Here is a 220160-nt window from a genome sequence, read left to right as displayed (position 1 = left end):
GAGGCTTTCAAAGGTCCGCTCAGGCCGCTTGGTAACCGGCTGTAGAGCGCAATAGTAGAAGCGGGCTTGACTGTGAGGCCTACAAGCCGAGCAGGGTCGAAAGACGGATATAGTGATCCGGTGGTTCCGCATGGAAGGGCCATCGCTCAAAGGATAAAAGGTACGCCGGGGATAACAGGCTGATCTCCCCCAAGAGCTCATATCGACGGGGAGGTTTGGCACCTCGATGTCGGCTCGTCACGTCCTGGGGCTGGAGAAGGTCCCAAGGGTTCGGCTGTTCGCCGATTAAAGTGGCACGCGAGCTGGGTTCAGAACGTCGTGAGACAGTTCGGTCCCTATCTGTGGTGGGCGTTGGAGATTTGACAGGACCTGTCTTTAGTACGAGAGGACCGGGATGGACCAGCCGCTCGTGCACCGGTTGTGGCGCCAGCTGCAGCGCCGGGTAGCGACGCTGGGATGAGATAAGCGCTGAAAGCATCTAAGTGCGAAACTCACCTGAAGATGAGATCTCCCAATATTAAGAGTCGTGGTAGACGACCACGTTGATAGGCGCCAGGTCTAAGGCTAGAAATAGTCGAGCTGAGGCGTACTAATGACTCGAGCGCTTCTGCAAACCAAGCTTCACTTACCTTCTTCTTACCCGTTACCTGTGTCAACGATTTTAGTTGTTGTGCTCACGAACACGAGCCAACCACACCAGTAATGGTGGCTGTAGCCCGGGTGTTCACCTCTTCCCATTCCGAACAGAGTCGTTAAGCCCCGGAGCGCCCATGGTACTGCCTTCACCGGCGGGAGAGTAGGTCGCCGCCAACTTATCAGCAGCGAGGCCCCGGCCCCGCGTCCCCTCACACGGGGATGCGGCCGGGGCCTCCCTCGTTTATGCTCCTATAAGCCGGCGGAAAGATACAGGCTGTCGTCTATCTTGATTACTCCTTGATGACCACACATAGGGAGTGGGAATAACCACAAGCAGGAAGTTTCACGTATGTGGAGCACACTATTATTTCCTTTGTATGTCTGTTCCCCGTACTCTTCTGGCGTTGGCAGTTCTTTCATCGCTGACGTTTGGTTGCGCTCGACGCAATAAGGCAAAGACCACTACTGTAGTTGAATCGTCTCCTACTACATCTGCATCTAAGTCTGCAGCACCTATTGGAGTGTCTGCTGCTAGGGCGCGTGATCTGACAGATGTAATGACGGAGGAATTGCAGTTGCGGCCTGATCAGCAAGTACGCGTTCGAGCTATCCTTTCGTCTACAGTAGAGCAAGTCAAGAACGCGCAACAAAAGAACGCCAATAACCGCACAGCCTTACTCACGGAACTGAAGCGCATTAATACTTCTTCTGAAAGCCAATTGAAGGCTGCTTTAACACCAGAACAGTTTAAGCAGTACCAATTGAAGAAACGTTCGATGCAAGAGCAGATGCGTGCGCGGCAGACACAAGGAAAATAACGGCCAATTACATGATGGCACGCGGCGCTTTTTCTACTTGTAGTAGAATGAGTAGCTTAGAGTCCTTGCTGCGCCATTGGTCCTTGTATGTTTTTTCGTCGTCGCTCCACGTTGCCTGCTGCGCTTTCCGATAAGGAATTGCTGCATCGTTACAGAGTTAGCGGTGATGTAGCTGATCTAGGAACACTTTACGACCGGTATCTAGCAGAGGTATTCGCTATTTGCAGACGTTACCTCCGGCCCGATGAGGAAGCAGAAGACGCCGTAATGCAATTGTTCGAACAATTGGTCGTAAAGCTGCGTCAGCATGAGGTAAGCAATTTCCCGACGTGGCTGTATGCTACCGCTCGCAATCATTGTCTAATGATTTTGCGAGCACAACAACGAGCTGGCCCAGCGACGGGTGGCCCACTGGTCGTGCATTTTCCGGATGCAGCAGGTATGGAATCAGCCGCGCATTGGCATCTACCAGAGGAAGATACCGATGCTTACTTAACTGAAGAACGCTTGCAAGCACTGGAACAGGCGTTAGTAGATTTGCCCTCGGAGCAGCGCCGTTGTCTGGAGTTATTCTTTTTGGAAAAGAAATGCTACCGTGATATTGCCGCTGAGACTGGCTTTGATCTGAAACAGGTGAAAAGCTATCTGCAAAATGGCAAGCGCAACCTGAAACGTTATTTGGAGTCTACGGCTCCGCCTACTGCTACCCCCGATGTCCGCCGCTGACTTGCCTCGCATATCTTACGCCAATCCAACGGAAGGGCATTTGCCGCTGCCGTTGTTGCAGCAGTATGCAGCCGGCACGTTGTCAACTACGGAACAGCATAGGGTAGAAGCGCACACGCTGATATGCAGCCGTTGTGCTGATATTTTGGATGGTTTGATGCTGTCTGATGCCGATACCACTGACCACGCTATAGCTGGGCTGCGGGAGCGCCTGCAAGCGCGAGTTGGGCAGCCGGAAGCTGCTACACGAACCGTATGGCCCTGGCGGCCGATGGCAGCCGCGGCAGCACTAGTATTAATGCTGAGTTCAGCACTTTGGATTGGTACGCGACAACGGCAACTAGAAGTAACTTCTGCGCCAGCTATTGCCAAAATACGACCCATTGTACCGAAACTAACCCTACCTGCCGCAGCAGCAACAGAGCAGGCTGTTGCTAGCGTGTCTGCGGTAGCTCCAAAACAGGTAAAACAAGTAAGAGCACCGAGACCTGCCGCGCAGATGACGGCTAATCGCCGTAAGGTTGCCCTCACTAACAGCAGGGTAACAGACGGTGATGAGACGCTGGCCATGCTAAGTGCCGCCAGTTCATCGAAACCAGCAGCGGCATCCGATGTTCCTACCCTGGCTCGTTCGGATGCGGGGCTATCGGATACAGCTCAGCAACTGCTACCCCAATCTGACTCGGCAGTAGAAGCAACGCGCTTAATACGTGGCCGCATCACCAATACACAAGGACAACCCCTACCCGGTGCTACCGTGCAGGCTTCCGGTGCTGCTGCTAGCACAGCCACAGCTGCCGACGGTACGTTTTCCCTGCGCGTGCCCAAACCTGTCGCGCAGGTGCAAGTATCATCCCGCGGCTTTCTAGCGCGTCAGCAGCCATTAAAGCAGGATACGGTTGTACAACTTACGTTGGCCCTGATGCCCGATTCTCAGCAGCTAAATGAGGTAGTGATGGTGCGTCGCGAAAAGGCGCCTGCCCCGGTAGCTGTAGATGCTCTACCTGCGGGTGGGTATCCAGCGTTCAAGCAGTATCTGAAGGACTCGTTGGACTACCCTATGAAAGCTTTGGAAAACCGGAAGGAAGGTACCGTGCAGCTAAGCTTCACAGTAGCTACCGATGGAACAGTGCAAGACGTTAAAGTGCTACGCCGGGTATCAGAGGAAATTGACACCGAAGCCATGCGGCTACTGCGCGAGGGGCCAAAGTGGTTTCCGGCCATTCGCAATGGCCGCCGGGTAGCGCATCCAGTACGTATTAGTATTCCTTTCCGATTAGAAGAGCATTGATAGACACAAAAAAGCCACCCGGAATAATTTTCCAGGTGGCTTTTTTTAAGAATGAAAGCAACGTGCTACCTAGCCGCTATAGCCGCCGCCGTTTTCGGGAGTAGTGGCGCTGCCGGGCGTATGGGTTTCGGGTAGGTCCCGCTTTTCCACTTCTACTTCTACGTCGCTGTAGTCGCTCAGCACGCCTTCGGGTGCTTTAATGTACGAGTCGTCTTCGTGGGTGGTATTACCTACTACTCCGTTGGCAGCAGCAGTAGATTTTTCGTTTTCTTGGTCGTTGTTGATGGGATGCTGACTCATGGATGCGGTGCTTGATTTGAGTGTGATGTTGATAGATATGCGGCAACATGGTCCTTGCAAGCCCATGTTGCGGCAAGGGTAGCGTTGTTTCTGATGAGCTCGGGTTACTGACCATCTTTCCTAGTTGTTCTAAGAAGATAGGGGTTCTCACCCACGCGCATCAAAGTGAAATCACGCTGCATGATTGTACGCAGCTTTGTGGCAAATGGTCGGGATGTAACCGTGGCGGGTGGTTGCCGTTGCGTACTTTTACCCCGTAATCAATTCTCCACCTAGCTATTCAGCTTTTATGCAGTTTCGTACCGAGAAGGATACCATGGGCACTGTGCAGGTTCCCGTTGATGCCTATTGGGGCGCTCAGACGCAGCGTTCTATCGAGAATTTCCAGATTGCCCAGGACATCAACCGGATGCCCAAGGAAATCATTCGCGCATTTGCCTACCTCAAAAAAGCCGCGGCTTTCACCAACCGCGATGCCGGTGTGCTACCCGCCGACAAGGCCGAGCTAATTGCCAAAGCGTGCGACGAAATCCTGGCCGGTGAGCTAGCTGACCAGTTTCCGCTGGTGGTGTGGCAAACAGGCTCGGGCACGCAGTCGAACATGAACATGAATGAGGTAGTGGCCTATCGCGGCCACGTGCTGCAAGGCGGCAGCCTCACCGACGAGAAAAAAGTGCTGGCCCCGAACGACGACGTAAACAAGTCGCAGTCGAGCAACGACACGTTCCCGACGGCCATGCACATTGCCGCCTACCAGATTCTGGTTGAAACCACCATTCCCGGCATTGAGAAGCTGCGCGACACGCTGAAAGCGAAGTCGGAGAAGTTTATGCACGTGGTGAAAATCGGCCGTACGCACTTCATGGATGCCACGCCGCTCACGCTGGGCCAGGAGTTCTCGGGCTACGTGTCGCAGCTCGACCACGGCCTGCGGGCTATTAAGAACACGCTGGCCCACCTCTCGGAGCTGGCGCTAGGCGGCACGGCCGTAGGTACAGGCATCAACACGCCCGCTGGCTACTCCGAGAATGTGGCCAAGCACATTGCCGATCTCACGGGCCTACCCTTCGTGACGGCCGAAAATAAGTTTGAGGCTCTGGCTGCTCACGACGCCATCGTAGAAGCTCACGGCGCCCTGAAAACCGTGGCGGTGGCGCTGATGAAGATTGCCAACGACGTGCGTATGCTCAGCAGCGGCCCGCGTGCTGGCATTGGCGAGCTGCACATCCCCGACAACGAGCCTGGCTCCAGCATCATGCCTGGCAAGGTGAACCCTACCCAGTGCGAGGCTATGACGATGGTAGCCGCGCAGGTAATGGGCAACGACGTAGCCATCACCGTTGGTGGTTCCATGGGGCATTTCGAGCTGAATGTGTTCAAGCCGGTGATGATCTACAATTTCCTGCATTCGGCCCGCCTAATTGGTGATGTGTGCGTGTCTTTTAACGATAAGTGCGCCGTGGGCATCGAGCCCATTGAGGCCAACATCAAGAAGCACGTCGATTCGTCGCTGATGCTGGTAACGGCCCTGAATCCGCATATTGGCTACTACAAAGCCGCTGAAATTGCCCAAACGGCTCACAAAAACGGTTCTACGCTCAAGGAAACTGCCTTGCAGTTGGGCTACCTCACGGCCGAGCAGTTCGACGAGTGGCTGAAGCCGGAGGATATGGTAGGCGACCTGCCGAAGTAACACAAACGCATCTTTAACGTGCACCGACGAAGCCGCTCTGCCTACCCTGGCGGGGCGGCTTTTCTTTTTTCGGCATCTTTACAAAACCATCCCTGCCCTACCCGCCTATGGACTACACCCACGACATCATCCTCGAAAACAACCGCGTACGGCTGCGCCCGTTGGAAACTTCCGATTTCGAGTACCTCAAGCGCATTGCGTTTGACGAGGAAATTTGGCGCTATATGACCACGCTGGCCCCGCGCAACAACGTGGAATTGGCGGCCTACGTGGCCCAGAGTATCCGGGCACGGACCGACAAGCAGCGCTACCCTTTCGTGATTATTGACCGCGAAACCGGGCGCATTGCGGGCTGCACTAGCTACGGCAACATGGCGCTAGCCGACCGTCGGCTGGAAATCGGGTGGACGTGGCTGGGCACGGAGTTTCAGCGCACCGGCATCAACCGGGCCGCCAAGCACTTGCTGCTGCACTACGCTTTTGGCGAGCTGGATTGCGAGCGGGTAGAGTTGAAAACCGACGCCCGCAACCAGAAGTCGCGTGAGGCAATGGTGCGCATGGGCGCTACCGAGGAGGGTACCTTACGCAGCCACATGGCCCTACCCAACGGCCAGCGCCGCGACACAGTGTACTACAGCATTTTGCGACCAGAGTGGGACGAACTGCGCCAAACCGTCTTTCACGAGTTCGACAGCCGTGGCTGAGCCGTCTGCATCGGATCGGGCGCGGCGACAGTCTATGTTGCGCAAGCGTATTGCTAGCTTTGGGCACGCGTTCCGGGGGGTAGGGTCGGCATTGCGCTCCGAGGTGCACCTGCGCTTTCATGCCCTAGCCACGGTGGTGGTGGTAGGGCTGGGGTTTTACTTCGACATCACCCGCACGGAATGGGCTTTGGTAGCCGCCGCAGTGGGCAGTGTATGGAGCGCCGAGCTGGTGAATACGGCCGTGGAAGCCGTGGTAGATCTACTGTCGCCGGACTACCACCCGCTGGCGGGCAAAGCCAAGGACGTGGCTGCTGCTGCGGTGCTGCTGGCCGCGTTGGGTGCGTTGGTGGTTGGGTTGCTTATTTTTGTGCCGCGGATGCTAGCATAAGGAGAGGTAGGAAGCGAGGAGCAGTAAAAGTGCAACAAGGAACAATTGCGACCCAACGGCGTAAGTTCAGCGGTAGCAAGGTTCTCACCCATTGCTCTTTCTTCACTGCTCATCGCCCATTGCACCATGCGTGTTTCCTATTCCCTGCTTCTGGCAGCTACTCTACTCACAGGCGCGGCGTGCAGCCGGGTTGATGTAAATACGCCTACTGCTGACCCTAATAACGGTTTGGCGCACCCGTTCTCTACCCCGGCGCCTACCAGCGCCAACACGGTAGTGCCAGTGCCCAGCGACGATATGCCGCTGGACACCACCCGCCGGCCCGACTGGATCAATACTCGTATCCAAAAAATTCAGTCGACGCGGCAGTTGAACCCGCCCGCCCAGATGTACCGCTACGAATACCGCGGCCAGACGGTGTACTACGAAACCATCAGCGGGGCCGACCAGTTTAGCACCCTCTACGACACAACCGGCAAAGTCCTGTGCCACCCCGACGGCGGCCTAACCGGCAAAGGCGACGGCAACTGCCCCGACTTCGAAAAGCGCCGCACCGGCGGCGTACTCGTCTGGACCGACCAGCGGTAAGATGGTGAAATAAAGAGTTAAAAAGAAGGCTGTCATCCTGAGCGCAGCGAAGGACCGCTCACGTGAGAACGAGTCGTTGGTACGATGGTCGTTCAACTGGCATAAGGTCCTTCGCTGTGCTCAGGATGACAGCCTTCTTTTTAACTCTCCATTTTACCAGCTCACTATTTCACAATCTTGTAATTTCACCCCATGATTAATACCAACGAAAAGCTTGCTGTGTACAACGTGTGGGCCAACGACACGCTGCTACGCCACCTCGATAAAACTGTTGCCGAAACCGGTCAGCCTATTCCCGCCAACGTGCTGCGTCTGTTCAGCCACGTGCTCAATGCGCAGTATATCTGGATTGGTCGCCTCACCAACACGCCCAGCCCCGTGAAAGTGTGGCAGGAGCACCCCCTGGAAGAGCTGCACCGCATGCACGAGCAAACCTCGGAGCGCTGGCTGGGTATGGTGCGCGCCGCCGATGATGCTGAGCTGAGCCGGACCATCACCTACACCAACTCGGCCGGCGACGGCTTCACGAGCGTAGTATCGGACATCTTCACGCACATGCCCGTGCACGCCAACTATCACCGCGGGCAGGTAGCCATCAAAATGCGCGATGCGGGCCTGGAGCCCATCAACACCGACTTCATCACCTACTGCCGCCAGCTCGATGCTGGGCAGGTAGTAAGTCTGTAACTAACTGATTAGCTATTTTTTTGCCCCTTCTGCTTATCCCAGAAGGGGCTTTTGCTGTTTAAGGGGTAGGAACTCTGTTTTTCATCTCTCTTCTGTCCCAATGTCTGATTTTTCACCGCCCACGCCCACCCCCATTCTCAATCCCGAGCGCCTGGAGAGTTCTTACTCTTACACCGCCTACCGCCAGCTTGTAAACGACCTGCTGGCCCAAGGGAAAACCACCGGTCCGCAGCAAACCGAGGAATTGGTGCAGTACACCAAGTTGAACGAGCAGCGCATGTCGCGCCTCGACAAAACAACGCATGTACTACCCGCCCTGGCCGACGCGGCTGTGCACGTGCCCTACCCCCTGGTGTGGCTGATTCTGACCGAAGGCTGGTGCGGCGACGCGGCCCAGATTGTGCCCGTGTTAGAGCACGTGGCGGAGGCCTCGGCCGGTAACATCCGTACCCGCTACCTGCTGCGAGACGAAAATCTGGACCTGATGGAACGCTACCTCACCGGCACCAGCCGCGCCATTCCCCGCCTCATCGTGCTTCGCGCCGACACTTTGGAGGAAGTAGCCCAGTGGGGCCCACGCCCCGCACCCGCGCAAGATATTGTGAATCAGGCCAAAGCAGAGGGGATAGACCATGACGAGTTCATCACCCGCGTGCACACTTGGTACGCCCACGACAAAACCCAGACGTTGCAGCAGGAGATGCTGGAACTGATCCAAGGATTACAGTAGTAACAGAGAAGGCCGTTGCGCATCGCGCAACGGCCTTCTGTGTTACTACAATCCGGTATACGTTACTTCAGATCTACGCTACCCAGATCGGTAATCTGCGTGTTCGTAACCGTTACGCCGGTACGCACTACGTGTTTCAGGGGCGAGGGGGCAAAGAACTCGACGCGATAGGTGCCGGCTGGTACGCCGCGTAGTAAGAAGCCACCTGAGGCGTCGGCAAAAGTGCTGAGCGTATCGTTGGGCACCGTGGAAGTGCGAATAGCCAATACCTGGGGTTGTGCGGTGGTAGGCGTTACGCTGCCCTTGATGCCGCCGGCTACGGCCGTAGTAATGGCCCGGATAACGGGCTTCAGCAAAAACCGGTCTTTGTCGGCCTTGTTGCCGTTGCCACGCTCCACAATGGACTTCGCCACGTCGAAATCGAGGAGGACGGTGTAGGTAACGTCTTGCGTCAGGTCTGCGTCAATTTTGAGTTTCAGTCCCGAGGTTTGCGCGCTTGGCGTTTTCAAATCATAGCGCGTACCGTCGCGGGTAACCAGGTAGTTGTTGGCGCCCAGCACCAGCCGAATCTGCGAAATACGGCCGGGTGGGAAGTCGGCGCTGGCTAGCAGGGCCGAGCGGCCATTCACGAAATCTAGTACGTTATACTGGCCAGCTTTGAGCAGTGGCAACGCTTGCCAGCCGTTTTCATCGTTGGTATCGTCAGCGTGGATTTGCACTTGTTGCACATCCAGCATCACAGCGCTAAAGTCGCCGGGCGCATCTGCCAGCAGCACTTCCATCTTGGCCATGTTGCTGCCAGAATCTTTGCTACAGCCTCCTAATGCCAGAAAAGCCGCTAGGGCCAGCGGATACAGAAGAGTTGTTTTCATTCGGTAATCAGGTAAGAAAATAGAATAAAAAAAGCGGCAAGCACTTCTGGTAAAGTGCTTGCCGCTCCGAAGTTGACCGCTTTACGACAAAAATTAAGCCGTATTTCGGGGTAAAATCCTATTTAAGCACCTTGGTTGTGTCTGCCGGGGCTGGGGTAGCAGCCGGCTTCTTCTTGCCGAAAATTAGGTTGTTGAGACCTTGCGTGGCCTTTTCCTTCAGTTTGGTTTCGGTTTCGAGGCGCTTCTTCTCTATCTCCTGCTGCGCCTTTGCTTGCAAGTCCTGCTGACGCTTGGCTAGCTCGGCGCGGGCACTGTCTTGGTTGAGTAGGGATTTGGCCGCAGCAGCTTGCTTGGCGTTGGTCAGCTTGCTGTCTACCAGACCGCCCACCAAGCTCTTGGCAATGTCGGTCGCTTGCGTTTTTACGCTGCCGGTCGTCAGCTTCACTTTGGGGTCCTGCACGGTGCCGCCAATATTCAGGCCTAGCGTTACGCGGTCGGTGCCTTTAATATTGGAAACGCCCGTGAGCGAGCTGAGCTTACCTTGCAGGGCATTGCCTACCTGCCCAGTAGGCATGTTAATGGCCGTCACGTACTCCAGGTTGCCGTTCACATTGTTGGAGCCGCCCACCGTCATCTTGATATCGCCCACATTCACGTCGAAGGGCTTCACAATGAAGCTGCCATTTAGGATTTCGGCGGCCACATCCTTGTTCTGCACCGCAAACTTCTTGAGCGCTTGCACCTGCGTAAGCGAGCTGATGGTATTCAGCACTGGCGAGTTGTTCACGGCGGCGCTTACTACCTCAAACAGACCCTTGCCCGTGAGCGTGCTGTACACCGGCATCATGTCCTGGCCCATCTCGCCGCTCACGTTGAAGTTCGTAGAGAACACGCCTTCCAGGTTACTAGCCAGCGGTATCAGCGTCTTAATAGAGTTGAAGGCATTGAAGGCGTTCTGGAAGTTCAGGTTCTTGATATTCAGACCCAGATCAAACTTCGGGTGTTGCAGGTTCTTGCTGTTGTAGCTACCATTGGTGGCAAAGGAGCCGCCCAGGGTGTTGAAATTCAAATTGTTAAGCTTCACCGCTTCGTCGCGGACCACTACCTGTCCCTTCACGTCGTTGAGCTTCAGGTTGTCATACACCACTTGGTTCACGTTGCTGTTCAGCGTCAGGTCGAAGTACTTTGGGATTTGCAGCACGCCGTCGGCCTGGGTAGCAGTGGTAGGCGCTTTGGTAGCGGCTACGGCGCCGGTAGTCGGCTTCTCGCTCACCTCATCTACCATCCACTCATTCACGTTGAAGCGGTTGCTGTTCACCGTCAGCGCGCCTTTCAGCGACTGGCCCGGCGTGAACAGGTAGCCCAAGTAGTTGCTAATGGTGCCCGACGCCGCAATGTCCGACGAACCCACAAAGCCAGCCATGTCCTTCAGCACAATCTGGTCGTTGTTGAAGGTAGCGGTGGCTTTGGTGATGCGCATTCCCTGGGGCAGATCGGTGCTCTTATAGGTCACGTTGCTGGCATTCACGGTGCCCGAGGCCTTCACGTTCTGGTAGCGCTCCGCTTCTACATCGGCCATGCTACCCTTGGCGGCCACGTTTCCGGTTAGGCGGCCCGTCACGGTCATGCCTTCCAGCGGGAAAATCTTCGTGATTTTAGTGAGGTCCACCGTGCCGTGAATATCGGTGTCGAACACCGGCTTATCAATGTTCTGGGCAGCCAAACGACCTTCCAGCGGCTCGCCATCCAGCAGCATCTTGAACTGCGGAATATTGATGCGCGTGTCGTTCACCTGGCCCGTGGTGTTGGTCACGGTACCGTTCAGCGTCAGGTTCTGGATAGGCGCCGGAAACTGCTTCGACTTCACGTAGCCGTTGGTCAGGTTCATCTTGGCATTCACCACCGGCATCTGCGTTGCAGAATACGTGCCCTTGCCCACAGCATCCACAAAGAGCTTCCCGCGCAGGGTGAGGTCCTCTACCGGATACACCTTGGTCATCTCGGCCAAGTCCACGTTGGCTTTTACGCGGCCATCTACCTTCATTGGCTCCAGGCCATCAATGGTCACGTTGCCATCGATTGGGTTTTTGCCGAGGTCGAGGTGGAACTGTTTAACGTTGACTTTCAAGTTGTTGGTGAAGCCCGAAGGGTTGTCCACCACCATGTCCACGTTAATATTGCGGGCGGCCTCGGGTAGTTGCGGGTACTTAAACATGCCGTCTTTCACTTGCAGGTTCACGCCGTAGCCGGGCATCCGCAGTTCGTTTTGCACGCCTTTCAGGTAGCCATCAAAAGCAATTTTACCCGTGGTATTGATATCCTTGAACTGCTCTGAGTACATGCCCGGCACCACGCTCAGCACGTTTTTGAAGTCCGTTTCCAGGGCCTTAAAGGTCATGTCATAGGTAATGTCGGTGGCGTTGGGTAGGCCCACGCTACCGGCAAACTGCGCCGGAAAGTCGTTCAGCTTCACCTTGTTGTCTTTGAAGGTGAACAGCATCTTATCCAAGTCCATTGCCATCGTTACATCGGCATCAAGCGTCGCCTTGCTGATGTAGTTGGCACCGGCGTAAGTCATCCGAAAGCCGTCGGCGGTGGTCTGCGAGGTCATGTCGAAAATGTTCTGCTCGAAGTCGCCGGAGCCGGTGTGGTTCACGTGGCGCGCTTCCATCGCAAACGGAATCGACTGGTCATCGTAGCGCAAATGGCCATTGTTGATCTGCCAACCCTTGATGGCCACGCTCACGGCCGACGTATCCACATCGGTCTTGGCTGCCGCTGCCGAATCAGACAGGAAAATGTCCCAGTTGGCGCGGCCGCTTTTCAGCACCCGCAGCGAAATATCCGGCTCGTCCAGCTCTACCGATTTCACCTTGATCTGGTCGCCGCTCACCACACTCATCAGGTCCATCCCTACCCGTAGGGCCGGGAGGTAGGCGAGGGTGTCGCGGGCGAAGGAGTCTTGCCCAATGATGCGCAGGTTTTCCACGCTCAAGGCAAGGTTCGGGAAGTCGCGAAACAAGCTCACGCTGATCTGGCTGGGGTCGTACTCCACCTTGGCCGCCACGTGCGCGGCCAGCTGCTTATCAAACGCCGCTCTGATTTTGTCCTTAAACAAAAACGGCGCGGCGGCCAGCGCGGCTACCAGCACCACCACGAAAATCAGCAGGCCAATCAGAAATTTACGCATAGGAAGAAAATATCAGGAAGAAAGGGTAGTAACTATTTGGCAGCGAATCCAGTGCCAGACCAGCCACGCGTGCAAAAGTAGCACAGAACCAGTGGCTGGTTTCTATCGTCTACAACGCTTCAGCAGAGTGAAACAGATAAAGCGCCAGGAATTTGGCATTTTCGGGGCGCGTTTCCAGCGCAGCGTACCAAATGAGGTAGGGCCGGCGTTTAGGGCATCAGCAGTATGGCAACAACATCTACACGGCGGGGAGAGCAAGGGGCGCGGCGACTAGCCGCCGCGGTGGTAGCCGTAGTAGCCAGTGTGACCACCACGCAGGCGCAGGACCTGTACTTCGCGCAGCCCTACGCCTCGCGTCTGCATACCAACCCGGCCTTCACGGGCCTGCTAGATGATTATAGTGTTACGCTCAACTACCGCAACCAGTTCCCTACCCTGGCTGGCACATTCCAGACCAGCCAGCTCGGCGCCGACTACCGTTTTGCCGACCAGCGCAGTGCCGTGGGCCTGCTCCTGAACGTAGACCGCACGGGGGCGCTGGGTCTCACCAAGTTTCAGGTAGGCGGCCTCTACGCCTACCACATGCGCCTCAACGAGCAGGTGGCGCTGAGTGCCGGCGCCAGCGTCAGCTACGGCCGCCAAACCGTCAGCTACGGCAACCTGCTGCTCGGCGACCAGATCAGCGACGATGGCACCATCTTGGGCGGTCCGTCGGCCGACCCTTTACTGTTGCAGTATAACCCGGTGAACTATTTTACCCTTGGCACGGGTATGGTACTGTACACCGAGCGCGCCTGGGTAGGCGTGGCGGCGCATCACCTCAACCAACCCGACTTGGGCTTCGTGGAGCAAAGTGTTTTACCTATTCGCTTGAATTTTAACGCGGGCTACAAATATTTTTTTGCAAAAAGCGTTATCAAGGGCGAAGCACGCGAAATCAGCCTGACGCCAACGGTTAGTTACACCCGGCAAGGCAGTTTGCAGCGCGCAGAGGCTGGTTTTTACTTCACTACCACGCCGGTTACGGTAGGCGCCGTGTACCGGGGCGTGCCGTTGCCGGGCTCAAATCATCCGCAGCAGCTGCTTACCGGAATTGTTGGCCTGAGTTTTGGTGCATTTCGGCTCGGTTATAGCTACGACGCTAGTCTGAGCGCGTTAAGTGCCGATTTGGGTGGGGCGCATGAGGTGTCCCTGGCCCTACGGAACTTTGACCGACTAGAAGCAGCTTGGCGGCGCCTGAAACGGCGCAACTACCCCGTAGCGCCTTGCCCCGCATACTAGCTTTTTGTAACATTGCACCAAATTGCCTTTCATAAAATCTTCTATCACAGGTAGTTTCTACTCGATCATGAATTTCTCCAAGTACCTGCGTTTCGCCATTGTAGGAGCCTGTGCGCTGGCTTCCTGCAAAAGCGGCCCACGCACCGCCACCAAGCCGGGCAAGTACAGCTCCACCACGGGTATTGAGTATAATACCGAGGAAGGAATGAAAGTGGCTGATTATGCCGGTATTCCGGAAGGTCCGGGTCTGATCTTCATCGAGGGCGGCCGCACCGTGCTGGGCTCGGCAGAAGAAGACATTGCCATGACCCACGACAACATGGAGCGCACGGTTACCATCGCCTCGTTCTACATGGACGAAGCCGAGGTTGCCAACATCCACTGGCTGGAATACCTGCACTTTGTGCGCAAAGACTCTTCGGAGGAATTCTATCAGTCGGCCCTACCCGATACCACTGTATGGGCGCGTGAGCTGTCGTTCAACGACCCCTACGTAGATTACTACCTGCGCTACCCCGGCTTCCGCTACTTCCCGGTAGTGGGCGTAAGCTGGCTGCAAGCCAATGACTACTGCACGTGGCGTACGTCTAAGGTAAACGAAAACCTGGCTGGCCTGAGTGGCGATGGAGAGAGCAGTGGCGGCAAGCGTGGTCTGTTTGGTCGTAAGAAGAACGCTCCGGCTGCTGATGCTGCTGAGGGTGGCGAAAGCAAAAAGCCTTCTATTGAGGATGGTAACACGCTGCCGAACTACCGCCTGCCCACCGAGGCTGAGTGGGAATACGCTGCTCAAGCCCTCATCGGTACGCAAGAAACCGGCAACGAAAACCAGGAAAACAAGCGCATCTACCCATGGGATGGCCGCCAGGTGCGGAACTCCTATGGCAAGACCCAGGGTCAGTTCCTAGCTAACTTCAAGCGCGGCCGCGGTGACTACGCCGGTATTGCCGGTGCTCTGAACGACGGCGCCATGATTACGGAATACATCTACAACTACCCACCCAACGACTATGGCCTCTACAACATGGCCGGCAACGTGAACGAATGGGTACAGGATATCTACCGTCCGCTGTCATTTGAAGATGTGGAAGACCTGAACCCCTTCCGCCGCAACGGCTTCCTCGACCCCGCCGAGAAATACGACAAGAAAGGCTACCAGTCGCTCATCGACGACCATGTACGGGTGTACAAAGGCGGCTCTTGGCGCGATGTAGCCTACTGGCTCTCGCCCGGTACGCGTCGCTTCATGGCGGAAGACTCGGCTACCGCTACTATCGGTTTCCGCTGCGCCATGATCAACGCCGGTTCGAACAAGTAAGATTACGACTACAGGATCCGCAAGTTTTAACGGATTTCGCGGATCCTGTAAGAGGATTAAAAAAGCAAGAGGCCCAACCAGATGGTTGGGCCTCTTGCTTTTTTTGTGCTTCATATCTAGAAGCTAACAGCCAACTTATTTCGACAAGGTATTGCCGAGCTGGATGAGCAGCTTGGCTAGCTTCTTCAGCGGGTTGGTGTAGTTGTTACTAGCTTCTTCGGCTACTTTGATGGTTTCGGCGCCTAGCACGGCCAGGGTTTCGGCAATGTCGTGGTTTTGACGCTCGGGGGCCGTGAGCTGCTCGCGCAGAGCCGACAACTCCTGAATGATTTTGGCTAGGCCGGGGTGGTCGGAGGCGCGGAGCACTTCTTCCCAGCGGTCTACCTCGGCCAGACCGTGCTTCTTGTCTTTACCTTTGGTAACGTCGGCATCCAGTAGGTGCAAGGTGTCATCGAGAAGCACCTCCTTTTGTTGTTCCGTTACGTCGAGCGGTACGGTGGGGGTAGGGGGCGTTTGGGGAGTGGAGGCAGTGGAATCCATAAAACAGGAAATGAAATCAGTGGAAAGTCGAGAGCGACTATATGCTGCTATACTGCCTTTGAAAAAGAAAAGTTAATGCTGCACGTGAAGTGGGTTACTTTTCTGCCTCACCGTGATTAAGAGTAAGTTCTATAACTCACCTTATTTCCTCTGCAATCATGAAAATGTCTTTCAAAACCTTTCTACTAGCTGCCAGCTTCGCTACCTTCTCTGTGGCTTCGTGCACCCAAGCCGAGCAAAACCAGGCAGAAGCCAACACCGAAGCCGCCGCCGACAACGTGGAAGCTAACGCCGAAGCGGCTGCCGATAACACCGAAGCCGCTGCTGACAACGCTGGCGATGCCATCGAAAACGCAGCCGAAAACACTGGCCAAGATATCGAAAACGCCGCTGAGAAAGCCGGCGACAAAATGGATGCTGCCGCCAACAAGGCTGACGCCAAAATCGACGCCGCGGCCGCTGATGCTAGAGCAGAGATGAACGCTGCCAAGCGCGACTAAATCTGATCCAGCGCGAGTATCTCGCCTGTAAAAGCAGCTTTGCCAATCATCGGCAAAGCTGCTTTTTGCTTGTGTGCGTAGGCTCTTGCTACAAATTGACCGCCGCTACAAGGCTCCTATCCTGCTCTCAATGAACTGTTTGTCCTACCGGTGGGGCACTGGCTACTTCTAGCAATACTTCGTAGTAGGGACGGCCCATCATGCGGGCGTGCAGCCAGCTGTAGAAGCTGAGGGCCTGTAGGTCTTCGCGTACCAGGGGTAGGAAAGTAGGCATCTGGCGTACTTGCTCCGCAAAAGCGGGTTGCGTTGCTGCTGCCGGATTGTCAATAATATCGCGGACGCGGACTAGGTAGCTTAACACGTAGGCGTAGGGGCCAATTTCGGCTTCGGGCGACCGTTCGCGCACAGTACGCTCAATGGCGCGGAGGCGGTTGAGAGCCAACTCGCTGTGGCCTAGCTCTAATAGCGTCAGCATCTCGCCCAGGTTCTTGTTCAGCATCCACTCCAGGCCCATCTGCTGTTCGCACCAATGGTCGGAGCGGCCAATGCTGATGAGCACTTGGTTGGTTTTCTGGAACTTGCCTTCAGCGAAGTAATGAAAAGCCAGACCCAAACGGGCTGTTAGCTCGTTGGCCAGGGGTAGGGGCTGACGGGTATCGTGTAGGGCTTCTTCCAGCAGTTGAATGCTTTCGTGGTTGCGGCGAAGGAAGGCGTAGGTGGCGGCCAGCAGCAACGTGTAGCGGGCACGCATCTCCAGGTAGTGCGTGCGCGGACTTTCGGCTAGCAGTGCCTGCATGTGGGTGAGGTAGCAGGTGGTTTCCTCGAAGCGGCGCGAGCGGTACAGCGCGTGCGCAATCATGTAGAGCAGGCGCAACTGGTACTGCCGCTGGGCGGGGGCAAAGCCGTGTCGCTTTTCCATGAGATGGTAGCAGCGTAGAATAAACGGCGCAAACGACACAAAATCGCGGCGCACCAGCATGGCACTGCGCGCAATGGACACCAGACGGCAGAGCAGCGCCGGCCGTCGGGCAAAGGCCTCCTGTAAGTCGTACTCGCGCAGGGTGTCGGCCAGCACTGCATCAAACGACTCGCCGGCCCTACCCTTGGCGCGCAGCTGGCGCAGGCGCTGGCGCATCAGGCTATCCACAATGTTGGCGCGCTCTTCCTCATCGGCAGCCTTCTTGTTGAGGTTGCGGCGCCGAATCAGGTCAGTCAGGTCGTCGGCGCAGGCGTGGTGGGCTTGGGCAATCTGCAGATTGTATACGGTATTCAGCGCCTCAAACTGGTCGTTTTGCAGGCCCAGCTTTTCGGCTTTGCGCAGGGTGTTCCAAGCCAGGCGCGGCACGCCGGTTTCAAACAGATACTGCGCGAGGATAAGCAACCCGCGCACCGACGAGGCCGCCGTAGCGTCCTGCTGACGCTGGCGTAATAGTAGAAAGTCGGTGAGGCTGCGTAGCAGGCGCTTGCGCAGGGCATAGTAGGCCACAGCGTTGGGCTCCGTGGGGTAGAGGCGGGCCAGCAGCTCAGGGGTAGGGTAGGCCCGCGGGTGTAGCAGTAGCTCGCACAAGCGCGTATCGAGGCGGCCTTTTTGCTTGCGACCCTGGCGCTGCAAAAAGTGCAGAAATTCCTTGCGGTCGTCGGGCGCGAAAGTGAGAAGCGTGGTGCGAAGGTCGTCCATAGCTAGCGGGCACCTAAGGCAGCTGGCAGGCCAGTGTGGGGGTAGTCAATCATTGGATAAGGATAGGATAATGGGTGCTTGCTAGTTGAAAGTAGATACAAAGCGCTTTCTAAATATACGGTTTTTGCAGGGGCATATATCAGTAGCTAACGCATCCTGCTAAGCTCGACAACTACGGCTTATTGGTCTGCGTATACTATGGGTAGGCACACCGCCTATTTCTTCTCTTCCACCCATTTAAACTTTTTCACTCATGGATATCAACGATAATAAAATCAACGACCAAACTGAACTGCGTGCTCGCGGCAACTGGAACGAAATCAAAGGCCAGACCAAGCAAAAGTGGGGCAGCCTCACGGATGATGACATGGATTACGCTGAAGGCAAGCAAGATGAGTGGTTTGGCCGTCTGCAAGAGAAAACCGGCGAAACGATGGACGACATCAAGAACTGGTTCAACCGTACTTTCTAGTTTTCAGCGAAAACCAGAACGCTTTCTGGGTTTTCTGGCTTTATAAAAGTCCCGTGCTATTCAATATAGCACGGGACTTTCCGTTTTCTAAACGCTTCGCTATGCTTTTGCAAAGCGTTTGCTCTCTCTACCGCCCTTTCCGGCAGGCAAGGCACAGGTACCGGGCCAACGTGCGACTACAATGGGTAGTCGGGGCCACGCTGAGTACCGGTTGTGCTGGCCTGACTGCCGCCTACCAATCAGCTTTCTTTCGTATGACTACGGCTCCTGAAGAGTTGTATAGTCTGGGTAACCTGGATTTGCTACAACTGCCTAAAACTGCCTTTTTTTGCTCGCGCAACTACCCACCTACCATCCGGCGGGGCACGTACCTGTGGGCGCTGGAACAGCGTACCCGGCACCGGTGCATTGTGTCGGGCTTTCATTCCGAAGTGGAGCAAACGGTGTTTCGCTACTTGTTGCGTAGCTCTCCCCAGCCGGTAGTGTATGTGGTAGGGCGCGGCATTCAGCCGTCGCTGGCCCTAGAATACGAGCGCGAGATTGAAGCCGGGCGCCTAGTGTTCGTGTCACCCTTTGCGGCAGATGTGCTTAGCACAACGCAGGAAACGGCCGATATCCGCAACATGCTGGTGGTGGATTTGGCGGATCAGACCTTCATTCCCTACATGAGCGCAGCCGGTAACCTCGACCGCCTGTTACGCACAGAACGCTCCAGCACGAAGCCGTTGGTTACGTTGAACGTGCCGGAAAATGCTGCGTTACAGCATCAGCGTCATCAAATTTATCAGCCTCTCTCCCTGCTAGGAGGCAAGCGGGCGGCGCAGGGCTAATCTTTAGCCAAGCACTAAGCGTATATGTAAGGACCAAGGCTGCTGCTGTATGGTTGCCTGTTTCCCCTCCACGTATGTCTGCTGCTGATACTTTACAAGCTTCTCTCCCTACTACGCCTTCTTCGGGCATTCGAATGCTGGCCCGCTTTGGATTTGCGGCCAAAGGCGTTGTGTATGGCCTAATGGGCCTGCTGGCGTTGCTGGCGGCCACTGGCCAGCAGGAAGGTCAAACCACCGATAAGCAAAAGGCAGTGCATACCCTACAGGAGTTGCCCGGCGGTTCTATCTTGCTGGGGCTCATTGCCTTTGGTCTGCTAGGCTATATTGTGTGGCGATTGGTGCAAGCCTTCCGCGACACGGAGGATAAGGGCGATGGAGCGAAAGGAATTGCCCGGCGCGTGGGCTATGCCGCCAGCGGACTTGTATACGCCAGCTTGGCTTGGTACGCGGCGCAGTTAGCCATGAGCAACCCCGCCGGTGGAAGCAGCAACACCAAGCAAACCTTGACCGGAAAGATATTAAGCTGGCCCGGCGGAGAATGGTTGATTATGCTGGTAGGGTTGATCACAATCGGGGTAGGTCTCTACCAAATCTACCGGGCGTATTCTGGTTCTTTCCATAAAAACGTGCAGAGTAGCGATATTCCGGCAGGGCAGCAGACTAAGGTCTACCGTCTGGGGCAGGTAGGCTACACCGCCCGCGGTATTGTATTGGGTATCACGGGCTACTTTTTTGTGCAGGCTGGTTTGCAGTCGCGCGCTACGGCCGTTGGCGATACAGAGCAAGCCTTCGACCTCCTAGCCAGTATGGGGCCCGTCGTTCTGGGCATTGTAGCGCTGGGGCTGATAGCCTATGGACTCTATATGCTGGTGCAAGCCAAATATCCCGTTCTCAAAAAGGTCTAAAGATCAAGGTAGTAGGATCAGCTACGAAAAGACCCGCCGTGAGTAACTGAGTTACTTACAGCGGGCCTTTTGCTTTGCTCTCTATTTACTTGCCCTGCATTGGGCTGAGTAGGTAACTACTAATCAGCCACGTAATCGTTGAGATACTGGTAGCGAGTTGTTAGCTCGCCGTTGCAGGCAATGGTGGCACGCTCCAATACGCCCTGCGGGTCGCCGCCCAACAGGTGGGGTAGCACGTTGTCGATGAGTTGGCGGCCAAAATCGCGGCTGGCGTTGCGGGGTAGCTCGCAGGGCAGGTTGTCGACGGCCATTACGGTGAGGTGGGTAGGGGCGGAGTAGGGCGGCCGCAATTCGCCGGTGGCAGGGTTGTAGTCGAAGGTAGGCTCTGGGATGGTCGTGCTGCGCTTGGTGGTTGGAATGGAACCGTTCACATCGCACGTCACGTCGGCAATAACGCGGGGGCGGAAATCGGGCCGGCGGGTGTCTTCTTCCGAAAACAAGCGCGGTGCGGCCGGGTGCCAGTAGGCGCAGGCAATCAAGACGTCTGTCACGGGCAGAAACTTGCCAAAGGTGCTGCCATACTCCTGCGGGTTGCGATGAAAATCAGGCGTGTCCCATACCCGGCCGTCGCGGCGGGCGTTGTAGTCGGAGGAGCGCAACTGGGTGAACACCGGCTCGTTGAAATCGAGGTAGAGGTAGTCGTACACGCTCACCTGCCGGATGCCCATGCGCCGCAACACTTCCAGCGCTCCTTGTGCTACCCTTCCCGAGCCCGTCACGGCCAGTTTGATGGGCGGCAAGCGCTTCACCTTGAAAAACTCTTCCTCCATATCTTCCATGTCTTGGCACTGATAGGCGGGCTTCAACTGGTAGAGGCCATACTTGCGCCCGTAGGTGAGCAGGCCGTTGTAGGCGCCCACAATGCCGGCCCAGCGCCCAAAAGCAATAACTCGCTCCCCGCGTTCATTGGTCAATAACTCATAGTCAATCAGTGTGATGCGCTTCTGTAAGACCTGCCGCAGCAACTCGCGGTTGGCGGGCTGCTTTTTCACGGTGTGCGAGAAAAACAGGTAGGTTTTGCCAGGAATGAGTTGCTCGACAGGCACCTCCTTCACACCCAGCAGCACGTCGCAGTCGGCTACTTCGGGCTGCACCGTAACGCCCAGGGCGCGGTACTCGTCGTCGGAGAAAGCGCGGATGTCACTGCTCTGCACTACCAGGTCGAGGTTGGGGAAGGCGTGCAGGGCCTCGTCGCACTTGTTAGGCGTGAGTGGCACGCGGCGGTCGGGCGGGGTTTTACCTTCGCGAATGACACCGAGTTTGACTTTTTGCATGGGTGGAAGCTGAACGGGTGGGTAGGAGGCAAGTAGGCAAATTAAAATGTCATTCCGAGCGTAATGAGGAATCTGGGCAAGAAGTTATTTGCAGGCAAGCAGTCTATTCTTCCGCTTTTCTCCGATCAGTAAACAGCCTCTTATTCAGCTTCCTCGCGCTGCTCGGAATGACACGAATAGGTACCCAGTAGTCCTCGTATTTTTGGAGTACTATGAATCGATTTGACCGCATTACGGCTATTCTTATTCAGTTGCAAGCCAAGCGCGTGGTAAGCGGCCCAGCTCTGGCCGAGCGGTTTGGCGTGAGCCTGCGCACCATTTACCGCGACTTGCGCACGCTGGAGCTGGCTGGCGTACCCCTCTACGGCGAACCAGGGGTAGGCTACTCGCTGGCCGAGGGCTACCGACTACCGCCTGTGCTATTTACGCGTGAGGAAGCCACTGCCCTACTCACCGCCGAGAAGCTGGCTGCCCGCCTCACCGACGCGCCCACAGCCCGGCTCAGCGGCGCGGCCATGGACAAGCTGCGCGCCGTGCTGCGCCGCACCGACCGTGACTACCTCGAAACCCTAACGCCTCACATTCAGGTGCTGGGGCCAGTAGGGCAGTCCGGCTACCTCAATATCTATCAGCAGCTGGTAACGGCCGTGGCCGCGCAACAAGTGGTGCACCTACGCTATCAGGGCGCCGAAACCGACCAACCTACCGCGCGGGCTGTAGAGCCCATTGGGCTGTACCTCAGTCGGCAGTGGCATATAGTGGCCTACTGCCGGTTGCGCCAAGCATTCCGCAACTTCCGCCTCGACCGCATTCAACAGTTGGAAATCAGTACCGAAATCTTCGCAGCCCGCCCCGAAACGTTGCAGCAGTATTGGGCCGCCGAGGCCGCCCGCCGGGGTAGGGAAAAAGTGGTGCTTCGGTTTCAGCCCGCGGCCGCCCCACCGGCCTCGGTGCAGCACTTGCACGACACCAAGCGCCAGTACGGCTGGATACAGGAGGAGCCTTTGCCCGATGGCGGCTTAGAAATGACCTTGCTCATTGGCTCCCTGCCCTACCTCGCTACGTGGCTGCTGCCGTACGCAGGTGCCATTACGGTGCTAGAGCCACCTGCCTTGCGGGAGCACCTGCGCGAGCTGGCCCAGCGCGCCTATAACTTTTTTTGCACCACCGAATAAGATGCTGACATAGGGCTGTCAGTAGGTGGGCGGACCTTTGTGGAGTCAAGTGACGAAAAGCCGTTTTACCCACACTCAACCCACAAAGCAGATGCAAAAGCAAACAATTGACCCCTGGAAATGGGGCGAGCAAACCAATTCGGTACAAGCCGTCGAAATCAAACAGCCTGAGGGCACTCTTTACTGTTCCGGGCAGGTAGCCATCAACGCAGCAGGCCAGCCCAGCACCGCCGATATGAGAGGCCAGCTTATCCAGATCTTCGAGAACCTGGAGCACCTGATTGACACGGCCGGGTACGAATGCCAGGGCATTGTTCGACTGAATGTGTTTACGACCTCGATGATGGAGTTTTTCACTACCTGCGGCGATGTGTATCAGGAGTGGATTGCCAAGCACGGCATCAAGCAGGCAACTACTATGTTCGAGGTGAAGGGCTTATACGCCAATCTAGGCGTGGAGCTGGAAGCCACCGTGGTGAAATAAACGAGGTAGGCGGAGCACCACAAAATGCTCTGCCTACCTTTCACCCAGACTCTCAACCCAACAAAGACGCCATGGCTGAAAAAGAACTACCCGTTTTTCGCCCGACAAGCCGGCAGCACTGGCGCGAGTGGCTGGAAGCGCACCACCTTGAACAACAAGGCGTTTGGTTGGTGTATAGCAAAAAGAAATCAGCTATACCTTCCCTAACGTGGTCCGAAGCAGTGGATGAAGCGCTCTGTTTTGGGTGGATAGACAGTAAGGCTGAGTCCATCGACGAAACAACGTACCGGCAGTTCTTCTGTCCCCGCAAACCCAAAAGTGGCTGGTCGAGAATCAACAAAGAGAAAATTCAGCGCCTGCTAGCGGCAGACCAAATAGCCCCGGCCGGCCTAGCCAGCATCGAAACGGCCAAACAGAACGGCTCCTGGACGCTCTTAGATGAAGTGGAAACACTGCGCCTACCGCCCGACTTGGCACACGCCCTACACCAACAACCAAAAGCCGAAGCGTACTTCGCCAGCCTGAGCCGCACCGACAAACGCAACCTGTTGCAGTGGTTGGTGCTGGCCCGTCGTCCCGAAACCCGCCAGAAACGTCTCACCGAAATAGTGGAATTGGCTGAGCAAGAGCTGAAACCAAAGCAGTTTCGGGGCCGGAAGTAATCCTAACGCAAACGCCCCGCGCAGTCGGTTAAGACTACGCGGGGCGTTGCTTTTCCTACCCTGCTAGTGCTTATCGTCCGGCTGTGCGCGGGTCGGGCTTGGGCTGCATCTGGTAGTCGTGGGGCGGGGTGGCGCCGGCTAGGTTCTGCACGAAGTAGTCCCAACGGCGGCGCGTCATGTAGGGCGAGTCCTGGCCGTAGCCGTGGGTAGCGTTCGGGAAGATGACCAGGTCGTAGCTCTTGTTGGCTTTGGTGAGGGCATCTACCACCAGCAGCGTGTTGTAGGGCGGCACGTTGTTGTCCATCATGCCGTGAGCCAGCATCAACTTGCCTTTCAGGTTTTTAGCCGATACGGCGTTGGCCTGGTTGTCATAGTTGGAAGCGCCGTTGTCCTGAGCCGTGAGCAGGCCAATGTACCGCTCGCCCCAGTCGTCCTCGTAGTTGCGGTTTTCGTGGTTGCCCGACTCGGAGATGCCTACTTTGAAGAAATCGGGGTAGCGGAACATGGCCGCGGCCGTGGCATAGCCGCCCCCCGAGTGCCCCCAGATGCCCACCCGGTCCAGGTCGAAGTAGGGGTATTTCTGAGCCAGTTGCTTGATGCCGACTACCTGGTCGGAGAGGGTGTTTTCGGCCATGTTGCCGTAGCAGGCATCGTGGTAGCTCTTGGAACGCAGCGGGTTGCAACTGCCTTCTAGCACTACTACCACAAAGCCCAGCTCGGCCAGCGCCTGGTTGTCGCCGCGCGCCGCCAAAAACGACCAACTACCCACGCTGCCGCCCTGCGGACCAGGATAGATGTAGTCGATAACCGGGTACTTCCGGCTGGGGTCCAGCTTGGTGGGCGTGAACAGGAGGCCGTGTAGGTCCAGCTGCCCATCGTGGCTTTTCACCAAGATGGGGGTAGGGGCTTTCCAACCGGTGGCCACGAGGCGCGAAATGTCGGTCTTCTCCAACGTCAGGAGCAGCTTGCCGTCCAAGTTGCGCAGCACGCTCACGGGCGGCACGTTGGGCTGGGAGTAGGTATCAACGAAGTAGCGACCCGAGGGCGAAAACTCGATGCGGTGGTTGCCTTTTTCGGGGGTGAGCAGCGTGAGGCCTTTGCCGTCCAGCCCGATGCGGTAGAGGTGGGTGAAGTAGGGGTTACCCGGCTCCCGCCCATCGGCCAGGAAGTAGAGCTGGCGCTTCTGCTCGTCTATCTTTACCAGCTGCGTCACCACCCAGTTGCCCTTGGTAATCTGGTGTTTGACTTTGCCGGTGGTGGCGTCGTAGAGGTAAAGGTGGCCCCAGTCGTCGCGCTCCGAATACCAGATGATTTCCTTCGATTTCGGAAGGTAGGCCCAGTTGATAGCACCCTGGCCCGACTCGTACTGCGTTGCTACTTTCTCCTCGAACACCTCCCGCACAGCACCCGTTTGCGCGTCGGCAATGCGAAACTTCTCCTCTTTATGGTCGCGCGAGGTCGACACAAAGGCCAGCTGCTTGGCATCGGCGCTCCAGTCCACATCGTCGAAGGTGCCGCTGCTGGAAATGTCGTCGGAGAGGGTGCCGCGGTGCGGATCGGGCGGAAGTTGCAGGCGCACCACCTTGGCCGGGTTCACGTCCACAATCACCCGCTCAATGGTGATGATGTCCTTGTCGCCGGGTAGGGGGTATTTCCAGCTTTTCAGGGTAGGGTGGCCTACGTTGGTGGTCACCAGATACATGTCGCCTACCTTGCGCTGGTCCTGCTGGAAGGTGGCAATCTTGCGCGAGTCGGGCGACCAGCGCAGCACGGGCCGGTCGCTGCTGCTCCAGCCGGCGTTGTCGGTGGCGTAGCCGTAGTCCTTCACGCCATCGGTGGTCAGCTGGGTTTTCTGGTCGGTTTTGGTGTTGCGCACCCACAGGTTATAGTCCTGAATGTAGGCCGCCAGCCGCCCATCCGGCGACACCACCTCGTTGCGGTCATTGGGTTTTTTTTGGGCCTTTGCCGGGGTAGGCGCCACGGGCGGAGAAGCACTAACAGTGCGCGTCTTGCGGGCCGGGTCTACCAGCACGTACTCGCTACCCTGCGCCGTGAGCGTGCGGTACCAAAACCGGTCGTTGTCAAGCCAGTTGGGCTCACCCATGGCGTGGTCTACCAGCGGCTGAGTGTTGTAGCTCATAAATTGCTCGGCGTGGGCGTAGTCCTGGGCCGTAACGGTGGGCTGCTGCTGTGCCTGTGTTGTTATCGATACCAAGCAGGCGGCCAGGGCGAGGGGTAAGAAACGGGCGCGCCTGAAAGTGAGCAGGTGAGGAATGGGGTTGAGGTTGGGCATAGATGTGGCTGATTCTAGGATAAATAACGTGTTTTTATGCATCAAAATCAGCAGACATAAAAAATAGAACGGTCGCCTCTTCCAGGGCGACCGTTCTATTTTTTACTGTCAATATCAAATATCCAGAGCGATGGGCAGTTGCCGTATCGGTTGAGTAGTCTTGAGTTGAGTAAGCTTGTAATGATATAGTTTAATTGATACAACCACTAACGATTACCCTCAGCGCTCGGCTATGAGTGTCTGCCTATGTAGTTTAATAACAAAATCCTATAGCGAAAACCAATGGTGGCTCACCTAAGTAGTCCACCTCTATAGGTTAAGCAGAAAAAGACAGCGCCTGCGTAACCTCAAGAATTGCGCACTTTTTCAAAGAGATTTCCAGCATTTGGCAAATTGCCTTCACATCAGCAAGTGCTTGCTCAGGGCTTTTGGTTAGATGAGCGACAACATTGATTGGCAGCGACACAACCAGGTCTTCCTCAGTGGTTCCTACAACGTGTGTGTAGCCATACTCTGGTCCCATCAGGGTGTTGCGGACTTTACCTTGCATGGTGTCCGTATCGAATGTTAGTAATGTGTGCTTCATGTGAATGCGAATGATGATGTTTTAAAATTGTATTTTAATCATTTTGGAAGTGGCTCATCTAATAAGCGAGCAACTAGTTCCTAATCATGTTTTTTGCGCTTCATATCTGTAGAAGAGACCTGTCAAACAACGTTAGACAGTAAGCGTGGCACAAATTTCCGATATATAGTTGGCTCATGCTATGATCAGCGTCACAACTGGTCTTGATTTTGATTAAGCGTGTGATGATTAAAATCAATTTGAATTTTATTCATTTTCGTTGATTGCAAAAATGGTTGGCATAGCAGAAAACTTCTCATTCCGTTTAAGATGAAACGACTTCTCTTACTGCACCGGAATGAGGAGCAGCGCAGCTCCATCACTTCGCTATTGAGCTTGGCCGGGTACGAGGTAGTCTCTTTCAGCGAGGGCTATCAGGGAGTAGAGTCCGCCAAGCAACGCCAGCCTGATTTGGTTTTATGCGCTACTGAATTGCCCGATGTAGATGGCTATGGCGTCCTGCACTTGTTTCGCTGCACCGCTTCTCTGGCTGCTACTCCGTTCATTCTCATAGGTCCTACGGCAACTTGGGCCGATACGCGGCGGGCTATGGATGCCGGTGCGGACGATTATCTGTCTGTACCCTTAGTTGCGGGTGAACTGCTCCAAGCAATAGCTGGGCGTCTCCACCGCTTCCACCTACTGCCTGCCGAGCCTATAACCACCGGGCACGATGAGGAGGCCGTAACAGGATCCTTATCTTCTTTGATTACGGATCGTACGCCGCACATCGTAGCTCGCCGGCACAGTGTGTATAGGGAGGGAGAAGATCCCAAACAGTTGTACTTTATTCAATCGGGTCGTATCAAAGCAATTAAGACGACTTCGTTTGGCAAAGAGTTGATTACCAGCTTTTACCAAACAGGGGAATTTTTTGGCTATAAGGACTTACTGGAACAAACGTGCTACCATGAATCGGCAGTGGCGATAGAGGATTGCGTGCTGTTGCACATCTCGGCTGCTGACTTTTTACAATTGGTGCGCTTGCCCGAGGTAAGCCAGCAGTTTGTTCGCTTGTTAGCTGGGCGTAAGCGAGCACGCGAGCAGCAATTGCTGGATATGGCATACCAGTCGCTCCGCCGCCGCGTAGCAAATGCTCTTCTTGTGCTACACAATCAAGAAGAAGCCACCGAGGCGACCTCCTTTATTCGCGTAGCGCGCGAAGATCTGGCCTCCCTAGTAGGCATAGCACCTGAGTCGTTGAGCCGGACTTTGAGCGAGTTTCGGCACGATGGCCTACTGGAAGTTTCATCGCAGGGAATCCGCCTGTTGCAGCCAGATTATATGCGGCAAGCCGAATGGTAATTCTCGGTTGGTAAGTGTCGCTGACATTCGTATGCCTGCTAAATAGGCATTTGTTGAACATATTCTATGTTTTTCGCGGTTCTAACCGAAGGAAGATGCGTCCTCATTCTGGCCGCCTTAACTAGACCTTCTCGCTCTTACTTTGTTGGCTTAACAACACTCTATATTCCCAAGCTGCCCTTTTCACACTACCTTTGTAAAGGCCGATTCGAAGGCCTTTTCTTCCGTCACTCCTACTCCTCATACATGACCCTGAAACCTCAGCCTGCTGACGTGTTTGTAGACCGCCACAACGGCCCCGATGAAGCCGCCGTGACCGAGATGCTACGCGCCATTGGCGTCGAGTCACTCGACCAGCTCATCGACGAAACCGTGCCGGCCGCTATCCGTTTGCAGAAGCCGCTCGACTTGCCCGCTGCCCTCACGGAGCGGGCTTTTTTGGCGAAATTCGCGCAGATTGCCGGCCAGAATAAGCTCTATAAGAACTACATCGGCCTGGGCTATTATCCTACCCAGCTGCCGCCTGTTATCCAGCGCAATATCCTCGAAAATCCCGGCTGGTACACCGCCTACACGCCCTACCAGGCCGAAATTGCCCAAGGTCGTCTCGAAGCCCTCATCAACTACCAGACGATGGTGATGGAACTGACCGGCCTCGAAATTGCCAACGCTTCCCTGCTCGACGAGGGCACGGCCGCGGCAGAGGTGCTGCACATGTTTCACTCGCAGACCAAGAAGAAAAACGCGCATAAGTTCTTTGTGTCGGAGCAGGTGCTGCCCCAGACGATTGATGTGGTGCGCACCCGCGCTACCCCCCTCGGTATTGAGCTGGTGGTAGGCGACCATCGCACCGCCGACCTCGCCGACGAAGCCCTGTTCGGCGCCCTGCTGCAATACCCCGCCGCCGACGGCGCCGTGTACGACTACACCGACTTCATTTCGAAGGCACATGAAAGCGGCCTGCTGGTAGCCGTAGCCGCTGATTTGCTGGCCCTTACCCTGCTCACCCCTCCCGGCGAGATGGGTGCCGACGCTTGCGTGGGCAACTCTCAGCGCTTTGGCGTGCCCATGGGCTACGGCGGCCCGCACGCCGGCTTCTTTGCCACCAAAGATCAGTTCAAGCGCGTCATTCCGGGCCGCATTATTGGGCAGAGCATTGATGCGGCTGGCAACAAGGCCTACCGCATGGCCCTGCAAACTCGCGAGCAGCACATCCGCCGCGAAAAGGCTACCTCCAACATCTGCACGGCGCAGGTGCTGCTATCGGTGCTGGCGGGTATGTATGCCGTGTACCACGGTCCGCAGCGCGTGCGGCAGTTTGCTGTTAATGCACACGCCCTCACGCAGTTGCTGGCGCAGGAGTTGGCCGCTCTGGGCCTGGAGCAGCAAAACGAATTCTTCTTCGATACGCTGACCCTCAAGCTGGAAAGCGAGGAGCTGCAAACCGCTATCCGCCAAGAAGCGGAGGCCGCCGGCATCAACTTCCGCTACTTCTCCCAGGAAGGTACGGCCCGTGTGGGCATTGCCCTGAATCAGAACACCGAAGCCGAAGACGTAGCCGACATCGTGCGGGTATTTGCGAAAGTGCTGGGCAAGTCGTTCGACAAAACGCTGATCCTACCCACTGAAACGGAGCTGAATTGGTCTGAGGCACTAGTGCGTCAGAGCGCCTACCTCACGCACCCGGTCTTCAACACGCACCACTCCGAAACTGAGATGCTGCGCTACATGAAGCAGCTCGAAAACAAGGACCTGAGCCTGGCGCACTCCATGATTCCGCTCGGCTCGTGCACCATGAAGCTAAACGCCACCGCCGAGATGATTCCGGTGACGTGGCCCGAAATCGGTGGCTTGCACCCTTTCGCCCCGCGCGAGCAGGCGAAAGGCTACACGCAGATTTTCAACGATTTGGAGCAGTGGCTCTGTGAAGTTACCGGCTTTGCGGCCGTGAGTTTGCAGCCCAACTCAGGTGCCCAGGGTGAGTACGCTGGCCTGCTGGCCATCCGCGACTACCACGAGGCGCAGGGCAATGGTCACCGCAACGTGGCGCTCATTCCAGCTTCGGCCCACGGCACCAACCCCGCCTCAGCTGTAATGGCCGGCATGCAGGTAGTGGTAGTGAAGAGCACAGAAGACGGCAACATCGACGTACAGGACCTGAAAGACAAGGCAGCCAAGTACGCCGATACCCTGTCGTGCCTGATGGTGACTTACCCCAGCACGCATGGCGTGTACGAGGAAACCATCATCGATATCTGCCAGACCATTCACCAGCACGGCGGCCGCGTGTACATGGACGGCGCCAATATGAACGCCCAGGTGGGCCTCACCTCGCCCGCCACCATCGGTGCCGATGTGTGCCACCTCAACCTGCACAAAACGTTCTGCATTCCGCACGGCGGCGGCGGACCCGGTGTAGGCCCCATCGGCGTAGTAGCCGACCTGGCGCCCTACCTGCCCGGCCACGTGGTGGTAGATGCTGAAGGTCGCACGGCCGGCGCGGTATCGTCGGCGCCGTGGGGTTCGGCCAGCATCCTACCCATCAGCTACGCCTACATTTCGATGATGGGTGGCGAAGGGTTGACGCAGGCTACGCGTATTGCTATTTTGAATGCTAACTATCTGAAGGCGAAGCTGGAATCGCACTACCCGGTGCTGTACGCGGGTGCCAACGGCCGCTGCGCCCACGAGATGATTCTGGATTGTCGCCAGTTCAAAAAGGCTGGTATCGAGGTAGAGGATATTGCCAAGCGCCTGATGGACTATGGTTTCCACGCGCCTACTGTGTCGTTCCCGGTAGCGGGCACGCTGATGGTAGAGCCTACCGAGTCGGAAAGCAAAGAAGAGCTGGACCGTTTCGTAGAGGCGATGGTGAAGATCCGGGAGGAAATCCGGGAGGTGGAAGAAGGCCGCGCCGACGCCAAGGACAACGTGCTGAAGCACGCCCCGCACACCGCCGCCACCGTACTGGTGCACGACTGGACGCGCCCCTACTCCCGCGAGCAGGCGGTGTACCCCACTGACTACGCCCGCGCCTACAAGTTCTGGCCCGCCGTATCGCGCGTTGACTCAGCCTACGGCGACCGGAACCTGATCTGCTCCTGCACCTCTACCGAGGACTACGCCGATGAGCCTGAGCAGTTGGTACAGGCCGACAAAGGCCCGTCGTATTAAGCTGATAGCTAACGAAGTCGACTTCGCATTGCTACACAAAAAGGTGCGTGTAGTTGAGCTTTAGGATTATTGAAAGCAAAACCGGCCGACGCTTCTGAAGTGTCGGCCGGTTTTGTTATAAAACGGAGGGTAGGAATTACCATTGCTTCGGGAAGCATGTGCGGTACATATAGCCGGTTACTACCTTGTCGCCGTTGCTCACGCGGGCTTTCACGAAATAAGCATCTACAGAGTCAATTACCTGCACCTGCATACCCGATTTGATTTCTGCCAGTTGAGGCGAATCCTTCTTCATGCCATCATATAGGATGCATTCAACGGCAGCCGTGCGCTCAACTGGGGCTTTGGAAGCGTGGCTGTTGCCACGGCCATCTTCGCGGGCAGCGTTGCAGCCACCGAGTAGGGTAAGGGCCAATAAGCCTGAAAAGGATACGCGTACTGTTTTTTTCATGGTAAAGGAAGTATGGTGTAATGCGGAAAAATTTATATTTTATCAACTTCCTCGCCCAGCTTCCTGAGTATAGCAATTTCGATACCAGAGGTGCTAACTAACGGGGAACGTTGGCTTTACGTGTGGTGTTTACTCTATACCATCGGCCACCTCGCCACGTTATAGCGAGGGCCTGGTTTCTCCCACGTTTTTAACTTTCGTATGAATCGTATATCCCGTTTCCTGAATCGCTCTGCCACGTTGGCGCTGGTGGGCGTTGCTTTGCTGCTAGGCGCTAGCAGCTGCGCCACCTCTTCCCGGGTAGGCGTCTCCTCCGATTTTGACCACGCCGTGAACTTCCGGGCTTACAAAACCTGGGCGTGGTATCCACAGCAGCCGGTAGATGCAGAGGGCGGCCCAGCCAAGGGCTACGAGTCGTTCTTGGATCAGCGCCTGCGTACGGCCATCGACCGGGAGCTGACCAACAAAGGCCTGACGCGGGTTGAGAATAACCCCGACATCTACGTGGCCTACAATGCCAAGGTAGAGGAAAAGCAGTCCGCATCGCCCTACTATAATGGCTTGGGTTACCCCTACTATGGTTATGGCATGTATGGTGGCCTATATGGCAGGGGCTACGCGCCTATGAGCCAGTATGCGGCCGGCACAGTCATCATCGACTTAGTAGATGCCAAGCGCAAAGAGCTGGCGTGGCGCGGTTCGGGCCAGGCTCAGATAGATAACAACCACTCTATCTCGGAGCAGGAAGTGTACCGAATCGTGAACGGCATCATGGGCGTGTACCCGCCTTCCGATCAGGCGCAAGCCCGTCGCTAAGCTTCTTCTCGATTAAATAGAAAACCCCGCTAACATCGTGTTAGCGGGGTTTCTTTATGCATATACATCATGCCTCGCATGATGTATATGCAGGCTGCCCTAGATCGGCACGTTTACGTGGCGCTCGGCGTGGTAGGAGCTGCGCACCAATGGGCCGCTTTCCACGTATTTCAGACCACGACGCAGACCTTCTTCGCGGTAGTGAGCAAAGAGGTCGGGGTGAATGAATTCGGCTACCTCTAGGTGGCGCTTGGTGGGTTGTAGGTACTGACCCAGGGTTAGAATGTCGAGGCCGTTGGCTACAAGGTCATCCATGGCTTGGTACATCTCTTCCTTCTTCTCGCCTAAGCCCAGCATGATGCCCGACTTGGTGCGGTGCCCAGCGGCTTTCGTCCGGCGGATTTGCTCCAGCGAACGGTCGTACTTGGCTTGTGGGCGCACGAGGCGGTAGAGGCTGCCCACGGTTTCTACGTTGTGCGAAATCACTTCCTGTCCGCCCGAAATCATGACGTCCAGCGCTTCCCAGTTGGCTTTCACGTCGGGAATAAGCGTTTCGATGGTAGTGGTAGGAGAAAGCTGCTTGATGCGCACCACCGTCTCGTGCCAGATACTGGCGCCGCGGTCCTTCAACTCGTCGCGGTTTACGGAAGTAATTACGGCGTGCTTTACACCCATCGTCAGGATGGCTTCGGCTACGCGGCGGGGCTCGTCGGTATCGTACTCGTTGGGGCGGCCAGTGGCCACGGCACAGAACGAGCACGAACGTGTACAGATGTTGCCCAGAATCATGAAGGTAGCAGTGCCCGCACCCCAGCACTCGCCCATGTTGGGGCAATTGCCGCTTTCGCAGATGGTGTGCAGCTTGTTTTCGTCTACCAGCTTGCGCACCCGGGCGTACTCGGGGCCTACGGGCAGCTTCACGCGCAGCCAATCGGGCTTGCGGGGCCGGGCCGGTGCAACGGCTTCCGGCTGTATTACGGGTAGTAGCAGCAGATCATCCATAGATAACAAAGATACGCAGCGCATGGCTTACACAAAGATGGCAGCCAATAGCGACGCTAGGTTTCCTTCACAACCATTAGCTGCGGAGAAAAGTTGAGGGCCTGAAAAGACAACAGGGTAGGGTTGAGGGCCTGAAAAGACAACAGGGTAGGCTAGCTGCGGTGCCCGAGGTAGATGGTGAGGTACACCGAGGGGTAGAACTGCTTGTTGAGCTTGGAGCTGGGCACGTTGTTGTCGCGCAGAATCTCTACGCGCTTGGTGTACATCTCCAACAGAAAGCCAGTTTCCACGCCGGCTACCGCGTCGCGGTAGCGGCCGTACTCAAAGCTGAGCGCCCCGCGTAGGTGCGCGCCTACCGTGGGCTTAATTTCGCTGGCACCCCGGAACAGCGGGGCCCGGTCGATGGGCGTTTGGGCGTTATTGGGGTCGTATTGCGCCTCGCGTATGTCCTGGGAAGCGCCGGGTATCGGATTGCCGTTGCCATCGCGCAGGGTGTAATCGTAATACACATAGTAAGGCATGAGCAGCCCGATAGACGGGCCGGCACTAGCCAGCGCATTTACCTGTACGCCCGACTCAGCCGCTTTCCGGAAGATAACGCGCTGCAAACCCACAGAAGGCCGCAGCACATAGAAATAATTGGTCTTGCCCGGCACATAGGAACCGCCGGTGTAAGGATTGATGAATTTATCTTCTTTCTGTCCTTTCACTTCCACTGCCTCTAGGCTCCAGAAGCGCAGCCAGTCCTGCGACAGCACTTTGGAGGAACGAAAGTGCACTCCGCCAATCAAACCGCCCTGAGTATTGAAGTTGACGCCGTACACCATTTCCTTACGGTAGGAAGGGTCGTCGCCGCTGCCGGCGGCGCTCTGTGCGCTGGCAGCGCCGGTAGCGGCCAGTAGCAGCGCCAGGGTAGAAAAACCAGAAGCCAGTAAAGTTCGCACGGCAGGCAAAGAAGCTAAGGGCGAGGAGATTCGAACAGAAAACGACCGCTCCGAGGCAGCCTGATCGAAAGTACGTAAATTTGTTGTCATTGTCCTGCCAAATTTCTGATTCTATGAGCACTGCCAGCGCCCGCTATACCGGCCAACTGCGTACCGAGGCTACGCACAACGCTTCCGGTAACACGATTATTACCGATGCGCCCGTAGACAACCACGGCCGGGGCGAGGCCTTTTCGCCCACTGATCTGGTGGCGGCTTCGCTGGGTGCCTGCATGATGACCATTATGGGCATCGTAGCCGAGCGCCACCAGCTGGACCTCACCAGCGTTACGTACGACGTGACCAAGCACATGGCCGCCGAGCCGCGCCGCATCCGGCAAATTGACGTGCAGTTTCACCTGCCCGCCAGCCTACCCGAAAAGGAGCGCGCCCTACTAGAGCGTGCTGCCCACACCTGCCCCGTAGCGCTTAGCCTGAACCCGGAAATCAAGCAGGAAGTTTCGTTCCTGTATGAGTAGGGAAAAGGTATAGTAGTGAGGTTGTGAAGTAAAAAGACGTCTGTCATCCTGAGCTTACGAAGGACCTTCTCACATAAGAACGACCATCGTAGCAACGACTCGTTCAACGGGCATAAGGTCCTTCGTAAGCTCAAGATGACAGACGTCTTTTTACTTCACAACCTCACTATTTCACCAATTGCTGCACGTCGCTGAGGCGGATGCCCATGTGTGAAGCGTCGTAGCTGCACTCGCCGTTTTGGATAAGCAGCAGTTGCGGCGACTGGTGCTCTACACCAAACTTCTGAGCTATTTCGTTGGAAATGGGCCGGTAGCGGAGCAGGTCGAGGTAGTAGATGGGGGTGCCATCGAGGCCGGCCGAATCCCACTGGCGCTCAATCTTGCCTTTGGCGGCAGCGCTGATGGAGCAAGTAGTGCTATGTTTGAAAACCAAAACCGGATGCTCGTGCGATTCCTGCACGATGTCGGCAAGCTGTTCGGGTTGGGTGAGGGGTTGCCAGGGAGTCATACTTCAGAGCGTTTTAGAGTTGTTTTTTGCGGGTAAGACGTAAGCCGGGGGCCGTTGGTTCGCTGACGCGGGCTGTGCCGGTGCGGTCAAACCGGTAGTTGTTGCGGCTGTCGCGGGGTAGGGGCGTGCCTGTTTTGCCCCGTTTCAGCGCTTTCGGCGTAACGGCCAAGTGCGACTCTTTGTACTTAGCCGGGTACTTGGACGCGTCGCGCAGGGCGCGGCGGTTTTCGGACCGGTGCTGGGCCGGGGTGGTGTACTCCGTTTGGGCCGAGGCCGAAGCAGCCAGTAGCAAGGCAGATAGAAGTAGCAAGCGTTTCATACCAAAGCATACGGAAAGTGGGAGAGGGTAGCCATGCAAAACGGCTTGATTATCTGCGAGTCAACAGGAATGAGGGCGCTAAAATATGATGCCCAGAAACCGGTATTGCCCTACTTTACGCTTCCGGCTGCGGTCACGTGTTTTCTTTTTCAGTAGTCCCTGTTTGTCGTAGCTGTTGTGCTGGGGCGGCGCGTTTTCTGCCTGAGCAGTGCTCTGGCTGCTGCCATCCGCACTCTGCTCAGCATCAGGAGCAGAGGCTTTCGCCTTTTTCATCTTGGGCTGCGGCGGACCTGTGGGGTCGGAAATATGGTAGCGGTGACAGCCCGTTTGGGATAAAAGCAGCCAGCCGCTCAACAGCACGAGCAGTACCAACCGTAAACACTTTGTGGGCCGAGTAGAGAAGAACATAGGCAACGGGTTGATGCAGTGAGAATAGAACCCTGCCCAGAAATCAAGCCAATAACGCTACTATGGTAGAATTAAAGCAGGAGGAAGTAACGAAAAAATAGGTTTTGTATGGAGCCTTTAAATGCTCTAAAATTGGCATTCTGAGCGCAGCGAGGGGGCTAAATAACAGATTCCTCGCTGCGCTCAGAATGATGCCTTTACAAGCTGTGTAAGTTAAATGGGTGAGCAGTTGAAAGGTTATAGAGACGCATAGTTGCGCCTCATAACCGTCCGAATCGTTCAACGACGAGACGCAAGTATGCGTCTCTACACCGTTCGAGCGGCGCGGAAAGCTTAGTAGTTGCGCAGCTTCTCCACCGCATCGCGCAGGCGCTGAAGGGGTAGAAAGTCCTTTTCCAGGGTAGGGGCAAAGGGCACGGCCGTATCCAGTGAGGCCACGCGGTGCACGGGCGCATCGAGGTGCTCGAAACAATTTTCGCCAATCCAGGCGGCCAACTCGGCACCCAAGCCGCCCGTGAGGGTGTCTTCGTGCAGCACCAGCACGCGGCCGTTTTTTCTCGGCGGTGCGACGCACGGCCTCCTGGTCCCAGGGTAGGAGCGTGCGCAGATCAAGAATGTCGCAGCTTACATTCAATTCCTCGGCTACCTGCAAGGCCCAATGCACGCCCATGCCGTAGGTGACGATGCTCAGCTCGTCGCCCTCGCGGACCAGGGCCGCCTGCCCAATGGGCGTAGTATAGTAGGCATCGGGTACGAGGCCACTCACGGAGCGGTAAAGCAGCTTGTGCTCAAAGTACATCACTGGGTTGGGATCTTCCAGAGCGGCGCAGAGCAAGCCCTTAGCGTCGTGCGGGTTGCTGGGAAATACCACCTTCAGGCCGGGGGTGTGCGTAAACCACGCCTCGTTGCTCTGGGAGTGGAATGGTCCGGCCGCGGTGCCAGCGCCGGTGGGTAGGCGCACCACCACATCGGCGTTTTGACCCCAGCGGTAGTGGCTCTTGGCTAAGTTGTTCACAATCTGGTTGAAGCCGCAGGTCACGAAGTCGGCAAACTGCATTTCTACCATGCTCTTCTTGCCGCGCACGCTCAACCCCAAGCCAGCTCCCAAGATGGCCGACTCGCACAAGGGCGTGTTGCGCACCCGCCCCTTCCCAAACTCCTCTACCAAGCCTTCTGTTGCTTTGAACACGCCGCCATATTCGGCAATGTCTTGGCCCATGAGCACCAGCTCGGGGTAGCGCTCCAAGCCCTGGCGCAACCCGTCGCGGATGGCATCTACATAGCGTTTCACTGTGGCAGGAGCGTCAGGGGTAGGTGTTTGCTCAGAGCCCTCGAAAGGAGCGTACATATCGGCCAGCTCGCGGATAGGGTCGGGGGTAGGGGCGGGGAGGGCATCGGCTTCCCGCAGGCCCTGTTCAATCTCCGCCTTTATCTTCTCCTGGAACTGATGGCGGGCCGTTTCGCTCAGCAGGCCTTCGCTGATGAGCCATTGCTCGTACGTAGCCACGGGGTCTTTGGCGGCCCACTCCGTGAACAGCTCCTGAGGAACATACTTGGTGCCGCTGGCTTCTTCGTGCCCGCGCATCCGGAAAGTAAGAGCCTCTACCAGCACCGGCCGCGGATTCTGGCGCAGGTCCTCGGCCAAGCGCTGCATGGTGCCATACACTTCCAGCACATTGTTGCCGTCGATCTGCACAGCCTCCATACCATAGGCTGGTCCTTTGTCAATGAAGCTCTTGCAGCGAAATTGCTCGTTGCTGGGGGTAGAGAGGCCGTAGCCGTTGTTTTCGATGAGGAAAATGACCGGCAGCTGCCACACGGCTGCCACGTTCAGCGCCTCATGGAAGTCGCCCTCGGAGGCGCCGCCGTCGCCGCTGTATACCAGCGTCACGCGCTTTTGTTCGTCCAGCACGTCGGCCAGGGCAATGCCGTCGGCCACGGCTAGTTGCGGGCCGAGGTGGCTGATCATGCCCACAATGTGGTGCTCGCGGGAGCCAAAGTGAAACGACCGGTCGCGGCCCTTGGTGAAGCCGCCTTCTTTGCCCTCCCACTGGGCAAACAATCGCCCCAGTGGCACCCGCCGCGCCGTGAATACGCCCAGGTTGCGGTGCAGGGGTAGAATATACTCATCGGGGTTGAGCGCCAAGGTGCTACCCACCGCAATGGCCTCCTGCCCGATGCCCGAAAACCACTTGCTGATTTTGCCCTGCCGCAGCAGAATCAGCATTTTCTCCTCAATGAGGCGGGGCTTGAGCAGCTCTTGGTAAATGGTTAGCAGTTGCTCGGTGGGGTAGGCGGCGCGGTCGAAGGGCATAGCAATAGGGGCTCAAAAGGGTAACGCTGGCAAAAGTAGGCGTTTGCACCGGAAGGGGAATCGTGGGATGATTTTTGGGGTAGGCGGCCGACTCATTTTATAGCCTATTCTACTTCTACTGTTTGCCTATGCGCCCACTTTTACTTGTTGCTTTCCTCTGTACTACCGTGCCTACTCTGGCCCAACAACCCGATACGCTGGCACCGCGACGGGTAGCGGTAGAATTGCCAAGCACAGATTCATTGGCGTCGAGAGTACCGTCAGAAATTCACAAACGTTTTATCTGTTTCAATCCGACTATCTCGACAACACATACTACTTCTACTATAGTATTCCTCTCTATCCAAGAGCAACTGCGCCAGGTGGCCGGCATGCAGGTTACGCCCTACTCCGGGGCGCCGGGGGCGCAAATGGTGATGCGTATTAGGGGGGTGGCCAGTTTTACTGATGATGCCCAGCCGCTGTATGTGGTAGATGGTGTGCCGGTATTTCAGCGTACGTTTCGGTCAGGCGCAAGAAGTTCCGTTTATCTGGATGCGCTGCCGGAAATACAGGAGCTAGACACGAATCCATTACTACACATCCCAACGGAGGACATCGAGCAGGTAGAGGTGCTGAAAGGCGCCTTCGAAACCGCGCAGTACGGTTCACAGGGCATTAATGGCGTTATTCGCATCACCACGCGCCAGGGGCATACCGGAGCGCCGCGCGTGCAGTACATTGGCTACGGCGGCGTGCAGCAGGCTCGCTACTGCTACGAGCTATTGGGCGCCCGCCAGTACGCCGTACTAGCCAACGAAGCCGCCCGCAACGACGGACAGCCGCCGCGCTTCTCGTTGGCCGAAGTAGCCGCTCTGGATCGGGGCACCGACTGGCAGGCGGAGATGCTGCGCACTGCCGCCATACAGGAGCACCACCTGAGTCTCTCGGGTGGCACCGCCGCTACGCACTACTACACAGGCGTCGACTACCTCGGCCAACAGGGAATAGTGCTTAACTCCAATCTGCGCCGCTACGCCGTGCGGGCCAACGTAGACCAGCAAATAGGCCAACGCTTACACGTAGCGGTGCGAGGTAGCCTGAGCGAAACGCAACGGCGCGTGCCGTCTTATTATGCCCTGCAAAACGCGCTCTACGAGCAGCCTACCCGCACGGTGCAGGATACCACCAATCAGAGGTATCTGGTAAATCCGGTGCAGGAAGCCCGCGAATGGTATCAAACGCCCCGTCAGCAACGGCTATTAGCACAGCTGAATGCACAGTACCGCCTAGCCACCGGGCTCACGCTGGAACTACTGGGCGGATTGGAGCGGGCCACGCAGCGCAGTGAGTCATACAGATCAGCTTTCGCCTCCTACCCCGCCGGACAGAATGCCGACCTTGCCAGCACCTATAGACAATGGGTGATCAACCCGGCTCTGCGCTATGTCCGTAGCTTCGAGGATGGTCGTCATGCCATAACGGCCAGCGTAGAAGCTATTCGACAACGACAAAGCCTAACGAATAGGAAAGAGAGCTACATTCCGGGTACTCCTGTACTGAGCATTGAGGATGAATGGGAAAAAATAGGTGTCGATTTTTACCAGTTGACCGGCGGCTATACGTTTGCGGAGCGCTACCAAGTGCAAGGCAGTCTTCGCCGCGATATATCGGCCGCTTTTGCTTCCGTCGACCGCTCGCAGTGGCTGCCAGGCGTGCAGGCTATCTGGCACGCAGACAAAGAAGGCTTTCTACGGAAAAATCAACTGGTTAGCAAGTTGAACACCTGGGTAGGCGTGGGCTATACATCGGGGGCAGGCAATTTGGGTCGCAACCTATACACACTGCCCATGCCTGTTTTTGGTGGTAGCCCCTTTCTGCCGCTGCGGGAGCGTAGCCGACAGCTCGATGCCGGCCTTGCGCTGGGCATGTGGCAAAATAGATTGAATCTAACTATTCAAGGCTACACCCGGCGTACCGTCGACGAAAAATCATCGTTCCGCGAGTGGCCCGGCATGCTGCACAACAATGGAGTGGAGCTAACCGTGAATGGGCAGTGGCAACTAGGCCCGGTGCAGGGTAGTACAACATTGGCCGCCGCCGCTAATCGCAACCGCTACCAGCTAAAGTCGCCGGATGATGACAACCCATACGACAGGACGGTTCATAACCGGCCGCTCAGCACTTTCTATGGCTTGCACTACCTGGGGGTAGACGCCGTTGGCCGGCCGCGCTTCGTCGGGAGCAATTCAAACAGTCAATCCAGACCCGAAGACTTCCAGCCGCTGGGCAATGGCCTACCCCGGCAGCTGCTCACGCTCACACAACAGCTTACCTACAAACGACTAACGCTGGATGTGCAAGCCGATGCCATGTGGGGTTATCAGGTACAAAATCGTCAGTTAAACGTGCTAGATGTGCCATCTGGCCGTGATAATGCCACTACCCGCGTGCTGGACCGCTGGACGCCCACCAACACAACCACTAATGTACCACAGGCTAACCAGCAGCTACAAATATCGTCTTTCAACGACTACACTCTGCAATCCGGCAACCACGTCCGTCTGACGGCCGCTACGCTCAGCTACCCAGTGTGGCAGCGGGCAGCCCGCAGTGCCAGCGTGTGGGTAGGCGGGCAAAACCTGCTAGTCCTCACGCGCTACCGCGGTTACGACCCCAACGTTAGCTCCTTCGGCTCCGACGGCACGCAAGCCGGCTTTGATATAGGCGCCTATCCCACGGCGCGCACGTTTCTGCTGGGTGTACGCGCCACGTTGTAAACAAGGCCATCCAATTCTAAAGCAAAAACGGTCCGTCTCATTAGTAGAGGCGGACCGTTTTTACTTGGTGGTAGCCAGCTAGCTTTACCAAGGCATTTCGTCGCCTTCGCCATCCGCGTCGTTGCTGAAGAACTTACCGGTAGGGCCGTCGGCGCCTATGGTGGCGTACTTTGCAATGATTTTGGCGGCGTCTTCCACTGTGCCGGGGCCGCTGTGCTGGTTGAAGTCGGTAGCGGTATAGCCGGGGTCTACGGCGTTGACTTTAAACGGCGTATCGCGCAACTCATACGCTAGCACCACAGTGTAGGCGTTTAAGGCAGTTTTTGAGGGTCCGTAGGCACCTAATTTCACCGCGTAATATTTCCACGACGGGTCGCTGTGCATGGTTAGGGAGCCTAGGCCCGAGGTAACGTTGACAATGCGCGGTGCCTCGGACTGGCGCAGTAGGTCTAAGAAGGACTGCGTGACGTTGATGGCGCCGAAAAAGTTGGTGTCGAATACGTCCCGGATGATCTGCGTATCGGCAGTGGCGGCTTGCGGCATGGCACCGTTGATGCCCGCGTTGTTGATCAGCACGTCCAGCGAATCAAGTTTCTGCCCAAGCTCTGCGCGGGCTGCCTGGATGGAGGTCAGATCCGCTACATCAATCTGAATGGGCTCCACGTTGGTCAGGCCCTCGGCTTTCAGCTGCGCTACTGCTTCATTGCCGTTTTCCAAGCTGCGGCTTCCCAGGTAAATAAAATAGCCTTGCGCGGCCAGTTGCCGGGCGGTTTCCAGCCCAATGCTGCGGTTGGCGCCGGTGATAAGTACGGTTTTCATGTTGCGTCGTCGTGTTGAATGAAGTACGATGCAAACCTACCATCGTGCCGCGGGCAAGCCGTAACCCATATTCCGGTTTCACTGGTACATTTCGCGGGTAGCTAGGCGGTAGTGTAAAGGCGTTTGCTGGGTGAGGCGTTTGAAGAAACGATTGAAGTAGGAAGCATCCTCAAAGCCCAGTTGAAACGCAATTTCCTTGCTGGTGTATTCGGTATGAAACAGGAGGCGCTTGGCCTCCACCACCAGCCGCTCGTGGATGTGCGCAATAGCCGACTTGCCACTCTGCGCTTTCACAACCTCGCTGAGGTGGCCGGCCGAGAGGTGCAGCATGTCGGCGTAGGTAGCCACGTCGTGGTGGCGGGAGTAGGAGGCTTCAATTTTGGTCCGAAACTTACTCAGCAGCGCAGCTTCGTCGGCCTTTTCCGAAGTGCAGTATTGCTCCGTGTACAGCCGGCTGAGGTACACCAACAGTACATGCAGATAGGCCAGCAACACGGTCCGGTGCCAGGGCTGAGCCGCGCTGTACTCGACGTAGGCCTTCTCCAAAATGTCTTGCACAAATGCCACATTCGATGGCGCCAGGTGCAATTCGTGTCCGTTTTGTGGGTTCTGAATAATGGGCAGCTGGCGCAGCACGCCACTACTGTCCAAGGCCAAAAACTCTTCCGTAAAGTTGAGATTGAACCCTGAAACCGGCTGTAGCTCTTCCTTCAACTGCACTTGGTGCGGCACGGTAAAGTAGAGCGTGTCGGGCTTGAGGGTGTAGGCGGTGGTATCAACCCAATGCCGCCCGCTTCCTTCCCAAAGCAACACCATAAAATAGTAGTCCTTCCGGTGCGGAATCAGCAAATCGTTCTTGCCATGCACCGCAATGCGCTCCATTTTACGAAGCTGAAAGGAGGAATCGCTCGTGGCGTCGGGTACCTCCAGCGGGTAGCTCGGAATGGAAGGGTAGGAGATAATAGGAGCGTACATAGCAAAAGTAGGCTGGTGGCGTTGGGGGCGATTATACAATAAACAGAACCCAGCAGCAAAAGGATAGTGCCATTGGTTTTCTTGCCGTCGGCAGCAATACTACCCAAGGCTTGGCCCCCGAAGGGTAGAGCACCTAACTTCCGCCTCCGGCTACCGAACCTACCGCCGATTTCGTAAGTTGTAACTTCCAAAAAAGAACGGCTTCTCCTTGATATGATCAATTTCACCGAATTTAAGCTTGATAACGGCCTGCGCTGCATTGTGCACGAAGACCACACCACTCCCCTGGCCGTGCTGAACGTGCTCTACAACGTGGGCTCGCGCGATGAGGACCCCGAGCATACCGGCTTTGCGCATCTGTTTGAACACCTGATGTTTTCGGGGTCGGTGAACATCCCGAGCTACGACGAGCCCTTGCAGCTGGTAGGCGGCGAGAACAACGCCTTCACATCCCCCGACATCACCAACTACTACCTCACGGTGCCCGCAACCAACATCGAAACCGGCTTCTGGTTGGAATCGGACCGGATGCTGAACCTGGCGTTTTCGGAGAATGGCTTAGAGGTGCAGCGCAAGGTGGTGGTAGAAGAGTTCAAGCAGAACTACCTCAACCAGCCCTACGGCGACCTGTGGCTGAACCTGCGCCCCCTGGCCTACCAGCAGCACCCCTACCGCTGGGCTACCATTGGCAAGGAAATCAGCCACATCGAAGAAGCCAACATGCAGCAGGTGCGCGACTTCTTTGCCAAGCACTACGCCCCTCAAAACGCCGTGCTGGTAGTGGCCGGCGCCGTGACGGAAGCCGAAGTCAAACGCCTGGCCGAGAAATGGTTCGGACCGATTCCAGGAGGTGCGCGCTACGAGCGCCAGCTACCCCAGGAGCCGCGCCAGACCGAAGCCCGCTTCCTGGAACTGACGTCCGACGTGCCGCTGTCGGCGCTCTACAAAGTGTACCACATGCCCAGCCGCGCCGACGACGCCTACTACCCCGTCGATCTACTGGGCGACGTGCTGGGCCGCGGCAAATCCTCGCGCCTGTATCAGTGTCTGGTGAAGGAGCAGCAGCTATTCAACTCCATTTCGGCGTCCGTATCGGGGTCGTTGGAGCCGGGGCTGCTGGTGGTAAGCGGCAAGCTGAACGCCGGCGTAACTCTAGAGGACGCCGACGCAGCGGTAGAGGCCATTATTGCTGAGTTGCGTACCGAGCTAGTGCCCGCCGAAGAGTTGGAAAAAGTAAAGAATCAGGCCGAAGCCAGCATTGTATTCGGAGAAATCGAGCTGCTGAACCGTGCCATGAACCTGGCCTACAGCAAGCTCATCGGCGACGCTAACCTGGTGAACCAGGAAAGCGAAAAAGTGCAGGCCGTAACACCCGAAGCCGTGCTAGAAGCAGCGCAAGAAGTGCTCCGGCCTACCAATTGCAGCACCCTCTACTACCGCGCTCAACCCAAAATGGCCGCCGCTACCCTGGCCGCTGTGGAAGAGATGGAGTAGCGCGCTTTTCATAAACAAGAACGTCATGCTGAGCTTGCCGAAGCATCTCGCGTGCTGATAAAAGATAGTAACATTCATCAGCACGCGAGATGCTTCGGCAAGCTCAGCATGACGTTCTTGTTTATGAAAAGCGCGCTACTTATTGGCAGCGATTGCACACGCCAGCTAGCAGATAGTCGCGGCTTACGGCGCGGAAGCTGGCTGGCAGCGTCACGGCCGGAATGGCTACCTGGTTGAGGCAGTAAATGTGGGCGCATTCCGTGCATTTGAAATGCACATGGTTATCGAAGTGCGCCTCTTCGGTGCATTCAATAGAGCAGGATGCATAGCGAATGATATCGGAGGCGTCGATAACGCGGTGTATCAGGCCTTTCTCCTCGAAAGAGCGCAATGTGCGATACAGCGTAATACGGTCGGTTTCCTGGCCCAATTGCTGTTCTATCTCGTGGCCCGACAAAGCATAGGGCGACGTGCCCAGGACCTGTAGCACGCGTAAGCGGGTAGGCGTCTGACGCAGGCCATGACGGCTGAGCGTTTCGGCAATATGGTTGTGAGGCTTTTCCATAACAACTTAGGTAGGGCAGGATACCCGCAAAGGTAACAAGGAAGCAGCGGAGAGAATTTTACAGTGCGCACAGAGCTGCTCTATTTCGCATTTTTAATTATTATTTGCAACTATGTTGCTTTTATTATGATCTTTGTCACTGTAAAATCAGTATACAAACCCGATAAAGCGAATCAAAGTTGCAGAAAAGTACTTTTGCACTGATAATCATGCAATGGGTGGAATATCTGATCAAGCAACCTGCACTGTGCCTAACGAACGGATTGCGTTAGCAGAGCCAACATGCACCCGAAACAGAAGAAGATTATAGTATCTGAGGTCTACTCCAAGCTGTCAAGAAAGCAGACAACGCTAGCAATACCCTCCCCACAGCGCCGTTAGCTTCCCTCTAGAATTTTAGCTGAAGCATCCGAATGCTTCTCAATAAGTATAGCAGCCGTTTTGCCACGGCTGCACCAATTCTCCTGGTTTGGTTTTGGAGAACTAGGGAAGGCACCAGCCGTTGGCTGGTGCTTTCTTTTTGGATGAAAACAACTTTCCTGATTAACCACAATGGAGGTAAGTGAAGCAGGTGGCGAAGCGCAACGTGTTGCGTTTCTGCCTCATGCGAAGCGCTTGCTTCGGGCTAAGGAACCCCTACCTAATCGCGCTTAGGCGGGCGACGGGTTTTGAGTTTCTTCGATTTCACCGGATCGGGGTTGGGGGAGAGGGAGTTGCCTTTCTCCTCCACGGCCGGGCTGATGGGGTTGTTGCTGTAGTCGGTAGTGACTTGCTGCTTGGGGGCGCCCGTCATGTTTGGGGCCACATAGATGCCCTCCACGGTGGTGTCGCGAGCGGCGGCGCGGCTTTTAGCGGGGCGCACGGTTTGGGCCGCAGCCGTGTGGGTACTCACGCTGACCAATAATAAGACGGCTAGTACATATATATTCTTACGCATGGGAAGGGGTCGTTTGCAAGTGTGTTTTCTATATACGCTACTCCAACCTATAAGATTACGGGCTGCCGCGGGTTACTTCCGCTTGCGGGTAGGAGTAGGTGGCGGCGTTGTTTTTTCAGTCGAAAGGCTAGTAGCACCCGCTGCTGCAACGTTGGCAGGCTTCTTCTTCAGCGGCCGGCCCATGTAGTCGGTCGTGGGCGGACTAGGCATGTTGAGGCGCAACCCAGGCGCCAGCTTCAGGTTTTCTTCGTCGCGCCGATTCGAGCGGTCGTAGCGCGAGTAGGCGCCGGAGCGGGCCTTGGCTTTGGTGTTACTCGTCCGGTGGTAGCCGTTGGCCGTAGGCTGCTTGGTTTTGACTTTGGTCTTGGCTTGCTGCGCTACTGCTGGCAGACTGCTAACAGCCCACGCAAGGCAGATACAGAGGAGAGCGTTTTTCATAACGGAGAGCAGGTGAAATAATCAAAAAAGTCCTAAAATCTACACATACGACGTGGGCTACCTTTTTGGTCGGAAAAAACGAACGGGCCAGCCTTTTTTGTCCAGGCTGGCCCGTATTTGACGCTTGTTTTTGCGTGCTTCTTACTGCTGCGACCCATAGATAGTCGCCACCGGTGCTCCTTGCGGCAGTAACTCTGGCTCGGCCGAGAGCGAGGTAGGAGCCTTGCGTACCGCTGGTTTCAGCGGACGGCCCCAGTAGTCGGTGGTGGGGCGCTGGTGTAGGCTAAGGGCCATGCCCGGCGCAGTAGACCAGCCTGTTTCGTATACGGGAGCATCTACTACCTCTGCACGAGCCGCTTTGCGGGGCCGGGCCTTTAATGGGCGACCGTTGTAGTCGGTGCTGGGGCGGGCGCTAACCGTGGGGTTGGCCGCCGGTGCTACCTTCCAGCCGGTAGGGTAGGAGTCGGAAGTAGCAGCGGGCGCCGAGTCGAACCACGGATTTGAGTCGGTGGTCGTTGTTTGGGCTTGGGCGGTGGCACTACCTACTAATAAAAGAGAGGCAGCAGCAAATATGAAGCGTTTCATAGGAGTGGAAAGATGAAGTGAGAAACGGAACCCAATACACCCCCTACGGCTAGCAACTCCAAGACGTCTCCCGAATCTATCCAAACCAAAGTGGGTATTCTCCTACTTGCAGCAACCGTACCAAAAAAGGTGAGATGGTGAGATGGTGAGGTTGTGAAGTGGTGAATCAGAAAACGCGTGTCATCCTGAGTGCAGCGAAGGACCTTATGCCTGTTGAATGAGCCGTTGTTCCGGAGTGTCGTGCACGCGTGAGAGGGTCCTTCGCTGCGCTCAGCATGACACACGTTTTCTGATTCACCACTTCACAACCTCACCATTTCACCATCTCACCATTTCCCCTGTACCTTTGTGGTATGATGCAGGAGAATATCACGCGGCTGCGCGCCGACATGGATGCGTACGACATCACCAGCCCCGAGCAGCTGGAGCAGTTTCGCATTGCTTTCACCGGCCGCAAAGGCCAGCTGGCCGATCTGTTCGACCAGCTCAAAACCGTGCCCCAGGAGCAGCGCCGTGCGGTGGGCCAGGAGTTGAACCAGCTCAAGCAATTCGCTCAGCAGAAGTTCGATGAGCGGCGCGAGCAGATGGAGGCGGCCCAAAACAACGCCCCCGCCGACCCTACCTTCGACTACACCCTACCCCCCGTGCCCCAGGCCCTGGGCACGCGCCACCCCCTGAGCTTGGTGCGCGAGGAAATGGTGCGCATCTTCTCCCGCATCGGTTTCAACGTGGCCGAGGGACCCGAAATTGAGGACGATTGGCACAACTTCACGGCCCTTAACTTCCCCGAAAACCACCCGGCGCGGGACATGCAGGACACGTTTTTTATCGCCCCTACCGCTCCGCCTGCGCATTTAGAAAATGGTGAGATGGCGAATGATGAAAGCTCGTCTGCCACTTCACCGTCTCACCTCCTGCGCACGCACACCAGCACGGTGCAGGTGCGCGTGATGGAAAGCCAGCAGCCGCCCATCCGTAGCATCATGCCCGGCCGCGTGTACCGCAACGAGGCCATTTCGGCACGGGCGCACATGATGTTTCATCAGGTAGAGGGCATTTTCATTGACGAGGGCGTAAGCTTTGCCGACCTCAAGCAGACCGTGTATTACTTCGTGCAGGAGATGTTCGGGGAGGATATTCAGATCCGCTTCCGGCCTTCGTTCTTCCCCTTCACCGAGCCCTCCGCCGAAATCGACATCACCTGCCTGATTTGCAAAGGCAAGGGCTGCAACATCTGCAAGGGTAGCGGCTGGGTGGAAATCGGCGGCTGCGGCATGGTAGACCCCGCTGTGCTCCAGCAGTCCGGTATCGACCCCGAGCGCTACTCCGGCTACGCCTGGGGCATGGGCATCGAGCGCATCACCATGCTCAAATATCAGATCAAAGACCTGCGCTTGTTCACGGAAAACGACATGCGGTTCCTGCGGCAATTTGAGGGTGCGTAGGCATCGGCACAGAGTCAGTTGAAATAATAAAAAGAACGTCTTGGGGACTTAACCGGGGCGTTCTTTCGTTTTGGGCGTTATCATCTTCTATTTGCTACCCTTGTATGCTGTCTACCACTACCAGCCGGGCGTTGCTGGCCCTCGTTCTTTTCCTGAGCCAAGTGCTGCTGGGCTGCGGCTCCAACAGTAGCAACGACCCCAGCCCACAGATTCCCTACGCCATCGTGAACGAGTTGCTGAACCTGAGAAACCAGGAAAATGCCAACCTGCTCTTTGACAACGGGGCTGTGACGCACGCCGGCGGACTGCGCGGGCTGATTGTGGTGCGACAGCCCGGCGGCACGTACACCGCCTTTGAGCGCACTTGCCCCTACCAACCCCAAAATGCCTGCGCCCGCGTCAGCATCGACCCTTCGTCGCGTCTGTTTCTGGTCGATTCGTGCTGTGGCTCCCGTTTCGACCTGCAAGGGCAGGTGCTGGCCGGCCCGGCCACGCGGCCGCTACGGCGCTATACTACCAACGTGTCAGGTAATTTACTGAGCATCAATAACTAGAAAATTTATCTAAGTTTTTTTGCCTCAGGATTTGCAAAAAGCGGGAATCTGCCCTAATATTGCACCCGCAACGACAGATAAACGTCGCCATAACCGCTTCCTTAGCTCAGCCGGTTAGAGCATCTGACTGTTAATCAGAGGGTCCCTGGTTCGAGCCCAGGAGGGAGCGCCAAGCAAAAGCCCGGTAGTAGACTTTAAACCAGTCTGTTACCGGGCTTTTGATTTGTTCAGGGTTTGCCTGCTGCGGGTAGAATGCAAGCCCGTAGGCGGTTGGATATATAACTGGCTTTTAGCCTAAACCGCCGCCGCTTTCCCGGTGTTAATCAGGCAACGCCGGCCCATATCAGAAAGTCAACCCCCTTTATTCTATGTCCATCACCTCCCAAGCAGACTTAGTTGGCCTACAGCGCATCAGCGAAGCCGTTGGCATTACCCTCAAGCAAATGCGCGCCTACGCCCAGCCGGGCATGACGACCAAAGAGCTGGACGAGTACGGTGGCCGTTTGCTGACGTCATTAGGCGCGAAGTCGGCCCCACGGCTTGCGTATGGGTTTCCGGGCTGGACGTGCATCAGCGTGAACAACGAGGTAGCGCACGGCATTCCGTCGGTTCGCAAAGTGCTACAGGAAGGCGATTTGGTAAACGTCGACGTATCGGCGGAGCTAGGGGGCTACTGGGCCGACAATGGCGGCTCTTTCGTGCTCGGTACCGATATTCACCAGCACCAGCCCTTGGTAGATGCCTCCCGGCAGATTTTGCGCACGGCCCTCAGCCGCATCCGCGGCGGCGTACGCATTGCCGATATCGGCGGGCTGATAGAAGGTGAAGCGCGCAAAGCAGGCTTTCGGGTTATCAAAAACCTAGTGGGACACGGTGTTGGGCGCAGTCTGCACGAGGAGCCCAAGGAAATACCCTGCTACTACGACCGGTACAACCTGAAGCGCTTCAAGAAGAATTCGGTGGTAGCCGTGGAAACGTTTATTTCTACCCGTGCCTCCATAGCGCACCAAACCAGTGATGGGTGGACGCTGGTAACCAAAGACGGCAGCTTCGTGGCTCAGCACGAACACACCATTGTGATTACGGATGACAAGCCGATTATTCTGACCGAGGCAAACAGCATTTGGGAATAGGTAAGGTTGGTAATCAAGTGAAAAAACAAAAGCGCCGGCTACTAGCCGGCGCTTTTGCATTAGAGATGTATGTTGTGAACAGAATATTGATCAACAGAGTGTTAGCGCAGTGTAACGGGGAAAGTTACGTTGGCATCGTCGGAGCCAGGGCCGGAGGTGCCATCTTTGGTACCGGGCTGATGGCGCAGCTGAATAGTCAGGTTACCCGAGGCAGCAGCACCAGTTTGCACATTAGTTGTGAGACCAACTTCATAGCCATTGCGGTCCTTGGCATCAGTGCGCGTAATGGTCAGGAGACCAGTAGCCGGATTAGGCGTGTATATCACCAAGTGCTCGTAGTTCTCCTCCCGCACTTCCTCAGTGATATCATCAGCGGGAGTTTTCGTCTCATCGAGGAACTCAATAGTACCTGTGTAGGAGGTATTTGGCGCCAGCGCGAGGCCAGTGATGGTAGGGGCTGCACCACCGGCACCATCTAGGTCTTTCCACTCAGCTGTTACGGCTTGACCCGTGCCACTGGTGGGCGTGAGTTTGTAGCGAATGGTGGTGATGAATTCGTTGTCATCTTCAGGCTCTGGGTCGCTGTCGTCGCTGCACGAGGCAAAGAACATGGGGGTAGCCAGCAGAAGCGCGGCAGCAAAGGGACGGAAAAGTGAAGTCTTCATGTGAAAAAATGGAAATGGAAAAAGTGAATGAAATACTTAGTTAGGGCTGAAATTCAAGGGGAGGTGCACGCGCAGCGTCACGTTGCGGCCCATGTCGTCGGCGAAGTAGCGGAAGCGGTTTAGGTAGTCGCGGTACCGCTCGTTGAGCAGGTTGGAGCCGGCTAGGCTCACCTCCACAGGCGTGCTGCCCAGACGTAGGGTAGCGCCTACCTCGGCGCCCAGCAAGCCGTAGCCGTCGGGGGCAGGTTGCGGGTCGTACTCGGCGCCGGGCACGCGCGTTTGCCGGCGCACGGCCGTGCCCCGTACCAACGCAAAAAACTGATTGGCCCGGGCGGCCTTCTGGCCAGCCCAGTCGCGCCGTACCGACAGCTCAAATCGGTCGGCCGGCACGTAGATGAGGTAGTCGTTGAGGGTGCGGTTGCGGGCCCGAATCACGGCCGCCTTGCCGTTGAGCAGCCAGTTGGAAGCTAGTTTGTAGTCGAGGGTAGCGTCTACACCGCGAAAGACGGCATCGGTTTGCTGAAAGCGCCACGGTAGGAAAGAGCCCTGAATGGTGGTTATCGGCTCGCCTATCACCTGGTAGATGTAGCCGTCGATGATGTTCTGATACACCGTCAGCTCCCCGTTCAGGCGCGGATTGTCATGCAGGGTAGCCGTTACACCCAGGTTATACGACGTTTCGGGTTGGAGAGGCGGCGTACCAGCCGGCCGTGAAATGTCGTACCCCTCCTCATAAATGCCGCCGTGCACGCCCTGCGAATACCGTTCGTTGGCAGCTGGGGCACGCTGCACCAAAGCCACGTCGGCGCGCAGCGTGAGATGCACGTTGGCATCATACACGGCCCCTACGGAGGCCGAAGGCGTCCAGAACTGGAAGCGGTTGCGCTCTACGCCATAGTAGGAACTGGAGTCGGTAGCGAAGCCACGGGTGAGGCGGCGGGTGCGCAGGTCGCGGTGGTCGAGGCGCAGGCCGGCTTCCAGCAGCAGGCGCTCGTGCTGCCAGCGCTCAATCACAAACGCGCCCGCCGTGCGGTTGGTGTAGAACGGGATAAACTGCCGCGTGCCGCCCGCGTAGCGGTTGAACTGGTAGGTGCCGCTGAGGCCCACGCTACCCCGGAAGTTGCCCAGGGTAGGGTGCTCCCACACCACATCGGCGGTGGTGGTGTAGTTCTGGTAGCTGAGCTGGGGCAGGTTGCGGCGGCCTGCATCACTCGAAGATCGAATGACATCGTACTCGTCGCGGTAGTCGCGCTGGTTGGCCACCGTGGCCGTCAGCCGGCCGCCGTTGCCGGTTTTCACGAAGCCGGTTAGCTTGGCCAGATCGTGCTGAAGCTGCTGGTAGGGCCGGTTGATCTGGTAGGTGAAATCGGGGTCTATGGCGGGGCGGCCGCGGGCGATGGCGGCTTCCAGATCGGCGCGGTTGCCCACAATGGCGCTGCTCAGAATACCCAGGCGGGAGTTGAACTGACTGTAGAAGGCTTCGAGGCCGTACGTGTCCTTCCGCCAGCCCATGGCCGCCGAGAAGTTGTGCTCTTGGAAACCAGTGTTGTCGAGGCGATAGTCGGGTGTGCGGGTGTTGCCGGCTTGCTTCAGGGTGCCTTGTAGGCGCCAGCTCAGGGAGGGTAGGCGGCGCAGGTTGCCATCTACCGCCGCCGAAACGGCGCCCATTCCGTTGTTCGACATGCCCACCAGGTTCACATCAGCCCCAATGCCGGCCGAATCGCGCAAGGCTTTGGGCTGCACCAGCACCACACCCCCTACGGCATCGGTGCCGTAGCGGACGCTGGCGGCGCCCTTCACCACCGTCAGGTCGGAAGCAATGAACGGGTCGATTTCCGGGCCGTGTTCCTGCCCCCACTGCTGCCCTTCTTGCCGTACGCCGTTGTTCATAATCGCCACGCGGTTGGAGTGCAGCCCATGAATCATAGGCTTGAAAATGCTGGGGCCAGTCTGAATGGCAGCCACGCCGGGGAGCTTCTCGAGGGCTTCGCCCAGAGCTTGGCCACGCGTCTGTTGCAGGGCCTGGCCCGTTAGCGAGCCGCTGGCTTGGGGTAGGGGCGCCTGCACCCGCTCGCCGCGCACGGTGGCGCCGCGCAGCGTCACGGCATCGGGGTGGAGCTGGAAGTTGCGCACGGCCGCACTGTTCATGCGCACCTCAGCCCGTTCGGTAGCGTAGCCAATGAAGCGCACCTCCAGCTGGTAAGTGCCGGGGCACACGTGAAAATGAAAATTACCGTCGGCGTCGGTCTGGGTGGCCTGCTGGCCGGGCTGCACAATCACGGTAGCCCCCGCCAGCCCCTGCCGCGACTCGTGGTCGGTGATGCGGCCCGCCAGCGGCAGGTTGCACCCGTTCTGAGCCGTGCTAGTATGCACAAAGCCCAGGCACAATCCTGCCATCAGCAAGACCGCTACAAAGCGAAACAACATGAAAGAGAGGGATTATTCGATCAGTCAGCCGTATATGTCGAAAGACAAGAAGCTGATGATTAGCTACATACTAAGCGACGTAGCTATGCTGCGCAGAAGCGTTGCGCAAGGAAATAGTTTCTCGAATTGGTCAGTAGACCAGCAAGCGGCTGCCTACCCGAGCAGAGCTACTACGGTAGCTTAAGCCCTATAGTGCAGGCAGAAAAGGCGAGCAAAAACAGGCGCAGTGGGCGAAGTGTATTACGCCCATTAAGCTGCCGGGGGGCCGCGCAGATGACGAATAGTCGGTAGGGCCTGGCTCCACACAGACTGGCGCGGCATCATCCAATGAGGTGCGTGCATAACGCCGCTGGCAAAGACTACGCTTGTTGCCGAGAGCTGAAACGGAACGTTGTAAAACTGGTCGACACTGCAATGCTGGTGCTGCGCCGAAATCGATGAGGCCTTTTTGTGCGTTGCCTCGTGCACCGTGTGCTCATGCGCATGCAACGCCAACAGCCACGTATCCGGTACCATCACCCGCACGAAGCAGATGAGGAGGAAATAGGCGATGAAAGAGCGTAGAGCAAGCATGCAGGCAGCGAAACGCGCAGAAGAAGGCGCTGTTTGTTCGGAGGGTGTCGTAAACAACGCCTCTTTTGCACAAATGTTGCAAAATATTTTTAGATGCGTCCAGGATCGGTAGACAATGCAGTGGATAGGCTGGCTATTAAGATAGCACGACCTACGAGAAGGTAGAGTTACAAACCCATCCCCATCTAAAATTTACACTCGGTATAGTGCTGTAAATGATAAATCTACAGGAAGAAGCATTGATTTGGCTTCCTCATCAGGTTGTTCATTGCACATAGCATTCATGTAATGTATACATGATGCAACATAGGTACACGGAAGCTTCTCCTAGCAACAACTACATTGCCCAGCGTATGAGTCGAGCAACTCAACACTGCAAACAGGGTCAATCATCATCCTGCAAGGCAAGTATCAGATAATGAGCTGTTAATATATTAGGGAACAAACCCGATGCCTAAGTGTGTCTGGCTGATGTGTCTACACTTTTCCGTCTATCCGCCTTCTTCCGGCAAGGCTACCGGTGGCTGTTGTGGCTGCTGATATGGCCTCTGACGGCAGGCAGCCTACCCGACAAGCCACTGACATTGCGCGCCGAACCATTGGCCTTGCAGCCGCCTACCTTCCGGGTAGCGCAGGTGCGCGACGAGCGACCCGAGCGCCGCGCCGTAGCATGGCTCCTGCCTGCACCAGGTACCAACCCGGCCGCGCCGCGCCCAACCGATTTGCAGGGCGGAGCTGAGGCGGCTTTGCAGCAGTTTGCTGCCCAAAGCATACCAACCCAGCCGGGCACGCGCCCGGTTCAGGTGCGTATCCGCATACTACGCATCACGGAAAAGGCCGTGCCAGGTGGGCGCGTGGAGGGTGAGGTACAAGTACAGTTGGCCTTCGACTGGCTCCGGCCCGATGCCGCGCCGTTGCTGCTCACGGAGTACCGCAGTGGTGCCCGCTACGGCCGCCTAGCTACAGATGCGGCGGTAGTAGAGCCGGCCCTTAGGCAGGTGCTAGCGGGTGGACTACGCTACCTCAACAGGTGGTTGCTGCAAGCCGCCGAGCAGGACGCTCGCCTGGCTACCCGCGTGCAGCCTTCCTTCCGCTACGACCAACGCCAAACCGAGTCTGATACCTTGTTTTACGACCCGGCGCGGCCCCTGCGCTGGTCGGATTTTACGGGGCCACCGCGGGCGGGCATCTATGCGGCGGCCGTGTTTCCAGGGTTTTCCTACCAGGGCAAACCTCGCCTGCGCAACGGCGTGCTAGAGCTGGATATTACGCTGCAAATCTTTGTGGTGCGCAGTTCCTCGTGGGTAGGGCCAGGCAAAAACGCCTACTACCTGGCCCATGAGCAGCGCCATTTCGACCTAGTGAAACTGGTAGCCGAGCGCTTCCGCCGCCACGCCACCGCCGACAGCCTCACGGTAGAGGACTACAACAGCATTCTACAGCGCCAGTACCTGCGCTCTTTCATGGAAATGAACCGCTTGCAGGAGCGGTACGATGCCGAAACCCACCACGGCACAGACGCCGCCGCGCAGCAGCGCTGGGACCAGCAGATAGAGGCCGACTTGCGGCGGTTTGGGGTGGAGTGAGAAGGGTTGAAATTTGTCTGTCCTCCTGAACGCAGTGAAGGACCTTCTCACGGCAGAACGACAGGCGTTGTTAGCCTACCCCCTCTGTCATCCTGAGCAGAGCGAAGGACCTTCTCACGCGTGAACGAGTCGTTGTTATGACCGTCGTTCACGCGTGAGAAGGTCCTTCGCTCTGCTCAGGATGACAGATGGATTATTTCCAACTCACCACCAACGGCGAGCTGATACGCTGGGCAAACTCCGCTAAGTAAGCATCCCAAGCATCGGCAGAAGCAAACTGCCCGCTTTTCTGCCACCCAAAACCGGCATAGAAAATCACCGCGTCTTGCTGTGGTTTTGTGACCATATAGAGCTGGCTTTGGTCTTTCTGCTCGCTGCGGTGCTCTTGGTAGTCGGTGAGGTAGCGGGGGGCTACCACCACGCCGGTACCCAGGTAGGAGTCGTCTACCTTTTCCCAGTAGCGACACCAGCCGGCTTTGGGGTCAGCCTTTACTTCGCCTTTTTGCTCGTGCAGCGTGAGGCCGACGGTGCAGTTAGGCAGCGGCTGGCCGGCCGAAATATGCTCCTCGAAGCGCGTCAGGTTGCTGCCTCGGTCCAGCGAAATGCGCTTGGTTTCCGTGACCGACAGGCTGCCGGCCGGGTAGGGCGCATACGTCAGCTCGAACACCGTGCGGATAGGCCCGGTGGCCAGCACCTTATACTTGGTGAAGTTCTTGGATACGAACAACTTCCCATCCAGTAGCACGCCGGTGCCACCCACGCCGCGGCTGCTGCCCACGTGGTAGGGGTCGTAGCCCTCGCCGATGTCGGTGTGGTAGGCGAAAGGTTTTTCGTGCACGTGGCGGCCATACCACTTGTCGATGATGGGGTAGGATACGCGCTTCAGCCAGCAGTCCATGCCGCTGCTGAGCGTGCCGTTGGGGTCCTTCTTCTCGGCCAGCTCCTGGGCATTGGGGCCGTAGGTGCGGAATGCTACCCGGTCGTTTTCCCAGGCAAAGTCGTCGGTGCGTTCCGGCACGAAGCGTGCAAACGTGACATCGGGGGTAGTTGGGACCGGCCCCGCCGCGGCCGGCTCCACCATAAACGTCTTACTTGCCCTGGCCCCCATATCCGTCTGAAACAGCAGCTCGTCGGGTTTGCCGTCGGCGTCGTTGTCTACCAACTGGCTGATCAGCAAGGATTTGCTGGCTGCGTCGCGCACGCGCAAGTCGGCTGGGTCCAACTGGCGGGCGGCGGCCGGCAGCTTGCTTAGCGGTAGGCTGATGGTTTCGGCGCGGCGGGCCAGGTTCAGGGCGTTGCGAACCGTGATGGTAGCAGCCGGGCGGGGCGCCGGGGCCGCGCCCGCAAACAGCAACGCGGCCAGGGGTAGGGCAAGCGGTAACGGTTTCATCGACAAGTGAAATGGGTAGGAAACAGGCTAGCGCAGTTGGTCGATGGGAGCGGGGTCCATATCGGTATACTCCTGGTTTTCACCACCCATACCCCAGATAAATGTGTAGCCAGCCGTGCCGCAGCCCGAGTGAATCGACCACGGCGGCGACAGAATGGCCTGGCCCTCGGCTACCCACAGGTGGCGGGTTTCCTGGGGGTGGCCCATCAGGTGCAATACCCGCTGGCCCTCCGGCAGATCGAAGTAGAGGTAGGCCTCCATGCGCCGGTCGTGGGTGTGGGCGGGCATGGTGTTCCACACCGAGCCGGGGTGCAGCTGCGTAAGGCCCATCACCAGCTGGCAGCTAGGCAGGCCTTCGTTGTAGATGTACTTGTAGATGGTGCGCTGGTTGGCGGCTTCCATGGTGCCCAGCGTCACGGGGGTAGCCTCGGCCTGCGTGAGGCGCGCAGTAGGGTAGGTGGCGTGGGCCGGCGTAGAGAGCAGGTAGTACCGGGCCGGCTTCGACGGGTCGGCGCTGGCAAAGACTACCTCTTTGGCGTCCTTGCCCACGTACAGGCAGTCCTGACGGCCCAGCTCGTAGGCGGTGCCATCCACGGTTACGGTGCCGGGTTGGCCGATGTTGAGAATGCCCAGCTCGCGGCGTTGCAGGAAGAAATCGGCTTTCAGGTTATCGGGGCAGGGTAGGGGAATAGCATCGCCGGTGGGCACCACGCCGCCTACCACCATGCGGTCGTAGTGCGTGTATATTAGTTGAATATCACCGGCTACGAACAAGTTTTCCAGCAGGAAGTTCTCGCGTAGCTCGGCCGTATTCATCATCGCCGTTTCGCGCGGCCCGATAGCATATCGTTGAATCATGGTAGGTGTTTGATGTGTTTTAGTGTGTTGATTTTTGATGTGATGATGTGCTGATTATAGATGTGATGATGTAGAAGCTCGTGTCATCCTGAGCATGTGGCGCATCAAGCCAGTGCCGAAGGACCTTCTCACGACAGAACGGCTTGCGCAACAACGACTCGTTCTCACGTGAGAAGGTCCTTCGCAAGCTCAGGATGACAGTGCCTCCACAATCAGCACATCAATAATCAACTCATCAGTACATTACCTCCCCATCCAGCCGCCGTCGACGGTGAGGATGGTGCCGTGTACGTAGTCGGCGGCGGATGACGCCAGGAAGACCGTGGGGCCTTTGAAGTCGTCGGGGGTGCCCCAGCGGCTAGCCGGAATGCGGCTCAGGATGCTGGCCGAGCGGTCGGGGTCGTTGCGCAGGGCCTCAGTGTTGTCGGTGGCGATGTAGCCGGGCGCAATGGCATTCACGTTTACGCCCCGGCCGGCCCATTCGTTGGCCAGCGCCTTCACTACGGAGCCGATAGCGCCCTTGCTGGCTGCGTAGCCGGGCACGTTGATGCCACCCTGAAAGGTAAGGAGCGAGGCCGTAAAGATGATTTTACCGGAGCCGCGTTGCAGCATCTGCCCGCCAATGGCGCGTGCCAGCCGGAAAGGCGCATCCAGGTTGATGGCCAGCACCTCGTCCCACAGCTCATCGGCGTGCTCGGCGGCGGGGGCGCGCTTGATGGTGCCGGCGTTATTGATCAGAATATCAATCTGCGGAAAATCCTGCTGCACTTGGGCGAGAAAGGCATCCACGGCCGGGCGCTGGCTGAAATCGGCCTGGTAGGCGTGAAACTGCCGACCCAGCGCCTGCACCTGGCGCTCGGTGTCGGAGCCGCTCAGCGCCAGCGACGATGACACGCCGATGATATCGGCGCCGGCCTCGGCCAGACCAATCGCCATGGCCTGCCCAATGCCGCGGTTGCAGCCCGTCACGAGGGCCAGCTTGCCCGTCAAATCGAAAGAAGAAGTCATAGTAGAGGGTGAGTGTGAGCCGACAAGATAGAGCACGTGACCGGTTCCACTGTCCTGGGCTGTCGGGGTAGGGTAGGAGATGCGGGGCTTTACAGGGCATGGTCGGTCTTGACATCCTGCCCCGACCAGATTTTCTTAGCGGTCCAGTCTTGCGACGGGGCTGCCCAAAAAGTGTCGGTGCTGGGTAGGCCCAGGGGCAGGAAAGCCGCAGTACATAGGTAGAGGCTACCCGTGGAGATGTAGACTTCGCCAATGCCCGGCTGGTGCCCACACAACCCAATTTGCAGCCAGCCCTTGCTATCAAAGGTGCCCTTCGGCTCCATGGTGCGCCGGATAACAGCCGTGAGGGCGCTCCGCACCTGCCCGGCCGGCAACTCCTCGGGCAACAACTGCTGCAACGAAACCTGCGCCAGGTGCTGAAACGCCCCACAGCGATAAGCCAGGGAGCGGCCAAAGGCCGCAAACGACCCATCGGGGCAAATCAGACGCTCCTGCACCTGAGCGTAGCGCCGGGCGCGGCTGCGCAGGGTTTCCAGCAGCTCCTTGCGCTCCTTGCCGGCTGCTACCAGGGTGCCCACTACGTCCAGCAGCATGGGCTGAATCACGTAGCTGTTGTAATAGTCCCAGTGGTAGTCGGGGCCGTCGCCGTAAGTGCCGTCGCCCTTGTACCAGGTCAGGTGCTCCTTGATGGCGTAGTCCATGCGCATCAGGTCGCCGGCGCCGGTGAATTTCAGCAAGGCCGCTTCAATGATAGCGCTGAACAGCAGCCAGTTGCTGTAATAGGGTTTGATGACGCGGCTGCTTTGCAGGGCCGTCACCAGCTGCGTTTTGGTGGTGTCGGGTAGCTGGGTCCAGAGCTGGGTAGGGGCGCGCAGCATGGCGTGAGCCAGAAAGGCGGCGTCTACCACCGGCTGCCCGCCCTCCGTAAAGTTCAGGAAGTCCGGCGACTGGGGGTTCACGCCCTGGGCAATGGCCTGGCGGGCCAGCTCCCGGTAGCGCTGCTGCCGGGCCAGCTCGTTAGCGGGCACCGCTTGTAGCTCCAGCCAGGGCGCCAGCCCCGTAAGCGTACGGCCCAGGGCTTCGAGGTAGGTGACACTGCGGCGGCCCGCCTCCTGGCCGGGGGCAGATTCTACGGGCATCTGGGCCTTCAGTTGCCCTTGGGCGGCGTTGGTCAGCACGGGGTCTACTACCTTCAGCAAGGTACTGAGCCAGTACTCGCGGTCGGTGGTTTTGGCGGGGGCGGGTAGGGGCAGGGCGTCGCTCGCCAGGCTGGCACCCGGTAGGGCCAGTGCCGACAAAGCCGCGGCCGATTGCGCAACAAAGGTGCGTCGTTCCATAGAAATACAGGTGAAGAAAGCAGCCAGTCTACTTCAGTTTGATAACTTCCGAACCGGCCAGCAGAAACGCACCGGTGCCGTACACTTCCCAGCTCTCGGCCGAGAAGTCGCGGCGCGGGTCGGCGCCGATGGGTTGCACCCAGCCCACACGCCCCTCCGGCGATACGCACCGGTTCAGGGCAGCCCAGGCTTGCTGCACGTGGGGCAGGTAGGTGGCCTTGTCCAGCAACCCCTGGTTGATGCCCCAGGCCAGCGCATAGCAGTCGAAGCCCGAGCCCGAAGCCTCGCCGCCGGGGTAGGCGCCGGGGTCAAGGAGGCTGGCGCGCCACAGGCCGTCGGGCTGTTGTAGCGCAATGAGGCGGGCGCTCATTTCCTTGAATAGGGTTTGGTAGAAGGGCCGCGTGGGGTAGTCCTGGGGTAGCTCTTGCAGGATTTGCACTAGGCCGCCCATCACCCAGCCATTGCCCCGGCTCCAGAAAATGGGCTGGCCGTTGCTTTCCTTCTTGCCCTCGCCGGCCGCGTTCCAGAGGTAGGAAGCATCGCGGGTGAACAGGTGCTGCTGCTGGTTGTAGAGGCGGCGGTACGTTTGCTTATATAAGGTGTCGTTGAAGGCGAGGTAGCGGGGCTGGTTGTCGATGAGGGCGGCCTTCACCAGCACGGGCGGACCCATAAACAGGGCATCGCACCACCACCACGTAATGCCGTGCCGCTGCACCTCGGGGCCGGGCGTGGTGTAGAGCTTGTCCAGGGCCGTCAGGGTAGGCGCTATCATCTGCCGGTCTTTCTTGAGGCGGTACAGATTCAGGTAGGTCTGGCAGATGGCAATGTCGTCGGCGTGGTCGTAGCGCTTGTCGGGTTGCCACTGCGTGCGGTTGCCCATGGCCATCAGCGAGTCCAGCACCCACTTGGTTTTAGTGGTTTGGTAGGCCGCAAACACACCGGAGTAGAAGGCCGCGTTGGTCCAGTCGGTGAGAGCGTGCTTAGGGTGGGCCAGCTGCCAGCGGGTGGTTTTCAGTAGCTGCTGCTTGATGAACTTGGGCTTGAACAGCGCCTTATCAACCGGCGTGGTGGCCTGGGCATGGCTAGTCAGAGGCAGACCTAGTGTGAGAAGTACGCCGGTAAGCAACCGGCGCAAACGGAAAGAACGAGGCATAGGCGTAGGGTAAGAAACGTATCCGCAATAGTAGGTATCTGCCCGCACACAATAGGGGGGCGTATCCTAAGATTAAGGGGGAAAGATTCGTCCGGGGGCCTAGTTACAGTACGGAGACCGTCATGCTGAGCGGAGTCGAAGCATCTCTACTGATAGTAAATCAATTACTCACGGTCGAGATGCTTCGACTCCGCTCAGCATGACGGCTTTAATACGCAGCATGATCGTTTCGCCTACTCAACATGCGCCGCCTCCTAGCCCTGCCGATGCTGCCGGGCGTACTCGGAGGGCGTCACGCTGTAGATCTTCTGAAACATTTTGCGGAAGTACTTGGCATCCTCAATGCCCACCTGAAACGCTACCTCCGACACGCGCATGGTGGTGCTGGCCAGCAACTGCGCGGCGCGTTTCATACGCACGTCGCGGATGAACTCGACCACCGTTTGGCCCGTGATGCTCTTGATGCGCCGATAGAACACCGACTGGCTCATGCCTACCTTTCGCACCAACACCTGCACGTTGAATTCGGCGTCTTCAAGGTGTTCTTCCACCACGCGCATGGCGTTTTCCAGAAACTCGCGGTCGGCGTCGGGTACGGCTATTTCGGTGGGCTCTAGTAAGATGTGGCGCTGGTAGTACTCGTGCAGCTTGCGCCGGTTGCGTAGCAAAGCCTCTGCCTTGGCCAGCAGCAGGGTAGGGTTGAAGGGCTTGCTCATGTAGTCGTCGGCGCCCAGGCCCAGGCCCTCCAACTGGTGGGTTTCGGCGGTGCGGGCCGTGAGCAGGAGCAGCGGAATATGCGCGGTTTTGGGGTGCTGCTTCACGCGCTGGCACAGTTCCAGCCCATCGGAGTGCGGCATCATCACGTCCGAAATAATCAGGTCGGGGAGGTGTTGCAGGGCTTCGTCCCAGCCCTCCAGGCCGTCGGTAGCCATCAGCACGTCATACTCGGCTGCAAAAAGCTGTTGCAGATACTGGCGCACTTCGTCGTTGTCTTCCACCACCAGCAGGCGCGGCGGCCCAGCTGGCGTGGTGGGTAGGGTGGCCGGCACTTCCTCTACTTCAAGCACATCAAACAACCCTTCCGACTCGATGTGAGTAGGAAGTGTATCTTCCTCTAGCTGAATATCCTCTGGCTGAATATCTTCGGGCTTGAGGTGCTGCGCGCCCAACGGCAGGCGCAGCTCGAAGGTGGTGCCTACCCCCTGGGTGCTGCTCACGACAAGCTGCCCGCCGTGGCGCTCGGCAAACTGCCGCGCCAGCGACAGGCCAATGCCCGTGCCCGTCATGCGCAGGGTATCGGTGTGCGAGGCTTGGTAGTAAGGGTCGAAAATACGTCCCAGCTCGCTGGCCTTAATGCCCACACCCGTATCTGTTACGTTGATTTTCAGGTAATTACCTTTAAGTTGCCCCTGGTGGTAGAGCGCTTCGCCTTGGGCATTGCCAATAACCATAGCCGCCAGCTCTACCCGGCCTTTGTTGCGGGTGTATTTGAAGGCATTGGCCAGCAGGTTGGTCAGGATAATCTCCAGCTTGCTGCGGTCGAAATACAGTGGCACCGGTTGGGCAGGCACGTCCAGGAGGTAGGCCACATTGCGCTCCTGGGCTTTCAGTTGGAAAACAGAGTAGGTGTCGGAGAGAAAGCGCACGGCATCAGCGCGCTGGGCGCGCAAGGGCACGTGGCCGGTTTCCACCTTGCGGAAATCCAGGAGCTGATTCACCAGCTCCAGCAGCTTGCGCGTCTGGCGGTGCATCAGCTGCACCTTGCCGCGCAGGTCGGCCACGGGGCCGGTGGCGCGCATAATTTCCTCCATCGGCCCCAGAATCAGGGTGAGCGGGGTGCGCAGCTCGTGGGAGATGTTGGTGAAGAAACCCAGCTTCAAATCGGTCAGCTCCTTCTCCTTTTCGGCCTGAAACTGCTCCAGCACCAGGCGATTTTTGAGCTGCTGTTGGGCCATTTCCACACGCCGGAACCAGGCCACTGCTCCCACTGCCGCCGCTGCGTAGAGCAGGTAGGCCCACCACGTGCGCCACCAGGGCGCCAGCACCTCAAACTGCATGGTGGCATAGCGCTTCGACCACACGCCCTCGCCGTTGCTGGCCTTCACCTCCAGGGTGTAGTGGCCCGCGGGCAGGTTGGCAAAGCTGGCCGTGCGCTGCCCCTGCGCCGGGTACACCCAGTCTTCGTTGTAGCCCACCAGGCGGTAGGCGTAGCGACTTTTCTGGGGGTTGGCATAGTTCAGAGCCACAAACTCCACTAGAAAGTCGTTTTCGGCGTTGCGGATAGTCACCGTCTGCGGCACCGATAGTGCCTGCCGGAGCAGCACGCGACCATTCAGGGTGTCGCCCACGGCCACGGGGCGGTTGGTCACGCGTAGGCCGGTCAGCTGCACCACCGGCGCGTAGGGGTTGGCCTGAATATCAGATGGTTGGAAGTAATTGATGCCGTTGATGCCCCCAAAGTATAGAGTGCCGTCCTGGGCGCGGGCCGCCGAGCCAATCTTGAAGGAGTTGCTTTGCAAGCCGTCGGCCACGTCATAGCGCAGGTACTGGCGGGTGGCGGGCGTGAAGCGGTAGAGGCCCGTGCCGCCAATCCAGAGGTGGCCGGCCTCATCGGCCAGGATGCTCTCCACATCCTCCTCCGGCAGCTGCCTGAAGTAGGACCGGATGGTTTCGTGCCCGGCGGCATCGGTGCGCAGCTGGTGCAAGCCGCCCCCAATGGTACCAATCCAGAGCGCATTTTGCTCGTCGAGCAGCAAGGGCCATACGTAGTTCACGCGCAGGCTGTTGGGCTTGCCCGGCGCGTATTGGTAGTGGTGCAGCAGGCGCACCGCGGTAGGCGTAGCACGCAGCTTCAGCAGGCCCGCGTCGCGGGTGCTGGCCCACAGCACGTCGCGCTTGGTATCATAAAGTAGAAAAGATAACTGATTGGTAGGCAGCGCACTGTTGGAAGTATTGTAGGTGGCCAAGTACTGCCCCTCGGGGCTGAAACAGTATAAGCCCGCCGAAAACGTACCCACCCATACCGTGCCACGCTGGTCCTGGGTGATGCGCTCGATGGCCGTGTTGCTGAGCAGCGAGCCGTCGGACAGTTTATCATAGGTGGTCAGCTTTTCCTGGCCGTTGGCGCGGCTGAGCGTGACCAGGCCGTGGCCGCGCGTGCCAAACCAGAACGTGCCGTTGGTGGCTTGGAAAACCGCCGAGACATCGATGCCGCGGGCGCCCCCGCTCTGTTGGTTGAGGTAGTTATGGTAGGTGTGCTGGGCCAGGTCGTAGCTGGCTACCCCGTTGCGGGTGCCAAACCAGAGCGTGTTGCGCGCTTCCTCCTTATAAATAGCGTTGACGTAGTTGTTGGACAAGGCCAGCCGCCCCGTGAGCTGCTGCCGGATGCTGCCAAAAGGCTTCTGGCGCAAGTCTACCTTGTTGAGGCCGCCGGCCGAAGCGCACAGCCACATCACTTGGTGCTGATCCTCGAAAATCTGATGAATTCGCTCAGAGTTGATGCTGAACGGCTCCCCGTCCTGGGGCATAAACAGGGTAGGGGCTGCGGCGCGCAGCGGGGGCGCCACGGCAGTGCGGTTGCCGGCCTCCCACACGTACAGCCCGTAGATGGTGCCCACCCACAGCCGCTCAAACGAATCGGTGTAAACCGACTGCACCAGCGGCAGCTCCTGGGGTAGGGGGTGGGCTGCCAGCTCGCGCACGGTGCGGCGGTTGGCGGCACTCACCCAGTACACGTGGTGGTCGGTGCCTACCCATAGGTCACCGTGGTGGTCGAGGTGCAGGACGCGTACCGGTTTGGTAGACAGCTCCGTAGCGTGCAGATCTAGCAGGGGTCGGGTGGTGCGAATAACCGACAGGCCGTGGCTGCTGCTACCCACCCACAGCTTGCCTTCGACATCAAGGGCTAGGCTGGTGATGCGTGTGAGAGCGGCCCGGCCGGGTAGAGTAGGCGGCAGTTGTTGCAGACGCTGCACCCGGCCTTGGCGGTCGAAGCTCAGTGCAAACAGCCCATTGCGGCCGGTGCCTACCCACAGCTGCCCCAGCGTATCCGATACCAGGGCCGTGACGTCGGACTGGGCCAGCAGCCGCGCCTGCGCCTGGTATGCCGCCGGAATGTGCTGCTCATCGAGTCGAAAAAAGTCGTCCTGATCGGCATTATATAAACTCAGACCCGCCCGCTCGGTGCCTACCCATAGCCGGCCCCCGGCCCCCACATGCAGCACCGAAATCCGGTTGCTGGAGATGCCGTTGTGCGGGTTTACCGGCAGTGAGTATTGCTTCAGGGTGTAACCGTCGTAACGATTGAGGCCGCGGTTGGTGCCTACCCAGATAAAGCCGGCTCGGTCCTGGGTCACGGCCATGCCGTCGCTGTGCGAAAGGCCCTCGTTGACGGTCAGGTGCTCGAAGCGAAAGGCACTGGGCGCGCTCTGCGCCAGTGCTTGGTGGCCTCCAGCCAGCGTCAGCAAAACACCCCAGATATACCGGCTGCATACCGCCTTCAGCACCGCAAAAAATGGGGTAGAAGGGAATGCTAAAATGTCCCGGAGGTGAGTTTGCAAACGATTGCGGTTAGCCATTCAGAAAGAAAAAGAAAAGCGGTAAGAGAGTTAAATAAGGATGCAACTGACTGTTGGTGACCAGGTTATTGTGATTGGTTGTATATATCAATCGATTGTGTGAAGAATGGATGACCAATTTAACCCCTTTTTTCGATTGAATTGTCCCCTACTCTCCTCTAGGGCTCCTTCTACATTTGGCTAGTTCCCAACACCGCGGTGGTAGTTGCTGAAAGCAGCGCTTACCTACTACTAAGAAGACGCCCGCAAACGGATAGGTTGGTCTGCACTGAACAACAACCTCCCTCTGCCCCGCTCCGACAACAACGCCTACCTACAGAAGACTTTTTGGAAAAATTCTACATCTCCCACCTTGCACTGGTCCTCTCCAGATGCAAAATTCCTTCACTTCTATGAGAGTAAAACCGTTACTCTTATGCGGGACACTTGTGCCCTTGCAAGTAGCCCTTGCTGCACCCGCTGCACACAGCTACCCCGGAGTACCCGAGCGCCCCACCGTTGGGGTAGCCGCGCCCGTTGACCAGACCATTACCGGCCGCGTAACCGACGACCAGGGCCAGCCCCTACCCGGCGCGACGGTAGTAGTGAAAGGTACCACTATCGGGACCGGCACCGATGGCGACGGCCGCTTTTCGCTGGTGGTACCTACTGCAAACCAGGGTGGTACATTGCTGATTTCGTCTATTGGCTTCACCTCGCAGGAGTTTCCGCTGGGCAGCCGCACCACGTTTGATGTGCGGATGGTAACGGATACCAAGGCCTTGGAGGAAGTGGTGGTGGTAGGCTACGGCACCCAGAAGCGCTCCGACGTGACGGGCTCAGTGGTATCGGTGCCGCAGGACCGGTTGGAAAAGCTGCCGGTCTCGAACGTGGCGCAGGCGCTGCAAGGGGCGGTGGCAGGTGTGCAGATTACGGGTGGATCGAGTGTGCCGGGCAACCAGCCGAGCATCCGGATTCGGGGGGTGCGCTCTATCACGGCCAACGCCGACCCCTATCTGATTGTGGACGGGGTGCCGTTTCCGGGTAACCTCAACGACATCAATCCCAATAACATTGCCAGCATTGAGATTCTAAAAGATGCTTCTTCCACGGCCATTTACGGTACGCGGGGCTCCAACGGGGTTATTCTTATCTCTACCAAGCGCGGTAAAACCGGCAAGCCGCAGATTCGCTACAACGGCTATATCGGTCCCGAGTACCTGAACAACCGGCTGCGCCCGCTCGACGGCCCTGCTTACTCCGCTAAATACCAAGAGTTTGCCCGGCAACGGGGGCTAAACGTAACCCCAGTGCCTAACCTCGGCGAACAGGCCAACTACGAAGCCGGCCGCACGGTAGACTGGTTCGACGAGATTTCACAGCAGGGCATGATTCAGGATCATAACCTGTCGGTGTCGGGTGGTACGGACGACGTGAAGTACTTCGTGTCGGGCGACTACTTCAAGCAGAAAGGCGTGGTGAAAGGCTTTCAGTTCCAGCGCATCAGCCTGCGCACCAACATCGACGCCAACCTGACGCCCTGGCTGCGTGTGGGTACGTCGGCGTTCTTTTCCAGCAACAACGACGATGGCGGCCGCGCCGACCTCAGCCTGGCCCAGGTAGCGAGCCCATACGGTACCATCTACAACCCCGATGGTTCCTACACGGTTTTCCCGCAGCCCCCAGAACAGCTGATTAAGAACCCATTGGTAGGCCTTACCACTACCCGCGAGAGCCGCGTCAACCAGCTCACAGGCACGGGCTACGCCGAGGTAGCACCCAACTTCCTGGATGGCCTGAAGTACCGTCTGAACGCTACCTACTCGTACCGGCCCTACCGCTACGCCTACTACGAAGGGCGGGCTTTTGGCAACCTGCGCGGTGGCGCCCAGCTTGTCAACGATGAGCGGATGAACTACACCATCGAGAACCTGCTGATTTACAACAAAGACATTGGCAAGCACCACTTTGATGTAACCGCGCTGTACAGCTCCCAGCAGAATACGTACTTCACCACCACCGAAAACGCGAGCGGTTTCATCAACGATGAAATTGGGTTCAACAGCATTGGCTCGGGTTCCAACACGCCCACCATCAGCTCGTACAGCGAGCGGCGGGCGTTGGTGTCGCAGATGGGACGCATCAACTACAATTACGACAGCCGCTACCTGTTTACGGCCACGGCCCGCCGCGACGGTTCATCCGTATTCGGAGTCAATGCCGATAAATACGCCATCTTCCCCTCGGTGGCGGTGGGCTGGAATATTGCCAATGAAGCTTTCCTGCGCGATAACAGCAAAATAAGTAACCTGAAACTGCGCTTCTCTTACGGGATAACCGGTAATGAAGCAATTCCGGCGTACGGCACCATCACAGGCTTGGCGCTAGGGCAATATGCATACGGTGGGGTAGCTTCTACTTCCCTGCGGGCAGGCACTATCGGTAATATTGGTCTTGGTAACGCGAACTTGAAGTGGGAGCAAACCTCCAGCGTAAACTACGCGGTGGACTTTGGCTTCTTCAACAACCGTCTGTCGGGCACGGTGGAGTACTACGATGCCAAAACCAAAGACTTGCTGCTGGCCCGGCAGATTCCGATTATAACGGGCTACAACTCCATTCTGGACAACATTGGCCGGGTGCAGAACCGCGGCATTGAGCTGACGCTGACCTCCGTTAACATCGACAAAAACGGCTTCAACTGGAGCACCAACTTCAACATTTCCGGCAACCGCAACAAGATCCTGGATCTGTACGGCAATGGCACCGACGATATTGGCAACCGCCGCTTCATTGGCAAGCCGCTGAGCGCTATCTACGACTATGAGAAGGTAGGGGTATGGCAGGTAGGCGAAGACCCCTCGGCGCTGGACCCCGGTGCCAAGCCCGGCGACCTAAAATTTGCCGACCTCAACGGCGACGGCCGAATTACCAGCCTCGACCGGCAGTACCTGGGTACTGCGCTGCCCGACTACTCGGCGGGTCTTACCAACACCTTTGCTTACAAAGGCTTTAGCCTGCGCATTTTCTTCCAAACGGTGCAAGGCGTACTCAAAAATAACCCCACGCTCAACTTCCTGGACCTGGGCGGGCGCCTGAACACCCCGCGTGAAGTAGGCTATTGGACGCCCGAGAACATGAGCCAGGACCGCCCTGGGCTGAACTATTTCAACCCACGCGGCTACGGCTACCCCAGCAATGCCAGCTTCACCCGCCTCAAGGATATAACACTGAACTACACCTTCGCTCCGGCCCTGGTAGAGCGGCTCAAACTGGGGGGAGTATCGGCCTATATCAGCGGGCGCAACCTCTATACCTGGACCGACTGGGTAGGCTACGACCCCGAGCAGAACTACACGCTTGGCAACGGTACGGGCAACACTGACGGCAATGGGCCGCCCAACTTCCCCAACGTGGCTACCTACGTGTTCGGCCTCAACCTGACGCTGCGCTAATCTTCCCTACCCGTCTTTTACAGCTTCTGATATGAAACGTATTATAGTTGCTTGCTTTGGCTTGCTGGGCGCTACGCAGCTGCTCAGTTCCTGCGCCGAAGACTACTTGGATGAAGATCCAAAATCCTTATACACCCCCCAAACAGTACTGGTAGACTCGCTGGGCTTTGAGGCGGCTATGGCCGGTTTGCAGTCCGTTGTACGCGAGCAGTACACCCGCTCCGACGAGCAAGGCTTGCTGAGCGTGATGCAGGTGGGCACCGATGTGGCCATTCCGGGACAGGTGCAGGGGGTGGAAGTGCCCTACTACAACTACACGCAGCTGACCTCGCAGGACCAGGGAGCCAACGTATTCTGGAACCAGGCCTATCGGATGATCAACAACGCCAACCAGATTATTGCCGGAGCCGCTACGGCGCCCGCTACGCTCCGCCAGGGCTACAAAGACCGCATCAGCGCCGAAGCACGCTTCTACCGTGCCTACGCCTACAACTTCTTGGCAACACTCTGGGGCGATGTGCCGCTAATAACGGAACCCGTCACAACGGCCCGCACCGACTTTGCACGCGCGCCTATTGCTGAAGTCAATGAGTTGATCATCAACGATCTGAAAACAGCTATTCCAAGTCTATTGCCAGCCAGCCGCGTGATTTCGGGGCGTACTGCGAAGGGGGCAGCGCAGCACCTGCTGGGGGAGGTATATTTGCGCACCAATCAGAACGCGCTGGCCGAGCAGGTGCTCAAAGAGGTAATCGACGGTGGTCAGTACAAGCTCATCACGGCCCGCTACGGGGTGAAATCCAATCAGCCCGGCGACTACTTCTCCGATATGTTTATCATCGGTAACCAGCGCCGCAACCAAGGCAACACCGAGCTCATTTGGGGTATTGAGCAGCAGCTGCTAGTACCCGGTGCCACAACCAGCGCCCAGCAGCGCCGTGTGTGGGTGCCGGCCTACTACAACGTGAAGGGTATGGCCCTGGCCGACTCGCTGGGTGGCCGTGGCTTGGGACGTTTGCGCTTGAGCAACTGGGTCGACTACCGCCTCTACCCCAAGGATGAAAGCGCCGATATGCGCAATTCGAAGTATAATCTCAAGCGTCGCTTCTACTACAACGACCCCTCGCAGACTGCCACGTACGGTAAGCGTGTAACGGGCCTGACGGGCTCGGATACCATTTTCTACATCACGCCCTATACCACCAAGTGGAATCAGTTTGACCCCACCGACACCTTTGGGTTTGGCACCATTAAGGACATAACCATGATGCGCCTGGGCGAAACCTACCTGCTGCTGGCAGAAGCCCAGTTCCGGCAGGGTAAGCTAGCCGATGCCGCAGCCAGCATTAATGTGTTGCGCACCCGTGCCAAAGCTGCCCAGGTAACGGCTTCGGATATCACGCTCAACTTTATTCTGGACGAGCGCGCCCGCGAGTTGATAGGAGAAGAGCAGCGCCGTATTACGCTGGTCCGTACGGGCACCCTGGTAGAGCGCACGCTCCGCCTGAATGGGGCCTCCGTTACGGGGTTGACAGCCAATAACTTATTGTTGCCCATCCCACAGTCGGAGATTGACCGGAACATCAACGGTACTCTCCGTCAGAACACAGGCTACTAACCCTACCCTTCATCGGTAGACGGCCGACTGCCGGTGCAGTCGGCCGTCGAGTATTATGCGTATGCAGAAATTCTTTTTTCTTGTGGTAGGGTTGGGGCTGAGCACGGGTACTACCCTGGCACAAGCCCCCGCTACGTCCGGCAGCGTCCCGAAGGCGAAAACCGCCGCCTTCCGCCCCGGCGAGCTGTGGTACGACACCGATGGCAACCGCATCAATGCCCACGGCGGCGGCGTGTTGCAGGTAGGGAACACCTACTATTGGTACGGCGAGAAGCGCGCCCAGCACCAGGAAGAAGGCGTGAACGTGTACAGCTCCAAAGACCTCTATAATTGGAAATATGAAGGCGTGGCCCTACCCCCCAGCCAGGATGCGCAGAGCGACATTGCGGCCAGCTGCCTGATGGAGCGCCCCAAAGTCCTCTATAATAAGAAGACCGGCAAGTACGTGATGTGGTTTCACCTGGAGCTGAAAGGCCAAGGCTACAAAGCTGCCCGCGCCGGTGTGGCCGTGGCCGACAAGCCCACCGGCCCATTCAAATACGTGAGCAGCTTCCGGCCCAACGGCAATATGTCGCGCGATATGGGCTTGTTTGTGGACGACGATGGCGCGGCCTACCACATCTACTCGGCTCGCGAGAACTACGACCTGCGTCTGGCCCGCCTCTCGCCCGACTACCTGACGGCTACCCCCCAGGACTCGCTGCTCTTTAGCAAGCACCAGGAGGCGCCGGCCCTGTTCAAAACCGACGGCAAGTACTACCTCATCACCTCGGGCTGCACCGGCTGGGACCCCAACCAGGCCTCCCTGCACGTAGCCGACCGGCCCTTTGGCCCCTGGAAACCCCTGGGCGACCCCATGACCGGCCCCAACGCCAAGCTCACCTTCGGCGGGCAGTCGACCTACGTGCTGCCGGTGGCGGGCCGGAAGGATGCCTTCCTCTTCATGGCCGACCGTTGGAACCCCAAAGACCTGAAAGACAGCCGCTACCTGTGGCTGCCGGTACAGTTCAAAGATGGTCAGCCTACCATTGGGTGGCTGGACCAGTGGAACCTCAATTTCTTCAACAACTCCTCTACCAAACCCCTCTAGGCCGTGCTGAACCAGACACTTGTGCGGGCGCTGCTGCTGGGCGGCCTTAGCCTCTCCACGCTTGCCACCACCACGCAGGCGCAAACCAAGCCTGCAAAGAAAACCCTTCCTGCCCCTGCGACGACCAAGCACACCTTTGCGCTGGGCGACGAGCACTTTTTGCTCGACGGCAAGCCCTTTCAGATGATTTCGGGGGAGATGCACTACCCCCGCGTGCCGCGTGAGGCCTGGCGCCAGCGCATGCGCATGGCCAAGGCCATGGGCCTGAACACCATCGGCACCTACGTGTTCTGGAATGCGCACGAGCCGGAGCCCGGCAAGTACGATTTCAGCGGCAACCACGATGTGGCCGCCTTTGTGAAGATGGCCCAGGAAGAAGGCCTGTGGGTGGTGCTGCGGCCCAGCCCCTACGTGTGCGCCGAGTGGGAATTTGGCGGCTACCCCTACTGGCTGCAAAACCTGGCTGGCCTGAAGGTGCGCAGCCAGGAGCCGCAGTACGTAGCTGCCTACAAGCGCTACCTCAATGCCGTAGCCAAACAGCTGGCGCCCTTGCAGGTGAACCACGGCGGCCCGGTGCTGATGGTGCAGGTGGAAAACGAATACGGCTCCTACGGCGCCGACAAGGAGTACCTCGCCCAGAACCAAAAGCTGTTCCGCGAGGCGGGCTTCGATGGGCTGCTCTACACCTGCGACCCAGCCGCCGACGTGGCGAAAGGCCACCTACCCGGCCTGCTGCCCGCCGTGAACGGCCTCGACAAGCCCGACCAAGTGAAGAAGATTGTGCGCGACAACCACGCCGGCAAAGGCCCCTACTTCATTGCCGAGTGGTACCCCGCGTGGTTCGACTGGTGGGGCGCACCCCACCACACCGTGCCGGCCGAGAAGTACGCCGGCCGCCTCGATTCAGTGCTGGCGGCGGGTGTGTCCATCAACATGTACATGTTTCATGGGGGCACCACGCGCGGGTTTATGAACGGCGCCAACTACAAGGGCGAAGGCACGCGCTACGAACCCCAGATCAGCAGCTACGACTACGATGCGCCCCTGGACGAAGCCGGCAATGCTACCCCTAAGTTTCTGGCGTTTCGGCAGGTGATAGAGAAGCACTTGCCCGCGGGCACCAAACTGCCCGCCGTGCCTGCGGCCAAGCCAACTACCCGCATTCCGGCTGTTAGTCTGAGCCAGGCTACCCCACTGCTGAGCGTGCTGCCCAAAGCCGTGACCATTGCCAAACCCCAGACGTTTGAGGACCTGCACCAGCCTTACGGCTTCGTGCTCTACCGCACCCAGGTACCGGGCGGCCGCACGGGCGTGCTCAGCCTGACCGAGCTGCGCGACTACGCCGTGGTGCTGGTGAACGGCCAGCGCGTGGCCGTGCTGGACCGCCGCAAGGGCGAGCACCAGGAAGCCACCATCACCCTGCCCGCCGGTACCGCCACGCTGGATATTCTGGTGGAAAACCTGGGCCGCATCAACTTCGGCGCCTATCTGTTGCAGAACCGCAAGGGTATTACGGAGCAGGTGACGTTTGCGGGTCAGGAGCTGACCGGCTGGCAGCACTTCCCGCTGCCGTTCGATGATATTTCGAAGGTAACGGCCACCAAAGCCAGCCGCGCCTCTGCCGGCAACGGGCCAGTGCTGCGGCGCGGCTCCTTCACGCTCGCTACCCCCGCCGACACCTACCTCGATATGAGCCAGTGGGGCAAGGGCAGCGTGTGGCTGAACGGCCACCACCTGGGCCGCTACTGGGAAACCGGCCCTCAGCAAACCGTGTATGCGCCCGCCGAGTGGCTGAAGAAAGGCCGCAACGATGTAGTGGTATTGGAGCTGCTGAAACCCGAACAAGACCAGCTCACCGGCCTCGACAAACCCATTCTGAACGTGCTGAAGCCGGAAGGCGAAGCCCGCAAGACCAACTAATCCGTGCCTATTCCCACCCAACGCTCCTTCTTGCTTACACCTTCTCCTGCTACACTCCTTCGCTCTGCCCTTGTGGGCTTGCTAGGAGTAGGCGGGTGGCTGGCGCCTACCCCTGGGTTGGCCCAAACCACCTCGCCTACCTACTTCGATACGCATGTGGCGCCGGCCCCTGCCAAGCTGCCGCCCTTTGCGGTGCAGCAGCCCGACAAGCGCCTGAGTCCCTTCACGGGCATGACGCGCCGGCATTGGCAGGACGCCGCCCGCTACCTGCTCGGCGGCGCATTCAGCTATGTGCAGAAGCTCGACGACCCCATGCAGTTTCCGAAGGAGCCAGGCAAGAGCTACCCCCGCAACGAGGGCCAGGTGCCCACCGAGAAAGCTGGAGGGCTTGTGCCGCACCCTGTTTATGGCCGCGCCGCTGCTGAAAGAAGACCCCAACCTCACGCTCAATGGCGTGAAGGTAGCCGACTACTACCGCCACCAACTGGCGCTGCTCGTCGATCCGAAAAGTCCTAGCTACATCCGGCCCCGCGCTCAAAATGGTGGTCCCAGCCAGATTCTGGTGGAGTTTGGCGGGCTGGGCGTGGCCCTGTTTGCCGCCCCCGAGGTGCTGTGGGACCCGCTGCCCCAGGCCACCAAAGACGCCCTGGCCGCCACCATGCTCAGCTATGGCGACGGCCCCACGGTACCCCAAAACTGGCGCTACTTCAACATCTTCATCCTCAGTTTTTTCGAGAGTCGCGGCTACCAGGTCAACAAGCCGCTGCTGGAAGAATACCTGCAAAAGCAACTGACCCACTACGATGGCCAGGGCTGGTACAACGACGCGCCTACCTACGACTACTACAGCATGTGGGCATTTCAGATGTACGGCCGGCTGTGGAGTGAGTACTACGGGCACCAGCACTACCCCGAAATTGCGGCGAAGCTCAACGAGAACTTCGCCCCGTTGCGCGACACCTACCCCTACCAGTTTGGGCGCGATGGACACCTGATTATGTGGGGCCGCAGCATTACGTACCGCTTTGCGGCGGTAGTGCCGTTTCCGCTGATGGGCCTGCGCCCCGCCGCCGATACCAACTTCGGCTGGATGCGGCGCATTGCCTCAGGCGCCATGCTGCAATTCTTGCAACACCCCGATTTTCTGGAAGATAATGTGCCCACGCTGGGCTTCTACGGTTCCTTCGAGCCAGCTGTGCAGCCGTATAGCTGTCGGGGTAGCGTGTACTGGATGGCCAAGGCTTTTCTGGGCCTGCTGGTGCCCGCCGACTCGCCTTTCTGGACCGCCACCGAAAACGAAGGCGCCTGGGCTACCCCGGCCCTGGCCAAAGGCACGGTATTCAACAAGTTTGAGCCCGGCCCCAACATCCTCATCACCGACTACCCCAACACCGGCGCGGCTGAGCTGCGTGCCCCCTGCCACCAGGATAGCTCCGACCCCTACCGCGGCGACGAGAACTACAACCGCTTGAGCTACAACAGCGCCTTTCCGTGGCAGGCCGATGGCCCCAACGGCGAAGTAGCCATGAACTATGTGTTCAAAAATAAGGACAGCAAGTGGGAGCCCCTGCGCCTCTACACCTTCAAGAAGTTTGAAGACGGCGTGTACTACCGCGACGCTGTGCTCGAAACCGATAAAAACGTGCAGCTGCACCTGGCCGAAATGCCCCTCCCCAACGGCATCTTGCGGGTAGACGTAGGCCAGAGCCCCGCGGCCACCGACCTGCGCCTGGGGCACTACGCCCTACCCAAACTCGCGGGCACCATCCGGCGCAGCACGCGCAAGGTAGGGAGCTACACGGCCCAAATCATCGACAACGGCACCTACCAACTGGCGCTGGTGCCGCTCAGCGGGTGGTCGGAAACGCAGGTGGTGGACGCCACGGGGCTGCACCCGGCCGCCATCCAAAGCACCGTGCTCAATGCCGTGGGCACCACCTCGCCCAACCACCACCCCGTTGTATTCAGCACCTTGCTGCTCTGGAAAAAATCGGGCGAGAAATGGACGAACAAAGAGATGCTACCCGTGAAAAATATTCATTACGACGCTCAATCCGGTATCATCACTTTGACCATGGCAAACGGTCAAAAGAAAACAATAAAGCATTGATAATCAACCGATAATATTATGCATAACGCGTGGCGTTCCTACTAGTGGGGGATTGGGCGCGGCTGTATATTTAGGGAAGCAGCCGTGCCCAGCTCTAGTCCTCATTATAGATAACTTACTCAGCGGCCGTGGGAATCCGTGGGGTAGGTGGGGCGTCGCGCGTTTGGAATAATACCTTGGGTAGCGGTGTAGAGACGCATACTTGCGTCTCATCGTTGAACGACATCGGCAACGCGGCGCGGACGACAAGACGCAAGTATGCGTCTCTACAACACCGCTTTACACGAACTACTATTCTGACATACACTTAACCTATCGTTCTTTTGGCCACATCCACTCTACACCCGCTGTTTTCGGTGGCGCTCGGCCTGCTGCTGGTGCCCGCTGCCCACGCCCAGCAATACCAGAAAACCGCCACCGGCCTGCAACTTTCCACCGACTCGCTCACGGTGCGGGTGCAATTCTACAGCCCCGACATTGTGCGGGTGGTAAAGTTTCCGAAGGGCAAGGAAAACGAGCGCAAGAGTCTGGTAGTGATACAAACGCCCGCGCCGGGCAAACTGAAATACAGCAGCAAAAACGGCCTCATCAGCCTAAGCAGCCCGAGCACCGAGGTGCGCATCGATCCGAAAACCGGGCAGGTGCGTTTTCTCACCGCTAAAGGGCAGCCGCTGATCAGCGAGAAAGCCAACGGCTCGCGCTTCACGGGCAAGCAGGATCTGGGTGCCGCTACTTACCGCGTGCGGCAGCTGTTTCAGCTGGCGCCCAACGAGCCGGTGTACGGGCTGGGCCAGCACCAGGACGGGCACCTCAACTACCGCGGCCAGAAGGTGCTGCTGAAACAGCGAAACCTCGATATTGCCGTGCCGGTGCTGCACTCGGGCAAAGGCTACGGCGTGTTCTGGGACAACTACTCAACCATGCAATTTACTGACAATGAACAAGGTACGCTATTCGATTCGGAGGTAGGCGACTGCGCCGACTACTACCTGCTGAACGGCAACGGCACGGCCGATGGCGTGGTGGCACAATACCGCCGCCTCACCGGGCAAGCCCCTATGTTTCCGCGCTGGACGCTGGGCTTCTGGCAAAGTAAGGAGCGCTACCGGAGCCAGGACGAGACGGTGGGCGTAGTGAAGAAATACCGCGCCCTGGGCGTGCCCCTCGATGGCATTGTGCAGGACTGGCAGTACTGGGGCGAAAACAACGACTTCTGGAACTCCACCGAGTTTGGCAACCCGCGCTTTCCCAATCCGCAGGGCATGGTAGACGAGGTGCACCAGCTCCATGCCCACCAGATTATTTCGGTGTGGCCCTCGTTCGGCAAAAAGACCAAGATCTATCAGGAGCTGGCCGCCAAGGACATGCTCTTCGACTTTATCACCTGGCCGCGCACGCCCCACGTGAAAGTCTACGACGCTTTCGACCCCGCCGCCCGCGACATCTACTGGAGCTACCTGAACAAGAACATCTTCCGCCTGGGCATGGATGGCTGGTGGCTCGATGCCACCGAACCCGATCAGCTCACCCCCTTCGATACCGACGACGACAACGAAACGGCGCTGGGTAGCTTCCGGCGGGTGCGCAACGCCTACCCCCTCATGAGTACCACCGGCGTGTACAAGCACCAGCGCGAGGCCAGCGAAGCCAAGCGCGTGTTCATCCTCACGCGCTCGGCCTTTGCCGGGCAGCAGCGCAATGGTACTATGGTGTGGTCGGGTGATGTGAACTCGCGCTGGGATGTGCTGGCCAAGCAGCCGGCCGCCGCGCTCAGCCTGAGCCTGGCCGGCTTCCCGTACTGGAACAGCGACATCGGCGGCTTTTTCCCCTCCGGCGAGTATCCGAAGGGCGTGCAGGACCCGGCGTTTCAGGAGCTGTTTACGCGCTGGCAGCAGTTTGCGGCCCTCACGCCCATGATGCGCGCCCACGGCGAGTATACGCCCCGCGAGATTTATCAGTTCGGCGAGAAAGGCAGCTGGGCGTTTGATGCGCAGAAAAAGTTCATCGACCTGCGCTACCGCTTGCAGCCCTACCTCTACGCCAATGCCTGGGGCGTAACCAGCCGCGCCGGCACCCTGATGCGGGCCCTGCTAATGGACTTCCCCGCCGACCCGAAGGTGACGGACATGAGCTCGGAGTACATGTTTGGCCCGGCTCTGCTGGTGCGCCCCGTAGTGGAAGCGCAGTACGTAAACCGGCCCGACAAAAACCAGCCCGTGCCACCCGATTTCTCGCAAACGAAAACCACCGAGGTGTACCTGCCCGCTGGCACGAGCTGGGTGGATTTCTGGACGGGCAAGCGCCACAACGGCGGGCAAACCGTGCAGCGTGCCACCCCCATCGACCTGATGCCGCTCTACGTGCGCGCCGGCGCCGTGCTGCCCCTGGGGCCGCTGCAACAGTACACCGGCGAGAAGCCCGACGCGCCCCTGGAAATCCGCGTGTATCCGGGTGCCAATGGCGAATTCATGCTCTACGAAGACGAAAACGACAACTACAATTACGAAAAAGGAGCCTACGCTACCATCCAAATGCGCTGGAACGACAAGGCCCGGCAGCTGACAGTAGAAAACCGCGCTGGTTCGTTTCCGGGCATGGCGCAGGAGCGCACCTTCCGGGTGGTACTGGTAGATGAGCAGCACGGCACCGGGGTAGGCGAGGGCACCGAGCCCGCCAAGGAAGTGCGCTATGCGGGCAAGAAGCTAACTGTGAAGCTATAACTTACCGAACCTCTTACAGGGCGTTGCCTCCCTATGCCGTTTGGAGGGTAGGCGGTCGGGGCGGAACTGTTGCCAGCCCGGCACCTGCGTGCTGTGTTATTTATCTTCTCGCTTGATATTCTCCTGATGAAATACTCTCTCTGTCTGTTGGTTCTGTGGGGGCTGCTGGCGCTGCCAGCCGCTGCTACCACCCCCGCCGTACGCAGTCAGGAAGGGCACCCTTATGGCAATCCGGCTACCGCTAAGACTCCCAAGAGCCAGCGCGCCCCCCGCCGACCTGAAGCTGTGGTACAGCAAGCCGGCCACGGAGTGGGTAGAAGCCTTGCCCGTAGGCAATGGCCGGGTAGGGGCTATGGTGTTTGGTGGTGTGGAGAAAGAGTTGATTCAGCTGAATGAAAGCACTTTATATAGCGGCGGTCCTGTGCCGGCCAGTGTTAATCCGCAGGCGGCTTCCTACCTGCCGCAGGTGCGCGAGGCCTTGCTGCGCGAGCAAGATTATGGCAAGGCCGACGAACTGGTGCGGCACATGCAGGGCCTGTTCACCGAATCGTACCTGCCGCTGGGCGACCTGGTGTTGCAGCAAGACCTGGGCGTCGCTACCCCTACCGCCTACCGCCGGGAGCTGGATTTACCATCGGCCACGACTACGACGCGCTTCACCGTGGGCGGGGTAGAGTACACCCGCGAGGTGCTGGCCTCGGCGCCGGCCAACGTGCTGCTGGTGCGCCTGCGGGCCAGCCGGGCCCACGCTCTCACGCTGGATATAGCTGCCAACAGCCCGCTGCATCACAGCTGGGCCGTGGAGCAAGGCCAGGAATTGGTGGTGAGCGGCAAAGCCCCTGCGCACGTCGACCCGAACTACTACAACCCCAAAGACCGGGAGCACATCGTGTACGCCGATACCAGCGGCTGCTGGGGCATGCGGTTTCAGTACCGCATTCGGGCCGTAGCGCCGGGCGGGCGCGTATCGGCTGGTCCGGCGGGGCTGCACATTGAGCAAGCTAACGAGGTAGTGCTGTACGTGGTGGCCGCTACCAGCTTCAACGGCTTCGATAAGTGCCCGGACCAGGAAGGCCGTGACGAGAAAGCCTTGGCGGCTGAGGCGATGCAGCGGGCAGCGAGCAAGTCGTTTGGGGCATTGCAGCGGGCCCACGTGGCCGACGTGCAGCGCTACCTGGGCCGCGTGGCGCTGGTCGTGGCCGACACCACCGGGCGCCCCGCCCCGGCCCTACCCACCGACGAGTGGTTGCAAGCCTACGCCCGCGGCGCCTATGACCCGGCCCTGGAAACGCTGTATTTCCAGTACGGGCGCTACTTGCTGTTGGCGTCGTCGCGGCCGGGTGGGCCGCCGGCCAACCTGCAAGGCATCTGGAACCGGGAGGTGCGCCCGCCCTGGAGCTCCAACTACACCATCAATATCAACACCCAGATGAACTACTGGCCTGCCGAGGTGACCAACCTGAGCGAGCTGCACGAGCCGCTGCTGCGCTGGCTGCACGATCTGGCGAAGGCCGGTACCCACACGGCCCGCGAGTTTTACGGCGCCCGCGGCTGGGTAGCGCACCACAACTCCGACATCTGGGCCACCACCAGCCCCGTGGGCGACGTAGGCCACAGCGACCCAGTGTGGGCCAACTGGGCCATGGGCGGCAACTGGCTGAGCCAGCACTTGTGGGAGCATTACGCCTTCACTCAAGACAAGCGCTACCTAGCCGAGCAGGCCTACCCTCTGATGAAGCAAGCCGCTCTATTCAGCCTCGATTGGCTGGTAGAAGGCCCCGACGGCTACCTCGTGACGGCCCCCTCTACCTCGCCCGAAAACCTGTTCAAAGACCAGAACGGCAAGGCGCAGAGTGTGTCAGTGGCCACTACCATGGACATGGCCATCATCTGGGATTTGTTTACCAACGTTATCGAGGCCTCGCAGGTGTTGGGGGTAGATGCTGAACTGCGCGCCCAGCTGCTGGCCAGTCGGGCGCGGCTGTACCCGCCGCGCGTGGGTGCCCAGGGCCAGCTGCTGGAGTGGTACCGCGACTTCCCCGAAACCGACCCGCACCACCGCCACGTGTCGCACCTGTTTGGGCTGCACCCCGGCCGGCAGCTCTCGGAGGCCCAAACGCCCGAGCTGTTTCGGGCGGCCCGCAAGACGCTGGAAATCCGCGGCGACGAGGGCACAGGGTGGAGCAAGGCCTGGAAAATAAACTGGTGGGCCCGCCTGCGCGACGGAGACCACGCCTACACGCTCATCCGGCAGCTGTTGCGCTACATGCCCGCCAAGGGTAGGGGCGCCGGGGGCACCTACCCCAACCTGTTCGATGCCCACCCGCCGTTTCAGATTGACGGCAACTTTGCGGGTACTGCGGGCATGGCCGAGCTGTTGCTGCAAAGCCACCTGGGCGAAATCGAGTTGCTGCCAGCCCTCCCCGCGGCCTGGAATACGGGCCAGGTGCGGGGGCTGCGCGCCCGCGGCGGCTTCGAGGTGGGTATGGCTTGGCAACACGGCCAGCTGCAAACGGCTACCCTCGCGGCGCTGGCCGGGGGGCGGTGCGTGGTGCGGGCTGCCCGGCCCTTTCGCATCAAGGGCGTACGGGCCGCCCCTACCCACGATGCCCGTGGCTATGTGCTGGTATTCGAGGCCAAGAAAGGGCGTGCCTATCAGCTAGCGGCCAATTAGATCTTGCCGCTGCGGCCCCACAGTAGCGGCGGAACGGTCAAAGAAGGGGGGCAAATTAGCCTTTGCGCGGCCCGCACTGGCTCCCCTCCCAAAATTTGACTCTTTTGCGTTGCGCCCACTTCGATACTTTTCTTTCCCTATGATGACGTTCTCTCTTTCTACATTTCGCCGCTGGTGTGCCACCCACGCCGGCACCGGTCAATACCGCTCCTTCGGACGCATGGCCGGGGTGTTGCTGGTGCTTGCGATGGTAGGCCCCGCGAAGCTCGCCGCCAAGCCACCGAAAACCACTGCCTACCTATTCACCTACTTCACCGGCAACGACAAAAAGCAGGAAGCCATCCGCTTCGCGCTCAGTCAGGATGGCTACCACTACACGGCCCTCAACGGCAACCGGCCCATCGTCAGCTCGGCGGCCATCAGCGAGACAGGCGGCGTGCGCGACCCGCACATTTTGCGCGGCCACGACGGCAAGACCTTCTACATGGTGGCTACCGATATGGTGTCGGCCAAGGGCTGGAGCAGCAACCGGGGCATGGTGCTGCTGAAGTCCAACGACCTGATCAACTGGAAATCCAGCGTCGTCAACATTCAGAAGAAATATCCCAACCAAGAAAACCTGAAGCGGGTGTGGGCCCCGCAAACCATCTACGACGCCAAGGCCAAGAAGTATATGGTGTACTTCTCCTTGCAGTATGGCTCGGAGCCCGATAAAATCTACTACGCCTACGCCAACAAGGACTTTACGGACCTGGAAGGCGAGCCCAAACAGCTGTTTTTCTCACCCACCAACGGCTCTTGTATTGATGGCGACATTGCGGAGAAAGACGGCAAGTACTACCTCTTCTTCAAGACCGAAGGCCAGGGCAACGGCATCAAAGTGGCCGTGTCGGATAAGCTGACCGAGGGCTATAAGCAGCGCGACCCCTACGTGCAGCAAACCAAAGAGGCCGTGGAGGGTGCGGGCACCTTCAAGCTCAACAACAGCACCGACTACATCTTGATGTACGACGTGTACGGCAAGGGCCGCTACCAATTCACGCGCACGTCGGATTTCGAGTATTTCAAGGTGATTGACGACGAGGTGCAGATGAACTTCCACCCCCGCCACGGCACCGTGCTACCCATTACCGCCGAGGAAGCCACCCGCCTGGCCGCCCGCTGGCTAACACCAGCTGACCTATTCGGCACGGCCCAGAACAAGGCTATCCGGCAGCAGAACACCGTGGTAGACAGCGCGGCCGCCAAGGTGGCCTACTTGGCGCTGCCGGGTACCAGCCTGCAACAGTTTGATCCGCAGCTGACCACGTTTGGTCTGACGGTGAAGCCCAGCGGCCCGCAGAACTTCGCCAAGGGCCCCGTGACCTACACGGTAGGGCAGGGCAGCCAGCAGCGCACCTACGCGGTGTCCGTCACCGAAACGCACAACCCGGCCCTGAACGGCTACTACGCCGACCCGGCCATCCTGCACTCCGAGAAAACCGGCAAGTTCTACATCTACCCTACCTCCGACGGCTTCACGGGCTGGTCGGGCACCTACTTCAGAACGTTTTCCTCTCCCGACTTGGTGAACTGGAAGGACGAAGGCGTGATTCTGGACCTGAACCGCGACGTGAGCTGGGAGCACAAAAACGCCTGGGCACCCTGCATTATCGAGCAGAAAACCGCCACTGGCTACCGCTACGCCTACTATTTCTGCGCAGGCGCGAAGATCGGGGTAGCGTTGTCGGATAGCCCTACCGGCCCGTTCAAGGACACCGGCAAGCCGCTACTCAACCAACTTCCTGAGGGCGTGAAGGGCGGCCAGCAGATAGACCCCGCCGTGTTCCGCGACCCGCAGAGCGGCAAGCTCTACCTGTACTGGGGCAACGGCTACATGGCCGGCGCCGAGCTGAACGACGACTTGGTAAGCCTGAAGCCCGGCACCACGCAGGTGATGACGCCCGACAAGACGTTCCGCGAGGGCGCTCACGTGTTCTTCCGCAACGGCACCTACTACTTTATGTGGAGCGAGGACGACACCCGCTCGCCCAACTACCAGGTGCGCTACGGCACCTCCACCACGCCGCTGGGCAAGATTACGGTGCCCGCCAACAACCTAGTAATCACTAAAGACCCGGCGCAGGGTATCTACGGCACCGGCCACAACAGCACCATTCAGGTGCCCGGCCGCGACGAGTGGTACCTGGTCTACCACCGCTTCACCTATCCCAAAGGCATCAAAATGGGCGACGCCGCTGGCTACAACCGCGAGGTGTGCATCGATAAAATAGAATTTAATGCCGACGGCAGTATCAAGCCGGTGGCGCCTACCCACGCCGGTATTCAGCCAGTGCAACGGTAACTCCACCCCCGGCCCACCGATAGCAGCAACAACTATACAAAGAGAAACGATAATGAAATTCGCTATACGTTTGATAATAAGCAGCTTGCTGTTGTTGCCAGTCGCCGCGCAGGCGCAGCAAGCCAAAAAACCAGTTATCCGGCAGAACGTGCCGCTGGATTCCATCCGGCTGAGCGACCCGTTTATCCTCGCTGACTCGAAGACTAAGCAGTACTACATGACCGGCACCGGCGGCCTGCTCTGGAAAAGCCCGGACATGAAGCGCTGGTCGGGACCCTATTCCGTGGCCCAGCCTGATCCTACTTCCTGGATGGGGCCGAAACCGATGATCTGGGCCGCTGAAATCCACCCGTACCAGGGCAAGTACTACTACTTTGCCACCTTCACCAACCAAGCCGTCAAGATTGATACAGTGCAGGGTACGCCGATTGAACGCCGGGCCTGCCACGTGCTGGTCAGCAACCAGCCGGGTGGCCCTTACGTGCCCGTTCCCGGCGGCGACGCCACCTACCTGCCCGCTAACAAACCTACCCTCGACGCTACGCTGTGGGTAGATATGGACAAAAAGCCCTACATGGTATACTGCCACGAGTGGCTGCAAAACCAGAATGGCACCATCGAGAAAATTCAGCTGAAGCCTGATCTGAGCGGTACGGTAGGGGAGAGCAAGGTGCTGTTTCGGGCTAGCGACTCGCCCTGGAGCCGCGAAAACCCGCGCACCGGCCCGGCCCGCCCCAACAAAGTAACCGACGGCCCCTACCTGTTCCGGACCGGCACCGGCCGCCTGGGCATGATCTGGACCAGCTGGATCTACGACGTGTACACGCAAGGCGTGGCCTACTCCACCAGCGGCACCCTCGATGGCCCCTGGGTGCAGGAAAAAGACCCCATTACCCCGCCCAACTATGGCCACGGCATGCTGTTTCGCACCCTCGATGGCAAGCTCCTGATGGCCGCGCACAGCCACCAGGACATCAAGGGCCGCTACCACCGCGTGCCGCACCTGTTTGCGGTGGATGTGTCGGGCAACAAGCTGGTGCTGGGCAAGCCCTACCAGCCGTAAAGGTCGTCCGCCGGTCCGACGCCGCAGGCGTCGGACCGGCGGACGGCAACTATTTTCTGCAAACTCCCTCTTTCACCCCATGAACCGCCTTCCGACCTACCTACTCGGCGCTACCCTGCTGCTGGGGCTACCCACCGCCTGCACTACTTCCCAAACGGCTGCCACTTCCTACATGCAGCCGAAAAAGGCCGAGGTGCTGGCCCTCATTACGAAGGTGAATGACCACTGGCAGGCCACGCACCCGCCGCAAGAACGGGCGTTTTGGGACGTGGCTGCCTACCACACCGGCAACATGGCGGCCTATGCCGTCACTGAAGACGAGAAATACCGGCAGTATTCCGAAACGTGGGCCGAGCACAACCAGTGGAAAGGCGCTACCTCCGACGACAGAGCCACCTGGAAGTACAAGTACGGCGAAACGCCTGACCACGTGCTGTTTGGCGACTGGCAGATCTGCTTTCAAACCTACGCCGACCTGTATAAGCTGAAGCCCGAGCCCCAGCGCATTGCCCGCGCCCGCGAGGTGATGGAGTACGAGATGAGCACCCCCCAAAACGACTACTGGTGGTGGGCCGATGGCCTCTACATGGTGATGCCCGTGATGACCAAGCTCTATACCATCACCAACAACCCGCAGTACCTGACGAAGCTGCACGAGTACTTCAGCTACGCCAACAGCATCATGTACGACCAGGAAACCGGCCTGTACTACCGCGACGCCAAGTACGTGTACCCCCAGCACAAATCGGCGAACGGCAAGAAGGACTTTTGGGCGCGCGGTGATGGGTGGGTGTTTGCTGGCCTGGCCCGCGTACTACAAGACCTCCCCGCCACCGACCCCCACCGCGACGAGTACTTGAGCAAATACCGCGGCCTGGCCGCCGCCCTCAAGCAGGCCCAACAGCCGGAAGGCTACTGGACGCGCAGCCTCCTGGACCCTGCGCACGCCCCCGGCCCCGAAACCAGCGGCACGGCCTTCAACACTTTCGCTTACCTGTGGGGCATTAATCACGGCGTGCTGGACCGCAAAGAGTACCTGCCCACCGCCATGAAAGGTTGGCAGTACCTCACTACCACGGCCCTGCAACCCGACGGCACTATCGGCTACGTGCAGCCCATCGGCGAAAAAGCCATTCCCGGCCAGGTGGTCGATAAAAACTCTACCTCCAACTTTGGGGTAGGGGCTTTCCTGCTGGCCTCCAGCGAGATGTATCGCTACGTGGGCAAGCGCTAGAGTGCACGCACCTTTCCACCCGACGAATATCACCCCGCCATTCTCCCGAAATACCCCCGGTTGCTCCGCGGGTAGTGGCGTAGTATTGCCTATGCATTTCTGAGACACACGGCGCGGTGCCAACCACACCGCCAGCGGCCTCGCTTTACCTCATCTATTCAATGCGCAACGTTCACTTTCTAACGGCCGCCCTGCTCCTAACCAGCGGCGCGGCTACCGCTCAAAACACACCCAACGAGTGGGAAAACCCGCGGGTGTTTGAGCAGAACAAAGAGAAGCCCCACGCCAGCTTCATGGTGTATGACAAGGCCGCCGACGTGGCCGCCAACGACTACGCCCGCTCGCCCTACTACCAGTCGTTGAACGGGCAGTGGAAGTTCAACTATGTGCCTCGCCCCGCCGAGCGCCCTACTACCTTCCAGCAGCCCGGCTTCGACGACAAAGGCTGGGCCAGCATTGCGGTGCCCTCCAACTGGGAGATGAAGGGCTTCGGCACGCCCATCTACACCAATATCACGTACCCATTTCCTAAGAATCCGCCCTTTATTGGGGGACGCGACAACCCGGTAGGGAGTTACCGGCGCACCTTCACGGTGCCCGCCGCCTGGGCGGGTAGGGAAGTGCTGCTGAACTTCGGCTCCATCTCGGGCTATGCGGTGGTGTATGTGAACGGGCAGCGTGTGGGCATGAGCAAGGTGGCGAAGTCGCCGGCTGAGTTCGATATCACGAAGTACCTAAAAGAGGGCGAGAACACGCTGGCCGTGCAGGTTACGCGCTGGCACGACGGTAGCTACCTCGAAGACCAGGACTTCTGGCGCCTCTCCGGCCTCGACCGCGACGTGTACCTCTACAGCCTACCCCAGCGCACGATTTGGGACTTCTTCACCCACGCCGACCTCGACCCTACCTACAAAAACGGCCAGTTTTCGGCCGATGTCACCCTGCGCAACTTTGGCGCGGCGGCTGGTACTCCGGCTCGCCTCACGGCGGAAATCTTGGACAGCAACGGCAAAACCGTGCTGCGTCAGCAGCAGCCCGTGGCCGCTGGTGCGGAGACCGTGCAGTTGAGCGGCACCGTGAAGAACGTGCGGCCGTGGTCGGCCGAAGTGCCTACCCTCTACCAGTGCCGCTTGACGCTGGAAGATGCCCAGGGTAAGGCCTTGGCTGTGACGGGCTGCCAGGTAGGCTTCCGCAAAGTGGAAATCAAAGACGCTCAGCTGATGGTGAACGGCCGCCCGGTGGAGGTGCACGGCGTGAACCGCCACGAGCTGGAGCCCACCACTGGCCGCGTGGTAACCGATGAGCTGATGCGCAAGGACTTGGCCCTGATGAAGCAGCACAACGTCAACGCCGTGCGCACTTCGCACTACCCCAACGACGAGCGGTGGTACCGCCTCTGCGACGAGCTGGGCTTCTACCTGGTAGACGAGGCCAACATCGAAACCCACGGCATGGGCGCCGAGTGGCAGGGCTGGTTCGACAAGACCAAGCACCCAGCCTACCTGCCCGAGTGGGCACCGGCCCACCTCGACCGCATTGAGCGGCTGGTGGAGCGCGATAAAAACCATCCCTCGGTCATCATCTGGAGCCTGGGCAACGAGTGCGGCAACGGCCCCGTGTTTCACGACGCCTATAAGTGGCTGAAACAGCGCGACCCCTCGCGCCCGGTGCAGTTTGAGCAGGCCGGCGAACAGGAGAACACCGACATCGTGTGCCCCATGTACCCCCGCATGAGCTCGATGAAGACCTACGCCACCGCTACCGACAAAAAGCGCCCCTTCATCATGTGCGAATACTCGCACGCGATGGGTAATAGCAATGGTAACTTCCAGGAGTACTGGGACTTGATTCGGAGTAAGCCACATATGCAGGGCGGCTTTATCTGGGACTGGGTAGACCAGGGCCTGCAAACCCGCGCCGCCGATGGCCGCATTTTCTACGCCTACGGCGGCGACCTAGGCGGCTTGCTCTTGCAAAACGACGAGAACTTCTGCGCTAACGGTCTGGTATCGGCCAACCGAGTGCCGCACCCTGGCTTGCTGGAGGTGAAGAAGGTGTACCAGGATATTCGCTTTTCGGCAGCCCAGCCCGCCAATGGCCGCGTGACGGTGCTGAACGGTTTTTCCTTTAACGATCTGAACGACTATACCTTCCGCTGGGAGCTGCTGCGCAACGGCACGGTAGCCAAAACCGGCACCTTTGCCGTGGGCAAGCTGGCCGCTGGTCAGCAGAAAGAAGTGAAGCTGGGCCTACCTTCGATGAAAACCGAGCCCGGCACCGAGTACGTGCTGAACGTGTTTGCCACCACCAAAGCCGCCGCGCCACTACTGCCCGCCGGCCACGAGGTAGCCCGCGAGCAGTTCACGCTGACGCCCGCGGCCACCTACTTTGCCGCCAAGCCGGCCACCACCGGCACCCTGCAAGTGCAGCGCGACGGCGATAAACTGACCTTCACATCGGGCGACGTGCGCGGCGAGTTCAACACCAAGCAAGGCCGTCTCACCGACTACCGCCGCGGCGACCAGCGCACGCTGGGCAGTTTCCCCGAGCCCTACTTCTGGCGCGCTCCCACTGATAACGACTTCGGCAACGGCATGCCCCAACAACTGGGCGTGTGGCGCACGGCCCACGCCGCCCGCGAGGTGAAAAACGTGACGGTAGGCGAGCAGTCGGCGGCCGGCCTACCCATCAAGGTAGACTATATGCTAACGGCCGTAGGCGTGCCCTACACGGTGTCCTACCTCATCGGTCCCGATGGCGCCGTGCAGGTAACGGCCGCTATCGACATGACTGGCAAGGACTTGCCCGAGCTACCCCGCTTCGGGATGCGCCTGGAGCTGCCCGAGCGCTACAATCAGCTGCGCTACTACGGCCGCGGCCCCTGGGAAAACTACCAGGACCGTAACACCGCTACCTTCCTGGGTACGTACCAGGACTCAGTGGCCGGGCAGTTTGTGAAGGGGTACATCCGGCCCCAGGAAAACGGCTACCACACCGATGTGCGCTGGTTCTCGCTCACCGATGCCGCCGGCCAGGGCCTGCGCGTGGAAGGGCAGCAGCCCCTGAGCTTCAGCGCCCTACCCTACCGTGCCGAGGACCTCGACCCCGGCCTCACCAAAAAGCAGCAGCACCCCACCGACCTGCCGCCCCACCAGCAAACCTACCTCCACCTCGACCTGAAACAGCGTGGTGTAGGCGGCGACGACAGCTGGGGAGCCCTACCCCACGAGCAGTACCGCTTGTTGGATAAGAAGTACAGCTATACCTACACGCTGCGCCTGCTCAATGGCAGCGAAGCCGGCAAAGGCGCTACTTCGCAGGTATTGCCGAAAGCCGGCGGTAAGCAGTAAGCTAAAAGAACCTCATGCGCCATGCGCCATCTGACGTCCGCTTGCCGAAGCCTCTCTACCGTGAATAAGTACCAGCAGTAGATATGCTTCGGCAAGCGGACGCCAGATGGCGCATGAGGTTCAAAAAACGTAACGTCCTATCGAAGCAATCCTACCCTGATTCTGGACTAAATCACCCTATGAACTATTCCCGTTGGCTGCTGGCGTTGGCGCTAAGCGGCACCGCTTTACTCACTACGCCTGCCTACGCCCAAACGCCCGTGGGCCTAGGCTGGGCCAAAAACAACGTGAACGGGGCCGTATTTCGCAAAAACTCCGTGGTGACGCACGGCCGGGAGCAGTACACTGCCTACTACGACTCCCTGGGCTACGTGGTGCTGGCCAAGCGCCGCCTACCCCGCGGGCGGTGGCAGGTGCAGCGCACCCAATACCAGGGCAAGGTGCAGGACGCCCACAACGTCATCAGCATTATGGTAGATGGGCGCGGCTACCTGCACTGCTCCTTCGACCACCACGGCAACCCCTTGCACTACTGCCGCAGCAAAGCACCCGGCTCGCTGGAAATGAGCGAGTTGCTGCCCATGACCGGCGACCGGGAGAAGAACGTGACATATCCCGAGTTTCACCGTTTCCCCTCGGGCGACCTGCTGTTTCTGTACCGCGATGGCAGCTCCGGCAACGGCAACCTGGCCCTGAACTACTACTCCACCAAAACCCAGCAGTGGCGCCGCCTGCACGATGTTTTAATTGACGGCGAAGGACGGCGCAACGCCTACTGGCAAGCCTGCATCGATGCCAAGGGTGCCATCCATTTGTCGTGGGTGTGGCGGGAGAGCCCCAACGTGGCCAGCAACCACGACATGGCCTACGCCCGCTCTTTGGATGGGGGCAAAACCTGGCAGCGCAGCACCGGCGAAACCTACCGCCTACCCATCACGGAGGCCACGGCGGAATATGCAGCTCGCATTCCACAAAACAGCGAGCTGATCAACCAAACCACTATCACTACCGATGCGGCCGGCACGCCCTATATCGCTACCTACTGGCGGCCCCAGGGTACGCAAGTACCGCAGTACCAGTTGATTTATAAGGCTGGTAACATCTGGAAATCGCAGCAGATCAGCCAGCGCACCACGCCGTTCAGCCTGAGCGGGGTAGGGACCAAGAAGATTCCGATTTCGCGGCCGCAACTGCTGGTGGAAACCAAAAAGGGGAAAACCGCCGCCTACCTCGTGTTCCGCGACGCCGAGCGCCAGGACCGCGCCTCGGTGGCCGCCTGTCCCGACCTTACCCAAAACCAGTGGGCCGTGACAGACCTGACCACTACCAGCGTGGGCAACTGGGAGCCCAGCTACGACACCGAGCTGTGGCAGCGCCGCCACGTGTTGCACCTATTCGTGCAGCGTACCGGCCAGGGCGACGGCGAAACCCTGGAAAACCTACCCCCGCAGCCCGTCTATATAAAGGAGTGGAAGCCGGAAGCGTCTTCCGCAAATCAGCCGGCTACGCATTGGTCGCTGGGGGCAACGACGCCTACCCCGGCAGCTACGCAAGATGGCTGGCGGCTGGTGTGGGCCGATGAGTTCAACACCGCAGGCCGCCCCGACCCCCAGAACTGGCAGTTCGAAAATGGCTTCGTGCGCAACCACGAGCTGCAATGGTACCAGCCCGACAACGCCCGCATCGAAAACGGGATGCTCATTATAGAGGCTCGAAAGGAGAATCGACCCAACCCTGCCCATCAGCCCGGCAGCACCGATTGGAAAATTAGCCGCCCTACCATCGACTACACCTCGGCCAGCCTGAACACGCAGGGCCGACACCAGTGGCAGTACGGCCGTTTCGAGATGCGCGGCCGCATTGACGCGCGCTCTGGCCTGTGGCCCGCCTTCTGGACGCTGGGCGTGGCCGGCGAGTGGCCCGCCAATGGCGAAATCGACATTATGGAGTGCTACAAAGGGAAGATTCTCGCCAACGTAGCCTCCGGCACCGACAAGCGCTACACCGCCAAGTGGCACAGCGAAACCAAAGCCGTCGACTCCTTCCCTGACCCCGATTGGGCCAAGAAATTCCACGTGTGGCGCATGGACTGGGACGCCGACTCCATTCGCCTCTACGTGGACGACCTGCTGCTCAACGAAACCCCGCTCACGGCCACCGTAAACCAGGACGGCACCGGCCGCAACCCGATGAGGCAGCCGCATTATACCTTATTGAACCTAGCCCTGGGCGGCGACAACGGCGGCCCCCTGGAAGGTACTACCCTACCCAGCCGCTACGAGGTAGACTACGTGCGCGTGTATCAGCAGTAGGGTAGGCTGCACGATGGCCGCGTAGCGGCCGTAGGTGTACATAATCAGCCACAACCAGAATGGCCCTTGTGCTAGCAGCGCAAGGGCCATTCTGGTTGTGGCTGATTATGTACGCCTTGGTCTACCGTACCACCAGCTTGCTGGTAGCACCATCGGTGGTGCGTAGCATATACACGCCGCCCGCCAGGCCGGTGGTTTCGAGGCGGTCGGTGGCGGAGAGGGTGCGCACGGGGCGGCCCGTGAGGTCCAGCAGCGTGCCCGATACGGCACGGCTCAGACGCACCATGCTACCCTGGGTGGGGTTGGGGTAGAGTTGCAGCGCCGCGGCTGCGGCCAACGGCCCGCGCGTGGGGGTAGGCGTGGCCGCCTGGATGCCATAGGCCGCAATCGTGCTGCTGACCTCGTTGGCGAGTAGCAACATCGGCTGGCCCGTGGGGCTGTCGGTGGCGGCCACGAACACAATGCCCTCGGGACCCAAATCGCCGGTGCCGGCCGTGAGGCTTCGGTTGTTGATGTACTGCTCCAGCACGGGCGCGGCGGGGTTGTTCAGATTGAACACCGCTACCCCGCCCACGCGCTCCAGCGACACGAAACCGTACAGGGTATCCCCGATGCGGCCCGTCGTCACGCCTTCCGGTTCGGGGCCTTTGTCGTCGGAGCGGTTCTTACGGGTGGGGGCTTCGCCGAAGCTGTTGCTGGCGTTGAAAATGGCGCCGTAGGTGGCATCGGCGCTGGTTACGCGCTCCAGCAGGTTGCCGCTATCGTGCACCAGCGCGCCGGTGCTGGCGTTGAAGATGCTGAACGAGCGGCCCCCGTAGGCGTAGATTTCGTCGAAGTCGCCGTCGCCGTCGGTGTCGCCCAGCTTGTTGGTCACGTTCAGGCGACCCAGCACCGCTTCGTTTTTGAGCAGCGCCGCGTTGGGGAAAGCCGTGGGGTCGAGCACGTAGGAGTTGGCACTGACACGCACTTGCTCGCTGAAAGCGGAATAGTCGCGGGCGTCGCCCTCGTTGGCCGTCAGCAGGTAGGGCGTGCCGCCTACCTCAAACGTGGTAATGGCATCGGGCTGGCGCATGCCCCGGATGGGCCAGTTGGCTAGTAGTATATCCTGAGTACGATCGGAAGCATCCAGGCTGAAACCCGCTTGCCGGTGGTCTTGGTACCCCACAGGGCGCAGGGCCGTGAACTGGTTGGTGGTCAGGTCCAGCACCGCTATGGCGTTATTTTCCTGGAGGCTGATGTAAGCCGTTTTCGAGTCGGCACTCACCGTAATATACTCGGGCTCTAGGTCTTGCGCCACGGTGGCGGGCGCCGCCGCTAGCCCACCGTAGATGCGGATGCCCTGTTGGCGCAGCTGGGCTGCCTGGTCGTTGTAACTGGTGAAGCCTACGGTCGTCACGTTGGTTTGCGCAAGGCCGGGCACACCGCCCGAGATGTCGATAATCGACACGCTACCCTCGGGGTCCGCGGTGTAGTCGGCCTTGGGCTCGCCCTCGTTGGCCGTCAGCACCAGGCGGCCGTCGGGCGAGAACGTCACCATATCGGGCATGGCGCCCACGGTCACCTGCTTCACAAAGGCGCCATTCTGATCGAAGAACACCACGCTGCCGTTGGCCTGCGGATTCGTGTTTTCAATAGCGCAGGCCACTACGCCGTTGCGCACGGCCACCGAGTTGAGGCCACCATAAGATTTGATATCAATAGAAGCTACCGCCACGATGGCCGCCGGATTAGCCAGATTCAGGATGTCCAGCTTACCCCCAACGGAGTTGGCCACGTACAGGCGCTTGGTGGTAGGGTCGTAGGCCGCAATTTCAGCCGAGTTGATTTGCTTTGTGCCTTCAAATGGGGTAGCCGTTTGGTAACTCTGCAACAGGCTGAGGGTCAGCCCTCGGTTGAGGGTAGGCGCAGGCGTGTCGTTGTCGCGGATGTAGACCAGAATATCCGCCGAGGCCGCCGCCACGGTGGCGTTGGTCGGGTTTTGGAGGCGCACCACAAAGTACTCCGCATCCTCGGCCGTGGCATCGTCCAGAATCGGAATGGTGATGGTTTGGGTGCCGGTGGCGCCAGCCGGGAACGTCACGGTTTGGGTGGCCGCGTAGGTGAAATCCTGCCCGGCCGTGGCCGTCCCGAACGCCTGCAACGCCACCTCCACGGTGCTGGCCGCCGCGCCGGGGTTGGTAATCGTGAGCGGAATGCTAACGGAGCCCGCGTTTTCGGCCACCGTGATGGTGGCGCTGGGCCGACTGATGCTAGGCGTGGTTTGGGCCTCGGCCCGGCCAAGGCCCAAGCTCAGCAGGAAAGCGGTGGCCGGTAGAAAAGCGTAGAGGTGTAGGCGCATAGGGGTAGGTTGGTTGAGTAGCCAAAGCTACCGGCAACGCATTACCGCAACATGACGCAAATATTACGTGATAATGAATAATATAGCATTTATATAATTGATTGCTAGATAGTTGTTCTAAGTATCGCCTTGCGATACTAGCGCGGGGCACAGCCCCACGCCAGTACCTAACTACTTCTTCGCATAGCGCACTTCCACAGCCACAGGGTAGTGGTCGGAAGGAAGTTTGCCGCCGCCATAGGTGTCCGTCAGAATGCCGTAGCGGGTGGCCGTAAAGGCGGGGCTGAGGAAGATGTGGTCGATGCGGGCGTCGGTTTTGCGCGTGGGGTCGAAGCCGTTGAACGTGCCGTTGGGCGCATACACCAGTGGGGCCGTCTGGTAGGCGTCGCGCAGCGTGCCCGAGGTACTGAGGATGGTGTAGCTCTCGTTGCGCTGGTCGATGTTGAAGTCGCCGGTGAGGATGGCGGGCGTGGTGCCGGCCATTTCCTTCACCTTGCTGAGAATCAGCTTGGCACTTTCGCGGCGGGCTTCCTTGCCCACATGGTCGAAGTGGGTGTTGAAGAAGTAGAACGTGAAGCCGGTGCCTTTGTCGCGCAGGTGCGCCCAGGAACAGATGCGGGGTAGGGCGGCATCCCAGCCCTTGCTGGGCGTAGCGCTGGTAGGCGACAACCAAAACGTGCCCTGTTGCAGTAGGTCGAACTTGTCTTTCTTATAAAAGATGGTCGAGAACTCGCCGGCCTGCTTGCCGTCGTCGCGGCCTACGCCCACGTGCGCGTAGCCGGGCAGCTGACCGGCCATGTCCTGCAATTGGTTATACAGCACTTCCTGGGTGCCAAACACGTCAAAGTCCTGAAAGCGAACGAGCTTGGTGAGGTAGGGCACACGCTTGCTCCAGGCATTGGCCGTGTCGTTCTTGTTGTCGTAGCGAATGTTATAAGTCGCCAGCTTCAGCGTTTGAGCCGAAAGGGTAGAGGCCGCGCCGAGGAAGAGTAGGGCGGCGAGTAGAGTGTGCTTGAGCATTAGAGGAAGTGAGGGAAATTAGGAACAGGTTAGTGGGTAAACCGTCTGTCATCCTGAGCATTCCGCGCATCAAGCGGCGACGAAGGACCTTATCACGCTGGAGCAGTTATCGTAACAACGACTTGTTCAACTGGCATAAGGTCCTTCGCTCCGCTCAGGATGACAAGAGGTGCAAGATGACAGGTTGTTACTCCCAACCCGGATTCTGACCGAGTTTGGGATTGATGAGGCGGTCGGCTTCGGGGATGGGGTAGAGGTAGAATTTGTCGTCCCACTTGCGGGGCACGTTGGCCAGCCAGGTCAGCTCGCCGGAGGTGCCGTTCTTGAGCTGCTGCGGGTTGGCGCGGCCGTTCAGGGTAGGCGACACGTTTACGTAGGTAACGCCCGCGGCCGGGGGGGTAGGGGCCGTGTTCTGGTAGAACGCCACGTCGGCTTTGCCGTCCTCGTTTAGGTCGAGCGGCTGGTTGAGGGCGGGCACGTAGAAGCCGTTCCAGATCATTTCCATTAGCGGCCCGCGGCGCCAGCGGATGATATCATCGAAGCGGAAGCCCTCTAGCACCAGCTCGATGCCCCGCTCCCGCCGGATTTCCAGCAGCGCCGCATCCGAGATACCGGGGAAGTAGTTGGTTTGCAGGTAGGCATCGGCCACGGTGGGCTTGGCCGCGAGGCCGCCCGTGATACCGGCGCGCTGGCGCAGCGCCCCGATGGTTTTCACCCAATCAGCATTACTGAAGGTGCCCAGCTCGGCGCGGGCCTCGGCGTAGTTCAGCAGCACCTCGGCGTAGCGAATGATGGGTAGGGAGTTGATGTTGCGCGTGCCGCCGTCGTAGTAGGTGTCGTCTAGGGTCAGCTTAATGGGCTGATAGCCAGTATACGTGTAGGAGAAAACCGGCGGCGCGGCCTCCGTGGCGTTGCCGTTGGTGCGGCGGTAGTCGCCCATCCGGATGGTCTGTTGCAGGCGCTTGTCGCGGCCCTTCACCTCTTGCGCGAAGGGCATGGTTTCGTAGCCTGCTTTGCTGGTGAAAGGCGTGCCGTCGATGTTCAAATAGGTGTTCACAAAGGTGCGAATCAGGCTCACGCGCGAGCCGTAGGTGGCGCTGGTCCACCACCAGTTGGCGTCGTTATATACGCTCAGGGCGGGGTCCGACACGGCGGCCAGAATCACCTCCGAGGCTACCGGCGCCTGGCTGGTAAACACCTGGCGGTAGGCGCGGTCGGTGCCGCCGGCCGCGTTCAGGCTGAAGCCGCCGGTGGTCATCACCTGCTCGGCGGCGGTGGCGGCTTCGGTCAGCCACTGGTTGGCGCTGCCGGTCAGGCCGTAGCCGGTCTGATACTTCCGAAACGTGCCCTCAAACAAGCACACCCGCGACTTGAACGCGGCGGCCGTTTGCTTGGTGATGAGGCTACGGCTGTTGTCGGCGGTGGTCGTAATATTTTTGATGGCGAAGTTCAGGTCAGCCAGTACCGAGTCCATCACCAGGGTGCGCGGGTCGCGGCCGTTGTAGAGGGTAGGGTCGTCCACCGACTGCGGCTTGCCAATCCACGGCACATCCCCGAAGCGCTTCACCTTATCGAAGTAAAACCACGCCCGGAAAAACCGCGCCAGCCCCCGGTAGTGGTTGCGCACGGCCGGCGCCACGGCGGGGTTGTTGTTGTTGGCCAGGAAGTAGTTGATGTTGCGCAGCGGGCGCCAGTCCCAGCCCGAGCTTTGGCGGGCGCTAAAAGCGCCGGGCAGCAGAAAATCGGGTACCTGGGTGCGGGCCGCGTAGTCGGCCATGGCGTCGCCGCGCACAATGTCGTTGGCGGTGGGCAGCACATCGTAGAAAGAATTGGCGTACAGCTCCAGGCCCCGCTCGTTGCTGAACACGGCCGAGCCGGTCACGGTGGCCTCGGGCTCCTGGTCCAGCGAGTCGCAGCCGGCCAGGGCCAGGCACAGGAAAAGGAAGGTGGTAAGGTATGGTTTCATGAGGAAAATGTGTGGGAAGGGTATTTGTCTGCCGGGCGCCTGCCGGTCCGACGCCGGAGGCGTCCGACCGGTATCGTCGCTGATGTCTGCACCCGCGTCAGTGGGCGTCAGCACGAAGCTCGTTCTACGATACCGGTCGGACGCCTCCGGCGTCGGACCGGCAGGCGACCCTACCGTTAGAAAGTCACCGACAAGCCCAGGATGACGCTTTTCAGGATGGGGTAGTTGTTGCCGTTGCCGCTGTTGCTGGAGGTCAGCACCTGGTCGGAGCGGCCGATGCTTTCCACGTCCAGGTCATGCGTGATTTTGTAGAGCGGCGACCAGGCCCACAGGTTCTCGCCCGACACGTACACCCGCGCCGCCGACAGCTTGGCGCGGTTGATCAACGACACCGGCAGGTTGTAGCCCAACTGCACGTTTTTCAGGCGGATGTAGGCGGCGTTGATGAGGTAGCGCGTCTGGGTCTGGCTTAGCTCGCCGGCGCCATTCTGGGCCACGTAGCCGCGGTAGCGCGGGAAGTAGGCGTCGGGGTTGTCCTCCGACCAGATATTACCCAGCTGCGACTTCGGCACCTTATTATAGGGGCGGTTGTACTGGCCCCAGAAGATGCCCGCTTCCGAGCCGGGGTACCAGTCCTGGTGCCCTACCCCCTGGAAGAAGGCCGAGAAGAAGAAGTTGTGCCAGCTGGCATCGGCCATCACGCCGTAGGTGTAGCGGGGCAGGGAGTTGCCAATCACGCGCCGGTCGCCGGGGTTGGCCACGGTGTTGTCGCCGTTGTTGATCACGCCGTCGCCATTCAGGTCCGCAAACTTGATATCGCCGGGCAATAGCTGGCCGCTGGTAGAAGCCCGGAACAGAGCCTGCGAGGGCGAGGAGCTAATCTGGTCCTGCGATACAAACAGCCCGTCGGTGGTGTAGCCCCAGATTTCGCCCAGGCGCTGGCCCTCGTAGTAGTCGTTCAGGCGCTTGTTGGGGTTGTTGTATTTGGTGATGTGCGCCTTGTAGTCGGCCAGCGTGAGGCGCAAGCCGTAGGCCAGGGGGCTGGCGCCCACGTTGGCCTGGTCGCGCCAGTTCAGGGCCACCTCCCAGCCCTTGGTGCGCAGGTCGGCGTAGTTACCCTTGGGCACATCGGTACCAAACACGGCGGGCAGGGTAGGGCCTACCGTAAACATATCGGTGGTGTTGCGAATGTAGCCGTCGGCGTTCAGCGTCAGGCGGTTTTTCAGCATGCTCAGGTCCAGGCCCAGGTCCGAGGTAGTGGAGGTTTCCCAGGTCAGGCCATTGGGCAGCACGTTGGGCTGGCCGGTGTATTGGGGCCGCACCCCGTTCAGCACCCGCCCCGACTGCGCAATGCTAAACTGCTCCTGAAACGCGTAGGAATTGATGTTGCCATTACCCAGCGACCCATACGACCCCCGGATTTTCAGCTCCGAAATCAGGTTAGGCGACACCTTCCAGAACGGCTCGTTGGAGATGCGCCATCCCGCCGAAAACGACGGAAAGAAGGCAAACCGCTCGTTTTCGGGAAACTTCGAGGAGCCGTCGTAGCGGCCGCTGGCCTCCAGCAGGTAGCGTTCCTTGAAGGAGTAGTTCAGGCGGTAGAAGCCGCCCGAAATGTTCCACCTATCCCAGCCGCCGCCTGTGGTAATGGCCTGACCCAGTGCTAGGTTGATGTCCTGGGCATCGGGGTAGATGAGGCCGTTGCGCTGGGTTTGCAGGCCGCGGTACGTCGACTGCTCGTAGTTGTAGCCCAGCAGCGCCTTGAAGTAGTGCGCCGGCGTGAAGTTGGTTTCGTACTCGGCGTAGAGGTTGGTGGCCAGGTAGCGCGTCTGCCCGAAAGCGCGCTGCAAATCGTTGGTGTTGGTGCCCACGTACTCAATCACGCCGGGCTTGCGGCTATACGGCACCGGCACGCGCGTTTGGGTGCGGTCGTTGTCGGTGTTGCGAATAGTAAAATTGCCGTTGACGCGGAATTTGTTGTCGAAGAAATTCGTGCTGAACGCCGTCGTGTTCCGAAACACCCGCTCGTCGAAGTCGATGCCGTTTTTGCCGTACCAGAAGTCGCCCACCGTGTAGGCCGCCGAGTAGGTGAGCGTGCCGTCGGGGTTGAACATGGGCGCCACGGTGTGGCCTTCGTCGGCAATGTTGCGCCAGATGCCGCCGCCCTCGCCCACGTTCAGCGGGTTGTGGTAGGTCATGTTGGAGTAGTCGGCGTTGTTTTCCACGCGCAGCCACGGAAACAGGTCCAGCGCCCCCTTCACCCGGAAGTTATACATCCGGTAATCGTCAGAATTATAGCGAAATAGCCCATCTTGCCCGAAGTAGCGACCCGTGGCATAGAAGCTGGCCTTGCCGCTGCTCCCCGACACCGACACGTTGTGTTCCGACGAGCTGGTGCGCTTCTTATACAACTCCTTGTACCAGTCGGTGTTACCGTAATACACGTACTCGCCATTGGCATTCACGTCTACCTTGGGTAGGCTGGGGTCTTCGGAACGCCGCTTCAGCTCGGCCAGGTACTCCGGCGAGAATTTCACCGTTTTGTTGATGTTCTGCGGGGTCTGGGAGTAGTCGTTCCACGCCGACCAGCCCTCGTTGAACATCTTGGCAAACTGGTAGCCGTCGGTCACGAAATCCGGCACCGCCGTGGGGCTCTTAATGGCCTGGTTGAACGAGTAGGTGATGCTGGTGCGGTCCTGGCTGGGGTTTTTGGTCGTAATAAGCACCACGCCAAAGGCCCCCCGCGCCCCGTAAATAGCGGCCGCCGAAGCATCCTTCAGCACCGATACCGTGGCGACGTCGTTGGGGTTCAGGCGGCTCGGGTCGCCCTCCACGCCGTCAATCAGCACCAGCGCATTGCCCCCCTGCCCAATCGAGGTAGTACCCCGAATGTTGTAGGCTGGCGACGCAATCGGCTTGCCGTCGCCGGGCACCAGGTTCAGGTTGGGCAGCACGCCCTGCAAGCCCTGCGTGAGGTTGGGCACCGAACGGTTTTGCAGTACCTCCGACGTCACCTGGTCCACGGCGCCGGTCAGGTTCACCTTCTTCTGGGTGCCGTAGCCCACCACCACCACCTCGTCCAGCGCCTTGGTGTCGGGCGCTAGTTTGATGTCGATGGTCGTGCGGTTGTTCAGCGGCACTTCCTGCGTATGAAAACCTAAATACGAAACGACCAGCGTGTTAGCCTCCGCAGGTACTTCCAGTGAGTAGGCGCCAGTGGCGTCGGTTACAGTGCCTACCTGGGTGCCCTTGGCCAGCACCGTTACGCCGGGCAGGGCCTCGCCGGCGGTGTCGGTGATGCGGCCGCTGACGGAGCGAGCCTGTTGGGCCGCGGCCGTGAGGCTGCAACACAAAACAGCGGGTAGCAGCAAGTGCCGCTGCCAACGAAAAGCAGTAGGGGTTGAGGTCATGTACTAGGTGTATTGGTTGGAGGAAAGTAGGCGCACGACAGTCCCTGATACTTATGTATAATAAGCCAGCGGGTAGGGTAGAAAAAGGGCGGGATGGAGGAAAGAAAAGTAATTAAACAGTCAAGAAAAAGCCATATAAAACTCGCTCTGTTTTTATTAGTGCAAAGATACAGCAGTGGTTTATGCTTTATTTAAGATTGAATAGGATTGACAAATTGATAACATATTCTGCTTGCTCATAATGTTTGCATAACGTTTCGGTATACATTTGATGATATAGCTTTGCCAAGCTTAAACAGTAGCTTCTTAAGCTGTTTTTGTAACTATACTATTCATAAATACAAGTAGTTATGTTAAAAAAACAAAGCCCCGATACGCACTAAGCGGACTCTCAAGTCGCCAAATGCGTAGCGGGGCCAATCGAAAAAGATGGCGTATGTAAGCTGTGGAGTTGTGCTGTTGTTTTAGTTATTATTTTGTTTTACAATGAGCTGTATAATGTACGAGGATTATAAAATTATTGTAATTCAAATTTTAAAATTGAATTACAATAATTCACTTATTTAATAATATTATTTTTCAGAAAATAAATCAGGATAATCCGTAATAATGCCGTCTACTTTTTGGGCTACCAACTCTTTGATAGTAGGGACAGAATTTATGGTCCAGGGAATTATTTGCATGCCTTGTTGGTGGCAGTTTTGCACTAGGTTGGCTGTCACCAGCTTGTAGTAGGGGCTGTAGATGGTAGGCCGGAAGCTAAGGCGTTTCAGGTTAGCGGTTAGCCCGTAGACATTCTCCACCAGCAGTGCCGTGCGCAGGGTAGGGTGGGTGCGGTGCACCACCTCCAGCGTACGCGGGTCGAAGGACTGAATAATCACGCGGTCCTGCACGCCCTTTTCGGTTATCACGGCCAGCAGCAGCCGCACAAATTCTTCCGGCTCGGGGTGCAGGGTGTTGTCACCGGCCGGGGTGGTCTTGGTTTCGATGTTGTAGTAGGGCAGGGGCCGTCCCTGCCGCCGCGCGTGCGCCTCCGCCGAGTCAATTACCTCGGCCAGCAGCGGCTTGTATGTCTTCAGCTTCTCCTGCCGCGGAAACTTAGGATTGCCGTGGCTGCCCACATCGTAGCGCCGAATTTCGGCGTAGGGTAGGCCGTAGAGGCGCAGGGCCTTGCCAGCGGCCGCCGTGAGTGGTTGCCCATCGGGCGTGTGTACGAAGTCGGCGTTCATGTAGGGGTCGTGGGAGAGCAGCACCTGCTTGTCCTGGCTGATGGCGGCGTCCATCTCCAGGGTCGTCACGCCTAGGTCCAGCGCCTTCAGCATGGCCGGCACGGTGTTTTCGGGCAGCAGGCCGCGGCAGCCGCGGTGGCCCTGCGTGTCGAGCGGTGGTGGTGGGGTAGGGGCGGGCGTGAGCATGGCGAGCAGGGGAAGGAGCAGCAAGATTTTCATCGAAAGGAGGTTTTACGGCGCGGGTAGGGATAGGGCCGGGGGGCATCAATCGTCGTCATCGTCGCGCTTGGGCGCTAGCTTCAGGAAGGCGCCGCGCCGGGGAGCGGGGGCCGTGGCGTTTTCGCCGCGCACAAACTTCCAGATTACCTCGTTCAGCTCCAGGTCGGGCACGGCATCTTCGCGGGCCAGGTTGAAGCGCTCCGACTTCTCGGCGCTTTTGTTCCAGGCCACGTTGCGGGCGTCCAGGTCTACGCGGGCGGGGCGGGCCTGGTAGGGCGCGGGGTTGGGCGTGGTGGTGAAGCAGTCGGCTAGGGGGAGGGCGGCGGCATCGTACTGACTCATAGGGGGTAGGCCCAGCAGCAGCTCCATGGTGCGCAGCGCGCCCGAGGTGGAGTAGAGCGTGTGGTTGACGGTGCCGCGGCGGGTGTAGGGGCTAATCACGAAGGCCGGGGAGCGGTGCGCGTCCACGTGGTCGGGGCCGTTCTGGGCGTCGTCTTCCAGCACAAACACCACCGATTCTTTCCAGATCGGGCTTTTCGACAGGTGCTCTACCAGCTGGCCCAGGGCCAGGTCGTTGTCGGCCATGGCGGCAATAGGCGTGTACTTGCCGCGCCGCTGCCCGCTGGTGTGGTCGTTGCTGAGGCGAATGGTGCTGAACTGCGGCACGGCCCCCACGGCCAGCAGCGAGTCGAAATCCTGCCGCCAGATACGCACCCGCTCCACGTCCTTGATATCCATATTAAAGCCCGGCGACGGCACGCACACGTGCCCTTGCAACGATTTGAGCGGGGTTTTGCCCTTGTCGGCAAACTCGCCGTAGGTGCGGTAGCGCAGGCCGGCGCGCTGGCAGTAGTCCCAGATGTAGCCGTCGCGGGGGTAGGCAATCGGGCGGGTGCCCTCGTAGTCGTAGGTGCCGCCGCGGCCGCCGTAGCTGGTGGGCCAGGTTTTCTCGGTGTAGTCGGTGGCGTAGGCGGCCATGCTCCAGTTGTGGCCGTCGGCACTCACCTCGGCATTCACATAGAAGTTGTCGAGCAGCACAAACTCGCGGGCCAGGGCGTGGTGGTTGGGCGTCACCTTCTCCGGAAACACGCACAGGGTAGAGTCGCCGTTGCCCTCCGGCATATCGCCCAGCACCTGGTCGTAGGTGCGGTTTTCTTTGATGACGTAGAACACGTATTTGATGGGCGACGCCTCGCCTACCTTACCAGGCACCGGGTGGCCGGCGGGCCGGGCCGCGGCCTGGGTTTCGGCCTCAGCCGTGAAGGGCGTGTTGGCGTACACCTGCTTGGAGTAGGCGCCCAACGTAGCCTCGTCGGGCCGCGGAATACACGACAGCGTGCCCTTAAACAGGCTGCCGATATACTGCACCGGCTGGCCCGTTACGCCGGTGTGCGAGCCGCTGTTGTCGGTGCTCTTTACCGGCTGCGGCCCCTGCGGATTAGCCAGCGAGGAAAACCCTTTGCCATTGGCTACCAAGATGGTACGCCCCAGGGTCTTCACGTTGGTCGGGTACCAGCCCGTCGGGATGAAGCCGCGGGCCGCGCTCTTGCCCGGCGTGCGCACATCAAACACGGCCAGGCAGTTGTTGTCAGCGTTGGCGATGTAGAGCGTTTTCTCGTTGGGCGACAAGGCCAGCCCGTTGGTGGTCGAGCCGGTGAGGTGGGTAGGGTAGAGGGCCGTCGAAATCACCTCCAGCACCCGGCGCGTGCGCGTATCCACTACCGACACCGAGTTGTCGTTGGCGTTGGCCACGAACAGGTAGCGGCCGTTGCGGGTCAGCAGCAATTCATTGGGGTGACTTTCGGTGGCAATTTCGCCGGTGAGACGGCCGGTTTGGGTGTCGAACAGCGCCACCTTGTCGCCGCCCCAGAGCGAGATGTAGAGCGTGCGGCGGTCGGGGGCGAGCAGGCAGGCGTATGCTTCGTGACCCAGCGCTACCTTCTGCACCGTGGCCCCGGTGCGGGTGTCGAGCACGTAGAGGCTGTTGTCTTCCTTCGTCACCACGTAGAGGCGCTGGCGGGCGTCGTCGAGGGCCAGGCCGGTAGGACCGATCTTATTGGGCCAGGCGCGGCCCAGGCGCAGCGTGTCGGGGGTGCCCAGGCGGTTGCCGGCGGTAGAATAGCGCAGCACCATGTTGTCGTTGCCGCCCGAGGCGTAGAGCTGCCGCCCATCGGCGCTAAAGGCCAGCCCGTACCACGACTTGCCAATCACCTTTTCATCCAGCAGCTTTTCCGTTTTCGGGTCGATCAGCTGAATGCTCTGCGTACCCTGCCCGTTGTTGCTCACGGCCAGCAGCCGGCCGTTGCGGGAGAGTTGCATGTTCAGCGGCAAATCACCGAGCGGCACCGACCGCCCCGCCGGACTCAGCGACCAACCATTGGGCAGCAGAATACGCTCGGCCTGTGGGTTGTTGGTGGGCAGCTGCGCCTGGGCGGCCGGCGCGAGCCAGGCGCCGCCCAGCAGGCAGAGGCCCAGGGCGAAGGGGGGGGTACGGTGCATAGGCGGAGGGGTAGTAAAGCAAGGTAGGAAGATAAGCAGCGACGCGTATTGTCGGAGCTACACGGCTACCGTTTCGGTGTATTGCTGCCCGAAGCGGTCCGTCACTTCCACCCTGATTTCCTTGGCGTCTTTGGAAGGTCGGGCGTAGAACATGTGGTCGGCGAGGGTAGGGTCTACCCATTTGTGCTTGGCCGGGAGTTTGGGGCCGGCTTGCAGCTGCACGGCCAGCGGGTCGAGGCTGGTTTGCTGGTGCATGGGGCCTTGGCGCTGGCCGTTTTCAAACCACGTTACCTGCCACTCGGGGTCCCAGTTCCACACGTTCACCACAATGTCGTCGGGGCGGTCGGGGTTGGCGCCTTTGGGGTAGGCGCGGAACTGGTGGTTGCGGTCCTTGCCGAAGGATTTGTAGTACCACTTAATATTCGGGCCGTCTACTTCATACACGCCGTAGCCACTGGGCGTGCCGTCGGTGCAGATGGGGCCGGTCCACCAGGCGCCGCACACCGCGCCGTGGGTGTGCTCAATGGTGTTTTCGTGAAAAATTTTCTCGCACACGTGCGTGTGGCCCGACATAATATGCGCCGTGTAGGGCTTCAGCAGCCGGTACAGCTCGTGGCGGTTCGACAATACCCCGCCCAGCGACTCGTCTTTGAGCTGGTTGCGCCGCTTGTCGCCGCTGTCTACCGGAATATGCAGGGCCACCACCACGGTGCTACCTGGCTTCACGTGGCTCAGGTCCTGCTCCAGCCACTGCAACTGCGTCTCCGTGAGGTAGCCAATGTACTTTTTGGGCGGCCCAATAAAGAACACGTCGTCGAGCACCATGTAGTGTACCTCACCCCGGTTGAATGAATAGTAGGTAGGGCCGAACAAGCTCTTGAACGTCTCGGCCGACCCTTCATCGGAGCGGGCTTTGATGTTCATGTCGTGGTTGCCAATCACCTGAAAAAACGGAATGCCGGTGATGTCCACGGCCTGCTTGTAGTCCTCAAACAGCTCAAAATGGTCCCACACCAAGTCGCCGCACCCGATGGCAAAGGTGTTGGGGCTGTTGTACTGCGCCGCCAGCTGCTTGAGGTCGGGCGCCGACACGGTAATTAGCTCATGCGTGTCCTTCTTATCAATCATCTGCGGATCGGCCCACACCATAAAGGTGTGCTTGGTGTCGTCGGCGGGCAGCTTTTGCAAGGCGAAATCGGCCGTCATCGACTTCTGACCTGGTTTGATAGGCTGGTAGAACCGCGCCACGCCCTTCTCGTGCGGAATCTGGTAGCCGCGGGGTAGGGTGAGGTACACAAACTCGGCGGTGCTGTTGCTGGCCAGCGTGTAGCGGCCGCTTTTATCGGTCAGCACGATGTTGTAGCCATCCGTGACGGGTACGCCGGCCAGGCCTTTACCGCCCGCGTGCACACGGCCTTTAATAGTAAGCGGTGTGAGGTTGAGCTTGTGCGGGGCGGCGTTGGGCTCCGCTAGTTCGGCTACGGCGGCCGGGGCCAGCGGCAGGCTGATGCTGGCGCTTACCAACCCCAGGCTTTGAAGGAATTTTCTGCGAAACATGATGGAGAAGTGTAGAACGATGGCGCGGGGCTATGCCCCGTGCCGACTATGGGCAGGCCTCTGGCCTGCAATCGTCCGTGTCGTTGGAAATGGTCGGGTAAGTCGTTCTGGTGGTGCAGGCCAAAGGCCTGCGCATAGTCGGCACGGGGCACAGCCCCGCGCCATTGTACTACCGGCTCAGTTTTCGTAAATGGCAATGTCATCCAGCCCCAAACGCCCATTCAGGATGGCGGGCGGGGCGCTGGTGCCCAGACCGAGCTTGTTGATGCGGAAGCGCACCGGCCCTTCTATGTTCATCAGGAAGGTGATGGAGTGCTGCCAGCTACCGGCGTCGGTGATGGTAGGGCCGGTTTGCTGCCAGGTAGCGCCCTGGTCCTGCGAGTATTCCAGCATCCAGGAGCTGGAAGCGTCGTTGTAGTAGGCGCCGTAGAGCAGTGTCACTTTGCTGGCCCCGTTGGGCAGGTCGAACTTCATTTCGGCCACGGCCGGCACGGTTAGGTTTTGCTGCATGCGCAGGCCCTGGGTGCCGGTGTATCGGTCGCGGCCGGCGGTATTGCCCAGAATGGTCTGGTAGAGTTTCCAGGGGCCAGTGCCGAAGGTTACGGTGTTGTCGGGCACGGCGGCGGTGTTCATGTTGTAGCTGCCCTTGGTGCTCTGCGGCACTCCCTCGAAGCTCTCGGGAAAGCCCGCGTACACGGGGCCGCTGGGGTCGATGGCGTCGGCAATAGTGCGCAGCCACAGCTGGGGTAGGGGCTGCCCATCGGCACCAGTAACCGCCACCGGAATGCCCTGGAAGGTGGCGCTGGCCGGCACCCGGCGACTGGCAAACGCGGCCGCGGCCTCGGTGTGCAACACCAGCTGGTTGCCGGAGCCGTCTACCAGGTTTTTGTCGCCGCTGTAGGTGACGCCCCCGGTAGGCGCGGGCGTGATGTTTCCACCCGTGACGCGCACCAGCGTGGCCTCGTAGGTGCCGGGCGAGGCGCGCAGGGCCTCGATGGTAGCCGCCTGCACCACCGGCTTATTGCCGCTACTTACTTTGGTGATGTTGGCCGGCGACAGGCCCGTAATCCGCAGGCCGCCGCTCTGGCTAGTGAGGGTAGCCCCGCTGATATCCACCACCACCGAGTCGCCCACGGCGTAGTTGAGGGAAGCGCCTTCCGGCATGGGCAGCACCAAGCCGCGCACCTGGCCCTTGCGGCGGTTTTGCACCACTATGGCCTGGGGGCCACCGGGCACGTTGCGGCCGCTGGCGTCGGAAATCACGAGGCCCGCAATCTGGCGGGCACCGGACAGGTTGCCGTTGTCGAGCAGCACGTCGGTGCCTTTGTAGAGGTTACGCACATCGGCAATGGAGATGGTCGGGCTGGGGATGCCGGCGGCGTAGTCAGGGTTGTCTTCGAGGCAGCCGCCTAGCGCGAAAGCGCTGAGCATCAGGGCAAAAGGTAGGGTGCGTTTCATGGGTTGAGCTGTTAGCTGATGGCTGATAGCTGTTAGCTTTTTTCGTTCTAGTATGGAGCATTTGAGTTTCTTCTAGCGGCGAGCTAACAGCTAATAGCCATCAGCTAACAGCTAAAAAAACCTAGTTCTGCCACCACACCTTGGTATTCACATCATCTGTTCCCTGGTCGGCTACGGCGGCCTGGTAGCTTTGCTGATTCAGGCTTTGCACGTACACAGGGTAGTTGAGGCGAGCGGGCATCTTACCGTCGTTGCGCACGCCGGCGCCGCGAGGTAGCACCGGGTGGCCCGTGCGGCGGTACTCAAACCACTGCTGGAAATCGGTGAAAAACAGAGCGTAGTATTTCTGCAAGTGAATCTGCTCCAGCTTGCGGTCTAGGGAGCTGGCGGGGTTCCACTGCACGTCGGAATTGTCGAAGTAGCCCGTGGGCACAGTGTAGCCCCAGAGCGTGATGCCGGCCGTAGTCCCGGCCTCGTAATAGGTTTGGGCGTTGCCCGACACCCAACCGCGCGCGGCGGCTTCGGCCAGCAGTAACTGCACTTCGCCGTAGTTGAGGATGTTGCCCAGCAGCGGCTCCGTCATGAGGGCCGCGGGGTAGGTAGAGCCCACCGGCTGGCCCTGCGTAATGGGGTCGTAGCCGCTCGGAATGCCCTCGTACACCCCCTGGTAGAGCGTCATCCACTTGGCGCGGCGCGGGTCGTTCCACTCGTTCAGGTTGTTCACAAAGAACTGACTCAGCGAGCTGAACGACGAAAAATCGGCCGTGCGGAAGGTGGCAAACGGCGACTGGTAGGGCGCCGTGCCCGTCCAACGCAAAATGGCCGATTCGTCGTTGTTGCTGATGAGGGGGTAGGCCGCGGCGTTGGTGTTCACCAGGTCGCGCAGCTTGTCTTGGGGGCTCATGCCGTTGGCAATGGCATCGGTGCGGTTGGACACGCGCAGGAGCAGGCGCAGGTAAAGCGAGTTGCCAAACTTGCGCCATTTCAGCGCTTTGCCGGCGTAAAGCGGGTCGAGCTGGCTTTGGTCGGCCGAGAGGTCGGTGCCGGCTTTCAGCAGCTCGTTGGCTTCTTCCAGCTTGGTAAACAGGTCTTTGTAAATGTCTTCCTGCTTATCGAAGGCCGGCTGCAACAGCCCCTCGCGCCCCCGAATGGCCTGAGAATACGGCACGTCGCCAAACGTATCGGTCAACAGCGACACCGTCCAGACCTCCAGGATGCGGGCAATGGCCTTGAAGGTCGGACTATTCACGGCCTCAGCGCTGCGGTACAGGTCGCGGAAATCGGTGAGCTGGGTGTACCAGTTGTTCCACATGTAGTCGGCCTCGGCGGGGCGCACCACGTAGCGGTGAATGGCGTCGCCCTCGTTGCGCGTCACCTGCACCTGCATTAGCTCGTTGGTGATGCGCTTGGCGCGGTCCATGTTGCGCTTCACCAGGTCCGTGAGGGCCGGGGCCAGCAGCGTTTCCGGTATCACGTTGGGGTTCTGGTTGGGGTTCATGTTCAGCTCCTCAAAGCCGTCGGTGCAGGCGGATAGGGTAGCCGCGCTGGTAGTAGCAAGCAGCAGCCAGGCGAGTAGTTTGATAGTTTTCATGAGGTTATGCTTTTTCGGTCTTCGTGCTGGCGTCCTCGTCGTCCCAGGGTTGAAACCTTGGGCTATGTAGTGGATTGGACACTGCTTTTCCGCTGATTAGCCCAGGGTTTCAACCCTGGGACGCTGGGCCGTCGGGACGCGGGAACGGCGGAGGCTATATCCCCACCGTCAGATTCAACCCAACCGTGCGGGTGCTGGGGAACTGGCCCAGCTCGTAGCCCAGGCTCACGGTGTCGTCGTTCAGGGTGCCGAACTCGGGGTCGTAGGCGGGCCACTTGGTCAGGATGTACAGGTCGCGGCCGTAGAGGCCGATGGTGGCCTGCGTGAGCTTGAAGCGCTGCAACAAGCTGGCGGGTAGGGAGTAATCAATGCGCACCTCGCGCAGCTTCAGGAAATCGGTGCGGAACAGGTTGGCCTCCACGTTGTCGCGACCATAGTGCTGCGAGTAGTAGGCCGGCACGTTCTCGGCCACCACGTCGTTGGGGCGGAAAGTACCGTCGCCGTTGTCAATCACCCCATTGCCGATGATGCCGTTGTAGCGGCCGGGGAGGGTGAGCTTGGTTTTGCCCTGCTCGGCCAGCACGGCGTTGGTCATGGAGTAGGCCTTGGCCCCAAACTGCCCGTCTACCAGCACATTCAGACGCACCTGCTTGTAGCGAAACTCGTTGCCGATGCTGGCCTTCCACTTGGGTAGGGCCGAGCCCAGCAGCATCACGTCGTTGGTGAGCTGGGGTAGGCCGTTGCGGTAGATGATCTGGCCGTCGGGGGAGCGCAGGTAGCCGCGGCCGTAGATGGCGCCCATGTTGCCGCCGGGCCGGGCCTCCACGGTGCCGCGCCCGCCGGGGCCGCGCTGAAGCTGGTAAGTAAACACGCTGTCGGCCAGCTCCACCACCTTGTTGCGGTTGGCGGTGTAGGTGCCAAACATCTTCCAGCCAAAGCCCGAAGGTCGCGTCAGTATTTCGGCATTGGCCTGAATTTCAAGTCCCTGGTTGCGCACCAGGCCCGCGTTCAGCACTGAGGAGTTGTAGCCGGAAGCTCTATCGACGGGCACTTCCAGAATCTGGTCGTAGGTGTTGTTGCGGTACACGGCCACGTCCAGCCCAATTCGGTTTTGCAGGAAGCGCAGGTCTAGGCCCAACTCGGTGCTGCGGGTGCGGCGCGGTTGCAGGCCGGGGTTGGCAATGTAGCTGGGGTTGCTCAGGCCCGACGGAAAGCCCGTAGCCACGGCGTAGGTGTAGGCCGTGCGGTAGGGCACCGTGGTGCCGCTACCCACTTCGGCCCACGAGCCGCGCACCTTCGCAAAGGATATCACCTCCGGCAGCTTCACCACCTCCGATACAATGCCGCTGAGGCTGGCCGAGGGGTAAATCGGGATTTCCGTGACGCCGTTCACGCTGGCCAGCGTGCTGCTCCAGTCCTTGCGGGCGGTCAGGTCGAGGTACAGAAACTTGTTGTAGGCTACGGTAGCCAGGCCGTAGAAGCTGTTCACCGCAAACTCGGCGCGGTAGGGTAGGGTAATGGGTAGGTCGCGGCTGTTGGCGAAAGAGAAAATGCCGGGGTAGAGCAGGCGCTCGGCGCGCAGCTCGTCCTTCACGTAGCGGTTGCGCAGGCGGCTACCCCCGCCCGAAGCCGTCAGCTCGAACTTGCCCACGTTGCGGGCATATTGGAGCAAGAAATCGTGGTTGATTTCCTGCGAAAAGATGTTCTGCGTGCGGTACATACCCTCTTTGTAGCGCTCCGTGTCCTTGGGGCGCTGCTGCGAGCGGGCTTCGTAGGAGTAATCCAGGGCCGAGCGCAGCATCAGGTTCCAGTGCTGCCCAAACTTGTAGTTCACCTGCACGTTGCCGGTGAGCGTGTTGCGGTTGCTCTTGTTCAGCATCTCGTAGGCAATCAGGTAGGGATTGTCGATGAGGCTGCTGAAGGGGCTGCGCTGGGTGATGTTCTCGGCGCCCGGCAGCCAGTAGTCCTTCCACCAATTCAGGTTGGCGTTGGGCACCTGAAACATGTTCCAGTACATAATCGTCTGGTTGTTGTAGCCGGTGCTGGGGAGGTTGTCGCTGTAGCGGTTGGTGTAGTTGGCCTTGGCCGAAATGCGCAGGCGGTCGGTCAGCTTGTGGTTCAAGGACAAGGCCACCGTGTTGCGCTTGTAGCCCGTGTTCGGGATAATCCAGGTGTTCTGCAAGTTGGTCAGCGACAGGCGGGCTGTGGTCTTGTCGGTGCCGCCGTCGATGGAAACCGTGTTGACGAAGGTTTTGCCCGTCTCGAAGAAGTCCTTGCGGTTATTTTTGTAGGGCACCCAGGGCGTGCGCTCGGTGGCGGTGGTGTTGGTGGCGGGGTCGTACTGGTAGAACTGCTGTCCATCAAACTTCGGCCCCCAGGCCGAGCTGGTGCTGCGCGTGCTGGGGCCGTCCTCGGTGGTATTATAGGAGTAGTAGTTCTGCCCAGCATCGCCCTGACCGTACTCGTACTGAAAGTCGGGCCAGCGCGAAATCGTCTCAATCGAGGAGTTGGAGTTGAACGTAACGCCGATGCCGCGCTTGCGCGCCTTGCCCGATTTGGTGGTGATAATGATGGCACCGTTGCCGCCGCGGGCGCCGTACAGCGCCGTAGCCGCCGGCCCCTTCAGCACCGACACCGACTCAATGTCCTCGGGGTTGATGTCGTTGAGGCTGGTGCCAAAATCCACCGGCGACTCGCTCTGGAGGTAGGCCGAACTGCCGGTGCCGGTGTTGCGGTTCGAGCCGCCCAGCACCACGCCGTCCACCACAATCAGGGCGTCGTTGTCGCCGGCCAGGGAGCTTTCCCCGCGCAAGATGATGCGGTTGGTACCCGCCGGTCCGCCACCCGAGCGCACCAAATTCAGCCCTGCCACCTTGCCCGACAGCGCATCGGTCCAGTTGTTGGATTTGGCCTCCGTCAGCGCCTCGTTGTCGAGCTTAGCTACGGCGTAGCCCAGGGCTTTTTCCTCGCGCTGAATGCCCAACGCCGTTACCAATACCTCATCCAGGCTGGTCGCGTCCTCACGCAGTACCACATCGTAGGTAGCCTTGGCTTCTACCCGCACCTCCTGCGTGGTATAGCCAATGAAGCTGAATAGCAGCACCTGGCCCGGCTCGGCGCTTAGCTGGTAGCGGCCCTCTACGTCGGTTACGGTGCCGGTGCTGGTGTCTTTGATGCGGATGGACACACCCGGTAAGCCCTGCCCCTGCGCGTCCAGCACGCGGCCGCTCACGGGCTTGGGCGCGGCTGTGCGGCCGGCTTTCAGCACAATGCGCTTGTCCTGCACCTCAAACTGCACGCCCGCCTGCGCCGATACTTGCGCTAGCACGGCTTCCAAGTTGCTGTGCGGCGCCTGCACATTGATTTTGCGGTTCAGCAGCTGCCCTTGACCCGCAAACAGAAACTGGTAGCCGGTTTGCCGCTCAATGCTAGCCAGCACTTCGCTCAAGGGCTGCTGCTCCACCTGCACCGCGCACGGCACAGCGCTGGGGCGCGTGGCTTGGTCCGGCGTGGCAGCGGGGGCGGCCGTGGCGCTCAGCACCGTGAGGCTCAGGCCCAACAGGGTAGGGCGCCAGTTGCCGGTTCGTTTCGAGTACCTCGTTTTTTTCATGACTTGTGCGTTTTTTTGAGCTGTTAGCTGTTAGCTGTTAGCTGTTAGCTGTTAGCTGTTAGCGCTTGATTGTGCGTGGTTAAGCTCATAACATGCTGTGATTCAAAGAGAAAAAGCTAGCAGCTAACAGCCATCAGCTAATAGCTCACTCCGTAGTGCTGAGGTAGATGATGTGGCTTTCGCGGCGGTAGGTGATGGGGCCGGCCTCTTGCAAGGCCGCCAGTACCTGGGGTAGGGGCTCATTGCGGAAGGTGGCCCACAGGCGCACGTTGGCCGTGGCCGTATCGGCAAACACCAGCTTCACGCCGTAGAGGCGCTCAATCTGGTCGGCTACATCGGCCAGCTTTTCATTCTGAAAAATCAGTTGGCGCTGCCGCCAGCCCGTCACGCGGTCGGCGCTGAAGGGCTGCCGGTACATGCGCCCCGTGCGGCGGTCGGCGAGTAGCTGCTGGCCCGGTGCAAGCTGATAAGTGGTCTGCTGGTCCAGCACTTCCACGCGACCTTCTACCAATGACACCGCCACTTGGGCCGCGCCCGGCCGGGCGTCCACGTTGAAGCGCGTGCCCAGTACCCGCGTAACGAGGGCGCCGCTGTGCACCCGAAACGGCCGGTGCGGGTTCTTGCTGACTTCAAAAAAGGCCTCGCCCTCCAGGTATACCTCGCGGCTACGGGCCGCAAACCGGGTAGGGTAGCGCAGCTGGCTTTGCGGGGCCAGCGTCACGCGGGAGCCGTCGGGTAGGCGCAGGGTGTGCTGCTGACCGGCCGCGGTGCGGGCCAGTCGGTAGGCTGCGGTGGTCGGAGAGGTAGGGTAGAACAAGATGCCTACCCCCGCCACTACTAGCACCAGCAGTGCCCACACTGCCACCCGGTAGCGCCGGGCCTTTGCGGAGCGCAGCTGGGGTTGTGGGGCTTGCGCTAATGTCTGGCCGACCAGCTCCGGGCGGGCTTTCAGGCGGCGCAGGGCGGCGGCCGTGGCGCCGGGGGTAGGCGGCGTCTGGCTATGCTGCCACACAGTTTTGAGTTGCTCAAACGTCTGCTCGTTTTCGGCCGAGGTGGCCACCCAGGTAGCCAGTCGCTCATTTTCTGCGGGCGAGGTTTGGCGGGCCAGGTAACGGGTAATGAGCAGGTAGGATTCTTCTGGTCTCAACGGGTGCCGAGTGGCTGATTGCGTCGCCGCTCACCTGTATAGACGCCCGCGCTGTCTTGGCTCGTGACACGCAAAAGCAGGCTTAACCGAATCGTAACAACCGTAATATTGCCGTAACGTAGTGCCGGGGGGCAAGGCACCCCGGCACGTCACTAAAAAGCTCCTGTTTGAGTTAGCTGCAAGGCTCGCCGACGCATACTTGCGTCTTATCGTTGAACGAAATGCGGTCTGATGGCACAATCGACGAGACGCAAGTATGCGTCTCTACACCGTTCTGGCGAGCCTTGCAGCTAACTCAAACAACTTCTAAACTATCTGCTCCATGCTCCGTCTCATTCGCACCACCTCCGACCATCCCGATTTCCGCGCCCTCGTGCAACTCCTCGACCATGACCTCGCCGTGCGCGACGGCGCCGACCACGCCTTCTATGCCCAGTTCAATAAGATTGACGCCATCCGTCATGCGGTGGTGGCTTACCTTGAAAATGAGCCCATAGGCTGCGGTGCGTTCAAGCCGTATGCAGAAAAGCAGGTAGAAATCAAGCGGATGTTTGTGCAGCCCGCGCACCGCGGGCAGGGCGTGGCCCCGGCCGTGCTGGCCGCGCTGGAAGCGTGGGCCGATGAGCTGGGTTACCACGGCTGTGTGCTCGAAACCGGCATAAAGCAACCCGAGGCTATCCGGCTGTACGAGAAAAGCGGCTACCAACGCATCCCCAACTATGGGCAGTACATTGGGGTAGAAAACAGCGTATGCATGGAAAAGGCGCTGTAGCCCTTCTGGTTCCTAGGGTTGAAACCCTGGGCTACGAAGTTGGGGGTTGGTACAGAAAACGCTGCATAGCCCAGGGGGTCAACCCTGGGAGCCCGGGTTCACCGCACCCCCGATACGTGAAGCGCTTCTTTCAGAAAGCGCAACGCCCGGAACATGTGGGTTTTCACCGAGTTCAGGGAAATATCCAGCAGGTTGGCAATTTCCTCGTATGTCAGGCCTGCATCGCGGTGGAGCTGAAACACTTGGTGGGTACGGGCCGGCAACTGCCCGATGAGCTGGTGCAGGCGCTGGTGTAGCTCCTGGTAGGCCAGCTGCTCGTCGGGGCGCAGGTAGGCGGCCTCAGGCTGGTGCGGCGGCAGCTCGTCAATGACAGTGATTTCCTGGGCAGTGCGACGCTGTTGGCGCAGCCGGTCGAAGCTGCGGTGCCGCACAGCAGTGTAGAGGTAGGCAGCCACCGAGCCCTGCACCGCAAGTTGGGCACGATTGGTCCAGAGGGTGCAAAACACGTCGGCCGTCACGTCTTCGGCGGCATCGGTGGGGTAGGGAAGCAGGCTGATAGCGTAGCGCAGCAAGCCGGCGTAGTGGCGAGCAAACAGCGCGTCGAAAGCGGCCTCGTTGCCGAGGGCCAGCGCGGCTAGTAGCTGCTGATCGGAAGAACTGGTTGCGTAGGTCATACCGGTGGGCAAAGCTACCAGTCGGCACTATACGACTACATTATGCTTTCATTACCTCAATATGAAGAACCCGGGCAGGGTAGTAAGGCTGGGGCGTGGTGCTCACGCCTGGGCCGAACGCCAACCTTTTCGCGGTCAAGTCAGTATCAACAAACAGCCCTGACCTTGTAGGTCGGCTAGGTGCTCTCTCACTCTCTCCCCCTATATTGTCATGAAAAACTACCGTTTTTTCCTTCCGTTTTTTCTGTTTGTGCTCATGTTTTCGGTCAGCAGCTGCGATGCTATTGCTGGCATCTTCAAAGCAGGTGCCTGGACGGCCGTTGTGGGTATTTTCCTGGTAGTACTACTCCTATGGTGGATTGTACGCCGGATGCGCGGTTAGCATACCATAGGTTTCTATACACACAAAAGGCACCTAGTAGGTGCCTTTTTTAATAAAGCAGATCTTATTTTAGACTGCTTTCCATATCTGGAATGAACAAAAAGCCCAACTCGTATGAGTTGGGCCTGCATTCTACTAAGAAAGAAGAATAGCTACTTCTTCGGCTGGCGCGAAGGCATAGTGCCGATGATGTGGTCCCACAGGGTAGTACTCACCCCAAACGCCTCATCCTCTTGCCGGTAATGGTGCATGGCATGGTGGTGCCACCAGAACTTCAAGAAGTTCTTGGGCGGCGCATACATGTGAATGGCATAATGCACAAACAAATAGAGCGCGTAGCCAAACACAAAGCCCGCTAGAATACCGAAGCCCGCGTTGCCAAACGTGAAGCGGAAAATAAAGAACAGCAGCGAGGCCACAAATACCGTCAGGATAGGCGGCATGGCCAGGCGGGTCTTGTCTTTGGGGTATTCGTGGTGCACGCCGTGCATGGTATACTGAAACTTGGCCCGGCCGGGGGTAGAGGGCTCGATGTGGTACACGTAGCGATGCACCAGGTACTCGGCCAGCGTAAACAGCAGCCACCCGCCCAAAAACAACCCAAACGCCGACAGCCCTGTGAGCAACCCCCGGCTCAGGCTGTAATACAGGCTAACTGCTGCTACCGCGAAAAAAATGCTGAGAGGCCCTGCTATGTGCGTGTGCGTGAGGCGCTCCAGCACGGGGTTCTGAAACAACTGCGCCGAGCCTTTGGCTTTCGGCTTCACAGCTGCAACAGGCTTCTTCGCGGGGGCAGCTTGTACCTCGGGTTGGGGGGAGGATGTAGCGTTCATAACAGAATAATCGTCTGAATTCAAGGTCAAAAGTACGCAGCCTGACGCAAACGCCATGCCTGCCCAGTCCCAACGCTGCTACCTATGCCGTGGTACGGAAACGGTCAATGAGTTCACGCACAGCGGGTAATGTGCAGGCCGGAGGTGAGCAGCGCAGGGGTGCGCGCTCGTAAAACTCTTGGCGGGCGCGTAAGGTTTCGTCCAGGCGCAGTAGTAGGGCGGCTTCGTCGCGGGCGGGGGCCAGTAGGGGGCGAGTAGCCGCCGCACGCATTACCCGGCGCAGCAGCTCGGTGGTAGACACGGCCAGGTAAAGCGTCAGGCCGGTCTCGAGCAGCAGATCGAGGCTGTTGTGGAAGCAGGGCGTGCCGCCGCCAGTAGCCAGCACTAGGCGCGGGTAGCGCTCCAGCACCAAGCGCAGCACAGCCGCCTCCCGCTCACGGAAATACGCCTCGCCCTCATTCTGAAAAATATCAACGACGGTGCGCCCCTCGTGGCGTACAATTTCCTCGTCCAGATCAACAAAAGGCACTTCATAAGCCACGGCCAGCGCCCGCCCTAGGGTCGTTTTGCCCGCCCCCGGCATTCCAATTAAATAAAGTCGCATGAAGTGATGAGATGGTGAGTGGTGAAATTGTGAGTGGTCAATATAGCTGTCATCCTGAGCGCAGCGAAGAACCTTCTCAGTTGTGAACGAGTCGTTGTTACGCCTGTCGTTCACAACTGAGAAGGTCCTTCGCTGCGCTCAGGATGACACGTTTCTTCTTATGCACAAACTCACAACTTCACCCGTGGGTCGAGCACGGCATACAGCATGTCGACTACAATATTAATGGCCACAAACAGGAAGGCAATGAACAGGGTAGCCCCTATCACAACGGGAAAATCTAGATTTTCGACAGCGCGTAACGTAATGGTGCCCAGTCCTTTCCAGTTGAAGATGTACTCAATAAAGAACGCACCCGCCATCAGGGAAGCCAGCCAGCCCGATACGGCCGTTACCACGGGGTTTAGAGCGTTTTTCAGGGCGTGCCCTACCACCGTGTGGTAGGATGAAAGGCCCTTTGCCCGAGCCGTGCGGATGTAGTCCTGACTGAGTACATCCAGCATAGACGAGCGTGTGAGCTGGGTGATAATGGCCAGCGGCCGAATGCCCAGCGCGAAGGCGGGTAGGAGCAAGTTGCGCAGTACCAGATGGTTGCCCGTAAACGGGTCGGTTTCGTAGAGCTGGCCGGTGAGGTTGAGGCCGGTCCAGTGGCTCCAGTAGAATCCGAACGTCATGGCAATGAGGATGCCCGCCACAAACGACGGCACCGAGATACCCAACACCGAGGTGGTAATCAGGGTGCGGTCGAGCCAGGAGTGAGGCCGGAGCGCCGCCAGAATGCCGAACAGGATGCCCAGCACCGCCGCCAGCAGCATAGCGGCCAGCGCCAGCCACAAGGTGCCCGTAAAGTGGTCGAGCAAAATACTGAGCACGTCTTTATTGCTCTGAAAAGAGCGACGCAGGTAAGGCGCTTTCAGCACCAGCGCCTTGCCACCCAGCGGCAGCAGCGTAACCCCCCCATAGCGCGCCACTGCCACCGAGTCGCGGGCGTGGATGCCTAGGGGCGAGGCATCGTTGAGGTAGCCCAGCAGCTGGGCGGGTAGGGGCTTGTCGAGGCCCAGGTCGGCGCTGATGGCGGCGCGGGTAGCCGGGTCGGAGCGCTGGCCGGCCAGTAGGGCCACCGGGTCGCCGGGCAGCACATTGAACAGGAAAAACACCGTCACGGCCACCCCAATCAACACCAACACACCCTGGCCCAGCCGACTAAGTAAAAAGGAAAGCATTCGGTTTTCAGTGGTATTCGGTTTTCGTAACTGTCATCCTGAGCAGCGCGAAGGACCTTCTCACGTGAGAACGATAGACGTATCAACGACTCGTTCTCACGTGAGAAGGTCCTTCGCGCTGCTCAGGATGACAAACGCTTTCTATGCGCAGCTCTAAAGAAGCCCTTCCAGCTTGGCGCGGGTAGGGATGTCGTGGTAGTGAAACTTGCCCTTCACTACCCCATTCTGCAACAGCAGAAAACCAGGGTCGGAGCGGATGATGGTTTTGAGCACGGTCGCATCGGCGTAGTACACGGGCGCAATCAGGTTCACGTCGTGCCGAAAGGCGTCGAAGTCGGCGGGGCTGCTGCTGGTAACCACTAGGGGTACCAGCTTTTTCTGCGACGAATCGGCTGATTGCAGCAGCAGATTGATCTGCTTGAACCGGTCGCGGTCGGCGCGTTCTACGCTCTGCACAATCAGCACTAACTTATTGCCTTTCAGCAGCTCTTGGGTGTAGTCACCCTCGTCGTTCCACACCCGGAAATCCGTAATTTTGGGGCCGTCATTCGGATTCAGCGCCACCATTTCCTTGAACTTCCAAGTGGTATCGGTGGGGTAGTCGGTGAATTCCTGGTCCGCACCGTTGCGCGTCATAATGTACTTGTAGCGTAGCGGCGCCGAGGGCTGCATCAGCTTGCCAATGTCGTTGCCTACCTTATAAGGGCGGAAATCGAAGTAGGGCAAGTGCCCCAGCGCGTACACGCCAATGCCCGCCGATACGGCCGTGGCAATCGTGATGTACATCACGCCCAACTGGCCCGGCGCGAAAGAATAGCGCAGGTAGCGCTGCCCGCGGTACACTACTACCCACAGGCCCAGCAGGATCATGTCCTTCGTGAACGAAGCCCAGGGCGTCAGCTTCAGGAAGTCGCCGAAGCAGCCGCAGTCCGTTACCTTGTTGAAAGCAGCCGAGTAGAACGTTAGGAAACCGAAGAACACTAGCAGAGCTAGCAGCACCCACAGCGTTTTGCGCAGGTACCAGCGCAGCAGCAAGGCCACGCCCAATACCACCTCCAGGGTGCTGAGAATGATGGCCAGCGTGCGGGCTATGTTGCGGAAAATCAGGAAGAACGAGCCGAAATCCTGGGCAAATACCTCAAAATATTCCTCCAGTTTTAGGCCCGTGCCCACTGGGTCGTTGAGCTTAATCAGGCCCGAGAAGATGAATACGATGCCCAGCAGCGCCCAACAAATGCGCGTAATCAGTTTCATAGGTAGGGTCTAGGGGTCTTAGGAGCTTGGTTGTTGTGTGGGAGCCGTTATGCAAGGTACGCCACGCACGCCAATACGGAAATGGTAGGGTAGGGGGCGTATGTCATTTCGACCAGCGGGAGAAATCTCGCTTGATAGTATCCAGCATCAGCACGCGAAATACTTCGACAAGCAGACGCCAGATGGAGCATGACGTTCAACGTTTAGCACGCAGGATTTCCCCCGCTGGTTGAAATGACGTTTTGGTTTATGCGGCTCCCACTTCTCCTAACCCCATCTTAATCAACACAAACACTGCATAGTTCAGCATGTCGCGGTAATTGGCTTCTACACCTTCCGATACTTGGGTTTGGCCGGCCAGGTCCTCAATCTGCTTGGTGCGGTGCAGCTTCATCAGGATAATGTCGGTGATGCTGGGAATGCGCATCTGGCGCCAGGCCTCGCCGTAGTCGTGGTTTTTGGCGAACAGCAATTGGCGGTTGGCCTCTATTTCCTGGTCGTAGGCAGCGGCTACCTCCTCAGTGGGGAGGTCGAGGGGCGCCTCGGCGGGCAGGTGTAATTGCAGCAAGGCAATCACGCAGTAGTTGATGATGGCCACAAATTCTTCCTCCACGCCATCGGCTACCAACTGCGTGCCTTTCTCCTGAATGGAGCGAATGCGCTGCGCCTTAATGTAGAGCTGATCGGTAACGGAGGGTAGGCGCAGGATGCGCCAGGCGGTGCCGTAGTCGTGGGTTTTGGCCAGAAACAGCGCGCGGCAGCGCGCAATTACCTGGTCGTACTCGTGCTGGGTTTGCGTTTGCAAGGTTTTCAACCTATTTTGTTGGGAAACGAAGGCGTCTGTCATCCTGACGAAGGAAGGACCTGATGACAGCAGAAGGAACCGCGGGCACGATACTCGTTACTATCTCCATCAGGTCCTTCCTTCGTCAGGATGACAGACGACCCACCCCGAAACTATGCTCCAGGCTCCGCAAGATACGTGTTTTTCGCCGAGGCAAACCCTGCGCTGCCCCCATGGCCGGGTGCTGGATTTGAGCCGCCCGCAGGTGATGGGCATCCTCAACCTTACCCCCGACTCCTTCTTCGAGGGTAGCAGGGTAGGCTCCGATGCCGACCTGCTGCGCCGCGCCGAAGCCATGCTCACGGCCGGTGCCGCCGTGCTCGACCTGGGCGGCTACTCCTCCCGCCCCGGCGCCGAGGACATTAGCGCCGACGAGGAAAAGCGCCGCGTGGTACCCGCAGTGGAAGCCGTGCGCCGGGCATTTCCTGAGGCGTTTATTTCCGTAGATACCTTTCGGGCCAGCGTGGCCTCCGAGGCCGTGGCCGCTGGCGCCGACATTCTCAACGACATCAGCGGCGGCACCCTCGACGACGAAATGCTGACCACCGTGGGCCGCCTGCACGCGCCCTATGTGCTGATGCACATGCGCGGCACGCCCCAAACGATGATTCAACATACTGAATATAGTGGCGACATCGTTACGGAGCTCGTGCGTTATTTCCGCGACAAGCTAACCCATCTGCGCTCCTTCGGAGTGCGCGACGTGCTGCTCGACCCCGGCTTCGGGTTTGCCAAGACGGCTGCTCAGAACCACGAGCTGCTGCGCCGCCTACCCGAGCTAGGAGTGCTGGGCCTGCCCATCTTGGCGGGGCTTTCGCGTAAAGCCATGTTATATAAGCCTTTCGGCCTCACACCCGATGCTGCACTCACGGGCACGGTGGCCGTCAATACCATTGCCCTGCTCAACGGTGCCCGCCTGCTGCGCGTACACGACGTAGCCGAGGCCATGCAAACCATTCACCTCGTATCGAACACCTACCCCGCCCACCCTTCCTTTCCGCTTTCCCCGTGAGTAGCTCTTTTGCCATCGGCTTCCTGCGCGTCGGCTGGATCGACGTTGTCGACGTGCTGCTCGTGACGGTGCTGTTTTATCAACTCTACAAGCTGCTAACGGGTAGCGTCGCCCTCAAGATTTTTCTGGGGTTGATGTCGCTCTACCTCACCTATCTGGTGGTGAAAGCAGCCGGTATGGAGTTGCTGACCAGCATCTTGGGGCAGTTTATGAGCGTGGGCGTTATTGCGTCGGTGGTGCTGTTTCAGCAGGAAATCCGGCGGTTTTTGCTGAACATCGGCAAGGCCACAGCCTTGGAGCGGGTACGGATGTTCTCGTGGCGACGCGAAACCGGCGGGCAGCGCATGAGCATCACGCCGTTTGTGGAAGCTGCCAAAAGCCTGTCGGGCAAGAATACGGGCGCGCTCATCGCCTTCACCATGTCCACGGAGCTGAAGTTTTACGCTGATTCCGGCGATTTAATCGATGCTGCCATCAGCAAACGCCTGCTGATGAGTATTTTCAACAAAACCAGCCCCCTGCACGACGGCGCCGTGATTATCGCCAACGGCCGCATCAACGCCGCCCGGTGTATCCTACCCGTCAGCGAAAACCCTGACGTGCCCGCCTCCATGGGTCTGCGCCACCGCGCCGCCATCGGCCTCACCGAGGTGACAGACGCAGTGGTGCTGGTCGTGAGTGAGGAAACCGGGCAGGTGTCATTAGTGCGTAGCGGCGAGGTATTCCGCAACTTGGCTCCCGCCGACCTGCGTGCCCGCCTCAACGAGTTCCTGTTCAACGCCGCGCCCCGCGCCGCTACCACGCCTACCGACGTAGCGGCGTAGTCTCTTCTGGGAGCTGTCCTGTTTCTCTGTCATCCTGAGCTTGCGAAGGACCTTCTCACACGAGAACGACAGGCATTGTTAGGCAAAAACATCTGTCCTCCTGAACGCAGTGAAGGACCTTCTCACAGCAGAACAAGTCGTTATTTCGACAATCGTTCTGCTGTGAGAAGGTCCTTCACTGCGTTCAGGAGGACAGAGAAGTGAAAAATGACAGCCTACCGTAGTGTGCGCCGTCCGCCGCTTCGGCTTACCGCTTCACAATGCGTTGCGCCAGGGTAGCATTGGCGGTTTGCACTTGCAGGAGGTACATGCCGGCGGGTAGTGCTTCCAGACGTAGCTGGGGCATGGAGCCATCCGTCACGGCCTGCTCCAGTACCAGGTGGCCCGCCAGATTGCGCAGCTGTGCGCGCGTGCTTCCGGCCGTCAGATTGCGTAGGTCCAGGGTTAGGCAATCGGTGGCGGGGTTGGGGTAGGCTGTTAGGGTAGCAGCAGTGGTAGTAGGATCATCGGCTATCTGCACGCTGATGATGGGTGCATAATTAGTGCTGCCATCGAGGTCTACCTGCTTCAGGCGGTAGTAGCTGCGGCCCGTGAGGGGACGTGCATCCGTGCTGGTATAGCGGGTAGGGGCAGCAGTGGTACCAGCACCCTGCACAGTAGCCAGCGATTGGAAGGTGTAGCCATCGGTGCTACGCTCCACCACAAAATGGTCGTTATTTTTCTCCGAAGCCGTGCTCCAAGCCAGTAGGACAGCGTTACCACGCACCTGCGCCGTGAAGCTGGTCAGTTCAACCGGCAGCACCTGATCGACGCAGCCGCCGGTTTGCAGATTGGTATTATAGGAGTAGTTGCTGCCGAGTACGCCCGCTAGGGCATCCCAGCCTCTATCGCCAATTATCAAGGAAAGGAGAATGTTGAAGAGACCTTGTTCACACCGGCTCAAATCCAGACGGCCTACCACAGCAAACTTGCCGGAGCCATTTTGGCGGCATAGCTGGTAGCCAGACAGCTTGTCCACAATCACTTTCCCAACGCTTTTGCCATCGGTGGGGCCTTGCACCTCGCCGTCGTTGATGAGTTCGTGCACGGCCAGCTTGCCGGAGTTGAGGAGTAGGGCCAGGCCATTGTTGTGGCAGGTGTTATCTACCTCAATGGTGCCGCAGTTATTGGTCGTTTTATTGTTGTTGTAGTTGAGGCACTTCCAATAACCCTCATTATATATCTTGCCCGAGTTATTGGTGTGGCCTTTCAGGATGCAGCTGCTGTAATTGCGGAAGGTGGTGCCTTCAGCCGTCTGGCAATTCGTAAACGACAGCTGGCCCCAGTTATATACATTACCACCAGTAGTATTCAGATTCAGATCTTGGCACGAAATACTCCCGGTTCTCTCAACCGTAAGGGTGCCAGCCTGTCCTACCGGAATACTGCCGGGGCAGGTCCATTTGCCGCTGGTGGTGATGGTAGCGCCGTTACCGTTCCAGTTCACGCCCGCCTTCAGGGTGCCCTTATTGGAGACAACGACCCCGTCGGTGAGGTTAAGATTATTTACTAGGGTCTGGCTGGTCGCCGATGTATACAGCGCTCCATTCTTCCCAAAATTGATGTCGTTGCCCGTGCTCCACACCCCATTGTTATATACGGCGCACTTGGTGCCGTTCCAATTGAGGTTGCCTGTGAAAGTGATACCCGCCGGAATGCACAGCGTTTCATTGTTATTGAGAGAAAAAGAGTTGTTTCGCGTGCTTTCCGTAACTGTATAGGTATACGTCGTCGGTGTTTGCCCCTGCACGGATACTGGCCTTATCGCGATTATTGACAATAATATAACAAAATAGTTCAATACCTTAGTAAAGGCACAGCGGTTCGGATACTGGCTGAAAAGCAGCATGGGTAGGAGTGTTTTATATCAAAACGAGAAGTTATAGGACAAATGTAATATAACTTTTCTATTAACAAATATGACTTATATAAATGTAAGCCTATAAAATGCTACGAATATTGATAAAAAACCTTCTCATTGTAACAAATCAGTTTGTAACTATCTCATAATAGGACAATTATCTCAAAATGAGATGGTATAAATATTTTCATAAAAAATAGCCCAGGATTACAATTGCTATGTGGCAACTGTAATCCTGGGCTATCAAGTAGGGTTATAGGCGCTCCTACCCCATCCGTTTTCCGATGGGCTATACTCTATGGCGTATTGGTTACCACTTGGCCAGGCGTGGTTTGCGCTGCGGCACTCCGGTCTTTCAGCGTGCCTAGTTCCTGCCCTACTTCAACGAAGGCCGCAATGGCCTTGTCCAGATGCTCGCGGGAATGGGCGGCGGAGAGCTGCACCCGAATGCGGGCCTGGCCCTGCGGCACCACGGGGTAGTAAAAGCCTACCACGTAAATGCCTTTTTCCAGCATTTTGGCTGCAAACTCCTGGCTCAGCTTAGCATCATAGAGCATCACGGGTACAATGGGGTGCTCGCCCGGCCGGATGTCGAAGCCAGCTTCGGTCATCTTTTCGCGGAAGTATTTGGTATTTTCTTCCAGCTGGTCACGCAGTTGGGTGCTTTCGGTCAATAGTTCCAGCACGCGCAGTGAGGCACCTACAATGGCCGGAGCCAGCGTATTGGAAAACAGGTAGGGCCGGCTGCGCTGGCGCAGCATATCAATAATCTCCTTGCGGCCAGAGGTGAAACCGCCCATAGCGCCGCCCAGCGCCTTGCCTAGCGTGCCGGTGATGATATCCACGCGGCCCATCACGTCGCGGTACTCGTGGGTGCCGCGGCCGGTTTTGCCCAGGAAACCCATGGAGTGGCACTCGTCAATCATCACCAGCGCCTCATACTTATCGGCTAGGTCGCAGATTTTGTCGAGCTGGGCAATGGTGCCGTCCATGGAGAACGAGCCGTCGGTGACGATGATGCGGTGGCGCGTGCCCTTGGCCTGGGCATCCTGGAGCTGTTTTTCCAGGTCCTCCATATTGTTGTGCTGGTAGCGGTAGCGCTGGGCCTTGCACAGGCGCACCCCATCAATGATGCTGGCGTGGTTGAGGGCATCGGAAATGATGGCGTCTTGCTCGTTGAACAGCGGCTCGAACACGCCGCCGTTGGCGTCGAAAGCAGCAGCGTAGAGAATGGTGTCTTCGGTGCCCAGAAACTCGGCTAGCTTCTGCTCCAGTTCCTTGTGAATATCCTGCGTGCCGCAAATAAAGCGCACCGACGACATGCCGTAGCCGTGCGTATCGATGGCCGCTTTGGCCGCCTGCACCACCTCGGGGTGCGACGACAGACCCAGGTAGTTGTTGGCGCAGAAGTTCAGCACATCGCCCGCTTCCCGCGTTTCAATTTCGGCGCCTTGGGGCGAGGTAATCACGCGCTCCTTTTTATAGAGGCCGTTGTCTTTGATTTCCTGAAGCTGTTTTTCGAGGTCGGGTTGCAGGGTAGCGTACATAGGGTAGTAGGTAGTGAAGAAGCGAATAACGCGAAATTACGCGTTCCAATACGTTTAACCCTGACAGGACTTTAAGCCCCTGTCAGGGTTGCAAGGAGGCGTGCTATGCGCGGCAATACTAATTAGCGGGCTGCTACGTCAGCCTTCAGCAGGTTCGGGAAGGCCTTGCGGAACTTCTCTACCTTGGGCCGCGATACATTGGCGATGTAGCCTTGGTTGGGGTTCTTGCGGTAGAAACCCTGGTGGTAGCTCTCAGCGGGCCAGAACTTTTGGATAGGGGTCACTTGCGTCACCACCGGCTCGGTGCCGTAATGACGCGAGGCGTTGATTTTCTTGATTTCGGCCTCAATCTGCTGCTTTTCCTGGGGCGTGCGGTAGAAGGCCACCGAACGGTACTCCGGCCCGCGGTCAGGGCCTTGGTAGTTGAGCTCCGTAGGGTTGTGGGCGCCCAGAAAAAATACGTCGAGCAGTTGCTGGTAGCTCACTTGCTTGGGGTCGTAATACACCTGCACCGATTCGGCGTGGCCGGTTCCTTGGCCTGCTACCTCCTCGTAGGTAGGGTTTTGGGCTTTGCCGCCAGCGTAGCCCGCCAAGGTTTCGCGCACGCCGCGCACCTCCCGGAAAGTTTCCTGCACACTCCAGAAGCAGCCGCCGGCAAAGGTAGCCACGGCTAGGCCTTGCGTGCTTTTGGGTAGGGGCGCGGGTTTCAGCGCATCAGGCGACTGTTGCTGGGCGCAGGCAGTAGAGGCCACCGTGGCCAATACCAATAAGAGGGATTGAAAGAATTTCATACGAAAGAGCAAGACGAAAAAAAGACCAAAGCGTGCCGGCAAAAGCGCCAGCAGACTACAGATACATACGTCTTTCTCAACAAACCGGACTGCAAAAAAGCTCCTGCGTAGTAGCCTGTTACCGATTGCCTGGGTAGCGCCGAGTGCTCAGCGGCTCGCCCGGTTTCGACCAAAAAAGGCCGTGGCGCCTTCCCGGCCACTTTGTACCAGCAATTGCTTCTGCGCCGCCGTCATGCGCTTGATTTTGGGGTTGAAGCCGGCCGTGCTGATGCTCACCGTGCGGGGCCAGTCCTGGGGCTGAGCGGGGTTCAGGTTTTCGATGGAAAGCGAGTAGAGCGCACCCATATAAGAACCGAAGTCCTGAATAGGGTAGGGGGCCAGCTGCTGCCGACCGCTGGGTAGCGTGTCCAAGGCAATCTGCTCGGCGCGGTCGAGGCGCAGGCCCAGGGTTTCGGGATTGGGGGTAGGGGTAGCCGCCGGGCCAGTGCCGGCGGGCTGGTAGCGCGGGGCGTCGAACAGGTCGATGGGGTAGTTGGCCAACAGGCCACCGTCTACCAGCACGTGCACCGGCTGCCCCTTGGCGGGGCGCGTCACCACGTGGCCCTGCATATCCAGCAGTACCGCCCGGAAGTACAGCGGAATGCTCATGCTGATGCGCACGGCATCAGCCACGCGCAGGTCGGGGTTGGTTTCATAGCTGAACACCTGCACGCGCTGGGTGGTGAGGTTGGTGCCGGTGGTGTATAGGTCGCGGTAGCGGGTGGGCTGGGCCAGGGCCAGCTGGTGCAATTGGCCCAGCGTGAGGTTGGGCTGCTGGGTTTGCTGGCCTACCAGCTCGCTGAGGTACTCCGTGAACTGGTCGCCGCGGTACCAGCCGTATTGCTTCAGCAGGCGGTTGCTACCCCCGAAGAAGATAAATCGCCCATCGTTGAGGCGCTGCACGGGCGTACGGTCGATGATGTCGATAATCTGCTGGGGCGAGTAGCCCACAGCCAGCAGCGCCGCCTGAATAGCCCCCGCCGACGTGCCGCCTACCCGCCGGATGTCGGCCAGCACCCCCTGCTCTTCCAGCACCTGCAAGGCCCCGCCGTAGGCAATGCCGCAGATGCCGCCGCCCTCCATCACCAGGTTGCGGTAGGGACTGGCGGGCTGCGCCAGTAGCGGGTTGGTCAGCAACAGAAAAAACAGGATAATAAGGCAACGCAGCATACAAGGGTAGGAATAAGAGGTAAGCAGTATTCGGTTTCAAAATAAGCAATGCCTTGCAGATAAATAACTTGGAGCGTTCAAGACGAAGTGGTGAAGCGTGAAGCGGTGGCTCATTCACCTTCACAATTTCACGCTTCACCGCGAGGGTAGCGGCACATAAGTTGCCTACCCGGTATCTTTGCATCCACCACCTGCTTCACGTTTTTACTCCATTTGTTTTCTATGGCTACCACCCCCGCCGAACCTGCTACCATTCTCGTTATTGGCGCTTGCGGCCAACTAGGTCTGGAACTCACTGAGGCGCTGCGCCAGCGCTACGGTGCGGCCCAGGTAATAGCCGCCGACGTGCGCCTGCCCCAGCAGCCGGAGTTGTTGCATGGTGGCCCGTTTGAGTTGTTGGACGTGCTGGACCGCGCCCACCTGTTTGCGCTGGTGCAGCAGTACCGCCCACGCCAGATCTATCACTTGGTTGCCATGCTCTCGGCCACCGCCGAGAAGCACCCGCAGGTTGCCTGGAAGCTGAACATGGATGGGTTGCTGAACGTGTTGGATGTGGCCGTGGAGTACAAAGTAGCGCAAGTGTATTGGCCCAGCAGCATCGCCGTATTCGGCCCCGATACACCCCGCACGCACACGCCCCAGCTCACTGTAATGAACCCCAACACGGTGTACGGCATCAGCAAGCTGGCCGGCGAGCAGTGGTGCGAGTGGTATCATCAGAAATACGGCCTTGATGTGCGCAGCCTGCGCTACCCTGGTCTTATTGGTTACAAGAGCCTTCCCGGCGGCGGCACCACCGACTACGCCGTGGACATTTACCACAAAGCCGTGGCCGGCGAAAACTTCGAGTGCTTTCTTCAGGAAGACACCGAGCTGCCTATGATGTACATGCCCGACGCCCTGCGTGCTACCCTCGACCTGATGCACGCCCCCGCCGAGCAAATCAGGGTGCGCTCCAGCTACAACCTGAGCGGCATGAGCTTCTCGCCCCAGGAAATTGCGGCCAGCATCCGGCGCCACGTACCCGATTTTGAGGTTTCCTACCGCCCCGATACTCGCCAGCAGATTGCCGACTCCTGGCCCCGCAGCATCGACGACTCCCGGGCCCGCCAGGACTGGGGCTGGCAGCCGGAATTCGACCTGGATAAGATGACGGCTGATATGCTGGCTCACTTGGCCGTGAGCGTGTAGGTTTCTCGCAGAAGTACGCAGCGGAAAAGCGCAGAGGTTCGCAGAATGCAATGATTATCGTGCGCTGCGAACCTCTGCGCTTTTCCGTTGCGTACTTCTGCGAGAAACGTACCCCTCGCATGATTGTCAATCCTACTCCTACCGGCTGGCAGGTTATCTACCAGCAAGCCCACGCCTTATTGGCGGCTCAGCTGGCCTGGCAGTGGCCACCTTTCCTACCCACCGACCGCTGGGTAGGGCTGCTGGCTGCCACCGCTCAGCACGACGATGAGCAGCAGCGATGGCGCGGCCACTACGGCCTCACCGCCGCCGGCGCCCCCGCCGATTTCACCCAAAAAGAATTTTCGCTGGAGCAGGCCGAGGGCGTGATGCGTGCAGCCCGCTTCCAAGGGCAATGGCGCAGCCTGCTTACCAGCTTGCACCTGAGCTTTTTGTATGAGCCGCAGCGAGGAGAAAACGCTCAGCAAGACACCTTTCTGGACTGGCAGCAAGCCCAGCAAAAGCAGTGGCGCCGCGCCCTGCACGTAACCAAAGCCGAGGCCCAGCGCGCCTACGCCCTGCTCCAATGGTGCGACCGGCTCTCCCTGATTTTGTGCCGGCAGGAATTGCCCGAACGGGGGCGGACGCTAGAAATCAGCGAGGGGCCAGACGGGAAACGGTATACCGTGCACCGCCCTACCCCCGAAGGACCGGTGCTGGTATCGCCCTGGCCCTTTGCGGCCTCAGAATTCGACGTGACGGTGGAGGCCAGTCAGCTGCACGAGTTGCAGTTTCAGGACGATGCAGCGCTGACGGCGGCCCTGCACGCGGCCCCCATCGAAACGCTACAGTGGGGCCTACGGCGGCAGCATTAGCTAACTCATCGCCTGGTAGTGCGTACTAGTGAACAATCTTCACCTGTAACAACTGCTACATGGCAACTCGGTATACTGCTGCTAGTCTGGGTTCTATCCTCAAATGCACGGCCAGTAATTTTATTGAAAACAACTCCCTTCGCCTAGCTGGAGCCTTGGCCTACAACGCCATTTTCTCGTTGCCACCGCTGCTGTTGATTGTTATCACAGCGGCCAGCACCTTTCTGGATCAGGAGGCCGTTACGGGCAAGCTTTTCACTCAGATTGATGGCCTAGTAGGGGCTAAGGCCGCAGCTACCATTCAGGATTCCATTCGCACCTTCAATCAACAGCAGCAGGGCGGCATATCGGCCATCATTGGTGTCGGCACGCTGATTTTTGCAGCTACTACATTCTTTGTCACGTTGCAGGAAAGCATCAACAGCATCTGGAACGTGAAGGCTAAGCCCGATACGACCACGGGCAGCGCCTGGAATTTCGTTCGCGACCGGCTCCTGTCATTTGGTTTGATTTTGAGTGTGGCGTTGCTTCTGCTGATGTCATTCGTTATTAGCGCCTTGCTTACGGCATTCACAGACTATCTATCCCGCCTTCTTCCCGGCATCACGTTGGTGTTAATTAAGGTGATTGACTTTGTGGTATCGTTGGGCGTTACCAGCCTACTATTCGCCATGATTTACCGCTACCTACCCGACGCTATCATCCGCTGGCGCGATGTACGCATCGGTGCCCTGATTACCGGTACTCTGTTTTTGTTGGGTAAGTATCTGATATCTTTCTATATATCTAATTTTGATCCGGGTTCAGCCTATGGCGCGGCGGGTTCCATCATCGTGCTGCTGGTCTGGATTTACTACTCTTCCCTCATCATTTTCTTCGGGGCCGAATTCACGCAGGAATACGCTGCTGCCTACGGACAGCGCGTGCAGCCCAAGGCCCACGCCGTGCGCATTGAAACCCGCGAAGTGCCTTTCCATAAAACAGAAGACAGTGTAGACAGCGGCCGGCCAGAGCCCGAGGGTGTTTGGCGGGATACGAAGCGAAAGTAGATTGTAGAAGTCTAATAAGTAAAAGAGAAACTATATTAGAAGGTTCTGATATACAAATAGCTATACTGAAAAAGGATAGCTTAATCGGGCATATGTAACGTCTAATTCTCTATACGAATGTTGATGTGCGAACTAGAAAGTAGATAACAAAAGTGCTAGGTTTGAGGGCTTTGCATTCTACTTCTTATTCCAATGCGTCTACAGGGAATCACAGCCTGCTTGGTTGCTATAACTAGCTGGTGTAGCCTTACTGCTCGTGCCCAACAATCCACTGGGAGCAGCCATACCTACGTGGTAAGCTCGCAGGTAGGTGAAGTAATCGACCACCAAGAAAAGGTCCGATTTGGGCTATTCCCGTACTATGCGGCCGACGATTTTAAGGAGGCTCGGTTCCTGCAATATTTCAGTGCCGATAGCTCTAGCAACTCCGTGGTGCTACAGGCTACCATGCGCAGTGGCGAGCTAAAGACCCGTCGGTTCACCGAAAGCGAGTTGCAAGATGTTCGCCGTCAGATTGAGGGGCGTAGTCAGGAGTTGCAGCAGTATGGCGCCCGGAACGCAGTAGCTGGCGACTCCATTGGAGGTACCTACTCGGTGGAGCTGCGTTCCGGTACCAGTTTCGTAGGGGTGTTGCTGGCACGCAGCGATAACGAGTTAGAGTTTGATGCCCAGGATATTGGTCGGGTTTCGATTCAGAAGAGCAATATTCGCAGTATGCAGTTGCTTTCTGAAACGCAGCTGCGCAAAGGCTGGGAGCCCGTGGGCAATGGTACGCGCATGTTTTTCGCACCTACAGCCCGCAATTTGCGCAGGGGTGAAGGCTACGTGCAGGATATCAACATTGTATTGCTCGGTGCCAACTACGGCATCACGGACCACATCTCAATCGGGGCGCTGATTCCCGCCCTTCCAGGGGTAGGCCTCAACGTATTCGCCATTACGCCGAAAGTTTCGGTGCCGATTAGCGAGAAGTTTCACGTGGGCGGAGGGCTGCTTTATGCCTTTGCATTTGGCTCTGGGGGAGGTATTGCCTACGGTGTGGGCACCTATGGTACCGCCGACAATAATGCAACGCTGGGCCTGGGGTATCTGGTTGGAAGCGGTGATGTTGATGCCTCACCAGTTGTGTTGGTGGGTGGAGCCACCCGCATTTCCCGACGGTTTTCGCTGCTGAATGAAACCTATATTACCGATGGCTTTCTAGCCGGGTTGGTAGGCGCCCGAGTGTCAGCCGCCCGTGTCAGTGGAAGTCTAGGTTTTATCTACGGTACAGGCATACCTATTTTGCCGGCTTACTTAGAAGTAGCCTATCGTTTTGGGCGAGTACGGTGAGTAGTAGCCGTAATAATTGTCGTGCTTGACGTAGCATATTCGCATTCTACTTTACTTTATGAAGTCACTATCCTTCTGTTCCTTCTTACTCTCCTTTTCGTGGTGTATTACATGCTATGCTGGCACGTCGCCAACAGCTCCCGATTCTATTTCGGGTCAAACGCAACTTATCAAGCAGATTGCTGCTGAAGCATGCCAGCAAATGGCTGCCGACAAACAACAGGACTCCTTCGCTACCATGCGTCCTCCGCAAGCGCAGGACACTTTCGAAAAAATACTACTAGCGACAATCAAACGGAGAGAAAGCACTATCCGACAGGTAGCGCGACGGAGTAACGTGCCAGGAGCCTACGAACAGCTATTAGGGAGTTTAGCGACTCTGGTTTCGGTGCAACTGGTCAGAACGTGTCCAGATGCTACCATGCTTTATGGTCGGTTTGCAGGCGCACGGAGTGCTGAGCCTACCCCCGCCGAACAAGCGCTTATACAAGAATGGGGCGATGAGCTGTGTCAGCGTCTGGCCGCTTTACAGAAAACAGGACGTTTACAGGGCAAAACGTCTGCCGAATGCCTGGAGCTTTTTCACCAAGAATATACTGCTTCTCTTACAAAGCGCGGCCCTCAGATTATGCAGGTATACGGCTCAGATGGTAATAGTCAGATGGTTGTAGATTTATTGAGTAACCGAATTACCCAGTACATGCAGCAACACTGTCTGCAAACGCTTCTGTTGCTGCGCGGAACGGATGCGAAATAAACAAGAAGGCCGCTGGTAGTTGCTACCAGCGGCCTTCTTGTTCAAGAATTGCGCTTTACTACGCAACGGCTTCCGCCTTCTCCTTCACTGCCAGCTGTCCGCAGGCCGCGTCGATATCTTTACCGCGTGAGCGGCGCACGTTGGTTTGCACGCCCCGGTCGGCGAGGTACTTGTGGAAAGCCACCAGCTTATCGTCGGCGGTGTTGATGTAGTCGGCGTTTTCGATGGGGTTATACTCAATCAGGTTCACCTTGCAGGGTAGCCACTTCGAAATCTGAAACAGCTCCTCGGCGTCTTGCAACGTGTCGTTGAAGCTCTCGAATACGATGTACTCGTAAGTTACTTTACGGCCGGTTTTCTGGTGGTAGTACTGCAACGCGTCCTTCAGCGCGGCCAGGGAGTTGGCCTCGTTGATAGGCATGATTTCGTTGCGCTTGGTATCGTTGGGGGCGTGCAGGGAGAGGGCCAGGTTGGCCTTCACGTCGTCGTCGGCCAGCTTCTTGATCATCTTGGCAATGCCGGCCGTGCTGATGGTGATGCGGCGCGGGGCCATATTCAGGCCATCGGGGGCAGTGATGCGGCGCACGCTTTCCACTACGTTGGCATAGTTCAGCAGCGGCTCGCCCATGCCCATGTACACGATGTTGGTGAGCGGCGTGCCGTACTGCGCCTCGCACTGCTCCCGGATGCGTACTACCTGATCGTAGATTTCGGCCGCGTCGAGGTTGCGCTTGCGGTCCATGTAGCCGGTAGCGCAAAACTTGCACGTGAGCGAGCAGCCTACCTGCGACGAGATGCAAGCCGTCATGCGCGTGTCGTGGGGGATGAGCACGCCTTCTACCACGTTGCCATCATACAGCCGGAAAGCCGACTTGATGGTGCCGTCGTTGGAGAGCTGCTTGTTCTGCACTTGCACACCATTGATGACGAAGTGACGGGCCAGCAACTCGCGGGTAGCCAGCGAGATATTGTTCATCTCTTCGAAGGAGCCGGCCGTGTTTTTCCACAACCACTCCGTCACCTGCTTGGCACGGAAGGGCTTTTCGCCGTGCTCGACCATGAAGGTTTTCAGGTCGTCGGCGGAGACTTTGCGAATGTCGCGCTTGGAAACTACGGGCAGCTCTATCATAACCGCAAAGATACAACATGCGCGGCGGTTGGGTTCCCGAAAATCTTCGACTTCTACTAGCTTTTAGTTGTGTACAGGGTAGAGACACAACCTATTGTGTCGTATTGGTGCGACTGTTGGTAGGCTGGTGCAGTTCCATTTGGTCAGTGGTGAGACGCAGTAGGTTGTGGCGCTACCTTGTGCCTATGTCCGTTTTGGAAACGTATAGCCCGAATTTTATAACTGCCTACCGTGGTGCATTCCTCAAAATAACGCCTACCTTACCGGCCTAAACTTTAGGGGTGTTCTGCTACGAGCGGGACTGAGAAATACCCTTGGAACCTGATCCAGGTAATGCTGGCGAAGGGAAAAGTGCAAGAAGCGGACGCCTCCTTGGGCCCGCACGGGCGTGCGCCACCTAGAGTTTATTGTTTCTGACAGCCAACCAACTACCCGTTGCTTGTATGCTTCTCTATGTCAACAATAAACCGCACGAATCCTGCCTGCCTACCCCCACGCTGGCTGATACCCTCCTCGATTTGCAGCTCGCCGAACAGCGCGGCATTGCCGTGGCCGTGAACGACGCCGTGGTGCCCCGCGCCGAGTGGATGCGCCACCAATTGCGTGCCCAAGACCGCATCACTGTTATCCGCGCCACGCAGGGCGGGTAGGGGCGCGTCTGTCACCCTGAGCGCAGCGAAGGACCTTCTCACGGGAGATAGTGACTATCTCACGCAAGGTCGTTCTCCCGTGAGAAGGTCCTTCGCTGCGCTCAGGATGACAAACAGACAGGTAACCGTCAACCATCCCAGATTTTATGAAACAAGACCAAGCACCCCAGCAGACGCTGGTGGAGCGCCAGCCGCTTACTGGCTCGCGCAAACTCTACGTTCCCGGCCAGCTCTACCCCAACATTCGGGTGGCGATGCGCGAAATCATGCTGAGTGACACCAAGCGCCAGTTCGACTTCACGAACCCCACCGAGCAAAACCCGCCCGTGACGGTGTACGACACCAGCGGCCCCTACACTGACCCCAACGTGGAAATCGACCTGAAAAAAGGCCTACCACGCCTGCGCGAAGAGTGGATTTTGGGTAGGGAAGATGTGGAAATGCTACCCGGCACCTCGTCGGAATACGGGCAGCAGCGCGCCGCCGATACCGCGTTGGACCACCTGCGTTTTGAGCACATCCGGCTGCCGTTGCGCGCCAAAGCGGGCCGCAACGTGTCGCAGATGCACTATGCCAAGCAGGGCATCATTACGCCCGAGATGGAATACATCGCCATTCGGGAAAACCAGCGCATCGACCAACTAGCCGCCGATGATGCGCTACGGGTGCAGCACCCCGGCCATAGCTTTGGCGCTAATACACCGAAGGGCCATATCACGCCGGAGTTTGTGCGCCAGGAGGTAGCGGCGGGTAGGGCCGTGATTCCGTGTAACATCAACCACCCGGAAAGCGAGCCGATGATTATCGGGCGCAACTTCTTGGTGAAAATCAACACCAACATCGGCAACTCGGCCGTGACGTCGAGCATTGAGGAAGAGGTAGATAAGGCCGTATGGAGCTGCCGCTGGGGCGGCGATACGCTGATGGACCTGAGCACCGGCAAGAACATCCACGAAACGCGGGAATGGATTATCCGCAATTGCCCGGTGCCGGTGGGCACAGTGCCCATCTACCAGGCCCTGGAAAAGGTGAACGGCAAGGCCGAAGACCTGACCTGGGAGCTGTTCCGCGACACGCTCATCGAGCAGGCCGAGCAGGGCGTGGACTACTTCACCATCCACGCCGGCGTGCGCCTACCCTACATTCCGATGACGGCGAAGCGCGTGACCGGTATTGTGTCGCGGGGTGGTTCGATTATGGCGAAGTGGTGCCTGGCTCACCACCAAGAGAGCTTCCTTTACACGCACTTCGAGGAAATCTGCGAAATTATGAAGGCTTACGACGTGGCCTTCTCGCTGGGCGACGGCCTGCGCCCCGGCTCCATTGCCGACGCCAACGACGAGGCGCAGTTTGCTGAGTTGGAAACGTTGGGCGAGCTAACCAAAATTGCCTGGAAGCACGACGTGCAGGTGATGATCGAAGGCCCCGGCCACGTGCCCATGCATCTAATTAAGGAGAACATGAACAAGCAGTTGAAGGAGTGCCACGGGGCGCCTTTCTACACCCTCGGCCCGCTGACCACCGACATTGCCCCCGGCTACGACCATATCACCTCGGCCATTGGGGCAGCCATGATTGGCTGGTTCGGCACGGCTATGCTGTGCTATGTGACGCCCAAAGAGCACCTGGGTCTACCCAACAAGCAGGACGTGAAGGACGGCGTGATTGCCTACAAGATTGCCGCCCACGCCGCCGACCTTGCCAAAGGCCACCCGGGAGCCCAATACCGCGACAATGCCCTGAGCAAAGCCCGCTTCGAGTTCCGCTGGGAAGACCAGTTCAACCTAAGCCTGGACCCCGACACTGCCCGCGAGTACCACGACGAAACCCTACCCGCCGACGGCGCCAAAGTGGCGCACTTCTGCTCCATGTGCGGCCCGCATTTCTGCTCCATGAAAATCACGCAGGAAGTCCGTGACTTCGCCGCCAAACAGGACCTCACCGCCGCTGAGGCACTGACGAAAGGCATGGTGGAAAAGTCGCGAGAGTTCGTGGAAAAGGGCAGCGAGATTTATTTATAACCAAAACTCCATCTGTCATCCTGAGCTTGCGAAGGACCTTCTCATATCAGATAGCAACTAGCTCATGCAAGGTCGTTCACGCATGAGAAGGTCCTTCGCAAGCTCAGAATGACAGAAAAAACAATGCCTCAACCACCTCGCCCCTACGTTCTCAGCCTTGCCGGTTTCGACCCCAGCGGCGGGGCCGGCTTGCTGGCCGACTGCAAGACCTTCGAGCAGCGCGGCGTGTACGGCTTTGGCGTGTGCACGGCCCTCACGGTACAGAGCGACGTGCAGTTTGAGCGCGTGCAATGGATGCCGCTTGCCGACATTCAGGCGCAAGCCCGGCCGCTACTAGAGCGCTTCGGGGTAGGGTGGGCGAAGATTGGACTGGTAGAAAGTCTGGCTGAGTTGCCGGAACTGCTTCGGTGGTTACGGGCGCAAAGCCCGGCTATTGGTGTGGTGTGGGACCCGGTGCTGAAGGCCAGCGCCGGCTACGACTTTCACGCCGGTCCGGCGCCGGAGTTGGTGGCAGAAGTCTGCACCGCCCTAGCCCTGATTACGCCTAATCAACCCGAGATGCGGCGCTTGTGGCCGGCCGCCGCCACCGCCGAAGAAGCAGCCGCCGTCGTGAGTGCCTACTGCTCGGTGTTGCTGAAAGGCGGCCACGCCGAGGGCTCTGAAGCTACCGATGTGCTGTATCAGAAGGGGGAAGAGGTAGCGCGTTTTTCGGCGGCGCGCCTACCCCACGGCGAAAAGCACGGCAGTGGCTGCGTGTTGTCGGCGGCCATTGTGGCGGGGCTGGCGCGGGGCGAGTCGTTGGTGGAGGCCTGCCGATCGGGCAAGGCGTACACGGCGCGGGTGCTGGCTAGCAACGAGACGCTGCTGGGGTATCATTTTCAGAACGAACACGAGTATGCAAATTAGTAATCTTCACTATATCACTACCTCCCCCGAGCAAGCCGAGCGAGCCTGCCTTGGTGGCGTGCGCTGGGTGCAGTTGCGCGTGAAGAACACGCCCTACCTCGAATGGAAGCAACTGGCGCTGGATACGCAGGCCATTTGCCGCCGCCACGGTGCCACGTTCATTCTCAACGACAACCCGCAGCTGGCGCTGGAAATTGGCGCCGATGGCGTACACCTGGGCAAGGAGGATATGCCGCCTACCGAAGCCCGAACCCTGCTTGGGCCGGAGTTCATCATCGGCGGCACGGCCAACACGTTTGTCGATATCGAAGGCCTGGTGGCGGCTGGAGTCGACTACATTGGGTTGGGGCCGTTTCGCTTCACGACGACCAAGGAGAAGCTAAGCCCGATTTTGGGACTGGCGGGTTATGAAACGCTGCTGGCGCAACACCGTGCTGCTGGCTTTCCTACCCCCGTCATCGGCATTGGTGGCATTACGCTGGCCGATGTGGCGCCGCTGCTGGCAGCTGGCCTGCATGGTGTGGCGGTATCGGGGGGCATTACGGCCGCGGCTGACCCTTCGGTGGCGGCCAGGCAATTCATCAACTCTTTGGCTGCTCCTGTTTCTGCTTTATGAAAACGCAACCACTTGTTATTGCCGGCCGCACGTTTGCCTCGCGCCTGTTCACCGGTACGGGCAAATTTAGCTCGGCGCAGCTGATGGAAGAAGCCCTGCTGGCCTCCGGCTCGGAGTTGGTGACGGTGGCGCTGAAGCGCGTCGATGTGGCCGATAGGAACGACGACATTCTGCGCCATTTGGCGCACCCGCAGTTCAACCTGCTGCCTAACACCTCGGGCGTGCGCACGGCCAAGGAGGCCGTATTTGCTGCCCAACTGGCCCGTGAGGCGCTGGAAACCAACTGGCTCAAACTCGAAATTCACCCCGACCCCAAGTACCTGCTGCCCGACCCGGTGGAAACCTTACGCGCCGCCGAGGAGCTGGTGAAAATGGGCTTCATGGTGCTACCCTACATCCACGCCGACCCGGTGCTGTGCAAGCGGCTGGAAGAGGTAGGCGTAGCAGCCGTGATGCCGCTCGGTTCGCCTATCGGCTCGAACAAGGGCCTGCTGACGCGGGAGTTCTTGGAAATTATCATTGGCCAGAGCAAGGTGCCGGTGGTAGTGGATGCCGGCATTGGCGCGCCCTCGCATGCGGCGGCGGCGCTGGAAATGGGGGCTGATGCAGTGCTGGTGAATACGGCCATTGCCGTGGCCGGTCAGCCGGTACAGATGGCTCACGCGTTCCGGATGGCCGTGGAAGCCGGCCGCCTGGCTTATGAGGCGCGGCTGGCCGCGCCGGTGGCGCACGCTGAGGCCAGTTCGCCACTGACGGCGTTTTTGGATTAGAACCATCGGAAAAAGACCGTCATGCTGAGCTTGTCGAAGTATCTCTACCGCTTCGTTGAATTATCGTTACAACGAAGCGGTAGAGATGCTTCGACAAGCTCAGCATGACGGTCTGCATAAACCTACAGTCATGAGCTTCCGCCCGATTTTCGAGGCCCACCACTGGGACGATGTCAAAGCCAGCATCTACGCCAAAACCGCCGCCGACGTGGAACGCGCCCTGGCCGCGCCGCGCCGTACGCTGGAGGACTTCAAAGCCCTGATTTCGCTCGCCGCCGTGCCCTACCTGGAACAGATGGCGCGCCAGAGCCAGCAGCTCACGCGCAAGCGGTTTGGCAATACGGTGCAGCTCTATGTGCCGCTGTATCTGAGCAACGAGTGCCAGAACATCTGCACCTACTGTGGCTTTAGTCTTGATAATAAAATTCGCCGCCGCACGCTCAGCAGCGTGGAGATGTTGCAGGAAGCGCAGGTGCTGAAGGCGTGGGGCTACGAGCACGTGCTGCTGGTAACCGGCGAGGCCAACCAAACCGTGGGCGTTGACTACCTCGAGAAAGCCCTGCACACGCTGCGGCCGCACTTCGCGCACCTTTCAATGGAAGTGCAGCCGCTGGATCAGGAGGACTACGAACGGCTGATTCCGGCAGGGTTGAACACAGTGCTGGTGTACCAGGAAACCTACCATCAGCAGGATTACAAAAAGCACCACCCCAAGGGCAAGAAGTCGAATTTTCAGTATCGCCTTGATACGCCTGACCGCCTGGGTAGGGCCGGCGTGCACAAGATGGGACTAGGCGTGCTGTTCGGCCTGGAAGACTGGCGCACCGACAGCTTCTACACGGCCCTGCACCTCGACTACCTTGAACGTACCTACTGGCAGACCAAGTACAGCCTCTCTTTCCCGCGCCTGCGCCCCGCCGAGGGCCTCTTGCAGCCGAAAGTGGAGATGAGTGACCGGGAACTGGTGCAGCTCATCTGCGCCTACCGTCTGCTGAATGAGGAAGTGGAGCTGTCCATCTCGACTCGCGAAACGCCTACCTTCCGCGACAACATCATTCGCCTGGGCATCACCAGCATCAGCGCCGGCTCTAAAACCAACCCCGGCGGCTACGCGGTAGCGCCAGAGTCATTGGAGCAGTTTGAAATCAGCGATGAGCGTAGCCCGGCGGAAATTGCGGCTATGATTCGGCGGCAGGGTTATGAGCCGGTGTGGAAAGACTGGGACGCGGCGCTGGCGCCCATACAATCGGCGTCTATCTCGGCCCTGCCATCCTGAGCGCAGCGAAGGATCTTCTCGCGCATGAACAGTAGACGGAACAACGACTCGTTCTGGTGTAAGAAGGTCCTTCGCAAGCTCATGATGACAGAAAAACTAACTCTATCCCAGCAAAAACAAACCCTACCCCTGCGCGTTTACTACCCATGCTTACCCCCGCCGAAACCCGCCGCTACGACCGTCATCTGCGCCTACCCGAAATTGGTTCTGAGGGCCAGGAGAAGCTGAAAGCTGCCCGTGTGCTGGTGGTAGGCTGTGGCGGCCTGGGCTGCCCGGTGCTGCAATACCTGGCGGCGGCCGGGGTAGGCACCCTCGGCCTGCTCGACCACGACACCGTAGACGAAAGCAACCTGCAACGCCAGGTGCTCTACGCCACCGCCGATGTGGGTCGCCCCAAAGCCGTAGCCGCCGCCGAGAAGCTGCGGGCGCAGAATCCGCTCGTGGCGGTGCAGCCCTTGCGGGTGCGCCTGTCGGCGGCCAATGCGCTGGAAATCATGGCCGAATACGATGTGGTGGTGGACTGCACCGACAACTTCGCCACACGCTATTTGGTGAGTGATGCGTGCGTGCTACTGGGCAAGCCGCTGGTATTTGGGGCCATTTTCAAGTTTGAAGGGCAGGTATCGGTGTTCAACTACCAGAGCGGGCCTACCTACCGCTGCCTGTTTGCGCAACCGCCCGCTCCTGGCGAGGCGCCCAACTGCAACGAAATTGGGGTGCTGGGCGTGCTGCCAGGTATCATAGGTACGCTGCAAGCATCTGAAACACTGAAGGTTGTTATGGGTATAGGGGAGGTGCTGAGCGGGCGGCTATTGGTGTTTGATGCGCTGTATATGCAGTTCCGTACCCTGCGCTTCCAGGCGGTGCCGGGCAACCAGCAGCTCACCGCGTTAATCGATTATGATGCCTTCTGCGGTGATGCCCCAACCGACGTCGTCCCCGAAATTAACGCCGACGAGCTGCGCCAGAAGCTCCAGGCCCAGGAGCCGTTGCAGCTCCTTGATGTGCGCGAGCCGCACGAATACGCCGCCCGTCACATCGGCGGCCGCTTGATTCCGTTGGGCCAGCTCGCCGCTGCTCTTTCTACCCTCGACCCTGCGGTACCCGTGGTGGTGCATTGCGCCAGCGGCAAGCGCAGCCGCCAGGCTGCTGAGCTGCTGTTGGCTAATGGTTTTCAGCAGGTAGCCTCGCTGCATAACGGGTTGCAAGACTGGTAAATGGCTGCGTAGGCTCATCTACAGCAGGCGCCGGCCATGGCGCGGGGCTGTGCCCCGTGCCGACTATGCGCAGGCCTCCGGCCTGCTGTCGTCCGCGCCGTTAGGATTGCTCAAGCAAATTGTTCTAGTGGTGCAGGCCAGAGGCCTGCGCATAGTCGGCACGGGGCACAGCCCCTCGCCATCGTTGTGCATTAAAGTTCACGCCATAGCTGCTGAAACGCCGCCACCGGGTCAGCCGCTTGCCACACGCTGCCCAGCACCGCCGCTCCGGCAAAGCCCGCCGCTCGCACCTGCGCTATGTTATCGGGCGTGATGCCGCCCAACGCTACCACCTGTGGCACGTACTGCTGACGCTGTTGCAGCCGCTGTAGCTGCTGTTGCACCTCCGTCAGCGCAAATGCGTGCCCGTAACCCTGCTTGCTGATGCTGTCGAAAATCGGGCTCAGAAACACGTAATTGTAGCGACGACGGTGCTGGCGCAACTCGGTAAGGCTGTGCAACGAGGTGGAAAGGCTGTGGCCCGGCTGCTGCAGGTGCGCCCGCGCGACCCAGGTAGCCCGTGCCGCGGCTGGTAGGTGCAGCCCGCCTACCTGATAGTGTTGCGCCAACTCGTATTGTCCGTGTAGTACCATGAGCCTGTGGTACTGTCGTGGTACGGCACGTAGGTAGGCTTCTACTTCCGAGACGGAAGCGCCGGGTTTGCGCAGATGAAATGACTGTAAACCAGCTTCAAACAAGCGCTGTAGCGTGGGCAGCTCCGTGGCGATGGTAGCGGGAGGCGAGACAAGCAGGAGCCGGAACGTGTGGTTGTTTGCTACCCCGTTCATTCGGCCGGACTAGTAAAACGCGTGACGACGGCTTCGGGTAGAGGCCGCAGCTTGCGGGTGGTGTAGTCGAAGCAGAGCATGCCGGTTTTGGCGCGGGCTATTTCGTTGCCGTGCTGGTTTTTCACCCAATAAACCACGTCGAAGCCATATTTGTGGTGGTCGGTGGCGGCGAGTTGGATATGTAGCGTGTCGCCGTGAAATCCTTCGCCTTTGTACTCCACGGCCACATCGGCCATGATAAAGCCCTGGCGCGTGGCGGGGTCATATTCCGGTTGTCCCAGAAACTGCAAGAACTGCACCCGCGCTTCGTGCAGTAGGCTCAACAGGGCGTCGTTGCCGAGGTGGGCGCCGTAGTTCAGGTCAGTGATGCGGATGGGAAGGGCAACTGTGAGCAGGTAGGTGTCGGGTAGGGCAACTTTGATACGAGGCATGCGCGTTAGTTTTTGATTACTTACGGATGGTTTTTGGTTATTTGTTCCGTTGTACCTGTCTGAACGTCCTTTCGACACAAATAACCACACCTCAGATGCAAGTAGAAGTTCGCCCCACCGCCGACGGTTCCAGCACGCTCTACGTGCCAGCGCTGGACGAGCACTACCACTCCACCCACGGCGCCGTGCAGGAAGCCCAGCATGTGTACCTAGAAGCGACCCTGGAACCCGCCCTAGTCGCCGCCACCGATACTGTGCGGGTGCTGGAAATCGGCTTCGGAACCGGCCTCAACGCCATCCTCACCCTGCAACGTAGCCTCACTGCCCCTGTAGCCGTGGCCTACGACACAATAGAAAAGCACCCCCTACCCCCCGCCGTGGTAGCCGATCTGCATCCCGAGCGCTACCTCCTGAACCCGGAATTGTTGGACCAGTTCAGCCAACTACACGCGGCGGCCTGGGACGAGGCCGTGCCGTTGCTCCCGCGCTTTCTGCTGCGCAAAATCACCGGCGAGCTGCAGCACACCGCCCTACCCGCCAACCACTACCAGGTCATCTACTTCGACGCTTTCGCCCCTGAAAAGCAACCCGACATGTGGACCGACGCGGTATTTGCCCAGCTCTACGCCGCCGCAGCGCCGGGCTGCCTGCTCACCAGCTACTGCGCCAAAGGTAGCTTCCGTAGAAGCCTGAAAGCCGCTGGCTGGCTGGTAGAAAAACTACCGGGGCCAGTAGGCAAGCGCGAGATGACGCGGGCGCGGAAGGAATAAGGAATAGAATGGCATTAATTGGTTTGTCAAAAAGTAGCTATGAGCATAGATTTTAATGAAATTAATGTCACAGACAGGAAATCGTTTATTGAATTTCTGTTCGTACTCCAGCAAGAGTTGATAAGCAACGCTGATGAATGGGAGAACAAAAGTTTGTCAGATTATTTAGAAGCAGTGAGTCGATATGCTGAAGATATAGATGGATTTTACCTAAATACAGGTCAAGAAGTAGATGCTGAACAAGCGTCATGGAAACTGTTTGCTGATATCCTGAAAGGCGCCAGCGTATATGAATAAAATGTAGAAGCAGTTTAACAAGGGGTTGAGCTTATCAAATAGTTGTCATCCTTCGCACTGCTCAGGATGACAACTATTGAAAATATTGCTTGCTAAATAGCTTTCCTAGTATGAACCCTCTATCCTTCATTCTGCCCATATTGCAGAAGCTATGAGTCGTAAGGTTATTGAAGTCGAAGGCCCGAAATGGGTAGCGCAGGGTATTATTACCACCGAGCAGGAGCAGCGGCTACTGGCATTGTATCCCATTGATGATAAAGCTATTGGGCTACTGCCGTTGCTAGGGAGCCTGCTGGTGCTGCTGAGCGCCCTAAGCCTGATTGCCGCCAACTGGCAGGAGCTGCCGCTACTGGTGCGCTTCGGAATCCTACTGGGCTCGGTAGCGGGAAGCTACGTGGCGGGCGAATATTTCCGGCGGCGTGGCAACACGCAGTTGGGTATGGGCTTGGTGGGGCTGGGGCTGATTTTATTTGGCACCAGCATTATCCTCACCAGCCAGATGTTTCAGCTCATTGGCTACGACGTAACGGGCCTGGTGGCCTGGGGCGTGGCGGGAGTAGGTCTCACCTACCTCTACCGCTCGCGTCTACTGTTTGTGATGACGGTGGCCATCGGCGGCATTGTGCAGGGCTACAACACCGAGGCGCTGGGCGCGTTCAGCTACGCTACCGCCGTTTTCACGGCTCTCACGCTGGGCTACTACTGGTGGCGCTACCCCGATGCCTTGCTGGGTGCGGTGCTAGCGACCGGCCTGCTCTGGCAAGCCGGTTTGCTCATTGGCGTGCTGCACATCAAAATCACCTGGTTCTTTGTGGCGGCCATGCTCATCTACACGTTCGGCGACTGGCAGGCCGACCGCCCGGCGGGTAGGGCGTTGCAGGGGCCGCCCCTGGTGGCGGCGTTTCTGTTTGTGCTGGGGCTGGCCATTTTTGGGGAAGCTGGCAGCTACACCGACCGCCTGCGGCCGCCCCTGCTGGCCTATCTGGCGGCGCTGGGGGCAGTGCTGGTCTTGTCGTTGCTGGGCAAAAAGGCGCGGGGCCGTTTGGGCAGCGCTACCGACTGGCTGCTGCTGCTACCCGATTTCTACCTGCCCGCCGGCCTGCCGCTGGCCGTAGCGGCGCTGGTGGTCCTCTACGCCTACACAGGCACGTTGCTTTGGCGTGCCCACCAAGAGCAAAACCCCGACCGCGTGACGCTGGGCACAGTACTGTTTATCCTCACTACCGCTGTGGCCTACTTCAAGCTCACGTGGGGCTTCATGGACAAATCGTTGTTTTTCCTGCTCGGGGGCATTTTGTTGCTGAGTCTGAGCTGGTACCTGCGCCGGCGGGCCGTGCAAACCACTGCGCCGGCCGCACCACCCGAAAAGCTGTAGCGTATGCCTGTTCTTCCTACCCCTGCCAATCGTCGGTTGTGGCTTCTGTTGCTGGTGGGCGCGCAGTTATTATTCATTGTGGCGGTGGCGGCGGCTGGCTACGCCACCACCGCCTACGGCCGCACGGTGCAGTTGCGTACGGCCCCCGTCAACCCCCGCGACCTGCTGGAGCGCGACCACCTGCGCCTAACCTACGGCATCACCTACCTACCCCTCACGCTGTGGCAGGAAGCCAATAAGCCGCGCCGCCGCCAGCCGGTGTATGTGGCGCTGCGTGCCCAGGGCGATGCCTACGTCGCTGTGCGCGTCTACAACCAGGAACCAAGCACCCTGCTCCCCGATCAGGTGATCCTGCGCGGTTGGGTAGTGGGCAGCAGTCGTCGTACCCTGCGCCTACGCTATGGTCTGGAACGCTACTACGCGCCGGAAAACCAGGTGAAAGTGCTGAATAAGAAAGGGCCACACGCGTTGCTGGTGCACGTCAGTATTGCTCCTTGGGGGCAGGCACGCATCACAAAAGCGGAGGTGTTGTGAGGCGGCTGTTTACAAGCCATTCTGCTGCAAAAGAGCCCGATCGTTACGGTCAAGGTCGACGAGGGCGTATTTCTTCTGGCTGGTGATGTTCATTTCATCCAAGGCGTCTACCAAGTTGCCGTAGGTCGATTCCTGTTCGGATTTGATGAGGACAACAGCACCAGTCTGCTGGCGTTGTAGGGTCAGCAATACCTGCCGGAGGCCATGGGCACTGTAGTCTGTGGTATGGAGGGTAGGCGCGGCGGCGGTGCCGGTCTCGTTCACGCCATAGAAGTAATGCACTTGATTGTGCTTACCCAAAATCAGCGTAAGCGCTTTGCTACCCGGTACATCAGTACCCAGACCTTTCGCGGGCATAGCCAGTTCCATAACGTTGGGTTTGCTGAACGTGCTGGTCAGCATAAAAAAGGTGAGTAGCAGAAAGGCCAGGTCTACCATCGGCGTCATGTCGAGACGAAAGGCCATTTTTTTAGCACGGGGCTTACCATTTTTAGCAGGGGCGGCTGGTTGGATGTCGGCCATAGCGTTGTAGTGGTTGAGATGAATGGATACTCCGCCAACGCCAATGAATATAGCAGTATTGCACTGCACCTATGCTATTGTCTGCCAGCGCTTATGCGTGCTACCTTTCAAAACAACCAGACCCGCTCCGGCGTGAGGCAGGCGTGCAGGGGCATGTCGCCAGGCCACACATCGGTAATCTGCAGTACCGGCGGTTCCAGGCTAATACCGATACGCAGGGTTTCGGGCCGGCACTCGGCCAAGAACCGGTCGTAGAAGCCTTTGCCGTAGCCTACCCGCTGGCCCCGCTCATCGAAGGCAAGCAAGGGCAGCAGCACCGCATCAATGGCGGCAGGCGCTACCTCGGCCGCACCGACGGGCTCAGGAATGCCCCAGCGGCTTTCTACTAGACGCGTGTCGGGGTTGAGGTGGTAGTGGCGTAGCGTAACGCCATCGGCCTGCACTACCGGCACCGCCACTTGCACAGCCGGATGCTCGGCCCACAGCCAACGAATGATAGGCCACGTATCCGGCTCGTGCTGCTGGGCGGCGGGTAGGAATACATGCAGCCAGCTCCACTGGGCTACCTCGAAGTGCTGCTTTAACTGTTGAAGGAGCGCCGCGCTACGGCGTGCTACCTCGGCGGCGGGTAGGGCGCGGCGGGCAGCTGAGGCGGTACGGCGAAGTTCGGCTTTCAGCATATGCGAGGCGGTAGGGTAGGGGCGGCTTGCCTCCGCCCGTTGTTAGCAGGCACAACATTGAAATAGAAAAGGCTCCTTCAAAATCAGATAGTATGATAAGCGGTTACGAGCTGCCCCTACCTCATTCTACTCTTCTTCCAGCACCGTAAACTCCAGCGCCAGCGGCTCAAACGTATCAAGGAGCTGCTGTAAAAAGTGCGGGTTATTAATGTAGACGCTCAGCACGTTGTCGGTACGCTCCTGCATGCCACCGTCGGGGAAGAGCTTGTCTTTGAGGCCGCTGAGTTGAGAATAAGACGTTTCGTGCCTGGCTTCGGCGGCTTTCGAAAGGCGCTTTTCCAGCCCCGCCACGCTGCTGGCTACTTTGCTACCCTCGGCGGCCACGGCTTTCACCAAGGTAGGATCGAGGCGCTCGGCCAGTGCTTTTATCTGCTTAAACGCTTCCTCTAATGTATGCTGCTGCTCGGCCAGACTCACTTCTTCTTGCCCCAAAGCAGCGCCCACCTGCTTCTTCAGCTCGGGTAGGGGCTGAAAGATATCCGTAGCCGTAAGGCCCAGTTTGCGCAGCTTGCCCGCATTAGCTTTGCTGATATACAGCCCCGAGTTGCGCAGCAGCACAATCGGGAAAGGCACCTGATACTCGGCAAATACCTGCTTTAATTGAAACCAGTAGGCCACCTCCGCGCCACCGCCAATGTAGCACAGGTTGGGTAGCAAGATTTCCTGATACAAAGGCCGCAACACCACGTTCGGGCTGAACCTCTCCGGTTGTTGGCGTGCCAAGTCGAGTAGTTCTTCTTGGCTGTAGCAGTGGTCGGTATTCAGTACGGCTACACAGCCGCGGGCCTCGTCGGCCTCCAGTCGTTCACGCTTGCCGGTCTCTGTTATGTAAAACAGGTTAAGTGGGCGCGAATACACCTGCGGGGAATACCCGGCAGCTTCCAGATCGGCATTGGTGGCCTGCACGGCGCGGTGCGAGGCTTGCGCCTGAATTTCCTTTTCTATCACCGGTACCAATGCCTGCTTCAGCGCGGGCGTGTCGGCATCCATACTCACCAAGCCAAACTCACCAAACAGCGCATGCGTGAGGCGACGCGTGGCCTCGGTGAGGGTAGAGGCTTGCTCGTAAGCCTCTCGGAAGAGGGCGGGTACGTCGGCCGGCAGTTGGTCGAGGAACTGCTCTGGCAGCCCTTCCAGGCTCAAGCGTCCTACCGGGCCGCCGGTTTCAGAGGCTTGCCAGGAGTACGTTTTGCCAAACAGTTGAAAATGATTGATTTCGGCAAAATCGTGGTCCTCCGTGGCCATCCAGTACACCGGCACAAAGTCGTATTGCGGATACTGCTCTTTCAGCTGTCGGCTCAGCTTAACGGCCGTAATAATCTTGTAAATGAAGTACAGCGGCCCAGTCATCAGGTTGAGCTGGTGGCCGGTGGTGATGGTGAACGTAGTGTCTTTCGCCAGTAAGTCAATACTAGCCTGCACTGCTGGATGTACATCCAGGCCGGTGTATTGCTCTCGCAAAGCCTCTAACAGCCGTTGTCGGGCTTCGGGCGAGTAGGCTGCCTGCTTTTCTTTTAGTTGCGCCGCAAAATTCTCCAGGGTCGGGAAACGGTGGTAGAACGCTTGCAAGGTAGACTCCTGGTTCAGGTAGTCTGTAAGTAACGACGAGAAAGCACCGGTAGCAGCGTACGAAAGCGTGTGGACAGGCATAATGACGAATGAGGGCGGGCGCAAGTTTGAGAAAAAAGCTGACCTGCCATAAAGCGGCCAACACACCTGCATCTGCCTCTAACCCATAAGTAGGGTAGGAGTTTTGAGAAGGGCATAAAAAAGCCGCTCGGCGCGTTGGCCGAGCGGCAAATATTTCATGGTAACAGAGTGTCTGCTACACCAACTGGCCGTACAAATCAAAGTCCGATGCCTCGTTGATGCGCACGTGGGCAAAGTCGCCCAGGCGTACGTGAGTATCGGGGGTGGCGGGCACCAGCACCTCGTTGTCTACCTCGGGCGAGTCGTACTGGGTGCGGCCCACAAAGTAGCCGCTCTCCTTGCGGTCAAACAACACCTTATAGGTCTGGCCCACCTTCTGCTCATTCAGCTCCAGCGAAATGCCCTGTTGCAGCTCCATAATCTGGTCGGCTCGGTCCTGCTTCGTCTCGGCAGGCACGTTGTCTTCCAGCGTATAAGCGTGGGTGCTTTCCTCGTGCGAGTAAGTGAAGATGCCCAGGCGGTCAAACTTGGTATCGGCTACCCACTGATACAGCTCCTCGAAATCCTGCTGGGTCTCGCCGGGGTGGCCGGCAATGAGGGTAGTGCGCAGGGCAATGTCCGGCACGCGCTGGCGCATGGTGTCCACCAGCTCAATGGTGCGGCGCTTGCTGATGCCACGGCGCATGGTTTTCAGCATATTATCCGAAATATGCTGCAAGGGCATATCCAGGTACTTGCAGATGTTGTCGCGCTCGGCCATCACCGTCAGAGCCTCCATTGGAAACTGCGAAGGGTAGGCGTACTGCATCCGAATCCACTCAATGCCCTCCACATCGGAGAGGTGGCGCAGCAGGTCGGGCAGCTTCCGCTCGCCGTAGGCTTGCAGGCCGTAGTAGGTCAGGTCTTGGGCAATGAGAATCAGTTCCTTAGTGCCCATGCTAGCCAGACGCTTGGCTTCGCGCACCAAGTCCTCAATAGATCGGTCAGTGTGCTTGCCCCGCATCAGCGGAATGGCGCAGAATGAGCACGGCCGGTTGCAGCCTTCGGCAATTTTGAAGTAGGCGTAGTGCGATGGTGTGGTAATCAACCGCTCGCCTACTAGCTCGTGCTGATAGTTTGCTTCCAGCTTCTTCATCAGCTGGGGCATTTCCAGCGTGCCGAAGTAGGCATCTACTTGCGGAATCTCTACCTCCAGCTCGTCCTTGTAACGTTGCGAAAGGCAGCCCATCACGTAGAGCTTATCCAGGCGGCCGGCCTCCTTCTCGTCGGCATAGCGCAGAATCGTGTCGATGCTTTCCTGCTTGGCATTATCGATAAAGCCGCAGGTGTTCACAATCACGATGTTGGCGTCGTTGGTTTCCGCCTCGTGCGTCACATCAAACTGGTTGGCGCGCAACTGGCCCATTAGCACCTCCGAATCGACAAGATTCTTGGAGCAACCCAGGGTAATCACGTTGACCTTATTGGCTTTTTGGCCTCTTACTTTCATGCTTACTTGATATTGCGATTTGTCATCCTGAGCGGAGCGAAGGACCTTTTCACGTTGCACAACTGGCGTAACAACGACAATCGTTCAACGTGAGAAGGTCCTTCGCTCCGCTCAGGATGACAAATCGACTTTATTTCTTGCTAAACAGCGAGTTGACGTACGTATGCTTGTCGAACAGCTGCAAATCCGTCATCTTCTCGCCTACCCCAATGTAGCGCACCGGCACGTTCAGTTGGTCCGAAATGCCGATGACCACGCCACCCTTGGCCGTGCCATCGAGCTTGGTGATGGCCAAGGCCGATACTTCGGTGGCTTTGGTGAACTCCTTGGCTTGCAGGAAGGCGTTCTGGCCGGTGCTGCCATCCAGCACGAGCAGGACCTCGTGGGGCGCATCGGGAATCACCTTCTGCATCACGCGCTTGATCTTGCTCAGCTCGTTCATCAGGTTCACCTTGTTGTGCAGGCGGCCCGCGGTGTCAATAATCACCACATCGGCCTGCATTTCCACGCCTTTCTTTACGGCATCATAGGCCACGGAGGCGGGGTCGGTGTTCATGCCATGCGAAATCACCGGCACGCCTACCCGCTCACCCCAAATGATCAACTGGTCCACGGCCGCGGCCCGGAAGGTATCGGCGGCGCCTAATACTACCTTCTTGCCGGCGCTATGGAAACGGTGCGCCAGCTTGCCGATGGTCGTGGTTTTGCCTACCCCGTTCACGCCTACCACCATAATAACGTAGGGCTGGCCGGTGTTGTCGGGGCGGTCGAGCAGGGCCAAGGAGCCCGACTTGTTGTTCATCAGCAGCCCGGCAATTTCCTCGCGCAGAATGCGGTCCAGGTCGCCGGTGCTCACATATTTATCTCGGGCTACACGCTTCTCGATGCGGTCAATCACCTTCACAGTAGTATCGATGCCTACGTCGGCATGTACCAGCAGCGTTTCTAGGTCGTCGAGTACGGCTTCGTCCACGGTGCTTTTGCCCACCACGGCCTTGCTGAGCTGGTCGAAGAAGTTGGTTTTGGTTTTCTGCAACCCTTCATCCAGCGCCTGCTGCTGCTCTTTGCTCTCTTTATCCTTTTTGAAAAAGTCGAAAAGTCCCATAGGGGGGTGGCGGTATGTAGGGGCGCGTTGCACGCGCCCGTCGTGGAACGGTAATCAATAGCACAATGGCCCGCCAGTCAACAAAAAGCGTTCAACGACGGGCGCGTGCAACGCGCCCCTACAACACAAAAAAGTCCCACGGTTGGCGGGACTTCTTCACGTTGGTTGGGTAGCCACAAGTGGCGCCAAATTACTTGGTGCCCGAAGCCAGATACTCCTGCACTTTGTCAACTAGTACCATTTCCTCGCGGAAGGTATAGGCACCAGTTTTGGGGGATTTCACGGCGCGAATCACTTTCGCCCAGTCTTTACCGCCCGATACTTTCAGGGTTGCTACTACTTTCTTAGCCATTGCTCAGGTTATTTGATTTCCTTGTGAACGGTCATCTTCTTGAGCACGGGGTTGAACTTCTTCAGCTCGATGCGCTCGGGGGTATTCTTACGATTCTTCGTGGTAATGTAGCGCGAGGTGCCCGGCTGACCCGAGGTCTTGTGCTCGGTGCACTCCAGGATTACCTGCACCCGGTTTCCTTTTTTAGCCATCTCGACTGTTGTTTTTGGATTAAGGACTGCAAAGGTACTGCCTTTTCCGGAATTGTCAAACAGTCAGACTATAAAGAATATAGCCTTTGTTTAATTCCGGGGTAGGCTTCCCATCACAAGTCCCGTAACCGGGCACCCGCAACGGGCACGTAGCAGCCGCTGATAAAGCTAGTAAACGATGAAGCCCTGCTCTTTGGCCTTCTTCAGCACCGACATGATGCCGTTCTTGTTGATCGTGCGGATGGTAGAAGCCGCTACTTTCAGCGTAACCCAGGCGTCCTGCTCCGGAATATAGAAGCGCTTCTTTTGCAGGTTGGGGTAGAACTTACGCTTGGTCTTATTGTTGGCGTGCGAAACGTTGTTACCCACACGGGTACGCTTGCCGGTCAGATCACAAACTCGGGCCATGATATTGAGGAACTTAGAGGTTTCTATGTCAGAAAAAGGGACGCAAAGATCGGTATTTATCCGAGAAAAGCAAACCGGAGTGCTGAAAAATAGATGGTTAGCTGCCGACAGAGTCCGTCGGAGAAGACTTTTTCTCGCGCCCGTAGCCCCAGGGGCAGTGTCGGCAGCGGCTTTTGCAGCAGGTGCCGCGCCGCCGGTGATACTGTTCCGTAAACACCATCAGGCCTTCGGGCGTAAAGTAGTAGTCGCCGGGCTGTAGGGGTAGGGGGGTAGTAGACATTGGAACAACAAAGATACGTCGGCTACCGGCCCGAGGCTACAGCCATCCGCATTTAGCGCATCGTTGCTAGTTTGGAGGCTGATTCGGGACGTTTCAGCTTCGGAGAAAGACGTTTTATTATTGCACATGACCGCAACCGTACTATTTCGTTTTGCGCTGTTGGTTGGTTTGCTGGCGGCTGTTGCACCGGCGGCGCGGGCACAACAAAGGCCTGTCAACTATGCGCCACTCTCGGCCCACGCGCCTACCGACCAGCCGTTGGCCTTCGCCTCTACCGATGCAGCCCGGCGCCTGCGAGAGTTTGATGCGCAGATTGCCAGCGCCGTGAAGCAAGCCCGCACCACCCTACCCGGCGTAAAAAAGCGCTTTCAGGAAGGGCTACCCCAGGAGCACGTTCTGTTTCTGACCACGCGCCTCTACGATGCCGACGGCACTTTCGAGCAAGTGTTTATACGGGTGCGGGAGTGGTCGAACAAAACGGTGCAGGGCATCATCGCCAATGAATTGCTCACCGTGCAGAGCTTCACGCAGGGTCAGCAAATCACCTTTCCCGAAAAAGCTGTGCTCGACTGGACCATCTCCCTACCCGACGGCAGCGAGGAAGGCAACTTTGTGGGCAAGCTCCTGGATTCTTTACCCCGGTAAGACCCGCAGCATAAAGCCATTGCGCAATAAACCTCGTATGCTACTAACCACTTGATTTCTACCCATGACCACAACCTCCACCACCCGCAGCCAAGAGCTGATGCAGCTCGAAGACCAATACGGCGCTCATAACTATCACCCGCTGCCAGTGGTGCTCACACGGGGCGAGGGCGCGCGATTGTGGGATGTGGAGGGCAAGGAATACTACGACTTCCTGTCGGCCTACTCGGCTGTGAACCAAGGCCACTGCCACCCCCGCATCATTGGGGCCCTTACGGCGCAGGCCAAACGCCTCACGCTCACGTCGCGGGCCTTCTTTAACGACCAACTGGGCGAGGCGGAAAAGCAGCTGTGTGAGCTGTTTGGCTACGATAAAGCGCTGCTGATGAACTCTGGGGCCGAAGCCGTGGAAACCGCCCTGAAGCTGGCGCGCAAGTGGGGCTACGAGCAAAAAGGTATTGCCCCCAACGAGGCCGTTATCCTTGTAGCTGAGCACAACTTTCACGGCCGCACCACCGGCATTATCTCCTTCTCCACCGACCCCGACAGCACGGGTGGCTTCGGCCCCTACGTGCCCGGCTACCAGGTAGTGCCCTACGACGATCTGGACGCCCTGGCCGACGCCGTGCAAAACCGCCACGTGTGCGCTTTTCTGATAGAGCCCATTCAGGGAGAAGCCGGGGTAGTAGTGCCATCAGAAGGCTATTTGAAGAAGGCCTACGAGCTGTGCCACAAGCACAATGTGCTGTTTATTGCTGACGAAATTCAGACGGGGTTGGGGCGCACGGGCAAGCTGCTGGCTACTGATTATGAAGCCGTGCGCGCCGATGTGCTGGTGCTGGGCAAGGCCTTGAGCGGGGGCGTGCTACCTGTATCGGCAGTACTAGCCGACGATGCGGTGATGCTCACCATTCAGCCCGGCCAACATGGCTCTACCTTCGGCGGCAACCCACTGGCCTCGGTGGTACTGCGGGCGGCGCTGGACGTGCTGCTCGACGAAAAACTCACTGAAAATGCTGCCCGGCTGGGCGAAATCTTTCGGGAGCGAATGCGCCAGGTGCAACAGCAGCGCCCCAAAGTGGTAACGGAGGTACGCGGCAAAGGTCTCCTCAACGCGGTAGTCATTCAGCCCGCCGCCGACGGTCGCACGGCCTGGGACGTGTGCGTGTCGCTGATGGAACGCGGCGTGCTGGCCAAGCCCACCCACGGCGACATCATCCGATTCGCGCCGCCGCTGGTGATTTCGGAAAAGCAGTTACACGCGGCCTGCGACGTAATAGAGAAGGTGATTTTGGCGTTCTGAATAGGTTGTCCTCTTTTGACTGACGCAGCCTGCGTATCTTTGGCCCGCCGCTGACGGTTTATTTACTTTATGATGAAGGCATTTCTATGGGGTTGTGGGCTAGTGCCGGTACTGCTATTGGCGGGTTGCCAGAGCGAGCAGAAAGTGCTGCTGCCGGAAACGACTGCCTACTCCTCACCGTGCCCATCTACCACCGATTCGGCCTTTACTGTGCTATCTACTACCCCCGATAGTACGGCACTGCTAACTGCTACCCTACCGCTCGTGGGCACGCGTAGTCGGCAGAAGCTTGCTTCAGCAAGAGCGCAATTTCTGGCCACAAACCGTGCGCCGCGCGCTTTGCAATTAGCCCGGCCAGTTACGAAGTCGGAAGAAATCACTCAAATTCGGCGGGCACGCCGGCAGCCGTTTCGTCTGCGGCACCCGCAGGACGAAACCGAAGGTAACCCCTGGCTGGTAGCCCTAGGCGTGGTGCTAGTAGCCGCCGGCATCGTAGGCGGCCTATTGATTGGCGGCGGAATAGGCGTTTTTGCGGGTATCGTAGTAGGCTTGCTGGGCTACTACTTCTTCATGCGCGGGTTGCTGGGGCCACACGCCTGGCTGGAAGCCATTCAGGAGCTGTTCCAGCTGTAAGAATAAGACGTCGCTAGCGTCAGCGTCCGAACTTTACGGGCCGCAGGTTGTTATTTCACGTTAAATCAACCTCACGTTCGCATGTCTATTATCCCCACGCACCGCCCGCGCCGTAACCGCAAGTCTCAGGTAATCCGCGATTTGGTGCAGGAAACTACGCTGTCGGTTCACGATTTTATCTATCCGCTGTTCATGATTGATGGACAGAATAAAGAGGTAGAAGTGAAGTCGATGCCCGGTATTCATCGGTACTCGCCCGACCGGCTGATTGACGAAATCGGGCGTTGTGTGGAGTTGGGCATCAAGAGTTTCGCTCCTTTCCCAGGCTTGGAAGATGCCGTGAAAGACCGCTTGGCCCGCGAATCGGCCAACCCCAACGGCCTGTATCTGCGCACGGTGGCCGACATCAAGCGGCAGTTTCCGGAAGTGGTGTTGATGACCGACGTGGCCATGGACCCCTACTCCAGCGACGGCCACGACGGCGTGGTAGACCCCGAGTCGGGTGAGATTCTCAACGATGCTACCCTGGAAGTGCTCGGCCAGATGGCCCTGGCCCAGGCTCGCGCTGGTGCCGACGTCATTGCGCCCTCCGACATGATGGACGGCCGCGTAGCCTGGATTCGGGATGTGCTGGACAAGAACGGCTTCTCCAACGTGAGCATCATGAGCTACACGGCCAAGTACGCCTCCGCCTTCTACGGTCCCTTCCGTGATGCGCTTGACTCGGCCCCCAAACGCGGGGATAAGAAAACCTACCAGATGAACCCCGCCAACCGTCGCGAAGCCCTGCGCGAGTTGGTCCTCGACGAGCAGGAAGGCGCCGATATGGTGATGGTGAAACCCGCCCTCAGCTACCTCGACATCATTCGGGAAGTGCGGAATAACACCACCCTACCCGTGACGGCCTACAACGTATCGGGCGAGTATGCCATGGTGAAAGCCGCCGCGCAGCAAGGCTGGGTGGATGGCGAGAGAACCATGATGGAAGTGCTGACCAGCATCAAGCGCGCCGGCGCCGACGCCATCCTGACGTACTTCGCGAAGGAAGCGGCCGAAGTGCTGCGGCGTGGGTAGGTGATTGCATAAACGCTATGGCGGTCCGTCTACTCATCAGAAACGATGATTGGGCGGACTGCTTTATTTTTGCCGTATGACGCTTCGCCTTGCTACCCCTGCCGATATTCCCGCTATTCTCTCCCTTATCCGTCGGGTGGTGCCGCTGATGAATGCGGCCGGTAATTTTCAATGGGAAGCTTCCTACCCCAACGAAGCCGTGTTTCAGCGCGACATTGCCCGACAGCACCTGTGGCTGGCGGAACTGGATGGGCAGCTGGCCGGCATTGCTGCTCTCACCCACAACGATCAGGACGCTGAGTATGCCCAAGCCGAGTGGGATGTAACCGAGCCAGCCCTCGTAACGCACCGCTTGGCCGTAGACCCAGTTGCGCAGGGTAGGGGTGTGGCCGCGGCGCTGCTACAAAAGGCCGAGGAACTGGCCCGGCAGCACGGCTTGCGCGTGCTGCGCGTAGATACCAACTCCGAAAACCAAGCCACTCAACGTCTTTTTCCGAAGCTGGGCTACCGCTTCGCTGGCGAAATCACCTTAGAATTTCGGCCGGGGCTGCGGTTTTTCTGCTACGAGAAGTGGGTAGGGTAGTACGGGCTGCCAGTTAGTAGCCAGACCGTTATTCCTCGACCAGTTCGGAATGGCAGTCTTATGAATACACCTACTCCGGCAACGCAAACTGCTGCAATGCCGCCAATTCCTTCTGAATGGTCTTTTCCCATTGGGCCTGCTTAGCAGCAATGGTGCTGTTGGCAGTCTGGAGGCGATACTGCTGGCGGCGCTTGGCGGCGGCGGCTATCATTTGGGCGGCCGGGTCGGTTTTGGCTGAGGTAGGGGTAGGGGAGGCCGTAGGCGTGGCGGGCATCATCTGGCGCAGCTTGCGGGCGTATATTTCGGTGATGTCGAACAACGTTTGCTGAAAGCGGAGCTGCTGGGCTACGTTATGCGCCGGATTGATGCTGGATTTGGAACGCACTAAACCGTTGCGCACGATGGTGCGCTTTTGCTTGGTGTAGAGGTTGGTACGCGTTTCGGTAGTAAGTTGAAACTCAGCCTTACCGATGGTTTCTTTCTTCAGCTTCACGCCAAAATCCTGGGCAGTGAGGTGGTGCTTGGCGCTCCAGGGTACGAAATCGGTAGTGGTTTGGGCGAAGGTGGTAAGGCTTAATAGGGAGAACAGGAGGGTATACAGTAGCTTCATGAATGGGGATAGGTAGGGATATGAAATCGTCTGTCATCCTGAACGCAGTGAAGGACCTTCTCACGCCAGAACGAGTCGCTTGTACGATAATCGTTTAACTGACATAAGGTCATTCGCAGGCGGACGCCAGATGAAGGATGACAGGCGCTTTGAGAAGACAAGCTTATAAAACGTTCCACAAGTATAGGCAGCCCTACTTAATAAATGGCCACCGCTTTTGCTGACGGCTCCAAAGCAGAAACGCCACCGCGCCCAGGGCCATCATACCCAGGGCGGCCACCTGAAAATAGAGATTGAACCGGACCCCGCCCCATTCCACTGCCACCGGCGCAATGCCCACAAACACGAACAGCCACACGAGAATGACCAGAACAACGGGAAGTGGGTAAAGCGGCATCTTAAACGGCAGCGTTGCCGTGCCACGCCGCCGCCGTAGTAGCACCAGCCCTACAGCCTGGCCCACAAACTGCACCAGAATACGCATGGCTAAAATGGCCGCAATCACCTCGCCCAACCGAAACAGTAGGCTGAAGACGAAGCCCACGCCGCCTAGCAGCAGCAACGAAACGTACGGAAACTGTTTGGTAGGGTGCAGCTTGCCGAACACAGGCAAAAACTCGCCATCTGCAGCGGCGGCGTAGGGAATACGGGAGTAGCCCAGCAGCACGGCAAACAGCGAGGCAAATGCCACCAGCAGCACCATGGCCGTGGCTACTGTGGCGGCGGCCGGCCCATACAGTCGCTCCACAAACACGCTCACAATGAACTGCGATTTATCGCCGGCGCCGCTTTGCCAGCTCTGCACTTCCTGCCACGGAATAACGGTGCCCACGCTCCAGTTCATCAGCAAATACAGCCCCGCAATACCCACGATACTCAGGAAAATGCTGCGCGGAATCACCTTTTCTGGCCGTTTAATTTCAGCCCCTAAATGGCACACGTTGTAGTAGCCGAGGTAAGAGTAGATGGCGTTGACGGCGGCGTGGCCCATGGCCCCCGATAGCAGCAGGCCCGGTAAGGCTGGCACGCCCCCGCTAGGCAGCACGGCCACCGAATGATGAGCGTGCGTGAGGCCTCCGAAAATCAGCCAGCCCATGAGCGCCAGCACGCCTACCCACAGCGCCACGCCCAGCTTGCCGATGTCCTCGATGCGGCGGTAGAGCAGCACAATAAGCAGCAGTACCACGCTGCCAGCCACCAGCTTTGGTTGCCACCACTCAGTGAGGGGCACGAGGTAGCCGAAGTACTGCGCAAAGCCAATGGCTCCCGAGGCCAGCACTAGCGGCGACTGAATCAGGGTTTGCCAGACGTAAAGAAACGACATCAGCCTACCCCACTTCTGCTCGCCATAGGCCAGTTTAAGAAAGCGGTAGCTGCCGCCGGCCTCGGGGTAGGCTGCACCCAGTTCGCTCCAGACCAAGCCATCGATGGCGGCCAGGGCGGCGCCTACTAGCCAGGCCAACAGAAAGTTGGGTCCCATAAAGCCCATAACCAAGGGTAGGGTGACGAATGGTCCAATGCCCACCATGTCTATCATGTTGAGGGCGGTGGCCTGTACCAAGCCAAGGCGGCGCTGCAACGTAGGAACTGGAGTAGGGGAGTCGGAGTCGAGGTGAGCCATAAGCAGCGGAGAGGGAGCGTAACGAGGGTAGAAAGCCGCGCCGCGCCGAAATGTTTGCCATAGCGTGCGTTTGCACGGGCTGCACCAGCGCCAGCAGCATTTTTGCTTTCGATCCAGCTCCTTCGCGGCGCATGTGCAGACTAGGCGTTCTTAACCTTGCCCTGAGCCCCACCGTAAGGAAGAGGTATATCCCTCTTCTATGGCCGGAAAATCTTCTTCTAAATTAGTTATTTACGGGGCCATCGGGGCCAATGTCGCCATTGCTATTGCCAAGTTTGTGGCTACTTATTTCACAGGTAGCTCGGCTATGCTGTCGGAAGGTATTCACTCTTTGGTAGACAGCGGCAATGGCTTGCTGCTACTCTACGGTTTGCACCAAAGCACAAAGCCGGCCTCTATAGAGTTTCCGTTTGGGCGCAGCAAAGAGCTGTATTTCTGGTCGTTGATTGTGGCCGTGTTGGTGTTTTCGGTGGGCGGCGGCATGTCTATCTACGAAGGTATTGCCCACATTAAAGAACCCGCTCCCATCACCGACCCTACCTGGAACTACTGGGTGCTGGCGTTGGGTATCCTGTTTGAGGGTACGTCTTTCCTGATTGCCATGCGGGAGTTCAACAAAAGCCGGGGCACTGTGGGATGGGTAGCTTCGCTACGCCGCAGCAAAGACCCCTCGGTATTCGCCATCCTGATGGAAGATTTCGCAGCCCTTATTGGCTTGGTCATCGCCCTGCTGGGGGTGTATTTCGGGCATGCGCTCAACAATCCCTACCTCGACGGGGCCGCCTCCATCTGCATAGGGCTGCTGTTGGTATGCGTGGCTATTTTCCTGATTCGTGAAACCAAAGGCCTACTCATTGGCGAAGGCGTGGACCGCGACACCCTCAACGACTTGCTACAGATTGCCCGTCAGCGCGATACCGTAGACCAAGTGCGCCCACCACTCACGTCCTACCTTGGCCCCGAAGATGTTATCCTGGCCCTCGACGTGCAGTTCCGTCGCGACCTGAATGCGGTGGAGATAGAGCAAGCCATCGACGATTTACAAGATGATATCCGGGAGAAATACCCCGAGTTCAAGCGCATTTTCATCGAAGCCAAGTCCCTCGGACAGAAGCATCGCACCACCGAAATCAGCGGTTCGCCGCAGTAAATAGTGAGATGGTGAGTAGTCATTTCACTACTCACCATCTCACCACTACCCAAACTCCTACGCCCATGCAACCCTACGACCACGCCGCTACTTCTCCTTTTCAATCGTTCTGGATGGCCGGTTACGAGTGTACGGATCAGCTGAACGCCTTCGGCCACCGCGTCGATTTCCTACCCCTAACCGGGCATTTGCAACTGATAGAGCAAGATTATCAGGACATTCAACGCGAGTTTCAGATGCAGACGGTGCGCGAGGGTATTCGCTGGAGTCAGATTGAAACCACGCCCTACCACTACGACTGGAGCACCGTGCAAGCGATGCTGGAAGTGGGGCAGCACTTGGGCGTGCAGCAGATCTGGGACCTCTGTCACTTTGGCTACCCCGACGACCTCACGCCCCTGCACCCCATGTTTGCGCGGCGCTTTGCGGCCCTGTGCCGGGCCTTTGTGGACTTCTATCGCCAGCAGCGCCCTGAAGGCGAACTGATTGTGACGCCCATCAACGAAGTGAGCTTTATGTCGTGGTTGGGAGGCGATGTACGCGGTACTTCGCCCTACTGCGTGGGGCAGGGCTGGGAGGTGAAGCGCGGGCTGATGCGAGCCTACATCGAAGGCGTGGCCGCTCTGCGTGAGGCCGACCCCGGCATCCGGATTCTCACCACCGAGCCGCTTATCAACGTGGTACCGCGCTTGGGGGCGGGTAGGGCCGAGCGCCAGCGCTGCGTGGAGTTCACCAACAACCAGTTTCAGTCGGTGGATATGCTGGCCGGGCGCTTGTGCCCCGAGCTGGGCGGCCGCGAGGAGTACCTGGATATTCTCGGCTTCAACTTCTACTACGACAACCAATGGCAGCTGGACCCGCACGAAACCATTGGTTGGGCCGATACGCCGGCTAACCCGCGCTGGACGCCCTTGCACAAGTTATTTGAAATGGCCCACCGCCGTTACGGCCGCCCCGTGGTGCTCACCGAAACCAGCCACCCCGGCATCGACCGGCCTAAGTGGTGGCACTACATTGGCCAGGAGTGCGCCCAGGCGCTGCAAGCTGGCGTGCCGCTGTGGGGGGTGTGCTGCTACCCCATCATCGACCGGCCCGACTGGGACTTCCTCGACAACTGGCACCGTTCTGGTCTGTGGGATGCCGAGCTACGGCCCGATGGCCCGCCGTTACGTATCTTAGATCAGCCTTCGGCCGAGGCGTTGCGGCAGGCGCAGGCCACCGTGGCGGCCGCTCGGCCCCGACGGCAGCCCAAGCCGGCGCTTTCTTTTTCTTAACCTCCGAATTTGCTACCCGCAGTGCCTCATTCGATTACTCCCGTTCCGCTTTCTACCCCGCCTGCCCGCACGCCCCACGCCGAGGTGCACTTTAGTCCGCACGACGACTGCGCGGGCGCCATTCAGCGCTTCATTGGGCGAGTATCCGAAACGCTGGACGTGTGCGTGTTCACCATTGCCGACGACCGGCTGACGGCCGCCCTACTGGAAGCCCACCAGCGCGGCGTGCACGTGCGCATCCTCACCGACAACGAAAAGCTCGACGACCTGGGCTCCGACATCCGCCAGCTGCATAAAGCCGGCATCAACGTGCACGTTGACCGCACCGAGAACCACATGCACCACAAGTTTGCCGTGGCCGACAACCAATCGGTGCTTACCGGCAGCTACAACTGGACGCGCTCGGCGGCCTACTACAATCAAGAAAACCTGCTCATCACCGACGACCCCGCCATCGTGCGCCCCTACGCCCGCGAGTTCGAGCGCCTCTGGAGCGGCATGGCGCGGTTTGAAGGGTAGGGGTGAGATGGTGAATGGTGGAATAGTTAGTAAAACCGTCTGTCATCCTGAACGCAACTGAGCGAAGTATAGGAGCTTCTCACGCGAGAACGACAGGCTTGTTAACGACTCGTCTTCACGTTCATCGTTCTCATGTGAGAAGGTCCTTCACTTCGCTACGTTCAGGATGACAGACGGTTTTACTTCAAAAACTCACAACTTCACCATATGCCCGAAGCCTACCTTTCTACCCCACTGGGCCTGCTGAGCTTGCGTGGGTCCGATGCTGGACTGGCCGCGGTGACCTTTCTGGACGAGCCGCATGGCCAGGCGCCTACCCCCGTAGCAGAAGTGCCCGAATGCTTGCGTGAGGCGCATTGCCAACTCAAAGCCTACTTCGCGGGCGAGCTGCGGGAATTTAAGTTGAGGTATCATTTCGAGAAAGGCACTGATTTTCAGCGGCAAGTGTGGGCGACACTGCTGGGGGTAGGCTACGGCCGCACGGCTTCCTACCTCGATCTGGCCCGGCAATTGGGCAACCCTGGTGCGGTGCGGGCAGTGGGAGCAGCCAATGGACAAAACCCCTTGGGCATTGTGCTCCCGTGCCACCGGATTATTGGAGCCAATGGTCAGCTAACGGGCTATGCCGGTGGGCTGCACCGCAAAAAATGGCTGCTGCAACACGAGCGCCCCACCGGGCAGGGCGAGTTGTTTCGATAGGGGTAGCTGTTAGCTTCTAGCTGCTGGCTATTGGCTTTTTTACCAACTTGCACTGTTTCATACGCAGAACAGCACTCGTTCATTTTTGTCCGACTGCTTCAATAACCAGTTGATTCAGCTGCCGAGCTTCTACTGCCGTATGGTGCTGCCAGAACAAAAGCTAGCTGACTTGCCATCGTCAGAACATAAGCTAACAGCCAACAGCTACTAGCTACCAGCCAAATACATGCCCACTGCCCTGCTCCAAACTCCCGAAAGCACCCACCGCGTCTACCTGCAAGATTGCGACATGCTGGGCCACCTCAACAACGCCCGCTACCTCGACTATTTCCTTAATGCCCGCGAGGACCACACCACTCAGCACTATGCCCTGAACCTGGGCCAGTTGGCCCAACAGCAGAATGCGGGCTGGGTTATCACCAAGCACCATATCAGCTACTTGCGCCCGGCGCGCCACGGCGAGGTAGTGCGCATTCGCACCCAACTCATTCATTTCGACAATTCCAACCTGGTGGTGGAGATGCAAATGCTGCACGAAGACGGCTTGCGCCTGAAAGCCGTGCTGTGGTCGGAGCTGGCCTTTGTGCGGGTAGACAGCGGTGTGCGCGCCGACCATTCCGATGCCCTAATGGATATGCTGGAGCAGCTGGATGTGGAGGACGTGGACTACGACCCCGATGGGTTTGATGAGCGCGTGCGTCGGTTACGCAAGGAGCTGAAGCAGTTGCGCCGCGAGGGCGAAGAGTAAAGCACACGTAGCATAGCGTTTTGGGAGTACTAGGGCAAAATTTTATGCTTAACCCCCTGGTACAGGTTGCGTTGAATACCTAGCGGCACCGCCGTAAAACGGTGCCGTAATTATTCTCTGTACCACCCAAAACACCTAGACCATGAGCATTTTTGGCAGCGATAAATTGAAAGGTAAGAAAGTAGCCATCTTGGCTACCGATGGCTTCGAGCAGGTAGAACTGACTGAGCCGAAGAAATTTCTGGAAGACGAAGGTGCCCAAGTGGACGTCATCTCTCTGAAAAGCGGTTCCATCAAGGGCTGGGATAAAACCGACTGGGGCAAAAAAGTAGACGTAGACAAAGTAATTGACGACGCGAAAGTGGCCGACTACGATGCCTTGGTATTGCCCGGCGGCCAGATCAACCCCGATAAGCTGCGCGTAGAGCAAAGCGTGGTAGATTTTGTAGGCGAGTTTGCCCGTTCCGGCAAAACCGTAGCTGCCATCTGCCACGGCCCCTGGACGCTAATTGAAACCGGCTTCGTACGTGGCAAGCACATGACCAGCTACCCCAGCATCAAAACCGATCTGAAAAACGCCGGCGCTCAGTGGTCCGACGAAACCGTGGTAGTCGACGGCAACCTCATCACCAGCCGCAACCCCGATGATATTCCGAACTTCAATAAGAAGATCAAAGAAGCATTGGTAGGCGAAACGGTAGAAGCCTAACATCCTACCTCTAGAAGCACAAAGCCCCGGCTGCTCAGCAGCCGGGGCTTTGTGCTTCTATCTGCCTACCCTACTAGTTGTAGAAGCTGCGCCGCAAAACGATGGTATAGTAGATAAAGCCCACTATCAAACAGCAGCAAAAAACCACCCTGTAGCCACAACGACCGGCCAAACCCCAGCAGCCGGACCGGCTTAGAGTCGGTGGCGGCGCGGGCTTGCAGCCAGCTGCCGATGCAGAGGTAGGCCACATCGAGGCCCAGGTTGAGCACCAGCAGCTTCTCGAAGTTGAACTGCGCCGTTAGGCTATCGGCCAGGGTAAGATTGCCCACGCCATAGGGGTTGGCGCGCAATAGTCCTACCACAGCTAGCAGCAGGTTCACCACGTTCCAGCCCACATTCATCAAGTGAAAATGATGCGGCATGGTGCGTGCGTCGGTGCGGGCTACAAAGTAGCCGCTCACCAGCAGATTCAGCAAGGCCCATCCGCCCAGCACAGCCATAGCCCGCTCGGCCACTAGCTCGCGGGCTTGGTTGATGGCGGGTAGGGCTGCCGTAGCTAAGAGTAGGGTAGAAGCCATGCGAAACTGAAAAGTGCATTAACAAAAAAGGAAGACGCCCGGCGCCTTCCTTTTTTGTTGAAGCTGATGATGAAGCTAGTTGGAAATGCCCAAGCCCAGATACACTTGGAAAGCTTGGTTGCGTACGTCGCCACTGGGCACGTTAATTTGCCCAGCCGTGCCCGTAGTAGCGTAGCCGTCTTTACGGATTTTGGCTAGGCCCAGGTCGTAGCGGCCACCTATGCGTGCGGGCCCAACGCGGAATTCTATACCGCCTACTACGCCGTAGTCGAGGGAGTGGTAGCCGTAGTCATCAATGCTCTGGTCGACGCCGGCGTTTTTCACTTTCGTGAGCAAGGCAACCTGCGGGCCTACGTGCACGCTCACGTTATCGAGGAAGTTGTACGTGAGTAATACGGGCACTTTCAGGTAATCGAGTCGGTTTACGCGCTGCTCCGTTGTGCCGCCCTGGGTTTGATCGTAGCGGTAGCCTTGGCGCGAATACAGCAGCTCGGGCTGGATGGCCACTTTGCTGCTGAGGCCAAACTGTGCATACACACCAGCATGGAACGTGTTCAGGTTTTCGCGGGCGGGAATGCCGCCTTTGTCGTCGCCGTGCACGTTGGTGAGGTTGAATCCGCCTTTCACCCCGAAGCCGTTGTTGCGCGAGTCGGAGCTAGAACGGAAATAGTCGGTAGAGGACATGGCACCACCGGGCCGCACCTGGGCATGGGCCAAAGAGAAGGAGGCAGCAAAAGCTACAAGCAGAAGCGTAATCTTTTTCATAAGTAGAAGGAAATCAAGCGGAGTAAAAAGTAAAAAACGAGCAACTGCAAGTGCGCGGCTCGCATAACATCCGTAAGCGGCTATACTTCGCCGTGGACAGAAAGTTGCGTAGGCAGGATAGTTGGCGTAAAAAATACCAGTGAAAATACTTGCTGCTACGGCGCTGCGTCGTATCTTAGCTGCTAATCCCGGCCGCCGCCAGCGGGCTTGCGGGGCGTTAGCTCAGTTGGTTCAGAGCGCTACCTTGACAGGGTAGAGGTCACTGGTTCGAGCCCAGTACGCCTCACGTAAGTCCGCAAAACATCGTGAGTGAGGCCGATCTGGAATCTGCCGACGGTTTTGCCAACGATGCAGTACCTGAGTCACCCAAAAAGCCCGACCTACCGGCCGGGCTTCTTTGTGTGCCGGCCCGCCCCCATCCCTACCCTATGCTGCCTGTTGCCTGGGCGCCCTGCTACGCCCACCCATTGCCCGAAAATCATCGGTTTCCCATGCTTAAGTATGAGCTACTGCCCGCGCAGCTGCTACGCGAAGGCATCATCACCGAAGCCGACCTGTTTGCGCCCGCGCCGGCCGCCGCCGCGGATATTCTGCGCGTGCACACCGCCGACTACTATCACCGCGTTACGACGGGCCAGCTTACGCGGCAGGAAGAGCGCACGACGGGTTTTCCGTGGAGCCCGCAGTTGATAACGCGGGAAATAACCATTCTGGAAGGCACCTTGGAGGCCGCGCGCCGCGCCTTGCAGATGGGAGTAGCACTCAACATTGCCGGCGGCACTCACCACGCGTTTGCCGATCGAGGCGAAGGGTTCTGCCTATTCAATGACCAGGCAGCGGGCGCTGCCTACCTGCTGGCCCAGCCAGAACTCGGCATCGGCAAAGTGCTGATTGTGGACCTGGACGTGCACCAGGGCAACGGTACGGCCCGCATTTTCGAGCACGAGCCGCGCGTGTTCACGTTCTCGATGCACGGCGCCCGCAACTACCCCGGCCGCAAAGAGCGCTCCGACCTGGACCTGCCCCTCCCCGACGGTACCACCGATGCCGGGTATCTCAAGCTGCTAGCCGACACCCTACCCCGCCTGCTCGACGAGGTGCAGCCAGACTTCGTGTTTTACCAGGCTGGCGTCGATGTGCTGGCTACGGATAAGCTGGGCTACCTTAGTCTCACCCGCGAGGGCTGCCGCCAGCGCGACCAACTGGTATTGCGCCTCTGCCACCAGCACCGCCTACCCGTGGTGGTGTGCATGGGCGGCGGCTACTCTCCCCGCCTCGCCGATATTCTGGATGCCCACGTCAACACCTTCCGCACCGCTGCGGAGATATGGGGGTAGTTGTGAAATGGTGAGTAGTGAAATGGTGAAGTTGTGAATGCAAAAGCGTCTGTCATCCTGAGCTTGCGAAGGACCTTATCAGGCGTGAACGAGTCGTTGTGAAGATGTTCGTTATCAGGTGATAACCCCCTTCGCAAGCTCAGGATGACAGACGCTTTTGCATTCACAACTTCACCATTTCACTACTCACCATTTCACCATACAGCACCACTTGCCAGCGAAAGGCCCAGCACCAGCGCAACGAGTAGTGCTGGATACCAGCGGCGGCCAACAGGCGTTGCCAGTCTTGGCGGGTGAAGGCGCGTGCCACCGATAGCGGAGCATCGTGCCGCACGAGGTAGGAGCCGCCCAGCAGACGCGTTAACCAATGGATGCTGTAGTAAGCCAGTGGGTGACGATGCAAATCGTTGATAACCACGGCTACACGGGCCTGCTGGTGCCATTGGCGCAGCAGCGGCACCAGCTCCGCATCGGTAAAATGATGGCAGAACAGGCTGCACGTGAGCACGTCGAACGGCTGGCGCTGGAATTCGTTGGAGAAGATATCTTGCTGTTGAAAGCTGATTTCGGGGTAGGCGCGGGCTTTGTCGGCGGCGTATTGCAGCATGAAAGCATTGGCGTCAATGCCAACCAACTCAACGGGTAGGGCCTGCCGTCGCGCCCAGCGAGCAATATGCCGGAGCGTGTCGCCACCGCCGCTGCCCAGGTCGGCCAGGCGGAGCGGGTGGTTGGGCGGCCAGTGCGGACGCAGGGCGGCCAGAGCCGTCAGCACCGGGCGGTAGCCACCCAGCCACGTATTGATGGTTTCCAGCTCGTCGAGGTTCTGCCGTAGCGCGTCGGATGCCAACGTTAAATCATCCATCAGCTCCGGCTGCGTAGACCGGCGGCTCAAGTCAGGCATGTGGGAAGTGGTGAGTGGTGAAATGGTGAGTTTGTGAATAAAATACGTCTGTCATCCTGAACGCAGTGAAGGACCTTCTCACGTGAGGACGAGTCGTTGTTATGCCTATTGTTCTTACGTGAAAAGGTCCTTCACTGCGTTCAGGATGACAGACGTATTTTATTCACAAACTCACCATTTCACCTCCATTAACAGCGCTTCCAGCGTAAGACCGGGACCAAAAGCGAAGCTAAGCACAGGCGCGCCGTCCTGGGCAGGTGTGAGGTCCCGCATCAATTCAGCCAAAACAAACAGCACCGTGGCCGACGACATATTGCCGTAGTCGCGCAGTACTTGGTAGGCAAAGCGGTTGTCGTGATGCGTGAGCCCCAAGGCCTGCTCGATGGCCTCCAGAATGCGGCGCCCGCCCGGATGAATCGCGAATAGCTTGATGTCGCTCATGCGGACCGGCAAGCGAGCCAGCAGTCCATCAGCCAAATGCTGAATGCCCTGCTTGATCAGGCCTGGCACGTAGGACGAAAGCGTCATCTCGAAGCCAAAATCGTTGATGTGCCACGCCATATCGGCGCGGCCGTCGGGCACCAGGTCGCAGTGGAAGGCTTGTAGCGATAGGCTGGGTCCGTGGGCGGCCGGCTGGGCTTGCACTAAGGCTGCCGCTGCGCCATCACCAAACAAGGCATTGGATACTAGGTCATCGTCGTCGCGGCGCTTCTGAAAGTGCAGGGTGCACAGCTCGGCGCACACCACCAACACGCGGGCTTGCGCATCGGCCCGACAAAAGGCGTCGGCCAACTTCAAGCCATTGAATGCGGCGTAGCATCCCATAAAATTGACGCATGTGCGCTGTACATGGGGGCTCAGTCCTAGGGCTTCTACCAGTTCAATATCAAGCCCCGGTGCATACATGCCCGTGCAGCTCACCGTTACCAAGTGCGTGATGCTGTGGGGTAGGGAGGCATCTTGCATTTGCGTGAGGCAGGACTGCACGGCGGCCACGGCCAGCGGCAGCGCGTGGGTGCGGTACTGCTCCATGCGCGGCCCTACCCTGGGGAATGGCTCTAGTTGCGGGGTGTTGGGAAAGAACGTGAAGTTGCCGTTTTCCTCGGCATAGTCGGGTAGCACGGAATAGCGCTGCCCAATGCCAGAGGCCCGGTATAGGGCCCCTAGGCGGCGGGTTTCTGCTTCATCAAACGATAAAGCATCGGCCATGAAACGGGCAATCTGAGATTGAGGAATGCGGTGGGGAGGATTGGCCGTGCCAATAGCACACAGGTAGCTGGTCATTGCTGACAGTATACGCAATTTATTGGGTGGCAGCGCGAGGGTAGCATAATCATGTTCAGAAGGGCTGCCCGTGCGTGCGCGCCACCAGCGCCTGCACGGCGCCGGGCCAGTGGCGCAGCCCACCTATCACCCAGTTGCTGAGGCGGGGCTGCCCAAATAGCCGCTGCACCAGCCGCCCTACCCGCAGGCGGGCGCCAAATTGCTGTTGCCAACTGTGGGTGTATGCTGCTTCTAACGCGGCCCGATGTATATGGCCCTGCAAAAAGCGATGAGCGTGCCCGGCCGCGAGGTAGGCGCCGTGTAGTGCCATGGCCATGCCGTTGCCGCACAGCGGCGTAATCAGGCCAGCGGCGTCGCCGCACAGTAGCACGTGGTCTTCCACGCAGGACTTGGGTGCAAAGGAAATTTCGTTGATGACTTCGGGCTGCGGGTAAAGCTGCTCGGCGCTGGTGAGAATGGCGCGCAGGTGCGGGTTCCGCATAAGCACCTCCGCTTCTAGTTGAGGAATGGTACCATGGGCCTTCAGGTTGCGGCGGGTAGTAAGGTAGCAGAAGCACAGCTTGTCTTCCTCAATAGCCGAAAACCCCGCGTAGCCATCGGCGAAGTTGTGTAGGGAAATCAGGTTGCGGGGGTAGCCGGGTAGGCGCAGGTGGTACTTCACACCCAGGTAGGGCGAGCGTTGCTGAAAGAAGGGCCGTTGCAGTTGGCGGTCCAGGTTGGCGCGCTTGCCGTAGGTGCCCAGCACCAGGCGGGCCGTTAATACGCGGCCGTCAGCCAGGGTAGCGTGGTGTTGGTCGGCTGCGAGGTCGTAGGTCACGGTAGTGACGGTTGCCCCTTGTTCCACCGCCACACCGCGCGCCTGCGCCAGCTCTGCCAAGTAATGATCAAGCCGGTAGCGACTTACCCCGAACCCGCCCAGCGCAAGCGGGGCCGAAAGCAGTGCGCCGCCCGGCGCGCTCACCTGTAAGCGGGTAATAGTGGCAGGCCCCAAAGGCTCGGGTGATGCTCCCAGCCGATGTAGGTAGGGCACCACTTCTTGGGAGACGTACTCGCCGCACACCTTATGAAAAGGGTAGCGTTTGCGCTCCACCAGCATCACGCTATAGCCGCGCTGCCGTAGGTCGAGAGACGCCGCCAGACCTGCTAAGCCACCGCCGATAATGAGAACGTCCAAATTTTTTTGTGAGCTAACGTGTTGGAAGGGAAGTAGTAGTTAAAGTTAATTTCGTAGATAAATTATATTTTGCTACAATTGCCAAAATTGTCTATATATCTTTGTAAACCTAATAAAATACCAGCCGTTAAGAACCACAGACTGGCTGATAATACGTCCATTCTATTTCCCGTCTATGATGAAACGATTACATTATTTGCTCTTTATACTACTAATAGGCAGCGCTAGCCTTATTGGTAGTGCCCTACCCACTCGCGCAGCTGCTCAGTCAGCAAACACACGTGTGGGTTTTCCTAAGGCTACCCTGGCCGATGAAAAATCGGTGTTGGTTTATCCCAATCCCAGCACAGGCATTGTGCACCTTACCATCAATGGTTTTGAAAACCGACGGGTAGAGTTGCGGGTACTGAACGTTATCGGGTCGGTGGTGTACCGTGAACTACTCACAGAACTAAGCGACCGTGCCACCAAAACTTTGGATTTGAGCAAGATATCCAGCGGCCTCTACTATATTAAGTTGGAGGGCGACAACGTAAGCGAAATGCGCAAGCTGGTAATTCGCTAAGCAATTATCAGTAGTTGCGCTGCGAATGTGTAATTCTTTTTCGCAGCGGCAGACGGCAGTAGATTATAAATCCGACAAAAAACAACGGGGGCTTCCTATCTAGGAAGCCCCCGTTGTTTTTTTGAACTCCGAAAATTACTGACGGGCCGGTACAGTTTCCGGCTGCATCATTTCTTTCAGATTATTTACGGTGCTAAGGGCGAGTACAGCAGTTGCGACAATCAGACCCAAGAGAATTAACCAAGACATAAAAAGAGAATTAAAGGAAAAGAAAACCAACTGCTACCAGCAATTGGGTAGTGCTGTAAGATAAACAGCTTTCTAGTACTTCAACCCTAAAAAACGTTTTTGAGTTGTGGTATAATTATGTGCTTTTAAAAATAAAGCTCTTCTGGCCGCTACTCAGCGCCGAACTCTTGCTCTAGCTGGGCAATAACCAGTTCCGTTATCTGCCGCACCTGCTGCACCTGCTGCGTGGCAGTAGGCACGTCGGGAGGCGCTTGCTGGCAGGCTTCCAGTTGGCGAATGACGGTATGAAGCGGCCGGATGTGCATGCCATCGAGCGAGCTTTTGAGGTGATGCGCCGTAGAGCCCAACAATTTCCAATCGTTTGCCTCCAAGTGTTCCTCCATTTCGCGCACGCACGGCGGAGTAGTACGGATAAACAGATGCACCAGTCGCTTCACGAAGCCCTCGTTGCCGTGGGCCAGCCGGCGAATACCGCTCAGGTCGTAGAGTGGGGCGCTGTCGGGTAGGGGTTCTGCTGCTTCTATCATTGGCACAGGCTGTTTTTGCAGCACCGCCGAAACCGTACGGAACAGATCCTCCTCGCGGAAGGGCTTCGAGAGGTAGGCATCGAGGCCGGCCGAGCGGTAACGTTCGGCTTCGTCGCGCAGGGCGTGGGCCGTGAGGGCCACAACGGGGGTAGCTGCCCGCTGCGCATCGGGGTGGCGCCGCAACTGTCGAGTGGCCTCCACGCCGTCCATGCCTGGCATCTGAATATCCATGAGCACCACGTCGTAGGTGTTTTGCCAGAATAGCGTGAGTGCCTCCGAACCAGAAGAGGCCGTATCGACGTGCATACCCCAAGTGCTCAGCAGCGTTTCCACCAAAAACTGGTTGACAGCGTTGTCTTCGGCCAGTAGCACACGGCGCTTGCCTAGGGTATGGTAGCGGGGCGCGGGTTCCGCAGCGGTAGTAGGAGTGGCCTCTTCAGCTGGCTGGAAAGGTAGGGTGAACAGGAAGGAACTACCTTCGCCTACTGTGCTTTCAGCTGAAAGTTGGCCGCCCAACAGCTCCACCAGCCCGCGCGAAATACTCAGCCCCAGGCCCGAGCCGCCGTACTCGCGGGCCGTCGACGAAGAAGCCTGCGTGAAAGGCTCAAACATATGTTCTAGCTGCTCGGCCGGAATGCCGATACCCGTATCGAGCACCGAAAACTGAAAGCGGGGCTTCTCATGAGCGGCACTCAGACGGCGGCAGGCCAGCAGCACCCGCCCGTGCTCCGTGAATTTCACGGCGTTGCTAAGCAGATTGAGCAGTACTTGCCGCAGGCGGTAGGGGTCGCCCGTGACGAAGGTAGGCGTGGTTTCGGGGGGCAGCTCCAACTCCAGCGACACGCCTTTTTCGGCGGCGCGGGGCTGCACCATTTGCTGGCTGGCGTACAGCACATCGCGCAGGTCAAACGAAACCGACTCCAGTTGTAGTTTGCCTGCGTCGAGTTGGGCCATGGCCAAAATGTCGTTGATAACTACCAGCAACGCTTCAGCCGAGTGCCGGATATGGCCCAGGTACTGGTTCTGCTGCTCGTCGAGCGGGGTTTTGGCCAGCAGGTTGGCAATACCCAGAATCCCGTTCATGGGCGTACGAATTTCGTGGCTCATATTGGCCAGAAACTCTTGCTTGGTGCGCGCCGTCGCCTCGGCGGCTTCTTTGGATTCGCGCAACTCCTGCTGCGCACGCTTTATATCGGTGATATCGGTGCTTACACCCAATACCTGCAACATGCCATCAGCTAGCATAAAAGGCTGCTTCACAACGTGCAACCACCGGATAGAGCCATCGGGATTCGTGAAGGTGTCCTCGTAGTCAACGGTTTGCTCCGTGCGCAGTACGGTTTGGTCGTACTCATGGTCCCGTTGCAAGTCGGCCGGATCGGCGCGGAGTAGCTGGTAGGGCGTGCGCACAATCTCCGTGGTGCTAGAGCCGTAGAGTTGCGCCGTAGCCTGGTTGGCCAGGGTGTAGTTGCCGGCCTCGTTTTTCAGGTAGATGAGGGGCGTGATGGTGTCAATCACCTGCCGGAACAAGCGGTTCTGCTCGGCCAGCCGGTAGTTGGCAAGGCGCCGCTGCTCGTCTGCAATTTTCCACTGGGTAATGTCCTCAGCCGTGCCTAGCATCAGGCGTAAGCGGCCTTCCTCGTCGCGCTCAAACGGCGTGTGGCTGCACCGAAACCACCGGGTAGAACCATCCCGATGCAGAAAAGCCAACTCAAGGGAATATACCTCGCCATCTTCCGCCCGTTGTACTTGTATGTTGTGTTGCTGGAGCTTGGCAAGCTCGCTGGGCACAATCAGGTGTTGCGGAGAAGCAGTGCCGAAGGTCAATAGCTCATCCGGTGTATAGCCTAGCGCCGTAACGGAATAATGGTTGACGTAGACGAATGAGGTTTGCTGTACGTCAAACGTATAAATCAGGTTGGGTGCCAAGCTGGTGATACGGTCCATGAGCAGGCGACTCTGGCGCAACTCCTCCTGGATTTGCCGGGTAACGGTAACGTCTTGCGCGCTGCCAATAAGCTGAATGGGCTCACCATTAGGCTGCCGGGTAAACGCAGCCAACTGTAGTCGCAGCCAGCGCCACTCGCCGTCGCGGCGACGTATGGGGTACTCAAATACCAGTGGCTGCTGCGTTGGAAGCTGCCCCCCTTCAGGCCAGCGGCTAATGATTTCTTCTATGGTTTCGGGAGCCATCAGGTGATGAACGATGGCTGGCCCCATCGCCTTCAGCTCTGTCTCTGTGTAGCCCAGCAGCAGCTCTGTTTGCCGGTTAGAGTACGTGAGGTTGTTCTGCGTGAGGTCGAAGAGAAACACCATGCTAGGCACTGTATCGTTGATGCGCGATACAAACAGCTGGCTGTGCAGTAATTCTGCCTCGGCTCGTCGCCGGTCGGTGATGTCCGTTAGATAAATAATAGCCGACTGCTCCTCCGGAAAAGGCACTATCTGCCAGTGGTAGAAATGGCCACCCAGGCGCCGCTCCGTGGTTCGAATCTGATGCTGTTGCAGGGCCTGCTCTATTTCGCTGCGGACAAAGTCGCGGGTTTCCGCTTCCATTGGCTTCTCCAACACTTGCAACAGCGGCTCAGCGGCTGGGTTGGCATACTGTGCCCTACCCACGCGGTCGAACCGGATGAAGGGATTGGGACTATGCTCTGAAAGCAGCGAGTATTGCCGGATTTTTTCCTGCGCCTGCTCGCGCTCCGTCACGTCCTCTAGGCTCCACAGGTGCAGCATCGTTTTGCCATCCTGCAACACCGGCAGGTATTCCTGCTGCAAGATTCGGCCGTTGCGTAGCCGTAGCAGCTGCCCGCTTATGCGGTTCTGCTCGGCAATGGCCTGCTCAATGGTTTCTGATACCAAGGCGGGCTCCCGGAAGCAAAGGGCCAATACCCGACGCATTTGGGCGTGGGTATAGCCCAAATAAGTTTCGGGTGGCTGCGTAAGCCCTACCATATCGCAGAAGCGCTGGTTCACCAGCGCCACCTGCCTACCCTGGTTTTCGGCCAGTATAGCCGTACTCATCGTTTGCAGGAGGGTGCTCATCTGGCTGGCGGCCGCAAGCCCTTGCTGGGCCAGTTGCGCACGCAGGTCCCGCAGCTCGGCGGTGGTAGCCATCTGAGCCCGCGTCATCTGCCGCAAACGTCGTTGCAGGTGGCGATACGCGATAGAACTCATAAAACAAGTTGTATAGAAATAAGTAAAACAAGAAAACCAGTCGTTAGCTGACCCGGATTTCGTTGTTCTGTATCATACGATAGATAGTAGACTTGCCAATTTGTAGTTTCGCCGCCACCTGCAATATGTTTCCGTTGTGGTTGTCGAGGTAGCGCTGCACAATGGCTGCCGTCTGCGTTCGTAGCGACTCATCACCATCTGGCGTGTTGGTTTCCTGGGTGGTGCTGGCGTGCCGCAACGACAAATCTTGCGGCTGAATGGTGTCGCCGTCGGCCAATACGGCGGCTAGCTCTACCACTGCTTTCAGTTCGCGCACGTTGCCGGGGAAGGGGTAGCGCAGCAGTTTCTGCTGGGCATCCGGCGACAGGCGACAATCGGCCATGTTGTTTTGGGAGCAGAAGGTTTGTAAGAACGACTGAGCCAATAGCAGCACATCCTGGCCCCGGTCGCGCAGCGGGGGGAGCAGAATGGGTAGGCCCAGCAAGCGGTAGTACAGGTCTTCCCGGAAACGGCCCTGCTTCACCTCTTCTGTCAGGTCGCGGTGCGTGGCTACCATCAGGCGGGCATCAAAAGGGATTGGAGCGCTGCCACCTACCCGCATCACCTCCCGCTCCTGTAGCACGCGCAGAAGCTTGGCTTGTAGGTTCAGGTCTAGCTCAGCAATTTCATCCAGAAAAAGCGTGCCCCGATGGGCTTCCTCGAATCGTCCAATGCGCCGGCTAACGGCCCCGGTGAAAGACCCTTTTTCATGGCCAAACAGCTCACTCTCAATAAGCTCACGCGGAATAGCAGCCACGTTTACGGCCACAAAGGCATTGTTGCGGCGCTCAGACCGGAAATGAATGGCCTTCGCAACCAGCTCTTTCCCTGTGCCGGTTTCCCCACTCAGAGAAACCGTGATGTTGGTGCGGGCTGCCTTCTCAACCAAGGAAAATAATTGCTGCATTTGGGGGCTCTTTCCCAAAATAGCACGTTGTGGGTCGTACTTCTGTCCAATTTGTTCCCGCAGTCGTTCGTTTTCCCGGCGTAGGGCCAGTTGCTGATTTACGTTGCCAATGGTGTTCCAAAGCCGGTCGGCTGTTTCTTCATCTTTTACAAGATAATCATAAGCACCCTGGCGCAGCAGGCCAACGGCTGTTCGCACATCCTCCTGTCCCGAAATGATAATAACGGCTACTTCTGGCAGGCGCTCTTTTATCTGGCGTAGTACTACGTCGCCGGTGCCATCGGGTAGAGTATAGTCTAGCGTAATAAGGTCAGGCTTCTCGTTAAGATTATCCAGGCAGGACTGCGCTGTGGTAAAGCGTCGTACAATATATTCTGGATTCTGAGAGAGCTTATATTCAAGTAGTTCGCCATACCAAGCGTTGTCTTCAACAACGAATATGCGAAGAGTAGAGGATGCAATCATTGGGGAATGTAGCGGAGTAGCTGTGGTAAACCATGCGTCACATAGAAACTATACGTAATGTACGGCTTCTGTGTGGAGTATAGCCCATTCAGCTGGGTTTTCAGTAGCTCAGAAAGAGAAATGGGGTGGACAGTGCGAGTATAAGTAGGGAAAGCTACTCAATCAAATTTTCTCATAATAGGATTTTTATTCTCTTTATGGGATATTTAGATAAAAACTATAAAATCGTATAATGCTTCAAATCAAATATTTATACAAAAATATAATTTAAAGGCAGTGAAATTGTACTGTGATTTATGAACGTGTTTATGGACTTTTCTAATCTTACTTATGAAGCGCTTCTTCTACTTACCGACCTTTTTGCGTTGCCAAGCAGTAGTATTTCTACTAGCATGGTTGAGTTGTGCCACAGCACTTGCCCAAAGTCCCATTACGCGAGTTATCTACACTAAAGCGGGCACGGCAAAGGTAATGAAAGGCAGCGCTACTGTTACGGCGCAGGTTAAGGTACTAGGGGCTAGTCTTAACACTCGAACAACTACCCTATCTTTTGGAAACGTTGTGAATGGCGAAGCTGCAGCTGATGAAGGCACAACGTCCTTTGATAGCTACGCTCTACTTACCAACAACTTAACTCAAACAACGATAGCCGCCGCTTTAAATATTAGTGTGTTGTCGCTAGCGGAAGCACAAATTACAGGGGAGTCGACGCCTACCTCGGTGCGCGTGGATATGGCTGCGACCGTTAAAAAAGGCAATCGGGCGGGCATCGTGATAAGTGGTGACAACTCACTGCTGAATGTGTCGCTGCTGAACGCTGTGTACGTGCAAACGTACCTGAACGAAACGCTCGTGCAGCGTATTCCGGTTGCAGAGCTGGTAGGGATTGAGTCGAGCCTGACCAGCTCGCTGCGCAACAACTTACCCTTGTTTAACAACCGCCCTACCCGCGCCGGCTTTATTGCCAGCGGCGACTTCAACAAAATAGAGCTGGTAACAGCAGGGGTGCTGAATCTGAGCTACGGCATACGCTTCTACTACGCCTTTGGCTTCGACGACCAAAATTCAACGATACAATACAAAGGCGCGCTGTCGAACAATGTTAGCCCGGTGGAGGGCCAGGAGTACAGCACCCAATCCCGTGGAGCCAACGGGCTGGTATGTGTGAATGTGAATTCGAACATCGACAACTCGCAGAACGCCGCCAATGACGATCTGGCTGACTTTGCCACGTTCCGGAACCTGCTGAATATAAGCGTGCTGAACTGCCCGGCTACCCTGCGCGTGAAGCTGCGCAGCACAGTAGGCCCTACCGGGTATCGTGCCGGATTTGTGATCGGCAACGGTGGCCTGCTTGACCTAAACCTGTTGCAGAACGTGCGCCTGAGCACCTACCTAAATGATGCACTACAGGAAAGCGCTTCCGGAGCTAACTTGCTGCGGGTGAATGTGCTGCCCGACAACCGCTATTTCCTGAGCTTCCAGACGACGAAGCCATTCAACCAGGTACAGATCAGCCTGAATGGGGCAGTAAACGTGCTGGACAACCTGAACGTGTACTATGGCTTTGGCATTGAAGAAGCAGCCTTCAGTGACCCAGACCCAGTCTTTTCTGACTTTGAAGATCCTACCGATAAATTCCAAGTGGCTACCCTCACACCGAATACCAGTGGTTTGCTGACAGTTAGTGCCTGTGCTTCTGTTATCGGCAGTAGCTGCGCAGGGTTTCAGGACCCAAGCTTTGCTGCCAAGCGCAATCTAACTACCACTTATGCTCAGATCAAGGGCTCATTGGTGAATTTAAATGTGAATCAGGGCCTGGCATTGGCCGTGAAGCTTAACGGTGCCAACAAAGTGGCAAGCGGGAAAGCAGGTAAAGCAGGCAACCGCACCGGATTTGTCTTCGACTACATCGACAACGGAGGACTAGTAGGGGGCCTGTTGAGCGCGGGTGTCTTATCCAATTTCACCATCACGACCTATCGCGAAGGCCAAACTACTGCTGGTAAAGGCAATAATACCAGCGCGGTGCCGTCGCTGATAGCAGTGGAGAGCGTGTCGGGAGCCAACCTTGCGCAGGCCACAATCCTGGGGGGCAGCACAGGTCGGCAAGCCCTGTCTTTCGTAGCCACGCAGGATTTTGATTGGGTAGAGCTAACTACTACCAACACGGTAGGCACTGTGCAGGATACGCGCATCTATTACGCTTTTGCCGAGGAGCTGCGGGGCTTCTTCCCTGAAAACCTCGTGAATCCTACCAACCCGCTACCCGTCGAGATGACAGCCTTCACGGTGCGCGCCACAAATCAGGGAGGCGAACTGCACTGGAAAACGGCTTCGGAGCAAAATAATAGCCTGTTTGTCGTGGAACGAGCCGTGCAGCAAGGCGCCGATGCCGTTTTTCAAGCTATTGGTCAGGTAGCTGGCGCAGGAACCACAACCACCGCCCAACAGTACCGCTACCTAGATGCAACGGCTGCTGAGCAGAGCACCGGCACGGTATACTACCGCTTGCGACAGGTAGACACCAATGGTAACGAATCGTTTTCGCCGGTAGTAGCGGCCACGTTTGAAGAGCAAACACTGGCTGTATCGCTTCAGCTGGCCCCCAACCCCGCCGGAGCAGCCGAGATGGTGCGTGTGCTGGTAGGATCTGTAAAAGAAGGTACTGGGGAGCAGCAACTGGTAGTGTATGACGCGCAAGGCCGACAGGTGAATGCTATGGCCGTAACAGATCGTGCTACCCTGCTCCCAACTCAGAACCTGGGCCAGGGTCTCTACTACGTGGTGCTACTGAACGCCGCCGGCAAGCGCCTCACCAGCCAGCGTCTGATTATTGCAGGACGTTAATCTGATATTATATAGACTTGTTCTTACGTTAAGATCCGTGTAAAAATGTCTGTCATGCTTCACCTAGCGTCCGCTTGTCGAAGCATGACAGACATTTTTTCGATTCTTATTATTCAGGAACAGGTCTTATATATACAAGCACAACGCCACTCCTTGCAAAAGGAGTGGCGTTGTTATGAAGGGCGTTATCGGTGGCCTAAAGAGCAGCCTCAGGCTAGTTCAACCCTACTGTATCGTCGCTTTCGCCTTCGTGGCTATTCATATAGGAACGGAAAGACAGCGCGACTTCGCTAGCCAGTGAAGAAGCCTGCGCCCGCACGCGCCGGTCGTTGTTGGTGCGGCTGTTGGTGCGGTCAGCAGCTAATTGGGCCACGTAGTCGTCCAGCGGTACGGTGGTAGCGGGCTGTTTTTCGTTCGGGACTACCTCGAAAGCACCTACGTTGTAGTCGTAGCCATTATCAGTGGCGCGAAACACGAACTCGAAGCGGACCATTGTTTCGATGGGCTTGTTGTTGTCGAGCGTTTTCACCTTACCCGTACCCCGCAACCGGAGAGTGCCCGCGGCGGCATCAGCCTTCACATCCATCTTAGGGGTATATGCAAACCCTTTCTCGCTCCAGGCTAGCGCGTGCTGATACAGTGCTCGGCGACCAGCCCCCGACACCTGTACCTGCTCACCGTAGGCAACCGGGCTAGCAGACTGCGCCAGCGATGGTAAGGATAGCAACAGCAAACTGCCTAGCAGAAAACCAAGAAACGCATTTTTCATAGAGAGGAAGTAGAACAGGTAAGTAGCAACAGGAGCGCAAACATACGCCACTATTAGGCCATGCACGTAGTAGGCTATGTTATGAATATATCAAGAAGAGTGCCGGGTGCGTATTTTTCCCCCTTTGTTCCTTCTCCTGTTTTTTTCGGTAGTTCCTGCTTTCCTCTGTGTGAGTAGTCAAAGCGGTTTTTTCGTGCCCACACGAGGCAAATAGAATCCGTATTAGATCCAGCGCAACAACCGTATGCAAGGCGCTGCTACAAAATGCGCCCGGTGCAAGCTGGGCGTTTTTGCTTCTAACAAGCTATTAGCTGTTAGCTTTGCATCTAATATCACGTAGCTGCTAACAACTCAAAAGACCATGAACAAGCTGCTTTCCCGCATCCAGCGCGTTGATTCGCTGCTGTGCGTGGGTCTTGATCCTATCGGGGAGGATGCGCAGGTAGTTGGCCGTTTGGCCGAAGTTATCGATCAGACCGCCGCGTACGCTGCCGCCTTCAAACCAAATCTGGCGTTCTTCCTGAGCCGGGAAAACGGCGTGGCCTTGTTGCGCGACACCATCCAGCGGATTCCGCAGGATATTCCGGTGATTCTGGACGGTAAGTTCGGCGACATCTCCAACACCGCCGACCACTACGCCCGCTTCGCCTACGACGTGGTAGGTGCCGATGCCGTAACGGTGAACCCCTATATGGGTGACGACGCCATTGTGCCGTTTCTGCGCGAAGGCAAACTGGTCTTTGTGCTGGCCAAAACCAGCAATAAGCCTACCCACTCTCTGCAAGACATGGCCCTCACAAGCGGTGGCGTCCTCAGCGACCAGGCCGCCCGCATCAGCGGCAAGCTGGATGAGGAGAACGGTGGGGTGGGGCTGGTGGTAGGCGCTACCCAACCCGAAGCCATGGCACGCGTGCGTGAGCTGTGCCCAACCCAGTGGTTTCTGGTGCCCGGCGTGGGTGCCCAGGGCGGCGACCTGGCCGCTACCCTTCGCGCCGGCCTACGCCCCGACGGTTTGGGCGTGCTCATTAACTCCTCGCGTGCCATCTGGCAAGCGGCCGATGCTGGCGCTGCTGCCCAAGAATTGAAGGAGCAGATCAATGAGCACCGGCAGGTAGCAAAAACTGATACGGTATCCCAGGGTTGAAGCCTTGGGCTATGCAGCGCCCGAACCGCCTGCATAACAGCACGATTAATGCCGTTTCATAGCCCAGAGTTTTAACCCTGTGGCGTCTTATATATAATAGTATACTCTCTTGACCACTCACACCTCCCTACCCGCCGAAACCCTGGAAGAGCAATTAGTGCAGGAAAACGCACTATTGCGTGGGCACTTCCGCCTGTCTTCTGGTTTGCATTCTGATACGTATGTGCAGTGCGCGCGCTTCCTGCGCCGGCCCGATCTGGCCGCTCCCGCCGCGGCCGAGCTGGCCGCTCAGATTCGGGCCGCCCGTTTGCAGCCCGATACCGTGGTAGGCCCCGCTATGGGCGGCGTCGTGATTGGCTACGAGTTGGCCCGGCAGCTGGGCGTGCCCGGCATTTTCACGGAGCGCGACGCCGATGGGCAAATGACCCTGCGCCGCGGCTTCACCATAGAGCCCGGCGAGCGGATTATTATTGCTGAAGACGTGGTGACTACGGGCAAGAGCACCAACGAAGTAGCCCGCCTGCTGACCGAAATGGGAGCAGAAATTTTGGCCGTGGCCAGTTTAATTGACCGCACTAGTGGGAAAGCTGAGCTTTCTTTTCCGAACTTTGCATTGCTGCCGGTTACGGCAGCCACCTACGCACCCGATGATTGCCCGCTGTGTCGGGCAGGTATTCCGGTAGTGAAGCCCGGCAGCCGGCCGGACAAAGCGTTTTCTTAAACCTACCCTGCGCTGGACGTAGGGCAAGGCATTTCCGGTGGCAGTTGGGTGCATCCTATCTATAAAAAGGTAGGGGAGCCGGCGGCAGCGGAAAATAGCAAACCTTATTTCCTTCCTTTTGGAATCTATCCAACGAACCATTCAGCTGCGGCTCAAGCCTACCCGTCACGACGGCGAAGGTCAGCGTGTAGCCGAAGCAGCCCAGCGCCATCTGGGCCTGCGCACCGGGCGCGTGCAAAGCACTGCCCTCTACACCGTGCGCTACCCCCTCACCGACGAGCAGCTGCATAGCTTTGCCACGCGCTGCCTGCAAGACCCGGTGCTGCACGATGTGGCCCTGGACGAGTTTCGCCCCACCGACTCCATCTATAAGAGTTACATCCTAGTGGCCAAGCTGCCCGGCGTAACCGACGACGAAGGCATCTCGGCGCAAAATGCGCTGGGCGACTTCCTCAACCAGACGCTGGATACGCATACCCAGCATATCTTCAGCAAACGGCTCTACTTCCTGGAGCACGAGCTGCCCGCGCAGGACCTGCGCCGCCTGGCCGAAGAACTGCTGGGCAACAAGATGATCAACCGCTTCGAAACCGGCCCCCTCTCCGAGCTGCGCGACTACACCCCGCGCCCCGGCGGTGGGGCCGAAGCCATTACGGAGCTAGTGCCGCTGGTGGGCCTCACGGACGAGGAGCTGGTGAAGCTGTCGAAAGACAACCTCTACGCCCTGAATCTGGAGGAAATGCGCGCCGTGCGCGACCACTACGCCACCATTGCAGCCGAGCGCGAAGACGCCGGCTTACCCGCTGACCCCACCGACTGCGAGTTGGAAATCATTGCCCAAACGTGGTCGGAGCACTGCAAGCACAAGGAGTTTTCGGCCGTTATCAACTACAAGGATGCGGCTACGGGCGAGACCAAGCAGGTCGATTCGCTGTTCAAAACCTACATCCGCAACGCCACCGCTGAGGTAGACCGCCAGCTGCGCGCCAACGGCAACGACTGGCTGATTAAGGTGTTCTCGGACAACGCCGGTGCCGTGCGCATCAACCCCGAGTCGTTGTTTGTATGGAAGGTAGAAACGCATAATTCGCCCTCGGCCATCGACCCCTACGGCGGGGCCATTACGGGTATTTTGGGCAACAACCGTGACCCGTTAGCCACCGGCATTGGTGGTGCGCGCTTGCTGTTCAATACCAACGTGTTGTGCTTCGGTAACCCCGAGTTCAACGGCACTCTGCTTTCCAACCAGCTGCACCCACGCCGCATTTTTGAAGGCGTGCGCAAAGGCATTGAGGACGGCGGTAACAAGTCGGGTGTGCCCACGGTGAACGGCAGCATTGTGTTTGATGACCGCTATGCCGGCAAGCCGCTGGTATACTGTGGTACCGGTGCCGTGATGCCCATGCAACTGGCTGGTGAGGACTCGTGGGAAAAAAAGATTGACCCGCAGGACCGCATCATTATGGCTGGGGGTAGGGTAGGCAAGGACGGCATCCACGGGGCTACCTTTTCCAGCATCGAGCTGGACGAAACCTCGCCCGCCACGGCTGTGCAAATCGGCTCGCCCATCACTCAAAAGCTGGCGATGGACTTCCTGATACTCGCTACCCGGCGCGGCCTCATCAAGTGCAGCACCGACAACGGCGCAGGTGGCCTCTCGTCCAGCATCGGCGAGCTGGCTACTATTTCGGGCGGTGCCGTAGTAGAGCTAGAAAAAGTGCCGCTGAAGTATTCGGGTCTGCGACCTTGGGAAATCTTCGTTTCTGAATCGCAGGAGCGGTTTTCGCTGGCTGTGGAGCCGGCTAAGCTCGATGAGCTGCTGGCGCTGGGTAGGGAGATGGAAGTGGAGCTGACTGACATTGGCTACTTCACCGCCGACGGCTACCTCGACGTGCGCTTTGCCGGCGAGGCCGTGGCGAAGCTGGACATGCACTTCCTGCACGAAGGCGTGCCGCGCAAAGTGCTGGAAGCGGAGCTAACGCAATCCACCGCGCAGGAGCCTACCCTCCCCGCCGAAACCGACTACACCGACACGCTGCGTCGCTTGCTGGGCTCGCTCAACATCTGCTCGCGCGAGTCCGTGATTCGGCAGTATGACCACGAGGTAAAAGGTCGCACCATTGTGAAGCCCTTGATGGGCGCCACCGGCCAGGCGCCGCAGGACGCCGCCGTGGTGCGCTTCAATTTTGAGAGCTGGGAAGGTGTGGCCGTCAGCAACGGCATCTTACCCCGCTACGGCGATTTGGACGCCTACCAGATGTCGGCGGGTTCGTTTGACGAGGCCGTGCGGCAAATTATTGCTGTGGGCGGCAAGCTGCCCAACCTCACGCCCGGCGACGGCCTGTTCTGGTCCGTGAACGACAACTTCTGCGTGCCCGATTCGGTGTACGATGAGGTAGGCAACCCCGATGGTAAGCACAAACTCGCCAAGCTGGTGCAGATGTGCGAGGCCCTGCGCGATGCCACAGCGGCCTACTGCATCCCGCTCACGAGCGGCAAGGACTCGATGAAGAACGACTTCAAGGCCGATGGCGTGAAGATTTCGGTGCCGCCTACGGTGCTGTATTCGATGACCGCCAAGCTGGAAGATGTGCGCAAAGCCGTGACGTCGGACTTCAAGCAGGAAGACGACGTAGTGTACCTGCTGGGCGAAACCTACGACGAACTGGGTGGCTCGGAGTTCTACGCGCTGCACGGCGAGTTGGGCGCCAACGTGCCCCAAGTACGCTTCGACAAGGCCAAGGAGCTTTATATAACGATAGGCGAGGCCAACGACCAGAACCTCGTTCAATCCTGCCACGACTTGAGCGACGGCGGCCTAGCGGTAGCGCTGGCCGAGGCTACGTTTGGTTACGGCTTTGGTGCCGATGTGGAACTGAGCGGCGAGTTGAGCCTGAGGGCACAACTGTTCTCCGAATCGCACTCGCGCTTTGTGGCCACAGTAGCGCCCGAGGATGTGGTAGCCTTTGAGGCGTTGCTGAAAGGCCGCGCTACCCGCCTCGGCACCGTAACCGGCAATGGCCACCTCATGGTGCGCCACGCGGGCCAGGTAGTCGTTGACGCCGATGTGAACGACTTGCGCGAAACGTGGTCGAACGGGCCGGTGAACAAGGTAATCGGGCTGGACCTGGATGCCGTGCGCAACGCCAACGAAGGCTCAACCAGCGGACTGGGATAAGCATATGGAAGAAAAACCACTCATGCCCGACCTGAACGCGCCGCCCCACCAGCAGCGCGACGATACCCCGCCACCCCAAACAGCGGACGGCAACTTTCTGGTGCCCGGTTACAAAAGTGTAGACGCCGGCCACGAAACCACAGAACCTTTGAAAAGCACACAGGAACAAGCTAACAGCCAACAGCTAATGGCTAACAGCTCAAACGTAAAGGCTCTCATTCTAACGGGTTTTGGTATCAACTGCGAAGAAGAATTCGCGGCGGCCTACCGCCTGGCGGGCGCCGAACCTACCATTGTGCACCTCAACCAGGTGCTACATGGTGAGGTGAGCATCCACGATTTCGATATTCTGAACTTCCCCGGCGGCTTCAGCTTCGGCGACGATTTGGGCTCGGGCGTGGTGCTGGCCAACAAGCTGCGCTACCGCAAAAAACGCCGAGGGTCGCACGCTGCTAGATGATATCCGGCAGTTTATTGCCGATGGCAAGTTTGTGCTGGGCATCTGTAACGGGTTTCAGGTGCTTGTAAAGTTGGGCTTGCTGCCCGACCTCGCCGGAAACGTGACGCCCGAAGTGACCTTGACGCACAACGCCTCCGGCCGCTACGAGGACCGTTGGGTGCGTCTCAAGGTGAATCCAGCGGCCAACACGCCTTTCCTCAAAGGCATCGATACGTTGGAAGTACCCGTGCGCCACGGCGAAGGCCGTCTCATCATTCCCGATGCTACCACGCGGGAGCAACTTGTGCAGCGCGGCCTTAACGTGCTGACCTACTGCGACAGCACGGGCTGCGAGGTGTCGGCCTACCCCCACAACCCCAACGGCGCCGACCTGAACTGCGCCGGTCTAACCGATACCACGGGCCAGGTGTTCGGTCTGATGCCGCACCCCGAGGCCTTCCTGTCGCTCTACAACCACCCGGAATGGACGCGCCGCAAGCGGCAAGACCCTACCCTTTCAGAAGAGGGCGATGGGTTACGCATCTTCCGCAACATTGTAGAGCACGTGCAACAGCACGTGGGCCTACCCCACGCGGAAGCCACTTCCGCGTCCTAATCATCACTGCAACCCGCCAGCGATTCGCGTCGGCTTCCTACCCGGTATGAACACCCTCAACCACTTCGAAACTCCCCAACTCGAACTCCTGCACCGTGGCAAAGTACGCGATTCGTTTCGCGCTCCGTCGGGCGACCGGCTCATCGTCGTGACCGACCGCCTTTCGGCGTTCGACTCGGTGCTGGAAACGCCCGTGGCCCACAAAGGCGCCGTGCTAAACGGTCTGGCCAATTTTTGGTTCGACAACACCCGCGACATCATTCCCAACCACGTGATGGAGCTGGTAGACCCCAACGCCATGCTGGTGAAGGAAGCCGAGCCGATTCGGGTGGAGATGGTGGTGCGGGCCTACCTCACCGGCTCGATGTGGCGCGGCTACCAGCAGGGCCAGCGCACCTTCTCGGGCGTGACCGTGCCCGATGGCCTTACCAAGCACCAGCAGTTCCCCGAGCCCATCGTGACGCCAACAACCAAAGAGGAATCGGACCGCGAAATCACGCCCGAAAACCTGGTGAGTGAAGGCTGGGTGAGCCAGGAGCTGTACGAACAGATGAAGGAGAAAGCCCTGGCGCTGTTCAAGGTAGGCTCCGATTTGTTGAAGGAAAAGGGTATCATCCTGGTAGACACCAAGTATGAATTTGGCCTGGTGAACGGCGAGCTGATCCTGATTGATGAAATCCACACACCGGACTCGTCGCGCTTTTGGTCGGCCGAAGATTACGCCAAGAACCCGGAGTCGGCCGAGCAGATGGATAAGGAGTACGTGCGCCAGTGGCTGATTGCCAATAAGGTAGACGGTCAGTATCCCCGTGCCCTCACGCCCGAAGTATCGCAGGAAGCCACCCGCCGCTACCTCGATATCTACGAGCGCATCACCGGGCAGTCCCTACCCACCACCGACGAGGGTGACGTATCGGCCCGCTTGGTAGGCAACCTGGTGCGCGCTGGCGTGATGAAAGCGCTGTAATTCAATTGCTAATAGAAAAATTTCGCACGGAGTTAAAGGGAGAGTTTAGAAAAGAATCCACTTGGTGAAACTCCCTTTTTCAACTCCGCGCGAAAATTCAACACCGCGCGAAACCCAGTTATTTCATGAATGTAGTCATCCTCGGCTCCGGCGCCCGTGAGCACGCCCTAGCCTGGAAACTCACCCAGGACGGTGCCATCGTGCACGTGCTGCCCGGCAACCCCGGCATTCCCGGCTCGGTACCCACCATCGATGCGCTGGACTTTCCGGCAGTACAGCAGTTTTGCCAGGAGCACGATGTAAAGCTCATTGTGCCCGGCTCCGAAGCGACTTTGGCGGCTGGCGTAACGGATTTCTTTGCCCAGACCGATATCCGCGTGTTCGGCCCTTCCCGACAGGCAGCGGCGCTGGAGTCGTCGAAGGTATGGTCGAAGAACTTTATGCAGCGCCACGGCGTGGCTACTGGCCAGGCCTGGACGTTCCGCTCCGACCAAGTAACCGAGGCCCTGGCCAAAGCGGCCGAGTTGGAGGGTAGGGTAGTAGTGAAGTACGACGGCCTGGCCGCTGGCAAGGGTGTGTACGTATGCTCGTCGCAGGACGAAGTGAAGGCGGCCCTTGATGAGCTGGTCGATCTGCACACCGATTGGTTTAGCTTCTTGCTCGAAGAAAAACTGGTGGGTCCAGAAATCAGTGTGATGGGCGCCACCGATGGTAACCGTATTCGGTTATTAGCTACTTCACAGGACCACAAGCAGTTGCGTGCTGGCGACCAGGGACCCAACACCGGCGGTATGGGTGCCTACTGCCCCGTGCCTTTCGCCGACGACAACGTGATGGCCGAAGTGCGCCGCGACATCATTGAACCTACCATGCGCGGTTTGCAAACGTCGCAGTTCGACTTCAAAGGCTTCATCTATTTCGGCATCATGCTCACGCCCAACGGGCCGAAGCTACTGGAATACAACACTCGTCTGGGCGACCCAGAAGCTGAAGTGCTGCTGCCCGCCATGCAAAGCAGCTTGCTCGACCTCATCACGGCGGCCCTCGACGGCGACCTAGCGCGCCATGACGTGTGGCAGCGCCCTGGCCATTATGCCGGGGTGGTGCTAGCTTCAGGCGGCTACCCGGCGCCCAAGTTCCCAACCGGCTTCCCCATCACCGGCCTCGACCAGCTGGCGCCCGAAACGCTGGTGTTCCTTGGTGGAGTGAAAGCCGGTGCCGAAGCCGGACAACTAGTAACCGGTGGCGGTCGGGTGCTGGTGGTAGTAACGCATGGCGATGAGCTGAACGATGCCGTGCAGCAAGCATACGCTGAAATCAAGAAAATCAGCTTCCAGGATGCGTACTATCGCTCCGACATCGGACAGCGGCCCAGCCCCATCCTTACCCGCGTATACTAATGACAACGAACTTGCCACGTCTGGCGATTTTGCTTTCGGGAAGGGGCTCCAACATGGTGGCCCTGGTCGAGGCGGTGCAGCGTGGCGTATTGCAAGGCGTGGCCGAAGTGGCCGTGGTGTTCAGCAATAAGCCCGATGCGCCGGGCCTGACTACGGCTGCCGCACTGGGCTGCCCTACCGCCAGCCTGGCCCCGGAGGGTAGGAAACGCGCCGAGTACGACGCGGCCGTGGTGAACTTGCTGCAAAGCTACCAACCCGATTACGTGGTGCTGGCCGGCTACATGCGCATTCTGTCGCCGGTATTTGTGCGGGCGTTTGCGGGACGCATTGTCAACATTCATCCCGCCGATACGCACCAGCACCAAGGACTACACGCCTACGAGTGGGCGTTCGAAAACCGCTTGCCCGAAACTAAAATAACGGTGCATTTGGTTGATGAGGGTCTCGATACGGGTCCGATTTTAGCGCAGGGCCCCGTGGACCTGCGCGGCGCCGATACGCTGGCTGAAGTAGAGCGCCGTGGCCTGGCCGTGGAACACCAATTGTACGCCAATACCTTAGCGCAACTCATTCGCCAGGAGTTGCCTACCCCCTCCATTGCCGAGCAGTCGGCAACTCAACATTGACACTTCGACTATGTGCGGAATAGTAGGTTTTTACGGTCCTGATGACGTTGCGCACGATATCGTGTTCGGCCTCACCGCGTTGCAGCACCGCGGGCAGGACGCCGCCGGCATTGCCACCTTCGACGGCAACTTTCACCTGCACAAGGGCAACGGATTGATTGCCGACGTGTTTCGGCCGAAGTTCCTGAAAAAGCTAAAAGGTAACATCGGCATTGGGCACGCGCGCTACACCACGCAGGGTTCCAACGACTCGGAGTTGGCGCAGCCGTTCACCACTAGCTACCCCTTTGGGCTGTCGATGGTGCACAACGGCAACGTCATCAACTTCCGCGACGTGGCCAAGCGCCTGCACGAGAAGTACCACGTGCTGCCCAAAACCAGCAACGACCTGGAGCTGATTATGTACACCTTTGCCTCGGAGCTGCGCACCAAAGACCTCGACCACCTCTCCGTGGTCGATATCTTTGATGCTGTGGAGACGACGCAAGAGCTGGTGGAAGGTGCCTACGCTACCATCACCGTCATTGCCGGGTACGGACTGCTAGCCTTCAACGACCCCCGCGGCATCCGGCCTTTAGTATTTGGCCGCCGCGAAACACCCAACGGCCCGGTATACGCCTTCTCCTCAGAATCAACGTGTTTTGATTACTTGGGCTTTGAGTTCATCAAGAACGTGGGGCCGGGCCAAGCGGTGTTCATCGACCAGAATTTCAAGGTTCACTACAAGAACCCCTACCAGCAGCCCAAGAACTTCTGCGTATTCGAGCACATCTATTTCGCCCGCGAAGACTCCGTGATTCACGGCCGCTTGGTGGCGCGGGAGCGGGTGCGCTTGGGTAAGCTACTGGCGCGCCGGGTGAAAGAAGCTGGTTTGCAGCCCGATATGGTGATTGATGTGCCTTCGTCGGGCTACTTTGCGGCATCGGGACTGGCCGAAGCCATTGGCGTGCCCTACCGCCGTGGGTTGGTGAAAAACAACCACATGGGCCGTTCCTTTATTGTGAGCAGCCAGGCGGGTAGGGAAGACGTGGTGAAGAAAAAGCTGAACCCAATCCGCGCTTTTGTGGAGGGCAAGAAGGTGGCCGTAGTCGACGACAGTATTGTGCGCGGCACTACTTCGCGGCGCATCGTGCGCATTCTGCGCGAGGCGGGTGCAAAGGAAGTGTACTTCATTTCGTCGGCGCCGCCCATTGTGTCGCCCTGCATCTACGGCATCGACATGGCTATGAGCACGGAGCTGATTGCAGCCAACCACACCGAACAAGAAATCTGCGACTATATTGAGGCCGACCGCGTGATCTACCAGTCCGTGGAGGATTTGCAGGAGCTGTTTTCGCCGGAAAAGGGCCACGGCGGCAACTGCTTTGCCTGCTTCACTGGCAACTACCCCACCGGCGACGTGACGCGCTACCTGCGCCACATTCAGGAGGAGCGCCAGAGTCACCGCAGCAAGAAGGATAAGGCGCTGGCCGCTACCTCTGTCAGTGCCAAAGCTCCCGAGCCCACGGAGCATTAATTCACCAAAAAACCTGTGTCATCCTGAGCATTCCGCGCATCAAGCGGCGACGAAGGACCTTATCACGCAAGAACGAGTCGTTGTTATGAAAATCGTTCTGCGGGCATAAGGTCCTTCGCTCCGCTCAGGATGACAGAAATAAATAGCCTAACCCATGTCATCTTCCCAAAAACCTGCCGGCTACGACATCGACCTCGGCAACGAATGCTCCCGTAACGCCTATGCGTGGTCTAAGAAAACCTTCGCCAACCGCACCGGCAAGCCCGGCGAGGCGGCCCAGGACCTGGACGGCGGCTTCGCCAACGAAATTCGTTTCGGCAACGCGCGGCTGGGCATTTCCTCCGATGGCATCGGTACCAAGATTGAGGTAGCCGAGCGGGTAGGCAAGTTTGATACGCTGGGCTACGACCTGGTGGCCATGACAGCCGACGACCTGATTGTGGGCGGTTTCGTGCCTACCAACCTCAGCAACATCATCGACGTGAACACGCTTGACTACGACGTGATTGACGAGATGATGCGCGGCTTGCACGACGCCTGCAACTTTGCCGGCGTGGCCATCACGGGCGGCGAAATTGCCGAGCTGGGCAACCGTATCGGCGGTTGGGCCAGGGCGCGCATGAATTTCAACTGGTGCTCTACGGCTATCGGCAGCCTGCACCCCAGCCTGGAGCGCCCGCTCAGTGGCGCGGGTGTGCAAGCCGGGCAGGCGGTGGTAGCTATTCAGTCGCCCAGCTTCCGTTCCAACGGCTTTTCGCTAGCCCGTCGCACGTTGCAAAACCTATTTGGTGACAACTGGCACTCCGCCCCTTACGACGGCCCTGATGCTACCCCGCACGGCACGGCCGGGCACACCTGGGGTGAGGTGCTGCTGGCGCCGTCGCTCATCTACTCGCCCGGTGTAGCCAAGGTGCTCGACAAAGGCTTGCCGCTCTATGCCGCGGCACACATCACCGGCGGCGGCATTGCCGATAACTTCAAGCGGGTGCTGAAAAACGGGGTAGGCGCCGAGCTGAACAACCTGTTCGAGCCGCTGCCCGCCATGCAGAAGCTCACGGAGTTGGCCGGCATCACCCCCGCCGACGCCTACCTCTACTGGAACATGGGCAACGGCATGCTCCTCGTGACCGACGAAGCCCAGGCCGAAGCCGTAGCCGAAAGCCTCCGCGCCGACGGCTACCAGGCCCAAGTAGCGGGCCGCATTACGGCCGAAGCGGGCATCCGCCTGCAAGTGGGTGCCGGTGAGTTGACGTACGCTTAATAGCCCTAATAAGGTAGGCGCTACCATACTTTGTGGCGCGCCTACCTTGTATACACTTTCTGCACCAGGTCCCTGTTGGGAGCCCTTCCACCTATTCAAATGAGGTGGGGGCTACCGGCAGGGACCTTTTGCATACAGCATGTAGTAGGAATATGGAGCATAGCAGTTACTTAAAACCACATAAATCAAAAACACTATTTTCAAGAAATGACCCCATTTTGTAAGGGGTATTATTGTGTAAAAGATAAATTTTTAAAATAAGTACTTAAAAAATAGGGGTGTATTTGCAATAATTTAAAAGTGCATGTATATATTGGCTTCATAATTACAACCTACCCCTGTTGAGCTTGCTAATTGCAATACAACACTCAACAGCCTTGCATTACCTATCCCACTTACAATACTATTAAGTGCTTCTGCCCGATTAGGCAGGCGCATTTTCAAGAAGCATAGTACCCTGCTGAGTGCTGCCTTGCAAAAGCAGTAGCCGGCCTCCGCTTGCCCGAAAAGCATGGCATAGCCCACGCTTTTTTCAATACGCGTACGCTCACTGCTTTCACCTATATCCCTCCTCTATGTTGATGTTGACTACTGCCCTCCTGGCGGCAGCCCTGGCAAGCGAACCTGGCGATTCCGTGCAGAAAAAGCCGTTTGTGTTCTCTGGTTCAGCCGATGGCTACTACCGCTACAACTTCAGTAATCCGCAGGAAGGCCCATACAATAACCTCACAAGCTTCACCAACAGTCATAACTCATTTGAGCTGGGTATGATTTCGCTGAAGGCGGCGCACACGATAGGCAAGGTAGGGCTGGTGGCCGATGTCGGTTTTGGACGGCGAGCCGAGGAATTTTCCTACAACGATGACCGTACCCGGTTTGCTATCAAGCAGTTGTATGTGACGTATGCGCCCACAGAGAAAATCAAAATTACGGCGGGCAGTTGGGCCACGCATATTGGGTACGAGTCGGTAGATCCGTACCTGAACCGTAATTACAGCATGAGCTACATGTTCTCGTACGGGCCATTTTTCCATACAGGACTGAAAGCGGAGGTGAGCGTAGGCGACAAAACAACCCTCATGGTGGGCATCGCCAATCCTACTGATTTCAAGAGCGCCAGCAGCATGCCGAAAATGGCCATTGCGCAGCTGGCTACCAGCAGCAGAGACGATAAGTTGAAGGTCTACCTCAACTACCAGGGCGGCCGGGCGCTGAATAGCTTACGGTTGCACCAGGAAGATCTAGTGCTTAGCTATTTGATTAATAGCAAGTTGTCGTTTTCCTACAACGGCACTATGCAGCAGCGCAGAATTGTGGGCGAGGGCAGTGATGAATACCACACGTGGTGGGGCTCGGCCCTCTACGCCAACCTCGACCCCCAGCCCTGGCTCGGGTTTACGCTCCGCGCAGAGTACACCGGCGACAAGAACTACCTGCTAGGACTCAGCAAGAATGTCATTGAAACAACGCTGTCCTCCAACATCAGAATCGATAATCTGACAATCATCCCGGAAGTCCGCTTGGACAGGAGTAGTGCCGATGACAACCTCTTCGTGAACAAAGCCGGAAACAGCAAAAACGCCACCGTGAGCGGGCTGGTAGCGGCAGTATATGCCTTCTAGCGCAGCTACCTGGAAAGCAGCTACCTCATTGACCGATAAAACACCCTCCACTTACCTAACATCTTTCGCATGGAAACTTCTCTACCTTCCAAATCTGGTCGAAGCCCGTTGGGGCTGATTTTGCTGGTCGTGCTGGGCCTGATAGCGGCCTTCGTGCGCGTGCCACATCCGTCGGCCGAAGCTAACAGCGCCCTCAACACTGGCGACATTGCCTGGATGCTGACCGCCTCGGCCTTTGTGTTGCTGATGACGCCGGGACTGTCGTTTTTCTATGGCGGCATGGTGCGCCCTAAGAACTTGATTTCTACTATGCTACAAAGCTTTGTAGCGCTGGGTGTTATCTCCATTGTGTGGTACTTCGTGGGCTTCTCGCTGGCTTACGGCGACTCCTGGAACGGCCTTATCGGCAACCCCATGACGTTTCTGTTGCTGCGCGATGTGGGCACGGCGCCCAACCCTACCTTGTCGCCTACCATCCCCTTCATTCTGTTTTTCGCATTTCAGTTGAAGTTTGCTATCATCACGCCGGCCCTCATTACTGGCTCGTTTGCGGAGCGCGTGCGCTTCAAGAGCTACCTGGTGTTCATGGTACTGTTCTGCCTGTTCATCTACTGCCCGCTGGCCCACTGGACCTGGCACCCCGAGGGCTTCCTGCGCAAGTGGGGCGTGCTTGACTTCGCGGGCGGTACGGTAGTGCACATCTCGGCGGGCGTGGCTGCGCTGGTAGCCGCTATGGTGCTGGGGCCGCGCCGGGCGCACCGGCAAACGTCGTTCGTGACGCCCAACGTGCCCTACGTGCTCTTGGGTACCGGCTTGCTGTGGTTTGGGTGGTTTGGCTTCAATGCCGGTTCGGCGTTGGGTTCCAATGAGTTGGCTTCGCTGTCGTTTGTGAATACTAACCTGGCCTCGGCGGCAGCGCTGGTGGCGTGGCTGCTGGTAGAGGTAGCGCGCGGCGGCAAGCCCACAGCTATGGGCGCCTGCATTGGTGCGGTGGTAGGCCTGGTAGGCATCACGCCCGCCGCTGGGTACGTCGATTACGGGCAGAGCATTCTCATCGGTATCGTGGCCTCGGTGGTCAGCTTTGCGGCCGTGCACTGGAAAAACAGCCGCACTACCATCGACGATACCCTTGATGTATTCCCGTGCCACGGCCTGGGGGGCATTGTGGGCATGCTGCTCACGGGCGTGTTTGCTGCCAATGTAGGCTTAGTGAATGGCACCGCTACCGTATTCGGCTACCACGTGCTAGGCCTAGTTATCGTTATTGCCTACGTCGCCATCTTGTCGTGGGTGCTGCTGAAAGTGACGGATGCGCTGGTAGGGCTGCGGGTGAAGCAGGAGGAAGAAGAACTGGGCCTCGACCTGAGCCAACACGAGGAATCGACCTATCACGTGGACGAAGAATACGAGAAGCTGTACCGCAAGGAGCTGGTGTCGTAATAACCTCTAGTTGCGGCTCACCATACCCAACCGGGTAGGCCGCTTGGATACACCTGAAAACAAGTAGCTCCCGCGTGGCAACAGCACCATTGGTGGCGCTGCTACCTGCGGGAGCTACTTATTTTGGATGCCCTTTTGGTGTGTAAGGGGCTAATACAGCACTATCTAGTGCGTAAAAACAGCAAACACTAACGTACGGCTAAGCCTTCGGGCTTACGCTGCATAGTCGTATTCAACTCCTGTAAAAAGGCTTGTAGCTTCGAGTCGATTTTGGCCAGTTGCTTGCGCTGACTGGCCGTAGGCTGTCCTCGCAGCAGGGTTTCGGCCGGAATATGGATTGGTCCGGCGCTGTGCTTGCCGGCGCGGGCAAAGTGCGGCTGACTATACACTACGTCCTCTAACTTGTAGCGGTACCCATCGTTTTGGGTTTGCAGGGAAAGCTGGAACGAATACATTTCCTGGCCGTCGCGGAGCATTACGTGGGTTCTGATGAAACCCGCTTCTGCGCTGTTGGTGCGTGTTGTCAGGTTATAGGAGCGGTTGGCTTGTAGTAGCCAATCCTGCGCCCGCGAGTACAGATGCTCTTGGGGCGTATTGGCTACCGGTACCGTGCCTTTGTATAGCACTTGCTGCGTAGCTGGGTCTACGTGTAGTGCGGGTGTGCTCGTGTAAGCGTCTTGTTGCTGGGCCATTGCTGTACTACCTAGTAGCATTAGCAAGGCAAAAGATATGCGTTTCATGGGCGGGGGCGGGGTGGAATAAAGCGTGAAGTAAATAACTTTATACGAAATACTTACCCCGAAAGGTGTGGAAATTACCAGAAGGTAAGGGTGCTGCTACGCGAAAGCCAGTTGGCCTTCTTTGAGAAAGAAAACCAACTGGCTCACAGATAATACGCTACACATGTGTCAGCCGGAAGCCGCTACACGCTACTAAAAGGAGTAGTTCAAAGACGCTTTGATGACCCTGTTCTGCGCCTGGAAACTGTTGTTTTTGTCCAGCGATGAGAGGCCGTAGTCGTAGCCGGCGCTCAGGCCAAAACCGCTGTCGAACTGGTAGCCTAGGCCACCCACGGCAGCAAAATCAACCGACCGAAACTGGTTTTTGGTATCGAAATCCTGTCGGAAGGCCGTGAAGCCCAATGCCCCGGCGGCTACGCGCACCTTACTGCTGACCAGGAACGACGCTTGCGGACCAGCGTAGAGGTATAGACCACGTGTGAGGTAGGCTTTGGCCAGCACCGGTACATCCACATAAGCAGTGCGGGCGGTAGCCGTCACGTTGGCGCTCAACACCTCAAAGCCGGGCACCGAGGCCGTGCCGCGCAGTTGGGTGCCCTTCTCAGAGTATAACACGCCAGGCTCGATGGCAAACCGCTCGCCCAAGGGTAGGGTGGCATACAGGCCAGCGTGAAAACCCGTGCGGGTTTCGCGGGTCACGGCACCGTTGGTGTAGTCTGCCAGCGACATCACGCTTTGCACGGCGTCGCCGTACCAGTCGGCCACGTTCACCCCGGCCCGAATGCCGAGTTGGACGCCGTTGCTGGCAGCAGTTTGAGGAGCTGTATACACCGGGCGCCTACCCTGGGTAGAGTAGGTAGTAGGCCGGCGCACTTGCGCCTGAGCAGCAGAAAAAGAAACCGTTAGGAAAAGGCAAGCCGCGGCCAGGCGGCCGAAAAGACGCTTCGTTTGCATGATTGTAGGGAACGGGAGTAGAACCAAAAGCCGGGCCGCATGGTGCACACTAACGACGGGCTGTTGCGGTACTATTCAAAAAAACCGTGCCAAAGTGCAATGCTGGCTTTGTTGCCTGAACACAGCAAAGGGCCCTCTTACAGGAGAACGAGTCGTTGATACGATAGTCGCTCTCACGTAAAAGGGCCCTTCGGCACTGGCTTAATGCGCCACATGCTCAGGATGACAGAAAAATCAGATAACCCGCTTTCTTACGGCCTTCTTCGACTTCTGGGGAGTAGCGGCGGGCTTAGCAGGAGTAGCAGTCTCTTTGCCCTGCAGGCGCTGCTCAATGGTTTGAAGCAGGAAGTTGGCGTCGGACTTGTGCTGCTCATCGGGGAAGAACTCCACGGCCAGTTGAGCCTGCTCTTTGGCTTTCTCGAACTGCTTCAGCTCCAGGTACACAAAGGCCAGGTTGAGGTGGGCTTCAGGGTAGTTTTTGCGCAGTTCAATGGAGCGCAGAAACGGCGCCACGCTTTCCTGAAACATGCCCAGGCGCTGGTAGGAGTAGCCTTGCGCGTAGTAGGAACTGTAGTCGCCATAGCCGTGCTCGTGGGCTACGTCGTAGTACTTAATAATCAGCGGAAACAGGTCGTCTTCCTCCTTGCTGGTTTCGGCGCAGTTGCACTGCTGTACGGCAAAGTAGTAGTCGCCCAGACCGCGGTCCAGCTTGTAGTCGTTGGGGTAGCGGGTCTTTAAAACCCGCAGCGCCCGGCCCAGCGGAAACGTGGTCATGGTATACGTGCTATCCGGACTGCGGAAGTTCTCCAGGTTGTCCGTCAGCTGCACATCTTTGAAGGCAAACCGCCGGTACTGCGAGTGCCCCACGTTGTAGCGCAAGGCAATATCCTCCTTTTGCAGTACCACGGCCGGGCGCTCGTTGCGCGGGTCGTACTTTTGCAGCACCTGAAAAGCGGACGCATATTTCCGTTCGCCTACCAGCGCATCGGCTTTTTGGAGGATGGCAATGTTGGTTTGGCCCTGCGCCGTAGCCGCCAGGAAGAAGCCGCCAGCTAGTAAAAAGGCAGCGGTGATGCGTGAAGAGCCCAAAAAAATCATGATGTTTCCTGCGGAGTAAGAAAATGCAAACAAGCGGTTTGTCGGCAAAATACGACGGTTTTGGCAGTAGGTGCAAGCACACCAACGTAACGGCCCGGCCAACGGATGTTTGGTTTTTAAAAAATGATTGCGCAGCTTTGGCCGTTGCCTTCACCCAGATCAGTCAACGCAACGCCCACATGCTTCTTACTTCGGCCTCGGCTTTTTTTAGCTTTTACTTTACCTACTACGAGCAATCGTAGCAGCGAGGCCGCTTTGTAGGAACACTACTCCTGAATCACGCAAAAGCCTCCCACTCTGGAAGGCTTTTTTTGTTTGTAACTCATGCCCATTAACGCGCCCGCTTTTGCCTATTACTTTTTTTACTTCTTCTACCCGAAGAAGCGGGCCCGCGTTTGCACTTGCTAACCAGCGAAAGCATAACGAAGGGCCCTGCCAAGGAGGCCCTTTTTTTACACCATTTCTCCTCGTCGTATGCACCCAACTATTGCCATTCAGGGATTTGAAGGAAGTTTCCACCAGGTAGCAGCCCGGCGGTATTTTGGCCTCGACCACGCCATTGCTCCCTGCGCTACCTTTGGGCAGGTAGTGCGCCACGTGGCCGGCGGCACTACCCACTTCGGGCTGATGGCAATTGAAAACTCCTTGGCAGGCAGTATTTTACCCAACTACTCCTTGTTGCAACGCCACCCAGTGCACGTGATTGGTGAAGTATACCTACACATCCGGCAGCACCTGATGGCCCTACCCGGCCAGCGCCTCGACGACCTGCACGAGGTACACTCGCACCCCATGGCCCTGCTCCAGTGCGCCGACTACCTGGGTAGCCACGGCCACTGGCGCCTGGTAGAAACCGAGGATACGGCCCTAAGCGCCCAGCGCATTCGGGAGCACCAGCGGCCGGGCATTGCTGCCGTGGCGGGAAGCCTGGCCGCCGAGCTGTTTGATCTGGAAATCGTGGCCGCTGATATCCACGCCGAGCCAGCTAATTACACCCGCTTTCTGGTATTAGAGCACGGTGCTCCGGTGCTCGAAGAGGTGGCGCCCGACGTCAACAAAGCGTCGTTGTATTTCCATACCAGTCACGCTCAAGGCAGCCTGGTGCAGGTGCTGATGCCCATTGCCCGGCTGGGCATCAACCTATCCAAATTGCAGTCCTACCCCCGCGCGGGGCGCACGTGGCAATACGGTTTCCATGTAGATGTGGAGTTTGATACGCTGGCGCAACTGCTGGCCCTGCTGCACGAGCTACGTCCCGTAACGGAGCACCTGGAGGTGCTGGGGGCCTACCGCCGCGACGTGCTGGAAGCCGTGCCAGCCCACGTGGTGAGCCAGGGAAACGTGCTTCAATAATCCTTTGTCATGAACGATCAGCAGATACAGATTACCACCGCCTCGCGCCTGGCTCATACGCAGGAGTACTACTTCTCCCGCAAGTTGCAGGAGATTGATGCCCTCAACAAAGCCGGCAAGCAGATCATCAACCTGGGCATCGGCAGCCCCGACATGCCGCCGCCACCCAGTGTGGTAGATGCCCTAACTGCCGATGCGGCCCTACCCAATGCCCACGGTTACCAGTCGTACAAAGGCCTGCCAGCACTACGCGAGGCCATGAGTGCGTGGTATGCCCGCGCCTATGGCGTAACGCTGGACCCGAACAGCGAAATTCTACCCCTACTGGGCTCGAAGGAAGGCATCATGCACATCAGCATGGCGTTTCTGGAAGCCGGCGACGAGGTGCTGCTGCCCAACCCCGGCTACCCTACCTACCGCGCTGCTGCCGAGCTAACCGGCGCTACCCTGCGCGAGTACGATCTGACCGCCGACACCGGCTGGCTGCCCAACCTGGCGGCCCTGGCCGCCACCGACCTTAGTCGCGTGAAGCTGATGTGGGTGAACTACCCGCACATGCCTACCGGCACCCGCGCCAGCGCCGCCGAGCTGCAAGCGTTGGTTGATTTCGCGCTAGCACACAACATTTTGCTGGTGCACGACAACCCGTACAGCTTCATTCTTAATGACAACCCAACCAGCTTGCTATCTGTGCCCGGCGCCCGCGGGTGCGTGTTGGAGCTGAACTCCCTGAGCAAATCGCACAACATGGCGGGCTGGCGGGTAGGCATGCTGGCTGGCCGCGCCGATTTGCTACAGGACGTGCTGCGCTTCAAGAGCAACATGGATTCGGGCATGTTCCGGCCGGTGCAGCAGGCCGCCGTGGTAGCGCTGGGCTTGGGCGAAGAATGGTTTGCCGAACTGAACGCCTACTACCGCGCCCGGCGCGAACGGGTGTTTGCCTTGCTCGACCTGCTGGGCTGCACTTATAGCCGCGACCAAGTAGGCCTATTTGTGTGGGCTGCCGTGCCCGCCGCCTACCCCGATGGCTTTGCCGTGAGCGACCGGGTGCTCTACGACGCCAACGTGTTCATCACTCCCGGCGGCATCTTCGGCAGCAACGGCAACGGCTACATCCGCATTAGCCTGTGCCAGAAGGTAGAGGTGCTGGATGAGGCGATTCGGCGGGTAGAGGCAGCTCTGCGCTGACCCCACCCCCCTCCCCTCCGGGAGAGGTGGAGCCACAGCGTCAGTAAACAATGAGCGGTGGATGGCAAGCAATTGTTCATTGTTAATTACACACTACCCATTGCCTCTTGGCTCCCCCTCTCCCGGAGGGGAGGGGGCCGGGGGGTGGGGTGAAAACAACCAAAAATCAATTATGATAGTCACGGTAGTAGGGGTAGGGCTGATTGGCGGGTCGCTGGTGCTGAGCATGAAGCAGCACGGCGTAGCCACGCACGTCATTGGGGTAGACCACAACCCTACCCACCTGCGCGAAGCCGCCGCCCGTCACCTCATTGATGAGGGCAGCACCGACCTGCCCGCCGCCGTGCGCCGCGCCGACCTGATTATCCTGGCCGTGCCTATGGACGCGCTGCTTTCCGTGCTGCCTGCGGTGCTCGATCTGGCAGAAAATCAAGTGGTTATCGACGTGGGCTCTACCAAGAAAGCGCTGCTTGATGTGGTGCGCACGCACCCCAAACGTAGTCGTTTCGTGGCGGTGCACCCCATGGCGGGCACCGAGTTTTCGGGGCCGGAGGCGGCGGTGCCGGAGCTGTTCCGCGACAAAACCCTAGTGCTCTGCGACGCCGAAGACAGCGCCGCCGACGCCGTGGCGCGGGTAGAGCAGATAGCCGACGCCCTAGGCATGCGGCGCGTGTACCTGGGCGGCGCCGAGCACGACATGCACGTGGCCTATGTGTCGCACATCTCGCACATTACGTCGTTTGCGTTGGCTCTCACCGTGTTAGAGAAAGAACGCGACGAGCAGCGTATCTTTGAGCTGGCCAGTACGGGTTTTTCCTCCACGGTGCGTCTGGCCAAAAGCTCCTCGGCCATGTGGGTGCCCATCTTCCGCCAAAATCGTGAAAACGTGCTCGACGTGCTCGACGAACATTTGCGCCAGCTTCAACACATGCGCGACGTGCTGGCGCGGGAAGACTACCCGGCCTTCACCGACCTCATTCACCAAGCCAACCACATCAAACGCATTCTGAAATAACATTTTCCTGTCATTCTGAGTGAAGTGAAGGACCTTATCACGACAAAACAATACGGTTGATAATAACTATCTGACGCATGATCGTTCAGCCGTAATAAGGTCCTTCGCTCCACTCAGGATAACACAATCTCTCATACTCTTTATGAACACTTCCCTCGAAACCCAGACGCTGGGCGCGGCCGTGGCCGCCAAGAAACCACTGATTATCTCCGGACCATGCTCGGCCGAAACGGAGGAGCAATTGATTGCTACCTGCACGCAACTGGCCGCCACCGGCCAGGTAGACATGCTGCGCGCCGGCATCTGGAAGCCCCGCACCAAGCCCGGTTTGTTCGAAGGAATTGGCACCAAGGGCCTACCCTGGCTGAAGAAAGCCCGCGAGCTGACCGGCCTACCTACTACCATTGAGGTAGCCACGGCTCGTCACGTAGAAGATGCTCTCACCTTCGATGTGGATGCCCTGTGGATTGGCGCTCGCACCACCGTAAACCCCTTCTCGGTGCAGGAAGTGGCCGACGCCCTGCGCGGCGTAGACGTGCCCGTGTTCATCAAAAACCCCATCAACCCCGACCTGGAACTGTGGACGGGCGCCGTGGAGCGTATTGCGAAGGCCGGCGTGAAGCAGATTGGCTTAATTCACCGGGGCTTTGCGTCGTACGGCAACACGCAGTACCGCAACGCGCCCATGTGGCACTTGGCCATTGAGATGAAGCGCCGGATGCCGCACATGCACATGATCTGCGACCCGAGCCACATCTGCGGCAACCGTCACATGCTGGCCGAGGTAGCCCAAAAGTCTCTTGATCTGGACTACGACGGCCTAATTATCGAGTCGCACATCGACCCGGACAATGCCTGGAGTGATGCCAAGCAACAAGTGACGCCCGAACGCCTGGGCGAGCTGTTGGCAGGTCTGCACTGGCGCCGCGAAACCACCGATAAGCAGGAGTTCCTGAGCGCTCTGGCCAAGCTGCGCGAGCAAATCAACCACATCGACGACGAGGTGTTGCAACTGCTGGGTCAGCGCATGCAGATTGCCGAGCGCATTGGCGAGTACAAGCGCGACAACAACATCACCATCCTGCAAACGGCCCGCTGGAACGACATCCTGGACCGCGGCGTGCAGAAAGGTGCCAAGCTGGGCCTCACCGAAGATTTCATCCTGAAATACCTCGATGCCATTCACCTGGAGTCCATCAACCGCCAGAACAAGGTGATGAGCAAGAAGGCGGAGTAGGGTAGGGGCTATTTAAGTTTGGCTATCATCCTGAACGCAGTGAAGGACCTTTTCACGTGAGAACGACGAGCGTACCAACGACTCGTTCTCACGTGAAAAGGTCCTTCACTGCGTTCAGGATGACAGGAGAAAGCAGAATGACATCAGTATAAAAGAAACTTGCCCGTACGCGAAAATCCCCCGTATTTAGGCCCATGCTCTTTTACACCGTCATGAAGCCCGTGGTGCAGGTGGCGCTGCGCGTATTTTTCCGCAAGCTTGAAATCCGGCGGCACAACCGGTTGCAAACCAAAGGACCGCTGCTAATCGCCAGCAACCACCCCAACACCCTGATGGACCCGCTGGTGGTGGCTGCCAACCGTCGCGAGCCGGTGTTCTTCCTGGCGAAAAGCACGTTTTTCAAAAATCCGATTCTGCGGGCCGTAATGGAATCGGGCAACTGTATTCCGGTGTATCGGCGGCAGGATACGGAGAGCGGCGCCGAAAAGCTGACGCCGGAGGAAATAACGGCCCGCAACGAGGCCGCTTTCAGCCGCAGCTACGACCACTTTGACCGGGGCGGCACGCTGATGATTTTCCCGGAAGGCACCAGCGTGAGCGAGCGGCGCCTGCGTCCGCTTAAAACCGGTGCCGCCCGCATTGCGCTGGGTGCCGAGGCCCGGCGCGACTTTCAGTTGGGCCTGCACATTCTACCCATTGGCATCAACTACTTCGACCCTACTCACTTCCGCTCCGACGTGCTGGTGAACCCGGCCCGCCTGATTCGGGTGGCCGACTACGCCGCCGCCTACCGCCAGGACCCCGAAGCCGCCGCCGACGCGCTGACTGAGGAAATCCGGCAGCGCATGGAAAAGCACTTGGTCATCACCCGCGATGCGTCGGAAGATGAGCTGGTACTAAACATCGAGCGCACCTTTGGCGACCACCTCAATCCTGACGACGACCCCAACACGCTTTACGACAACTTCCAGCTGAGCCGCACGCTGCTACAAGCCGTAACGTATTTCGAGCACCACGACCCGAATAGGCTGAACGAAGTGCGCGAAAAGCTGACCGCCTACCTTGGTGACCTACACCGCCTGCGCCTCACCGACGAAGCCTTAGAGCCGCAAGAGCCCCGGTCGTCGCGCCTCACGCGGGCCGTGAAGACGACGGCCAAGCTGGTGCTGGGCCTACCGGTGTATTTGTATGGGGTGCTGAATAACTACGTGCCTTATATCCTACCCTCTGTGGTGGCCAAGCGCGCCACAAAGGATGTGGAGTTTGTGGCGCCGCTGCTGCTGTCGGTGGGCATTATCACGTTTAGCGCCAGCTACGCGGCCCAAACGGCGCTGGTGCACCACTACACCAAAGATTGGCGTTGGACGGCGTTGTACTTCCTCAGCCTACCCATCACGGGCTTCTACGCCCTGAGCTATTGGAACAACCTAGAAGCCCGCCGGCACCGACTGCGGGCATCAAAACTATTCAGGCAACAGCCAGCCGAGGGCGAAAGCCTACTCCAACAGCGGGCCGATATTCTGCGCCTGCTCAGCGAAGCCAGCCAGGAGTATTTGGCGGGTAGGCAGAAATCAGATAGCAGTGGCAAGTAGTTCAGTGAAACAGGTCTTAGCCCATACCTGCAAGTGAAGAGTAACGCCTCCTTATCTGTGTTTGCATCAATTCGTACGCGTTCGTACAAAATAGGGATGTCGCTGCTGCTACTACTGGCACTGCTGCCTTTCCTGCTGCTCTGCTTCTACAATCAGCCTTACCTAGACGACTATATTTTTGCTGTTGTATTCCGCGAACATGGCGTTTGGGATACGCAGGCTTTCATGTACCAGTATTGGAATGGCCGGTATATAGCCTCTTTTCTGCTAACAGTATGCAATCCGCTATCCTATGGCTGGCAGAGCGGAATATGGCTAGCTAACCTGACCATTATTTCATTGACACTAGCTGCTCTATGGGGAAGTATCCGTAGCCTTACAGGCCGTGTGTTTACTACATGGCAAGTATTTATGCTGACAGTAGGGTTGTTTCTGGTGTTTGTGGCGGTAATACCCGATATTCAATCTGCACTCTACTGGTTTTCTTCTCAAGCCACACACCATATAGCCAGCTTGTTGCTGCTGGTAATTCCGGTACTCGTTGTGCGTGCACACCGCGCAACTTATGCTACCACCCGACGGCTATGGTGGGCTGCCGCCGCCGGAGCTACACTGTTTGTGGGAGGCTCCAGCGAGCTGGTAGTTACTCTATTAGGATGGCTTTTTATCGTTGCAGGCGCAGTAAGCCTAAAACGGAGGGAGCATCGAAACTTGCGCGTGTGGCTAGGCTTATTGCTGTTGCTAACCATTGCGGTGCTGATTGACAGTATGGCGCCGAGCTACATGAATCGGCTTAATCAGAATTCGAATGATGTTGCGGCGAGTTTGCCAGCAAAGTTTCTCGCGTTCTGGAATCCTGCGTGGTTGATGAAGGCGTTGCAACTCTTGCTCTGGCAGCCTACTACCTTGCTACTTTTGGTGGTGCCACTGCTGCTACAACCGTGGGCCACTCGCCTGGCAAAAGCTCGACCTGCTGGTTTCCGGTTGCCACTAGGCTATAGTGCCGTTGCGCTGCTGGCTGGTGTTTTTTGGGGAGCATTTTTAATGCAGATTGAAATTGCTACGCAATACATTGTAGCGCGCTGTGCCAATGTACTACTGTGGTGGATGCTACTAGGGTGGTTAGCAGCGTGCTGGGCTGCATTGCCAGCTTCGCCAACTACAGGAAATACAACTCCTCTGCAAACCATCCGGCACATCAGCCTGCTATTGCTGTGTGTAGTAGTGGCTGCCCCCATATGGCGGGCGTGGCGGGAGCTACTCGTGGAGGCTCCTACCTGGAGTCAGCAAATGGAGCAGCGCTATACTGCGCTCCGCCGCATTGCCCACCAAGCGCCGCATACCAATGTGGAATTTCCGCCCATCCGGCATGTTGTGCCCCGCTACGTACTAATTCGTGGTTACGACATCTTACCAGTCTACAATACACCTTATAACCGCTACATGTCCAGCTATTTCGGCGTAGATTCTGTGCGGGTAGATCCAACAGAACCTAACGCGGCTTTTTTAAGCAGCATGTTCCGACAATTTACAAATCCACCTTCACGCCCACGCCCAAGGTCAGTATCTGATCCAGACTTAGGCCTTTATGGTTGGGTAGATAACTCACTAGGTATAAATCATTGGTGCCCAGTTCATAATAAAGCGAAACTTCGCGCTTGCCGCCGGTAGCGCGGGGTAGTGCCAGGGCTACCCGGCTACCCAAAAAGGCCCCGGCGCGCAGGGTAGGCGTCCACCAATAGTAGCCACGGTAGCCGTATTTGTCGGCGCTGTTGCGGTTGATCTGGGCAGCAGGCGTATAGTTCACCAGCCCGCCCACCGACAAGGGCAGTAGGCGCCACCGCTCCGCCAGCCGCACCGAAAACGGCGAGTACGTAGCTTTAGCCGTGAAAATGGCAAAGGCCCGGTGTCCAGTGTAGCGCGCCGGCACGTAGCCCACCAGCACATCGGCATCGAAGCGATGCGGATGCGAACTGGGTGAGTAGCCTGCGCCAGCCGTTATCATCCCAATGCCGCCACCAGTTTGCAGCACAGCGTGGTCGGGCACGTACCAGGGGCGCGGGGTAGGGCCCTCGGTGGATTGCGCCGTGGCTGACCAGCCGCTCAGTAGCAGCCCCGCGAAAAGAGTAGCTGTGTGCCGCATACTAATACGATATGGTTTCAAGCTTGTACTGATGCCGGCCCCAAAGCGTGAGCACCAAATAGTTGCGCTGCGCCACGCTGTAGCCGCTGACGTAGGTGACGCGCCCTGGAACGGGCTGGCGTACGTAGAATTTGTCGTTGTGGCCGGTGAGGTGCAGCACCAAGCGCGGCGCCTGCTCCAGCGCATTGGTGTAGGCGGGCGTCACGGCCGCGTCGAAGTCGCCATCGTCGGGTGGTACGTGGGCCATCACCACCTGGCGGCGTACGCCTACCGTGTCGGCTAGCTGCTGTTGCAGCCAGGGTACATCGGGCACGTGGCCGTTGAACTCGTACTCGCGGCCGTTGGTGTTCACTAGGATAAAGCGCGTGCCGGCGCAGGTGAACGAGTAGTTCAGCGGACCAAATATTTTCTGGTAGGCCTCGCGCCCGTTCTGCGTCAAATCATGGTTACCCACCACCGTGAGGTAGGGCACGTTCAGCTTCTTGAATTCATCATTCACCCAGCGCATTTCCCGAGCCAGACCGAAATCGGAAATATCGCCGCCTACCAGCACCATCGCCAAGCCGCGCTGTTGGTTGATGCTGGCTACCAGGGGCGGAACATCGTCGTAATAACGTTGCGAGTCGGAGGTGAACACAAAACGGAGCGTGTCGCCGCTGGTGGGCACGGGCTGCTGGGCCAAGGCCGCCAGGTTTTTGCGCGTCAGGTCGCGCTCCGAAGCGGGGGCGCGGGTGTCATTCGGGCTAAATTCGAGCAGGTCGCAACTTGTGGTGGCCGCTGCCAGGGCGCCCAGCAGTAGCCCGACGGCCAGCCGGGAAATTGTAAAATCAGCCATGCAAGAAGCCGTCGGCGTTATGGCGACGGTGCCATCTATACCGGGCAGCATAGTGTTGTGTTTCGGAAGAATAAGCAGAAAGAATGAGCCGCCGCCAGCCGTTTCCACAAAACCGCGTGTAGCGCACCGCCGCCGGGCAATCTGACACCCACGCTATTTTTGCGTTTCCTTGCGCTTTCGTCAGCCTATCAAGCTCGGAATAACGTTCCGAATTCCGTTTAGTATGACGGGCAAATTCCCGCGTTTCCTACCCTACTCATCCAGATACTGGTGCACGAACTTAATGGCCATTGAGCCCTCGCCCACCGCCGAGGCCACGCGGGCCATGGCGCCGGTGCGGGCGTCGCCGGCCGCGAATACGCCGGGCACGCAGGTTTCGAGCAGGTAGGGCTCCCGGTTGTGCTTCCAAGCCTGGGGGTAGCGCGGGTCGGCTACCAGGTCGCGGCCGGTGAGCAGGAATCCTTTGGTGTCGCAAATCACGCTATCCTGTATCCACTCGGTGCTAGGCTTGGTGCCAATGAAGATAAACAGCGCCTGCGCCTCGCGCGCTTCTACTTGGCCATTGTTGTTGATAACGACTTCTTCCAAATGTCCCTCTCCGCGCACCTCCTGTACCTGCGTGTAGGGCATAATGGTGATGTTGGCCGTGTCGCCGATCTGCTCAATCAGGTAGGCCGACATGCTGGCCGCCAACGACTCGCCCCGAATCAGGATGTAGACGTGGCGGGCGTAGGTGGCTAGGTACATAGCAGCTTGCCCTGCCGAGTTGCCGCCGCCCACAATGTACACGTCGCGGGCCTCGCAGGAGCGCGCCTCGGTACGGGCGGCGCCGTAGTAGATGCCCGCGCCGTTGAGGCGGTCCATACCGGGCACTTGCAGCTGGCGGTAGCTCACGCCGGTGGTCAGCACCACGGCGCGGGTGCGGATTTCGCTGCCGTCGGTCAGGGTCAGTACTTTATAGTAGCCATCCTGCACGCACATTTCCTGTACTTCCTGCGGGGCCAGCAGCTCGGCACCCAGGCGGGTGGCCTGCATCCAGGCGCGGTGGGTCAGCTCGGCACCGCTCAGGCCTGTCGGAAAGCCCAGGTAGTTTTCGATGCGGGTGCTGGTACCGGCCTGACCACCAGGACTCTGTCGCTCAATCACCAGCGTTTTCAATCCTTCCGAAGCGCCATATACGGCGGCGGCCAGCCCAGCCGGCCCGGCGCCTACCACCACCACATCGTATAGCTCCTGCGCGGCCTTGGATGCCAAGCCTATTTTGGTGGCAATGGCCGCCCGCTCGGGCCGGGCCAGGGCGGTGCCATCCTCAAAAATAACCACCGGCAAATCGGCGGCGGTGTACTCGGTGCCGGCCAGCAGGCCTTCCGCATCGGGGTTGTTCTCGTAGTCGAGCCACTGGTAGGGCACCATGTAGCCGGCCAGAAAGTCTTTCAGCTCATGCGAAAGCGGCGACCATTGAAACCCAATCAACCGCAGCCCCTCGAAACGGGGGCGGTAGGTGGCCTGCCAAGCGGCCAGTAAGTCGCGCAGGCTGGGGTAAAGCAATTCCTCCGGTGGGTCCCAGGGCTTGAGCAGGTAGTAGTCGAGGTGGGCGTTGTTGATGGCCCGGATGGCGGCCGTGGTATCGGCATACGCCGTGAGCAGCACGCGCTTGGTATCGGGAAAGAGTGCCCGCGCCTGTTCCAGCAGCTCTACCCCTTCCAGGCCAGGCATACGCTGGTCGGCCAGAATGAGGGCCAGCGGCTCCTGGCGTTGGTGCAGCTCGCGGATAATTTCCAGCGCTTCATCGCCGGACGAGGCGCGTAGAATGCGGTAGTCGCGCCGAAACTCGCGGCGCAGGTCGCGGTCCACGGCGCTCAACACCTGCGGGTCGTCATCAACGGCAAGAATAATCGGTTTTTTATCGGTAGCCATTAGGGTTGTGGGGTAGGGGCACGTTGCACGCGCCCAGCGGGGTAGGGCAGTTTAGAGTAGGAAGTGCGTAACACGCGCCCGGCAGAGGGTAAGCCAGAATTTCTCGGAGGAAACTACCGAATGAACCTGAATAAACAACGAGGGGCGCGTACAACGCGCCCCTACGCCGGCAACCAGGCGCAAAACTCCGTGCGGCCGGGCACGGAACTGACCTCCAGCTTGCCGCCGTGGTTGGCAATGATGCGCTGGGCAATGTCGAGGCCCAGGCCCGAACCCGCGCCGGCCTGCTTGGTAGAGAAGAACGGCTCGAAGATACGCGGCAGCACGTCGGCCGGAATGCCAGGGCCGTTATCGATGATGCATACCTGCACGAACCCGTTTTCCAGCCGGGTGCGCAACGTGATTTCGCCGCCTTGGTCGGGTAGGGCGTCGATGGCATTGTCGAGCAGATTGGTCCAGACTTGGTTGAGGCTGCTGGCTTGCCCCCGCACGCGGGGCAAGTCGGGCGCAAACTCGCGCACTACCGTAATGTGCTTGTGCCGCAGGGGGTAGCTCAAAATATTAAGCGTGCTGCGCAGGCCAGCCGTCACATCGAGCGGGGCGTAGTCGGTGCCGCGGTCCATGTGGGAGTAGGTTTTCACGTCCGTCACCAGCTGCGTAATGCGGCTACCGGCCTCCTGGATGTCGCGCAGCAGGCGCTGGGTGGTGAGGTGGCTGGCCAGCCAGGCAAAGGCCGCTGGGCGAGCCGCTTGGGGTAGCTGGTCAGCCATAATGGTTAACTCGGGCACGGCCAGCTCCGCTTCCAATAGGCTGGCTGCTAGCGTATAGCCATCGGGTACGCCTTGGTCTTCCAACCAGTCTACCAACTCATCCTCCCGGTCGGCGCAGGCCAGCGCCGACATGGGCGTGGCGTTGCCGATGGGGGTGGCCGTGGCCAAGGCTGTCAGCTGAATAAGAGCGGCCGGGTCGAGGCAATGCTCGCCCAGGGCGCGCAGCAGGGTAGGCGCGGCGGCCGTCTGCTCACTCAGGTTGGCAGCGGCGCGGGCAATGGCGGCGGCGGGGTTGTTCAGCTCGTGCGCCAGCCCCGCCGATAGCTTACCCAGGGCGCGCAGCTTATCGTCGCGCTCCTGCGAGCGGGCCTCCTCGCGTACCCGGTCGCTCATCATGCCCACCAGGCGCTGTACCAGCTCGGGGCTTACGCTTTCTAGCGCGGCAAATTGGTCGCGGTGCAGGCGGTAGATGGTGGTGTCGCCCAGGGTCACGCCGTAGCCTTTGCCAGCTTGTAAACGCGAGTAGGGGAGCAGCCCGGTTATCTGCCCCGCCGTAGCCCGAAACTTAGGCTCGCGCTGCCCATTTTGCACCGAAAAATACTGAATGCCACCGCGCAGTACGGCCAGCAGGTAATCAATGGGCGCGCCGGGCGTCATCGTTTCGGCGCCACTCGGATATTCCCGTATTTCGCCGTGAGCGTGCAGCCAGTCGAGCACTTCGGCAGGCAAATCGGCGAAGGCCGTAATAACCGTGAGGTTGGCGGTGGAGGTTACCATGGCTTACTTATTCTGAATATGCGGTTGACTGCTAGCGTGTCTGTAAGAACATCTACAGCGAGTATTCAGAGCAAGAACAATCTTTTGGGCAATATGTCTAGCTTACAGTACGCCCAACGGCCCGGCTACCAATGTGGTAGCCGGGCCGTTGGGCGTACTGTAAGCTAGTCGATTTTCTAGTTAGCCTACTGCTTCACTACCCGCACCATGCGACGGGCAGCAGCTTGCTGAATAGCCAGAAAATAAATACCAGTTGGTAAGCTAGCTACTTCCGGTAATGATATGTCGGAAGTTCCACTGGGTAGGGCCAGTTGCCGGGTGCACAGCGTGCGGCCCGTAGCATCGGTTAGTGTTAGGGTAGTAATGCCCGCCTGCGGTGCCAGAATGCGCGCTACCAACGACTGGCCGAATGGGTTAGGAAACGGCTGTACGGCCAAAGTTTGCGCCGCTGTGCTCACCGTCAAGATTTGCACCGTCGAGTAGGAGGTTGTGCCATCTGTATCTACTTGGCGCAGACGGTAGTATAGCAGCGGTGCGTCGTAGCGGGCCACACGACTATCCGTGTAGGTATAGTTGGTGCGCTGGCTGGTAGTACCCTGGCCGGCTACCTCAGCCACCTTCTGAAATTTTTGCCCATCCACACTCACTTCCACGTCGAAATGGGCGCTGTTTTTTTCTGATGCCGTCGCCCAACTCAGCCAGGCATCGTTGGCGCGGCGCGCGGCCAAGAACCGAGTCAGTTCCACGGGCAGAGGATTGCTTTGATTGCTGATCGTCAGACGGTCAAAGCTGGTGGTAGTGGTGCTGATGCTGCGGGTAGTGGAGGCGTCCGCGGCGGCCCCCGCCCCGTTCCAAGGAGCAGTGGCCGTAGCCTGCCGCCAAATCAGAACGCGAGAAAAATCGGTGAGGCCGTTGTCATTGTCGGGCAGCCAGGCCAGCGTGATGGGCACGGCACCGGTAGGCGCCGTACTCGTCGTCACGGTCCAGATTCGGTCAATGCTTTTGTTGTTACCGAAGGTGCCATAGCTGGTACCAGCCGTAGCCAGGCCGGCTGTGCGCGTCACCGTCACCTGGCCCAGGTTCTGCCCGTTACCACCAATGGTAGCGCTGTTGGTGAAGTTAGTGGCGCTAGTCACGTTAGTACGCGTCACGCGCAGGTTGCCTTGCACGTAGCGGCCAGTAGCCTCACCACTTACACTGGCCTCGTTGGTTAGGCTGATGATGGCGTTGGCCGCGGTTCGTACCATGCCAGCAGTTAGCTTCAGCTGTTGAGTGATGCCCAAATCGGTGGGCACGCTCACGCCTTGGGCGCTGGTGTTGTTCACTTCCAGTTGGGCTACGCTAGCGCCGCCCGGCGTCAGCGTTTGGGCCGCGGTTCCGCTCAGCAGTACCAGCCCCGACGAAGCTACTGTGCCCGCGTTGGTGAGGTTACCCGCTACCCAAAGTGTGCCCGCATTGGTGAGTGTGCTACTCGCTTTGTTATCGAGCGCACCCGGAATATATAACGTCGCGCCCTGCTGCACTGTCAGGATGCCGCCGTTGTTGGTGAGCGTTTGGGCAGCCAACGGACCGGCCAGCAAGGCCAGTAATAGCGTAGGATAGAGCTGTTTCATAGGAGCCATGGGGAGTAGCAAAGCATCCTGTGATTAGCGTCCGATTACAATCCAGTTCATGCCATCACTTTGGATGGAAATACGGCTGCCCGCAGACAGCGAAGACAAATTGCTGCCCTCCACGTCATCGTAAATATTTCCGGACACTACGCTGAGCGTCACCTCAGAGCCCGTGCTGCGGGCATTAATAATAGTATACAAGCGTCCGGGGCAGGTGCTGGCCTGAGGTACAGTGATGGTTGTGCAGGCCGCCAAGCGCCGCACCGTCTGATGCGTATTATCCAAGATTAAGCTGGTAGCAGTACCGGTAGTTACATATGGAATGGCTACAGCGCCGCCCACGCTCAGCGTGCTGGTAGGAGCGGTGGTACCATTTAGGCCAATTCCTACATTACCGCCGTTGGGGTTCAGCTTAAGAGCATAATTGGTGCTCAGATCGGTAGGGTTGGTGCTCTGTAGCCAGTTGCCGTTGGTGCCGCTGCTACCCAAATCCAGGCTCACACTGCCATTATCGCGAAAGCGGGCAATATGGCCGCCGCTCTGCGTAGTGCCGGTTGCATTGGGATTTGCAGCTCCTGTTCCTACAATGCTAAGACGAATGGCGGGGGCATCAGTTCCCAAACCCAAATTACCGGTCTGAGTTAGGGTCATCAGGTTTTTACTGATAGTGGAATTTGCTGACCACGTCACCCAGCTAAACGTTTTACCTCCTTCATCCGGAATGCCCGAGGATAGCGAGCTAGCACGCATAAATATTCCCCAACGGCCTAAGCCAGCATAAGCGCCGCTTGTGAATTTGTCCCAACCACGGGTAATCAGGGGCGCATCACTGGCATTTAGGATCAGGCCGTAGGTAGAGCGGCTGTACAGGCTACCGTCGGTAGTGATGCGCAAGCGTTCAGTATTACCAGTTCGGAATACCAAATCTTTGTTATCAGTAGAACCTATGAAGTCGGTGCCGGGACTAGTATTTCCTTCCACTCCCGGGTTGGTACCCGGATCAGTACCCGTATTACCGCTGCGCTGCCAGGCTGAACTGGTAGCCTGGCCTGAAGGTAGTGCTACCCAAGCACCGCTAGAAAAATACCAGAAACCCGGTTGAGTACCATTGGTCTGATACACTAGCATTCCTTCCGAAGTGGTAGTGACAGCCGTACGCTGGGCCTGCGTCATGCGCGGGATTAATAGACCTTTGTTGCTATTAGCACCCGCAGAAATGTCCAGCGCCGCGTTAGCGTCGGGGGTAGCAGTGCCAACGCCTACCGCCTGAGCGTGAGCGTTAAAAGCAAACGCGCTGAGAGATAATCCCAGCCAAAAGCAGTAAGCGTGATTCATAAGATAAGGTAGAAGGAATTTATAAATTCCCTATTTGGGAAGGTTTATTTATTTCTGTACAAAAATAGGATAAAAAGATACTATTGACCAAAATAGAAGTATTATGAAAATAAGGTATTGTGCTATAGAATATGCCTCTAGCTGCTAACTGGATAAGATAGTGTTATTTAATTAATAAACTAAAAATCAGAAGTTTATATGTTTTATGATGTTGCTAATAATGTAACTATTTATATTTTAATTTATATTTATATGAGTCATATTTTTTATGAAAAAATATAAATAAAATAGCTTATCACGGTCATGAAGCTAATGGTCTTGTGTATCAATATGGGAAAGATGGCTAATAGAAACATATAAATATTCATATGGTGTGCATAAACCATTATAAGCTGACTGTAAGCAACAATCCTGACTTACAGCGAAGTAGGTTATAATCCTAATAGGCTACACGGATAGGAACGGTACCAAAAGGTGTCTGCTAAAAAGCCGTTTCTTGCCAAACTTTTTAGCGGCTCCTACCAGTTATAGTAGTTCACATTCAGTAGTCAATGGCCAAGATCAAAACCCTTTATTTCTGCCAGAACTGTGGGGCACAATCCGTGAAGTGGATCGGCCGCTGCCCCAGCTGCGGCGAGTGGAATACCTACGTGGAGGAAGTGGTGCAGAAAGAAGACACCAAAGTGGCGGGCTCCTGGAAGCCCCCTACCGCGGCGCCTACCCTTAGTAAAGTGGCCAAGCCCCGGCCCGTAAGCGAGATTCACTACGAAGAAGAAGCCCGCATTGCCACCCAGGACGGCGAGCTGAACCGGGTGCTGGGCGGCGGCATTGTGCCCGGCTCGCTGGTGCTCATCGGCGGCGAGCCGGGCATCGGCAAAAGCACGCTGATGTTGCAGATTGCCATGTCGCTCAGGCGGTTGAAGGTGCTCTACGTGTCGGGCGAGGAAAGCGAGCAGCAGATCAAGATGCGCGCCGAGCGCCTGGGCGACCAGCACCCCGGCTGCTACATCCTCACCGAAACCAACACCCAGAACATCTTCAAGCAGATTGACCAGCTTCAGCCCAACATCCTCATCATCGACTCCATCCAAACCCTGCACTCGGGGCTGGTAGAGTCGGGGGCGGGCTCGGTGAGCCAAGTGCGCGAATGCACCGCCGAGCTGCTGAAGTACGCCAAGGAAACCGGCGTGCCGGTGATGCTCATCGGCCATATCACCAAAGACGGCAGTATTGCCGGCCCCAAAATCCTGGAGCACATGGTGGATACTGTGTTGCAGTTTGAGGGCGACCGGCACCTGAGTTACCGCATCCTACGCACCACCAAAAACCGCTTTGGCTCTACCTCTGAGCTGGGCATCTACGAGATGCAGGGCGCCGGGCTACGGCAGGTGAGCAACCCCTCGGAAATTCTGCTTTCCCAGCGCCACGGCGAGGAGTTGAGCGGCATGGCCATTGGGGCTACCCTGGAAGGCAACCGCCCGCTGCTGGTAGAGGTGCAAGCCCTTGTGACGCCCGCCACCTATGGCACGCCCCAGCGCTCGGCCACGGGTTTCGACAGCAAGCGCTTGCAAATGCTGCTGGCCGTGTTGGAAAAGCGCTCAGGCCTGCGCCTGGGTCAGCACGATGTGTTTCTAAACATTGCCGGCGGTCTGCGCCTCGACGACCCCGCCCTGGACTTGGCCGTGTGCGCCGCCGTGGTCAGCTCCCTCAACGACATTCCGATTCGAGGGGAGGTATGCCTGGCCGCCGAGGTAGGACTAAGCGGTGAAATCCGGGCCGTGAGCCGGCTCGATCAGCGCTTGGGTGAAGCTGAGAAGCTGGGCTTTGCTGAAATGTACATTTCCCAGTTCAACGCCCGCGGCCTGGATTTGGCCCGTTACGGCATTCGGGTGCAGCCTGCTGGCCGCCTCGATGAGGTGCTGAGTGGTCTGTTTGGGTAAATAAAATTGCGTGCTAGCTATGAAGTAATGCCACGGTGTAGCAGCCGTGGCATTACTATTGTTGACAAGGTGCAACTGCGGCGCTAGCGAAACGTATCGACAGCGCCGGGGTTACGAAAAAAGACTTCGTTTGGATTGAATATCCTATATGGAAGTCTAGTATCTTCGATTAAATAATTGTCTTTTACCGCGAATGCCATTGCTTATATGGTCTATTTCATGATACGGTAGGACAAAATCATGATGTTGGTTTTTTAGTCTTCCGCCAGACTTCTCCGCCCGATGCTCTCCTTCCGCGTTTCTTCCTTTCTAGCCCTACTTGTAGGGTGCTTGGCCTCCTTCTCCAGTCAGGGACAGGGTACTGTAGTTATCACAGGTAAAATCAGTGGGCGCACGGCCGACTCGGTGGCCGTATCGCTACGCGAAAACCCGCTCGACCCTAAAGAGCAGATCACCTACGCGCCCGTTAGCGACAAAGGGGAGTTCCGACTTGCGCTGAAAGTGAACGGCCCTACCCGCGCCGACCTGGTATATAACGATGACGTGACCGACCTCTTCTTGGAGCCCGGCTACGCGCTCGATGTGCGTTTCAAAGGCAACGATCTGGCCTCTTCCGTTAAGTACAAAGGCAAGGGCGCCGAGGCGAACAGCTACTTATCGGAAGTGGATGCGTCGTTTGTGGAAAACGACGGTTTCCAGGTGCTGCCCGATAATATTATGCTTTACGAAGCGCCTTTCCTGTCATTTCTGGACTATCGCCGCAAGCAGGAAGAGAAGTTTATGGAGCGGGGCACCGAGGGGGTAGATATGTCGAAAGCTTTCCGCGACTATGCCAAGGCCACCATCACCTATAGCTACGCCAACGACCGGCTCACGTTCCCGGATTTGCGCGAGCAGGTAGTAAACACAGAGGGCCGCCTGAAAATGTCGCCCACGTACTATGATTTCCTGAATGATAAAGCGTTGATCGAAAACCCTTCGGCCACGCAAAACGAGCTATACCAGGAATTCCTGCTCAACTACGTGCACTACCTGGCTACCGCCGACAAGCATCAGCGCACCGACCCCGATTTCTACCTGGTGTGCTATGACTTGGCCAAGCAGAAGCTGAGCGGCCCCGTAAAGCCCATCATCCTGGGGCGGGTATTGCAGGAGTCGTTTCGGTTTGGGCACGTGAAGCAGTCGGCGGCCATGCTGGAAGACTTCCGGAAAATCGACAAGGATAATCAGTATTACCCCATTTTGGTACAGGATTTCAACCTGCACAAAACTTTCGCTATCGGCTCGCCGGCGCCCGAGTTTCACCTACGTACCGCCCAAGGTGACTCCGTTTCGCTGCGGGATTTTGCGGGCAAGTTGGTATACGTCAACTTCTGGCGCACCACCAGCGGCCTCAGCCTGCGCGACCTACCCTATGCCGTGGAACTAGCCAAAAAGTTTGAGGGCAAGGATATTGTGTTCCTGAATGTGGCGCTGGATGAAAACGAAGGTGCCTGGAAGCAACTGGTTATCAGCCGCAAGCTGCCGGGTGTGCACGTGCGCGCCAACGGCGGCATGAAGGCGGCTATAGCCCGCGCCTACGGCGTGCAGGACGTGCCCACGTATATTCTGCTGGCCGAGGATGGGACCTTCCTTAATACCAAGCCGAAGCGTCTGAGCAGCCGCGCCGCCGTCGACGAGATTAAGGAGTCGTTCGGGAAGGCTGGTACGTATTCCGGCATTATGCCGGCAAGTTCGGCAGGTAAGTAGCCCTTTGAAACCGGGCTGCCTTACGCAGTTCGCACAGCGTTATTAAAACTAACAGTGCCTTCTCGGGTTGAGAAGGCGCTGTTCATTTCTGCCCCTACCCACTGGTGATAGGGCAGGCTGCTTTCAGTTGCTTTCCCGACTTTTACTTTCCTCTATGACTTCACTGGTGCGCGACGCGCTTACGCTGCTTTCCAAAACCACGCCCCGCCGTGTGCTAAACACCGGGCAAGTGGTAGGGGGCTATGTGCTCAGCAAGCTCACCGGCAAAGCCCGGCACTGGGGCCTACCCATGGCCCTATCATTCGAGCCGACCACCAGCTGCAACCTGCGCTGCCCCGAGTGCCCCAGCGGCCTGCGCTCCTTCACGCGGCCTACCGGCATGTTGCCAGCCGAGCTGTTCCGACGCACCATTGATGAGGTGGCCTCGCGGCTGTGGTACCTGATCTTCTACTTTCAGGGGGAGCCCTACCTGCACCCCGAGTTTCTGGACTTGGTGCAGTACGCCGTGGCCAAAGGTATTTACACGGCTACCAGCACCAACGCCCACTACCTCAACGACAAAAACGCCCGCCGCACCGTAGAGTCGGGCCTCGACCGCCTTATCATCTCCCTCGACGGCACCACCCAGGAGGTGTATCAGCAGTACCGGGTAGGCGGCAAGCTCGACAAGGTGCTGGAAGGCACCCGCAACGTGGTGCGGTGGCGTAAGGAGCTGAAATCGAGCACGCCGCGCATCGTGTTTCAGTTTTTGGTGGTGCGCCCCAACGAGCACCAGATTGAGGATGCCCGGCGCATGGCCCGCGAGTTGGGTGTAGACGACGTGTGGTTTAAAACCGCCCAGATCTACGACTACCACAACGGCTCGCCCCTTATCCCTACCATCGATTATTACTCGCGCTACCAGAACAACGGCAACGGCACTTTCAGCCTGAAAAACCGCCTGCTGAATCACTGCTGGAAAATGTGGCACTCCTGTGTGATTACCTGGGACGGCCTGGTAGTACCTTGCTGCTTCGACAAGGATGCCGAATACCGCCTCGGCGACCTGAAAACGCAGACCTTTCGCCAGCTCTGGCAGGGCGAGAAGTACCGCCGGTTCCGTGCGGCCCTACTCAAAGGCCGCGACCAGATTGAGATGTGCCGCAACTGCACCGAGGGCACCAAGGTGTGGGGGTAGGGGCTTACTTGGTGAAATCTAGATCGTAGGCCAGCACCGTGCGGATGCCGTGGTTGTACTCAAACACGGGCGTGTTGGTGCCGGGGGCGTCTTCCTCGTGCTGCGTGATTTGGTAGAGGTACTGCACATCCAGCCGGAAATGGTCGCTGAAACGGTAGCCTACCCCGCCCGCTAGGCGGTTTTGGTTGAACACGTTGTTCTGCACGTTGCGCCCGAAGCTGATAAAGATTTCGTCGAAGGCCGTGAGGTAGGGCTCTTGGTTGTCGAGGGTAGGGCCGATGAGGGGAAGCTGCAAGCTGAGTTGGTAGCGAATTCGGTTTTGAAACCACCAGCTTTCTATCGATTTCTCCACAAATTGAGCCTGCCAGCGCTGCTCCAGCCGCAGGCGGTGCGTGAGCTCTAACCGCCCTAACGCATCCTTCAGCGACACGTCTTCATATAGCCGGTGCTCCGGCTCGCTCCGGCCGCTGGCGGCGGTGGGGTAGTCGCCGTAGGGGTAGGTGATGAGCAGCGTGTAGCCACCCGACACCTTCACCCGATCGGAAAGCTGGTAGATGCCACCCAAACGGGCCAGCAGCTGCTGCGGGTCCGTGCCGAGGTGCACGCGCCGTAGCTGCAACTCGCTGTGCAGCTGCCATTTCTTGCTTATCTGGTTGTCGCCGTTATACACCAGCCAGCCAAGGGTGTTATGGTCTGCAATACGGTTTCGCTGGGTTTGAGCCCGGCTGTGAGTAGCGATAAAACACAGCAGAAGCAGGAGCAGACAGGAAGGAGGGCGCACAGAGGAAAAAGCGAAAAAACGAAAAAAGGAAATCAGCCAAACGACTCATCAGGATCAGCTCCGACAGGGTTTACAGCCCTGCCGAGGTAGGGTGGCTATCAGTAATGTTCTGCATGCTAGTGCTGCCAAGTACCAAAGCGCCCGGCGCGGTAATCCTGGTAGGCCTGCTGAATTTCCTGCTCCGTGTTCATCACAAACGGCCCATAGGCCACAATGGGCTCTTGGAAGGGTAGGGCGTGGCCCAGCAGCAGCACGGCATCGGTCAGCGCCTCGATGTGCAGGTCGTCTCCATCGTGGTGGAACTCGGTAAGGGTGCGGGCCTCTGTTTCCTGCCCGTTCACGCGCAGCTTGCCGCGAATGGTGTAGAAAAAGATGCTGCGGGCAGCCGGAATGGTGAAGTCCAGCATGGCACCGGCTTCTAAGTCAATAGTAGCCAGTTGAATATCGGCCAGCGGCTGCACCGCCCCGGCCTGCCCGGCCCAGGTGCCCGATACGGCATGCAGGCGGGCTCGGCCGTCGGCCAGCGTCACTTCCGGAATATCGGCTTTCTGCAAGCCCTGGTAGTGTGGCGGCACCATTTTGTGCCGGGCCGGCAAGTTCACCCAGAGCTGTAATATTTCCAGGTCGCCACCCGTTTGTTTGAAGTGGTCCGAAGATATTTCACTATGAATCAAACCGCTGCCGGCCGTCATCCACTGCACGCCCCCGGCCTCAATCACGCTTTGATGGCCGCTGCTGTCTTGGTGCATAATGTCGCCGGCCAGGATAAAGGTTACCGTTTCGAAGCCCCGGTGCGGATGCGGCCCGAAAGGCAGGCCCCGGTTGCCGGGCCGGTACACCTGCGGACCGTGGTGATTCAGAAACAAAAAAGGGTCGATGTGCTCCACGGCCGGCGTGGGCAGCGCTCTGTAGGTAGTAAGATCGGCAATGGGGGCGCTAACGGCGCGGTGCTGGGCTTTAATCGTGCGCATACGGAAGTATTTGCTGTACTACCCATAGCCGTGGCAATATGTTTGTGAAGGGGCCTCGGTCGTGCATAGCGCATCAGCCTCAATTTCAAGGGCAAATCTTGTCTGGAAAGAGTAAGGACTTCCTTTTTTCCTTGCTTATATTGTACCCGTTTTGTTTATAACATCCCATCCATGCCTGCTTCCCTCGACACAGTCAAACAATTCTTACAGCTAGCGGAGTCCTGCGTAATCGACTATGCTGCCTACACGCCGGTATTGCATCCAGAAGTAGAAGAGATTGAGTTTCCGAATCTGCATAACAAGCAGGGCCTGCGCCGCGACTTTGAAGGCATTATAGACGGTATCCGCCACGGTCGGGAGCTACTATCCCGGCAGGAGCTGGCCGGTTGGAACTTCGTGACTAGCAACGACAACACGGTGGTAGCGGAGATTCGCTGGCGCGGTGAGATGAGCATCCGCAACCAGCGTGTGGTGCCTGGGCAAATCCTGACCGGTCATTTTTGCCGGGTGTTTGAATTGAAAGACGGCTTGATCTTCCGTCTCCGCGACTACTACTGCTACGAGATGTTCTAAACTTTTACTTCGTCACCATCGCAGTCAGGTAGGGCAAGCGTG

General features: G+C 58.3%; 179 protein-coding genes, 2 tRNA genes, 2 rRNA genes, 3 pseudogenes and 1 riboswitch (1 of these 187 only partly in view). Of the genes and pseudogenes, 102 read left to right on the top strand and 84 right to left on the bottom strand.

The features are described 5' to 3' along the window. The 6 genes and pseudogenes from F1C16_RS17080 to F1C16_RS23105 form a co-directional block, all read left to right on the top strand. A 23S ribosomal RNA gene (locus tag F1C16_RS17080) occupies positions 1 to 614 on the top strand (it extends 2296 nt beyond the left edge of the window). A gap of 87 nt (positions 615 to 701) precedes the next feature. Continuing rightward, positions 702 to 813: ribosomal RNA gene (gene rrf, locus F1C16_RS17075) — 5S ribosomal RNA — on the top strand. A gap of 200 nt (positions 814 to 1013) precedes the next feature. Then, positions 1014 to 1454: a hypothetical protein gene (locus F1C16_RS17070; RefSeq protein ID WP_185281815.1), complete on the top strand. Its 441-nt coding sequence runs from the start codon at positions 1014 to 1016 to the stop codon at positions 1452 to 1454. Between the two features lie 87 nt (positions 1455 to 1541). Then, positions 1542 to 2180, top strand: coding sequence for an RNA polymerase sigma factor (locus F1C16_RS17065; RefSeq protein WP_185281814.1), 639 nt, complete (start codon positions 1542 to 1544; stop codon positions 2178 to 2180). Next, a pseudogene (locus tag F1C16_RS23385) lies at positions 2167 to 2307 on the top strand (zf-HC2 domain-containing protein); the annotation flags it as partial. The gene F1C16_RS17065 and the pseudogene F1C16_RS23385, both read left to right, overlap by 14 nt. 372 nt (positions 2308 to 2679) lie before the next feature. Next, positions 2680 to 3471 (top strand): energy transducer TonB, encoded by a 792-nt coding sequence (locus F1C16_RS23105; protein ID WP_258048945.1) that lies wholly within the window; start codon positions 2680 to 2682, stop codon positions 3469 to 3471. 69 nt (positions 3472 to 3540) lie between these two features. Here the strand turns inward: F1C16_RS23105 and F1C16_RS17055 are convergent, their stop codons facing one another. Next, complete coding sequence (locus F1C16_RS17055) at positions 3541 to 3771, bottom strand: hypothetical protein (RefSeq protein WP_185281812.1); 231 nt, start codon at positions 3769 to 3771, stop codon at positions 3541 to 3543. Positions 3772 to 4060: 289 nt separating this feature from the next. Between F1C16_RS17055 and fumC the strand changes: the two genes are divergently transcribed. The 6 genes from fumC (at position 4061) to F1C16_RS17025 (ending at position 8561) form a co-directional block, all read left to right on the top strand. Continuing rightward, a complete protein-coding gene (fumC, locus tag F1C16_RS17050) occupies positions 4061 to 5464 on the top strand; it encodes a class II fumarate hydratase (RefSeq protein WP_185281811.1) in 1404 nt (467 codons plus the stop codon). A gap of 107 nt (positions 5465 to 5571) precedes the next feature. After that, positions 5572 to 6168: a GNAT family N-acetyltransferase gene (locus tag F1C16_RS17045; protein ID WP_185281810.1), complete on the top strand. Its 597-nt coding sequence runs from the start codon at positions 5572 to 5574 to the stop codon at positions 6166 to 6168. A 34-nt stretch (positions 6169 to 6202) separates the two neighbouring features. Continuing rightward, a complete protein-coding gene (locus tag F1C16_RS17040; RefSeq protein ID WP_185281809.1) occupies positions 6203 to 6556 on the top strand; it encodes a diacylglycerol kinase family protein in 354 nt (117 codons plus the stop codon). 126 nt (positions 6557 to 6682) lie between these two features. Further along, positions 6683 to 7144 (top strand): DUF6970 domain-containing protein, encoded by a 462-nt coding sequence (locus tag F1C16_RS17035; protein ID WP_185281808.1) that lies wholly within the window; start codon positions 6683 to 6685, stop codon positions 7142 to 7144. Positions 7145 to 7336: 192 nt separating this feature from the next. Next, positions 7337 to 7831, top strand: a complete 495-nt coding sequence (locus F1C16_RS17030; protein ID WP_185281807.1) for a DinB family protein — start codon at positions 7337 to 7339, stop codon at positions 7829 to 7831. 100 nt (positions 7832 to 7931) lie between these two features. Continuing rightward, complete coding sequence (locus F1C16_RS17025; protein ID WP_185281806.1) at positions 7932 to 8561, top strand: thioredoxin family protein; 630 nt, start codon at positions 7932 to 7934, stop codon at positions 8559 to 8561. Positions 8562 to 8623: 62 nt separating this feature from the next. On the opposite strand, the gene F1C16_RS17020 is transcribed toward F1C16_RS17025, so the two are convergent. Both F1C16_RS17020 and F1C16_RS17015 read right to left on the bottom strand, forming a co-directional pair. Next, positions 8624 to 9433, bottom strand: a complete 810-nt coding sequence (locus F1C16_RS17020; RefSeq protein WP_258048944.1) for a DUF4382 domain-containing protein — start codon at positions 9431 to 9433, stop codon at positions 8624 to 8626. Between the two features lie 118 nt (positions 9434 to 9551). Continuing rightward, positions 9552 to 12623: an AsmA-like C-terminal region-containing protein gene (locus tag F1C16_RS17015; protein WP_185281805.1), complete on the bottom strand. Its 3072-nt coding sequence runs from the start codon at positions 12621 to 12623 to the stop codon at positions 9552 to 9554. 225 nt (positions 12624 to 12848) lie between these two features. On the opposite strand from F1C16_RS17015, the gene F1C16_RS17010 reads away from it, so the two are divergent. Continuing rightward, positions 12849 to 13904: a PorP/SprF family type IX secretion system membrane protein gene (locus F1C16_RS17010; RefSeq protein WP_185281804.1), complete on the top strand. Its 1056-nt coding sequence runs from the start codon at positions 12849 to 12851 to the stop codon at positions 13902 to 13904. Positions 13905 to 13971: 67 nt separating this feature from the next. Continuing rightward, positions 13972 to 15219 carry an SUMF1/EgtB/PvdO family nonheme iron enzyme gene (locus F1C16_RS17005; RefSeq protein ID WP_185281803.1) on the top strand — a complete coding sequence of 416 codons (1248 nt, stop codon included), beginning with the start codon at positions 13972 to 13974 and terminating at the stop codon, positions 15217 to 15219. 135 nt (positions 15220 to 15354) lie between these two features. On the opposite strand, the gene F1C16_RS17000 is transcribed toward F1C16_RS17005, so the two are convergent. Continuing rightward, on the bottom strand, positions 15355 to 15759 hold the full coding sequence (locus tag F1C16_RS17000; protein ID WP_185281802.1) for a hypothetical protein: 405 nt from the start codon (positions 15757 to 15759) through the stop codon (positions 15355 to 15357). 158 nt (positions 15760 to 15917) lie between these two features. Between F1C16_RS17000 and F1C16_RS16995 the strand changes: the two genes are divergently transcribed. Continuing rightward, on the top strand, positions 15918 to 16259 hold the full coding sequence (locus F1C16_RS16995; protein ID WP_185281801.1) for a hypothetical protein: 342 nt from the start codon (positions 15918 to 15920) through the stop codon (positions 16257 to 16259). Between the two features lie 127 nt (positions 16260 to 16386). Here F1C16_RS16995 and F1C16_RS16990 read toward each other — a convergent pair whose 3' ends face one another. Then, the gene (locus F1C16_RS16990) at positions 16387 to 17937 is read right to left on the bottom strand and encodes a hypothetical protein (protein ID WP_185281800.1); all 1551 of its coding nucleotides are present in this window, start codon (positions 17935 to 17937) and stop codon (positions 16387 to 16389) included. 253 nt (positions 17938 to 18190) lie between these two features. On the opposite strand from F1C16_RS16990, the gene F1C16_RS16985 reads away from it, so the two are divergent. The 3 genes from F1C16_RS16985 (at position 18191) to F1C16_RS16975 (ending at position 20144) form a co-directional block, all read left to right on the top strand. Continuing rightward, on the top strand, positions 18191 to 18409 hold the full coding sequence (locus F1C16_RS16985) for a CsbD family protein (RefSeq protein WP_185281799.1): 219 nt from the start codon (positions 18191 to 18193) through the stop codon (positions 18407 to 18409). Positions 18410 to 18663: 254 nt separating this feature from the next. After that, positions 18664 to 19239 carry a DNA-binding protein gene (locus tag F1C16_RS16980; RefSeq protein ID WP_185281798.1) on the top strand — a complete coding sequence of 192 codons (576 nt, stop codon included), beginning with the start codon at positions 18664 to 18666 and terminating at the stop codon, positions 19237 to 19239. 74 nt (positions 19240 to 19313) lie between these two features. Next, entirely contained in the window at positions 19314 to 20144 is an 831-nt protein-coding gene (locus F1C16_RS16975; protein WP_185281797.1) for a DUF1206 domain-containing protein, read from the top strand. A 119-nt stretch (positions 20145 to 20263) separates the two neighbouring features. Here the strand turns inward: F1C16_RS16975 and F1C16_RS16970 are convergent, their stop codons facing one another. Next, positions 20264 to 21478, bottom strand: coding sequence for an NAD(P)-dependent oxidoreductase (locus F1C16_RS16970; RefSeq protein ID WP_185281796.1), 1215 nt, complete (start codon positions 21476 to 21478; stop codon positions 20264 to 20266). 212 nt (positions 21479 to 21690) lie between these two features. On the opposite strand from F1C16_RS16970, the gene F1C16_RS16965 reads away from it, so the two are divergent. The 3 genes from F1C16_RS16965 (at position 21691) to F1C16_RS16955 (ending at position 23799) form a co-directional block, all read left to right on the top strand. Then, entirely contained in the window at positions 21691 to 22653 is a 963-nt protein-coding gene (locus F1C16_RS16965; RefSeq protein ID WP_185281795.1) for a YafY family protein, read from the top strand. Positions 22654 to 22744: 91 nt separating this feature from the next. Continuing rightward, positions 22745 to 23137: a RidA family protein gene (locus tag F1C16_RS16960; RefSeq protein ID WP_185281794.1), complete on the top strand. Its 393-nt coding sequence runs from the start codon at positions 22745 to 22747 to the stop codon at positions 23135 to 23137. 71 nt (positions 23138 to 23208) lie between these two features. Further along, complete coding sequence (locus tag F1C16_RS16955; protein ID WP_185281793.1) at positions 23209 to 23799, top strand: YdeI family protein; 591 nt, start codon at positions 23209 to 23211, stop codon at positions 23797 to 23799. A gap of 70 nt (positions 23800 to 23869) precedes the next feature. Here the strand turns inward: F1C16_RS16955 and F1C16_RS16950 are convergent, their stop codons facing one another. After that, positions 23870 to 26092: a S9 family peptidase gene (locus F1C16_RS16950; RefSeq protein WP_185281792.1), complete on the bottom strand. Its 2223-nt coding sequence runs from the start codon at positions 26090 to 26092 to the stop codon at positions 23870 to 23872. Between the two features lie 316 nt (positions 26093 to 26408). Then, positions 26409 to 26678 (bottom strand): hypothetical protein, encoded by a 270-nt coding sequence (locus F1C16_RS16945; protein WP_185281791.1) that lies wholly within the window; start codon positions 26676 to 26678, stop codon positions 26409 to 26411. 309 nt (positions 26679 to 26987) lie between these two features. On the opposite strand from F1C16_RS16945, the gene F1C16_RS16940 reads away from it, so the two are divergent. Together F1C16_RS16940 and gcvP are read left to right on the top strand one after the other, a co-directional pair. Further along, positions 26988 to 28022, top strand: a complete 1035-nt coding sequence (locus F1C16_RS16940; protein ID WP_185281790.1) for a cyclic nucleotide-binding domain-containing protein — start codon at positions 26988 to 26990, stop codon at positions 28020 to 28022. A 246-nt stretch (positions 28023 to 28268) separates the two neighbouring features. After that, positions 28269 to 31196 carry an aminomethyl-transferring glycine dehydrogenase gene (gene gcvP, locus F1C16_RS16935; RefSeq protein ID WP_185281789.1) on the top strand — a complete coding sequence of 976 codons (2928 nt, stop codon included), beginning with the start codon at positions 28269 to 28271 and terminating at the stop codon, positions 31194 to 31196. A 136-nt stretch (positions 31197 to 31332) separates the two neighbouring features. On the opposite strand, the gene F1C16_RS16930 is transcribed toward gcvP, so the two are convergent. Beyond that, positions 31333 to 31647, bottom strand: coding sequence for an SH3 domain-containing protein (locus tag F1C16_RS16930; RefSeq protein WP_185281788.1), 315 nt, complete (start codon positions 31645 to 31647; stop codon positions 31333 to 31335). A 201-nt stretch (positions 31648 to 31848) separates the two neighbouring features. On the opposite strand from F1C16_RS16930, the gene F1C16_RS16925 reads away from it, so the two are divergent. Continuing rightward, complete coding sequence (locus F1C16_RS16925; protein WP_185281787.1) at positions 31849 to 32463, top strand: DUF4136 domain-containing protein; 615 nt, start codon at positions 31849 to 31851, stop codon at positions 32461 to 32463. A 99-nt stretch (positions 32464 to 32562) separates the two neighbouring features. Here the strand turns inward: F1C16_RS16925 and lipA are convergent, their stop codons facing one another. Further along, positions 32563 to 33456, bottom strand: coding sequence for a lipoyl synthase (gene lipA / locus F1C16_RS16920; RefSeq protein ID WP_185284374.1), 894 nt, complete (start codon positions 33454 to 33456; stop codon positions 32563 to 32565). A gap of 161 nt (positions 33457 to 33617) precedes the next feature. Next, positions 33618 to 34409, bottom strand: a complete 792-nt coding sequence (locus F1C16_RS16915) for a hypothetical protein (protein ID WP_185281786.1) — start codon at positions 34407 to 34409, stop codon at positions 33618 to 33620. A 113-nt stretch (positions 34410 to 34522) separates the two neighbouring features. Here F1C16_RS16915 and F1C16_RS16910 point away from each other — a divergent pair, with 113 nt between their 5' ends. Continuing rightward, on the top strand, positions 34523 to 34927 hold the full coding sequence (locus F1C16_RS16910; RefSeq protein ID WP_185281785.1) for an OsmC family protein: 405 nt from the start codon (positions 34523 to 34525) through the stop codon (positions 34925 to 34927). Positions 34928 to 35093: 166 nt separating this feature from the next. Here F1C16_RS16910 and ytxJ read toward each other — a convergent pair whose 3' ends face one another. From ytxJ to F1C16_RS16890, 4 genes and pseudogenes are all read right to left on the bottom strand, one after another. After that, the gene (gene ytxJ / locus F1C16_RS16905; protein WP_185281784.1) at positions 35094 to 35435 is read right to left on the bottom strand and encodes a bacillithiol system redox-active protein YtxJ; all 342 of its coding nucleotides are present in this window, start codon (positions 35433 to 35435) and stop codon (positions 35094 to 35096) included. A gap of 13 nt (positions 35436 to 35448) precedes the next feature. Beyond that, on the bottom strand, positions 35449 to 35754 hold the full coding sequence (locus tag F1C16_RS16900; RefSeq protein ID WP_185281783.1) for a hypothetical protein: 306 nt from the start codon (positions 35752 to 35754) through the stop codon (positions 35449 to 35451). A 78-nt stretch (positions 35755 to 35832) separates the two neighbouring features. After that, a complete protein-coding gene (locus F1C16_RS16895; protein WP_185281782.1) occupies positions 35833 to 36162 on the bottom strand; it encodes a hypothetical protein in 330 nt (109 codons plus the stop codon). A 333-nt stretch (positions 36163 to 36495) separates the two neighbouring features. After that, positions 36496 to 38476, bottom strand: a pseudogene (locus F1C16_RS16890) (thiamine pyrophosphate-dependent enzyme). 128 nt (positions 38477 to 38604) lie between these two features. Between F1C16_RS16890 and F1C16_RS16885 the strand changes: the two are divergent. After that, the gene (locus F1C16_RS16885) at positions 38605 to 41235 is read left to right on the top strand and encodes a TonB-dependent receptor plug domain-containing protein (RefSeq protein ID WP_185281781.1); all 2631 of its coding nucleotides are present in this window, start codon (positions 38605 to 38607) and stop codon (positions 41233 to 41235) included. Positions 41236 to 41319: 84 nt separating this feature from the next. Here F1C16_RS16885 and F1C16_RS16880 read toward each other — a convergent pair whose 3' ends face one another. Next, entirely contained in the window at positions 41320 to 42054 is a 735-nt protein-coding gene (locus F1C16_RS16880) for an SDR family oxidoreductase (protein ID WP_185281780.1), read from the bottom strand. A 78-nt stretch (positions 42055 to 42132) separates the two neighbouring features. Continuing rightward, the gene (locus F1C16_RS16875) at positions 42133 to 43029 is read right to left on the bottom strand and encodes an AraC family transcriptional regulator (RefSeq protein WP_185281779.1); all 897 of its coding nucleotides are present in this window, start codon (positions 43027 to 43029) and stop codon (positions 42133 to 42135) included. Positions 43030 to 43242: 213 nt separating this feature from the next. Here F1C16_RS16875 and F1C16_RS16870 point away from each other — a divergent pair, with 213 nt between their 5' ends. Continuing rightward, positions 43243 to 44523, top strand: coding sequence for a pitrilysin family protein (locus F1C16_RS16870; protein ID WP_185281778.1), 1281 nt, complete (start codon positions 43243 to 43245; stop codon positions 44521 to 44523). 139 nt (positions 44524 to 44662) lie between these two features. Here F1C16_RS16870 and F1C16_RS16865 read toward each other — a convergent pair whose 3' ends face one another. The 4 genes from F1C16_RS16865 to F1C16_RS16850 form a co-directional block, all read right to left on the bottom strand. Continuing rightward, positions 44663 to 45088, bottom strand: coding sequence for a Fur family transcriptional regulator (locus F1C16_RS16865; protein ID WP_185281777.1), 426 nt, complete (start codon positions 45086 to 45088; stop codon positions 44663 to 44665). 640 nt (positions 45089 to 45728) lie between these two features. Beyond that, positions 45729 to 46025: a hypothetical protein gene (locus F1C16_RS16860; protein WP_185281776.1), complete on the bottom strand. Its 297-nt coding sequence runs from the start codon at positions 46023 to 46025 to the stop codon at positions 45729 to 45731. 72 nt (positions 46026 to 46097) lie between these two features. Next, positions 46098 to 46463: a hypothetical protein gene (locus F1C16_RS16855; RefSeq protein ID WP_185281775.1), complete on the bottom strand. Its 366-nt coding sequence runs from the start codon at positions 46461 to 46463 to the stop codon at positions 46098 to 46100. Positions 46464 to 46604: 141 nt separating this feature from the next. Then, positions 46605 to 47048, bottom strand: a complete 444-nt coding sequence (locus F1C16_RS16850; protein ID WP_185281774.1) for a hypothetical protein — start codon at positions 47046 to 47048, stop codon at positions 46605 to 46607. Between the two features lie 356 nt (positions 47049 to 47404). Between F1C16_RS16850 and pheS the strand changes: the two genes are divergently transcribed. The 4 genes from pheS (at position 47405) to map (ending at position 50180) form a co-directional block, all read left to right on the top strand. Further along, positions 47405 to 48493 carry a phenylalanine--tRNA ligase subunit alpha gene (pheS, locus tag F1C16_RS16845; RefSeq protein WP_185284373.1) on the top strand — a complete coding sequence of 363 codons (1089 nt, stop codon included), beginning with the start codon at positions 47405 to 47407 and terminating at the stop codon, positions 48491 to 48493. Between the two features lie 104 nt (positions 48494 to 48597). Beyond that, on the top strand, positions 48598 to 49047 hold the full coding sequence (locus F1C16_RS16840) for a ubiquinol-cytochrome c reductase iron-sulfur subunit (protein ID WP_185281773.1): 450 nt from the start codon (positions 48598 to 48600) through the stop codon (positions 49045 to 49047). A gap of 95 nt (positions 49048 to 49142) precedes the next feature. Next, positions 49143 to 49219: transfer RNA gene (locus F1C16_RS16835), tRNA-Asn, on the top strand. Positions 49220 to 49415: 196 nt separating this feature from the next. Next, entirely contained in the window at positions 49416 to 50180 is a 765-nt protein-coding gene (map, locus tag F1C16_RS16830) for a type I methionyl aminopeptidase (RefSeq protein ID WP_185281772.1), read from the top strand. Between the two features lie 101 nt (positions 50181 to 50281). On the opposite strand, the gene F1C16_RS16825 is transcribed toward map, so the two are convergent. The 3 genes from F1C16_RS16825 to F1C16_RS16815 form a co-directional block, all read right to left on the bottom strand. Continuing rightward, entirely contained in the window at positions 50282 to 50845 is a 564-nt protein-coding gene (locus F1C16_RS16825; RefSeq protein WP_219733346.1) for a hypothetical protein, read from the bottom strand. A 36-nt stretch (positions 50846 to 50881) separates the two neighbouring features. Then, entirely contained in the window at positions 50882 to 53272 is a 2391-nt protein-coding gene (locus F1C16_RS16820) for a TonB-dependent receptor (RefSeq protein ID WP_185281771.1), read from the bottom strand. Between the two features lie 249 nt (positions 53273 to 53521). After that, entirely contained in the window at positions 53522 to 53845 is a 324-nt protein-coding gene (locus F1C16_RS16815) for a hypothetical protein (RefSeq protein ID WP_185281770.1), read from the bottom strand. A 473-nt stretch (positions 53846 to 54318) separates the two neighbouring features. Here F1C16_RS16815 and F1C16_RS16810 point away from each other — a divergent pair, with 473 nt between their 5' ends. Then, positions 54319 to 55431: a hypothetical protein gene (locus tag F1C16_RS16810; protein WP_185281769.1), complete on the top strand. Its 1113-nt coding sequence runs from the start codon at positions 54319 to 54321 to the stop codon at positions 55429 to 55431. A 193-nt stretch (positions 55432 to 55624) separates the two neighbouring features. Here F1C16_RS16810 and F1C16_RS16805 read toward each other — a convergent pair whose 3' ends face one another. The 6 genes from F1C16_RS16805 to F1C16_RS16780 all read right to left on the bottom strand — a co-directional run bounded on the left by F1C16_RS16805 (position 55625) and on the right by F1C16_RS16780 (position 65736). Then, on the bottom strand, positions 55625 to 56821 hold the full coding sequence (locus F1C16_RS16805; RefSeq protein WP_185281768.1) for a DUF4861 domain-containing protein: 1197 nt from the start codon (positions 56819 to 56821) through the stop codon (positions 55625 to 55627). Positions 56822 to 56848: 27 nt separating this feature from the next. Then, positions 56849 to 57679 carry a 5-dehydro-4-deoxy-D-glucuronate isomerase gene (gene kduI, locus F1C16_RS16800; RefSeq protein WP_185281767.1) on the bottom strand — a complete coding sequence of 277 codons (831 nt, stop codon included), beginning with the start codon at positions 57677 to 57679 and terminating at the stop codon, positions 56849 to 56851. A 243-nt stretch (positions 57680 to 57922) separates the two neighbouring features. After that, on the bottom strand, positions 57923 to 58687 hold the full coding sequence (locus F1C16_RS16795; RefSeq protein WP_185281766.1) for an SDR family oxidoreductase: 765 nt from the start codon (positions 58685 to 58687) through the stop codon (positions 57923 to 57925). Positions 58688 to 58776: 89 nt separating this feature from the next. Continuing rightward, on the bottom strand, positions 58777 to 60024 hold the full coding sequence (locus F1C16_RS16790) for a DUF2264 domain-containing protein (RefSeq protein ID WP_185281765.1): 1248 nt from the start codon (positions 60022 to 60024) through the stop codon (positions 58777 to 58779). Positions 60025 to 60052: 28 nt separating this feature from the next. Continuing rightward, positions 60053 to 61177: a glycoside hydrolase family 105 protein gene (locus tag F1C16_RS16785; protein ID WP_185281764.1), complete on the bottom strand. Its 1125-nt coding sequence runs from the start codon at positions 61175 to 61177 to the stop codon at positions 60053 to 60055. 254 nt (positions 61178 to 61431) lie between these two features. Next, positions 61432 to 65736 (bottom strand): hybrid sensor histidine kinase/response regulator transcription factor, encoded by a 4305-nt coding sequence (locus F1C16_RS16780; protein ID WP_185281763.1) that lies wholly within the window; start codon positions 65734 to 65736, stop codon positions 61432 to 61434. 446 nt (positions 65737 to 66182) lie between these two features. Between F1C16_RS16780 and F1C16_RS16775 the strand changes: the two genes are divergently transcribed. From F1C16_RS16775 to F1C16_RS23375, 13 genes and pseudogenes are all read left to right on the top strand, one after another. After that, on the top strand, positions 66183 to 69188 hold the full coding sequence (locus F1C16_RS16775; RefSeq protein WP_258048943.1) for a TonB-dependent receptor: 3006 nt from the start codon (positions 66183 to 66185) through the stop codon (positions 69186 to 69188). Positions 69189 to 69219: 31 nt separating this feature from the next. Beyond that, a complete protein-coding gene (locus F1C16_RS16770; protein WP_185281761.1) occupies positions 69220 to 70806 on the top strand; it encodes a RagB/SusD family nutrient uptake outer membrane protein in 1587 nt (528 codons plus the stop codon). Positions 70807 to 70867: 61 nt separating this feature from the next. Continuing rightward, entirely contained in the window at positions 70868 to 71896 is a 1029-nt protein-coding gene (locus F1C16_RS16765) for a glycoside hydrolase family 43 protein (RefSeq protein ID WP_185281760.1), read from the top strand. Between the two features lie 3 nt (positions 71897 to 71899). Next, positions 71900 to 73816, top strand: coding sequence for a beta-galactosidase family protein (locus F1C16_RS16760; RefSeq protein ID WP_219733345.1), 1917 nt, complete (start codon positions 71900 to 71902; stop codon positions 73814 to 73816). A gap of 289 nt (positions 73817 to 74105) precedes the next feature. Further along, positions 74106 to 75926: a DUF2264 domain-containing protein gene (locus tag F1C16_RS16755; protein WP_185281759.1), complete on the top strand. Its 1821-nt coding sequence runs from the start codon at positions 74106 to 74108 to the stop codon at positions 75924 to 75926. 323 nt (positions 75927 to 76249) lie between these two features. Further along, positions 76250 to 78646, top strand: a complete 2397-nt coding sequence (locus F1C16_RS16750; protein ID WP_219733344.1) for a TIM-barrel domain-containing protein — start codon at positions 76250 to 76252, stop codon at positions 78644 to 78646. A gap of 223 nt (positions 78647 to 78869) precedes the next feature. Continuing rightward, positions 78870 to 81320 (top strand): glycoside hydrolase N-terminal domain-containing protein, encoded by a 2451-nt coding sequence (locus F1C16_RS16745; RefSeq protein ID WP_185281758.1) that lies wholly within the window; start codon positions 78870 to 78872, stop codon positions 81318 to 81320. A gap of 139 nt (positions 81321 to 81459) precedes the next feature. After that, positions 81460 to 83664: a family 43 glycosylhydrolase gene (locus tag F1C16_RS23100; RefSeq protein WP_258048942.1), complete on the top strand. Its 2205-nt coding sequence runs from the start codon at positions 81460 to 81462 to the stop codon at positions 83662 to 83664. 52 nt (positions 83665 to 83716) lie between these two features. Then, entirely contained in the window at positions 83717 to 84727 is a 1011-nt protein-coding gene (locus tag F1C16_RS16735) for a glycoside hydrolase family 43 protein (protein ID WP_219733343.1), read from the top strand. A 79-nt stretch (positions 84728 to 84806) separates the two neighbouring features. Next, on the top strand, positions 84807 to 85961 hold the full coding sequence (locus F1C16_RS16730) for a glycoside hydrolase family 88 protein (protein ID WP_185281757.1): 1155 nt from the start codon (positions 84807 to 84809) through the stop codon (positions 85959 to 85961). Positions 85962 to 86122: 161 nt separating this feature from the next. Then, positions 86123 to 89311, top strand: a complete 3189-nt coding sequence (locus F1C16_RS16725; RefSeq protein WP_185281756.1) for a glycoside hydrolase family 2 TIM barrel-domain containing protein — start codon at positions 86123 to 86125, stop codon at positions 89309 to 89311. 83 nt (positions 89312 to 89394) lie between these two features. After that, positions 89395 to 90426, top strand: a pseudogene (locus F1C16_RS23380) (BNR repeat-containing protein); the annotation flags it as partial. Between the two features lie 402 nt (positions 90427 to 90828). After that, positions 90829 to 91623 (top strand): family 16 glycosylhydrolase, encoded by a 795-nt coding sequence (locus F1C16_RS23375; protein ID WP_246601918.1) that lies wholly within the window; start codon positions 90829 to 90831, stop codon positions 91621 to 91623. On the opposite strand, the gene F1C16_RS16710 is transcribed toward F1C16_RS23375, so the two are convergent. The 12 genes from F1C16_RS16710 to F1C16_RS16655 form a co-directional block, all read right to left on the bottom strand. After that, the gene (locus F1C16_RS16710) at positions 91576 to 91713 is read right to left on the bottom strand and encodes a hypothetical protein (RefSeq protein ID WP_185281755.1); all 138 of its coding nucleotides are present in this window, start codon (positions 91711 to 91713) and stop codon (positions 91576 to 91578) included. The genes F1C16_RS23375 and F1C16_RS16710 overlap by 48 nt on opposite strands. A 31-nt stretch (positions 91714 to 91744) precedes the next feature. Beyond that, positions 91745 to 93961, bottom strand: coding sequence for a choice-of-anchor I family protein (locus F1C16_RS16705; protein ID WP_185281754.1), 2217 nt, complete (start codon positions 93959 to 93961; stop codon positions 91745 to 91747). Between the two features lie 171 nt (positions 93962 to 94132). Then, the gene (locus F1C16_RS16700) at positions 94133 to 94981 is read right to left on the bottom strand and encodes an endonuclease/exonuclease/phosphatase family protein (RefSeq protein ID WP_185281753.1); all 849 of its coding nucleotides are present in this window, start codon (positions 94979 to 94981) and stop codon (positions 94133 to 94135) included. Positions 94982 to 95168: 187 nt separating this feature from the next. Then, positions 95169 to 96947, bottom strand: coding sequence for a RagB/SusD family nutrient uptake outer membrane protein (locus F1C16_RS16695; protein ID WP_185281752.1), 1779 nt, complete (start codon positions 96945 to 96947; stop codon positions 95169 to 95171). Between the two features lie 176 nt (positions 96948 to 97123). Beyond that, positions 97124 to 100357 (bottom strand): TonB-dependent receptor, encoded by a 3234-nt coding sequence (locus F1C16_RS16690; protein WP_185281751.1) that lies wholly within the window; start codon positions 100355 to 100357, stop codon positions 97124 to 97126. Between the two features lie 572 nt (positions 100358 to 100929). Beyond that, positions 100930 to 101805 carry a glycerophosphodiester phosphodiesterase family protein gene (locus tag F1C16_RS16685; protein WP_185281750.1) on the bottom strand — a complete coding sequence of 292 codons (876 nt, stop codon included), beginning with the start codon at positions 101803 to 101805 and terminating at the stop codon, positions 100930 to 100932. 45 nt (positions 101806 to 101850) lie between these two features. After that, positions 101851 to 104304: an alkaline phosphatase family protein gene (locus tag F1C16_RS16680; RefSeq protein ID WP_185281749.1), complete on the bottom strand. Its 2454-nt coding sequence runs from the start codon at positions 104302 to 104304 to the stop codon at positions 101851 to 101853. A 57-nt stretch (positions 104305 to 104361) separates the two neighbouring features. After that, positions 104362 to 105861: a calcineurin-like phosphoesterase family protein gene (locus F1C16_RS16675; RefSeq protein ID WP_185281748.1), complete on the bottom strand. Its 1500-nt coding sequence runs from the start codon at positions 105859 to 105861 to the stop codon at positions 104362 to 104364. Between the two features lie 177 nt (positions 105862 to 106038). Then, positions 106039 to 107319, bottom strand: coding sequence for a DUF5689 domain-containing protein (locus F1C16_RS16670; RefSeq protein ID WP_185281747.1), 1281 nt, complete (start codon positions 107317 to 107319; stop codon positions 106039 to 106041). Positions 107320 to 107440: 121 nt separating this feature from the next. Beyond that, positions 107441 to 108910 (bottom strand): SusD/RagB family nutrient-binding outer membrane lipoprotein, encoded by a 1470-nt coding sequence (locus F1C16_RS16665; RefSeq protein ID WP_185281746.1) that lies wholly within the window; start codon positions 108908 to 108910, stop codon positions 107441 to 107443. Between the two features lie 154 nt (positions 108911 to 109064). After that, positions 109065 to 112520: a SusC/RagA family TonB-linked outer membrane protein gene (locus F1C16_RS16660; protein ID WP_185281745.1), complete on the bottom strand. Its 3456-nt coding sequence runs from the start codon at positions 112518 to 112520 to the stop codon at positions 109065 to 109067. A 145-nt stretch (positions 112521 to 112665) separates the two neighbouring features. Beyond that, positions 112666 to 113667 carry a FecR family protein gene (locus tag F1C16_RS16655; RefSeq protein WP_185281744.1) on the bottom strand — a complete coding sequence of 334 codons (1002 nt, stop codon included), beginning with the start codon at positions 113665 to 113667 and terminating at the stop codon, positions 112666 to 112668. 322 nt (positions 113668 to 113989) lie between these two features. Here F1C16_RS16655 and F1C16_RS16650 point away from each other — a divergent pair, with 322 nt between their 5' ends. Continuing rightward, on the top strand, positions 113990 to 114439 hold the full coding sequence (locus F1C16_RS16650) for a GNAT family N-acetyltransferase (protein ID WP_185281743.1): 450 nt from the start codon (positions 113990 to 113992) through the stop codon (positions 114437 to 114439). 98 nt (positions 114440 to 114537) lie between these two features. Here F1C16_RS16650 and F1C16_RS16645 read toward each other — a convergent pair whose 3' ends face one another. Beyond that, positions 114538 to 115113 (bottom strand): RNA polymerase sigma factor, encoded by a 576-nt coding sequence (locus F1C16_RS16645; protein WP_185281742.1) that lies wholly within the window; start codon positions 115111 to 115113, stop codon positions 114538 to 114540. 211 nt (positions 115114 to 115324) lie between these two features. Between F1C16_RS16645 and F1C16_RS16640 the strand changes: the two genes are divergently transcribed. Then, positions 115325 to 115495: a hypothetical protein gene (locus F1C16_RS16640; RefSeq protein WP_185281741.1), complete on the top strand. Its 171-nt coding sequence runs from the start codon at positions 115325 to 115327 to the stop codon at positions 115493 to 115495. A gap of 152 nt (positions 115496 to 115647) precedes the next feature. Here the strand turns inward: F1C16_RS16640 and F1C16_RS16635 are convergent, their stop codons facing one another. The 5 genes from F1C16_RS16635 to F1C16_RS16615 all read right to left on the bottom strand — a co-directional run bounded on the left by F1C16_RS16635 (position 115648) and on the right by F1C16_RS16615 (position 120214). Next, a complete protein-coding gene (locus F1C16_RS16635) occupies positions 115648 to 116328 on the bottom strand; it encodes a sterol desaturase family protein (protein ID WP_185281740.1) in 681 nt (226 codons plus the stop codon). A gap of 82 nt (positions 116329 to 116410) precedes the next feature. Beyond that, a complete protein-coding gene (locus tag F1C16_RS16630) occupies positions 116411 to 116932 on the bottom strand; it encodes a shikimate kinase (RefSeq protein ID WP_185281739.1) in 522 nt (173 codons plus the stop codon). A 170-nt stretch (positions 116933 to 117102) separates the two neighbouring features. Next, positions 117103 to 118155 (bottom strand): ABC transporter permease, encoded by a 1053-nt coding sequence (locus F1C16_RS16625; RefSeq protein ID WP_185281738.1) that lies wholly within the window; start codon positions 118153 to 118155, stop codon positions 117103 to 117105. A 153-nt stretch (positions 118156 to 118308) separates the two neighbouring features. Next, positions 118309 to 119409: a BT_3928 family protein gene (locus F1C16_RS16620; RefSeq protein WP_185281737.1), complete on the bottom strand. Its 1101-nt coding sequence runs from the start codon at positions 119407 to 119409 to the stop codon at positions 118309 to 118311. A 247-nt stretch (positions 119410 to 119656) separates the two neighbouring features. After that, complete coding sequence (locus F1C16_RS16615; protein WP_185281736.1) at positions 119657 to 120214, bottom strand: DUF1599 domain-containing protein; 558 nt, start codon at positions 120212 to 120214, stop codon at positions 119657 to 119659. Positions 120215 to 120368: 154 nt separating this feature from the next. On the opposite strand from F1C16_RS16615, the gene folP reads away from it, so the two are divergent. Then, a complete protein-coding gene (gene folP, locus F1C16_RS16610; RefSeq protein WP_185281735.1) occupies positions 120369 to 121265 on the top strand; it encodes a dihydropteroate synthase in 897 nt (298 codons plus the stop codon). Then, the gene (gene cdaA, locus F1C16_RS16605) at positions 121262 to 122089 is read left to right on the top strand and encodes a diadenylate cyclase CdaA (protein WP_185281734.1); all 828 of its coding nucleotides are present in this window, start codon (positions 121262 to 121264) and stop codon (positions 122087 to 122089) included. The genes folP and cdaA overlap by 4 nt, the downstream gene beginning before the upstream one ends. 247 nt (positions 122090 to 122336) lie before the next feature. On the opposite strand, the gene F1C16_RS16600 is transcribed toward cdaA, so the two are convergent. From F1C16_RS16600 to F1C16_RS16585, 4 genes are all read right to left on the bottom strand, one after another. Further along, positions 122337 to 123878: a T9SS type A sorting domain-containing protein gene (locus tag F1C16_RS16600; protein WP_185281733.1), complete on the bottom strand. Its 1542-nt coding sequence runs from the start codon at positions 123876 to 123878 to the stop codon at positions 122337 to 122339. Positions 123879 to 124285: 407 nt separating this feature from the next. Next, on the bottom strand, positions 124286 to 125536 hold the full coding sequence (kbl, locus tag F1C16_RS16595) for a glycine C-acetyltransferase (protein WP_185281732.1): 1251 nt from the start codon (positions 125534 to 125536) through the stop codon (positions 124286 to 124288). 122 nt (positions 125537 to 125658) lie between these two features. Continuing rightward, positions 125659 to 126327 (bottom strand): peptide-methionine (S)-S-oxide reductase MsrA, encoded by a 669-nt coding sequence (gene msrA / locus F1C16_RS16590; protein WP_185281731.1) that lies wholly within the window; start codon positions 126325 to 126327, stop codon positions 125659 to 125661. 147 nt (positions 126328 to 126474) lie between these two features. Then, a complete protein-coding gene (locus F1C16_RS16585; protein WP_185281730.1) occupies positions 126475 to 127536 on the bottom strand; it encodes a patatin-like phospholipase family protein in 1062 nt (353 codons plus the stop codon). 222 nt (positions 127537 to 127758) lie between these two features. On the opposite strand from F1C16_RS16585, the gene F1C16_RS16580 reads away from it, so the two are divergent. The 5 genes from F1C16_RS16580 to F1C16_RS16560 all read left to right on the top strand — a co-directional run bounded on the left by F1C16_RS16580 (position 127759) and on the right by F1C16_RS16560 (position 132719). Next, entirely contained in the window at positions 127759 to 128727 is a 969-nt protein-coding gene (locus tag F1C16_RS16580; RefSeq protein WP_185281729.1) for an NAD-dependent epimerase/dehydratase family protein, read from the top strand. A 119-nt stretch (positions 128728 to 128846) separates the two neighbouring features. Continuing rightward, entirely contained in the window at positions 128847 to 129581 is a 735-nt protein-coding gene (locus F1C16_RS16575; protein ID WP_185281728.1) for a DUF3891 family protein, read from the top strand. A gap of 59 nt (positions 129582 to 129640) precedes the next feature. Next, the gene (locus F1C16_RS16570; protein WP_185281727.1) at positions 129641 to 130630 is read left to right on the top strand and encodes a YihY/virulence factor BrkB family protein; all 990 of its coding nucleotides are present in this window, start codon (positions 129641 to 129643) and stop codon (positions 130628 to 130630) included. A gap of 219 nt (positions 130631 to 130849) precedes the next feature. Continuing rightward, entirely contained in the window at positions 130850 to 131962 is a 1113-nt protein-coding gene (locus tag F1C16_RS16565; RefSeq protein WP_185281726.1) for a hypothetical protein, read from the top strand. Between the two features lie 58 nt (positions 131963 to 132020). Next, positions 132021 to 132719: a hypothetical protein gene (locus F1C16_RS16560; RefSeq protein ID WP_185281725.1), complete on the top strand. Its 699-nt coding sequence runs from the start codon at positions 132021 to 132023 to the stop codon at positions 132717 to 132719. 58 nt (positions 132720 to 132777) lie between these two features. On the opposite strand, the gene rlmN is transcribed toward F1C16_RS16560, so the two are convergent. Beyond that, on the bottom strand, positions 132778 to 133848 hold the full coding sequence (rlmN, locus tag F1C16_RS16555) for a 23S rRNA (adenine(2503)-C(2))-methyltransferase RlmN (protein ID WP_185281724.1): 1071 nt from the start codon (positions 133846 to 133848) through the stop codon (positions 132778 to 132780). A 267-nt stretch (positions 133849 to 134115) separates the two neighbouring features. Then, positions 134116 to 134213, top strand: a riboswitch (TPP riboswitch). 78 nt (positions 134214 to 134291) lie between these two features. Here rlmN and thiS point away from each other — a divergent pair. The 7 genes from thiS (at position 134292) to moeB (ending at position 141304) form a co-directional block, all read left to right on the top strand. Next, positions 134292 to 134498, top strand: coding sequence for a sulfur carrier protein ThiS (thiS, locus tag F1C16_RS16550; RefSeq protein ID WP_185281723.1), 207 nt, complete (start codon positions 134292 to 134294; stop codon positions 134496 to 134498). A gap of 146 nt (positions 134499 to 134644) precedes the next feature. Then, positions 134645 to 136519, top strand: coding sequence for a phosphomethylpyrimidine synthase ThiC (gene thiC / locus F1C16_RS16545; RefSeq protein ID WP_185281722.1), 1875 nt, complete (start codon positions 134645 to 134647; stop codon positions 136517 to 136519). Between the two features lie 123 nt (positions 136520 to 136642). Next, complete coding sequence (locus F1C16_RS16540) at positions 136643 to 137425, top strand: hydroxymethylpyrimidine/phosphomethylpyrimidine kinase (RefSeq protein WP_219733342.1); 783 nt, start codon at positions 136643 to 136645, stop codon at positions 137423 to 137425. Beyond that, on the top strand, positions 137415 to 138041 hold the full coding sequence (locus tag F1C16_RS16535) for a thiamine phosphate synthase (protein WP_185281720.1): 627 nt from the start codon (positions 137415 to 137417) through the stop codon (positions 138039 to 138041). The genes F1C16_RS16540 and F1C16_RS16535 overlap by 11 nt, the downstream gene beginning before the upstream one ends. Further along, positions 138038 to 138811, top strand: coding sequence for a thiazole synthase (locus F1C16_RS16530; RefSeq protein WP_185281719.1), 774 nt, complete (start codon positions 138038 to 138040; stop codon positions 138809 to 138811). The genes F1C16_RS16535 and F1C16_RS16530 overlap by 4 nt, the downstream gene beginning before the upstream one ends. 130 nt (positions 138812 to 138941) lie before the next feature. Beyond that, positions 138942 to 140087: a 2-iminoacetate synthase ThiH gene (gene thiH / locus F1C16_RS16525; RefSeq protein ID WP_185281718.1), complete on the top strand. Its 1146-nt coding sequence runs from the start codon at positions 138942 to 138944 to the stop codon at positions 140085 to 140087. 146 nt (positions 140088 to 140233) lie between these two features. Beyond that, entirely contained in the window at positions 140234 to 141304 is a 1071-nt protein-coding gene (gene moeB, locus F1C16_RS16520; RefSeq protein WP_185281717.1) for a molybdopterin-synthase adenylyltransferase MoeB, read from the top strand. A gap of 191 nt (positions 141305 to 141495) precedes the next feature. Here the strand turns inward: moeB and F1C16_RS16515 are convergent, their stop codons facing one another. Both F1C16_RS16515 and F1C16_RS16510 read right to left on the bottom strand, forming a co-directional pair. Next, a complete protein-coding gene (locus F1C16_RS16515) occupies positions 141496 to 142131 on the bottom strand; it encodes a thiamine phosphate synthase (RefSeq protein WP_185281716.1) in 636 nt (211 codons plus the stop codon). After that, positions 142128 to 142562, bottom strand: coding sequence for a thioesterase family protein (locus F1C16_RS16510; RefSeq protein WP_185281715.1), 435 nt, complete (start codon positions 142560 to 142562; stop codon positions 142128 to 142130). Before F1C16_RS16510 ends, F1C16_RS16515 begins: the two co-directional genes overlap by 4 nt. 95 nt (positions 142563 to 142657) lie before the next feature. Between F1C16_RS16510 and mnmD the strand changes: the two genes are divergently transcribed. The 4 genes from mnmD (at position 142658) to F1C16_RS16490 (ending at position 145538) form a co-directional block, all read left to right on the top strand. Then, a complete protein-coding gene (gene mnmD / locus F1C16_RS16505) occupies positions 142658 to 143332 on the top strand; it encodes a tRNA (5-methylaminomethyl-2-thiouridine)(34)-methyltransferase MnmD (protein WP_185281714.1) in 675 nt (224 codons plus the stop codon). A 39-nt stretch (positions 143333 to 143371) separates the two neighbouring features. Further along, the gene (locus F1C16_RS16500) at positions 143372 to 143629 is read left to right on the top strand and encodes a hypothetical protein (protein WP_185281713.1); all 258 of its coding nucleotides are present in this window, start codon (positions 143372 to 143374) and stop codon (positions 143627 to 143629) included. A gap of 151 nt (positions 143630 to 143780) precedes the next feature. Then, positions 143781 to 145004: a DUF2157 domain-containing protein gene (locus F1C16_RS16495; RefSeq protein WP_185281712.1), complete on the top strand. Its 1224-nt coding sequence runs from the start codon at positions 143781 to 143783 to the stop codon at positions 145002 to 145004. A gap of 3 nt (positions 145005 to 145007) precedes the next feature. After that, the gene (locus tag F1C16_RS16490) at positions 145008 to 145538 is read left to right on the top strand and encodes a GDYXXLXY domain-containing protein (RefSeq protein ID WP_185281711.1); all 531 of its coding nucleotides are present in this window, start codon (positions 145008 to 145010) and stop codon (positions 145536 to 145538) included. 9 nt (positions 145539 to 145547) lie between these two features. Here the strand turns inward: F1C16_RS16490 and F1C16_RS16485 are convergent, their stop codons facing one another. From F1C16_RS16485 to F1C16_RS16445, 9 genes are all read right to left on the bottom strand, one after another. Further along, on the bottom strand, positions 145548 to 146060 hold the full coding sequence (locus F1C16_RS16485) for a biopolymer transporter ExbD (RefSeq protein WP_185281710.1): 513 nt from the start codon (positions 146058 to 146060) through the stop codon (positions 145548 to 145550). Positions 146061 to 146167: 107 nt separating this feature from the next. Then, positions 146168 to 146740, bottom strand: a complete 573-nt coding sequence (locus F1C16_RS16480) for a 5-formyltetrahydrofolate cyclo-ligase (protein ID WP_185281709.1) — start codon at positions 146738 to 146740, stop codon at positions 146168 to 146170. A 126-nt stretch (positions 146741 to 146866) separates the two neighbouring features. Next, entirely contained in the window at positions 146867 to 148450 is a 1584-nt protein-coding gene (gene bshC, locus F1C16_RS16475; RefSeq protein WP_185281708.1) for a bacillithiol biosynthesis cysteine-adding enzyme BshC, read from the bottom strand. A gap of 175 nt (positions 148451 to 148625) precedes the next feature. Then, complete coding sequence (gene rimO / locus F1C16_RS16470; protein WP_185281707.1) at positions 148626 to 149939, bottom strand: 30S ribosomal protein S12 methylthiotransferase RimO; 1314 nt, start codon at positions 149937 to 149939, stop codon at positions 148626 to 148628. Between the two features lie 130 nt (positions 149940 to 150069). Beyond that, positions 150070 to 151044: a signal recognition particle-docking protein FtsY gene (ftsY, locus tag F1C16_RS16465; RefSeq protein ID WP_185281706.1), complete on the bottom strand. Its 975-nt coding sequence runs from the start codon at positions 151042 to 151044 to the stop codon at positions 150070 to 150072. A gap of 190 nt (positions 151045 to 151234) precedes the next feature. After that, complete coding sequence (locus tag F1C16_RS16460) at positions 151235 to 151396, bottom strand: DUF4295 domain-containing protein (RefSeq protein ID WP_185281705.1); 162 nt, start codon at positions 151394 to 151396, stop codon at positions 151235 to 151237. Positions 151397 to 151404: 8 nt separating this feature from the next. After that, positions 151405 to 151587 carry a 50S ribosomal protein L33 gene (gene rpmG, locus F1C16_RS16455; RefSeq protein ID WP_185281704.1) on the bottom strand — a complete coding sequence of 61 codons (183 nt, stop codon included), beginning with the start codon at positions 151585 to 151587 and terminating at the stop codon, positions 151405 to 151407. Between the two features lie 168 nt (positions 151588 to 151755). Beyond that, positions 151756 to 151995: a 50S ribosomal protein L28 gene (rpmB, locus tag F1C16_RS16450; protein ID WP_110976335.1), complete on the bottom strand. Its 240-nt coding sequence runs from the start codon at positions 151993 to 151995 to the stop codon at positions 151756 to 151758. Positions 151996 to 152092: 97 nt separating this feature from the next. Continuing rightward, positions 152093 to 152275 (bottom strand): DUF5522 domain-containing protein, encoded by a 183-nt coding sequence (locus tag F1C16_RS16445; protein WP_185281703.1) that lies wholly within the window; start codon positions 152273 to 152275, stop codon positions 152093 to 152095. A 126-nt stretch (positions 152276 to 152401) separates the two neighbouring features. On the opposite strand from F1C16_RS16445, the gene F1C16_RS16440 reads away from it, so the two are divergent. The 5 genes from F1C16_RS16440 (at position 152402) to F1C16_RS16420 (ending at position 156513) form a co-directional block, all read left to right on the top strand. Continuing rightward, positions 152402 to 152920 (top strand): DUF2314 domain-containing protein, encoded by a 519-nt coding sequence (locus F1C16_RS16440; RefSeq protein ID WP_185281702.1) that lies wholly within the window; start codon positions 152402 to 152404, stop codon positions 152918 to 152920. A 64-nt stretch (positions 152921 to 152984) separates the two neighbouring features. Continuing rightward, positions 152985 to 154223: an ornithine--oxo-acid transaminase gene (rocD, locus tag F1C16_RS16435; RefSeq protein ID WP_185281701.1), complete on the top strand. Its 1239-nt coding sequence runs from the start codon at positions 152985 to 152987 to the stop codon at positions 154221 to 154223. A 69-nt stretch (positions 154224 to 154292) separates the two neighbouring features. Then, positions 154293 to 154856 (top strand): hypothetical protein, encoded by a 564-nt coding sequence (locus F1C16_RS16430; protein ID WP_185281700.1) that lies wholly within the window; start codon positions 154293 to 154295, stop codon positions 154854 to 154856. Between the two features lie 81 nt (positions 154857 to 154937). Beyond that, on the top strand, positions 154938 to 155930 hold the full coding sequence (hemB, locus tag F1C16_RS16425) for a porphobilinogen synthase (RefSeq protein WP_185281699.1): 993 nt from the start codon (positions 154938 to 154940) through the stop codon (positions 155928 to 155930). Between the two features lie 76 nt (positions 155931 to 156006). Further along, positions 156007 to 156513 (top strand): GNAT family N-acetyltransferase, encoded by a 507-nt coding sequence (locus F1C16_RS16420; RefSeq protein WP_185281698.1) that lies wholly within the window; start codon positions 156007 to 156009, stop codon positions 156511 to 156513. 70 nt (positions 156514 to 156583) lie between these two features. Here the strand turns inward: F1C16_RS16420 and F1C16_RS16415 are convergent, their stop codons facing one another. Beyond that, positions 156584 to 157123: a hypothetical protein gene (locus F1C16_RS16415; RefSeq protein WP_185281697.1), complete on the bottom strand. Its 540-nt coding sequence runs from the start codon at positions 157121 to 157123 to the stop codon at positions 156584 to 156586. A gap of 193 nt (positions 157124 to 157316) precedes the next feature. Beyond that, positions 157317 to 158744: an APC family permease gene (locus F1C16_RS16410; protein ID WP_185281696.1), complete on the bottom strand. Its 1428-nt coding sequence runs from the start codon at positions 158742 to 158744 to the stop codon at positions 157317 to 157319. Between the two features lie 199 nt (positions 158745 to 158943). On the opposite strand from F1C16_RS16410, the gene F1C16_RS16405 reads away from it, so the two are divergent. The 6 genes from F1C16_RS16405 to F1C16_RS16380 all read left to right on the top strand — a co-directional run bounded on the left by F1C16_RS16405 (position 158944) and on the right by F1C16_RS16380 (position 163843). After that, the gene (locus tag F1C16_RS16405; RefSeq protein WP_185281695.1) at positions 158944 to 159894 is read left to right on the top strand and encodes a cation diffusion facilitator family transporter; all 951 of its coding nucleotides are present in this window, start codon (positions 158944 to 158946) and stop codon (positions 159892 to 159894) included. A gap of 65 nt (positions 159895 to 159959) precedes the next feature. Continuing rightward, positions 159960 to 161168, top strand: a complete 1209-nt coding sequence (locus F1C16_RS16400) for an amine oxidase (protein WP_185281694.1) — start codon at positions 159960 to 159962, stop codon at positions 161166 to 161168. 21 nt (positions 161169 to 161189) lie between these two features. Beyond that, the gene (locus tag F1C16_RS16395) at positions 161190 to 161687 is read left to right on the top strand and encodes a phospholipase D-like domain-containing protein (RefSeq protein ID WP_208306754.1); all 498 of its coding nucleotides are present in this window, start codon (positions 161190 to 161192) and stop codon (positions 161685 to 161687) included. Positions 161688 to 161894: 207 nt separating this feature from the next. After that, positions 161895 to 162386, top strand: coding sequence for a methylated-DNA--[protein]-cysteine S-methyltransferase (locus tag F1C16_RS16390; RefSeq protein ID WP_185281692.1), 492 nt, complete (start codon positions 161895 to 161897; stop codon positions 162384 to 162386). A 226-nt stretch (positions 162387 to 162612) separates the two neighbouring features. Beyond that, positions 162613 to 163134 carry a thioesterase family protein gene (locus F1C16_RS16385; RefSeq protein ID WP_185281691.1) on the top strand — a complete coding sequence of 174 codons (522 nt, stop codon included), beginning with the start codon at positions 162613 to 162615 and terminating at the stop codon, positions 163132 to 163134. Between the two features lie 142 nt (positions 163135 to 163276). Then, positions 163277 to 163843, top strand: coding sequence for a type 1 glutamine amidotransferase domain-containing protein (locus F1C16_RS16380; protein WP_185281690.1), 567 nt, complete (start codon positions 163277 to 163279; stop codon positions 163841 to 163843). Positions 163844 to 163908: 65 nt separating this feature from the next. Here F1C16_RS16380 and F1C16_RS16375 read toward each other — a convergent pair whose 3' ends face one another. Continuing rightward, on the bottom strand, positions 163909 to 164421 hold the full coding sequence (locus tag F1C16_RS16375) for a DUF6992 family protein (protein WP_185281689.1): 513 nt from the start codon (positions 164419 to 164421) through the stop codon (positions 163909 to 163911). 75 nt (positions 164422 to 164496) lie between these two features. Next, a complete protein-coding gene (locus F1C16_RS16370) occupies positions 164497 to 165186 on the bottom strand; it encodes a porin family protein (RefSeq protein ID WP_185281688.1) in 690 nt (229 codons plus the stop codon). Positions 165187 to 165397: 211 nt separating this feature from the next. Here F1C16_RS16370 and F1C16_RS16365 point away from each other — a divergent pair. After that, positions 165398 to 165472 (top strand) — tRNA-Val (locus F1C16_RS16365). A gap of 142 nt (positions 165473 to 165614) precedes the next feature. After that, positions 165615 to 166523, top strand: a complete 909-nt coding sequence (locus F1C16_RS16360; protein WP_185284366.1) for a histone deacetylase — start codon at positions 165615 to 165617, stop codon at positions 166521 to 166523. 163 nt (positions 166524 to 166686) lie between these two features. Here the strand turns inward: F1C16_RS16360 and F1C16_RS16355 are convergent, their stop codons facing one another. The 3 genes from F1C16_RS16355 to F1C16_RS16345 form a co-directional block, all read right to left on the bottom strand. After that, positions 166687 to 167424: a methyltransferase domain-containing protein gene (locus F1C16_RS16355; protein WP_185281687.1), complete on the bottom strand. Its 738-nt coding sequence runs from the start codon at positions 167422 to 167424 to the stop codon at positions 166687 to 166689. Positions 167425 to 167595: 171 nt separating this feature from the next. Next, the gene (locus F1C16_RS16350) at positions 167596 to 168708 is read right to left on the bottom strand and encodes a type III polyketide synthase (RefSeq protein ID WP_185281686.1); all 1113 of its coding nucleotides are present in this window, start codon (positions 168706 to 168708) and stop codon (positions 167596 to 167598) included. A 55-nt stretch (positions 168709 to 168763) separates the two neighbouring features. Next, positions 168764 to 169882, bottom strand: coding sequence for an NAD(P)/FAD-dependent oxidoreductase (locus F1C16_RS16345; protein WP_185281685.1), 1119 nt, complete (start codon positions 169880 to 169882; stop codon positions 168764 to 168766). A gap of 283 nt (positions 169883 to 170165) precedes the next feature. On the opposite strand from F1C16_RS16345, the gene F1C16_RS16340 reads away from it, so the two are divergent. Further along, entirely contained in the window at positions 170166 to 170447 is a 282-nt protein-coding gene (locus F1C16_RS16340; RefSeq protein ID WP_185281684.1) for a T9SS type A sorting domain-containing protein, read from the top strand. Positions 170448 to 170845: 398 nt separating this feature from the next. Here the strand turns inward: F1C16_RS16340 and F1C16_RS16335 are convergent, their stop codons facing one another. Both F1C16_RS16335 and F1C16_RS16330 read right to left on the bottom strand, forming a co-directional pair. Then, complete coding sequence (locus tag F1C16_RS16335; RefSeq protein WP_185281683.1) at positions 170846 to 174400, bottom strand: PAS domain S-box protein; 3555 nt, start codon at positions 174398 to 174400, stop codon at positions 170846 to 170848. 43 nt (positions 174401 to 174443) lie between these two features. Then, a complete protein-coding gene (locus F1C16_RS16330) occupies positions 174444 to 175811 on the bottom strand; it encodes a sigma-54 dependent transcriptional regulator (protein ID WP_185281682.1) in 1368 nt (455 codons plus the stop codon). 732 nt (positions 175812 to 176543) lie between these two features. On the opposite strand from F1C16_RS16330, the gene F1C16_RS16325 reads away from it, so the two are divergent. Continuing rightward, positions 176544 to 178661, top strand: coding sequence for a T9SS type A sorting domain-containing protein (locus F1C16_RS16325; RefSeq protein WP_185281681.1), 2118 nt, complete (start codon positions 176544 to 176546; stop codon positions 178659 to 178661). 214 nt (positions 178662 to 178875) lie between these two features. On the opposite strand, the gene F1C16_RS16320 is transcribed toward F1C16_RS16325, so the two are convergent. Continuing rightward, a complete protein-coding gene (locus F1C16_RS16320; protein WP_185281680.1) occupies positions 178876 to 179430 on the bottom strand; it encodes a DUF4468 domain-containing protein in 555 nt (184 codons plus the stop codon). Between the two features lie 361 nt (positions 179431 to 179791). Between F1C16_RS16320 and pyrF the strand changes: the two genes are divergently transcribed. From pyrF to F1C16_RS16265, 12 genes are all read left to right on the top strand, one after another. Continuing rightward, positions 179792 to 180574 (top strand): orotidine-5'-phosphate decarboxylase, encoded by a 783-nt coding sequence (pyrF, locus tag F1C16_RS16315; RefSeq protein ID WP_185281679.1) that lies wholly within the window; start codon positions 179792 to 179794, stop codon positions 180572 to 180574. Between the two features lie 109 nt (positions 180575 to 180683). Further along, positions 180684 to 181295 (top strand): orotate phosphoribosyltransferase, encoded by a 612-nt coding sequence (gene pyrE, locus F1C16_RS16310; protein WP_185281678.1) that lies wholly within the window; start codon positions 180684 to 180686, stop codon positions 181293 to 181295. Between the two features lie 118 nt (positions 181296 to 181413). Continuing rightward, a complete protein-coding gene (locus F1C16_RS16305) occupies positions 181414 to 184473 on the top strand; it encodes an AIR synthase-related protein (protein ID WP_185281677.1) in 3060 nt (1019 codons plus the stop codon). A 4-nt stretch (positions 184474 to 184477) separates the two neighbouring features. Continuing rightward, positions 184478 to 184933, top strand: coding sequence for a phosphoribosylformylglycinamidine synthase subunit PurQ (locus F1C16_RS22865; RefSeq protein WP_219733341.1), 456 nt, complete (start codon positions 184478 to 184480; stop codon positions 184931 to 184933). 31 nt (positions 184934 to 184964) lie between these two features. Next, positions 184965 to 185528 carry a phosphoribosylformylglycinamidine synthase subunit PurQ gene (locus F1C16_RS16300; protein ID WP_258048941.1) on the top strand — a complete coding sequence of 188 codons (564 nt, stop codon included), beginning with the start codon at positions 184965 to 184967 and terminating at the stop codon, positions 185526 to 185528. Between the two features lie 46 nt (positions 185529 to 185574). Continuing rightward, the gene (locus tag F1C16_RS16295) at positions 185575 to 186495 is read left to right on the top strand and encodes a phosphoribosylaminoimidazolesuccinocarboxamide synthase (protein ID WP_185281676.1); all 921 of its coding nucleotides are present in this window, start codon (positions 185575 to 185577) and stop codon (positions 186493 to 186495) included. A gap of 125 nt (positions 186496 to 186620) precedes the next feature. After that, positions 186621 to 187895, top strand: a complete 1275-nt coding sequence (gene purD / locus F1C16_RS16290; RefSeq protein ID WP_185281675.1) for a phosphoribosylamine--glycine ligase — start codon at positions 186621 to 186623, stop codon at positions 187893 to 187895. Beyond that, positions 187895 to 188521 carry a phosphoribosylglycinamide formyltransferase gene (gene purN / locus F1C16_RS16285; protein WP_185281674.1) on the top strand — a complete coding sequence of 209 codons (627 nt, stop codon included), beginning with the start codon at positions 187895 to 187897 and terminating at the stop codon, positions 188519 to 188521. The genes purD and purN overlap by 1 nt, the downstream gene beginning before the upstream one ends. A 10-nt stretch (positions 188522 to 188531) precedes the next feature. Beyond that, positions 188532 to 190037 (top strand): amidophosphoribosyltransferase, encoded by a 1506-nt coding sequence (gene purF / locus F1C16_RS16280; RefSeq protein WP_185281673.1) that lies wholly within the window; start codon positions 188532 to 188534, stop codon positions 190035 to 190037. A gap of 154 nt (positions 190038 to 190191) precedes the next feature. Continuing rightward, a complete protein-coding gene (locus tag F1C16_RS16275) occupies positions 190192 to 191298 on the top strand; it encodes an AIR synthase-related protein (RefSeq protein ID WP_185281672.1) in 1107 nt (368 codons plus the stop codon). Between the two features lie 581 nt (positions 191299 to 191879). Then, complete coding sequence (locus F1C16_RS16270; protein WP_219733340.1) at positions 191880 to 192920, top strand: outer membrane beta-barrel protein; 1041 nt, start codon at positions 191880 to 191882, stop codon at positions 192918 to 192920. 69 nt (positions 192921 to 192989) lie between these two features. Then, positions 192990 to 194360 (top strand): ammonium transporter, encoded by a 1371-nt coding sequence (locus F1C16_RS16265; protein WP_185281670.1) that lies wholly within the window; start codon positions 192990 to 192992, stop codon positions 194358 to 194360. Positions 194361 to 194548: 188 nt separating this feature from the next. Here the strand turns inward: F1C16_RS16265 and F1C16_RS16260 are convergent, their stop codons facing one another. From F1C16_RS16260 to F1C16_RS16250, 3 genes are all read right to left on the bottom strand, one after another. Beyond that, complete coding sequence (locus F1C16_RS16260) at positions 194549 to 195100, bottom strand: hypothetical protein (RefSeq protein WP_185281669.1); 552 nt, start codon at positions 195098 to 195100, stop codon at positions 194549 to 194551. A gap of 192 nt (positions 195101 to 195292) precedes the next feature. Further along, entirely contained in the window at positions 195293 to 196054 is a 762-nt protein-coding gene (locus F1C16_RS16255) for a porin family protein (protein WP_185281668.1), read from the bottom strand. A 234-nt stretch (positions 196055 to 196288) separates the two neighbouring features. Beyond that, positions 196289 to 197143, bottom strand: coding sequence for a tetratricopeptide repeat protein (locus tag F1C16_RS16250; protein ID WP_185281667.1), 855 nt, complete (start codon positions 197141 to 197143; stop codon positions 196289 to 196291). Between the two features lie 483 nt (positions 197144 to 197626). Here F1C16_RS16250 and F1C16_RS16245 point away from each other — a divergent pair, with 483 nt between their 5' ends. The 6 genes from F1C16_RS16245 (at position 197627) to F1C16_RS16220 (ending at position 205208) form a co-directional block, all read left to right on the top strand. After that, complete coding sequence (locus F1C16_RS16245; protein ID WP_185281666.1) at positions 197627 to 198505, top strand: prephenate dehydratase; 879 nt, start codon at positions 197627 to 197629, stop codon at positions 198503 to 198505. 9 nt (positions 198506 to 198514) lie between these two features. Next, positions 198515 to 199693, top strand: a complete 1179-nt coding sequence (locus F1C16_RS16240) for a pyridoxal phosphate-dependent aminotransferase (RefSeq protein ID WP_185281665.1) — start codon at positions 198515 to 198517, stop codon at positions 199691 to 199693. A 172-nt stretch (positions 199694 to 199865) separates the two neighbouring features. Further along, a complete protein-coding gene (locus tag F1C16_RS16235; protein WP_185281664.1) occupies positions 199866 to 200708 on the top strand; it encodes a prephenate dehydrogenase in 843 nt (280 codons plus the stop codon). A gap of 142 nt (positions 200709 to 200850) precedes the next feature. After that, the gene (locus tag F1C16_RS16230; RefSeq protein ID WP_185281663.1) at positions 200851 to 201945 is read left to right on the top strand and encodes a chorismate mutase; all 1095 of its coding nucleotides are present in this window, start codon (positions 200851 to 200853) and stop codon (positions 201943 to 201945) included. A 194-nt stretch (positions 201946 to 202139) separates the two neighbouring features. Next, positions 202140 to 203537, top strand: a complete 1398-nt coding sequence (locus F1C16_RS16225) for a lysophospholipid acyltransferase family protein (RefSeq protein WP_185281662.1) — start codon at positions 202140 to 202142, stop codon at positions 203535 to 203537. 96 nt (positions 203538 to 203633) lie between these two features. Then, a complete protein-coding gene (locus tag F1C16_RS16220) occupies positions 203634 to 205208 on the top strand; it encodes a hypothetical protein (RefSeq protein ID WP_185281661.1) in 1575 nt (524 codons plus the stop codon). Between the two features lie 473 nt (positions 205209 to 205681). Here F1C16_RS16220 and F1C16_RS16215 read toward each other — a convergent pair whose 3' ends face one another. The 5 genes from F1C16_RS16215 to F1C16_RS16195 form a co-directional block, all read right to left on the bottom strand. Further along, a complete protein-coding gene (locus tag F1C16_RS16215; RefSeq protein WP_185281660.1) occupies positions 205682 to 206515 on the bottom strand; it encodes a metallophosphoesterase in 834 nt (277 codons plus the stop codon). A gap of 252 nt (positions 206516 to 206767) precedes the next feature. After that, positions 206768 to 208432 carry an FAD-dependent oxidoreductase gene (locus tag F1C16_RS16210; RefSeq protein ID WP_185281659.1) on the bottom strand — a complete coding sequence of 555 codons (1665 nt, stop codon included), beginning with the start codon at positions 208430 to 208432 and terminating at the stop codon, positions 206768 to 206770. Between the two features lie 161 nt (positions 208433 to 208593). Beyond that, positions 208594 to 209979, bottom strand: a complete 1386-nt coding sequence (locus F1C16_RS23240; RefSeq protein WP_185281658.1) for a sensor histidine kinase — start codon at positions 209977 to 209979, stop codon at positions 208594 to 208596. Positions 209980 to 210164: 185 nt separating this feature from the next. Continuing rightward, on the bottom strand, positions 210165 to 211592 hold the full coding sequence (locus F1C16_RS16200; RefSeq protein ID WP_185281657.1) for a T9SS type A sorting domain-containing protein: 1428 nt from the start codon (positions 211590 to 211592) through the stop codon (positions 210165 to 210167). A 33-nt stretch (positions 211593 to 211625) separates the two neighbouring features. Beyond that, positions 211626 to 212927, bottom strand: coding sequence for a hypothetical protein (locus tag F1C16_RS16195; RefSeq protein ID WP_185281656.1), 1302 nt, complete (start codon positions 212925 to 212927; stop codon positions 211626 to 211628). A 551-nt stretch (positions 212928 to 213478) separates the two neighbouring features. On the opposite strand from F1C16_RS16195, the gene radA reads away from it, so the two are divergent. From radA to F1C16_RS16180, 3 genes are all read left to right on the top strand, one after another. Further along, positions 213479 to 214867: a DNA repair protein RadA gene (gene radA, locus F1C16_RS16190; protein WP_185281655.1), complete on the top strand. Its 1389-nt coding sequence runs from the start codon at positions 213479 to 213481 to the stop codon at positions 214865 to 214867. Positions 214868 to 215197: 330 nt separating this feature from the next. Then, complete coding sequence (locus F1C16_RS16185; protein ID WP_185281654.1) at positions 215198 to 216616, top strand: TlpA disulfide reductase family protein; 1419 nt, start codon at positions 215198 to 215200, stop codon at positions 216614 to 216616. 154 nt (positions 216617 to 216770) lie between these two features. Beyond that, entirely contained in the window at positions 216771 to 217793 is a 1023-nt protein-coding gene (locus F1C16_RS16180) for an SPASM domain-containing protein (protein ID WP_185281653.1), read from the top strand. Between the two features lie 4 nt (positions 217794 to 217797). Here the strand turns inward: F1C16_RS16180 and F1C16_RS16175 are convergent, their stop codons facing one another. Further along, positions 217798 to 218574 carry a DUF2490 domain-containing protein gene (locus tag F1C16_RS16175; protein ID WP_258048938.1) on the bottom strand — a complete coding sequence of 259 codons (777 nt, stop codon included), beginning with the start codon at positions 218572 to 218574 and terminating at the stop codon, positions 217798 to 217800. Positions 218575 to 218690: 116 nt separating this feature from the next. Beyond that, entirely contained in the window at positions 218691 to 219545 is an 855-nt protein-coding gene (locus tag F1C16_RS16170) for a pirin family protein (RefSeq protein ID WP_185281652.1), read from the bottom strand. Positions 219546 to 219716: 171 nt separating this feature from the next. Here F1C16_RS16170 and F1C16_RS16165 point away from each other — a divergent pair, with 171 nt between their 5' ends. Beyond that, positions 219717 to 220118 carry a nuclear transport factor 2 family protein gene (locus F1C16_RS16165; RefSeq protein ID WP_185281651.1) on the top strand — a complete coding sequence of 134 codons (402 nt, stop codon included), beginning with the start codon at positions 219717 to 219719 and terminating at the stop codon, positions 220116 to 220118. Positions 220119 to 220160: the final 42 nt, after the last annotated feature.

This window comes from Hymenobacter sp. NBH84 (genome assembly GCF_014217645.1).
Classification (GTDB): Bacteria; Bacteroidota; Bacteroidia; order Cytophagales; family Hymenobacteraceae; genus Hymenobacter; species Hymenobacter profundi.
This window is presented reverse-complemented; position numbering and strand designations above follow the sequence as displayed.

Bases quoted from the DNA above. Each gene is read 5' to 3' on its own strand.
- F1C16_RS17070 (WP_185281815.1), top strand. From the start codon at position 1,014: ATGTCTGTTCCCCGTACTCTTCTGGCGTTGGCAGTTCTTTCATCGCTG.
- F1C16_RS17065 (WP_185281814.1), top strand. From the start codon at position 1,542: ATGTTTTTTCGTCGTCGCTCCACGTTGCCTGCTGCGCTTTCCGATAAG.
- F1C16_RS23105 (WP_258048945.1), top strand. From the start codon at position 2,680: ATGACGGCTAATCGCCGTAAGGTTGCCCTCACTAACAGCAGGGTAACA.
- F1C16_RS17055 (WP_185281812.1), bottom strand. From the start codon at position 3,771: ATGAGTCAGCATCCCATCAACAACGACCAAGAAAACGAAAAATCTACT.
- fumC (WP_185281811.1), top strand. From the start codon at position 4,061: ATGCAGTTTCGTACCGAGAAGGATACCATGGGCACTGTGCAGGTTCCC.
- F1C16_RS17045 (WP_185281810.1), top strand. From the start codon at position 5,572: ATGGACTACACCCACGACATCATCCTCGAAAACAACCGCGTACGGCTG.
- F1C16_RS17040 (WP_185281809.1), top strand. From the start codon at position 6,203: ATGTTGCGCAAGCGTATTGCTAGCTTTGGGCACGCGTTCCGGGGGGTA.
- F1C16_RS17035 (WP_185281808.1), top strand. From the start codon at position 6,683: ATGCGTGTTTCCTATTCCCTGCTTCTGGCAGCTACTCTACTCACAGGC.
- F1C16_RS17030 (WP_185281807.1), top strand. From the start codon at position 7,337: ATGATTAATACCAACGAAAAGCTTGCTGTGTACAACGTGTGGGCCAAC.
- F1C16_RS17025 (WP_185281806.1), top strand. From the start codon at position 7,932: ATGTCTGATTTTTCACCGCCCACGCCCACCCCCATTCTCAATCCCGAG.
- F1C16_RS17020 (WP_258048944.1), bottom strand. From the start codon at position 9,433: ATGAAAACAACTCTTCTGTATCCGCTGGCCCTAGCGGCTTTTCTGGCA.
- F1C16_RS17015 (WP_185281805.1), bottom strand. From the start codon at position 12,623: ATGCGTAAATTTCTGATTGGCCTGCTGATTTTCGTGGTGGTGCTGGTA.
- F1C16_RS17010 (WP_185281804.1), top strand. From the start codon at position 12,849: ATGGCAACAACATCTACACGGCGGGGAGAGCAAGGGGCGCGGCGACTA.
- F1C16_RS17005 (WP_185281803.1), top strand. From the start codon at position 13,972: ATGAATTTCTCCAAGTACCTGCGTTTCGCCATTGTAGGAGCCTGTGCG.
- F1C16_RS17000 (WP_185281802.1), bottom strand. From the start codon at position 15,759: ATGGATTCCACTGCCTCCACTCCCCAAACGCCCCCTACCCCCACCGTA.
- F1C16_RS16995 (WP_185281801.1), top strand. From the start codon at position 15,918: ATGAAAATGTCTTTCAAAACCTTTCTACTAGCTGCCAGCTTCGCTACC.
- F1C16_RS16990 (WP_185281800.1), bottom strand. From the start codon at position 17,937: ATGGACGACCTTCGCACCACGCTTCTCACTTTCGCGCCCGACGACCGC.
- F1C16_RS16985 (WP_185281799.1), top strand. From the start codon at position 18,191: ATGGATATCAACGATAATAAAATCAACGACCAAACTGAACTGCGTGCT.
- F1C16_RS16980 (WP_185281798.1), top strand. From the start codon at position 18,664: ATGACTACGGCTCCTGAAGAGTTGTATAGTCTGGGTAACCTGGATTTG.
- F1C16_RS16975 (WP_185281797.1), top strand. From the start codon at position 19,314: ATGTCTGCTGCTGATACTTTACAAGCTTCTCTCCCTACTACGCCTTCT.
- F1C16_RS16970 (WP_185281796.1), bottom strand. From the start codon at position 21,478: ATGCAAAAAGTCAAACTCGGTGTCATTCGCGAAGGTAAAACCCCGCCC.
- F1C16_RS16965 (WP_185281795.1), top strand. From the start codon at position 21,691: ATGAATCGATTTGACCGCATTACGGCTATTCTTATTCAGTTGCAAGCC.
- F1C16_RS16960 (WP_185281794.1), top strand. From the start codon at position 22,745: ATGCAAAAGCAAACAATTGACCCCTGGAAATGGGGCGAGCAAACCAAT.
- F1C16_RS16955 (WP_185281793.1), top strand. From the start codon at position 23,209: ATGGCTGAAAAAGAACTACCCGTTTTTCGCCCGACAAGCCGGCAGCAC.
- F1C16_RS16950 (WP_185281792.1), bottom strand. From the start codon at position 26,092: ATGCCCAACCTCAACCCCATTCCTCACCTGCTCACTTTCAGGCGCGCC.
- F1C16_RS16945 (WP_185281791.1), bottom strand. From the start codon at position 26,678: ATGAAGCACACATTACTAACATTCGATACGGACACCATGCAAGGTAAA.
- F1C16_RS16940 (WP_185281790.1), top strand. From the start codon at position 26,988: ATGAAACGACTTCTCTTACTGCACCGGAATGAGGAGCAGCGCAGCTCC.
- gcvP (WP_185281789.1), top strand. From the start codon at position 28,269: ATGACCCTGAAACCTCAGCCTGCTGACGTGTTTGTAGACCGCCACAAC.
- F1C16_RS16930 (WP_185281788.1), bottom strand. From the start codon at position 31,647: ATGAAAAAAACAGTACGCGTATCCTTTTCAGGCTTATTGGCCCTTACC.
- F1C16_RS16925 (WP_185281787.1), top strand. From the start codon at position 31,849: ATGAATCGTATATCCCGTTTCCTGAATCGCTCTGCCACGTTGGCGCTG.
- F1C16_RS16910 (WP_185281785.1), top strand. From the start codon at position 34,523: ATGAGCACTGCCAGCGCCCGCTATACCGGCCAACTGCGTACCGAGGCT.
- ytxJ (WP_185281784.1), bottom strand. From the start codon at position 35,435: ATGACTCCCTGGCAACCCCTCACCCAACCCGAACAGCTTGCCGACATC.
- F1C16_RS16900 (WP_185281783.1), bottom strand. From the start codon at position 35,754: ATGAAACGCTTGCTACTTCTATCTGCCTTGCTACTGGCTGCTTCGGCC.
- F1C16_RS16895 (WP_185281782.1), bottom strand. From the start codon at position 36,162: ATGTTCTTCTCTACTCGGCCCACAAAGTGTTTACGGTTGGTACTGCTC.
- F1C16_RS16885 (WP_185281781.1), top strand. From the start codon at position 38,605: ATGCGCCCACTTTTACTTGTTGCTTTCCTCTGTACTACCGTGCCTACT.
- F1C16_RS16880 (WP_185281780.1), bottom strand. From the start codon at position 42,054: ATGAAAACCGTACTTATCACCGGCGCCAACCGCAGCATTGGGCTGGAA.
- F1C16_RS16875 (WP_185281779.1), bottom strand. From the start codon at position 43,029: ATGTACGCTCCTATTATCTCCTACCCTTCCATTCCGAGCTACCCGCTG.
- F1C16_RS16870 (WP_185281778.1), top strand. From the start codon at position 43,243: ATGATCAATTTCACCGAATTTAAGCTTGATAACGGCCTGCGCTGCATT.
- F1C16_RS16865 (WP_185281777.1), bottom strand. From the start codon at position 45,088: ATGGAAAAGCCTCACAACCATATTGCCGAAACGCTCAGCCGTCATGGC.
- F1C16_RS16860 (WP_185281776.1), bottom strand. From the start codon at position 46,025: ATGCGTAAGAATATATATGTACTAGCCGTCTTATTATTGGTCAGCGTG.
- F1C16_RS16855 (WP_185281775.1), bottom strand. From the start codon at position 46,463: ATGAAAAACGCTCTCCTCTGTATCTGCCTTGCGTGGGCTGTTAGCAGT.
- F1C16_RS16850 (WP_185281774.1), bottom strand. From the start codon at position 47,048: ATGAAACGCTTCATATTTGCTGCTGCCTCTCTTTTATTAGTAGGTAGT.
- pheS (WP_185284373.1), top strand. From the start codon at position 47,405: ATGCAGGAGAATATCACGCGGCTGCGCGCCGACATGGATGCGTACGAC.
- F1C16_RS16840 (WP_185281773.1), top strand. From the start codon at position 48,598: ATGCTGTCTACCACTACCAGCCGGGCGTTGCTGGCCCTCGTTCTTTTC.
- map (WP_185281772.1), top strand. From the start codon at position 49,416: ATGTCCATCACCTCCCAAGCAGACTTAGTTGGCCTACAGCGCATCAGC.
- F1C16_RS16825 (WP_219733346.1), bottom strand. From the start codon at position 50,845: ATGAAGACTTCACTTTTCCGTCCCTTTGCTGCCGCGCTTCTGCTGGCT.
- F1C16_RS16820 (WP_185281771.1), bottom strand. From the start codon at position 53,272: ATGTTGTTTCGCTTTGTAGCGGTCTTGCTGATGGCAGGATTGTGCCTG.
- F1C16_RS16815 (WP_185281770.1), bottom strand. From the start codon at position 53,845: ATGCTTGCTCTACGCTCTTTCATCGCCTATTTCCTCCTCATCTGCTTC.
- F1C16_RS16805 (WP_185281768.1), bottom strand. From the start codon at position 56,821: ATGAAACCGTTACCGCTTGCCCTACCCCTGGCCGCGTTGCTGTTTGCG.
- kduI (WP_185281767.1), bottom strand. From the start codon at position 57,679: ATGATTCAACGATATGCTATCGGGCCGCGCGAAACGGCGATGATGAAT.
- F1C16_RS16795 (WP_185281766.1), bottom strand. From the start codon at position 58,687: ATGACTTCTTCTTTCGATTTGACGGGCAAGCTGGCCCTCGTGACGGGC.
- F1C16_RS16790 (WP_185281765.1), bottom strand. From the start codon at position 60,024: ATGGAACGACGCACCTTTGTTGCGCAATCGGCCGCGGCTTTGTCGGCA.
- F1C16_RS16785 (WP_185281764.1), bottom strand. From the start codon at position 61,177: ATGCCTCGTTCTTTCCGTTTGCGCCGGTTGCTTACCGGCGTACTTCTC.
- F1C16_RS16770 (WP_185281761.1), top strand. From the start codon at position 69,220: ATGAAACGTATTATAGTTGCTTGCTTTGGCTTGCTGGGCGCTACGCAG.
- F1C16_RS16765 (WP_185281760.1), top strand. From the start codon at position 70,868: ATGCAGAAATTCTTTTTTCTTGTGGTAGGGTTGGGGCTGAGCACGGGT.
- F1C16_RS16755 (WP_185281759.1), top strand. From the start codon at position 74,106: ATGTGCAGAAGCTCGACGACCCCATGCAGTTTCCGAAGGAGCCAGGCA.
- F1C16_RS16745 (WP_185281758.1), top strand. From the start codon at position 78,870: ATGGCAATCCGGCTACCGCTAAGACTCCCAAGAGCCAGCGCGCCCCCC.
- F1C16_RS23100 (WP_258048942.1), top strand. From the start codon at position 81,460: ATGATGACGTTCTCTCTTTCTACATTTCGCCGCTGGTGTGCCACCCAC.
- F1C16_RS16735 (WP_219733343.1), top strand. From the start codon at position 83,717: ATGAAATTCGCTATACGTTTGATAATAAGCAGCTTGCTGTTGTTGCCA.
- F1C16_RS16730 (WP_185281757.1), top strand. From the start codon at position 84,807: ATGAACCGCCTTCCGACCTACCTACTCGGCGCTACCCTGCTGCTGGGG.
- F1C16_RS16725 (WP_185281756.1), top strand. From the start codon at position 86,123: ATGCGCAACGTTCACTTTCTAACGGCCGCCCTGCTCCTAACCAGCGGC.
- F1C16_RS16710 (WP_185281755.1), bottom strand. From the start codon at position 91,713: ATGGCCCTTGCGCTGCTAGCACAAGGGCCATTCTGGTTGTGGCTGATT.
- F1C16_RS16705 (WP_185281754.1), bottom strand. From the start codon at position 93,961: ATGCGCCTACACCTCTACGCTTTTCTACCGGCCACCGCTTTCCTGCTG.
- F1C16_RS16700 (WP_185281753.1), bottom strand. From the start codon at position 94,981: ATGCTCAAGCACACTCTACTCGCCGCCCTACTCTTCCTCGGCGCGGCC.
- F1C16_RS16695 (WP_185281752.1), bottom strand. From the start codon at position 96,947: ATGAAACCATACCTTACCACCTTCCTTTTCCTGTGCCTGGCCCTGGCC.
- F1C16_RS16690 (WP_185281751.1), bottom strand. From the start codon at position 100,357: ATGACCTCAACCCCTACTGCTTTTCGTTGGCAGCGGCACTTGCTGCTA.
- F1C16_RS16685 (WP_185281750.1), bottom strand. From the start codon at position 101,805: ATGAAAATCTTGCTGCTCCTTCCCCTGCTCGCCATGCTCACGCCCGCC.
- F1C16_RS16680 (WP_185281749.1), bottom strand. From the start codon at position 104,304: ATGCACCGTACCCCCCCCTTCGCCCTGGGCCTCTGCCTGCTGGGCGGC.
- F1C16_RS16675 (WP_185281748.1), bottom strand. From the start codon at position 105,861: ATGTTTCGCAGAAAATTCCTTCAAAGCCTGGGGTTGGTAAGCGCCAGC.
- F1C16_RS16670 (WP_185281747.1), bottom strand. From the start codon at position 107,319: ATGAAACGCACCCTACCTTTTGCCCTGATGCTCAGCGCTTTCGCGCTA.
- F1C16_RS16665 (WP_185281746.1), bottom strand. From the start codon at position 108,910: ATGAAAACTATCAAACTACTCGCCTGGCTGCTGCTTGCTACTACCAGC.
- F1C16_RS16660 (WP_185281745.1), bottom strand. From the start codon at position 112,520: ATGAAAAAAACGAGGTACTCGAAACGAACCGGCAACTGGCGCCCTACC.
- F1C16_RS16650 (WP_185281743.1), top strand. From the start codon at position 113,990: ATGCTCCGTCTCATTCGCACCACCTCCGACCATCCCGATTTCCGCGCC.
- F1C16_RS16645 (WP_185281742.1), bottom strand. From the start codon at position 115,113: ATGACCTACGCAACCAGTTCTTCCGATCAGCAGCTACTAGCCGCGCTG.
- F1C16_RS16640 (WP_185281741.1), top strand. From the start codon at position 115,325: ATGAAAAACTACCGTTTTTTCCTTCCGTTTTTTCTGTTTGTGCTCATG.
- F1C16_RS16635 (WP_185281740.1), bottom strand. From the start codon at position 116,328: ATGAACGCTACATCCTCCCCCCAACCCGAGGTACAAGCTGCCCCCGCG.
- F1C16_RS16630 (WP_185281739.1), bottom strand. From the start codon at position 116,932: ATGCGACTTTATTTAATTGGAATGCCGGGGGCGGGCAAAACGACCCTA.
- F1C16_RS16625 (WP_185281738.1), bottom strand. From the start codon at position 118,155: ATGCTTTCCTTTTTACTTAGTCGGCTGGGCCAGGGTGTGTTGGTGTTG.
- F1C16_RS16620 (WP_185281737.1), bottom strand. From the start codon at position 119,409: ATGAAACTGATTACGCGCATTTGTTGGGCGCTGCTGGGCATCGTATTC.
- folP (WP_185281735.1), top strand. From the start codon at position 120,369: ATGCTCCAGGCTCCGCAAGATACGTGTTTTTCGCCGAGGCAAACCCTG.
- kbl (WP_185281732.1), bottom strand. From the start codon at position 125,536: ATGTACGCTACCCTGCAACCCGACCTCGAAAAACAGCTTCAGGAAATC.
- msrA (WP_185281731.1), bottom strand. From the start codon at position 126,327: ATGAAATTCTTTCAATCCCTCTTATTGGTATTGGCCACGGTGGCCTCT.
- F1C16_RS16585 (WP_185281730.1), bottom strand. From the start codon at position 127,536: ATGCTGCGTTGCCTTATTATCCTGTTTTTTCTGTTGCTGACCAACCCG.
- F1C16_RS16580 (WP_185281729.1), top strand. From the start codon at position 127,759: ATGGCTACCACCCCCGCCGAACCTGCTACCATTCTCGTTATTGGCGCT.
- F1C16_RS16575 (WP_185281728.1), top strand. From the start codon at position 128,847: ATGATTGTCAATCCTACTCCTACCGGCTGGCAGGTTATCTACCAGCAA.
- F1C16_RS16570 (WP_185281727.1), top strand. From the start codon at position 129,641: ATGGCAACTCGGTATACTGCTGCTAGTCTGGGTTCTATCCTCAAATGC.
- F1C16_RS16560 (WP_185281725.1), top strand. From the start codon at position 132,021: ATGAAGTCACTATCCTTCTGTTCCTTCTTACTCTCCTTTTCGTGGTGT.
- rlmN (WP_185281724.1), bottom strand. From the start codon at position 133,848: ATGATAGAGCTGCCCGTAGTTTCCAAGCGCGACATTCGCAAAGTCTCC.
- thiS (WP_185281723.1), top strand. From the start codon at position 134,292: ATGCTTCTCTATGTCAACAATAAACCGCACGAATCCTGCCTGCCTACC.
- thiC (WP_185281722.1), top strand. From the start codon at position 134,645: ATGAAACAAGACCAAGCACCCCAGCAGACGCTGGTGGAGCGCCAGCCG.
- F1C16_RS16540 (WP_219733342.1), top strand. From the start codon at position 136,643: ATGCCTCAACCACCTCGCCCCTACGTTCTCAGCCTTGCCGGTTTCGAC.
- F1C16_RS16535 (WP_185281720.1), top strand. From the start codon at position 137,415: ATGCAAATTAGTAATCTTCACTATATCACTACCTCCCCCGAGCAAGCC.
- F1C16_RS16530 (WP_185281719.1), top strand. From the start codon at position 138,038: ATGAAAACGCAACCACTTGTTATTGCCGGCCGCACGTTTGCCTCGCGC.
- thiH (WP_185281718.1), top strand. From the start codon at position 138,942: ATGAGCTTCCGCCCGATTTTCGAGGCCCACCACTGGGACGATGTCAAA.
- moeB (WP_185281717.1), top strand. From the start codon at position 140,234: ATGCTTACCCCCGCCGAAACCCGCCGCTACGACCGTCATCTGCGCCTA.
- F1C16_RS16515 (WP_185281716.1), bottom strand. From the start codon at position 142,131: ATGAACGGGGTAGCAAACAACCACACGTTCCGGCTCCTGCTTGTCTCG.
- F1C16_RS16510 (WP_185281715.1), bottom strand. From the start codon at position 142,562: ATGCCTCGTATCAAAGTTGCCCTACCCGACACCTACCTGCTCACAGTT.
- mnmD (WP_185281714.1), top strand. From the start codon at position 142,658: ATGCAAGTAGAAGTTCGCCCCACCGCCGACGGTTCCAGCACGCTCTAC.
- F1C16_RS16500 (WP_185281713.1), top strand. From the start codon at position 143,372: ATGAGCATAGATTTTAATGAAATTAATGTCACAGACAGGAAATCGTTT.
- F1C16_RS16495 (WP_185281712.1), top strand. From the start codon at position 143,781: ATGAGTCGTAAGGTTATTGAAGTCGAAGGCCCGAAATGGGTAGCGCAG.
- F1C16_RS16490 (WP_185281711.1), top strand. From the start codon at position 145,008: ATGCCTGTTCTTCCTACCCCTGCCAATCGTCGGTTGTGGCTTCTGTTG.
- F1C16_RS16485 (WP_185281710.1), bottom strand. From the start codon at position 146,060: ATGGCCGACATCCAACCAGCCGCCCCTGCTAAAAATGGTAAGCCCCGT.
- F1C16_RS16480 (WP_185281709.1), bottom strand. From the start codon at position 146,740: ATGCTGAAAGCCGAACTTCGCCGTACCGCCTCAGCTGCCCGCCGCGCC.
- bshC (WP_185281708.1), bottom strand. From the start codon at position 148,450: ATGCCTGTCCACACGCTTTCGTACGCTGCTACCGGTGCTTTCTCGTCG.
- rimO (WP_185281707.1), bottom strand. From the start codon at position 149,939: ATGAAAGTAAGAGGCCAAAAAGCCAATAAGGTCAACGTGATTACCCTG.
- ftsY (WP_185281706.1), bottom strand. From the start codon at position 151,044: ATGGGACTTTTCGACTTTTTCAAAAAGGATAAAGAGAGCAAAGAGCAG.
- F1C16_RS16460 (WP_185281705.1), bottom strand. From the start codon at position 151,396: ATGGCTAAGAAAGTAGTAGCAACCCTGAAAGTATCGGGCGGTAAAGAC.
- rpmG (WP_185281704.1), bottom strand. From the start codon at position 151,587: ATGGCTAAAAAAGGAAACCGGGTGCAGGTAATCCTGGAGTGCACCGAG.
- rpmB (WP_110976335.1), bottom strand. From the start codon at position 151,995: ATGGCCCGAGTTTGTGATCTGACCGGCAAGCGTACCCGTGTGGGTAAC.
- F1C16_RS16445 (WP_185281703.1), bottom strand. From the start codon at position 152,275: ATGTCTACTACCCCCCTACCCCTACAGCCCGGCGACTACTACTTTACG.
- F1C16_RS16440 (WP_185281702.1), top strand. From the start codon at position 152,402: ATGACCGCAACCGTACTATTTCGTTTTGCGCTGTTGGTTGGTTTGCTG.
- rocD (WP_185281701.1), top strand. From the start codon at position 152,985: ATGACCACAACCTCCACCACCCGCAGCCAAGAGCTGATGCAGCTCGAA.
- F1C16_RS16430 (WP_185281700.1), top strand. From the start codon at position 154,293: ATGATGAAGGCATTTCTATGGGGTTGTGGGCTAGTGCCGGTACTGCTA.
- hemB (WP_185281699.1), top strand. From the start codon at position 154,938: ATGTCTATTATCCCCACGCACCGCCCGCGCCGTAACCGCAAGTCTCAG.
- F1C16_RS16420 (WP_185281698.1), top strand. From the start codon at position 156,007: ATGACGCTTCGCCTTGCTACCCCTGCCGATATTCCCGCTATTCTCTCC.
- F1C16_RS16415 (WP_185281697.1), bottom strand. From the start codon at position 157,123: ATGAAGCTACTGTATACCCTCCTGTTCTCCCTATTAAGCCTTACCACC.
- F1C16_RS16410 (WP_185281696.1), bottom strand. From the start codon at position 158,744: ATGGCTCACCTCGACTCCGACTCCCCTACTCCAGTTCCTACGTTGCAG.
- F1C16_RS16405 (WP_185281695.1), top strand. From the start codon at position 158,944: ATGGCCGGAAAATCTTCTTCTAAATTAGTTATTTACGGGGCCATCGGG.
- F1C16_RS16400 (WP_185281694.1), top strand. From the start codon at position 159,960: ATGCAACCCTACGACCACGCCGCTACTTCTCCTTTTCAATCGTTCTGG.
- F1C16_RS16390 (WP_185281692.1), top strand. From the start codon at position 161,895: ATGCCCGAAGCCTACCTTTCTACCCCACTGGGCCTGCTGAGCTTGCGT.
- F1C16_RS16385 (WP_185281691.1), top strand. From the start codon at position 162,613: ATGCCCACTGCCCTGCTCCAAACTCCCGAAAGCACCCACCGCGTCTAC.
- F1C16_RS16380 (WP_185281690.1), top strand. From the start codon at position 163,277: ATGAGCATTTTTGGCAGCGATAAATTGAAAGGTAAGAAAGTAGCCATC.
- F1C16_RS16375 (WP_185281689.1), bottom strand. From the start codon at position 164,421: ATGGCTTCTACCCTACTCTTAGCTACGGCAGCCCTACCCGCCATCAAC.
- F1C16_RS16370 (WP_185281688.1), bottom strand. From the start codon at position 165,186: ATGAAAAAGATTACGCTTCTGCTTGTAGCTTTTGCTGCCTCCTTCTCT.
- F1C16_RS16360 (WP_185284366.1), top strand. From the start codon at position 165,615: ATGCTGCCTGTTGCCTGGGCGCCCTGCTACGCCCACCCATTGCCCGAA.
- F1C16_RS16355 (WP_185281687.1), bottom strand. From the start codon at position 167,424: ATGCCTGACTTGAGCCGCCGGTCTACGCAGCCGGAGCTGATGGATGAT.
- F1C16_RS16350 (WP_185281686.1), bottom strand. From the start codon at position 168,708: ATGACCAGCTACCTGTGTGCTATTGGCACGGCCAATCCTCCCCACCGC.
- F1C16_RS16335 (WP_185281683.1), bottom strand. From the start codon at position 174,400: ATGAGTTCTATCGCGTATCGCCACCTGCAACGACGTTTGCGGCAGATG.
- F1C16_RS16330 (WP_185281682.1), bottom strand. From the start codon at position 175,811: ATGATTGCATCCTCTACTCTTCGCATATTCGTTGTTGAAGACAACGCT.
- F1C16_RS16325 (WP_185281681.1), top strand. From the start codon at position 176,544: ATGGCTGCGACCGTTAAAAAAGGCAATCGGGCGGGCATCGTGATAAGT.
- F1C16_RS16320 (WP_185281680.1), bottom strand. From the start codon at position 179,430: ATGAAAAATGCGTTTCTTGGTTTTCTGCTAGGCAGTTTGCTGTTGCTA.
- pyrF (WP_185281679.1), top strand. From the start codon at position 179,792: ATGAACAAGCTGCTTTCCCGCATCCAGCGCGTTGATTCGCTGCTGTGC.
- F1C16_RS22865 (WP_219733341.1), top strand. From the start codon at position 184,478: ATGGAAGAAAAACCACTCATGCCCGACCTGAACGCGCCGCCCCACCAG.
- F1C16_RS16295 (WP_185281676.1), top strand. From the start codon at position 185,575: ATGAACACCCTCAACCACTTCGAAACTCCCCAACTCGAACTCCTGCAC.
- purD (WP_185281675.1), top strand. From the start codon at position 186,621: ATGAATGTAGTCATCCTCGGCTCCGGCGCCCGTGAGCACGCCCTAGCC.
- purN (WP_185281674.1), top strand. From the start codon at position 187,895: ATGACAACGAACTTGCCACGTCTGGCGATTTTGCTTTCGGGAAGGGGC.
- purF (WP_185281673.1), top strand. From the start codon at position 188,532: ATGTGCGGAATAGTAGGTTTTTACGGTCCTGATGACGTTGCGCACGAT.
- F1C16_RS16275 (WP_185281672.1), top strand. From the start codon at position 190,192: ATGTCATCTTCCCAAAAACCTGCCGGCTACGACATCGACCTCGGCAAC.
- F1C16_RS16270 (WP_219733340.1), top strand. From the start codon at position 191,880: ATGTTGACTACTGCCCTCCTGGCGGCAGCCCTGGCAAGCGAACCTGGC.
- F1C16_RS16265 (WP_185281670.1), top strand. From the start codon at position 192,990: ATGGAAACTTCTCTACCTTCCAAATCTGGTCGAAGCCCGTTGGGGCTG.
- F1C16_RS16260 (WP_185281669.1), bottom strand. From the start codon at position 195,100: ATGAAACGCATATCTTTTGCCTTGCTAATGCTACTAGGTAGTACAGCA.
- F1C16_RS16255 (WP_185281668.1), bottom strand. From the start codon at position 196,054: ATGCAAACGAAGCGTCTTTTCGGCCGCCTGGCCGCGGCTTGCCTTTTC.
- F1C16_RS16245 (WP_185281666.1), top strand. From the start codon at position 197,627: ATGCACCCAACTATTGCCATTCAGGGATTTGAAGGAAGTTTCCACCAG.
- F1C16_RS16240 (WP_185281665.1), top strand. From the start codon at position 198,515: ATGAACGATCAGCAGATACAGATTACCACCGCCTCGCGCCTGGCTCAT.
- F1C16_RS16235 (WP_185281664.1), top strand. From the start codon at position 199,866: ATGATAGTCACGGTAGTAGGGGTAGGGCTGATTGGCGGGTCGCTGGTG.
- F1C16_RS16230 (WP_185281663.1), top strand. From the start codon at position 200,851: ATGAACACTTCCCTCGAAACCCAGACGCTGGGCGCGGCCGTGGCCGCC.
- F1C16_RS16225 (WP_185281662.1), top strand. From the start codon at position 202,140: ATGCTCTTTTACACCGTCATGAAGCCCGTGGTGCAGGTGGCGCTGCGC.
- F1C16_RS16220 (WP_185281661.1), top strand. From the start codon at position 203,634: ATGTCGCTGCTGCTACTACTGGCACTGCTGCCTTTCCTGCTGCTCTGC.
- F1C16_RS16215 (WP_185281660.1), bottom strand. From the start codon at position 206,515: ATGGCTGATTTTACAATTTCCCGGCTGGCCGTCGGGCTACTGCTGGGC.
- F1C16_RS16210 (WP_185281659.1), bottom strand. From the start codon at position 208,432: ATGGCTACCGATAAAAAACCGATTATTCTTGCCGTTGATGACGACCCG.
- F1C16_RS23240 (WP_185281658.1), bottom strand. From the start codon at position 209,979: ATGGTAACCTCCACCGCCAACCTCACGGTTATTACGGCCTTCGCCGAT.
- F1C16_RS16200 (WP_185281657.1), bottom strand. From the start codon at position 211,592: ATGAAACAGCTCTATCCTACGCTATTACTGGCCTTGCTGGCCGGTCCG.
- F1C16_RS16195 (WP_185281656.1), bottom strand. From the start codon at position 212,927: ATGAATCACGCTTACTGCTTTTGGCTGGGATTATCTCTCAGCGCGTTT.
- radA (WP_185281655.1), top strand. From the start codon at position 213,479: ATGGCCAAGATCAAAACCCTTTATTTCTGCCAGAACTGTGGGGCACAA.
- F1C16_RS16180 (WP_185281653.1), top strand. From the start codon at position 216,771: ATGACTTCACTGGTGCGCGACGCGCTTACGCTGCTTTCCAAAACCACG.
- F1C16_RS16170 (WP_185281652.1), bottom strand. From the start codon at position 219,545: ATGCGCACGATTAAAGCCCAGCACCGCGCCGTTAGCGCCCCCATTGCC.
- F1C16_RS16165 (WP_185281651.1), top strand. From the start codon at position 219,717: ATGCCTGCTTCCCTCGACACAGTCAAACAATTCTTACAGCTAGCGGAG.